This is a genomic window from Hymenobacter jejuensis (assembly GCF_006337165.1).
Lineage (GTDB): Bacteria > Bacteroidota > Bacteroidia > Cytophagales > Hymenobacteraceae > Hymenobacter > Hymenobacter jejuensis.
Map to the genome: position 1 here is coordinate 173,014 of NZ_CP040896.1, position 230,686 is coordinate 403,699.

At 57.2% G+C, this 230,686-nt stretch carries 172 protein-coding genes, 1 tRNA gene and 1 other RNA gene (2 of these 174 running past the window's edge); 84 read left to right on the forward strand and 90 right to left on the reverse strand.

Annotation, left to right across the window (positions count from 1 at the left end; genetic code table 11):
• Window positions 1–1,288, reverse strand: partial view of an alpha-amylase family glycosyl hydrolase gene (locus tag FHG12_RS00635; protein ID WP_230471237.1) — the 5' portion only. The gene continues 1,577 nt to the left of window position 1, outside the view; the window shows 1,288 of its 2,865 coding nt (coding positions 1–1,288); it begins with the start codon at window positions 1,286–1,288; the stop codon falls past the left edge of the window.
• Between the two features lie 308 nt (window positions 1,289–1,596).
• On the opposite strand from FHG12_RS00635, the gene FHG12_RS00640 reads away from it, so the two are divergent.
• The 6 genes from FHG12_RS00640 (at window position 1,597) to FHG12_RS00665 (ending at window position 9,714) form a co-directional block, all read left to right on the forward strand.
• A complete protein-coding gene (locus FHG12_RS00640; RefSeq protein ID WP_230471238.1) occupies window positions 1,597–2,457 on the forward strand; it encodes a YfiM family protein in 861 nt (286 codons plus the stop codon).
• A 170-nt stretch (window positions 2,458–2,627) separates the two neighbouring features.
• Window positions 2,628–3,716 carry a Smr/MutS family protein gene (locus FHG12_RS00645; RefSeq protein WP_139513595.1) on the forward strand — a complete coding sequence of 363 codons (1,089 nt, stop codon included), beginning with the start codon at window positions 2,628–2,630 and terminating at the stop codon, window positions 3,714–3,716.
• Window positions 3,717–4,144: 428 nt separating this feature from the next.
• Window positions 4,145–6,016, forward strand: a complete 1,872-nt coding sequence (locus FHG12_RS00650) for a M1 family metallopeptidase (RefSeq protein WP_165699258.1) — start codon at window positions 4,145–4,147, stop codon at window positions 6,014–6,016.
• Between the two features lie 32 nt (window positions 6,017–6,048).
• On the forward strand, window positions 6,049–6,582 hold the full coding sequence (locus tag FHG12_RS00655; protein WP_139513597.1) for a hypothetical protein: 534 nt from the start codon (window positions 6,049–6,051) through the stop codon (window positions 6,580–6,582).
• 19 nt (window positions 6,583–6,601) lie between these two features.
• Window positions 6,602–6,989, forward strand: an RNA gene (gene rnpB, locus FHG12_RS00660) — RNase P RNA component class A.
• A gap of 79 nt (window positions 6,990–7,068) precedes the next feature.
• On the forward strand, window positions 7,069–9,714 hold the full coding sequence (locus tag FHG12_RS00665) for a membrane or secreted protein (RefSeq protein ID WP_139513599.1): 2,646 nt from the start codon (window positions 7,069–7,071) through the stop codon (window positions 9,712–9,714).
• A 140-nt stretch (window positions 9,715–9,854) separates the two neighbouring features.
• On the opposite strand, the gene FHG12_RS00670 is transcribed toward FHG12_RS00665, so the two are convergent.
• Both FHG12_RS00670 and FHG12_RS00675 read right to left on the reverse strand, forming a co-directional pair.
• On the reverse strand, window positions 9,855–10,307 hold the full coding sequence (locus FHG12_RS00670; RefSeq protein ID WP_139513601.1) for a c-type cytochrome: 453 nt from the start codon (window positions 10,305–10,307) through the stop codon (window positions 9,855–9,857).
• A gap of 8 nt (window positions 10,308–10,315) precedes the next feature.
• Window positions 10,316–11,599: a PQQ-dependent sugar dehydrogenase gene (locus tag FHG12_RS00675; RefSeq protein ID WP_139513603.1), complete on the reverse strand. Its 1,284-nt coding sequence runs from the start codon at window positions 11,597–11,599 to the stop codon at window positions 10,316–10,318.
• Window positions 11,600–11,920: 321 nt separating this feature from the next.
• Between FHG12_RS00675 and FHG12_RS00680 the strand changes: the two genes are divergently transcribed.
• The gene (locus tag FHG12_RS00680; RefSeq protein ID WP_139513605.1) at window positions 11,921–13,078 is read left to right on the forward strand and encodes a sigma-54-dependent transcriptional regulator; all 1,158 of its coding nucleotides are present in this window, start codon (window positions 11,921–11,923) and stop codon (window positions 13,076–13,078) included.
• Between the two features lie 64 nt (window positions 13,079–13,142).
• Here the strand turns inward: FHG12_RS00680 and FHG12_RS00685 are convergent, their stop codons facing one another.
• Entirely contained in the window at window positions 13,143–14,147 is a 1,005-nt protein-coding gene (locus FHG12_RS00685) for a long-chain-fatty-acid--protein ligase (protein WP_139513606.1), read from the reverse strand.
• Between the two features lie 125 nt (window positions 14,148–14,272).
• On the opposite strand from FHG12_RS00685, the gene FHG12_RS00690 reads away from it, so the two are divergent.
• Window positions 14,273–14,827, forward strand: coding sequence for a hypothetical protein (locus FHG12_RS00690; RefSeq protein ID WP_139513608.1), 555 nt, complete (start codon window positions 14,273–14,275; stop codon window positions 14,825–14,827).
• 81 nt (window positions 14,828–14,908) lie between these two features.
• Here the strand turns inward: FHG12_RS00690 and FHG12_RS00695 are convergent, their stop codons facing one another.
• Window positions 14,909–17,320, reverse strand: a complete 2,412-nt coding sequence (locus FHG12_RS00695; protein ID WP_139513610.1) for a thiamine pyrophosphate-dependent enzyme — start codon at window positions 17,318–17,320, stop codon at window positions 14,909–14,911.
• Window positions 17,321–17,692: 372 nt separating this feature from the next.
• On the opposite strand from FHG12_RS00695, the gene FHG12_RS00700 reads away from it, so the two are divergent.
• The 4 genes from FHG12_RS00700 (at window position 17,693) to FHG12_RS00715 (ending at window position 22,451) form a co-directional block, all read left to right on the forward strand.
• Window positions 17,693–18,478 carry a DUF1573 domain-containing protein gene (locus FHG12_RS00700; RefSeq protein WP_139513611.1) on the forward strand — a complete coding sequence of 262 codons (786 nt, stop codon included), beginning with the start codon at window positions 17,693–17,695 and terminating at the stop codon, window positions 18,476–18,478.
• Between the two features lie 177 nt (window positions 18,479–18,655).
• Window positions 18,656–19,783: an alanine dehydrogenase gene (gene ald, locus FHG12_RS00705; protein ID WP_139513613.1), complete on the forward strand. Its 1,128-nt coding sequence runs from the start codon at window positions 18,656–18,658 to the stop codon at window positions 19,781–19,783.
• 129 nt (window positions 19,784–19,912) lie between these two features.
• Window positions 19,913–20,512, forward strand: a complete 600-nt coding sequence (locus tag FHG12_RS00710) for an SMI1/KNR4 family protein (protein ID WP_139513615.1) — start codon at window positions 19,913–19,915, stop codon at window positions 20,510–20,512.
• A 22-nt stretch (window positions 20,513–20,534) separates the two neighbouring features.
• Entirely contained in the window at window positions 20,535–22,451 is a 1,917-nt protein-coding gene (locus FHG12_RS00715; RefSeq protein WP_139513617.1) for an LTA synthase family protein, read from the forward strand.
• Between the two features lie 33 nt (window positions 22,452–22,484).
• Here the strand turns inward: FHG12_RS00715 and FHG12_RS00720 are convergent, their stop codons facing one another.
• Window positions 22,485–22,949 carry a type I restriction enzyme HsdR N-terminal domain-containing protein gene (locus FHG12_RS00720; protein ID WP_139513619.1) on the reverse strand — a complete coding sequence of 155 codons (465 nt, stop codon included), beginning with the start codon at window positions 22,947–22,949 and terminating at the stop codon, window positions 22,485–22,487.
• A 187-nt stretch (window positions 22,950–23,136) separates the two neighbouring features.
• Here FHG12_RS00720 and FHG12_RS00725 point away from each other — a divergent pair, with 187 nt between their 5' ends.
• Together FHG12_RS00725 and FHG12_RS00730 are read left to right on the forward strand one after the other, a co-directional pair.
• Window positions 23,137–23,910, forward strand: coding sequence for an AMP nucleosidase (locus tag FHG12_RS00725; RefSeq protein WP_139513621.1), 774 nt, complete (start codon window positions 23,137–23,139; stop codon window positions 23,908–23,910).
• Window positions 23,911–24,032: 122 nt separating this feature from the next.
• Window positions 24,033–25,688: an amidohydrolase gene (locus tag FHG12_RS00730; protein ID WP_139513623.1), complete on the forward strand. Its 1,656-nt coding sequence runs from the start codon at window positions 24,033–24,035 to the stop codon at window positions 25,686–25,688.
• Window positions 25,689–25,825: 137 nt separating this feature from the next.
• Here FHG12_RS00730 and FHG12_RS00735 read toward each other — a convergent pair whose 3' ends face one another.
• The 7 genes from FHG12_RS00735 to FHG12_RS00765 form a co-directional block, all read right to left on the reverse strand.
• Window positions 25,826–26,338, reverse strand: coding sequence for a DinB family protein (locus FHG12_RS00735; RefSeq protein ID WP_139513624.1), 513 nt, complete (start codon window positions 26,336–26,338; stop codon window positions 25,826–25,828).
• A 36-nt stretch (window positions 26,339–26,374) separates the two neighbouring features.
• Window positions 26,375–27,778 carry an MFS transporter gene (locus FHG12_RS00740; protein WP_139513627.1) on the reverse strand — a complete coding sequence of 468 codons (1,404 nt, stop codon included), beginning with the start codon at window positions 27,776–27,778 and terminating at the stop codon, window positions 26,375–26,377.
• 63 nt (window positions 27,779–27,841) lie between these two features.
• Window positions 27,842–28,477 carry a nucleotidyltransferase family protein gene (locus FHG12_RS00745; protein WP_139513629.1) on the reverse strand — a complete coding sequence of 212 codons (636 nt, stop codon included), beginning with the start codon at window positions 28,475–28,477 and terminating at the stop codon, window positions 27,842–27,844.
• Complete coding sequence (locus FHG12_RS00750; protein ID WP_139513631.1) at window positions 28,474–29,655, reverse strand: XdhC family protein; 1,182 nt, start codon at window positions 29,653–29,655, stop codon at window positions 28,474–28,476. Before FHG12_RS00750 ends, FHG12_RS00745 begins: the two co-directional genes overlap by 4 nt.
• A 36-nt stretch (window positions 29,656–29,691) precedes the next feature.
• Window positions 29,692–32,010, reverse strand: a complete 2,319-nt coding sequence (locus FHG12_RS00755) for a xanthine dehydrogenase family protein molybdopterin-binding subunit (RefSeq protein ID WP_139513633.1) — start codon at window positions 32,008–32,010, stop codon at window positions 29,692–29,694.
• A 9-nt stretch (window positions 32,011–32,019) separates the two neighbouring features.
• Window positions 32,020–33,006 carry an FAD binding domain-containing protein gene (locus FHG12_RS00760; protein ID WP_139513634.1) on the reverse strand — a complete coding sequence of 329 codons (987 nt, stop codon included), beginning with the start codon at window positions 33,004–33,006 and terminating at the stop codon, window positions 32,020–32,022.
• Window positions 33,003–33,641: a (2Fe-2S)-binding protein gene (locus FHG12_RS00765; protein ID WP_139513636.1), complete on the reverse strand. Its 639-nt coding sequence runs from the start codon at window positions 33,639–33,641 to the stop codon at window positions 33,003–33,005. Before FHG12_RS00765 ends, FHG12_RS00760 begins: the two co-directional genes overlap by 4 nt.
• A 221-nt stretch (window positions 33,642–33,862) precedes the next feature.
• Between FHG12_RS00765 and FHG12_RS00770 the strand changes: the two genes are divergently transcribed.
• The 3 genes from FHG12_RS00770 (at window position 33,863) to FHG12_RS00780 (ending at window position 38,247) form a co-directional block, all read left to right on the forward strand.
• Window positions 33,863–34,801, forward strand: a complete 939-nt coding sequence (locus FHG12_RS00770; protein ID WP_139513638.1) for a D-2-hydroxyacid dehydrogenase — start codon at window positions 33,863–33,865, stop codon at window positions 34,799–34,801.
• An 84-nt stretch (window positions 34,802–34,885) separates the two neighbouring features.
• Complete coding sequence (pta, locus tag FHG12_RS00775; RefSeq protein ID WP_139513640.1) at window positions 34,886–36,979, forward strand: phosphate acetyltransferase; 2,094 nt, start codon at window positions 34,886–34,888, stop codon at window positions 36,977–36,979.
• A gap of 56 nt (window positions 36,980–37,035) precedes the next feature.
• Window positions 37,036–38,247 (forward strand): acetate/propionate family kinase, encoded by a 1,212-nt coding sequence (locus tag FHG12_RS00780; RefSeq protein ID WP_139513642.1) that lies wholly within the window; start codon window positions 37,036–37,038, stop codon window positions 38,245–38,247.
• A gap of 11 nt (window positions 38,248–38,258) precedes the next feature.
• Here the strand turns inward: FHG12_RS00780 and FHG12_RS00785 are convergent, their stop codons facing one another.
• Window positions 38,259–39,767, reverse strand: coding sequence for a right-handed parallel beta-helix repeat-containing protein (locus FHG12_RS00785; protein WP_165699259.1), 1,509 nt, complete (start codon window positions 39,765–39,767; stop codon window positions 38,259–38,261).
• A gap of 54 nt (window positions 39,768–39,821) precedes the next feature.
• Here FHG12_RS00785 and FHG12_RS20970 point away from each other — a divergent pair, with 54 nt between their 5' ends.
• On the forward strand, window positions 39,822–40,160 hold the full coding sequence (locus FHG12_RS20970) for a hypothetical protein (protein WP_165699260.1): 339 nt from the start codon (window positions 39,822–39,824) through the stop codon (window positions 40,158–40,160).
• A gap of 591 nt (window positions 40,161–40,751) precedes the next feature.
• On the opposite strand, the gene FHG12_RS21385 is transcribed toward FHG12_RS20970, so the two are convergent.
• The 7 genes from FHG12_RS21385 to FHG12_RS00820 all read right to left on the reverse strand — a co-directional run bounded on the left by FHG12_RS21385 (window position 40,752) and on the right by FHG12_RS00820 (window position 51,917).
• Window positions 40,752–41,510, reverse strand: coding sequence for an aminopeptidase (locus FHG12_RS21385; protein ID WP_394348428.1), 759 nt, complete (start codon window positions 41,508–41,510; stop codon window positions 40,752–40,754).
• Window positions 41,511–41,579: 69 nt separating this feature from the next.
• The gene (locus FHG12_RS21390; protein ID WP_139513648.1) at window positions 41,580–41,969 is read right to left on the reverse strand and encodes a M29 family metallopeptidase; all 390 of its coding nucleotides are present in this window, start codon (window positions 41,967–41,969) and stop codon (window positions 41,580–41,582) included.
• A gap of 294 nt (window positions 41,970–42,263) precedes the next feature.
• Window positions 42,264–44,684: an ABC transporter permease gene (locus FHG12_RS00800; RefSeq protein ID WP_139513650.1), complete on the reverse strand. Its 2,421-nt coding sequence runs from the start codon at window positions 44,682–44,684 to the stop codon at window positions 42,264–42,266.
• A gap of 125 nt (window positions 44,685–44,809) precedes the next feature.
• Window positions 44,810–47,227 carry an ABC transporter permease gene (locus FHG12_RS00805; protein ID WP_139513652.1) on the reverse strand — a complete coding sequence of 806 codons (2,418 nt, stop codon included), beginning with the start codon at window positions 47,225–47,227 and terminating at the stop codon, window positions 44,810–44,812.
• 208 nt (window positions 47,228–47,435) lie between these two features.
• Window positions 47,436–49,802 carry an ABC transporter permease gene (locus FHG12_RS00810; protein WP_139513654.1) on the reverse strand — a complete coding sequence of 789 codons (2,367 nt, stop codon included), beginning with the start codon at window positions 49,800–49,802 and terminating at the stop codon, window positions 47,436–47,438.
• A 62-nt stretch (window positions 49,803–49,864) separates the two neighbouring features.
• Window positions 49,865–50,554, reverse strand: coding sequence for an ABC transporter ATP-binding protein (locus tag FHG12_RS00815; RefSeq protein WP_139513655.1), 690 nt, complete (start codon window positions 50,552–50,554; stop codon window positions 49,865–49,867).
• Window positions 50,555–50,657: 103 nt separating this feature from the next.
• Entirely contained in the window at window positions 50,658–51,917 is a 1,260-nt protein-coding gene (locus FHG12_RS00820) for an efflux RND transporter periplasmic adaptor subunit (RefSeq protein WP_139513657.1), read from the reverse strand.
• Between the two features lie 312 nt (window positions 51,918–52,229).
• Here FHG12_RS00820 and FHG12_RS00825 point away from each other — a divergent pair, with 312 nt between their 5' ends.
• Both FHG12_RS00825 and FHG12_RS00830 read left to right on the forward strand, forming a co-directional pair.
• Window positions 52,230–53,612 carry a sigma-54-dependent transcriptional regulator gene (locus FHG12_RS00825; RefSeq protein ID WP_139513659.1) on the forward strand — a complete coding sequence of 461 codons (1,383 nt, stop codon included), beginning with the start codon at window positions 52,230–52,232 and terminating at the stop codon, window positions 53,610–53,612.
• Window positions 53,602–54,954, forward strand: a complete 1,353-nt coding sequence (locus tag FHG12_RS00830) for a sensor histidine kinase (protein ID WP_139513661.1) — start codon at window positions 53,602–53,604, stop codon at window positions 54,952–54,954. Before FHG12_RS00825 ends, FHG12_RS00830 begins: the two co-directional genes overlap by 11 nt.
• A 36-nt stretch (window positions 54,955–54,990) precedes the next feature.
• Here the strand turns inward: FHG12_RS00830 and FHG12_RS00835 are convergent, their stop codons facing one another.
• Both FHG12_RS00835 and FHG12_RS00840 read right to left on the reverse strand, forming a co-directional pair.
• Entirely contained in the window at window positions 54,991–57,636 is a 2,646-nt protein-coding gene (locus FHG12_RS00835) for a BamA/TamA family outer membrane protein (protein WP_139513663.1), read from the reverse strand.
• 74 nt (window positions 57,637–57,710) lie between these two features.
• On the reverse strand, window positions 57,711–58,274 hold the full coding sequence (locus FHG12_RS00840) for an efflux RND transporter periplasmic adaptor subunit (protein ID WP_165699261.1): 564 nt from the start codon (window positions 58,272–58,274) through the stop codon (window positions 57,711–57,713).
• A gap of 571 nt (window positions 58,275–58,845) precedes the next feature.
• Here FHG12_RS00840 and FHG12_RS00845 point away from each other — a divergent pair.
• The 7 genes from FHG12_RS00845 to FHG12_RS00875 all read left to right on the forward strand — a co-directional run bounded on the left by FHG12_RS00845 (window position 58,846) and on the right by FHG12_RS00875 (window position 72,166).
• Window positions 58,846–60,159, forward strand: a complete 1,314-nt coding sequence (locus FHG12_RS00845; protein ID WP_230471360.1) for a glycoside hydrolase family 88/105 protein — start codon at window positions 58,846–58,848, stop codon at window positions 60,157–60,159.
• 126 nt (window positions 60,160–60,285) lie between these two features.
• A complete protein-coding gene (locus FHG12_RS00850) occupies window positions 60,286–63,114 on the forward strand; it encodes a glycoside hydrolase family 2 TIM barrel-domain containing protein (protein WP_230471239.1) in 2,829 nt (942 codons plus the stop codon).
• A gap of 232 nt (window positions 63,115–63,346) precedes the next feature.
• Window positions 63,347–64,384, forward strand: coding sequence for an FUSC family protein (locus FHG12_RS00855; protein ID WP_165699262.1), 1,038 nt, complete (start codon window positions 63,347–63,349; stop codon window positions 64,382–64,384).
• A gap of 344 nt (window positions 64,385–64,728) precedes the next feature.
• A complete protein-coding gene (locus FHG12_RS00860; RefSeq protein WP_139513672.1) occupies window positions 64,729–65,718 on the forward strand; it encodes an ABC transporter ATP-binding protein in 990 nt (329 codons plus the stop codon).
• 21 nt (window positions 65,719–65,739) lie between these two features.
• Entirely contained in the window at window positions 65,740–66,939 is a 1,200-nt protein-coding gene (locus FHG12_RS00865) for a lactonase family protein (RefSeq protein WP_139513674.1), read from the forward strand.
• A gap of 586 nt (window positions 66,940–67,525) precedes the next feature.
• Window positions 67,526–70,564 (forward strand): SusC/RagA family TonB-linked outer membrane protein, encoded by a 3,039-nt coding sequence (locus FHG12_RS00870; protein ID WP_139513675.1) that lies wholly within the window; start codon window positions 67,526–67,528, stop codon window positions 70,562–70,564.
• Between the two features lie 27 nt (window positions 70,565–70,591).
• Window positions 70,592–72,166 carry a RagB/SusD family nutrient uptake outer membrane protein gene (locus FHG12_RS00875; protein ID WP_139513677.1) on the forward strand — a complete coding sequence of 525 codons (1,575 nt, stop codon included), beginning with the start codon at window positions 70,592–70,594 and terminating at the stop codon, window positions 72,164–72,166.
• Between the two features lie 126 nt (window positions 72,167–72,292).
• Here the strand turns inward: FHG12_RS00875 and FHG12_RS00880 are convergent, their stop codons facing one another.
• The 3 genes from FHG12_RS00880 to FHG12_RS00890 form a co-directional block, all read right to left on the reverse strand.
• Entirely contained in the window at window positions 72,293–73,144 is an 852-nt protein-coding gene (locus FHG12_RS00880) for a glycoside hydrolase family 16 protein (protein WP_139513679.1), read from the reverse strand.
• A 36-nt stretch (window positions 73,145–73,180) separates the two neighbouring features.
• The gene (locus FHG12_RS00885) at window positions 73,181–74,518 is read right to left on the reverse strand and encodes a BNR repeat-containing protein (protein ID WP_139513681.1); all 1,338 of its coding nucleotides are present in this window, start codon (window positions 74,516–74,518) and stop codon (window positions 73,181–73,183) included.
• An 87-nt stretch (window positions 74,519–74,605) separates the two neighbouring features.
• Entirely contained in the window at window positions 74,606–77,764 is a 3,159-nt protein-coding gene (locus tag FHG12_RS00890) for a glycoside hydrolase family 2 TIM barrel-domain containing protein (protein ID WP_139513683.1), read from the reverse strand.
• Window positions 77,765–78,066: 302 nt separating this feature from the next.
• Between FHG12_RS00890 and FHG12_RS00895 the strand changes: the two genes are divergently transcribed.
• A complete protein-coding gene (locus FHG12_RS00895) occupies window positions 78,067–80,886 on the forward strand; it encodes a S9 family peptidase (RefSeq protein ID WP_139513685.1) in 2,820 nt (939 codons plus the stop codon).
• A gap of 94 nt (window positions 80,887–80,980) precedes the next feature.
• Here the strand turns inward: FHG12_RS00895 and FHG12_RS00900 are convergent, their stop codons facing one another.
• The 4 genes from FHG12_RS00900 to FHG12_RS00915 form a co-directional block, all read right to left on the reverse strand.
• Window positions 80,981–83,023, reverse strand: coding sequence for a glycoside hydrolase family 127 protein (locus FHG12_RS00900; protein WP_139513687.1), 2,043 nt, complete (start codon window positions 83,021–83,023; stop codon window positions 80,981–80,983).
• Window positions 83,024–83,078: 55 nt separating this feature from the next.
• On the reverse strand, window positions 83,079–84,062 hold the full coding sequence (locus tag FHG12_RS00905) for a family 43 glycosylhydrolase (RefSeq protein ID WP_139513689.1): 984 nt from the start codon (window positions 84,060–84,062) through the stop codon (window positions 83,079–83,081).
• Window positions 84,063–84,290: 228 nt separating this feature from the next.
• Window positions 84,291–86,159: a glycoside hydrolase family 35 protein gene (locus FHG12_RS00910; protein ID WP_139513691.1), complete on the reverse strand. Its 1,869-nt coding sequence runs from the start codon at window positions 86,157–86,159 to the stop codon at window positions 84,291–84,293.
• A gap of 6 nt (window positions 86,160–86,165) precedes the next feature.
• Window positions 86,166–87,335 (reverse strand): glycoside hydrolase family 43 protein, encoded by a 1,170-nt coding sequence (locus tag FHG12_RS00915; protein WP_230471240.1) that lies wholly within the window; start codon window positions 87,333–87,335, stop codon window positions 86,166–86,168.
• A 234-nt stretch (window positions 87,336–87,569) separates the two neighbouring features.
• On the opposite strand from FHG12_RS00915, the gene FHG12_RS00920 reads away from it, so the two are divergent.
• From FHG12_RS00920 to FHG12_RS00930, 3 genes are all read left to right on the forward strand, one after another.
• Window positions 87,570–91,832, forward strand: coding sequence for a hybrid sensor histidine kinase/response regulator transcription factor (locus FHG12_RS00920; RefSeq protein WP_165699263.1), 4,263 nt, complete (start codon window positions 87,570–87,572; stop codon window positions 91,830–91,832).
• Between the two features lie 201 nt (window positions 91,833–92,033).
• Entirely contained in the window at window positions 92,034–93,167 is a 1,134-nt protein-coding gene (locus FHG12_RS00925) for a glycoside hydrolase family 88/105 protein (RefSeq protein WP_222940403.1), read from the forward strand.
• A 33-nt stretch (window positions 93,168–93,200) separates the two neighbouring features.
• Entirely contained in the window at window positions 93,201–94,442 is a 1,242-nt protein-coding gene (locus FHG12_RS00930) for a DUF2264 domain-containing protein (protein ID WP_139513694.1), read from the forward strand.
• A 26-nt stretch (window positions 94,443–94,468) separates the two neighbouring features.
• On the opposite strand, the gene FHG12_RS00935 is transcribed toward FHG12_RS00930, so the two are convergent.
• The 4 genes from FHG12_RS00935 to FHG12_RS00945 form a co-directional block, all read right to left on the reverse strand.
• On the reverse strand, window positions 94,469–95,590 hold the full coding sequence (locus tag FHG12_RS00935) for an alpha/beta fold hydrolase (RefSeq protein WP_139513697.1): 1,122 nt from the start codon (window positions 95,588–95,590) through the stop codon (window positions 94,469–94,471).
• Window positions 95,591–95,698: 108 nt separating this feature from the next.
• Window positions 95,699–97,063 carry a POT family MFS transporter gene (locus FHG12_RS00940; RefSeq protein WP_139513699.1) on the reverse strand — a complete coding sequence of 455 codons (1,365 nt, stop codon included), beginning with the start codon at window positions 97,061–97,063 and terminating at the stop codon, window positions 95,699–95,701.
• A gap of 108 nt (window positions 97,064–97,171) precedes the next feature.
• A complete protein-coding gene (locus tag FHG12_RS20975) occupies window positions 97,172–97,309 on the reverse strand; it encodes a hypothetical protein (protein ID WP_165699264.1) in 138 nt (45 codons plus the stop codon).
• A 184-nt stretch (window positions 97,310–97,493) separates the two neighbouring features.
• Entirely contained in the window at window positions 97,494–98,351 is an 858-nt protein-coding gene (locus FHG12_RS00945) for an AraC family transcriptional regulator (protein WP_139513700.1), read from the reverse strand.
• Window positions 98,352–99,198: 847 nt separating this feature from the next.
• Between FHG12_RS00945 and FHG12_RS00950 the strand changes: the two genes are divergently transcribed.
• The 3 genes from FHG12_RS00950 (at window position 99,199) to FHG12_RS00955 (ending at window position 100,397) form a co-directional block, all read left to right on the forward strand.
• Window positions 99,199–99,534, forward strand: a complete 336-nt coding sequence (locus FHG12_RS00950; protein ID WP_165699265.1) for a DUF3850 domain-containing protein — start codon at window positions 99,199–99,201, stop codon at window positions 99,532–99,534.
• A gap of 143 nt (window positions 99,535–99,677) precedes the next feature.
• The gene (locus tag FHG12_RS21245; RefSeq protein ID WP_262711438.1) at window positions 99,678–99,803 is read left to right on the forward strand and encodes a hypothetical protein; all 126 of its coding nucleotides are present in this window, start codon (window positions 99,678–99,680) and stop codon (window positions 99,801–99,803) included.
• A gap of 168 nt (window positions 99,804–99,971) precedes the next feature.
• On the forward strand, window positions 99,972–100,397 hold the full coding sequence (locus FHG12_RS00955; protein ID WP_139513703.1) for a hypothetical protein: 426 nt from the start codon (window positions 99,972–99,974) through the stop codon (window positions 100,395–100,397).
• A 96-nt stretch (window positions 100,398–100,493) separates the two neighbouring features.
• Here the strand turns inward: FHG12_RS00955 and FHG12_RS00960 are convergent, their stop codons facing one another.
• Together FHG12_RS00960 and FHG12_RS00965 are read right to left on the reverse strand one after the other, a co-directional pair.
• Window positions 100,494–102,722: an amylo-alpha-1,6-glucosidase gene (locus tag FHG12_RS00960; protein WP_165699266.1), complete on the reverse strand. Its 2,229-nt coding sequence runs from the start codon at window positions 102,720–102,722 to the stop codon at window positions 100,494–100,496.
• Between the two features lie 180 nt (window positions 102,723–102,902).
• Window positions 102,903–104,933, reverse strand: coding sequence for a glycoside hydrolase family 3 protein (locus FHG12_RS00965; RefSeq protein ID WP_139517645.1), 2,031 nt, complete (start codon window positions 104,931–104,933; stop codon window positions 102,903–102,905).
• 608 nt (window positions 104,934–105,541) lie between these two features.
• On the opposite strand from FHG12_RS00965, the gene FHG12_RS00970 reads away from it, so the two are divergent.
• From FHG12_RS00970 to FHG12_RS01035, 14 genes are all read left to right on the forward strand, one after another.
• Entirely contained in the window at window positions 105,542–105,952 is a 411-nt protein-coding gene (locus tag FHG12_RS00970; protein ID WP_230471241.1) for a CBS domain-containing protein, read from the forward strand.
• 105 nt (window positions 105,953–106,057) lie between these two features.
• The gene (locus FHG12_RS00975) at window positions 106,058–106,450 is read left to right on the forward strand and encodes an NADH-quinone oxidoreductase subunit A (protein WP_230471242.1); all 393 of its coding nucleotides are present in this window, start codon (window positions 106,058–106,060) and stop codon (window positions 106,448–106,450) included.
• A 14-nt stretch (window positions 106,451–106,464) separates the two neighbouring features.
• Window positions 106,465–107,103, forward strand: a complete 639-nt coding sequence (locus FHG12_RS00980) for an NADH-quinone oxidoreductase subunit B (RefSeq protein ID WP_139513711.1) — start codon at window positions 106,465–106,467, stop codon at window positions 107,101–107,103.
• Window positions 107,104–107,319: 216 nt separating this feature from the next.
• Window positions 107,320–109,068 (forward strand): NADH-quinone oxidoreductase subunit C/D, encoded by a 1,749-nt coding sequence (nuoC, locus tag FHG12_RS00985; RefSeq protein WP_139513713.1) that lies wholly within the window; start codon window positions 107,320–107,322, stop codon window positions 109,066–109,068.
• A 181-nt stretch (window positions 109,069–109,249) separates the two neighbouring features.
• Entirely contained in the window at window positions 109,250–109,714 is a 465-nt protein-coding gene (gene nuoE / locus FHG12_RS00990; protein WP_139513715.1) for an NADH-quinone oxidoreductase subunit NuoE, read from the forward strand.
• A gap of 18 nt (window positions 109,715–109,732) precedes the next feature.
• The gene (gene nuoF, locus FHG12_RS00995) at window positions 109,733–111,028 is read left to right on the forward strand and encodes an NADH-quinone oxidoreductase subunit NuoF (protein ID WP_139513717.1); all 1,296 of its coding nucleotides are present in this window, start codon (window positions 109,733–109,735) and stop codon (window positions 111,026–111,028) included.
• The gene (gene nuoG, locus FHG12_RS01000) at window positions 111,010–113,745 is read left to right on the forward strand and encodes an NADH-quinone oxidoreductase subunit NuoG (protein ID WP_139513719.1); all 2,736 of its coding nucleotides are present in this window, start codon (window positions 111,010–111,012) and stop codon (window positions 113,743–113,745) included. Before nuoF ends, nuoG begins: the two co-directional genes overlap by 19 nt.
• Complete coding sequence (gene nuoH / locus FHG12_RS01005) at window positions 113,715–114,674, forward strand: NADH-quinone oxidoreductase subunit NuoH (RefSeq protein ID WP_139513721.1); 960 nt, start codon at window positions 113,715–113,717, stop codon at window positions 114,672–114,674. Before nuoG ends, nuoH begins: the two co-directional genes overlap by 31 nt.
• Before the next feature lie 165 nt (window positions 114,675–114,839).
• Entirely contained in the window at window positions 114,840–115,355 is a 516-nt protein-coding gene (nuoI, locus tag FHG12_RS01010; protein WP_139513723.1) for an NADH-quinone oxidoreductase subunit NuoI, read from the forward strand.
• A gap of 5 nt (window positions 115,356–115,360) precedes the next feature.
• On the forward strand, window positions 115,361–115,891 hold the full coding sequence (gene nuoJ / locus FHG12_RS01015; protein WP_139513724.1) for an NADH-quinone oxidoreductase subunit J: 531 nt from the start codon (window positions 115,361–115,363) through the stop codon (window positions 115,889–115,891).
• 11 nt (window positions 115,892–115,902) lie between these two features.
• Window positions 115,903–116,196: an NADH-quinone oxidoreductase subunit NuoK gene (gene nuoK / locus FHG12_RS01020; RefSeq protein WP_230471243.1), complete on the forward strand. Its 294-nt coding sequence runs from the start codon at window positions 115,903–115,905 to the stop codon at window positions 116,194–116,196.
• Window positions 116,197–116,200: 4 nt separating this feature from the next.
• The gene (gene nuoL, locus FHG12_RS01025) at window positions 116,201–118,093 is read left to right on the forward strand and encodes an NADH-quinone oxidoreductase subunit L (protein WP_139513729.1); all 1,893 of its coding nucleotides are present in this window, start codon (window positions 116,201–116,203) and stop codon (window positions 118,091–118,093) included.
• Complete coding sequence (nuoM, locus tag FHG12_RS01030; protein WP_139513731.1) at window positions 118,090–119,646, forward strand: NADH-quinone oxidoreductase subunit M; 1,557 nt, start codon at window positions 118,090–118,092, stop codon at window positions 119,644–119,646. Before nuoL ends, nuoM begins: the two co-directional genes overlap by 4 nt.
• A gap of 10 nt (window positions 119,647–119,656) precedes the next feature.
• On the forward strand, window positions 119,657–121,189 hold the full coding sequence (locus FHG12_RS01035; protein ID WP_139513733.1) for an NADH-quinone oxidoreductase subunit N: 1,533 nt from the start codon (window positions 119,657–119,659) through the stop codon (window positions 121,187–121,189).
• Window positions 121,190–121,255: 66 nt separating this feature from the next.
• Here FHG12_RS01035 and FHG12_RS01040 read toward each other — a convergent pair whose 3' ends face one another.
• The 7 genes from FHG12_RS01040 to fabG all read right to left on the reverse strand — a co-directional run bounded on the left by FHG12_RS01040 (window position 121,256) and on the right by fabG (window position 131,485).
• On the reverse strand, window positions 121,256–123,754 hold the full coding sequence (locus FHG12_RS01040; RefSeq protein WP_139513735.1) for a TonB-dependent receptor: 2,499 nt from the start codon (window positions 123,752–123,754) through the stop codon (window positions 121,256–121,258).
• A 130-nt stretch (window positions 123,755–123,884) separates the two neighbouring features.
• A complete protein-coding gene (locus FHG12_RS01045) occupies window positions 123,885–125,321 on the reverse strand; it encodes a hypothetical protein (RefSeq protein ID WP_139513737.1) in 1,437 nt (478 codons plus the stop codon).
• A 126-nt stretch (window positions 125,322–125,447) separates the two neighbouring features.
• Window positions 125,448–126,413: an alpha/beta fold hydrolase gene (locus tag FHG12_RS01050; RefSeq protein ID WP_139513738.1), complete on the reverse strand. Its 966-nt coding sequence runs from the start codon at window positions 126,411–126,413 to the stop codon at window positions 125,448–125,450.
• Window positions 126,410–127,912, reverse strand: a complete 1,503-nt coding sequence (locus FHG12_RS01055; protein WP_139513740.1) for an acyl-CoA synthetase — start codon at window positions 127,910–127,912, stop codon at window positions 126,410–126,412. Before FHG12_RS01055 ends, FHG12_RS01050 begins: the two co-directional genes overlap by 4 nt.
• Window positions 127,913–127,989: 77 nt before the next feature.
• Entirely contained in the window at window positions 127,990–129,567 is a 1,578-nt protein-coding gene (locus tag FHG12_RS01060) for a sodium:solute symporter family transporter (protein WP_139513742.1), read from the reverse strand.
• 177 nt (window positions 129,568–129,744) lie between these two features.
• Complete coding sequence (locus tag FHG12_RS01065; protein WP_139513744.1) at window positions 129,745–130,737, reverse strand: 3-oxoacyl-ACP synthase III family protein; 993 nt, start codon at window positions 130,735–130,737, stop codon at window positions 129,745–129,747.
• 4 nt (window positions 130,738–130,741) lie between these two features.
• Entirely contained in the window at window positions 130,742–131,485 is a 744-nt protein-coding gene (gene fabG, locus FHG12_RS01070; protein WP_139513746.1) for a 3-oxoacyl-ACP reductase FabG, read from the reverse strand.
• Between the two features lie 348 nt (window positions 131,486–131,833).
• Between fabG and FHG12_RS01075 the strand changes: the two genes are divergently transcribed.
• A complete protein-coding gene (locus FHG12_RS01075; RefSeq protein WP_139513748.1) occupies window positions 131,834–132,670 on the forward strand; it encodes an alpha/beta fold hydrolase in 837 nt (278 codons plus the stop codon).
• A 62-nt stretch (window positions 132,671–132,732) separates the two neighbouring features.
• Window positions 132,733–133,503, forward strand: a complete 771-nt coding sequence (locus FHG12_RS01080; protein ID WP_139513749.1) for a 3-hydroxybutyrate dehydrogenase — start codon at window positions 132,733–132,735, stop codon at window positions 133,501–133,503.
• A 221-nt stretch (window positions 133,504–133,724) separates the two neighbouring features.
• On the opposite strand, the gene FHG12_RS01085 is transcribed toward FHG12_RS01080, so the two are convergent.
• Window positions 133,725–135,482 (reverse strand): tetratricopeptide repeat protein, encoded by a 1,758-nt coding sequence (locus FHG12_RS01085; protein ID WP_230471244.1) that lies wholly within the window; start codon window positions 135,480–135,482, stop codon window positions 133,725–133,727.
• Between the two features lie 580 nt (window positions 135,483–136,062).
• Here FHG12_RS01085 and FHG12_RS01090 point away from each other — a divergent pair.
• Genes FHG12_RS01090 through FHG12_RS01100 form a run of 3 tightly spaced genes read left to right on the forward strand, consistent with a single transcriptional unit; the run spans window position 136,063 to window position 139,879 of the window.
• Window positions 136,063–136,593, forward strand: a complete 531-nt coding sequence (locus tag FHG12_RS01090; protein WP_139513751.1) for a (2Fe-2S)-binding protein — start codon at window positions 136,063–136,065, stop codon at window positions 136,591–136,593.
• On the forward strand, window positions 136,590–137,615 hold the full coding sequence (locus FHG12_RS01095) for an FAD binding domain-containing protein (protein ID WP_139513753.1): 1,026 nt from the start codon (window positions 136,590–136,592) through the stop codon (window positions 137,613–137,615). Before FHG12_RS01090 ends, FHG12_RS01095 begins: the two co-directional genes overlap by 4 nt.
• Window positions 137,612–139,879, forward strand: coding sequence for a xanthine dehydrogenase family protein molybdopterin-binding subunit (locus FHG12_RS01100; RefSeq protein WP_139513755.1), 2,268 nt, complete (start codon window positions 137,612–137,614; stop codon window positions 139,877–139,879). Before FHG12_RS01095 ends, FHG12_RS01100 begins: the two co-directional genes overlap by 4 nt.
• A gap of 98 nt (window positions 139,880–139,977) precedes the next feature.
• Here the strand turns inward: FHG12_RS01100 and FHG12_RS01105 are convergent, their stop codons facing one another.
• The gene (locus tag FHG12_RS01105; protein WP_139513756.1) at window positions 139,978–140,769 is read right to left on the reverse strand and encodes a helix-turn-helix transcriptional regulator; all 792 of its coding nucleotides are present in this window, start codon (window positions 140,767–140,769) and stop codon (window positions 139,978–139,980) included.
• 335 nt (window positions 140,770–141,104) lie between these two features.
• Here FHG12_RS01105 and FHG12_RS01110 point away from each other — a divergent pair, with 335 nt between their 5' ends.
• Window positions 141,105–144,005 carry a putative Ig domain-containing protein gene (locus tag FHG12_RS01110; RefSeq protein ID WP_139513758.1) on the forward strand — a complete coding sequence of 967 codons (2,901 nt, stop codon included), beginning with the start codon at window positions 141,105–141,107 and terminating at the stop codon, window positions 144,003–144,005.
• A 109-nt stretch (window positions 144,006–144,114) separates the two neighbouring features.
• On the opposite strand, the gene FHG12_RS01115 is transcribed toward FHG12_RS01110, so the two are convergent.
• Window positions 144,115–144,510: a response regulator gene (locus FHG12_RS01115; RefSeq protein ID WP_139513760.1), complete on the reverse strand. Its 396-nt coding sequence runs from the start codon at window positions 144,508–144,510 to the stop codon at window positions 144,115–144,117.
• Window positions 144,511–144,517: 7 nt separating this feature from the next.
• Window positions 144,518–146,338, reverse strand: coding sequence for a sensor histidine kinase (locus FHG12_RS01120; protein ID WP_139513761.1), 1,821 nt, complete (start codon window positions 146,336–146,338; stop codon window positions 144,518–144,520).
• 409 nt (window positions 146,339–146,747) lie between these two features.
• On the opposite strand from FHG12_RS01120, the gene FHG12_RS01125 reads away from it, so the two are divergent.
• Complete coding sequence (locus FHG12_RS01125; protein WP_139513763.1) at window positions 146,748–147,005, forward strand: hypothetical protein; 258 nt, start codon at window positions 146,748–146,750, stop codon at window positions 147,003–147,005.
• A gap of 203 nt (window positions 147,006–147,208) precedes the next feature.
• Here FHG12_RS01125 and FHG12_RS01130 read toward each other — a convergent pair whose 3' ends face one another.
• From FHG12_RS01130 to FHG12_RS01170, 9 genes are all read right to left on the reverse strand, one after another.
• Complete coding sequence (locus tag FHG12_RS01130) at window positions 147,209–148,825, reverse strand: DUF4394 domain-containing protein (RefSeq protein ID WP_139513765.1); 1,617 nt, start codon at window positions 148,823–148,825, stop codon at window positions 147,209–147,211.
• A gap of 1,328 nt (window positions 148,826–150,153) precedes the next feature.
• Window positions 150,154–151,362, reverse strand: a complete 1,209-nt coding sequence (locus FHG12_RS01135; RefSeq protein WP_139513767.1) for an acyltransferase family protein — start codon at window positions 151,360–151,362, stop codon at window positions 150,154–150,156.
• Between the two features lie 314 nt (window positions 151,363–151,676).
• Window positions 151,677–151,764 (reverse strand) — tRNA-Ser (locus tag FHG12_RS01140).
• Window positions 151,765–151,818: 54 nt separating this feature from the next.
• Complete coding sequence (locus FHG12_RS01145; protein ID WP_139513769.1) at window positions 151,819–152,898, reverse strand: type I asparaginase; 1,080 nt, start codon at window positions 152,896–152,898, stop codon at window positions 151,819–151,821.
• Between the two features lie 3 nt (window positions 152,899–152,901).
• Window positions 152,902–153,669, reverse strand: a complete 768-nt coding sequence (locus FHG12_RS01150; protein WP_139513771.1) for a TatD family hydrolase — start codon at window positions 153,667–153,669, stop codon at window positions 152,902–152,904.
• Window positions 153,670–153,988: 319 nt separating this feature from the next.
• Complete coding sequence (locus FHG12_RS01155; RefSeq protein WP_165699267.1) at window positions 153,989–155,065, reverse strand: glycosyltransferase; 1,077 nt, start codon at window positions 155,063–155,065, stop codon at window positions 153,989–153,991.
• A 33-nt stretch (window positions 155,066–155,098) separates the two neighbouring features.
• The gene (locus tag FHG12_RS01160) at window positions 155,099–155,731 is read right to left on the reverse strand and encodes a polysaccharide deacetylase family protein (RefSeq protein ID WP_230471245.1); all 633 of its coding nucleotides are present in this window, start codon (window positions 155,729–155,731) and stop codon (window positions 155,099–155,101) included.
• A 91-nt stretch (window positions 155,732–155,822) separates the two neighbouring features.
• Window positions 155,823–156,947, reverse strand: coding sequence for a glycosyltransferase family 4 protein (locus tag FHG12_RS01165; protein WP_139513775.1), 1,125 nt, complete (start codon window positions 156,945–156,947; stop codon window positions 155,823–155,825).
• Window positions 156,948–157,073: 126 nt separating this feature from the next.
• Entirely contained in the window at window positions 157,074–158,552 is a 1,479-nt protein-coding gene (locus FHG12_RS01170; RefSeq protein WP_139513777.1) for an oligosaccharide flippase family protein, read from the reverse strand.
• 165 nt (window positions 158,553–158,717) lie between these two features.
• On the opposite strand from FHG12_RS01170, the gene FHG12_RS01175 reads away from it, so the two are divergent.
• From FHG12_RS01175 to FHG12_RS01200, 6 genes are all read left to right on the forward strand, one after another.
• On the forward strand, window positions 158,718–159,836 hold the full coding sequence (locus FHG12_RS01175; RefSeq protein WP_139513779.1) for a GumC domain-containing protein: 1,119 nt from the start codon (window positions 158,718–158,720) through the stop codon (window positions 159,834–159,836).
• Window positions 159,837–159,844: 8 nt separating this feature from the next.
• Window positions 159,845–161,305 (forward strand): O-antigen ligase family protein, encoded by a 1,461-nt coding sequence (locus FHG12_RS01180; protein ID WP_139513781.1) that lies wholly within the window; start codon window positions 159,845–159,847, stop codon window positions 161,303–161,305.
• Between the two features lie 581 nt (window positions 161,306–161,886).
• Window positions 161,887–165,021, forward strand: a complete 3,135-nt coding sequence (locus FHG12_RS01185) for a SusC/RagA family TonB-linked outer membrane protein (RefSeq protein WP_139513783.1) — start codon at window positions 161,887–161,889, stop codon at window positions 165,019–165,021.
• A 29-nt stretch (window positions 165,022–165,050) separates the two neighbouring features.
• Window positions 165,051–166,556 carry a RagB/SusD family nutrient uptake outer membrane protein gene (locus tag FHG12_RS01190; RefSeq protein WP_139513785.1) on the forward strand — a complete coding sequence of 502 codons (1,506 nt, stop codon included), beginning with the start codon at window positions 165,051–165,053 and terminating at the stop codon, window positions 166,554–166,556.
• Window positions 166,557–166,676: 120 nt separating this feature from the next.
• On the forward strand, window positions 166,677–168,701 hold the full coding sequence (locus tag FHG12_RS01195; protein WP_317129694.1) for a rhamnogalacturonan lyase: 2,025 nt from the start codon (window positions 166,677–166,679) through the stop codon (window positions 168,699–168,701).
• A gap of 237 nt (window positions 168,702–168,938) precedes the next feature.
• The gene (locus tag FHG12_RS01200; RefSeq protein WP_139513787.1) at window positions 168,939–169,718 is read left to right on the forward strand and encodes a rhamnogalacturonan acetylesterase; all 780 of its coding nucleotides are present in this window, start codon (window positions 168,939–168,941) and stop codon (window positions 169,716–169,718) included.
• A 63-nt stretch (window positions 169,719–169,781) separates the two neighbouring features.
• Here the strand turns inward: FHG12_RS01200 and FHG12_RS01205 are convergent, their stop codons facing one another.
• Window positions 169,782–171,839, reverse strand: a complete 2,058-nt coding sequence (locus tag FHG12_RS01205; RefSeq protein WP_230471246.1) for a glycoside hydrolase family 65 protein — start codon at window positions 171,837–171,839, stop codon at window positions 169,782–169,784.
• A 747-nt stretch (window positions 171,840–172,586) separates the two neighbouring features.
• Between FHG12_RS01205 and FHG12_RS01210 the strand changes: the two genes are divergently transcribed.
• From FHG12_RS01210 to FHG12_RS01220, 3 genes are all read left to right on the forward strand, one after another.
• The gene (locus FHG12_RS01210; protein WP_139513788.1) at window positions 172,587–174,362 is read left to right on the forward strand and encodes a glycoside hydrolase family 13 protein; all 1,776 of its coding nucleotides are present in this window, start codon (window positions 172,587–172,589) and stop codon (window positions 174,360–174,362) included.
• A gap of 99 nt (window positions 174,363–174,461) precedes the next feature.
• A complete protein-coding gene (locus FHG12_RS01215; protein ID WP_230471247.1) occupies window positions 174,462–177,554 on the forward strand; it encodes a SusC/RagA family TonB-linked outer membrane protein in 3,093 nt (1,030 codons plus the stop codon).
• 20 nt (window positions 177,555–177,574) lie between these two features.
• A complete protein-coding gene (locus tag FHG12_RS01220) occupies window positions 177,575–179,152 on the forward strand; it encodes a RagB/SusD family nutrient uptake outer membrane protein (RefSeq protein ID WP_139513790.1) in 1,578 nt (525 codons plus the stop codon).
• Window positions 179,153–179,253: 101 nt separating this feature from the next.
• On the opposite strand, the gene FHG12_RS01225 is transcribed toward FHG12_RS01220, so the two are convergent.
• From FHG12_RS01225 to FHG12_RS01250, 6 genes are all read right to left on the reverse strand, one after another.
• Window positions 179,254–179,790 carry a dihydrofolate reductase family protein gene (locus tag FHG12_RS01225; RefSeq protein WP_139513792.1) on the reverse strand — a complete coding sequence of 179 codons (537 nt, stop codon included), beginning with the start codon at window positions 179,788–179,790 and terminating at the stop codon, window positions 179,254–179,256.
• 111 nt (window positions 179,791–179,901) lie between these two features.
• Window positions 179,902–181,140: a PP2C family protein-serine/threonine phosphatase gene (locus FHG12_RS01230; RefSeq protein ID WP_139513794.1), complete on the reverse strand. Its 1,239-nt coding sequence runs from the start codon at window positions 181,138–181,140 to the stop codon at window positions 179,902–179,904.
• Between the two features lie 128 nt (window positions 181,141–181,268).
• The gene (locus FHG12_RS01235; protein ID WP_230471248.1) at window positions 181,269–182,468 is read right to left on the reverse strand and encodes an ABC transporter permease; all 1,200 of its coding nucleotides are present in this window, start codon (window positions 182,466–182,468) and stop codon (window positions 181,269–181,271) included.
• A gap of 2 nt (window positions 182,469–182,470) precedes the next feature.
• On the reverse strand, window positions 182,471–182,728 hold the full coding sequence (locus FHG12_RS01240; protein WP_139513796.1) for a hypothetical protein: 258 nt from the start codon (window positions 182,726–182,728) through the stop codon (window positions 182,471–182,473).
• A gap of 181 nt (window positions 182,729–182,909) precedes the next feature.
• Window positions 182,910–183,926, reverse strand: coding sequence for a glycosyltransferase (locus FHG12_RS01245; RefSeq protein WP_165699268.1), 1,017 nt, complete (start codon window positions 183,924–183,926; stop codon window positions 182,910–182,912).
• A gap of 155 nt (window positions 183,927–184,081) precedes the next feature.
• Window positions 184,082–185,083, reverse strand: coding sequence for a lysylphosphatidylglycerol synthase domain-containing protein (locus tag FHG12_RS01250; RefSeq protein ID WP_139513799.1), 1,002 nt, complete (start codon window positions 185,081–185,083; stop codon window positions 184,082–184,084).
• A 96-nt stretch (window positions 185,084–185,179) separates the two neighbouring features.
• Between FHG12_RS01250 and ruvC the strand changes: the two genes are divergently transcribed.
• The 6 genes from ruvC (at window position 185,180) to FHG12_RS01280 (ending at window position 189,925) form a co-directional block, all read left to right on the forward strand.
• A complete protein-coding gene (gene ruvC, locus FHG12_RS01255; RefSeq protein ID WP_230471363.1) occupies window positions 185,180–185,734 on the forward strand; it encodes a crossover junction endodeoxyribonuclease RuvC in 555 nt (184 codons plus the stop codon).
• A 34-nt stretch (window positions 185,735–185,768) separates the two neighbouring features.
• Window positions 185,769–185,984 carry a KTSC domain-containing protein gene (locus tag FHG12_RS01260; protein ID WP_165699269.1) on the forward strand — a complete coding sequence of 72 codons (216 nt, stop codon included), beginning with the start codon at window positions 185,769–185,771 and terminating at the stop codon, window positions 185,982–185,984.
• A gap of 143 nt (window positions 185,985–186,127) precedes the next feature.
• Window positions 186,128–187,426 carry an LVIVD repeat-containing protein gene (locus tag FHG12_RS01265; RefSeq protein WP_139513805.1) on the forward strand — a complete coding sequence of 433 codons (1,299 nt, stop codon included), beginning with the start codon at window positions 186,128–186,130 and terminating at the stop codon, window positions 187,424–187,426.
• Window positions 187,426–188,100 (forward strand): hypothetical protein, encoded by a 675-nt coding sequence (locus FHG12_RS01270; protein WP_139513806.1) that lies wholly within the window; start codon window positions 187,426–187,428, stop codon window positions 188,098–188,100. Before FHG12_RS01265 ends, FHG12_RS01270 begins: the two co-directional genes overlap by 1 nt.
• A gap of 303 nt (window positions 188,101–188,403) precedes the next feature.
• On the forward strand, window positions 188,404–189,162 hold the full coding sequence (locus FHG12_RS01275) for a cytochrome b/b6 domain-containing protein (protein ID WP_139513808.1): 759 nt from the start codon (window positions 188,404–188,406) through the stop codon (window positions 189,160–189,162).
• A 1-nt stretch (window position 189,163) separates the two neighbouring features.
• Window positions 189,164–189,925 (forward strand): molybdopterin-dependent oxidoreductase, encoded by a 762-nt coding sequence (locus FHG12_RS01280; RefSeq protein WP_139513810.1) that lies wholly within the window; start codon window positions 189,164–189,166, stop codon window positions 189,923–189,925.
• Between the two features lie 227 nt (window positions 189,926–190,152).
• Here FHG12_RS01280 and FHG12_RS01285 read toward each other — a convergent pair whose 3' ends face one another.
• Genes FHG12_RS01285 through FHG12_RS01295 form a run of 3 tightly spaced genes read right to left on the reverse strand, consistent with a single transcriptional unit; the run spans window position 190,153 to window position 194,718 of the window.
• Window positions 190,153–190,953 (reverse strand): PhzF family phenazine biosynthesis protein, encoded by an 801-nt coding sequence (locus FHG12_RS01285; protein WP_139513812.1) that lies wholly within the window; start codon window positions 190,951–190,953, stop codon window positions 190,153–190,155.
• Window positions 190,954–190,991: 38 nt separating this feature from the next.
• Window positions 190,992–192,251 carry an imidazolonepropionase gene (gene hutI, locus FHG12_RS01290; RefSeq protein ID WP_139513813.1) on the reverse strand — a complete coding sequence of 420 codons (1,260 nt, stop codon included), beginning with the start codon at window positions 192,249–192,251 and terminating at the stop codon, window positions 190,992–190,994.
• Between the two features lie 7 nt (window positions 192,252–192,258).
• Window positions 192,259–194,718, reverse strand: a complete 2,460-nt coding sequence (locus FHG12_RS01295) for an NACHT domain-containing protein (RefSeq protein ID WP_139513815.1) — start codon at window positions 194,716–194,718, stop codon at window positions 192,259–192,261.
• A 129-nt stretch (window positions 194,719–194,847) separates the two neighbouring features.
• On the opposite strand from FHG12_RS01295, the gene FHG12_RS01300 reads away from it, so the two are divergent.
• The gene (locus FHG12_RS01300; protein ID WP_139513817.1) at window positions 194,848–195,063 is read left to right on the forward strand and encodes a hypothetical protein; all 216 of its coding nucleotides are present in this window, start codon (window positions 194,848–194,850) and stop codon (window positions 195,061–195,063) included.
• Window positions 195,064–195,207: 144 nt separating this feature from the next.
• On the opposite strand, the gene FHG12_RS01305 is transcribed toward FHG12_RS01300, so the two are convergent.
• Window positions 195,208–196,332: a spore photoproduct lyase family protein gene (locus tag FHG12_RS01305; protein WP_230471249.1), complete on the reverse strand. Its 1,125-nt coding sequence runs from the start codon at window positions 196,330–196,332 to the stop codon at window positions 195,208–195,210.
• A 256-nt stretch (window positions 196,333–196,588) separates the two neighbouring features.
• Between FHG12_RS01305 and FHG12_RS01310 the strand changes: the two genes are divergently transcribed.
• From FHG12_RS01310 to FHG12_RS01325, 4 genes are all read left to right on the forward strand, one after another.
• Window positions 196,589–197,431, forward strand: a complete 843-nt coding sequence (locus FHG12_RS01310; protein WP_139513819.1) for a YybH family protein — start codon at window positions 196,589–196,591, stop codon at window positions 197,429–197,431.
• A 96-nt stretch (window positions 197,432–197,527) separates the two neighbouring features.
• Window positions 197,528–198,151, forward strand: a complete 624-nt coding sequence (gene pncA, locus FHG12_RS01315; protein ID WP_139513821.1) for a bifunctional nicotinamidase/pyrazinamidase — start codon at window positions 197,528–197,530, stop codon at window positions 198,149–198,151.
• A 1-nt stretch (window position 198,152) separates the two neighbouring features.
• Window positions 198,153–198,692: a 2'-5' RNA ligase family protein gene (locus tag FHG12_RS01320; protein ID WP_139513822.1), complete on the forward strand. Its 540-nt coding sequence runs from the start codon at window positions 198,153–198,155 to the stop codon at window positions 198,690–198,692.
• Between the two features lie 240 nt (window positions 198,693–198,932).
• Window positions 198,933–200,504 carry a T9SS type A sorting domain-containing protein gene (locus FHG12_RS01325; protein ID WP_139513824.1) on the forward strand — a complete coding sequence of 524 codons (1,572 nt, stop codon included), beginning with the start codon at window positions 198,933–198,935 and terminating at the stop codon, window positions 200,502–200,504.
• A 100-nt stretch (window positions 200,505–200,604) separates the two neighbouring features.
• On the opposite strand, the gene FHG12_RS01330 is transcribed toward FHG12_RS01325, so the two are convergent.
• Window positions 200,605–201,030: a BLUF domain-containing protein gene (locus FHG12_RS01330; RefSeq protein ID WP_165699270.1), complete on the reverse strand. Its 426-nt coding sequence runs from the start codon at window positions 201,028–201,030 to the stop codon at window positions 200,605–200,607.
• Between the two features lie 273 nt (window positions 201,031–201,303).
• Here FHG12_RS01330 and FHG12_RS01335 point away from each other — a divergent pair, with 273 nt between their 5' ends.
• Window positions 201,304–202,410 carry a mechanosensitive ion channel family protein gene (locus FHG12_RS01335; RefSeq protein ID WP_139513829.1) on the forward strand — a complete coding sequence of 369 codons (1,107 nt, stop codon included), beginning with the start codon at window positions 201,304–201,306 and terminating at the stop codon, window positions 202,408–202,410.
• A 19-nt stretch (window positions 202,411–202,429) separates the two neighbouring features.
• Here FHG12_RS01335 and FHG12_RS01340 read toward each other — a convergent pair whose 3' ends face one another.
• The 3 genes from FHG12_RS01340 to ctlX all read right to left on the reverse strand — a co-directional run bounded on the left by FHG12_RS01340 (window position 202,430) and on the right by ctlX (window position 204,718).
• Window positions 202,430–202,855, reverse strand: a complete 426-nt coding sequence (locus tag FHG12_RS01340; protein WP_230471250.1) for a GNAT family N-acetyltransferase — start codon at window positions 202,853–202,855, stop codon at window positions 202,430–202,432.
• 82 nt (window positions 202,856–202,937) lie between these two features.
• On the reverse strand, window positions 202,938–203,675 hold the full coding sequence (locus FHG12_RS01345) for an SDR family oxidoreductase (protein WP_139513830.1): 738 nt from the start codon (window positions 203,673–203,675) through the stop codon (window positions 202,938–202,940).
• A gap of 122 nt (window positions 203,676–203,797) precedes the next feature.
• Window positions 203,798–204,718 (reverse strand): citrulline utilization hydrolase CtlX, encoded by a 921-nt coding sequence (gene ctlX, locus FHG12_RS01350; RefSeq protein ID WP_139513833.1) that lies wholly within the window; start codon window positions 204,716–204,718, stop codon window positions 203,798–203,800.
• Between the two features lie 221 nt (window positions 204,719–204,939).
• Here ctlX and FHG12_RS01355 point away from each other — a divergent pair, with 221 nt between their 5' ends.
• Window positions 204,940–205,731 carry an ion transporter gene (locus FHG12_RS01355; RefSeq protein ID WP_139513834.1) on the forward strand — a complete coding sequence of 264 codons (792 nt, stop codon included), beginning with the start codon at window positions 204,940–204,942 and terminating at the stop codon, window positions 205,729–205,731.
• 142 nt (window positions 205,732–205,873) lie between these two features.
• On the opposite strand, the gene FHG12_RS01360 is transcribed toward FHG12_RS01355, so the two are convergent.
• The 6 genes from FHG12_RS01360 to FHG12_RS01380 all read right to left on the reverse strand — a co-directional run bounded on the left by FHG12_RS01360 (window position 205,874) and on the right by FHG12_RS01380 (window position 211,368).
• Window positions 205,874–207,292: a DUF937 domain-containing protein gene (locus FHG12_RS01360; protein WP_139513836.1), complete on the reverse strand. Its 1,419-nt coding sequence runs from the start codon at window positions 207,290–207,292 to the stop codon at window positions 205,874–205,876.
• 186 nt (window positions 207,293–207,478) lie between these two features.
• Entirely contained in the window at window positions 207,479–207,718 is a 240-nt protein-coding gene (locus tag FHG12_RS21085) for a hypothetical protein (RefSeq protein WP_230471251.1), read from the reverse strand.
• A 10-nt stretch (window positions 207,719–207,728) separates the two neighbouring features.
• On the reverse strand, window positions 207,729–208,172 hold the full coding sequence (locus tag FHG12_RS21090) for a hypothetical protein (protein ID WP_230471252.1): 444 nt from the start codon (window positions 208,170–208,172) through the stop codon (window positions 207,729–207,731).
• Between the two features lie 48 nt (window positions 208,173–208,220).
• Window positions 208,221–209,420, reverse strand: coding sequence for a DUF1624 domain-containing protein (locus FHG12_RS01370; RefSeq protein ID WP_139513838.1), 1,200 nt, complete (start codon window positions 209,418–209,420; stop codon window positions 208,221–208,223).
• A gap of 15 nt (window positions 209,421–209,435) precedes the next feature.
• A complete protein-coding gene (locus tag FHG12_RS01375) occupies window positions 209,436–210,230 on the reverse strand; it encodes a serine aminopeptidase domain-containing protein (RefSeq protein WP_139513840.1) in 795 nt (264 codons plus the stop codon).
• Between the two features lie 22 nt (window positions 210,231–210,252).
• Window positions 210,253–211,368, reverse strand: a complete 1,116-nt coding sequence (locus FHG12_RS01380) for a metallophosphoesterase family protein (RefSeq protein ID WP_139513841.1) — start codon at window positions 211,366–211,368, stop codon at window positions 210,253–210,255.
• A 200-nt stretch (window positions 211,369–211,568) separates the two neighbouring features.
• Here FHG12_RS01380 and FHG12_RS01385 point away from each other — a divergent pair, with 200 nt between their 5' ends.
• Window positions 211,569–212,123, forward strand: coding sequence for a GNAT family N-acetyltransferase (locus FHG12_RS01385; RefSeq protein WP_139513843.1), 555 nt, complete (start codon window positions 211,569–211,571; stop codon window positions 212,121–212,123).
• A gap of 38 nt (window positions 212,124–212,161) precedes the next feature.
• Here the strand turns inward: FHG12_RS01385 and FHG12_RS01390 are convergent, their stop codons facing one another.
• From FHG12_RS01390 to FHG12_RS01405, 4 genes are all read right to left on the reverse strand, one after another.
• A complete protein-coding gene (locus FHG12_RS01390; protein WP_139513845.1) occupies window positions 212,162–212,701 on the reverse strand; it encodes a GAF domain-containing protein in 540 nt (179 codons plus the stop codon).
• A 91-nt stretch (window positions 212,702–212,792) separates the two neighbouring features.
• Entirely contained in the window at window positions 212,793–213,242 is a 450-nt protein-coding gene (locus FHG12_RS01395) for a cupin domain-containing protein (RefSeq protein WP_230471253.1), read from the reverse strand.
• A gap of 318 nt (window positions 213,243–213,560) precedes the next feature.
• On the reverse strand, window positions 213,561–213,947 hold the full coding sequence (locus tag FHG12_RS01400) for a VOC family protein (protein ID WP_139513846.1): 387 nt from the start codon (window positions 213,945–213,947) through the stop codon (window positions 213,561–213,563).
• 154 nt (window positions 213,948–214,101) lie between these two features.
• Window positions 214,102–214,323, reverse strand: a complete 222-nt coding sequence (locus FHG12_RS01405) for a YodC family protein (protein ID WP_139513848.1) — start codon at window positions 214,321–214,323, stop codon at window positions 214,102–214,104.
• Window positions 214,324–214,380: 57 nt separating this feature from the next.
• On the opposite strand from FHG12_RS01405, the gene FHG12_RS01410 reads away from it, so the two are divergent.
• Window positions 214,381–215,406, forward strand: coding sequence for an NmrA family NAD(P)-binding protein (locus FHG12_RS01410; protein WP_139513850.1), 1,026 nt, complete (start codon window positions 214,381–214,383; stop codon window positions 215,404–215,406).
• A 44-nt stretch (window positions 215,407–215,450) separates the two neighbouring features.
• Here FHG12_RS01410 and FHG12_RS01415 read toward each other — a convergent pair whose 3' ends face one another.
• Both FHG12_RS01415 and FHG12_RS01420 read right to left on the reverse strand, forming a co-directional pair.
• The gene (locus tag FHG12_RS01415) at window positions 215,451–215,837 is read right to left on the reverse strand and encodes a glyoxalase superfamily protein (protein ID WP_139513852.1); all 387 of its coding nucleotides are present in this window, start codon (window positions 215,835–215,837) and stop codon (window positions 215,451–215,453) included.
• Window positions 215,838–215,982: 145 nt separating this feature from the next.
• Window positions 215,983–217,062: a DUF5694 domain-containing protein gene (locus tag FHG12_RS01420; RefSeq protein ID WP_139513854.1), complete on the reverse strand. Its 1,080-nt coding sequence runs from the start codon at window positions 217,060–217,062 to the stop codon at window positions 215,983–215,985.
• A 260-nt stretch (window positions 217,063–217,322) separates the two neighbouring features.
• Between FHG12_RS01420 and FHG12_RS01425 the strand changes: the two genes are divergently transcribed.
• Entirely contained in the window at window positions 217,323–218,333 is a 1,011-nt protein-coding gene (locus tag FHG12_RS01425; RefSeq protein ID WP_139513856.1) for a glycoside hydrolase family 43 protein, read from the forward strand.
• Between the two features lie 119 nt (window positions 218,334–218,452).
• On the opposite strand, the gene FHG12_RS01430 is transcribed toward FHG12_RS01425, so the two are convergent.
• The 4 genes from FHG12_RS01430 to hutU all read right to left on the reverse strand — a co-directional run bounded on the left by FHG12_RS01430 (window position 218,453) and on the right by hutU (window position 222,865).
• Entirely contained in the window at window positions 218,453–219,667 is a 1,215-nt protein-coding gene (locus FHG12_RS01430; protein ID WP_139513858.1) for an aminopeptidase, read from the reverse strand.
• Between the two features lie 384 nt (window positions 219,668–220,051).
• Window positions 220,052–220,657, reverse strand: coding sequence for a GrpB family protein (locus FHG12_RS01435; protein ID WP_139513860.1), 606 nt, complete (start codon window positions 220,655–220,657; stop codon window positions 220,052–220,054).
• A gap of 187 nt (window positions 220,658–220,844) precedes the next feature.
• Window positions 220,845–221,171, reverse strand: coding sequence for a DUF3592 domain-containing protein (locus FHG12_RS21395; RefSeq protein ID WP_139513862.1), 327 nt, complete (start codon window positions 221,169–221,171; stop codon window positions 220,845–220,847).
• Between the two features lie 17 nt (window positions 221,172–221,188).
• Window positions 221,189–222,865, reverse strand: a complete 1,677-nt coding sequence (gene hutU / locus FHG12_RS01445; protein WP_139517655.1) for a urocanate hydratase — start codon at window positions 222,863–222,865, stop codon at window positions 221,189–221,191.
• 473 nt (window positions 222,866–223,338) lie between these two features.
• Here hutU and FHG12_RS01450 point away from each other — a divergent pair, with 473 nt between their 5' ends.
• The 4 genes from FHG12_RS01450 to FHG12_RS01465 all read left to right on the forward strand — a co-directional run bounded on the left by FHG12_RS01450 (window position 223,339) and on the right by FHG12_RS01465 (window position 226,993).
• Window positions 223,339–223,992, forward strand: a complete 654-nt coding sequence (locus FHG12_RS01450) for a DUF2975 domain-containing protein (protein WP_139513864.1) — start codon at window positions 223,339–223,341, stop codon at window positions 223,990–223,992.
• A 4-nt stretch (window positions 223,993–223,996) separates the two neighbouring features.
• Window positions 223,997–224,224 (forward strand): helix-turn-helix domain-containing protein, encoded by a 228-nt coding sequence (locus tag FHG12_RS01455; RefSeq protein WP_139513866.1) that lies wholly within the window; start codon window positions 223,997–223,999, stop codon window positions 224,222–224,224.
• A 109-nt stretch (window positions 224,225–224,333) separates the two neighbouring features.
• A complete protein-coding gene (locus FHG12_RS01460; RefSeq protein WP_139513868.1) occupies window positions 224,334–225,755 on the forward strand; it encodes a serine hydrolase in 1,422 nt (473 codons plus the stop codon).
• A gap of 194 nt (window positions 225,756–225,949) precedes the next feature.
• Window positions 225,950–226,993 (forward strand): MBL fold metallo-hydrolase, encoded by a 1,044-nt coding sequence (locus FHG12_RS01465; RefSeq protein WP_139513870.1) that lies wholly within the window; start codon window positions 225,950–225,952, stop codon window positions 226,991–226,993.
• A gap of 87 nt (window positions 226,994–227,080) precedes the next feature.
• Here FHG12_RS01465 and FHG12_RS01470 read toward each other — a convergent pair whose 3' ends face one another.
• The 3 genes from FHG12_RS01470 to FHG12_RS01480 all read right to left on the reverse strand — a co-directional run.
• Window positions 227,081–227,887, reverse strand: a complete 807-nt coding sequence (locus FHG12_RS01470) for a DUF4097 family beta strand repeat-containing protein (protein WP_139513872.1) — start codon at window positions 227,885–227,887, stop codon at window positions 227,081–227,083.
• A gap of 263 nt (window positions 227,888–228,150) precedes the next feature.
• Window positions 228,151–229,104 carry an arginase family protein gene (locus tag FHG12_RS01475; RefSeq protein WP_139513874.1) on the reverse strand — a complete coding sequence of 318 codons (954 nt, stop codon included), beginning with the start codon at window positions 229,102–229,104 and terminating at the stop codon, window positions 228,151–228,153.
• Between the two features lie 208 nt (window positions 229,105–229,312).
• Window positions 229,313–230,686: the 3' portion of a Gfo/Idh/MocA family protein gene (locus tag FHG12_RS01480; protein WP_139513876.1), read on the reverse strand. Its footprint extends 30 nt past the window's final position; the window shows 1,374 of its 1,404 coding nt (coding positions 31–1,404); its start codon lies off the right edge, out of view — the gene reads right to left on this strand; its stop codon occupies window positions 229,313–229,315.

Consider the following 230,686-nt stretch of genomic DNA (forward strand, 5'->3'; position numbering starts at 1 on the left):
CGTTGATGCCCAGGCGCTGAATGTAGTTGAGCGTGTCGGTCAGGGTTTTGTAATCGTGACGGGCTACAAAATCACGAATCAGCAACTCATAGATAACCAAGTCTTTACGCGTTGGGCGCTGAAAGTTCGTCACTTGCCACTGGTAGGCCGCCTGGTTGGTTTGCAGCACCGACACGTTGCCGGTAGTTTTACCCGTGGGGTACGCCTTCAGGTTGGGATAGACAGTATAGGTGGCCGTATTGATGTACTGATCGTCGGTTGGGCTCAGGATTTTCTCGGTGTACGGATCAGCGATACGTAGCTGACCATCAACCAGATACTGGTAGGCGTATTCCTGACCGGGCGTGAGGTTGTCAAGCTGTATCCACCAGCGGTCGCCTTCGGGCGTGCGCTCGGCGGTATGCTTCATGAAATAAGCATCCGACTGCTGCCAATTGTTGAATTCGCCGATGGCGTACACAAACTGCTTATTCGGCGCCGACAAGCTCAGAATGGCCGACGTCCCGCCGGCCAGATACGTGATGCCGTCTTTCTTGGCACCCGCTGGCAACGGGGCTTCGACCACTGTGGGGCGGGTAAGTACCTGAATCTCAGTGGAAGCCGTAGTAGCGCCGGAAGTAGCCGTAAGGCGCAGCGTGCTGGCGCCAGCCTGCGTAATGGGAACGTTTGCAGTGATGGACGTAGCATTGGCCTGCTGTGCTACCTGCGTGCCGTTCAGAAACAGCGCTAGGTCAGCAGCGGTGGAAGCGGTGCCGGTTACGGTAAGCGAAGCATTCTGGGTAACGTAGAACGGCCCAGCACCCGCCGGACTCGTGAAGCTCAGATTGAACTGATCCTGAGCAACATCCACCAGAATATCGCTGTTGCCGTCGCCTTTGCCTTCGGGCGTGCCCGCTGCACCGCGAAATACCATCGCCAGCTTCAGCACTTTCTCGGTAGAGGAAGCCAGGCCAGGGTAGTACGAGCGCGGGGTAAAGGTGATGCTGTACTTGTGATTGCCCAGCGGAGTCATTTTTTCCTCAGCAATAGGCGCTCCGAAGCTCGTGCCTTTCACGTGCTTCCAATCGGAGTTGTTGGCGCTTAGGTTAGTGATCACGCCCGTCCAGATGTACACGTCGCCGGCGTAGGCCGCTAGTCCGGCGTTGCCTTTGGTGGCGTCGAAAGTAATCGTCACCTGGTCGGTATCACGGAATGGACTCGGCTGAGTAGTAACGACTTGCGCCCAGGCAGCCGGACCCATCAATAATAGTACGGCAAGCAGCCGCCAAGCGCGTTGAAGTGTTTGCATAGAAAAGGAAAAGTGGTGGGGAAAAAGTAGAAACGAGCAAATGGCAGAATGCGACAATAATTGCATCCTTCCAGGTACGAAAGATACGCCGTAAGCTTCAGCTTACCCGAAGCAAGGGTGCATTTTGTTGTAGTTTTGCGGCCCTTCTGAGGCACCTCTTTGGGTGGTGATCAAGGTTACTTTTGGCTTTTTGACTATCTGTATCAGTGCGTGGGTTTGCAGCCTTTTTTCTTGCCTTTCTGCTGGCCATAACTGGCTGGGCCCAACCGTCATCGCACGATTGGGCGGCAGGGCCTGCCTCAGCAGCATTGCCCGACACGGCTTTGCAGCCCCGGCCAACCCAAGCGGCCGACACGCTACGTCTGCTCAACCGGCGCTTGCCCGTCCTCGCCGCTGGGTTGGCGGTAAGCTACACCAGCACCTTATACCTGCTCGGGCAAGGCTGGTATACGGGTGAAAAAGCTAAGTTTCACTGGTTCAATGACTTACCAGAATGGAAACAACTCGATAAAGCGGGCCATTTCTGGGGAGCTTTCCACGAAAGCCGGGGCGCGGTGGACATGCTGCGCTGGGCCGGCATCCCCGACCGCCAAGCCACGTGGTACGGTGGGTTTGTGGGGTTTCTGCTGCAAAGCCCCATCGAACTGCTCGACGGCCGGGACCCGCAATACGGGGCATCGGCTACCGACTTGGCAGCCAATTTCTTAGGGTCCGCGGCCTTGGTCGGGCAGCAGCTGGCTTGGAACGAGGTTCGGCTAATGCCCAAGTATTCGTTTCACACCACGCGCTATGCAAAGCTGCGCCCCAACGTGCTCGGGCGGAGCCTGGGTGAGCAGTACCTCAAAGACTACAACGGCCAGACTTACTGGCTCTGCGCCGATCTGGCGGCGTGGCTCCCGCCGGAAAGCCGCTGGCCCAAGTGGCTACAGCCCGCTGTGGGCTACGGCGCGCAGCAAATGGTATACAACGACCGCGACGCCAACGCCGCGCTGGGCCTACACCCCTACCGCCAGTATTACCTCACTTTCGACGTCAATCTGATGCGCATCCCGACCCGCAGCAAACTCCTGCGGCGCGTATTTTACGTAGCTAGTATTTTCCACCTGCCCGCTCCCGCTCTGGAGTTCAATTCCCGCCGTGGCTTCGTCATGCGTGGCCTTTATTACTGAACTGAGCCACGGATTTCGACTGATTCGGCGGCTGTCACGAACTCTGGGGACGGGGTGCCGAGGCGCTGGTCCTGCTGCTTCCCCGACCTTCTGGAGAAATGCACCTGCGACGTTTCCAAGTCCGTTGACGTTACCTTTACCAACATAGCTCCCATAATTTCCCGATTTATATGAACGTAGGAGACCGAGTTCGCTTACTCACCGGCCGCGAGGAAGGCATCATCACCCGCCTGCTCGACAACGACCTGGTAGAAGTAGCCATCGATAATGATTTTACCATTCCGGTCATGCGCCGCGAAGTGGTTGTGGTAGCGGCCGAGGAGCAAAAAGCTTTCGGCCAAAGTGCCAGCGCCGTAGCGGCCGAAAAGAAAGCCGCTGCTTCGGGCGCCCCCAAAACGGCACCCGCCCCGCAGAAAAAACAAGAAGCTAACGCCACGCCCGAGCCCCCACGGCCTGCGCCGGTAGCGGCCGCCAAAGGTTTGTACTTGGCGCTCGTGCACCAGTCGCCAGAGCTGCTGGCGTTGCAACTGATTAACAACACCGAGTCGGATGTGCTGTTCACTTACGGCGAGGATCAGCAGGAACAATACCGCGGCTTGGCCTCCGATAAGCTCGGCCCGAAAGCCGTGAGCCGCCCGCTCGCGCACCTGCACCTCAAGGATTTCGACCACTGGCCCACGGTGGTCGTGCAGTTGCTTCCCCACCAGGTCAATGGCCACACCGCCTACGAGCTGATCACCAAGCGCACGCAGTTTCGGGCCGCTACTTTTTACAAAAGCCGGCAGGAAGCTCCCGTTTTGAAGCGCGATGCGTATTTATTTCAACTCGATGAGAAACCAGCTGCGCCCGTAGCCATTGCGCCAGAGGCCTTGGCCTCGCAGCTTCAGCAGCAGCTCAGCGGCAATGCGCCCGCCAAGCCCGCCGCCATCGCGCCGGCTCCCGAGCCTGCCAAAGCCATTACGGCGCCGCCTCACGAAGTAGATCTGCACCTCGAAGCCCTACGCCCCGATGCGGCCTCCGAAGAGCCGGCACTCACCAATACCGCCATGCTCAAAATCCAGCTCGATGCGTTTGAGGACGCGCTAAGCCGCGCCTTGGCCACCAACATGCACGAGATCGTCTTTATCCACGGTACCGGCAACGGCACGCTGCGCAAAGAGATCCACAAGCAGCTGAGCCGCAACCGCGACATCAAGTTTTTTGAGGATGCCCGCAAGGAAAAATTCGGCTACGGCGCCACGCTCGTTCGCCTGAAGTAAAGCGCGTTTGATGAAAAAGGTGGGCAAGCTTTGCAGCTTGCCCACCTTTTTGTTTGGTCTGATTTTCAGTTGGCCCGCAGCGATTGTTTCCTCTTTTGCCTGCCATTCCCTCTTTTCTGCTTTCCTGAAGAACATGAAAAAACCGTCACGCAGCAGTGATCGATAAATTCATTTGCGGGTAACTTTTACTCGCTGCACTCCCATGGACAGACTTTTTTGTACTAATGAAATTATTTTATACTGTTTTGGGCCTTATGAACTTTTATAATTAATTCATAAACAATTGATTATCAAATAAATATGAAAACAATTTCTATATGTATTAGACAATAAGCAACCCAAAATGCGCCCTCCTAAAATGCAGCAAAGCTTACTGCTAATCCCCACTTTGCAACCTAATTGCTTTATCTATCTCCTGCGCTTCGTACATGCTTTCTTCTCGTCTTCTGCTTGCCACCGTTTTTGTTTGTTTCAATACCCGGAGCTTTGGCCAGCAAACGCTGCCCGTACCGCTCAATCTGCAAGCCACGTATGCCAAAGGCACCCGCTCGGAGGATGGCAAGCCGGGCCCGAAATATTGGCAGAACACCGCCGACTACAACCTGAAAGTCAACTTCGACCCGGCTACGCGCAAAGTGGCTGGCACTGTGATGATTACGTACGTTAACAACAGTCCCGATTCGTTGCAGCAGATTTGGTTTAAGCTCTATCCCAATCTCTACCAAAACGGCGCCGCGCGGGCTTCGGCCATCAAGGCCACGGACGCCGGCGAAGGCATGCAGATTCAGAAACTCAGCGTCGGTGAAGAAGCTTTCGACGTGGCCAAGCTGCCGATTTCGGGCACTAACATGGCGCTGAAAATCAAGCCGTTGGCCCCAAAGCAATCGGCGCGCATTGCCATCACCTATTCCTACATTCTGAACCAAGGATCGCACACCCGCACCGGCGAAATTGAGCCGGGCGCCGATTTTGTGGCCTACTTCTTCCCACGCGTGGCCGTGTACGACGACATCGACGGCTGGAACAAGTTTGCCTACAACGGCTCGCAGGAGTTCTACAACGACTTCTGCAAGTTCGACGCGGAGATTACCGTGCCGCGCAACTTCGTGGTGTGGGCCACCGGCGACCTGCAAAACACCGAGCAGGTGCTCGCCAAAAAATACGTGAAGCGCCTGCATGACGCTGAGAAAAAAGATGGCATCACGGCCATTATACAAGCCGTTGATTTACAACAACATACCATTACGGCCGCAAACGCTACCAACACCTGGCACTTCACGGCCCAGAACGTAACGGACTTCGTCTTCGCCACTTCCGACCACTACGTGTGGCAGGCCACCAGCCTCGTAGTTGACCCCAAAACCAAGCGCCGCACCCGCGTCGATGCGGTGTACAACCCCAAGCACAAGGACTTTCAGGAGGTCGCGCAGTTTGGGCGCAAAACGGTGGAAGCCATGAGCTATACGTTTCCGAAGTGGCCCTTCCCCTACTCCCACGAAACCGTGTTCGACGGCCTCGACCAGATGGAATACCCGATGATGGTGAACGACAACCCGCTCGACAAGCGCGAGGACGTGATTACGCTCACCGATCACGAGATTTTTCACACGATGTTTCCGTTTTACATGGGCATCAACGAGACGAAATACGGTTGGATGGACGAAGGCTGGGCCACCATCGGCGAGTGGCTGATTTCGCCCCTGATCGAGCCTGGCTACGTGGACGAATACGGTATTGAGCCCTACGCCCGTGCGGCCGCCAGCGAAGTTGACTTGCCCATTACCACGCTCAGCACCCAGCAAACCGGCACTGCGTTTTTCCTCAACTCCTACCCCAAGCCGGGGCTGGGCTACCTCTACGTGAAGGATCTGCTTGGTGATGAGCTATTTACGAAAGCCCTGCACACCTACATTCAGAACTGGAACGGCAAGCACCCCATGCCCTATGACTTCTTCAACTCCATGAACGCCGGGGCCGGCCAAAACCTCAACTGGTTCTGGCAGCGCTGGTTTTTCGACAATGGCTACCCCGATCTGGCCATCGCCAATGTGGTGAAGCAAGGAAGTCAGTACCAAGTGACTGTCGAAGCCAAAGGCACCAAGCCCCTCCCGGTAGATCTAACGGTAACTTTCGCGGATAATTCAACGCAGAAAATCCACCGGAATGTGGGGGTTTGGGAGAAGGGGAATAAGACGGTGGAGGTTAATTTCCCGGCGGAGAAAGTGGTGAAGAAAGTGGTGTTGGGAAGTACGTATGTGCCGGATAATAACAAGAAGAATAATGTGTGGGAGGGGAAGTAGGCATTATCAAATAAAAATAAAAGAAGGCGTCTATGGAAACGATAAGGATAGCATCATTAATTATTAAGCAAATTGGCATACCTATTACAACAGTAATAGCAATTATCTCTACTGCTTTAGCAATTTGGCTTTCTCTAAAGAAATATAGGTTAAAGGTCTTATCCGAAATCAGACTGACAAAAGCCGCTGAAATCGAAGCTGATATTCAATTACTTAAAGCTTTTAGCGAGTTAATGAATATTGCTCACGCAAGACTTAATTATCAGGTATCAGAAAAAGCAGTTGAAATGTTACTTCAGAAAGAAGCTATTCTTTCATTGATCGCTACAAAAGGAAATTTAGATTTAAGTAATTTGCTTTCTCAAGCCGTTATTCCAATTCCCGTTGGAGCCGCATCTCAAGACGCAGCTATTGTTGCTGTCGCAACATTAGGCAAGAGGCACAATGTACTTTTAGAAGCTGCTATCCAAGCGTTGGAAACCTTAAGTGGGTTCAAAAGCGAAATTACAGATAAGCATATAATCGAACTTAAACAGCTTCTACACACTAGGAATACATCTTATTAAATGCCCTACCTTTGCACCCGTGATGGGTCGCTCCACCGCGGCGCTTTCGGGCGACGAGGAAAGTCCGGGCAACACAGAGCACCCTGCTTCCTAACGGGAAGGATGGGCCGCAAGGCTCAGACAGCCAGTGCCACAGAAAACTACCGCCTACGTCGCCTTCGGGCGGCCGGTAAGGGTGAAAAGGTGCGGTAAGAGCGCACCAGCGGCTAGGCGACTAGTCCGGCTGGGTAAACCTCAGGGGTTGAAAGACCAAATAAGCGGGCAAGCTGGCTGACAACAGTCGGCACCGGGCGGCTCGTCCGGCGTCCGCGGGTAGGTTGATGGAGCCTTTCCGCGAGGACTGGCCTAGATAAATGGTGGAGGCGCGGCAACGCGTACAAAACCCGGCTTACAGACTCATCACCGGCTTGAAACGGCCGCCGCAACTTCGGATGCGGCGGCCGTTTTTGTGCCTGCGTAGTGTTACTTCGCGTAAACGTTTCGCCTATGCTCTATTCTTTCCCCGCTTTTCTCGCTGGCACTTGGCGCCGGATGAGCCTCACAGTCAGCCTGGTGCTGGCCTTTCTGCTGACACTAGGCGCTAGCCAAGCGAAGGCACAAAGCCCACCGCCCGCCAAAGCCGATGTGTACATCGATAAGGCCGGGGTGCTGCGCTGGCAGGGCAGCAAACAGGAAGTGGCACTGTTTGGGGTAAATTATACGGCTCCTTTTGCTTACTCCTACCGGGCGCATCAGAAGCTGGGTGTGAAGCTGGAGCAGGCCATTGATCAGGACGTGTACCATCTTTCGCGACTAGGCATCGATGCGTTTCGCCTGCACGTCTGGGACGTCGAAATCACGGATACGCTGGGCAATCTGCTGGCCAACGAGCACCTGCGCCTGCTCGATTACCTGATTCAGCAGCTCAAGCAGCGGCACATCAAAATTGTGCTGACGCCCATTGCTTACTGGGGCAACGGCTACCCGGAGCAAGATACGCTAATGACTGGATTTTCAAGCATTTACCCAAAAGGGCGTGCTTATAATAATCCGCGGGCAATCAAGGCGCAGGAAAACTACCTGACGCAGTTTCTGAACCACCGCAACCAATATACCGGCCAGCTCAACCGCGAAGATCCGGATATCATTGCCTACGAAGTCTGCAACGAGCCGCACTACCGCCAGCCGGAGTCGGAGGTGACCACCTTTATCCAGCGGATGGTGCAGGCCATGCGGGCTACGGGCTACCGCAAGCCCATTTTTTATAACCTGGCCGAAAGCCCTTCGGTGTCGAATGCCATCCTGAGCAGCCCCGTGGACGGCTTTACGTTTCAGTGGTACCCCTCGGGGCTCGTGAACGGCCATACCCTGCGCGGCAACCCGCTGCCGTACGTAAACCAGTACCCGATTCCGTACCGCCAAGATTCGCGCTTCACCAGCAAGCCACGGTTGGTGTACGAGTTTGAATCGGCCGATATTTTGCAGCCGCTGATGTACCCGATGATGGCCCGCAGCTTTCGGGCCGCCGGTTTTCAGTGGGCCACGCAGTTTGCCTACGACCCATTGGCCCTGGCTTACGCCAACACCGAATACCAAACGCATTATCTAAACCTCGCTTACACGCCGGCCAAAGCCATAAGCTTGCTTATTGCGGGCAAGGTTTTCCGTCAGGTGAAGCGCAACCAGCAGTTTCCGGCCTTCCCCGCCGATTCGGTTTTCAATGATTTTCGGGTGAGCTACCGCGCCGGCGTAAGCGAGTTGAACACGCCAGAGGAATTTTTCTATACCGGCACCACCACGTCCAAGCCCCGTAAGCCAACGGCGCTGCGGCGTGTTGCGGGTACAGGTTCTTCAGCAGTAGTGCGTTACGAAGGAACCGGCGCCTATTTCCTCGATCGGCTGGCTCCCGGCATTTGGCGCTTTGAGGTAATGCCCGATGCCATCGCCGTACGCGACCCGTTTGCAACGACCTCCCTACGTCAGCCCGTTACGCGCATCGTTTGGAACACCCAGCGGCTGCGCCTGACGCTGCCCGGATTGGGAAATGATTTCGCAGTACGCGGCCTGAACGAAGGCAACAGCTTGCAAGCCCAGGCAGCCGACGGCACCGTGCGTTTGCGTCCTGGCGTGTACGTAGTGGCAGCCCGCGGCAAAAACACGACGGCTTTCACCGCTCAAACGACGCTTGGCGCTATCAAATTAGGCGAGTTTGTGGCCCCGTCGCCCACGCAACTCCCTGTGCAGGTGATTCATACGGCGCCGGTTCAGGTGCAAGCAGGGCAACCAGTTACCCTGCGCGCCACCGTAGCCGGCGCCGAAGCCGCCGACTCGGTGCTGCTGGTGGCGCAGCATTTTTACGGCCAAACCCGTACCCTTCCGATGCGTCGCCTTACCCTTACCTCGGCCGAAGCCACGGTGCCCACCGACTTGCTGTATCCCGGCTTGCTGCGCTATTGGGTGGTGGTGAAGCACAACGGTCGGAATACCACTTTTCCCGGTAGCTTCGCCGGCAGCCCGCGCGACTGGGACTACGCCCCGCGCGAGCACTGGGAAGTTCCTATCGTGGCCACGGGCACTGCGTTGCCGCTTTTCCGCGCCGCACAGGACCAAGCCCAGGTGGAAGCCGGAGGCATTACGGGAGGCGGCTGGGCCGATTACGTTACCGGCAACGACGGGCAATTGGCGCTGCGTCTGCGGCAAAGCCCACCCCCAACAGGAGATAACGCCCCCACGCCCGATCCGGCTGCGCCCGCTGCTTTCCTGCGCGCCTATTTCGGCGACCGGCTCGCGACGCGCACCCCTGACGCGAGCAATTTCCGAGAGGTGGTAATGCGTGCCCGGCGCGGTGCCGGCGCTGGCCGAGTTCGGCTCGTGCTGATCACCCGCGACGCGGCCGCTTACGTGGCAGATGTCGAACTGAGTGGCGAAATGCAGGAAATACGGGTTCCGCTGACGGTCTTCCGGCTGGGCTCGCAGGAGCTGTTGCCACGGCCTTATCCGGGTTTCTTACCGCTTACTTTCCAAGCGCCGGGGCCGGCTGCGCTGCCGCTGGCTCAGGCAGAAGTGCTGCAAGTGGTTCTCGACAGAGCAACGGCTGCTCCTGCCGGCGCAGAACGGCCGTTTTTGGATATTGAATCGGTGTATCTGCGATAAGCAAAGCAGCATCTAACAACAAGGAGAGGCCCTTTACATAAGTAATTGTTAGTCAATTACTTATGTAAAGGGCCTCAAGCGTATCTGTCATCCTTTGCTCGGCTCAAGAAGACAGTGTAGAGAGAGACTTCTGCTCTACGTTACTTCTTGTTCGCGGCGCGGATGGCTTTGACTTCCGGCGCTTTCACAGCGACGGCTTTGTTGCCGAAACTGTTGCGCACGTAAGTTAGGACGTCGGCGATTTGCTGGTCCGTAAGGTCGACTTGCGCGGGCATTACGTTGGAATATGGTTCGCCATCGACGTCAACGTCCTGCAAGCCGTTGAGCAGTACTTTCACCAGGCGCGTTTTGTCGCCCAGCACATAAGTCGTTTTGATCAGCGGCGGGTTCATGTTCTGCACGCCACCGCCGTCGGCTTGGTGGCAGCTTAGGCAAACCTGCGTGTATACCTGTTTGCCGCGCGTAATCGATGCCGCCAAGTCGGCGTTTGCGGCGGGGGCTTTCGGCTTGGGTTTCGGAGCCGGTTTCTTTTGGGCGCTGGCCGATGCCGCAAAACAAGCGAGCAGGGAGCATAGCAGCAGAAATCGCTTCATAGAGAGCACTACTTTTTGGCGTAAACAATGCGGTAAATCGTGCCCTTCGCGTCGTCGGTGACGTAGAGCGAGCCGTCGGGGCCTTGCGCAAGGCCGCACGGGCGGTGGTCGGCGCGGCCTGACGCTACCTTATCGGGTGAGCCCGCAAAGTTGTCGGCAAATACTTCCCAGTTTCCGGCCGGCTTGCCGTCTTTAAAGGGCTGGAACACAACGAAATAGCCGGCCTGCGGCTCAGGAGCCCGATTCCAGGAGCCATGGAAGGCGATGAAAGCGCCGTTGCGGTATTTCTCGGGGAACATGGTGCCGGTGTAAAACAACAGGCCGTTGGGCGCCATGTGGCCTGGATAAGCGGCGGCCGGATCGATGAATTTGCTGTCGGCCTCTTTTTTACCGTCGCCGCCGTATTCTGGCGCCATGATTTTCTTGTGCTGCACCTGATCGTAATACATGTAAGGCCAGCCGGCGTTATCGCCTTTTTTGAGCGCGTACATGCATTCGGCCGGCAGTTGTGCCGACTGCTTAGCGTCGTAGAGGTTCGGGAAAATATCGTGCAACTGGTCGCGGCCGTGCTGCATCACAAAGAGCTGATTGTCTTGCTGATTCCAGTCGAGGCCCACCACGTTGCGCAAGCCCGTTGTGTAGCGCACACCGTCTTTGTAGGTCTGATTGAGCTTATTGGCTTTGAACTGCCAAATGCCGCCGGCCGAATCCAAAATCGGGCAATTGGCGATGCCCAGCGAGCCTTTCTGGCGGTCTTGCTGCTGGCACGAGTTCGAGTAGGCCCCGATATTGACGTACACGTTGCCGTCGTTGTCGAGCACTACCGATTTGCTTTCGTGCTGCTTCCGGTTGATCAGGCCGGTGATGATTTTCTCGGGCTGATTGGGGTTCGCTACCTCACCCTTTTCGTTGAGCTTGTACCGGTACACTTCCTCGTCGGACGACGCGTACAGGTAGCCGTCTTTGCTGTACATGCCCGTACCGCCGTAGTTGCCAAATCCGCCGACCACATCGGCCTTACCAGTGCTGTTGGTGCGCAACACTAAAATGCCCTTGCCTTCCTTGTTGGGCCGGTTTAGCTTGACGTAGATGTTGCCTTGCGGCGTTACGGTCAGGTGGCGCGGGCGGGCGCCGGTTTCAGCCACTTTCAGGGCGCCAAAGCCAGCGGGGAGCTTCAGCCCCGCGTTGTCGGCGTCGGGCACTACCTTACTTTCATTGGTCAGGGCGTATAACGATAGGCTCCCGACAAGGGCCGTCGAGAGCAGTAGGTAGCGGGCTACGTTGTGTTTCATGGGTTGAGGCTGGTTCAAGAAACCTGGTTTTTACGGTGAAATTCGGGCAGAAAATCCGGGGCCAAGGGCGCCGCGTAGGTTTGCATAACGAGGCAAGGCGCCTCAGTGGCATAACAGATTACTCTTCGTGGCGTTAGGCGTTGTACCTACTTCATTCAGCAGCCTGAGGTTGCGTCTTTCTGAAACAGCGCCTGCGCTTCGGAGCGGCGAAGATATCAGTTGTGTGCTACTGCGCAGGTTTCACCGCGTATAAGTACAACGTACTGCTTTTCGTTACCTTCGCTCCTCTCTGTTTCCGCATCTAGCTTCTTATTTCCGCTCATGCCCAAAATTCTCATTATCGACGACGAAAGAGCCATCCGCAACACGCTGAAGGAGATTCTGGAGTACGAGAACTACACCGTCGATCAGGCAGAAGACGGCCCCACCGGCCTCGACATGCTCATCAAAGACAAATACGACGTGGTGCTCTGCGACATCAAAATGCCCAAAATGGACGGCATTGAGGTGTTGGAGCGCGCCCAAACGCTGGCCCCCGACGCCGCCTTTATCATGGTATCGGCGCACGGCAGCATCGAGACGGCCGTGGACGCAACAAAAAAAGGCGCCTACGATTTTCTGCAAAAGCCACCGGATCTGAACCGCTTGCTTGTGACGGTGCGCAATGCCCTCGACCGCACCAAGCTGGTCGCCGAAACCAAAACGCTGAAGAAGAAAGTCGCCAAAAGCTCCGAAATGGTGGGTTCATCGCCCGCTCTGGAGCAAGTGCGCAAAGCCATTTCGAAGGTGGCCCCCACCGATGCCCGCGTGCTCATTACTGGCCCCAACGGAGCCGGCAAGGAGATGGTGGCCCGCCAGCTCCACGAGCAAAGCAACCGCAGCAACGGCCCGATGGTAGAAGTCAACTGCGCGGCCATTCCCTCAGAACTCATTGAGAGTGAGTTATTTGGCCACGAAAAAGGCTCGTTTACTTCGGCTATTAAGCAGCGCATCGGCAAGTTTGAGCAAGCCCACGGCGGCACGCTCTTCCTGGACGAAATCGGCGACATGAGCCTTTCGGCGCAGGCCAAAGTGCTGCGCGCCTTGCAGGAAAACAAAATCACGCGCGTAGGCGGCGAAAAAGAGATTTCGGTGGACGTGCGCGTGGTGGCGGCGACCAACAAAAACCTGTTGCAGGAGATTGCCGAACGCAACTTCCGCGAGGATTTGTACCACCGCCTGTCGGTAATTCTTATTCAAGTGCCTGCCCTCAATGAGCGCCGCGAGGACATCCCGGATCTGGTGCAGAAATTCCTGCAGGACATCGCCCGCGACTACGGCAACAAGCCCAAATCCATTGATGCCGCCGCGTTGGAATACCTCAAAGGCCTTGATTGGCGCGGCAACATCCGCGAGCTACGCAACGTAGTCGAGCGCCTCGTCATCATGAGCGACGACACCATTACTGCCGAAGACGCCAAGGTTTTTTCTGGCAAATAGTTGATAATCAATATTTTATAAAACAGGCCTACCGTCACTGGTAGGCCTGTTTTGCTTGGTGTCTCTAGCCTGCCATCTGGTTACAGCCGCGGATATCGGAGTTGTCCATGCGGCCGAGCACTTCAAAAGAGCCGTCGGGATGTTGGCGGGCCAGGTCTTTGGTTTCGATGAAAGCGCAGCTGTCCACGTTGGCGAGGTCGATGACGTTGATGGCGCCATCGGGGCGGGTGGCGGAAACGGCGAACGGATCGGAAGGGTCGCGGAGCAGTACGCGCAGTTGCGGCGGACTGTGAAACCGACCGTCGCCGAGGCTGTAGGCCTGCGACAGCAGCTCCGTCATGCCGTACTCCGAGTGAATGCCTGCCGGCCCAAAAGCCTGCTTCAGCTCATCGTGCAGCTCTTCGCGGATCATCTCACGCCGCCGGCCCTTCATACCACCGGTTTCGAGCACCGTAAGACCTTGTAATTCAGGCGCGTCGCCGTAGACCGTCACCAAATCAAGCAGCGCATACGAAACGCCAATAAGCATAATCCGGCGTCCCGAGTCGCGCTTGGCTTCGGCCAAGGCTTGCAGCAACGCCGCGTGATCGTGCAGGAAAAAAGCCGACTGCGCCTGCCCCGACTGCTGCGCAAAGTATCCTACCATTGCCACCAACGACGAGTTGCCCTGCTCTAGGTACGAAGGCAACAACGCTAGAAACGTCCAGCCGGTGAGCGGGCCGTAGTATTGCTCGAAGATGCGGGCTGCGTTTTGGCGGTACAGCTCCGGCTCGCGCACGCAATGGCGACTGCGCTGTTGCAGGGTCGTGCCGCTGCTCAAAAACAACTCCCGCGGCTCCCATTCCTGCGGGTCGGTGCGCACGTCGTGGGTTTTGAAAAACTCTATGGGCAAAAACGGAATCTCGGTTACGGAATTGACCTGGCTGGCCTCGCGGCCCAACAGCGTCAGGTATTCGCGGTACGGTGGGCAATGCACCGCCTGATACCGGAAGAGCCTCAGCGCCAGGGTGTCAGCATTTGAATCGTGGATAGAAAACAGGTCGCGCAGGTAGTCGTCGCGGAAACTCATTAGCAGGTAGCGTGGTTAGCGAAATGATATAACAAATGCGGCGGCGCTTCGTTGAGAATTTGTACCTTTCTTTGGGTCACAATGGTTAGCCTATTAGCCGTAAACACTGCTTTATTTTTACCAAAATGACACCCATTCGTACTCTTTCTATCTGCGCTTTATTGGCTCTGGCGAGCGCTGCGGTTACGTCCTGCATCGAGCCGCCAAATTATCCCGATGAGCCCAGCATTGAGTTCAAAAGCATTCAGTCGCAGCGCGTCGATAAGATCACGGGTACTTACGACACCATTACGGTAAGCGTCAATTTTAAAGATGGGAACGGGGATCTGGGGTTGAGCAGCGACGAGAAAAACCCGCCTTACAGCGACCGCGACAGCCAAGGCAAAGTCAACATCTTCAAAGACAACTATTTCTTTGAGCCCCAGATCTACAATGAGTCAAGCAAAGCGTTTGAGCCCATTGCGTTACCCAACCCCGACAACAATTACAACAGCCGTTTTCCACGCCTGGCCCCCGACAACCGCTCGGCCCCGCTCAAGGGCACGTTGAGCTTTGGTCAGAAGTTTTTTGTGGGCACCTTTCCGCCCGGCGCTACTGTGCGTTTTCAGGTTAGCATTGCCGACCGCGCCCTGCACGTGAGCAACAAGGTCACGACCGACCCGATTATCATTCCGCGCTAAGAACACAAGCGCCTGCGCTTTCCTTCATAAACAAGGCCCGTCCGGATGAACATCCAGACGGGCCTTGTGGCTTTTGGTGACTTAATAGATAGCAGGAAAGCGCTTAGGATCAGCTTCTTGCATCAGCTCGTACACCGTATCGAACACATCTTCCACGTTGGGCTTGCTGAAGTAGTCGCCGTCGGAGCCGTAGGGCGGCCGATGCGGCTGGGCAGCCAAGCAGCGCGGTTGCGAGTCGAGGTAGCGGTATGCCTGCTGGTCGTCGAGGACCTGCTGCATCATGTAGGCCGTAGCCCCGCCAGGCACATCTTCGTCGGCGAAGAGAACACGGCTGGTTTTGCGAACGCTATCGGTGATTACGTGCTGCAAGTCAAATGGCAGAAGCGTCTGAACATCAATCACTTCCACTGATACCCCAACTTCGGCTAGTTGCTTAGCAGCATCCATTACAATGCGGCACATGGAGCCGTAAGTCACCACCGTAATGTCGGTGCCTTGCTGCAACACTTCGGGCACACCGAGTGGCACCGTGAATTCGCCTACGTTAGCAGGAATGCGTTCTTTGAGGCGATAGCCGTTTAGGCATTCGATAACCAAAGCGGGTTCGTCGGCCCGCAGCAGGGTATTGTAGAAGCCAGCAGCCTGCGTCATGTTGCGGGGCACGAGCACGTGCATACCGCGGATGCTGTTGAGTATCATGCCGATAGGCGAACCAGAGTGCCAAACGCCTTCTAGCCGGTGGCCGCGGGTGCGCACAATCAGCGGGGCTTTCTGCCCGCCTTTGGTGCGGTATTGCAGGCAGGCCACGTCATCGGAGAGAATCTGGATGGCGTACAGCAGGTAGTCGAGGTATTGAATCTCGGTGATGGGCCGCAACCCGCGCATAGCGGCCCCGATCCCCTGCCCCACGATGGTGCACTCCCGGATGCCCGTGTCGGTCACACGCAGTTCGCCGAACTTCTCCTGCAAGCCCGCAAACGCCTGATTGACATCGCCAATGCGGCCTACATCTTCGCCAATGGCAAAAATGCTCGGGTCGCGGCGGAAGTTGGCATCGAAGCAGGCTTGCAACACTTCACGTGCATCGACTTGCGGTGTGTTCGGTGCAAACTCAGCTTTCACCTCCGGAATGTTGAGCACCGACTGCTCGCTTTGGCTGTAGAGATAAGAATTGTAGCGATCGGAATTCTCGGCCAAAGCTTGCTCCAGCCATTGTTGCAGATCGCGGCGGGCGGCGCTACGCTGCCCGCGCACCAGGCGCAACGCCCGGCGCACCGCCCGCACAATATCGGCGCGAATAGGCGCCGTGTTGTGGCGAAGCTGCTCTACCATTTCGCTCAAAGCGCCTTCCTGCCCATCTTCGGCCACGAGCTTTTGCAACATGGTTACAGCCTCGTCACGCTCTTGCTTAATGGGGTTAAAAAACGCTTCCCAAGCGGCCAGACGAGCCTGTTTTACAACCTCTTTTGATTCGGTTTCGATTTGCTCCAGCTCATCTTCGGTAGCGTAGCCTTCGGTGAGCAGCCATTCGCGCATCTTACGCAGGCAATCGTGCTCTTCTTCCCATGAAAGGCGCTCCTTGCTCTTGTAGCGCTCGTGCGAACCCGAAGTACTATGTCCTTGAGGCTGAGTTACTTCCGTAACGTGAATAAGTACCGGCACGTGCTGCGTGCGGCACAGCTCAGCGGCGCGCTGGTACGTTTCTACCAATGCCGGATAATCCCAGCCGCGCACCACAAAAATCTCGAAGCCCTGCTGGCCTTCGCCTTCGCGCTGAAAGCCTTTGAGAATTTCCGAAATGCTTTGTTTAGTCGTCTGATATTCAGCCGGAACCGAGATTCCGTAGTGGTCGTCCCACACGCTGATCAGCATCGGGATTTGCAAAACGCCGGCCGCATTGATGGCCTCGAAAAACATGCCTTCCGACGTGCTGGCGTTGCCAATGGTACCGAAAGCCACTTCGTTGCCATTGACCGAAAACTGCTTAAACTCGTGCAACTCCGGGTTTTGCCGATACAGCTTTGAAGCGTAGGCCAAGCCCACCAAGCGCGGCATCTGGGCGGCCGTGGGCGAAACGTCGGCCGAGGAGTTTTTCAACTCAGCCAAGTTCTTAAAGTTGCCGTCGTCGTCGAGCAGGCGCGTGGCGAAGTGGCCGTTCATGCAACGGCCACCGGTGGCCGGGTCTGCCTCGATGTCGGTGTGGGCATAGAGCTGCGCAAAGTATTGTTGCAGCGTCAGTTCGCCAGCAGCAAACATAAAGGTCTGGTCGCGGTAGTAGCCCGCGCGAAAGTCGCCGACGCGAAAGGCATGGGCCATGGCCAGCTGCGGCACTTCTTTGCCGTCGCCGAAGATGCCAAACTTGGCCTTGCCCATGAATACTTCCTTGCGCCCCGCGAGCGAGGCCTGGCGGCTTTCCCAGCCCAGGCGATAGTCACGAAGCAGATCTTCTTTGCTGAGAGCGGCAGCCGCTACTGCGGTTTCGGCGGTGGGCATAGGTGGTTTGGAGGGAAAAACGAAAAAAGGAAACGCCCGGTAAAAGCCGGCTGGGTGGGTGGGTGCACAAAAGTACGTAAAACCGCCCGTCTGGGTCCAAGCTGCCTTATCGGCTGCATTCACAGAAGCGCTGCGCTTGCGAGTGAAGCTTACAGCGGGCTAGTGCAAGCACTAACTCTACCCTTTTGTATATAATTGATAATCAAATATATGCAAATCAAACCTTACGCCTCCTGTACAGCTAATCCCAACGACTCCTGCCGAATAAGTTACCTGCTTACGTGCGCCAACGGCTGTCGAAAGCCTTATATTTGTGAGCGTCGCTGCTACAAGGCGCCTCTGGTTTGTTTTGCTGCTTAACTGCTTTGCGTGATGACTAAATCTTTTACTTCACTGTTGCTGAGCTTGGCGTTGGTGCTGGCTCATTTTGGGGCGAGCGCCCAAGGCGTTATGGCCTTCGAAAAAGATGCGCACGACTTCGGCAACGTGCCCGAAGGCACCATGGCTACGCACGAGTTCAAATTTAAGAACACGGGCAACCAGCCGGTTGTAATTGCCAACGTGCAGGCTTCCTGCGGCTGCACCACGCCCGACTGGACCAAAACCCCCATCATGCCCGGCAAAACTGGTATGGTGAAAGCCGTGTACAGCAGCGCCGGACGGCCCGGTATTTTCAACAAAACCGTGACCGTCACCAGCAACGCCGCCACGCCGAGCGTGGTGCTGTCGATCAAAGGGAATGTGCTTACCAAAGATGAGGTAAAAAAGACGCTTACGCCCGCTCAGATAGCCGCTTCGCCGCGCCTGACGCTCGATCGCGGGGTGCATGATTTCGGCAAGATGGAGGCCGGCCAACAGCCCGTAGCGCGCTTCACGGTGAAGAATACCGGTAAGTCGGATTTGCTGTTGGGAGCACTTTCTTCGCCCTGCTATTGCGTAGGCTACAAGACTGTGCCACAGCCCATTAAGCCCGGTGAAAGCGCTCAGATAGAACTCGTTTACAGCCAGCGCAAACTCGGGCCGGTCACCGACGAAGTAACCATCACGTCCAACGACCTAAGCGGCGACGCCAAACTGACGCTCAAAGCTAACGTCGTCCGCGACCTCAACGCGGCCAGCATGGTCAAAGAAAGTGGCTCGGTAGTACCTTTCAAGTAGAAACATCTACACCAACAAAAAGCAAAAAGCACCGGGCCAACGCTCGGTGCTTTTTGCTTTTTGCGCGAGATGCTTTGCAAAACGGCGAACTGATTTCATGCCGCAGCCGTTGGCATTGTCTATATTTGCACCCGTTTTTCAGCTAGTATTTTCCACCACCCACTCTCAATTTTTGCCATGGTAATCGGCGTTCCGAAAGAGATCAAAAACAACGAAAATCGCGTGGGCCTCACGCCTGCCGGCGTAGCGGAGCTGCGCAAGCACAACCACACCGTTTATGTGCAGGCCACTGCGGGCCAGGGCAGCGGTTTTCAGGATGCCGAGTACGAAGAGGCCGGGGCCGTAATTCTGCCCACCATCGCCGACGTGTACAACCAGGCCGAGATGATTGTGAAGGTGAAAGAGCCAATTCGGGAAGAGTACAGCCTGATCAAAGAAGGCCAGTTGCTGTTTACGTACTTCCACTTTGCATCTTCCGAAGACCTCACCCACGCCATGATCGAGCGCAAGGCTACTTGCCTCGCCTACGAAACCGTTGAGCGCGCCGACCGCAGCCTACCCCTGCTCATCCCGATGAGCGAAGTAGCTGGCCGCATGGCTCCCCAGGAAGGTGCCAAATACCTCGAGAAGCCCCTGAAAGGCCGCGGCATTCTGCTAGGCGGCGTGCCCGGCGTGAAGCCAGCGCATGTGCTTGTGTTGGGCGGTGGCATTGTAGGCACGCAGGCGGCAAAAGTAGCCGCGGGCTTGGGTGCGCAGGTGACCGTAATGGACATCAACCTGAACCGTCTGCGGGAGCTTGACGACATCATGCCGAAGAACGTGGTGACGCAGTATTCCAACGAGTACAACATTCGCGAAGCCATCAAAACGGCTGATCTAGTGGTGGGTGCCGTGCTGATTCCGGGTGCGAAGGCTCCCCACCTCATCACCCGCGACATGCTCAAGACCATGCGCCCCGGCACTGTGCTCGTGGACGTGGCCGTGGACCAAGGCGGTTGCATCGAAACCTGCAAACCAACGACCCACGAAGACCCGACTTTCATCATCGACGACGTAGTGCATTACTGCGTGGCCAACATGCCCGGCGCGGTGCCTTACACCAGCACGCTGGCCCTGACCAACGCGACGTTGCCTTACGTGGTGAAGCTGGCCAACCTCGGCTGGCAGGAAGCGTGCCGCAAAAACGACGATCTGCGCCTCGGCCTGAACGTGGTGAACGGCGAAGTCGTCTACAAAGGCGTTGCCGAAGCCTGGAACTTGCCGCTGGTGAGCGTTGAATCCGTAATGGAAGCCGCGCACGCGTAAGCAGTTCGAGACGTTAACAAAAAAGCCTTCCCGACTATGCTTCGGGAAGGCTTTTTTGCTCTCAGGCAGTGTATGGGCAAGCCATACTAGCCTGTACGTATATTATTGATTAACATATCTTTACCTTTTATGAAGGGAGTTCTTTATACCGGCGAATCCATCACTGACCCGGTTACTTTTACGCTACTGCCGTCTTTCCTGCAACAGTTTTTGCTCGAGCAAAACGGCGTGGTTGCGTACTTCGGCGGCCTGCACATTCGGGGTTGCTGCCAGAAGCCCGCGTGGCACTCGCTGGCCGCAGTTTGGAAGGGCGAGCGGGCGCTGCACAAAGTGTATGCGGCGGTCAAGCCGACGGACGTGCCTTTCGCGCAGGACTGCGTGGGCAATCAGTTTTTGCTGCGCAACGATGCCGTGCTTTTCCTGGATACCGAAACGGGCGAAATCGCCGATTTGAACGTGGACTTCAAGCATTTTCTGTTCGGAATCGAGAAGTTTCCGGTGGATGCGCTGGGGCTGGAGCCGCTGCAAAAATTTCAGCAGCAGGGCGGCTACCTGCAACCCGGCCACCTGCTGAGTGTATATCCTCCGGTGTGTATCAAATCGAAGGAAGAGCGGAAGCTGAAGCCCGTGCCGGCCGCCGAACGGCTCGCTTCCTTGGCCGATTTTTACCGCCAAATCAAAGACTTGCCCGACGGTCAATTCCTTCGCCTGAAGCCTTCTCAGGACTAGCCCCGAACGATCCATCCCGCGAATGCCCTCTCTCACGTTGCGTCTGCTGCTGCGCCGGTTTGCCTTGCTGCTGGGCGTCTATTTTCTGCTGCGCCTTGGCTTTTACATCCTCAACCAAACCACTTTCCGGGAGGCTTCGGGCACGGAAATAGCGTGGGCTTTCTGGCACGGCTTTCGGTTCGATATCGCTGGGTTACTGCTGCTCAACCTGCCATTTGTGGCGCTGTCGTTTGTGCCAAACTACGGGCGGCTCTGGCAACGAACCCTTCGGGGTATCTATTTGATAATCAATTCATTAGGCTTTGCCCTCAATGTTATTGATACCGAGTATTTTAAGTTCATCGGCCGCCGTACGTCCAACGAGCTGACCACCATTGGCACCGATGTGCAGCGACAATCCGGGCAGCTGTTGGGCCACTACTGGTACCTGCTGATTCCGTTTGTGCTACTGCTGGTTGTGGTTGGGTTGGTATACCCCATGCCCCAGCCGACGACTTTGGAATTGAACCGCGAAAAAGAGGCTTTTCAACCTCGGGCGCGGCGCTACACGAAACTGGCGATTGAAGTGATAGCAGTAACGCTGGCGGCGGTGCTGGGTATTCGGGGCGGGTTGCAGCTAAAGCCTCTGCGAACGGGCCACGCGTTTGTGCAGCAGCCAGCGGTGCTGGGCCATCTGGCGCTCAACAGCACGTTCACGTTCATCAAAAGCTTAGGCTACCAAACCATTGAGCATAAGCAGTATTTCGCCTCCGAAACTGCACTTCGCGCGGCCCTGAACGTGCGGCCGCTGCCGCCTGCGCCTGCTGGCAAATCCCCGCTTCGCGACAATGTGGTCATCCTGCTGCTGGAAAGCTTCGCTTCAGAATACACCGGCATCGAAAACGGCGGCCAAGGCTACACGCCCTTCTTTGATTCGCTGGCTACCCAAGGCCTGTTTTTTCGCGAGCACTACGCCAACGGACGGCGCTCCATTGAGGCGTTGCCGGCGGTGCTGGCCGGCCTGCCTTCGCTAATGGACGGGCCATTTATCACGTCCAACTTCCAGACCGACGAGCTGCACGGCCTGGGCGAAATTCTGGCGCGCCAGGGCTACAGCACGGCCATGTACCACGGCGCCCAAAACGGCACGATGGGCTTCAATACTTTTGCCGGCATGGCGGGCATGCAGCGTTATTTTGGCCTAAATGAATACCCCGGAGGCGCCAAAAGCCCCGACTACGATGGCCATTGGGGAATTTTCGATGAGCCTTATCTTCAGTACTTTAGCCGTCAGCTCAGCCAGCAGCGCGAGCCCTTTTTCACGACGCTCTTCACACTCAGCTCCCACGAGCCCTTCACCGTTCCGGAGCAATACGCCAAGCGCTTTCCGGCCGGCCAGCTGCCCATTCACCCTACTATCGGGTACACCGATCACGCGTTGCAGGCGTTTTTCAAAGCAGCCTCGCGGCAGCCGTGGTATCGTCATACGTTGTTTATTCTGTTGGCTGACCATACTTCCCAAACCATTCGGCCGGGCTATCAGAATGCGTTGGGCAACTACAAAACGCCGCTCCTGCTTTTCCATCCCGGCCGCGCCCTGCCGGCCGCCGACGTACACCGCATCACCCAGCAATCCGATGTGCCAGCTACGGTGCTTAACTTCTTGGGGCTGCCGGGCGATAAGGAGCTGCTTCCTTTTGGGTATTCCGTGTTCGACTCCGGCACCACCGGTCGGGCATTCTTCCTGAGCGGTGGGTCGTATTTCCTTGTACATCAAGACTTTGTCACGGAGCTTACCGCCGACGACAACATCCGCCTTTACCCGTATCGTACGCATTATATTCCGGCCACGCCCCTGCCCACGCCCGACCCGCAGAAAGTAGAGCAATACGGTGCCGAGCTGCGCGCCTGCGTCCAATTCTTCGTTAACGGCTTGGCAGACAACCGGTTATACAAATAACCTAGCGCTATCTTTCTTTCGGTTACGACGACGCTAATTGATCAGAGCCAGAGCCTGCTCGTAACTCGGAATCTCGTGGAGCTGTTCGTTGCGGCGCTGCTCAAAATCGACGCGCCAGCAAAAGTGCTGTAAGCCATTGGTAAGCAGCAGAAAAGGTGCGCCGATGGTTTGGTTATACGTAGCAGCCTGGTGCGCTACGGCCGCCGTAATGGGCACTTTGGGGGCTTTGCACTCGACCAGCAGCAACGGCTTGCCCTCGGGGCCAAATGCGCAAAGATCGGTGCGTTTTTGCCGTTGGTTATAGGCGTGGCCGCGCTCCAGCGTCAGCAGGCCTCTGGGATAGCTGAGGTGATCGGCGAGGTAATGTACGACGTGCTGGCGGACCCATTCTTCGGGCGTCAGCACCACGTTTTTGCGGCGCAACACATCCCAGATCAACTGATTCGGGCCTAATTGCGTAACTTTGTATTCGAAAGGCGGCAGGTTCAATACGTGCATCACCTACAAAGGTACGGCCCGAAGCAACTGCTTCGCTTTTCAATCGGATGCCGTCGTACAGTTTGCGCGACGGCATTTTTATTACCTAGTTTTTTAGCTGAGCTTTAATCACGCGCTGCTTTCCCCGATTCCACAAAGTTCTCCCACCCATACGTTTTAAGTTTTACTACTCAACCCATCTCAATACATGAAAGACAAGTCTACGATTGTCGAAAACTGGCTGCCGCGCTACACCGGCGTGCCGCTCAAGGAATTTGGGCAGTACATTCTGCTCACGAATTTTATCAACTACGTGACGATGTTCGCCGAGCAGTTCGACGTCGAGATTCGTGGCTTGGATAAACCCATGCAGTCGGCTACGGCCAACGGCATCACCATCATCAACTTCGGCATGGGCTCGCCGATGGCAGCTACCGTAATGGACTTATTATCAGCCATTAAGCCCAAAGCAGCCCTGTTTTTGGGTAAGTGTGGGGGCTTGAAAAACAAGACCAAGCTGGGCGATCTGATTCTGCCCATCGCCGCCATTCGCGGGGAAGGCACCTCGGATGACTATCTGCCTCCGGAAATTCCGGCCCTTCCCTCCTTCCGCTTGCAACGCGCTGTGTCTTCGATGATTAAGAAGCACGAGAAGGACTACTGGACCGGCACCGTATACACCACCAACCGCCGCGTGTGGGAGCACGACGACAACTTCAAGGAGTACCTGCGCCAGATTCGGGCGATGGCTGTGGACATGGAAACGGCCACCATTTTCGTGGTGGGCTTCATCAACGAAATTCCGCACGGCGCGCTGCTGCTGGTGTCGGACAACCCAATGACGCCGGAAGGAGTGAAAACTGCCGAAAGCGACTCGAAAGTGACTGCCGGTTACGTGCAAACGCACTTGCAAATCGGCATCGACTCGCTGATTGAGTTGAAAAACTCCGGCGAATCGGTGAAGCACATGCGCTTCGAATAGGGCTTTAGCGCCCGCATGCAACGGCCAGTCATCCACACGGACGACTGGCCGTTTTGCTTTTACTTTCTGCTCATGGCAAGCGCTGTTGATATAAAAACCTGATTCTTGCGCATCTTGCCCGCATGAATCGAATTTTCCGCCCTTACGCGCTGCTGTTGCCGTTGCTCGGCTTTTTCAGCTGCCAGTCTTCTTCTCAGCAACCCGCTGATTTGGTGGTATATAATGCCACCGTGTACACCGTCGACTCTACGTTCTCGAAGGCGCAGGCTTTCGCGGTGAAAGACGGCAAGTTTCTGGCGGTGGGCAGCGCCGATGATATCCGCGGCAAGTACAAGGGCAAGCAGGAAGTCGATGCGCAGGGCAAGTTCATTTATCCGGGTTTTTACGACGCGCACTGCCATTTCTACCGCTACGCGCTGGGTCTGCGTTCTGCTGACTTGGTAGGCACCACGTCGTGGGCGGAGGTTGTGAGCAAGCTTACGGCGCAACGCAAGCAATACCCACAAGCGGCTTGGCTGATGGGCCGCGGCTGGGACCAAAACGATTGGAAAGTAAAGCAGTTTCCGACCAAGGACACGCTGGACGTGCTCTTCCCCAACACGCCCGTGGCCATCACCCGCGTCGATGGACACGCAGTTTTGGTGAACCAGAAAGCCCTTGATTTGGCGGGCATTACGGCGCGCACTCCAATCAGCGGCGGCGTCATCGGCCGCGACGCGCAGGGCAAGCTCACCGGCCTGCTCGTCGATAACGCAGTGGATCTGGTGGGCGCCAAAGTGCCGGAACCCACGCCCGCCGAAGCCGATGCGGCTCTGTTACAAGCTCAGAATCTGTGCGTTGCCGTCGGCCTGACCAGCCTTGCTGATGCCGGCCTCGATAAAGCCAACATCGACCGGATGGAGAATTTGCAGAAGCAAGGCAAACTGAAGCTGCGCCTCTACGCCATGCTCAACCCCACGGCCGAGAACAAAGCCTACTACCTCAAGCAGGGGCCCGTTTTCCACGACCGCCTCACAATCAATTCGTTCAAGGTGTACGCCGATGGCGCTTTGGGTTCGCGCGGCGCCTGCTTGGTCGAGCCGTACGCTGACCGGCCGAAGGAAACTGGCTTTCTGCTCTCGACCGTACGCGAATACCGCGCTTTGGCTAAGGAGCTTGCTAACAGCAAGTTCCAGATGAATACCCACGCCATTGGGGATTCGGCAAACCGCGTTATTCTCAACATTTACGGGGAGGCGTTGAAGGGTCAGAAAGACCGGCGCTGGCGCATCGAGCACGCGCAGGTCATCACCCCGGCCGACATGCCGAAGTTTGGGCAGTTTGGCATTGTGCCTTCGGTGCAGCCCACGCACGCCACTTCCGATATGTATTGGGCGGGCGAACGGCTGGGCAAAGAGCGCCTCAAAACGGCCTATGCATACGAAGAACTGCGCAAGCAATACGGCCAGGTAGCACTCGGCAGCGATTTCCCCGTCGAAGACATCAACCCGCTGTATGGCTTTCATTCGGCTGTTGCCCGTCAGGATGCCAAGAACTTTCCCGCCGGTGGCTTTCAGCCCGAAAACGCCCTTTCTCGCCCCGATGCTTTGCGCGGCATGACCACTTGGGCCGCGCACGCTGCCTTCGAAGAGAAACAGAAAGGCAGCATCAAACCCGGCATGGCCGCCGACTTCGTGCTGCTGGACAAGGACTTGCTGACTGCCCCCGCACCCGAGTTACGCGGCGCAAAAGTGCTGCGCACGTTCATCGCCGGCGAGCAGGTGTTTGAGCGGAAGTAATCGCTGCTTCGCCGAACGAAGTAGGCAAATGCAACAAGCCCTTTTCCACAGTATGAACCAGTAGAAAAGGGCTTGTTTGTTTATTACGAGTTGCAGCGGCTGGGTTGCTTTTCTTCCAATCTTTACTCAGCGGTAGATTATCTCCGCGGGGCTTCGTCGGCAGAACCGCCGTAGATGGCGGGCACGGGAATATCCAGCAGCCGCAGATACACGCTCATTTGGCCGCGATGGTGAATGAGGTGGTTAAGCACCAGATTGCGTGTTATGGCGGCGCGGGGCAGCGTCATGAACACTTGTTCGCCACGGCGCATGGTCCAAGGAGCGTGAAAAGTCTCGTCGTCGACCTGGGCGAGCGCCTTCTGGATGTTTTCGGCATTCACGTCGAAGCGCTGCAACACTCCGTCTGAAGTAGTAGGAGAAGCAGGCCAAGGCGAAACAGCAAGATCGGTTTCGGGACCTTGCAACGACATTTCCAAAAAGCCAATGATGTTGGCTATGTGCCCAGCTAACGCGCCGAGACTCATCGACTTAGGATGCGGACGCCAATCGAATTTCTCGGTGGGCACGCGCTCCAGCACACGCCGCGTAATGTGCAGCTCACGTTTCAACTCTTTGCTGAATTCCGCTTGCAGGGAGGTTTCGGGAGGCATAAAAGATTCGGGTGTAAGTATTTGATTGACAAATAGTTAGAAAGACCCTTCAGCACCTCCGGTCATGCCGGTTGCCAGGGCGGGCTCGGCCTCGTACACGTCTTCGCGCAGCTTTTTGCCACGGAGCGTTAACAGGAACAGCAAGCCTAGGACGAAGAACACGATCAGGGCCAGAATGCTGTTGCGCATTGAGCCGGTAATTTGGGCGATCAGGCCGAAAGAGGCCGTACCGATTACGATGCTGAGCTTCTCGGTGACGTCGAAAAAGCTGAAGAACGCGGCGGTGTTGGGGGTATTTTCGGGAATGATTTTGGAGTATGTAGATCGCGACAACGACTGAATGCCACCCATCGTGAGGCCAATCACGGAAGCCAGCGCGTAGAAGCTCCAACCCGCCTGCACGAAGTAGCCCGCCACGCAGATACACGCCCAAATGACAACCGACCAGCTCAGGGCGCGCGTGTTGCCAATGGCCTCGGAGAGTTTGGCAAACAGATAAGCCCCCAAAATAGCCACAATTTGCAGCAGTAAGATGGTGATAATGAGCGCAGTACTTTCTAGGTGCAATACCTTATCGCCGAAGATGGTGGCTACGTACATCACGGTCTGAACACCCATGTTGTAAGTGAAGTAAGCCAGTAAAAACTTCTTCAGGTTGGGTAACGCCTTAAGTTGATCCCAGACTTTGCCCAGCTCGCGGAAGCCGTTGAGCACCCAACCGCTATCGGAGGCCACCGCGTCGGCGGGCCGGCCGGGGTCTTTGGGTAGCGTGAAAAACGGAATTTGCGCAAATCCTGCCCACCAGATGCCGGTAAGCAAAAACGAGAGGCGTGTGGCGAAAGCTTTTTCCAAGCCGAAGGTTTCGTTGAACTGCACCAAAATCAGGCACAGCACCAGCAAGATCACACTGCCCACGTAGCCCATTGAGAAGCCGCGGGCCGACAGCGAATCATATTGATCTTCGGTGGAAATATCGGGCAAGTAGCTGTTGTAGAACACAATAGAACCCGAAAACCCTACCGTAGCCGCGATAAACACGAACGTGGAAAGGGTAAGCGTGTCTCTAGTAAAGAAGAATAACCCAGCGCAGGAAGCCGCCCCGATGTAGCAGAAGGTTTGCAGAAACAGCTTTTTGCGCCCCGAGTAATCGGCCAGCGACGTCAGGAATGGGCTGACGATGGCAATGAGCAGAAAGGCCGCCGAAATAGCGTAGGTAAGCAGCGACGAGCCCGGCAAATGGAAGCCCAAGAAGTTTACCACGTCCCGGCCTTGGGCGTCCACGGCCTGCGTGCCCCAGTAAATCGGGAAAATAGAGCTGGTGATCACGAGCGGGTACACGGAGTTGGCCCAGTCGTACATGGTCCAGCCGCGGGTGATGCGCTTGTTGTTTTTCTCGACCGGAGCCGAAGTAACCGCCGTGGCGGCAGGTGCAGGGGTCATACCAAAGAGGTAAAAAGTGGCAACGACCAAGATAACGGGATTTTTGTCGATGCCGTCGGGTTGCTACTGCGGCGGGGCAGCTTGTTGGAGCAGTTGCCGGTATTGCGCCGGCGTATCCACGTCAATTGCCCCTTCGGGAAAAGGTACGCGCAACAAATCAGCAGTATGCTGACGAAGTAAATCGCGGGCACCTTCCGGCCCCGCAAGCGTGCGCAGCGCCGGGAACAGCTGCTGCCCAAACAGAGCCGGCACTCCCACCCGACCGCCATATGCAGAGGCCACGGCGGGCACCTTGGCGGAGTTAAACCCATCAACTAACCCTTTTATTATCAATTCGTTAACAAAGGGTTGATCGCATAGCATCACCACCACGGCCCGCAGCGCACCGGAAGTTGTTTGGGCTTCCAAAGCAGCCAATCCCGCCCGAATCGAGCTACTCATCCCCTCCTGCCACTGCGGGTTAGGCACGGCCGTCACGGGCAAGGCCTCAAGCTCGGGCAACAGCTCGTTGTGCAGCGACCCGGTCACGACTACAATGGGATGGCAGCCCGAAGCCACGGCCGCCTCGGCAGCCCGCCGCAGCAACGATTTGCCCTGAAATTGCACCAGCTGCTTGGGCTGGCCCAAGCGCGATGAGGCACCGGCCGCCAACAACATCAGCCCTACCGACGCAGATCGCTCGTTGCTAGCCGCAGTCATATCGCCGAATCGGGCGAAGAAACCGGGGCGACGGCGCGCACCGGCGAAGCGGCCGTGCGCGCATGAATGGGCTGAGTTGAGTCGCGCAGGAAGCCCGCCGAACGTTGCGTCAGAACTGCTTGAATTTCAGCCACTACCGAAAGCGCAATTTCTTCGGGCGTTTCGGCCCCGATGTTCAGGCCAACGGGGCCATACAGGCAGCCTTTCAGGTGGGCATCGGGTTTTAGTCCTTCAGCACGCAAACCGCTGAGCAATTGCTCGGTCTTTTTGCGCGGCCCCAAAATGCCAATGTAGGGCGTGCGGGACGTCAGCAAATGCCGCAATACGGATTGGTCGTAGTGATAATTGTGCGTCATCAGCACGGCCAGGCTATCGTCGGCAGGGAGGCAGCTGACTTCGGCGAGCGGCACGGCGCGCACACTTTCGGCTTCCGGAAAACGTGCCGCAGTTGTCAGGTTAGGGCGGCCGTCAATCACGGTCACGCGCCAGCCCAGCGCACTGGCAAAGCGCACCAGGGGTTGCACATCGTTGCCAGCCCCGTAGATGGTAAACCGCACAGCGGGCCGCACTACTTCCAAAAATACCCGCAGCGTTCCGTTGGCAATCTGGTAATCGTAAGTGGCAGGTTGCTGAGCATGCAGCACTTGCCGGGCGTCGCTTATAATCGCCTCGTGCAGAGCCGGTTCGGCAGTCAGGCCGCCTAGCTCGGTGCCGTCGGCAGTCAACAACAGGCGCTCGCCCACGCTCACTGCCGAATTGGTGGGCAAGCTGAATACGGTGGCCAGCACAGCCACTACATCCTGGACAGCGCACACGCGCAGCAGCTCTACGGGATTGGCCGAATCGTTGAAATCGAGCGGTTCGAGCAGTATTTTCACAACGCCTTGGCAGCCCAAGCCAGCTCCGTGCCGCAAGTCGTCGTCGGGGTCGGTCGAGTCGTAGGTAACCAGCGTGGGCCGGCCGCGCTGAATGGCCTGCCGGGCGCGGCGACGCGCGTCGCCTTCGAGACAGCCGCCGCTGATGGCGCCCGTCAGCTGCCCATCGGCCGTGACGAGCATTCGCGCACCAGGGCGGCGGTACGAAGAGCCATCGACGTGCACCACCGTAGCCAGCGCACAGGCTCTGCCCTCGGTGCGGTGCACATCGTAAGCTGCTAATAAGCGACGAAGCTCACTCATAAACAGTTATTTATCAGATACTTATGTAATTACACATTAGACCGAGCCCGCACCCATCAGTTTTTCGGGGGTGATGGGCAGCTCGCGCACGCGGCGCCCGGTGGCGTGGAAAATGGCGTTGGCTACGGCCGCCGCTACTCCTACCATCGCGATTTCGCCGATGCCTTTTACGCCCATGGCGTTGATATGGCTGTCGTGCTCGTCGATAAACTCCACCTGCATATCCGGAATATCGGCGCTTACGGGAATGTGGTAATCGCCCAGATCGGCGTTGGTGTAGCGTACCCACGAAGGATCGCGGTGGGTGGCTTCCATCAGGGCCGCACCGATGCCGAAGATGGCACCACCGAGTACTTGGCTACGGGCCGTTTTGGCGTTGAGAATGCGGCCGGCTGCGTGCACGCCTACCCAGCGCGTCACGCGCACCCGCCCCAGCTCCGGATCGACGTGCACCTCGCAGAAATGCGCCCCGAACGAATGCATGGAGTATTTCTCGGTGCCCTGGCCTTTGCTGTCGGCGTTTACGCCCGGCGAAGTGTAGCCCCCGCCATAGCGCCCGGCTCCGCTGCCTTCGATATCGGTCAGGCGGGCGTGCTCGAGCATGGCGGCGTACGTTTCGCCTTTTGCCGGATTTTTGGTGAGGAAAACCCGGCCGTTCTCGACCGTAATATCTTCGGGCTTGGCCCCGAATAGCGGGGATGTTTTATTGCCTGAAGCGAGTTCGAGTACCTTGCGCTTAGCGTCCTGGGCCGCCATAAAGATTGCCGACGACACAGTACCGGCCGTCACCGATCCGCCCGAGAGCGGAGCCGTTGGCAGCGTGGTGTCGCCGAGCTCGAAGCGCACGCGCTCCACGGGCAGGCCCAACGCATCGGCGGCCACCTGCGTCATGACGGTGTACGTGCCCACGCCCATGTCGGTGGCACCGCTCTGCACCACGGCGTGGCCATCGGAGAAGATGCGCACCCGCGCCATGCCCTGCGAGTTGTGCACCGGGTAAGTGGCGCTCGCCATGCCCATGCCCACCAAATAACGGCCCTGGCGCGTTGCCCCGGCTTTCGGGTTGCGCTTGCTCCAACCAAATAGCTCAGCGCCACGAGCGTAGCATTGCTTCAGCGATTTGCTCGACCACGCTTGCCCGTTGGATGGGTCGCGCTCGGCGTAATTGCGCAACCGGATTTCCAGCGGATCAATGCCCAATTGATCCGCCAGATCATCCATGGCGCACTCGATGGCAAACGTACCGGGCGCCTCACCGGGCGCACGGGTATAGGTGGAAGTCATGATGTTGGCGCGCGCAATTTTGTAGGAAGTCTCAAAATTGGGGCATTCATACAACATGCTGATTACCTTGCCATTAGACTCCGCCCATTCGTCAAACATCGACGTGGAAGAGGTCTTTTCGTGCAGGATGGCCGTGAGTTTGCCTTCCTTGGTGGCACCGAGCGTGATGGTCTGGCGCTGGTCTTCGCGGTGGCCTACGGAAGTAAACATTTGCCGACGCGTGAGCACCAGCTTCACCGGCCGCCCCACGGCCCGCGCCGCTTGCGCCGTAAGCACGGTATGGGGCCAACTGGAACCCTTACAGCCAAATCCGCCGCCCAGAAACTGCGTCACAACGCGCACTTTATCGCGCGGCAAGCCCAGCATGTCGGACAGGGCACTTTGCGTCATGGTCACGCCTTGGGTCGACTCGTACACGGTGAGGCGGTCGCCTTCCCACACGGCTGTCGTCGCCGACGGTTCCATGGGGTTGTGGTGGTTCATGGCGTGCGTGTACGTGGCCGTTACGCGCACCGGGGCTTGCTCGAGCGCGGCCTGCGGATTGCCGCGCCGCGTGCGCCCCGGCATGCGCCCGCCCTGTACTGCTTTCGCTTCGTATACTTCGGCCCGAGGATCGACGATGCCAGCCACCGGCATTTCGGCCTGATAACTGACGCGCACCAGCGAGGCCGCGTGCGTGGCCCGCTCAAATGTGTCGGCCACAACCAAGGCCACGGGCTGCCCACTATAGAAAATTTCGTCGCTCATAAGCGGCAAAAAGCTCTGGCCCGGCGACCAAGAATTATTGCGCTCGGGGCTATCGGGCATTTTGGCCACTTTGGGCAGGTTGAGGTGCGTAAACACCGCCAACACGCCGGGCTCCTTCATCGCCAGAGTGGTATCGATGCTGGCGATGCGCCCTTTGGCAATGGAACTGGTCGAAAACACGCCGTACGTAAGCCCACCGAGGGGATATTCGGCCGAATACCGCGCAGCGCCCGTCACTTTGGCCCGGCCGTCGATGCGGTCGAGCGGCTGACCTACCACGCCGCCCGCAGGCGCCGCAAAATCGAAAAAATTAGATTCGCTCATGGCTATGATCTATGCTTTGGCGGCTACGGTAGTGAGGGCCCGCACCAGTGTATTCTGCACCAACTCCACCTTAAACTGATTTTCCTGGCGAGGGCGAGCGTCGCGTACGGCAGCTGCGGCGGCAGCCCGGAAAGTGGTCTCGGTAGCCGGGGCTCCGGTTAACACTTTCTCAGCCTCCAGCGAACGCCAGGGTTTGGTGCCCACGCTGCCCAGTGCCACGCGGGCGCTCCGAATCTGGCCGCCCTGCACGTCCAGCCCCACGGCCGCCGACACCAGCGCAAACGCATACGAAGCCCGGTCACGCACCTTCAGGTAATGCGAACGGCGGGCGTGCGGCGCGTTGGGCACGGTCACGGCTGTAATCAGCTCGCCGGGCTCCAGCACAGTTTCGCGGTGAGGTGTGCTGCCGGGCAGCAAGTGAAAATCGACGAGCGGTACGCTACGCTTTTTGCCTTTGGCATTCTCCAGATGCACGACGGCATCCAGGGCGATGAGCGCCACGGCCAAATCGCCGGGGTTGGTAGCAATGCAGCTTTCGCTAGTCCCCAGAATGGCGAGGTTGCGGTTGTCGCCTTGCTGCGCGGGGCAGCCGGAGCCGGGCACGCGCTTGTTGCACGGAAAGGCCGTGTCGCGGAAATAGCCGCAGCGCGTCCGCTGCAACAGGTTGCCACCAATGCTGGCCATGTTGCGTAGTTGCGGCGAGGCACTGGCCAATAAAGCCTCTGATATAACCGGGTAATTATCAATCACTTGTGGATGCTCTCCCACATCACTCATGCGTTCCATCGCCCCGATGCGTAGTTCCTTCGCACCCGCCTCGATGCCGGTAAGCGGTAGCTGGTTGATGTCGACCAGCTGCGGGTGCACCTCCACGTTGAGCTTCATCAGATCGAGCAGCGTGGTGCCGCCGGCAATGTAAGCGGCCTGTTCGTTTTTGCGGAGGGCCTCGGTGGCGGCTTTCTCTCGGGTCGCCTGTAGGTAGCTGAAGTTGTTCATGATTTCCCTCCTTTTTGCTGCGCGTCGCGGATGGCCGCCACAATGTTTGGGTACGCCCCACACCGGCACAGATTGCCGCTCATCCACTCCCGGATTTCGTCGTCCGATTTGGTGTGGCCTTCCTTGATGCACGCCACGCCCGACATAATCTGGCCGGGGGTGCAGTAACCGCACTGGAAGCCATCGTGCTCGATGAACGCCGCCTGCACCGGATGCAGCTTGTCGCCGTCGGCTAGGCCCTCGATGGTCGTGATTTCCTTGCCTTGGTTCATCACCGCCAGCGTGAGGCAGGAGTTGATACGCCGGCCATTGACGAGCACCGTGCAGGCGCCGCACTGGCCGTGGTCGCAGCCCTTTTTACTGCCCGTCAGGCCGAGGTTTTCGCGCAGCGCATCCAGCAACGTGACGCGGGGCTCGGCGCGGAAGGTGCGGGTCGCTCCGTTGACTTTCAGCGACATTTCGCTCACGCCTTTCACCTCTTTCGAGTCGGCAGCCGCCAGCCGCTCTACTTCCGCCAGGCCGGGCGGCGCCAGCACCAATCCGAGGATGCCCGATGCCTGTTTGATAAACGTACGCCGCGTCCCGTCGTTGGGAGCCGCAGCCGAAGTAGCGCCAAAATCGGAATCGTTCTGCATAGCGGAAGCAGTTTTAAAGTAAGATCACAAGGAAAGCTGGGTTTCCGAAGATAATAATTTGCCTCGCGGATTGCAGGAAACCGATTGGAAGCTTAACAAAGAAATTGTCGTTTTGGCTAGCCAAGGCGGTCTGCGGTCAAATCTTACACAGTCGCAGCCCGGACGCCTGCGTAAGGATAAACTCATCTAAAGCCTGATTCTCAGGTTGTAGCTTGCTTTTTATGCGCCTTTTTGTTTACTCCGCTTTCTCCGAAGCCCGCCGCAACCACCTGCGCCAAGAGCTTGCTGCTGAAGGCATTACCGCAATTTTTCGTAATGAGCTCCCGGAGGAGGAGCAACAAGCAGCCTTCCAAAGCGCGAACTTGCTGCTGGGCAACCCGCCGATGGCGTGGTTTGCCGATGGCGCTCCCAAAGGCTTGATATTCTGGCAGATAGATTCGGCGGGCTTTGAGCGTTACCGCCATTTGCACCTGCCCATCGCGGTGGCCAACATGGGTGACTTTTTCGCGTGGCCCTGCGCCGAAACCATCGTGGCGGGCATTCTGGGGCTGTATCGCCACCTCAACGAGCTGGCTGTGTTGCAGGCCCAACAACACTGGGTAGGCACCCCGATCCGGGCGAAGCTAAACCTGCTACGTGGCAAGCGCGTGGTGATTCTGGGCGCCGGCGCCATCGGGCAGGCCGTACGCGAACAGCTCTCCGGCTTTCGGTGCGAGGTGCAGCTGCTGGCCCGCCACAATCCGCAGGCACATTTGCATTCGAAGGAGGAACTGCAAAATGCGCTTCCACATATTGATTTGATTATCAATTGCTTACCAGGAAGTGCCGAAAATTTCTTTTCGGCCGAGCTGGTAGCCGCCATGGCCGCAGGCAGCGTGTACGCCAGCGTGGGCCGCGGCAACACCACCGACGAAACGGCCCTGCTAGCTGCGCTGCAAGCCGGCCAGCTCGGCGGGGCCGTGCTCGACGTAACGGCTACCGAACCGCTGCCGATCGACAGTCCGCTGTGGCGCCTGCCCAATGTCATCCTGACCCAGCACACCGCCGGCGGCCAACCCTACGAAGACGAAGGCCGCATTGCGATATTGCGGCGCAACCTGCACCACTTCCGCCACGGCGAGCCCCTGGAAAACCCCGTTGAGTTGGCCAGAGGATATTGACCCGCTTTCAGGATAGTGGCACGCCCGCACCTGCTCAACGGCACCTACGTATAGCCAAACTTCCGCGAACAAACGACTTTCGGTATGACCAAAACCATCTTTATTGCCACGGCAGAGCCCTTTAGCGGTAAGTCGATCATTGCCTTGGGGCTGGTGAATATGCTGCTTAACAAGGCGCAAAAAGTTGGCTACTTCAAACCGATCATCAACGACGACCCACGCGAGAAGAAGGACGCGCACATCGATACGGTACTGACCCATTTCAACCTGCCCATCGCCTACGACGCCACCTACGCCTACACCCGCGCCGAGGCAATGAGCCTCGTGGAAGCCGGTAGCCAGGGCGAGATCATCGACCGTATCATCTACAAATTCAAGCAGTTAGAAGACAGCTACGATTTCACTGTGGTGGAAGGCAGCGACTTCGTGGGCGAGGGCACAGCCTTTGAATTCGATACCAACATCTCGATTGCCAAGAACCTGGGCACGCCGGTGGTCATCGTGATTTCGGGCGCGGGCAAAACCACCGCGCAGATCGTAAACGCCGTGCTGACGGTGCTGCGCAGCTTCGAAACCCGCGAAGTGCAGGTGCTGGCGGCCATTGCCAACAAAGTGCAGCCCGCCCAAATCGAAGATGTACAAGCCCTGCTGCGGGCGCAGCTGCCCTCCGACGTGATTCTGGCCGTTATTCCGGAAGACAAAAAGCTGCTCAACCCCACCATGCGCGAGATTTATGAAAATCTGGGTGGGAAGTTGTTGTTTGGCGAGGATTTGCTTGACAATCAGGTAGATAACTTCGTGACGGGTGCCATGCAGGTGCCAAATTTTCTTAACTACCTGCGAGACAACGTGTTGATTGTAACGCCCGGCGACCGCGGCGATATCATCATTTGCGCTTTGCAAGCCAATGTTTCGGCCAGCTATCCGCGCGTGGCGGGCATCGTGCTCTCCGCCGACACCGAGCCCGATGAGCCCGTACTGCGCCTGATTAAAGGCCTGCAAACGGTGGTGCCGATTATCGCCGTCAAGACCGGTACCTTCCTGACTTCCACGATGTTGGGCAACATTCAGTCGCGCATCACGCCCGACAACCCCAAGAAGATTCAGCTGGCCATCAGCACCTTCGAACGCTACGTGGACGTGCGGGCGCTGGAAGAGAAAATGATCAACTTCCAGTCGGCGGGCATTACCCCGCACATGTTTCAATACAGGCTGCTGCAATGGGCCAAGCGGCAGCGACGCCACATTGTGCTGCCCGAAGGCAACGACGACCGCATTCTAAAAGCAGCCGCGCATTTGCTCAACCAAGAAATCGTGGAGCTGACCATTCTGGGCAACCCGAGCGAGATCACGGCGTCCTTCAAGCGGCTCGGCCTGACCATGCCCACGGCGTATTTGCACATTGTCGATCCGGCTCATTCTGAGCACTATGACGACTATGTGCAGACCTTCTATGAGTTACGCAAAACCAAAAACGTGAACCTCGACATGGCCCGCGATCTGCTGCGCGACGTGTCGTATTTCGGCTCGATGATGGTGTACAAAGGCCACGCCGACGGCATGGTGTCGGGCGCGGTGCACACCACGCAGCATACCATCCGGCCGGCGTTGCAGTTCATCAAAACCAAGCCGGGCGTTTCCATCGTGTCGTCGGTGTTTTTCATGTGCCTCCCCGACCGCGTGGCCGTGTTTGGCGACTGTGCCGTGAACCCCAACCCCACGGCTGAGCAACTGGCCGAAATTGCCGTTTCGTCGGCCGAAAGCAGCCAACGCTTTGGTATTGAGCCTCGTATCGCGATGCTCTCGTACTCTTCCGGCACGTCCGGGGAGGGCGCCGACGTGGAAAAAGTGCGCCGCGCGACGCAACTCGTCAAGCAACTACGCCCCGATTTGAAGGTAGAAGGCCCGATCCAATACGACGCCGCCGTCGATCCTATCGTGGGCAAACAAAAGTTGCCCGAATCGGAGGTAGCGGGACAAGCCAGCGTGCTGATTTTCCCGGATTTGAACACCGGCAACAACACCTACAAAGCCGTGCAGCGCGAAACCGGGGCCTTGGCCATCGGGCCCGTACTGCAAGGACTCAACAAGCCCGTCAATGACCTGAGCCGCGGTTGCACCGTGGAAGATGTATTTAACACAGTGATAATCACGGCCATCCAAAGCCAAAAAGAGTGAGTAGTGGTGAGATTCATGCAATAGCTCTACTTGCCACACAAACCCTTGATTATCAAATGAATATCTTTGTAATTAACTCTGGTAGCAGTTCCATCAAATACCAGCTTTTTCGGCTGCCTACTGAGCAGCCTATTTGCAGCGGCCTGATCGAGCGGATTGGCTTGGAGAATTCACTGGTCACGCACAAGGTTTTTGCGGGCGAACAAGAGCACGTAGTGCAGCGCACGCTCGACCTGCCCGATCATGAAGCGGGCCTGCGGGAAGCCGTTGGGCTGCTGACTAACAGGGAGATCGGCGTTATCCGGAAGCCAGAAGAAATTGAGGTGGTGGGGCACCGGGTGGTACACGGCGGCGAGCACTTTGCCGCGACCACAGTCATTACGCCGCAGGTGAAAGAGGAGATCAAAAAGCTGTTTCCACTCGCGCCGCTGCACAATCCGGCCAATTATATGGGCATTGAAGTAGCCGAAAAGATTTTCCCCCAGGCCCAGCTAGTGGCCGTTTTCGATACGGCTTTTCACCAGACGCTGCCCGAGCCGGCTTTTCGCTACGCCTTGCCCACAACCTTGTATACCGACTACGGAATTCGGGTGTATGGCTTTCACGGCACCAGCCATAAGTACGTGGCCGAACAAGCCGCAGAGTATTTACAGAAGCCTGATGCTAAGCTTATTACCATTCATTTGGGCAATGGGTGCAGCATGGCCGCCGTGGCTGGCGGCCGCTCTTTGGATACCAGCATGGGTTTTGGTCCGCTTAGTGGGTTGGTGATGGGCACCCGGTCCGGCGACCTCGACCCGTCGGTTATTTTTCACCTCATTACCCAGCTTGGCTACGACGCCGATCAAGTGAGCACGCTGCTCAACAAACGCAGCGGCATGCTGGGCCTCACCGGCCTAAGCGACATGCGCGACATCAGCCAGGCCATCGCGCAGGGCGACGAGCGGGCCAACCTCGCCTACGATTTGTATTCGTACCGCATCCGCAAGTACATCGGGGCTTATGCAGCTGTGCTCAACGGCCTCGACGCCATCGTGTTTACGGCTGGCGTAGGCGAAAACGACAGTTTGTTGCGGCACCGCGTCTGCCAAAACCTCGACTTCCTGGGTCTGCACCTCGACGAAGCAAAAAACCAGGTGCGCAGCAAGCAAACCCGCGAAATCAACACCGTCGATTCGAGGGCCAAAATCCTGGTAATCCCGACCAACGAGGAGCTGGAAATCGCCAAGCAGTGCCAGGCGTTGCTGTCCAGCACCACCGCTCCGTAACTATTTGTATATCAATTAATTATAAACTTGGTATGGAGTGTTTGCTTGCCGGAAGTTACAGAGAGAACGTAGGTTCCTGGCGAAGTTTGGGCGGGCAGTTGGAGCGGTACGTTTGCCGCTGTATTGTCCGCTGCAACCCGTTGATGATGAATAGTTTGTCCCATCAAATCGGCAACGCGGATCTGCACACTCTGGCCCGAAAACTTAGCTAGGTCGAGGTAGAGCAACTGCCCTTTTGCTGCGGGGTTGGGAAACACACTGATGGCATGTTGCGCGGAAGAATTGGGCGAAACGACGGCCACCTTACTGTAGTGCGAAGAGCCATCCAGGTCGATTTGCCGCAGGCGGTAATACGTGGCCTGCGTAAGCCGCTGCGAATCGTCCCATTGGTAGAAGCGCACGGTGGAGCTTATGCCGGCAGCTGCCAGTTGCCCTACTCCACTGAACGTTTTGCCATCCAGAGAGCGCTGAATTTCGAAAAAAGCGCTGCTTCGCTCGCTGGCCGTCGCCCACCGCAATGATGCCTGGCTGGATTTTACTTCGGCTTGAAAGCTAATTAGCTCGACCGGCAACGGGCGCCCGCTGCCTTCATAAGCACCGATATTTCCGCGCAAGCCGGCAGCTGGTGTAGGCAAGCCGTAGAGATCGCGTGGCCCCGGCGAAATGCCAAACTGGTTCAAATCCAGCCCGGCCCCAATCATTGGCGAAGTGGGCTGTAATTGGTAAGGTTTCCAGGCATTCATCGACCGGCTCAGATCGGCCGGGTTAGACCCACCCGCGCCGGGAGCAACCAGCTGCGGGTCTGTCTCTAAGCCGCTGTTGACGCTGCCGATACGTTCGGCACCGGTATAGGTGCGCCAATCGGCGAGGCTGTGTATGTCAGAGGACCCAAACCGCCACCACGGAGTTGCACCTGTACTCCAGTAGCAATTGCCCTGAAACCCAACTCCTCCCGCCAAGTCTATGACGAAGGGCACACCTCCTGTGGTTTGCAAGATGTTATTTCGCAAGACCGTATTCTCTATGTAAGGGCTCATGATATAAACCGCCCGCGAAGTATATCCGCTGGCGCTGGGCGTCATGTACACGGTGTTGTTGTAAATCTGTGCCCGCTTAATTCCGCCGCCCGCCCCCGACGACCACAACGTAATGCCGCCCCCATAGCGGCGAGCATCATTTTCGCTGATATTGTAGCGAATGATCACGTCCTGCAAAGCACCATCAAACTGCGCCAGCATCAGGCCCGGGCCCTCGTTGTCGTGCGAGTAATTATACTGCATAATCGAATTGGTGCACCCCCCGTCCAGGTCGAACCCTCCGCCATCGAGTGTGCCGGAGCGATTGTGGTGCGACTCACATTCCTGAATGATCAGATTATCGCAGTAATAAGCCCATATGCCTGCCGGGCCGCTGTAGACGTGGGCACTTAGCCAGCCGTTGTTGTAGGTCTCGCATTGCTCAATGAGCGCGCCGTGGACGCCGGAGAGCACGATTCCGCTGCCGGTATTGCTCGAAGTCACGTCCGATCGGCCCGAATTATTGTACGATTTGCAGTTGCCTACATACCAGTTGTTATGCGCCTGCAACCCTTCGCTGTAGGACGCGATGCCCGTATCGCCGTTGTCATGGGCGCGGCAGTTTGTAATGCGCACATCGCTGTAACCGCTGCTCCCGTTCCAGCTGCTTATGTCTATTCCACAGATTTTGTAGCCGCTTATATCCAAACTATCCAAGACAAGGTGCTGCAAATGCGCGTCGTGGACTTCGGTATAGAAGTGAACGCCGCTACCGGAATTGGCCAGCCGACCAGCCCCCACGAAATTCAAACGCCGCAGTTCTATGCCATCAACGTTGTATGCGTAAAAGCCATAACCATCATTGCTACTGATAATTGCAGCGCCTTTGCCATATGACGAAACCACAATGGGCTGGGTGGCCGTGCCACTATTTTGTAGCAGCAGTGATCCTGTAAATACTTGAGTGGCCTCAAATAAAATTCTATCTCCAGGCGAAAACTGCGACTGGTTTACTTTGGCTATGCTTTGCCAAGCAGTAGCGACATCTGTCCCACTATTGTTGTCGTTACCACCTGTGCTGATGTAATAGGTTGTAGCGTAAGCGAAATTGTCTAAACCACAGACGAGCGCTAGGGTGACACAGCAGAAGGTTAAAAGTTTATACATAGAAATGTTCCAAGAATATCCTGTAATAATAGCCCTTTTGCGTGCATTAAACTGCATAATTTCTATAATTTATTATACTGTACCCGTATCACCATACTTATATAGGGTTCATTTGATTACCGGTAACGAGGAAAGGTTCTTGCACAGTACGGCAGGAAAGCCAGATAACTATTATGCTACTGCACACCTCAGAGCAGCGAACACCAGCCATCTGCATCCTGGTTTTCCTCAGAATGACTCCATAGTCATCTAAACGACAAAAGGGGCCAGCCAATGAAACATCGGCTGGCCCTTAAAACGCGTCAGAGTGCGTGCTGCTAGTTACTTCTGTTTTTTCTTCGGCGCGGGCTTCGCGCTGGCCATGGTCGGCGACACGAGCTGGCCGTTGCGCACGATTACTTTGCCGTCTACGTCAACTGTGGCGTTGGCGATGGGGAAGCTGTAGCCACCCAGCGTTTTGTTCTGGCCGCCGAACAGGGCATTATTGCCTGTGCTCACGAACACCATGCCTGCTGCAGAAGCCGGATGGTATACCTTCTCGTCGTCTATTTTCATCCCCGGATTCAGCCCAATGGAAAACCTTCCTACCTGTAATCCCGAAGCCCCCACAGTAGCAAACCCTTCTTTGAAAGCATCGGCGCCCACCTCGGCCCGTACATTTTCAACCTGCCCATTTTTCAGGTCTGCTTTAAAGCCTTTTAGGGGCTTGCCTGCGGAAATCTCGTCGTTGGCAAACGCCAGGCGGCCCGTAGCCGAGGTTTCCTGGCAGGTACCATAAACTAGTCCGCCGGGCAAGCGCGCCGTGCGGTTCAGGATTAGCTTTTCTTGCTGGTCGGCAGCCGACAGTATGCCATCATCGGCAAATACGGGGCGGCTGGCAAGATCCACTGTCATGTCTGTGCCGGCTGGCGAGCTAATGTGCATTTTTTTACCAGTGGCCAGCAGCTGCTTTATTTGGTCTGCCTGCATGGAGATGGCCGAGTAGTCGGCTCCAATGCTACTCCATATCATTTGCTCGTAGCTGGCGTAGTCGAGCTGTTGCGCTGCCGCGAGGCTCTTGCTCGGGTAGCTCACCGACACGCCGCGCAGCTTGCTGGCGTCAAGTTTCTGCGCGTAGCCAGATGTAGCGGCAGCCTGGCTGAATTTAGCTCACCGGGCCGGAGTCATGCCAGCCATTACTGCACGGCTGTCTTCCACACCGGGCAAGCTGATGAGCACATCTGCCTGCAGCGACATGTTGCTAAACTTGTTGGCCTGGATGGCCGCCTCAGGCGTCTCCATATTCACGGCGCGCACTGTTTTGTCGGTGCTGATCCACATGTTGGGCTGACCGCCCGCGCGGGCCACTTCCACGGCCACCGCTTCCATCAGCGGTAGGGTATGCACTCCGCCCGAGATGATAACGGCTTCGCCAGGCTTCACGCCGGCTGAGGTGTTTACAATCTGTTTGGCAATCTTCTCGTAATCCTGTGCAAAGGCTGGGCTGGCTAACAGCACCAGACCCAGTGCAGCGGCAATGGGCAGTAGTTTTTGTACCATGTAGTGGGTGGGTTAGGTTGTGAAAACCCAACGCTCCAACACGATGCCCCTGCCGACTTTCCTTGACCAAAGGCCTTGAACAGAAGGTTTTCAGGCCAGCCGATGGAAACGCCAGATTGATGGCCGAATGTATGCTTTTATTAAATATTGTATTTATTTGTTTTTATTTATAAAATTTTTTAGTTAATATAAATAATGGTCTACAACGACACACCTAAAAAACAACAATAGCGGATTCTTGCATTGCACTAGCCATACACATAAATAATTAATAATCAAGATTTTACACTAAGTCTATCCAGCCCGCAGCGACTTCACCGGATTCGCTATGGCCGCACGCATGGCTTGTACACTCACAGTAAGCAGCGCGATAAGCAAGGCCGCGACGCCGGCCAACGCAAACACCCACCACCCGATGCTGACGCGGTAGGCAAAATCCTGAAGCCATTTGGTCATCGCCCACCAAGCCAACGGCCACGCCACGAGATTGGCGATGAGCACCAGCCGGAGGAAATCGCAGGACAGCAGGCCCACAATGTTGGTCACCGAAGCGCCTAGCACTTTGCGAATCCCAATCTCTTTGGTGCGCTGCTCCGCCGTGAACGTAGCCAACCCAAACAGGCCTAGGCAAGCGACGAAAATGGTCAGGCCGGCGAAGAGGTAGAGGATGCGCCCGATTTTCCTTTCCGCTTCATAGGTTTGCATAAAGCGCTCATCCATAAATGAATACGAAAACGGTTCTTCGGGCGAGAACTTACTCCATTGCAGTTTCAGCGAGGCCAGCAGGCCCGCGATATCCTGCGTTTTGACTTTCGCAATCACGGAGCCGGAGTTGTCGCCCAGCGTCATGAGCAAGGGCGAAATAGGCTCGTGCAGCGATTTGAAATGGAAATCCCGGATCACGCCGATCACCCGAAATGTCCGCTTTTTGCCTTGGTTGTCGGAGCGCGACAGCGTGTGGCCGAGCGCATTTTTTCCCCAGCCAAACGTCCGGGCGGCCATTTCGTTTAGAATAACCGCGGCCGTATCGGTTGAAAACGCTTTGGAGAAATTGCGGCCCGCCGCCAGCCGAATGCCCAGCGTCGGAATGTACTGAGGATCAACCTCGTAGCGAAGCGTCTTGGTGAGCTGCGACGGGTTGTCGTCCGTCGAGACAAAGAAGTTGTTGGAGAAACTCGGGCCCGCCGGCAGATACCCCGAAGTACTCACGCTCACCACCCGCGGGTCTTGCAGCAGCAGTTGCCGAAACGCTTCGGCATGCTTGCCCAGCACCCACGTTTCCGGCAGCACCAATACGTGGTCTTTGTCGTAGCCCAGCTTCTTGTTTTGGATGTAGTGAAGCTGCTGGTAAACCACTGTGGTACTGATGATTAGCGCAATCGAAATACAGAACTGAAATACTACCAGTCCGCTCCGCAGCCCAATGCTGCCTTTGCCCGACGTAAACTTCCCTTTCAGCACTGCCACCGGATTGAAGGACGACAGGAAAAAAGCCGGATAACTGCCGGCCAAAACGCCTACCAGCACCCCAAACAGTAGTAATCCCGGCACCAGCCACGGATCAGTAGTGAAGTCCAGGCCTAATTCTTTGCCTGCCAACTCGTTGAATATCGGCAACGCCATCGCGATCAGCACGAGCGCTAGCACCAACGCTATCATTGTCAGCAGGATAGATTCCAGCAGAAACTGCCCTACCAACTGGCTTTTCACCGACCCCAGTACCTTCCGTACCCCCACCTCGCGTGCCCGCCGGGAGGCGCCCGCCGTGGAAAGATTCATGAAGTTGATGCAGGCAATCAGCAACATGAACACCGCGATGGCTCCGAAGATGTACACATAGCGCACGTCGCCGCCCGGCTCCAGATTATTGGTAAAATCGGAGCGTAGGTGGATATCCGTCAGGGGTTGCAGAAACAGGCCGAGGTCGTTGCCCTTCTGCCGGAATTGCGTGAAACTCATGCCCATTGCCTGTTGCAACTGCGGCCCCAGGTATTTCTCCACTATCTGCGGGAGCTTGGCTTCCAGCTTTTTGTACTCGTAGCCCTCGGGCAACACTAAGTAAGTGAAGTAGTTAGATGTCATCCACGACGATGACTTGGCATCCGGAACGCTGGCTAGGGACGCGAAAATGTCGAAATGGAAGTGCGAGTTGATGGGCACCTTGTCGAAAACACCCGTCACTTTGTAGGTTTTGTTCCAGTCTTTGAAGGTCAGCACCTTGCCCATGGGGTTGGCTTTGCCGAAATACTTCTGCGCCGTGGCCCGCGAAATAACGATGCTATTCGGCTGAACCAGAGCCGTTTTGGGGTCGCCTTGCAGCAGCGGGATGGTGAACACCTGGAAGAAGTTGGAATCGACCATGGCGATGTCTCGCTCCTTGAAGGACTTGTCGCCGTAGGTAATGCGCGGCGCCCCACCCAAGCTCAAGCGCGTGGCCTGCTCTACTTCCGGATATTCGGCGAGCAGCGTCCGGGCTACGGGCGGCATCACGCTCGATTCCTTCATTTTCTCGCCCTGCACCGAGCCCCGAAACACCACCCGCACCATCCGGTCGGCCTTTTCATTGTAGCGATCGTAGCTCAGCTCGTTTCGCACAAACAGCATGATTATCAAGCAAGTAGCTATTCCAAGGGCCAACCCGGAAATGTTGATAGCCGCAAACGCCTTGTTGCGCCACAGATTACGGAAGGCGATTTTGATATAGTTTCTGAACATGGCAGTAGAAACTGAAGGTAGGCTCAAACCCAAGCGTTAATAAAGAAAATCAGGAGCAGCGCATCTCTGGTATGCGCTATCCCACGGAACAAAACATAATAACTTGATAATCAAACACTTATGTTTTATTCGGTTCTTAAGTTCTTGATGGGATTAGTGGTAGCAGCCTTAATGGCCTGATAGCTAATGGTTAAGAACGCCACGGTTACCGCCGCCACGCCCGCTGCCAGGAAAACCCACAGCGGAATATTGATGCGGTATGCAAAGTCTTCCAACCATCTGCGCATCACCAGCCACGCCACGGGAAAGGCAATAATTGCCGCTACCATCACCAGCTTCAGGAATTCTTTCGACAGCAAAGCCACAATGGTTGAGGTATCGGCCCCAAGTACTTTCCTGATGCCAATTTCTTTTTTCCGACGTTCGGCCGCACACGTAGCCAGCCCAAATAAGCCCAGGCAACCCACAAAAACCGCAATCCCCGTAAATACCCACAGCAGTGATTTTAATTTATCTTCTGCCTTATACATTTTAATAAAATTCTCGTCTAAGAATTTATATTCAATCGGATAATCGGGTGCGAATTTGTTCCATACTTCTTTCACGCCATTCACTGAACTGGTAATATTATCGGCTCTTAGTTTTACCGCTACTTTCCAGTAATCTGCGGGATTAATTTGTAGTACGGCCGGCTCTACGCGGTCGTACAGGCTTTTGTAATGAAAGTCTTTCACCACGCCAATGATTTGACCTTTCTTGAGCGAATCGGGCTTAATTTCCCACAGGAGCGTTTTGCCCAAAGCCTGCTCCGGCGTGCCAAAGCCCAATTCCTTAACCGCCGTTTCGTTGATAATAAAAGCGTGATCTTTGTCGGTGGTGAGCTCTTTAGAGAAGTTCCGGCCGGTTACGAGCTGCAAGCCCAGGGTTTTGAGATAATCATAATCCACCATCAATTGGGTAACCGGATAAGGCTTCTGCTCGCCTTTCGTCGGGACGGTAATTGCGTCGCCGGCAACGGCATCGCCGGGAAATCCATAGCCAATGGATACCGACGTAACGCCCGGAGATTTTAGCAACTCATTTTTAAATGTTTCATAGTTTTTATTCATGTTTTCACCACGCATGGGGAAAAACATAATCTGATCCCGATTAAAACCTAAATCTTTATTATGCAGATACTCTACTTGCAGGAATACGATAATGGCACTTACAATTAAGAAAATAGAGAGCGAGAATTGAATAACAATTAATCCGTGACGCAGCCACTGCACGCGCCCAAACATGCCTTCACTTACGACTGCCGTCTTCAATACTTTAATCGGCTTGAAACCCGATAATACCAAGGCCGGATAAAAGCCGGCCACCACGCCTACCACCACCGTCAGCACCAACAGAATCAGGGCAATAGTGGGGTTGGCAAACAGATTGAAGGTCATTTGTTTGCCAGTAAACTCATTGAGCGCTGGCAGCATCAAAGAAGTCAGGACTGTGGCAATCACCACACTGATGAAGGTCAGCAACACGGTTTCAATCAAAAACTGCAGCATGAGCTGCTGCTGGCTGGCGCCAATGGTTTTCCGGATGCCGACTTCCTTGGCCCGTTGTACCGACTTGGCGGTAGCCAGATTCACAAAGTTGAAGCACGCGATCAGCAGGATGAAGGCCGCGATGATGCTGAGCGCCTTGACGTAGGTGATGTTGCCTCGGGGCCCTAAGTCATACTTGAAGCTGGCCGAGTACAAGTAAATATCCTGGAGCGGCTGCAAGTGCGGCACAAACTTAATAGGTTCATCCTTAGGCATTTGTGGCTGCACCTTTTGGGTGATGTAGTCCTGTAGCTTGGCTTGGGTTTGCTTGCTATCGGTACCCGGCTTGAGGCGCACATAGGTATAAAACTGTTGCCAACCCCAGCTTTTCATGCGCTTGGCGGGTATCTCGGCTAGCGATAACGGAACGACGTAATTAACCTTGAGATGGAATTTGGCCTGGGTATTCTGCAACACGCCTTTTACCAGCAGCGTCTGCTTGTTCATCTTGATTTCTTTGCCAACGGGGTTTTCGTTGCCGAAAAACCGTTTGGCCACGTCGTCTGCCAGCACAATCGAGGCCGGAGCATCCAAGGCGTGCGCCGCCGCACCATACTGGAAGGGCAGCGGAAACACATCGAAGAATGTGGAATCGGCGATGAGGCCATCTTCGATGTAGAGCTTCTTGTCGCCTACCTCAAGCAGGCCAATTCCCGAATACATCAGGATGCGCGTGCTCTGCTCTACCTCCGGGAACTCCTGCTGCATGGCAGTGGCAAACATCGGTGGGACGGAAGCCATGGTTGCGGGCGTTTCGCTTTCGGTGCCTTCGGTATAAATGCGGTACACTCGATCGCCGCCCGGCAGGAACTTATCATACTGCAATTCGTCGTGCACGAACAGGCCGATGAGCAGGCAAGCCGTAAGGCCCAGCGCTAAGCCGGCAATGTTCAGAAACGAGAAACCCTTGTGCCGAACCAAGTTGCGGTAAGCTACTTTTAAGTAATTCTTAAACATAACCAGGATGCTTGAAGGTGTAGCGTGACGCCGGAGGCACACGTCAAAACGGACTAGTGATTTTGTTGAAGCTGGCTCTAGACCCCCTTGTGAGAAGGGCCTTGGCGGTCCGCATGTCAGTACTGCAAATCCTTATCTGACAAGTAACGACACAAAGCTTTTTATAAAACTCTTATAATCAATAAATTACATCAACAAGAAAGCCGACTTACTCGTCTCGCAAGCAGAGCACCGGATTTGCTCGGGCGGCCCGCACAGCTTGCGTTCCAACAGTAATCCATGCCACCAGCAGCGCCAGGAAGCCTGCGCCGAGGAAGTACCAGATTTCCAAGGGTATCCGATACTCAAAGCTGTTCAGCCACTGCCGTACCACCAGGTAGCTGAGGGGCAAAGCCAATGCGATCGCCACTATCACAAGTTTGGCCAGGTCGATGGACAGCAAATACACAATGCTTACTTGGCTGGCTCCTAGCACTTTGCGAACGCCAATCTCTTTGCGCCTTTTCTCGGCGGTGAAAGTGGTTAAGCCCAAAAGGCCCAAACTGGAGATGACAATCGCCAAGCCGGCAAAGTAGCGTGAAAGCAGTGCAACACGCCGCTCGGAAGCATATTGGGCCTGGTAAGCTGCATCGAGGAACTGGTAATCCAGGGGCATGCCAGCGTTGAATTGCTGATAGAATCGACGAAGGCGGTTGATGGTCTCTTTCTCCTGCCCGGCGGCAAGTTTAACGAGCACGGTACCAGCTGCTTGGGGCTCCAAGCGAAAAATAAAGGGCTCTACTTTTTCGTGCAGCGAGGCATAGTGAAAATCCTTGGCCACCCCCACAATCTGCGCCGTGCCCAGGGCTGTACCGACCGGGTGCTGCAACCCCAACCTCGCCACTAGAGCTTCATTAACGATGATTTTTAGGCTGTCGGAACGAAACTTCCGCGAAAAGCTGCGTCCTTCCTTGATCTGAATACCCAGCGTTTCAAGCAGGTCGTAGTTTACGCCTAGGTTGTTCGTGGCTACTTTCCGGCCCTCCCACTCTACCTCTGGCCCCGGCCCGTGCGGACCCATTTCCACAAAAAAGCCCCACATGCCCGACGCATTTACCACACCCGGCAACCGCTTGAGTTCGGCCAGAAAGGCGCCCGGCTGCTGAGCTGACTTACCACCCGTTTCGAAATAAATGACGTTGCTTTTGTCGTAGCCGAGGCTTTTGGCCTGGACAAACGCGATTTGCCGATGGATGACCAGCACACATACGATGAACAGCACCGACAGCGTAAACTGAAACACAACGAGTCCTTTGCGCGTCCATAAGTCGGCTACCGAATTCATCAAGGTGCCTCGGAATACGGCAGCCGGCTTGAACCCCGACAAATAGAAAGCAGGATAGCTGCCCGCCAGCAGCCCCGTGAGCAGCGCAATTGCCAGAAAGGCAGCCATGACGCTCAGCTTCGGGGCAAGCGTCAGGTGCTTGCCGGTAATTTCATTGAATTGAGGCAGCGCTATTTGCACAAGCACCACAGCTATAAGCAGGGCCAAAAAGGCCGTCAGCACCGATTCGGTCAGAAAGTGCACTACGAGCGTGGCCCGGCTGGCGCCCAATGTTTTGCGGACGCCTATTTCCTTGAGCCGCCGCGAAGCTTTCGCCGTTGCAAGGTTCATGTAATTGATGCTGGCAATCACCAAGATGAGAGTAGCAACGGCCGAAAACAGCTTGACGTACTCGATGCGTCCGCCTACGCTCACACCGTTTTTGTGCTCGCCATGGAGGTAACTAGCCGAATATGGCTCGATGAAAAGCGTGCGGTTGGCGTTTTTAGCCGATTTACGCTTGAGCAGCCCCGCGATCTTGTTGTTAAACTGCTCCGAATTAGCACCTTCCTGCAGCACGACAAAGGTGCTGAACGGGCCGTTTGCATCAGCCCAGTCAACCCTGCGGCCCATTTTCATGATGTCTTTGAAGGCATCGAAAGACAGCACAAAGTCAAACTGCTCGGAAGAATTGGGCGGGATGCGGTCAAAAACCCCTGACACCACGCACGTCTGCTTGAGATCGGCCAATTGCCATTCGAGCGACTTTCCAATGGCATTCGCCGGGGTTCCGAACAACGTGGTGGCGAACTCAGCGGAAAGAACAATGGCGTTTTTGTCTACCAAAGCCTGGTCTGGGTTGCCCTGAATCAGCGGATAAGTGAAAATGCGGAAGAAGCCCTTGGCAGCATATTTCCCGACGGCCCGGATGCTTTTCCCCTTGCCTACCAGAGTAAACTTGGGAAAGAAATTAGGGGGCGTAGCGACGGCCGCATACTCGATTTCGGGCATTTCAGCCTGTAGCGCCTCGGCCAAAAGTGGAGTATTTCCGTCGCGGGTATTTACTCCTTCGGGCGTGCGCTGATTTTCCATCACCCGAAAAAGCCGGCCCTCGTTTTGGTGGTACTTGTCAAAGCTCAATTCGTCGTTTACCCACAGGTACACGGCCAAAGCACACGCCAAACCCGTCGACAACCCGACTAGGTTGATGAAAAACGTGGTTTTAGACCGCACAAAGCCGCGGTAGATGAGCAAGAGCGAGTGCTTAAACATGCGCCGTATGAATAAAATATAAGCTGCTCATAATAAGACCTTTAACCAAAAACCCGAGGCAATCAAGTCGTAAACTGCTTGTGCACGTTCTCCATCACCACTTCGCCATCGAGCAGCCGAATCACCCGGTGGGCATAGCGGGCGTCGTGCTCGGAGTGCGTCACCATGATGATGGTGGTGCCGGCCTCGTTGAGCTCCGTGAGCAGCTCCATCACCTCGTTGCCGTTGGTCGAATCGAGGTTACCGGTGGGTTCGTCGGCCAGAATCAGGCGGGGCGAATTGATGACGGCCCGCGCCACGGCCACGCGCTGCTGCTGACCGCCCGAGAGCTGCTGCGGAAAGTGATTGCGCCGGTGCATGATCTGCATCTTCTCCAGCACCCGATCGACTTTCTCTTTGCGCTCGGCCGCGCTCGCCCCCAGGTAAATCAACGGCAACTCTACGTTTTCGACCACTGTGAGCTCATCAATGAGGTTGAAGCTCTGGAACACAAACCCCAGGTTTTTCTTGCGCAGTTCGGCCCGCTTGCGCTCGCTGTAATGCGCGATTTCGGTGCCCGCAAACTTGATGCTGCCGCCATCAGGCTCATCCAGTAACCCAATGATATTCAACAAGGTAGACTTCCCGCACCCCGACGGCCCCATGATCGCAACAAACTCTCCTTCGTTCACGGCCAGGGATACCTTGTTCAACGCTTTGGTTTCTACTTCCTCTGTGCGGTATACTTTCTCGAGGTTTTCAATCTGAATCATGGCGGTCAGCGTTACTGTGGGTTGGCGTAGGTTGATGTTTTATAAGAATCTAATTGTCAGCACTTTATTAATGCGCTCAAAACGGCGCGGTGCCGTTGGATTTTTATTCTTGCTTCTCCTTGAGCACTAGTTCGCCCATGTCTTCGTAGCCTTCGTAGCTGGAAGTCACGACTTTATCACCGGGCTTCAGGCCTTCGAGCACTTCGTAGTATTCGGGATTTTGGCGGCCCAGCCGGATGTCGGCTTTGTAGGCTTTGGTGCCGCTTTCGTTGACCTTGAAAATCCAGTTGCCGCCGGTTTTCTGGTTAAAGCCTCCTTTGGGCACCAGCACGGCCCGGGTCTGGTCGCTGAGCGCCAGGCGTACCTGCAAGGTCTGGCCGCGGCGGATGCCCTGCGGAGCGACCCCCACAAACTCCATATCGACTTGCAGGCCCTTGTTGATTTGCGTGTATATCTTCTTGACGCTCAGCTCGTAGCGCTTGCCATCGAGGGTAAACTCGCCTTTCTGCCCCGGAAAAATGCGGGAGATGTAGTACTCATCGATGTTGGCGCGCACCTTCAGGCCGTTGAGCATATCTACCTGGCCGATGCGCTGCCCGCGCGAAATGGATTCGCCGATTTCCGCATTCAGCGAAGTGATCCGGCCGGCTACCGGCGCCTTGATGGTCAGGTCGTCCATCTTCTTGTGCATCAGGGCCAGGTTGCTTTGCATGCGTCCCACCGACTCCTGCATCTGGTTGATCTGCTGGCGCATCGCCGCCGAATCCTGCTTGAGGGTTTGCTGGGTGAGCAGCCGTTTGCGCACCTGGTACTGGTAGTTGTTCTGGCTTTCGGTAAACTCTTGCTTCGAGATGACCTTCTGTTCGTAGAGCGTCTTGTTCAGCTCGTAAATGCGCTTGGCTTCCTTGAGGCGATATTCCACATCGGCAAACTGGTTGAGCTGCTGAATGCGGTTTTGCTGCATCAGGTTGCGCGTGTTTTGCAGGTTGTTCATCAGGTCGAACACGGCCGTTTCGCGGTTCACCATTTCCAGCTGTAAGTCGGTGTTGGCGAGCTGAATAATGGGCTGGCCGGGCGTGAGCGTGGCGCCGTCTTCCACCAGCACACTCTTCACGGTGCCGCCTTCAGTGGCGTCGAGGTAGATGGTTTTGATCGGCATCACGGTGCCGTCAATCGGGATAAACTCCTGGAAACTACCTTTCGTAACTTCGCTGATGGTGATGCGCTCCGGGTCGACGTTCAGCTTGCTGGGCCCCGCCGTGGAAAAGTAACTTGCGGCCAGCAGCGCCAGCACCAAAATCACGCCCCCCGAGAGCAGCAGCTTGCGAAGCGTCCAGGTTTTCTTTTGAATAGGTACGTCCATAATTATCCGAAGGCTTTGCTTGTCTTCGCAAACGCCTTCCTGCTGCATCAAGTAAGGATTATGCCACTTGTATAATTACTTGATTATCAATATATTATGGAATAATACTTTGCACCCGATGGTTGTAGTGTTCGCTTTTGATACAACTTGCTGTCCGGTAGCGATACACCCAAGCGAACGGGCCAAGAAAAATCCTGCTCAGAAAGCTCCAAAGCGGGTTATTTTATCTTAGTACAGTTTATGATAGGCCTTGGAAATAGAGCTTTCACGCTTCCAAAGCAGGTATTTAATTCTTCAATCGCAGTAGTTCCAATGGCTTTTAATAAGGCGCGCGTTCTGGTAGTCGACGACGACAGAGATGTTCTGTTTGCGGTCAAGATGCTGCTCAAAACCGAGGTGCAGGAAGTCGTCACGGAGCGTAACCCGGAGAACCTGCTGTCGGTGCTGAGCAAGCAGGCGTTCGATGTCATTTTCCTGGACATGAACTTCAAAAGCAATCTGGGCACCGGCAACGAGGGCTTGTACTGGCTCGGCCGCATTTTGGAGCGCGACAAAGACGCCGCCGTCATCATGATCACGGCGCACGGCGAAATCAGCACGGCGGTGCGGTCGCTCAAAGCCGGCGCTACCGACTTCATCGTGAAGCCCTGGCACAACGAGAAATTCCTGGAAACGCTGGAAGCCACGCTGCAAAACAAGATCCGCAAAACCGGGCCCGCCAGCAACGCGCCCAAGCGCCCGGCCTCTTTCGCCGACGCGGCCATGCTGGGCAACTCGGAGCCCATGCAGGACCTGTTTCATAAAATTGAAAAGGTAGCGCCCACCGAGGCCAACGTGCTGTTGCTGGGCGAAAACGGCACGGGTAAAGAACTGGCAGCCAAGGCTTTGCATCAACGGTCTTTTCGCGCTACCAAACCGTTCGTCACGGCGGACTTGGCGGCCATGAGCGAAGGTATTTTTGAAAGCGAGCTGTTTGGGCACAAGAAAGGCTCGTTTACCGATGCCAAAGACGACCGCGTAGGCCGCTTCGAGGCCGCCTCGACCGGCACGCTGTTTCTGGATGAAATCGGTAATATCTCGCTGCCGCAGCAGGCCAAATTGCTGACGGCATTACAGAACCGGCAGGTGATTCCGCTGGGCAGCAATACGCCCGTGCCCATCGACATTCGGCTGATTTCGGCTACCAACGTGCCCATTTACGAGTTGGCCGCCAAAAGCCAGTTTCGCAAAGACCTGATCTACCGCATCAACACCGTCGAAATCACGTTGCCGCCCCTGCGCGAGCGCGGCGACGATGTGTTGCTGCTGGCCAAGCACTTTGCGGGCCTGTACGCGGCCCGCAACCACAAGCCAACGCCCGAATTTGAGCCGGCTACTTTCAAAAAACTCAAGCAGCATAGCTGGCCCGGCAACATCCGCGAGTTGCAGCACGCAGTGGAGCGCGCCGTGATTCTGGCCGAAGGCAATGTGCTTCGCCCGCAAGACTTTAGCTTTTCGGCCATGGAAACGTCCCTCCCCCAGCCTGGACTGCTGGTGCCGGGTTTTGCCGAAGGTCCGCTGCAACTAAACGAAGTCGAAAAAAACACCATTCTGCGCGTCATTGAGCGCCACAACGGCAACATCACCAAGGCTGCCAAAGAACTCGGCATCACGCGCACCGCCCTCTACCGCCGCCTCGAAAAACATGATCTTTAAACGGCTCGAAATCGGCATTTTCTTTCGGCTGCTGGCGCTGCTGGTCTTGCTGTACGGAGCTGTGTATTATGCCCACAAAAGCACCTATGGGCCGGTATTTTTTGCCGCATTTCTGCTTGTGGTGCTGGTGCTGGAACTGGCACGCTACGTCACGCGCAGCAACAAGGAGCTGGCGAGCTTTATTTTGGCGGTAAAATACCGCGACTTTTCGCAGCACTTCAACGAAGAGCACACCAACCCCTCGCTGAAGCAGCTGCACATGGCTTTCAACCAGATTAACAGCACGTTCCGGCAGCTCAGCGCCGAGAAGGAAGCGCAGTTTAAGTACCTGCAAACCGTGTTGGAACTCATCGACACCGGCATCATTTCGTACGATGCCGAAGGGCACGTCGAGTGGGTCAACGAGTCGTTTAAGCAAACGCTGGAACTGCCGTATCTGCGCAATATTCACGCGCTGCAAAAGCGCCACGAGCGGCTCTACGACGCGATCACGCATCTGGAGCCGGGCAACCCTTCGGTGGTGAAGCTGACGGTGGGCAAACGAACGATGCAGCTGCTGCTGTCGGCCACTTCGTTTAAGCTGCACGGCCGGGAGTTCACGCTGATCGCCTTCAAAAACGTGAGCCACGCGCTCGACGAAACCGAAACGGAAGCGTGGCAGAAGCTGCTGCGCGTGATGACGCACGAAATCATGAATTCGGTGGCCCCCATTGCGTCGCTGGCCGATACACTGCGGCGCCACGTGCGTCTGGAAAAAGAAAAAACCACCGAGCCGCTCCTCTACGACCCCGATTTGCTCGACGACGTGGAGGAAGGCATCCGCATCATTCAGCACCGCAGCGAAGGCTTGCTGAACTTTGCTCAGGTGTACCGCAACTTCAGCAAAATCACAACTCCTTTACTGACAACCATTTACGTACAGGAGCTCTTTCACAGCATTCGGGCGCTGCTGGCCCATCAGTTGGCCGAAAAAGACATCGAGCTGCGAATTTCCGTGCAGCCCGCGGACCTGCTGTTGCAAGCCGACAGCCGCCTGATGGAGCAAGTGCTGATCAACCTGATCCTGAACGCCGCCCATGCCGTAGAAGGCCGCGAGCATCCGCAGATTCAGCTGGTGGGCAAAGCCGAGGAAAACGAGCGCGTGACGCTGGAAGTCATCGACAACGGCACGGGCATTCCGGCCGAACTGCTGGACAGCATTTTCATCCCGTTTTTCACGACGCACCAAAGCGGTTCGGGCATCGGCTTAAGCCTGGCCAAACAGATCATGCACCTGCACAAAGGCAGCATTCAGGTGCAGTCGGTGGAGGGGGCGGGCAGCGTGTTTCGCCTGCACTTCTAGCCGATTGCTTCGCTAACAAACACTACCGCTATTGCGCTAGAAAAGGAAGCCTAACCGGATCACCGGCAAGCGATCTTCGCGGGAGAAGTTGTACGTCCCAACAAGCAGCACCTTGCGGAATGGCTCCATCCAGAGGCCGCCGCCGTAGCCGGTGTGCCACTTATCCGAGTGATTTTCCTCGTCGGTCCACACACGGCCCACGTCGTGAAAGCCGACAAACCCGAAATCGGCCGAGAACAGGAAGGTGTTGAAGGTGCCAAACCGCCCGCGTACCTCAAGGTTGTTGTAGAGGCTGTTTTCGCCCGCGAAACGCGTGCGCCGATAGCCGCGCAGGTTGGAAAGCCCGCCCAGAGTGGCAGCTTGGTAAAACTCGTACTTGTTGAAATTCAGCAGGGTACCTACGCGGCCCGCCAAGGTAATGCCGGGCGTAGCGGCGGGCGTCCAGTAACCGGCTATTTCCGAAGCTAGCTGCGATACGTCGTGCGTTGCGTTTGTGAGGCCGCGCATGCCCGTGTATTCGGTGTGCCACAACAGGCCGTTGTGGGCGTGCCAGTCGTTATCGCGCGTATCGAGGGTGTAGCCGGCTTTCAGGCCGCCGTAGTGTTTGGCCGAAAAGAAGTCATCGGCTGTTGAAAACGCGGAGATGAAGCGCCCCGGCGTCCGCTCTACTCGCACCCGTTGGTAGACGGGCCCGATAAAAAACTCCTGGTGCTGCCCGAGGCGCTGCCGAGCCAGCACTTGCAGAGCAGCGTTGTTGTAGCGCACCCGGTAGTAGTTGATTCCCAGACCTTTATCATAAACTGCCTCGTTGCCAAACCCGAAGAAGTTGCGCACAAAATTGGGCGTTTGCAGATCGCCCCGCACGAGCAGGTCGGCGTTGCCGAACAGCCGATTGAACTCGCCGGTGTAGCGAAAGCTGTAGGCGCCGGTCGCCAGGGCCACGTTGGCCTGCAAGCGATGTACGGTTGCCCAGGGCAGCTTGCGAAAACCAGGGCGGCGCAGTTCCACGCCGACGCCCAGAAACACGCCGTCGTCGCGGTTGTACGTGATGGGCAGCAAGGGCCCGGCGTAAGCATACCGAAACGCCTGGCGGTTGTGTTGGTTGACCGTAGAATCGGTAGAAGTGCGGTTGCGGCTTTCCGGGCCCAGCTTCAGCTCGTTGCCCGTTGGGGTGTCGTAGACCAGCGTGTGATGCCGCAGCCCTGCTACGCGTGAGCGATCGCTGAACACGTCCTCGCCCTCGCCCCCGATCAGCCGCACGGTAATGCCTTTGTGCACATCGCCACTCACGTCCATCACATCGTGTCCGCCGTAGCCATACAGGCGTATTTCCTTGGTTTCTTGGCACTTAAAGGTGCGTTGGTAGAGCGGATCGCCCTCCGGCTGATCGTTGGCACCGAGCGGGTAAATCCGGACGCGGGTGAGCGAATCGTTTAGGCGCGCCACTTCGAAATACTCCGACTTGTCGCTGCCCGTAATGTCGACTTCGCGCGCCAGAAACCGGTAATACTGATCGGCGTAGGCGGGCAGCGCGTCGCGGTTCGATTTCAAGTGGGCAATGATCGTAGGCCCCGAGAAGCGAAAAACGGTATCGGGCAACTGATGAATGGCCTTCTCAATGACGGCATCGGTAAGGCGGGCTTTCATGTCCTGCGCGATGGCCAGCCATTCTTCCCGCGAAGGCTCCGTCAGGAAGGACCGGTCGAAATACCGCGCGCTGAACATAAACGTGTTCACGTTGCGCAGCGAGCCATCGAAGCCCTGCACGGCCGGCACGGCCCAGTCGCGGCTCGCGATGTTGGGCAGCAATCCTTGGTTGACAAAAAACGCTTGGTCACGATCGCGCGGCACGGCGCGCAGCAGCATGCCACCGTTGGGCCGCTCGTACGCAAACCACCGCCACTGGTCTTCGTGCCGGTCAAAGTCGGCCACGGCCACGTCGAAGAGGCGGGCACGCACCAATTCCTTCTGATCGACCCGGTTTTTGAAGTCGGCGCGCAGCAGTTCCAGCACCTTGTCGGTGTTGTAGTTCTTCTCCAGCGTACGGCCTGCAAACGAGCCCGGCACCAGCGGGTCGCGCTCTTCTAGAATGGCGAGTGTATTGGCGAATATCGACCTGAATTCGCCAAGTTTCTCATCATCAGGCACATACACCAACTCCGGATTGGTGTGTCCCACTCCCGCTGCTTCGGCCAACACCGGAATGGTAAGCGCAGCATACGGGTGCGCCGCCGAAACCTGATCCTGTACCACCTTGGCGGCCACCGTGTTACGGAGTTCGGCGCTCAACACCATTTCGGTGTTTTTCTCGATGGAGCGCAGCACGTACTCGCGCCCGTTGGCGGCGCGCAGGCGTAGCGACTTGGTTTGCTTGCCTCCGCCCTGCCGCAGGGGCTGCAAGCCGCCCTGCGAGGTGCCCAGGTTCAGGATCGGCACCCGGACGGGCTGCTCCCATTCCTGCCGGTAATTTTTGCCCAGGAACATGGTCTTGAGCTTGCCGGCTTTGTATTGCTGGCTGGCTTCCACCACGATGGTTTTTTGTTCCTTAAACGGGACATTGGGTTTTGGCACAACCGTCGCTACCGAGGCCGGCGCGGTTGGGGAGGTGGTGCTGGAGGTTTGCGCAAAGGCCACGCCGAAGGCCGCCGCCCAAAGAATACCCGCTGGTAAAAGTATCCGCATAGCATAGTGTATTTTACAATGAGGAATAACTTAGCAAGCAATTCTGACCGCGTGCGCAGAGCTAAAAGCGCCGTTTAGCGCTTCGCCATGGTGGGCGGCGCACCTTGTGTTTTCAGCACGACGTTGGCGTGCATAAGGGGCATTATCAGGGGGGCAACGCCGTTTTGCACCGTAATTGCGACCACCGTGCTGGGGCGGGGCGACGTTTGGGGCGTGACGCTTCTGATCACTCCCGTGAAGGTTCGCTTGGGCAGCTCGGTTATGCGCACCTGCACCTGATCGCCGATCTGTACGCCCTGCCCTACCTGCGGTGGCACCACCAGATTGACCCGGATGTTCGATACATCTTGCAGCGTAGCCACGTAGGTACCCGCCCGCACGTGCGCTCCCACATCGACGCGTTTTTTAACCAGAAAGCCGTTTCGCGGAGCCGTTACGTAGCCCCGGCTAAAGTCGGCGGAAGGCATGTCATCGTTGAAGAGCTTCAGCATCACCTGCCCGCCCCGGATGTAGTCTCCTTCCGAAAAAAATACCTGCCGCACCCAGCCGTTGGCGTGGGCGACTACCGGCAGCAAATAGCCGGCCTCGGTGATACCACTCACCGGCACCGACAGGATACCGCTTTCCAGCGGACGCACGCTTGCCGGTGTGCTCGGCGCGGCCTGCGGTTTTGGGAGGCCTCCTTTCCGCTGAGCCCCGGCCGCAAAGGCCAGAATGCCGAGTAGAAGAACAGGCCTAATTAAAGATGCAATATGTTGACCCATAATGATTTACATGGGATACACAAAACTCCTCTTTCTCGCGCAGACGCCACAACCCTGCTGCATCTTCAGATGCCCAACCTAAGCCTGTTGCTGCGCAAACAGACCCCACAATTGCCCGTGTCGATGCCTAGGCGCATCACCTAAGAGACGAAGACAAGGTATTTATAATCCATTTTTTTATCAAATTTATACTAAACAAAATATATGCTTTTTCGTTGCGATTCGACCATTTTCCGGCTAGTTGCTATATTTTGACGCCTACCCCTAATGGGGGCACATGACAGTACAGGTAGGGCGATTGTCAGAAGGCGTGTACTTTCAAAAGCTTTCTTGCACCGCCCGCCGAGCGCACGAAGCTTGCTGCGCGTTCAACCCATCCAGAAATCCCATCTATATGACAACCAACCTGTTACTAAAAAGCAGATTACACGTGCTGGGCCTGTTGATGTGTGTGGCACCGGCGATGGCACAGCAAAACCCGCCGAAAGCCAACGACGCTACCACGCCCCTGCACCTGTTGCAACCCGCGTACCCGGTGCCTTATGGCAAAGTCACCCCCGACGACGTGCGCCAAGTAGTTGATCGGGTGTACAACTACCTGAACGCCGTTACGCCCGCCGAACTCGTTGATAAACAGACCAACGCCGCCGTCACGACTCGCGGCAAGTTCAACCCGAATGCGGTGCTGAAACCCGGCGATTTTCGCCTGACCAGCTACGAATGGGGCGTTACGTACTCGGGCATGTTGCTGCTCGGGGAGGTAACCGGCGATAAGAAATACACCGATTATACCTTCAGCCGCCTGAAGTTTCTGTCGGAGTTGCCGGCCTACTTTCGCGCTTACCAAACGGCTAACCCGCAGGCGCCCACTCCCATCCGGGGCTTTATGAACCCGCACGCCCTAGACGATGGCGGCGCCCTGACTGCGGCCATGATCAAGGCCCAACGCGCCGGGGCGCCCGCCGACCTGCGGCCGATGATCGATCCTTTCATGAACTACATCATGACCAAGGAGTTCCGCCTCGCCGATGGCACCTTGGCTCGCAATCGTCCGCAGCCGAATACGCTGTGGCTCGACGATTTATACATGAGCATTCCGGCCATCTCGCAGATGGGCAAGCTGACTGGCGAACGACGCTACTACGACGAATCGGTGAAGCAGTTCACGCAGTTTTCGCAGCGTATGTTCGACAAAGACAAGGGCTTATACATGCACGGCTGGGTGCAGGGCATGACGGTTCATCCCGAGTTTCATTGGGCGCGGGCCAACGGCTGGGCCCTGCTGACCAAAGTAGAATTGCTAGACGTGCTGCCGGAAGACCATCCGGGGCGGGCCGCGGTTCTGGCGCAGCTCCAGGCGCACGTCAAGGGCTTGGCGGCGGTGCAATCGGGCACGGGCTTCTGGCACCAACTCCTCGACCGCAACGATTCGTACCTCGAAACTTCCGCTACGGCCATTTACGCTTACGCCATTGCCCATGCCGTAAACAAAGGCTGGATCGATGCTAAAGCCTACGGCCCGGTGGCGCTGCTCGCCTGGAACGCCGTGAGCACCAAAGTCACGCCCACCGGCCAGGTGGAAGGCACCTGCGTCGGGACCGGCATGGGCTTCGATCCGGCTTTCTATTATTACCGACCCGTGAACGTGTACGCCGCCCACGGCTACGGCCCGGTGCTGCTGGCCGGCGCCGAAGTGATTCGGCTGCTCAAAAACCACCCCTACGAAATCAACGACAGCTCGGTGCAGCTGGTGAAGTAAGCGCCTGCGTCGGGAGCAGGATAGTACAGGTTACTAAACGCAAATCGAGCTGGTACTTTGGGCAGATAAACCTTCCCAAAGTAGCTCCAGCTTATGCGCCTCCCTCTAGCTTGTTGGCTTACTTGCTTGTCCCTGTTGTGGTCCGTGGCCTCTGTGGCCCAACCCACGGCCAAGCAAGTGCAATACCTGTCGGGCACCGATAATACCCACACAGCCACCTGGGACTTTTATTGCACCGGCGGGCGCAAAAGCGGTTTCTGGACGAAGATTCAGGTGCCTTCGTGCTGGGAGCAGCAGGGTTTTGGCTCCTACAACTACGGCCGCGACTACAAAACCTACGGTAAAAACTTCCGCTTCGCCGACGAGAAAGGCCAATACAAGCACTCGTTTACAGTACCCGCCGCTTGGCAAGGAAAGCGCGTGTACATCGTGTTTGAAGGCTCGATGACTGATACCGAAGTAAAGGTCAACGGGCAGCCGGCGGGCGCTATTCACCAAGGGGCTTTCTACCGCTTTAAGTACGACATCACCGACAAGCTACGCTTCGATCAGCCTAATACACTGGAAGTTACGGTAAGCAAAATGTCGGCCGACGCGTCCGTCAACAACGCCGAGCGGCTGGCCGACTACTGGATCTTTGGTGGCATTTTCCGGCCGGTATACCTGGAGGCCTATCCCGAGCAATTCATCTCGCACACGGCCATCGACGCGAAGGCCGATGGCTCGTTTGCCATGAACGTGTTCCTGAAAAACGCAAAGCAGGCCGGGCAGGTGCAAGCCGAAATTCTGGATGCGCAGGGCAAAACCGTAGGCACGGCGCAGGCCAACGTAGCTGCCACTGATTCGCTCGTCAAGCTCCAGACCAAAGTGACTAAACCCTTGCAATGGACTGCCGAAACGCCCAACCTGTATCGGGTGAAAGTGTCGTTGAAAGCAGGTGGCAATACGCTCTACCAAACCTCCGACAAGTTTGGTTTCCGCACGATTCAGATCCGGCGCGGCGACGGCATTTATGTGAACGGCACCAAAGTCAAGATGAAGGGCATCAACCGGCACAGCTGGTGGCCCGAGACCGGCCGGACGCTCAACGATTCGATTCATCTCATGGACGTCAAGCTCATCAAAGAGATGAATATGAATGCGGTACGCATGTCGCACTACCCGCCCGATGCGCGGTTTCTGGAGCTTTGCGACTCGTTGGGGCTGTACGTGCTCGACGAGCTGGCGGGCTGGCAAAAGGCCTACAGCACCCCTGCCGGCGAGAAACTGGTGAAGGAAATGGTGATCAAGGACGTCAATCACCCCAGTATCATTTTCTGGAGCAACGGCAACGAAGGAGGCACCAACAAGGAGCTGGACGATGATTTTGGTAAATACGATCTGTCGAACCGGCCCGTAATTCATGCCCACCACCGCCCCGGCAATGCCTACAACGGCATCGACTGCAACCACTACGAGAATTACTATAGCACCCAGAAGATCCTGGCTGACAGCCTGATCTACATGCCCACGGAGTTTTTGCACTCCCAGGACGACGGTGGCGCAGCCGTGGGGCTGCACGACATGTGGGAACTGCACTGGGCCGCCAAGCGCTCGGGCGGTGGTTTCCTGTGGGCGCTGATCGACGAAGGCATTGTGCGCACCGACCAGAACAACATCATCGACGTGAACGGCGTGAACGCCCCCGACGGCGTGCTGGGTCCGCACCGCGAAAAGGAAGGCAGCTTTTACGCCCTGCGCGAGATTTTTTCGCCGATCAAAATAGACTTGCCAGCGCTGCCCAAGTCGTTTAAAGGCAAGGTTCCGGTTGAAAACCGCTACCATTTCACCAACCTCAACCAGTGCTTTTTTCAGTGGGAGCTGGTGAATTACCGCAAGCCCGGCGACACGTTTGCGGGCTACATCACGCAGAAAAAGGCCCGCATCGGCAGCCCTTCGGTGGCACCGCTGGCTACCGGCAACCTGGATCTGAAGCTGCCCAAAGACTGGAAGAATTACGATGCCATTGTGCTGTCGGCGTATGACCCCTATAAGAACTTGGTTTACAAATGGATATGGAAAACCGGCAGCCCTGAAAAAGCCCTCGACGGCATCGTGGCGTTTGACGGTAAGCAGCCCGTAGCCGTCACCGACAGCGACTCGCTGCTGGTGCTCAAGGCGGCCGACATCACGGTGGGTTTCAACAAGAAAACGGGCAACATCACGGACGTACGCGGCAACAACGGCGACAAGCTCTCGTTTGGCAACGGCCCGGTGCTGGTAGCCGGCAACAGCACGTTTGCGGGCCTCACCCACCGCACCGAAAAAGATGGCGAAGTGGTGGAAGTCCGTTACACCGGCGACCTGAAATCGGTGCGCTGGAAAATGTACGGCACCGGCTGGGTGAGCCTCGAATACGAGTACGCGCTCAACGGCGATTTTCCCTTTACCGGCATCAGCTTTACCTATCCCGAAAACTACGTACTGAGTGCCAAATGGCTGGGCAAAGGCCCCTACCGCGTCTGGAAAAACCGTTTGCAGGGCGTGACTACCAACGTGTGGGAAAACGCCTACAACAACACCCAAACCGGCGCCGCGCCCTGGATTTACCCGGAGTTTAAAGGCTACTTCGCCGATATTACGTGGCTGGAAATGAACACCGTAGAAGGCAAGTTTTTGGTAGCCAGCAAAGAGCCCGACATGTTTGTGCGCCTGCTGGATTTCTACGGATTATCAGGGGTGAAGCCGTTTCCGGCGCTGCCCGTGGGCAACTTTTCCTTCCTGGATCGCATTCCGCCGCTGGGCACCAAGCTCGCGCTCAACATCGACGCCAATACCAAAAACCTCGGGCCCAATAGCGAGCTCAACCACGTCGCTGGCAGCACCAAGCGCACGCTGTACTTCTTCTTTGGCCTGCCCAAAACCACCGGCAAAGAACAGCCCTACACCGTCCCGACAAAAAACGACTTGTTCTGATTTTGCCGGTATGGCGTTAAGATGAAGCCCTAGCAGCCCTTATTAATAACTATTTGATTATCAAATAGCTATGTTCGTCGTAACAATTAAGAGTTTGGGCGCCCCCGTATAAGCTAAGCCTGCGTACACCGAAGTCTTAACTTTGGCGGGTTATCGGCTGCCTTAGTCTTACTGCATGAGAGGCCATATTAGGCGGTATGTCCCCCGGACCCGGCGCGCGGTCCACAGCCTCGTGCAGCTTCACGATGCACCCTGGCGCTGGAAGGTAGGGCTGGAAGCCAGCCTGGCCATGGGCCTGCCCGTCGGATTGTTCACCTTGGCCGGCCATCAACCCCTGGGGTTGCAGGCGGCACTGGGCAGTTTCACGGCGCTGTACGCCGCTGGGCTGCACCGCCCCGACCGGGCTCGGGTGCTGCCCTTTGTGGCGTTGGGCCTGTTATTGGCGGCAGCGCTCGGAATCGCTTGCGCGGGCAATGCTTGGCTGACGACCGCTTGCCTGATCGCGGTGAGTGCGCTGGCCTGCACGCTGTCGTTGGGCTTCCGGCTCGGCCCGCCCGGCCCGATGATGTTTGTGCTGGTGGCCGCGGTTAGCAACCACCTGACAGCGCCTGCTTCCCTTGGGGGCGTGGCACTGCCCGGTCTGCGCCTGCTCGGGTTGATCGCTTTGGGAAGTACGCTGGCTTATCTGGTGATCGTGGCGCCACTAATCTTGCCTAGTGCGCGGCGGGCTGCTTCCGTCCCGGCAGTACTGCCAGCCTTACCAAGCTTCGAGCTTACCGCGGAGGCCATCGCCATTGGCCTGCGCGTGGTAATTGCCGTGACGGTAGCCTGCTTGGTCAGCCGGCCGCTGGGTGCGTTTCGGACATATTGGGTAGTCCTGAGCGCCATTGCCGTATTGCAGTCAAGTTACTCGCGACGCCTTACCAGCATCCAGGGCGTGCACCGCATGATCGGCACCGTGGCGGGCGTATTGGTCTTTGAGCTGCTTTCGCTGCTGCATCCGGCCGGCCTTGGCATCGTGCTGTTGCTCATGCTGTTGCAAGGTGCCACGGAAGTAGTGGTAGCGCGCAACTATGCGCTGGCCCTGCTTTTCATAACGCCCATGGCACTGATCAACTCCACGGCCGGCCATGCTGGCGATACGCTGGTCACGGTGCAGGGCCGCATCCTCGATTCGCTGCTGGGCTCTGGCCTTGCCCTAGCTGTGTTTTGGGCTGGGGAAGGCCTCCAGCGCTTGCAGACGAGTTTGACCAAGGCGAGCAGACAATGATCAGAATTACTCCGTATGACCGTGATCGCGAATCAAGTAATTCGATGATTATCAATCTATTCCGTAAGATCAGTCCAATAATAGGAGCGCCTCTTTAATTTCTTAATAGCCTTCTTGCTTCCTATTTTGGCTCGCCACTCGGCAGCGGTGCGGATGGTTGGTGCAAAGACGCGCCTAAGGGGCTTTTGCGTTTTGGCAGCTTGGTCCGGTTTGCTTCCTCTATCTTTCGAGGCGAGGTCCGGCGCGTGGGCAGGGTGCTTTAGCGAGCCGGCAGCAGATCGGGTGCTCCGCCAAATAACACGCATCTACTTGACAATCTTTACATTACAGACCCTGTAAGCTACATGGAGTTGTTAACGGTTTCCGGAATTGGCTTTCAGGAACAAGGAAAATGGGCGCTGCAAGACATCGGCTTCAACCAGCAGCGACACCAAAAAATCGCGCTTTCTGGCGAAACCGGCGCCGGCAAAAGCACTCTATTACAGATCATTGCGGGCCTGATTCAACCCAGCGTTGGAGAAGTACACTTCGACGGCCGGCGGGTAAAAGGGCCAGCCGAAGTGCTGGTGCCGGGGCAGGCGGGCGTGGCCTATCTGTCGCAACACTTTGAGCTGCCTAAGTTTTTGCGGGTGGAACAGGTGCTGCGCTACGCCAACAAACGCTCGGCGCAAGAAGCCCAGACGCTCTACGACGTATGCCGCATCAACCATTTGGCCAGCCGCCAGACCAACCAACTGTCAGGCGGTGAGCGTCAGCGCATTGCGTTGGCGCGGCTGCTGTTGGGAGCGCCGCAGCTTCTGCTGCTCGACGAGCCTTTTTCCAACCTCGACCGGGTGCATAAACTGATTTTGCAGTCGGTTATTCAGGACGTCGGCGAGCGCTTGGGCATCACCTGCATGCTCGTTTCGCACGATCCGCTGGATGCACTCTCGTGGGCCGACGAGGTATTGGTGTTGCAGGCGGGCAAGTTGGTGCAGCGCGGTGCACCCCAAACGATCTACCGGCAACCAACTAACGAGTACGTAGCCGGCCTTTTTGGCGACTACAACGCCGTGAACGGCGGCGCCCTGGCGGCTTTGGCTAGCTCAATCAAAGGCTTGCCTACGGGCAACACCCTGCTAATCAGACCCGAGGATTTTACCATCGGAACATCCAAAAGCAAAGGCGTGCGAGTCCTGATAAAGTCCGCGCAGTTTTTCGGCAGCTATTACGAGTTGAAAGTGGCCGTAGCAGACGCGACGCTAACCATCCGGACGGGCAAGTCCAATTTCGCTCCCGGCGACGTGGCTTACGTAACGGCCGCCGCCGAACGAACATGGTTCATCAAACCATAATTATTTGATAACCAAGTATTTATGTTAAAATCAGCGTGTACCCGCCGGGATTTTCTGAAAGCCGCAGGATTGGGATTGCTCAGCCTGCCCGCCGTTCTGGCTGGTTGTGCCCGGTCGGTGCCGCGAAGCGAGGCGCCGGAATGCTTGGTGTACGTGGGCACGTTTGTGCTGGCCGGTAGCGAGAGCCTTTTCCTGTACCGCCTGAACATGGCTACCGGGGCGCTCACGCTTGTAAGTGCCTTGGATGCGGGCGGAAAACCGGGTTTTCTTACTCTTGACGCGAAAAGGCAACACCTGTACACCGCCACGCGCGTCGATGAGTTTGCAGGCGTGCAGGGCGGCGCCGTTAGCGCCTTTGCTATTGATCGAAGCACGGGCGCCTTGCGCTTGCTGAACCGGCAATCCTCCGCGGGGGTCGGCCCCTGCTACATCAGCCTTGATCATAGCGACCGCTGCGCGCTCGTGGCCAATTATAACAGCGGCAGTATCAGCAGTTTGCCTATTCAGGCCGACGGCCAGCTTCGGTCCCCGGCCAGCACCGATCAGCACCGCGGCTCGGGCCCCAACCGCAGCCGCCAAGAAGGCCCGCACGCGCATTGCATCATCGCGGACCCTTCCAACCGGTTTGCTTTTGCCGTTGACTTGGGCCTTGATACGGTGTTTGCGTACGCGCTGGACGCGCCCACCGGCATGCTACGCCTGCGCGATACACCCGCTTTCAGGGCCCAGCCCGGCGCCGGTCCGCGCCACCTCACGTTTCACCCGAACGCACGCTTTGCCTACCTCACCAACGAGATTGCCTCGACCGTAACGGCTCTCGCTTATGATGCGGCGCAGGGCACGTTTCGCGAAATCCAGACGCTGTCGGCGCTGCCCGCCGATTTTACCTCGACTAATACGCTAGCCGACGTGCACGTTGCGCCCAACGGCCGCTTCGTGTACGTTTCCAATCGCGGCCATAATAGCGTGGCCGTTTTCGCAATCGATTCCAAAAGTGGTCGCCTCACGCTCGTCCAGCACGTAGCCACGCAGGGCAAAACCCCGCGCAATTTTGGCCTCGATCCGGCGGGGCGTATGTTGCTGGTCGCCCACCAAGATTCGAATTCGATCGTGGTATTCCGCATCGACAGCCGCAGCGGGCGCCTCACCCCAACGGGCGTTTCCGTGGCCGTGCCTACGCCCGTATGCGTGCAGATCGTGGAGGATTTTACCCGTGGCTAACCAGAGCGCCGCGGGATCTTAACTACCAGTTCAAGAGCCTAACAATCATGGGGCTACATCCCGGCCGCGCTTCACTCTGGCCGCTCACACGTAGCCCGTACTGGTTGCCAGATCTATCGCCGAATTGATATTCCGAAGCCTTAGCTTCTTTAGCCTCTAGTCGGGCCAAAGGAGCTAAGGCTTTCTTTCATAAGGTCATAGGAGCGGCAGCGGCTACCCAGTAGCACCAGACATTTGCTTTAAAATTTATCCACATAGTTATCTAAATAAACCATTGATTATCAATAATTCACAATAACAACAACCTGAACCATAAAATAAACAGGCTGTTTCATCTGATCTAATTTGCCCCCCTATTTTGACCAAAACCACCCACCAAATCCGGTGGGAGGCCCGCTACATTTAGGCTGTGTAAACCGCGGTGCTTAGCCATTGGCCAGCACCATTTTCGACACCTCATCTGGCAGTCCTTTCCCCTTGATACTTGCCGGCCGAAAGCGTCCGAAAAGGTTTCCGCTCCAGGCGTGCTTCTTCATCTCCCACCCATCCTGACGCAGGTTAGGATGTCAATTTTTCCTCAGTACTTATGAAAAGAGAATGGCTACTCTTTTGTGGGGCGCTTGCGCTCCTGAAATCTACTTCCGCCTTCAGCATCCCGATTGCTGCTGACCGGACGAGTCCGGATTGGGCAACGGCCCTTCCGGCGGCTACTGCCGCAGCTGACATCACCGTGACCGGCACCATCACCGACGAGCGCAACCAGGGCCTGCCCGGCGCGACAGTCGTGGTGAAAGGTACCACCATCGGTACCGGCACCGACGACAAAGGCAACTTTACGCTGCGCGTGCCCGAAGCCAATGCCAATGGCACGTTGGTCGTGACATTTGTGGGGTATCTGGCGCAGGAAGTGGCGCTCAACGGGCGCACCAGCGTCAACGTGCAGCTCCGCCCCGATGCCCAAGCCTTGAAAGAGGTGGTGGTAGTGGGCTACGGCACGCAGAAACGCTCCGACGTAACGGGCTCCGTAGTTTCGGTACCGACGGACCGGCTGGAAAAGCTGCCCGTAGGCAACGTGGCGCAGGCGCTGGAAGGCGCTGTGGCGGGTGTGACGGTGGCCACGACTTCCGGCGCGCCGGGGGCTCAGCCCCGAATTCAGGTGCGCGGCGTACGCTCCATTACGGCCAACACCGATCCGTATATCATTCTGGACGGGGTGCCGTTTCCGGGCAACCTAAACGACATCAGCCCCACGGACATCGCCTCGATGGAAATTTTGAAGGATGCCTCGGCCACGGCCATTTATGGTACGCGCGGCTCCAACGGGGTAATCCTGATCACAACCAAGCACGGCAAAACCGGCAAGCCCCAGATTCGCTACACGGGCTACGCGGGCCCGGAGTACATGACCAACACCCTGAAGCCGATGGACGGCCCGGCGTATGCGGCTAAGTATCAGGCTTATAAAGAGCAGGCTAAAATCACCGGTGACCCGCTGCCCAACTTTGGCGAGCTGGAAAACTACAAGGCCGGCAAAACCACCGATTGGCTGAAGCTCATCGGGCAACAAGGCTTCGTGCAAGACCACAACCTGTCTTTCTCGGGTGGCACCCCTGATGTAAAGTATTATCTATCAGGTGATTACTTCAAACAAAAGGGTATCCTGCGGGGCTACCAATTTCAGCGCGTTAGCATTCGCTCTAACCTCGACGCCAACCTCACCAACTGGTTGCGCGTGGGCACGTCGGCGTTTTACGCTAGCTCCAATGACGACGGCGGGCAAGTAAACCTGGCGCTGGCGCAGGCCATGAGCCCGTATGGCGTGCCCTACAACCCCGACGGCACTTATAAAATCCAGGCGATGCAGCCGGAAGCACTGTTTGTCAATCCGTTGCTAGGCCTGACCACCACGCGCGTTAGCAAGGTGAACCAGCTCACGGGCACGCTCTACGCCGAGGTGCAGCCCACCTTTGTGAAGGGTCTGACCTACCGCCTGAACGGCAGCTACTCCTACCGCCCTTACCATTACGCCAACTACACGGGCCGGCTAGCCAACGACTTGCGCGGTACGGGCGTCATCACCAACGACGAGCGCCACAACTACACCATTGAGAACATTGTGGTGTATAACCGCGACTTCGGCAAGCACCACTTCGACCTGACGGGCCTGTACAGTGCCCAGCAGAACACCTACTTCACCACTACCGAAACCGCTAGCGGCTTCATCAGCGACCAGACCGGCTACAACAACATCGGTTCGGGCAGCATCCCGCCCACGCTGAGCTCTTACGACGAGCGCCGTTCGCTGCTCTCGCAAATGGGCCGCCTGAACTACTCCTACGACAGCCGCTACCTGTTTACGGTAACGGCCCGCCGCGACGGCTCGTCGGTATTCGGCGACCAGGCCAGCAAGTATGCCACCTTCCCTTCGGTAGCACTGGGCTGGAATGTGGCTAACGAGCAGTTTCTGAAAGACAACGGCAAAGTCAACCTGCTGAAGCTGCGGTACTCGTATGGCATCACGGGCAATGAGGGCATCAACCCGTACCAGACCATCACGGGCCAGACGCAGCTCCAGTACACCTACGGCGGCGTAACCTTTACGGGCCTCAGAGCCAATACGTTAGGCAACTCAAAGCTAAAGTGGGAAAGTACCACCAGCAGCAACGTCGCCCTGGATTTCGGCCTGTTTGACAACCGGGTTTCGGGCTCGTTTGAATATTACGACGCCCGCACCAAAAACTTGCTGCTGGCGCGCCTAATCCCCATCATCAACGGCTACAGCAGCGTACTTGACAATATTGGCCGGGTGCAGAACCGCGGCATTGAAGTGGCCCTGAACACGGTGAACGTGCAGCACGGTGACTTTACCTGGAGCACGAGCTTCAACTTTACGCGCAACCGTAACAAGATTCTGGAACTGTACGGCAACGGCACCGACGACATTGCCAACCGCCGCTTCATCGGCAAGCCGCTGAACGCCGTTTATGATTACAAGATGATCGGGGTGTGGCAGCAGGGCGAAGATCCTTCGGGCCTGGACCCCGGCGCCAAACCCGGCGACCTGAAGTTTGCCGACCTGAACGGCGACGGCAAGATCGACAGCAACGACCGCATGTATCTGGGTACTTCGCTGCCCAAGTACACGGCGGGCCTTACCAACACGTTTGCCTATAAAGGCCTGAGCCTGCGCATCTTCCTCCAGACGGCCCAGGGCATCCTGCGCAGCAACGACATCCTGAACCGCGCCGACTTCAGCTACCGCATCAACCAGCCAGCGGCCGTGGGCTACTGGACGCCTGAGAACAAGAGCAACGACCGCCCCGCGCTTTCTTACTTCAATACGCGCGGCTATTCGTACCCCAAGGATGCCAGCTACACCCGCCTCAAGGACGTGACATTGAGCTACGCCCTGCCCCAGACTCTGCTGGATAAGCTGAAGCTGGGCAGCACCTCGGTGTACGTGAGCGGCCGCAACATCTATACCTGGACTGACTGGATCGGCTGGGACCCTGAGCAGAACTACACGCAGGGCAACGGCTCCGGCAACGGCATTCCTTCGGGCATCGGCGCCAACTTCCCGCTCGTGGCGTCCTACGTGTTTGGCCTGAACCTGGGCTTGCGCTAACCTCCCACCTCCTCTAGCATTTACTTCATGAAACGCATAATCATCAGCTTTCTTGGACTGCTCACCGTAGCGCAGCTCCTGAGCTCCTGCAAAGACACTTTCCTCGACGAAAATCCCAAGTCGCTTTACACGCCCCAAACTTCCCTGGTCGATTCGCTGGGCTTTGAGGCGGGCATGGCCGGCCTGATGTCGGTGGTGCGGGAGCAATACACCTACGATGCCCGGCAGGGCCTGCTGGGCACCATGCAGCTCGGCACCGACGTCTGCATTCCGGGCAGCCCCGAGGGCGTGGAGGTGCCGTATTACAACTACAACCTGCTGAACTCACAGGACGCGGCGGCCTCCATCTGGTGGAGCTGGGCGTACCGCACTATCAACAACGCCAACGTCATCATTCAGCAGGCCTCGATTGCGCCCGCCACGGTGCGGCAGGGCTACAAAAACCGCATCACGGCCGAAGCCAAATTTTACCGCGCTTACGCCTACAACTTCTTGGCGACGCTCTACGGCGACGTGCCGCTGATCGACCAGCCTGCTACCGGCCCGCGCAACGACTATACCCGTACGCCGCTAGCAGAAGTTAACACGTTTATTATCAATGACTTAACATCATCAATTCCCAACCTCTCTCTGGTTAACAACCCTAAGCTGGCGTCGGGTCGCATTCACCGGGCCGTGGCGCAGCAATTGCTGGCGGAAGTGTACTTGCGCACCGGACAGAACAACCTGGCCGAGCAGCAGTGCCAGGCCATTATCAGCAGCGGCCTGTTTAAGCTGATCACCGCTCGCTACGGCGTGAGGTCGGGCCAGCCGGGCGACTACTACTCCGATATGTTTGTGGTGGGCAACCAGCGCCGCAGCCAAGGCAATACCGAGCTGATCTGGGGCATTGAGCAGCAACTCAACATCCCCGGTGGCACAACCAGCGCGCAGCAGCGCCGCATGTGGATCCCGGGCTACTACGGTATCTCCGGCATGCTCGTCGCCGACTCGCTGGGCGGCCGCGGCATTGGCCGGATGCGCCTGAGCAACTGGGTAGACTACCGCCTGTTTGCGGCCAACGATATCCGCAACTCCAAGTACAACCTGCGCCGCCGCTTCTACTACAACGACCCCAAATCGGCCAATTACGGCAAGCGCGTGATTGCTACTGGCTCCGATACGCTCTTCCGCATCACCCCGTACATCACCAAGTGGGCCATGTACGATCCGGCCGATGAGTTTGGCTACGGCACCATCAAGGACATTCCCATGATGCGCTTAGGCGAAACTTACCTGTTGCTGGCCGAAGCACAGTTTAAGCAGGGCAACCTGGCCGGAGCCGCCGCCAGCATCAACGTGCTGCGTACCCGCGCCAAAGCTGATCAGGTTACGGCCGGCGACATCACCCTGAACTTCATCCTCGATGAGCGCACCCGCGAACTGATCGGCGAGGAGCAGCGCCGCCTCACGCTGGTACGCACCGGCACTTTGGTTGAGCGCACCACGCGCCTGAACGGCGCCTCAGTTTCCGGTCTGACGCAGAAGAATGTGCTGCTGCCCATCCCGCAAACGGAGCGCGACCTCAACAACGGTGCACTATCGCAAAATCCTGGGTATTAAGCCCATCGGATACGACTTGCGAGTCGCTTAAAAGAAACTCCAGGGGCCCAAAGCCTCTGGAGTTTCTTTTTGTGTGTTATCTGCAAAAGCCACACTGCCGTATCGAACGATGCCAGTTAAGCCAGCTTATTGGCTGTCTGCCCGCTGATACACGCGCACGTAGTCCACTTCAAAGCTATTGGGGAAAGCCGTGCCCGTCAGTGGGCCGCCGTTATCGCCGCCCAGCGCCAGGTTAAGCAACACGTAATGAGGCTGTTGCATAGGGTTAAAACCTGTACCGTCCTCGTTGACGGTTTCCGTGAGTGGGGTTTCGTTCAGCAGTAAATCATCGACGTAGAGGCGAATAAACCGCGCATCCCAATCCATGCGCCAGACGTGGAATTTCTTAGCCCAGTCCGGGTCCCGAAACTCGGCTACGGGTTTGGTCTGGCTACGCCATTTAGCCGTGTATTGCTTGCTGGTACCCGAAGCGACATTAGCCAGGATCTTGCCTTGGTAAAACTCCATAATGTCGATTTCACCGTTGGACGGCCACTCCTTTCCCACGCCCAGCGTCCAGAAGGCCGGCCACAGCCCGGGGCTGATATCGATGCGGCCGCGCATCTCGAAGCGCCCGTATTGCCAGCTATGTAACCCCTTGGTATTCAGGCTAGCCGAAGTATAGTATATGCTTGGTCGGCTGGCCTTCCAGTCGCTGCTCCCGGGCTGATAAGCAGGGTTCGGGCGTTGCTCCTGCCGCACTTCGATGATGAGCCGGCCATTTTCGCAGCGGGCATTTTCGGGCTGGTACCATTGCAACTCGTGGTTGCGCACGAAGCCGTTTTCAAACTGCCAGTTCTGCGGGTCCGGCCGGCCGTTAGTGTTGAATTCATCGGCCCAGACCAGTTTCCAGCCGGGGTACTGCGTGGCTTGGTGAGAAGAAGCGCAGCCGCTGGCCAGGGCAGCAGTAAGCGAAAGCATCAGCAGGGCTTTTCTCATGAAGCAAGGAGCAAATGCCGTGTATCTACTTACAAATCAGGGCTTCCACTGCAAAATATACACGGGCTGCGGAGCCAGCTGCTCCAGCTGTTCGCCGTCGCCTTGCCCCGTGCGCTGCACAAACAGATCGAGCACGCCGGCCTGTTTCCAGCGCTCGGTGTCGTAGCTGGGCTCCCAGTTGCCCACCGATTCGGTGGTCAGGTCGGTGACGGACCACTTGTTCTGGCTCAGGTCATCGCACTGCGCCACGGCCACTCTGTCCTGGCGCTCGACGTCGCGATACACCACCGACACGGCCGTTTTGCCCTGCTTCTTCTCGACAACTACTTGGGGCCTCGAAATCGGAATTTTCTTGGTGCCGGCACCACTCAGGCTAAAGGGCGTAGTACGCTGCGACACCTGCATCGTATGCCATTGATTATCAACATTATACACCAACTGATACTGCGGCACTGCCGTGCCCGCCGGCCGCCAATAGGTCGCGATGTAGGGGTTGCCCTGCTCGTCGGCGGCCATGGACGTCTGGTTGATCAGCTCGCTGCGCTGCGGAATGCGGCAGGCGTACTCGGCGGTTTTCTCGGTGATGGGAATTTGATATTGCTCGCCGGTGCTTTTCTGCCAGGTTTTGCCGCCGTCGCGGGAGCGCGCGTAGGCCATGTCGTGGTTAGAGGCCACGTCCGGCGCCTCTCGCCACACCCACGACACATGAATGGTGCCTTTGGCATCCATCGCGACCTGCCAATAGGCGTTGCGTTGGCCTTCCCCATCGATCAGGGCGGTGTGCAGGCGCGTCCACTGCCGCATCTTCAGGTCGTAGCGATTCAGGACCATGTTGCCGTTGCCGGAGCTGCCGTCGCGGTACACAAACAGCAGATCGCCGCTCGGAAACCGATAGAATTCGGGGTACGTAACGTTGTTTTCCTGCTGGCCCGTCATGGGCAGCAGCTCCGTCAGTTCGAGCGAACCGGGCTTCACGCTGCGGCAATAGCGCAGGGGGTTGCCGTGATGGTCGAAGGACATGTGCAGGTAGCCAGCGCCATCTACCATAATGCTGATGATGTTGTGCGCGTCGCTCACTTTACCCTGATAGCGAGTGCGTTGCACCTGCCACGGGCCGTTGGGCAAGGTGCGCTTGCCCAGCGTTACGTAGCCCGCCGAATCGTAAAAAGCGGTGTACTGCTCCTGCTTAAAGCTCACCACCGAGTTTTTGCGAAATACCGCGCCGTTGACGTTGTTTTTGGCCCAACCCAACCCGACCGGCGTCGGTGCGGCCGTCGCTGGTGTGGGGGCTGTCGCGACCTTCGTTCCGCTGCACCCGCTGACGATCAACAGCAGGAAAACCAGGCGCAAGCACTCGATTGATAACTTATTCATACAGTGAGCTTTACACAGGACCGACCGCCGGTGCATTTCCGGCAGTCGGCCCTGTTAGTAAGTTAAGATTTCCGCGCCGGGCGCGGCTTACGGCTGCGGCGCCTTGTCATCCACTAGCCGCAGGGTATAGCTGTAGGAATACGTTTTGTCGAGCAGGCGGTAGGCATCGTGCGGCAAAGCACCCCAGCTGTTGTCGCCGCCCACGCCACGCTGCTTCAAATCGACGTTGACGAACACCGCGCCGCGGGGCCGCAGGTCGGTGGGGTGCTGCTGCTTTTTGGTCAGGCCGGGGTCGAGGTCTTCGGCCCGGTACGGCAGAGCGCTAAAGCAAATAGGCTGCTGTAGTCCTTCCAGACGCAAGCCGAGCCCTTCGGCGTTGGTCAGCGTGACCCAGCGCACGTCGGTGCGGTAGCCGCTTTCCTGGGGCCGGATGTAGGTGCGGGTAAACTGCCCGGCCACCGAATCACGGTACGTGCCCAGCAGCGCGGCCGAGTTGCGGTCGTTGTAGTTTTCCCACGGCCCGCGGCCGTAATACTGAATGCGGCTGAACTGCCGGGGCAATTCCAGGCGCATCCCGAAACGCGGCAACTCCGGCAACTCTTTGCTTGTCAGGTCAATAGCTGCCGTTACCTGTACGGCGCCGTCGTCGCCGATCAGGTAAGCCACGGTGTAAGGCGCGCCAAGGTCCGTCAGCAGATACTCTACTTTAATGGGCAAACCCGCCGCCGACTGTTCGCCTACCGTCACGCGCTGCACCTTGCGGGCGGCGTGGGCCGTGCGCCACACGCCCAGGCTTTGCGGCATGCCGTTGCCGAAGTCGTTGTCGGTGGGCGCGCGCCAGAAATACGGTTCGGGATAGCTGCCAATCACGGATTTGTCGCGCAGACGGTAATCAGTTAAGCGGCCCTGCTTGGTGTTGAATTCCCCGCGCACATCGCCCGAGGTAAAGGTGAGCTTGTCGCCGTCCCGCTGCACTTGCAGGGCACCCGCGCGAGCCGGTGTTGCAGAGAAATACGTGGCGGCCGGCGTCAACAGAAACTGCTCGCGAGCGACCTCGTGGCCCGCCGGCACTAGCGGCGCGGCGCTTTTGGTTTGGGCAAAGACGTTGAGGACGTATTCCGCGCCGGCCTGCTTGGGCAGCGAAGGCACGGGCAAGCGAACCTCTTTCTGTTGCTGCGGAGCCAGCTTCACGGCAAAGTTGCCCTGCTTCGCAACTACCCCATTACGAAGCAGTTCCCAGCGGAAAACGTATCCATCTAAGTCACTGAAGCTAAAGCCATTGTGCACCGTAACGCGGCCGCTAGCGGGTTGCGCAGCGCTGAAGCGGATGTCCTGGTACACCTTTTTTACCTCGTACAAGCCGGGATGCGGGGTGCGGTCGGCAGCTACCAGGCCGTTGGCGCAGAAGTTCTCGTCGTTTTGGCGCAAATAGCCACCCAGGTCACCGCCGTAGGCATAGAAAAGGCGGCCGTCGGGCGTGCTGGTTTTCAGACCTTGGTCTACCCAATCCCAGATAAAGCCGCCCTGCATGTGGGGGCTGCTGCGAATTATATCCCAGTATTCCTGAAAGTTACCGTTGCTGTTGCCCATTGCGTGCGAGTATTCGCACATGATGTAAGGCCGGGTTTTGTCGGTGGCCGTGGCGTATTTTTTCATCGAGTTCATGCCCGGATACATGGGGCACACGATGTCGGTGTCAACGTCTTCGCCGGCCTGCTCAAACTGCACGGGGCGGCCGGGGTCGCGCTGCTTAATCCACTTGTAAGCGTCGTGAAACACCGGCCCGTTGCCACACTCATTGCCCATCGACCAGATGATCACCGACGGGTGGTTTTTGTCGCGCTCCACCAGCCGCTCAATGCGGTCGAGGTGGGCGGGCGCCCACTGGGGCAGGTAGGCCGGGTGCTTGGTTTTGTCGAACCAGCCCTGCAATTCGGCTCCGTAACCGTGGGTTTCGATGTTGGCTTCATCAACCAGATAGAAACCGTACTCGTCGCAGAGCTTGTACCAGCGCTCGTCGTTGGGATAGTGGCTAGTGCGCACCGCGTTGATGTTGTGCTGCTTCATCAGTTCCAGATCGTGGCGCATGCCCGCTTCGGTCACCGTGCGGCCCGTAGTCGGCTCCAGCTCGTGGCGATTTACGCCGTGCACTTCCAGCGGCACCCCATTGACCAGCAGCTGGGCATTCTTAATCTCAACTTTGCGAAAGCCCACTTTGCAGCCGGTCAGGGCCAGCGTTTTGCCCTGGGCATCTTCCAGCGCGAGGCGGCACTGGTAAAGCGTCGGCGTTTCGGCCGTCCAGGGGCGCACGTTTTTGATGCTGCCGCTCAGCCTGACGGTTTGCGTACCGGTGGCGCTGAGCGCGGGCACCGCCTGCTGCTGGCGCAGCACGGTTTTGCCGCTGGCATCCACTATTTCGACGGCGACACGGGCTGGCGCGCCGGCCGTGGTAGCGAAGTTGCGCAGCGTCACATCGGTGCTGAGTTGGCCGTTGCGATAGCTCGCATCCAGGTCGCCGTGCACGAAAAAGTCCCAGATAGTTTGCTTCGGCAGACTGTAGATGGCTACGTCGCGGTCTATGCCCGAGAGGCGCCAGAAATCCTGATCTTCGAGATAACTGCCATCATGCCAACGCGTTACCTGCACCGCCAACACGTTCTCCCCTTCCTTCAGGTACGATGTAATGTCGAACTCAGCCGGCGACTTGGCTACCTTGCTCATGCCCACCCGCTGCCCGTTGACATATACTACGGCGTAGCCCGAAATCGAGCCGAAGTTGAGCAACACTTCGCGCCCGGCCCAACCGGCGGGCACCGTGAAGGTGCGCCGGTAGCTGCCCACCGGGTTGTCGCGCCCATCGATAAACGGGGCGTTTTTGGGGAAAGGGTACACGATGTTGGTGTAAATCGGGGTGCCGAAACCCTGGATCTCCCAGTTCGACGGCACGGCAATGCTCTTCCAGGCAGCATCGTTGAAGCCGGGCTGCTGGAAATCAAGCGGGCGGTCGGCGGGGCGCGGCACGTAGCTGAATTTCCAGTCGCCGTTGAGCGACTGGTAGTAAGGCGAGCGGCGGTAGTCGTCGGCGGCAACGTCGGCGGCGCGCTCATACACCATGAAGCTGGCGTGCGGCTTTTCCTTGTGCTGCTCAAACACCTGCGGGTTTTCCCATTCGTTGGGGGTCGGCTGGGCGGAGGCAACCCCGCCGGCCAGCAGCAAGGCGGCGGTCAGAAAGCGAGAAACGGCCATGTTGGGTGGGTTAGGAAGCGACCGGCGGCGTGCGCTTCGGGCAGCTTGGGCGGTCAGAAAATCGGGCTGCAAAGCCTTACTACAATAGTAGCATCCGGCGCGCCAGCCGGCGCGGGGCATTTTGGGAGATTGGGGGGTATAAATTCGTCCGCACACGGACTTTATATTTCATTCTTCTTAGTTTTAACATGATTTCATCCGCACTGTGCTTACGCGGCTGGTGTATCGCTTGTAGTTCCGATTAGCGGCTTGGAGGCTGCACATTTTTCTACCCCCTTATTTCGGGAATACCCCCTTTGTGAATGCACAAGTCCCTTTCGCTTTTGGCCTGCTTAGCCGTTGGCTTTCAAACCGTAGTAGCGCAGCAGCCTGCCAAGAAACCCCTCGATCACTCCGTCTATGACCAGTGGCAAAGCGTTGTTAATCAGAAGATTAGCAACAACGGCAAATATGTACTGTTTCAGGTGAAGCCCCAGCAGGGCGACGGCACGCTGCACCTCAAAACGGCCACCAACCGCACGCTCCGGCTCGTGAGCCGCGGCGATTCGGCCCTGTTCTCCGCCGATTCCAAGTTTGCGGTGTTCAGCATCAAGCCTCAGTATCAGGTAGTTCGGCAGGCCAAAATCAAAAAGAAAAAGCCCGCCGATATGCCCAAGGATTCGCTGGGCATTTATGCCCTTGAGTCGGGCAAGCTCACGAAGTATCCGAATGTCCGGTCGTTTCAGCTGGCCGAAAAAGCGGCGGCCGTGGCTTTTTTGGCCGTGAAGCCGGCGGTGAAAGACTCGCTGAAAAAAGCCCCGGTCGATACGGTCAAGAAGATCACCGACCAGCTGCTCGAAACCAAAAAAGAAGGCGCCACCCTCACCGTCATCAACCTGCTGACCGGCACCAAGCGTCAGTTTGAGGCTGTCACCGATTACCAGATCAGCAAGCTGGGCAACAAAGCGGCCTTTGCCGTGTCGGCGCCCAAAAACAGCAAAACCATTAAATCGGGGCTGTATGTGTACGACCTGGCTTCCGGAGATGTAAAGCTAATTAGCTCTGGGAAAGGCGTTTACAAAAACCTGGCTTTCGACGATGCGGGCAAGCAGCTGGCCTTCGCGGCCGAAAAGCACCCCGAAAAAGCGCTGGTCAAGCCCTTCAGCCTGTACTACTCCGATTTCGGGGCCGACAGCGCCCGCGTGCTGGTGCAGCCGGGCGCCAAAGTCCTGAAAACGGGCTGGTCGCCCAGCGGCTTCGGCAAGATCATCTTCAGCGAGAGCGGCGATAAGCTGTTTTTCGGCACCGCCCCCGACCCTATTCCGCAGGATACTACGCTGGTGGAGTTTGAGCACGCCAAGCTGGACATCTGGAACTACAAAGACGACTACTTGCAGCCCATGCAGCTGAAAACCCTGAAAAAGGACCTTCAGCGCAACTACCTGGCGGTTATCTACCCCAAGCAGGGCAACAAATTCATCCAGATCGAAGATCAGTACCTGCCCGAATCATTCGTGGCCGAACTCAACGATGCCGAGTATGTGCTGGCCACTACCGACACCAGCAAGCGGGTTTCGATGCAGTGGGAAGGCACGACGTTGAAGCAGGCGTACCTGGTTTCGACGCTCACGGGCGAACGCATTGCCATCAACCCGAAGGCGGCTAAAAGCCGGTTTCAGCTGTCGCCGAACGGCAAGTATGCCGTGTGGTACGATTACGCTTCCAAAAACTGGTTTTCCTTTTCGGTGGCCACCCGCAAAACTACTAACCTGACCGAAAAAGCGGGCGTTTCCTTCACCGACGAAGAAAACGACTCGCCCGACGATCCGCAGCCCTACGGCATTTCGGCCTGGACCAAAAACGACGAAGCCGTGCTGATCAACGACCGCTACGACATCTGGAAAATCAATCCGGCAACCGGCGCGGCCACCAACTTCACAAACGGCGTCGGGCGCACCAACAAGCTGATATTCCGCTACACCATTCCGGTCGAGAAAAAGAAGTTTATCGAGCCGAAGGATAACCTGTGGCTGCTCGTGCAGAACGAAACCAACAAGCAGTGGGGCTACTATAAAAAGAACATTGCCAGCACCAAAAGCCCGCAGCTCGCGGTGATGGCGCCATTCGGTTATTCGACGCTTATTCAGGCCAAAAACTCGGATAACTTCCTCTATACCAAGTCCAACGTCAGCGAGTCGGCAAACGTGTACGTGAGCAGCGACCTGAAGAAGGAAAAGAAGCTCAGCAGCATCAACGCCCAGCAGAAAGACTACAACTGGTTTACGGCCGAGCTGGTGCACTGGACCACGCCGAAAGGCTTCAAAGCCACGGGCGTGCTATACAAACCCGAGAACTTCGACCCGGCCAAAAAGTACCCGATGGTCGTGTATTTCTACGAAAAGCTCTCCGACGGCCTGTACAAATACACGGCGCCCGCCCCTACTCCTTCGCGGCTGGATATTGCCATGTTTGCCAGCAACGGCTACCTGGTTTTCACGCCCGATATCAGCTACACCATCGGCGCGCCGGGCCCTTCGGCGGTGGAATATGTGAACTCCGGAGTGGATGCGCTGAAGAAAAACAGCTGGGTAGATGCGGCGCACGTCGGCATCCAGGGCCAGAGCTGGGGCGGCTACCAGGTCGCGTATCTGATCACCCAAACCAACATGTACGCGGCCGCCTGGGCCGGCGCGCCGGTTGTGAACATGACCTCGGCCTACGGCGGAATCCGCTGGGAATCAGGCATGAGCCGGCAGTTTCAGTACGAGCACACGCAGAGCCGCATTGGCGGCACGCTGTGGGAAAAGCCGGAGCTGTATATCCAGAATTCGCCGCTATTCTCGCTCCCAAAGGTGCAGACGCCCGTGGTCATCATGTCGAATGACGCTGATGGCGCCGTGCCGTGGTACCAAGGCATCGAGATGTTTACCGACTTGCGGCGCCTCAACAAACCCGTTTGGCTGCTGCAATACAACGGCGAAGCGCACAACCTGGTGAAGCGCGAAAACCGCAAGGACATCTCGATCCGGGAGCTGCAATTCTTCGACCACTACCTGAAAGGGGCGCCTGCCCCCGTGTGGCTTACAACCGGCGTTCCGGCCGTGGAAAAAGGCCGCAACTGGGGCCTGGATATTCCGAAATAATAACCTAAAAGCCGTAAAGGCGGAGGCCCTAGAAAGACAACTATTTGACTATCAAATAGTTGCCTTTCTAGGGCCTCCGCCTTTATTTGGGGCGCTATTTGAGTTGTTCGCGCTCCATAGCTGGCCGCGTTACGAGGTCTACATCCAGCACTTTGGCCGGAAACCACACCGTCATTTCGCCCTTGCCCCGGTTGGCCCAAGCGTAATACGGAATCGCCGTGAGCGTCTGGGTTACGGTGCTGATGGTGTTGGCCGCTTCATCAACTTTTACGGCGGGCACGGTCGCCGTCAGCGTGGTGATGCCATTGAGCAGGCTGGGCTGGAAGTTGGTGGCAAAAGACGTGGTGGGCGGCACAATCAGGTTGGTCGCCTTGCCGTGATTGTCGGTCCACTCGGCACAATACATGATGGGGCCGCGTTGCAAGGCCACTTTGCCCAAGTCGTCCTGCACTTTGGCGTTGGCCACCACCTGCCGCACTTCCATAGGAAGGGTCACTTCTACCACATCGTTTTTGTGCCACTTGCGCGGGAGCACGGCATACCCTTTGCGCATTGTGTACTGCACGGGCTTGCCATTGATTTTGATGCTGACTTTCTGCTCCGAGGGACCTGCAAAGCGGTACAGATCAGAGGGCATGGCTTCCCCCCTCGCCCAGCCCGGAATCCGCACCAACAGATTGAAGTCCAGTGGCTTATCGGGATTTACCGTAAACTTCAGGCCGCCGTCCCAGGGGTAGTTGTTTTGCTGGGTGAGTTGCAGCGGTTGCTTGCCCACCTTCAGCAAGGTCGTGCTGCTCACAAACAGGTTGACGTACACGTCTTTATCGTGCTGGGCGTACACGTAGCCGGGCAGCGACGGAAACAGGCGAGCCAGGTTGGTGGGGCAGCACGAGCAATCGAACCAGCCGGCGCGCGCAGGCTCGGTTTGAGCAAAGCTGGCGCTGTTCTTAATCTGCATGGCATTGGAGTAAAAGAACGACTTGCCGTCGAGTCCTACGCCCGAGAGCAGGCCATTGTAGAGCACCTTCTCCATGATATCGGCGTACTTGGAGTCGCCGTGGAGCTGAAACATGCGCTGGTTCCAGTATACATCGGCCACCGACGCGCAGGTTTCGTTGTAGGCTGTGGCGTTGGGCAGCTCGTAGTTGTTGCCAAACCGCTCGCCGCCGGGCACGGCACCCGTACCGCCCGTCACGTAGAACTTCTTGGAAACCATGTTGTTCCAGATGGTATCCACGGCGGCTAGCAGTTGCTTGTCGCCGGTGAGGGCCGCTACGTCGGCCATGGCCGAATACAGGTATTCGGCGCGCACGGCGTGGCCTTCGGCTTCTTTTTGAGCGATTACGGGCTTATCGTCCTGCCAGTATTGCCCGTTTTTCCACACGTCGTTGCTCTTGGGGTCGTAGCCTTTGTACTGGCCGCGCTGATCGAGGAAAAACTTGGCCGTTTGCAGGTATTTGGGCTGGCCGGTTACGCGGTAGAGCTTCACCAGACCCATCTCCACGATTTCGTGGCCCGGCGCTACGCTCAGCTTGCCGGGGCCGAAAGTGGCGCACACTAAGTCGGCATTTTTCAGGGCGATGTTGAGCAGGCTTTTTTTACCAGTAGCCTGATAATGAGCCACTGCCGCCTCGTAGAGATGGCCCGCATTGTAGAGTTCGTGGCTCAGCTCGCGTTCTTTTTCCCACCGCTTCATGCCTGCCCAAGGGTGCGGATGCGCCGGATCGATGGTGCGAGCCGTGTACAGATAGCCGTCGGGCTCCTGAGCCGCCCCTACCTTGGCAATCAGGGCTTCCACGTAGGCGGCAAGCTGCTCATCGGGGTACAAACTCATTGAGTATGAGGCTCCTTCGATGGTTTTGTAAATATCGGTGTCGTCGAAGGGAAACGTGGTGGCAAATTTGCCTTGCCGGGCCGCCGCCATTTCGAAGTTCTTGACCCGGTTGGTAGCCTCGCAGCGCTGAAACGAAGCCGGAATGGTGACGTCGGTATTCGTTTTGAGGCGCGGCAACCAGAAGTTATCGGCCAACTTTACTTGCGTGAAGGAAACCGGCCGGATGGGGTAGTCAGCAGCGGTCTGTGCGTGAGAGGCACTCGTTATAGCTAACATCCAGCCAATCAGAATCTTACGTTTCATAGTAGGAAGTTTGGGAAATAAGCGACACGGCATCAGTCCTAAAGATCGGCATGATTTAGGGCCGAACCGTCCTGCTTTTTCCGGTTTTTATGCTGGTTTTTTGCACCGGCTCAAATACATCAACCGGCAAGATATTCCCCTGCGCATCGAAGCGCATCGGCGACAGGCAGGTCTCGCGGTTGTAGCCGTTGCCTCCCGGAATCTTGAAGCGATGGTAAGCAATGACCCATTGGTCGGTGCCAGGAATCTGCATAACCGAGTGATGGCCAGCGCCTTTCACTACACCCTTGCCTTTCAGGATGGGGTTGCCGAGGGCTTTAACAAAAGGCCCCATCGGCGAATCGGCGGTGGCGTATGCCACCGAATAGCGCGGGTCCCGGGTGTCGTACTCCGACCACATCAGGTAGTATTTGCCCTGGCGCTTTAAGGCGAAAGAGCCTTCGTTGTAGCCCGCTGGCTTGAACTCTACCACCGCAGCCGGATCGAAGGAAATCATGTCGGGGTTGAGCTTCACCACGTGGCACATTCCCTGCCCAAAATAGAGGTAGGCCGCGCCATCGTCGTCTACCAACACCATCGGGTCGATGGTCTGGCCTTGAAACTGGCCCTTCGCGACCAGCGGCTTGCCCAAGGGGTCTTTAAACGGGCCCGTGGGCTTGTCGGCCACGGCTACGCCGATGCTTTGCGCGGCCGAGTAATAGTAGTAGTACTTGCCGTTGCGGGTGGCAATGGCCGGCGCCCAAGCCCGCTGGGTGGCCCAAGTCAGGTCGCGGGGCAAATCGAGGATGACGCCTTCGCTTTTCCAGTTCACCAAGTCCTTCGATGACCAGCACGTAAAGGAGGTCGACAGCCAGCCTTCGGTGCCGTCGGTGGTTGGGTACAGGTAGTAAGTCTGGCCAAAGGCGGCCAAGTGCGGATCGGCGTACACGCCCGGCAGCGCGGCGGCGGGCGCATGCAGCGTATCGGCCGGGGCGCGCTGGGCTACGCTCGGTGCACTTACCCAACAGCTAATAACCAGTGAAAGAATAAGATAGCGCATGGGCAGTGTTTCGTAAAATGCGGCGAACGTGCGGTACCACCCAGCGGCGCAGCCAGGTTCCTATCCCTGGCGGCCACGTCTTCGAGCGAAGCAAAGCATTTCCCTCTGTAGCTGCGACAGACTCACATCCCCTAATGAGTGCCGCAAGGTCGAATGCTCCGGTTGGTACCGCACGTTGCGATGTTGCAAGCCAATGCCCGATGGCATGGCTATGGTATTGATTTACAATTAATTGGCTTTACGGGCTTCACCGTCGGCTTTCACCACGTCCAGAATGGGCTTGTCCACGCCGGTGAGCTTATCTTGCTGAGATTTAAGAAGTTCCAGCACTACTACTTCATTCGCTCCTTTCCGGAGCCACTCGGCCGGCACGTACAGTGTCTGCTGCGGACCGACTTCCCAGTAGCGGCCCAGGTTATGGCCATTAACCCACACGCTGCCTTTGCCCCACTGGCTCATGTCGAAATACGTGTCGGCGGGCTGGGTGAGCGTGAAGCTGCCGCGCCGCAGCACCGGCGCACTGCTTGCCGACAACGCCTTGTTGCTCATGGATTTAGCCACCGAAGCAATGTCATCGAAAGGCAATTTGAAATGCTGCCAGTTGGTGATTTCAGCCCCGGCAAAACTCACCTGCTCTGTGATGCCCTTGCGGTTTTGGTTGAGGTAGGGCCCGAAGTTGAGACGGCCCAAGTTCTCCACCAGAATGTCGAGCGTCACAGTGCCTTTCGGCAGCGTGATTTCTGCTTGGTCCTGCCCCAGTCGGCGGTCCAGGGTAGCAACGCGCTGCCCGTTTACGAACACCAAGCCGTAATCACGCAACTCCTTGATTTTGAGCACTCCCTTACGCCCGCCGGGCACTTGGGTGCGGTAGAGCACGAAGCCGTAGGCTTGGTTCAAATCCTCAAAAGTCTGCGGCTTGGTGCTTACCACAGGCTTGGGCAGATTGGTCAGCAGACTGGTGGCCGCGCTCATGCTGATGGCCGGCACGCGCATGGTCGGCTTGGCAGCGGGCACTGCGGGCAGTTTTACACCGGCCGGCAGATGCTTTTCAATTACTTGCCTGAAAGCCATAAACTTAGGCGTGGCATTGCCAGCTTCGTCCAACGGTGCATCGTAGTCGTAGCTGCTGGTTTGGGGCTCGAAGTGGGTGGAGTCGCCTTTGTAGTTGGCCCCGTTCATGAAGCCGCGCGTCGTGCCCCCGTGAAACATGTACATGTTGATAGAAATACCCGCCGTCAGCACCGAATCGAGGCGCGGCGCATACCGGGCCGCGGGTACGGTGTGGTGCGGCGCGCCCCACCAGTCGAACCAAGCCGGGTACCACTCAGCGATATAAAATGGCCCTTTCCCGTCGTGGTAAGTCCGGACCAACTTCTTGATTTCCTTGGGCTTATCCAAGCCATTTACGGCCGGCATCAGGCCCGGCAAGTAGCCGTCCTTTACTTTATCGGCGGGGTCGCAGGTGTAGAGCAAGCCATCGAAGCCCGCCTCCTGAAACATCTTGCGATTCAGGGCGAGATAGTCTTTGTCGTTGGAGTAGAAGCCGTATTCGTTCTCGACCTGCACCATGAGCACGGGCCCGCCGTGGTTGACTTGCAGCGGCGCCAACTGCTTGGCTACTTCCTTGAGGTAGCGGCCATAGGCAGCCAAGTACTTAGGATCTTTGCTTCTGACCACCAAGCTTTTATCCTTCTGCAACCAGTACGGATAACCGCCAAATTCCCACTCGGCGCATACGTAGGGGCTGGGCCGCAGCACCACCCACATGCCCTCTTCTTGGGCAATTTTTACAAAAGCGGCGATGTCGTTGTTGCCCGCAAAGTCGTACTTGCCGGGCTGGGGCTCGTGCACGTTCCAGAACACGTAGGTGCCGATCGTGTTCAGGCCCATGGCTTTGGCCATCCGGATGCGCGCGCGCCAAGCTTCGCGGGGCACGCGCGGGTAATGCAACTCGCCGGATATCATCTGAAACGGCTTGCCATCAAGCAGGAAAGACTCGTCGCCTAGCGCGAACGCATGCTTCGGTGCTTGGGCGTAGGCCGGAGTTGAAAAGGCCAGGGCACTCAACAACGCTGCTTTTATAAACGCCTTAACCATAGGTACTTACAATTGCTTGTTAAAAAAGGTTAAATCCCATGCGTCCAGCCACTTGATGCTGGGCTGGTTGTTTTTGAACTGCACGGGCAGCCACAGGTAGCGGCTGTCTTTCAGGTCTTTCGGGTTCCAGCGGTCGGCCATAAAGATGAAGGCATCCTTGCGGCCCGCTACCGGCAGCACGTAGGTCGATTGGCCGCCAAACGTAAGCTTGGCATTAGGCCCCGTGATGGGGTCGCCGAGCGGCTGCCAAGGTCCCAAAAGGGAAGTCGCGACGTGCACCGAAGCCTCGTTGGGGTCCCAGCCGGTGCAGCCGCTGGTGATGAGGTAGTATTTGCCACCCGTTTTGAACAACGCCGGGGCCTCGCGGTGGTTGCTGAACAGCATGGTATCCTGCGCGGTGGCGGTCAGGTAATCGTCGGAGAGGCGGGCCAGGCGCAGGTCGTAGTTTTCGCGGGACGAATACACGTGGTAAGCGGCGCCATCGTCGTCGACAAACAAGCCCATGTCGCGCGACATGTGGCCGTTGGGCCGGAAACTGCTCACGTACCGAAACGGCCCGGTCGGCTTATCGCTGACGGCCACCCCGGCGCGGGCCGCTTTGTAGCCTTGCCCCTTCAGCTCGAGGTGAAACCACATCACGTACTGCTTGGTCTTGGCGTTATAAATCACTTTGGGGCGCTCCATCAGGCAGCCCGCCGCGATATCGTGCTGCGGGTCGGCGGACGGCGTGAGGGCGACGCCTTCGTACTTCCAGTTGTAGAGATCTTTGGAGGAATACACCGTCACGCCTTGCTCTTGGTGCTGCGCCCGTTTCTCGCCGTACCAATAATAGGTTTTGCCAACCAGCAGCACCCCGCCCCCGTGCGCATTGATGAGGTTGCCGTCGGTGTCGTACCACAGTTCGCCGGGCTTGAAGGACGTGTTCTTTGTCTTGGCCGGGGCCGACGACGAAGGCTGGGCAACCACCAGCGCCGGGGCCAGCAGCAAGGCCAGCGCAAGGGTCGCGGAAGAAAGAGTAGGCATGAAGAGGAAGTTTGCGAACCGGATGGGAGGCAGCAACAGGGCGTAGTGGCGGGGCAGAGCAGCAAACCAGAGCGGCCGAGTGCGAGGCATCCGGTCCAGGGGCAAGCGCCCGAGCATCTTGTGAATGGCCGTGGTAGCTTCCCGGTTTTTCAAGTCCCTAAAAGTACACGCGCGGGCACCCCATTGGCCGGGGCCTTTTTAGCCAAAAAGAGGGGGCAAATCAGTTACCCCGCCTTTGCGCGTCGCTGCTCTGCCGCGGCCCTGTTCGGAATGGTTCTCAGAGTGTTATTTTCGTATCCGACGCAGGTCAGCTGGCTTGCAGTGCTACCTTTCAGCGGCAGATCCCCGTCTTTTTTGCCGCTTTCCGCAAACGCAACTTCCCGATTCGTGCCGGTTCAACTCCTTGTCAAATGGATTCTTCTGCCGCTGGCGCTGCTCTGCGGAGCTGGGGTTGGCCGGGCCCAGAGCATTGCACCCAGCGAGTTTCGGTTTGAGCACCTGACCGTCGATCAGGGCCTTTCGCACAGCGACGGCATGGCTGTGGCGCAGGACCCGGCCGGCTTCATCTGGATCGGGACCAACCGCGGCCTCGATCGCTACGACGGCTACGGGCTGAAGCAATATTCGCTGCCCGTCAATCCGCGCAATGGGGTTTCGGCCAACCGCATCAAAGTGGTGTATGTTGGGGCCGGGGGCCGGCTATGGGTGGGCACCGAGCGGGCCGGCCTGAGCCTCTACGATGCCGACCACGATACCTTCCTGAGCTTCGACGAGCGGCAGGTGCCCGCCGCTTACCGCGCACCGGCGCAGCTATTGGCGCAGTCCGATGTTACTGCCATCACATCCGATGCGCAGGGCCGCTTGTGGGTGGGCACGCAGCTGGATGGCTTGTTTGTGCTCACGTTTACGCGCCAGGGCAAGCTCCGGAACATGCAGCAATTTCCGCCGGCCGCCAATGGACGGGCGCCGCTCTCCCGCATCACGGGCATCGTGGCCGATGCGGAGGGCAAAGTGTGGATTGGCACCCTTGATGGAGGATTGCAGGTAATCCGCTCCACGGAAACCGGCTTAGCACTTCAGGACAAACCCTTGATTACCAACGCTATACACGTCCTGCATCTCGACCGCCGCGGCGACCTCTGGATTGGCACCGAACGCCAGTTGTTCTGGGTATCGGCGGCCAACCGGCGCACCATGCGCGAGCTAAACAGCCACGCCCTGCCCCAAGTATTCCCGACGTTGCAGTCCGTTTTCCTAGATTCGGGTGGGCAGCTGTGGGTGGGCACCATTTACGGCCTCTACGTATGGCGGGCCGGGGCAATTACGGGCCTGACGCCGCCCCTGCAAAACGTGCCGCCGACGTTGTTTCTGCCCCAGGACGGCGAACCGTTCAGCATCAATTCCGAACGCATCCACCAGATTTTTGAGGACCGCAACCGGATCATCTGGCTGTGTGCGTCCGCTGGCGGTCTCAACAAAGTCGATCTGCACCAGAAGCCCTTCGGCCGCATCCGGCAGCCGCTTACCGGCCAACGCCTTGCCCTGTCCAACAACTACGTCAACGCTATTTATAAGGAAGAAGCGCGCAACACGCTTTGGTTCGGCACGCGCAACGGCGTATCCAGCTACGACCTCGCCCGCCACACGTTTCATAACTACCTCAACCAGCTTGAGAGCGCCCCGCGCGGCGTCGATGTATCCGCGGTTTTTCAGTCATCCAACGGCACGCTTTGGTTTGGGACGCGCGGCAACGGCCTCGTGACGCTCACCCGCCAGGATGGCCGCGAGCAGCTAACTACTTATTCCCACCTACCCGACGGCACGGATTTAAGCGCGTCGAGCATCGAGCGGCTCGCGCAAGACCGGTACGGCACGGTGTGGGCCGCCACCTTTTCCGACGGCCTGCACCGATTCAGCCCCACGGGGCAGTACCTGGGCGCGTACCGGCAGGGCAAAAGCGCGCTGCCCAGCAACCAGTTTACCTTCCTGCTCTACGACGACAAGCGCGACGTGCTGTGGGCTAGCACCCGCGATGCCGGCCTGCTGAAGCTGCGCGTCACCCCCGATTCGCTGCATTTGCTGGCGCAGTATCAGTACGCACCCGGCAAAGCCAACAGCTTGAAGGTCAATTATATATGGCCTCTGTTATTGGATGAGCAGGGTTCACTTTGGATCGGGACCATCGGGGGCGGGCTGCACCAGCTTATTACCGCTGCCGACGGGCACGAAACCATTCGCCAATACCGGCAGCAGCTGCCGGAGAGCGATGTAGAAAGCATCCTGGCCGACGACGCCGGCAACCTCTGGATTGGCGGCACCGGCCTCTACCGCTTCACGCCCTCGACGCGTCACTACCTGCGCTACGACGTGGCCGACGGCCTGCAAAGCAATGCGTTCAAGATTGGGGCAGCGACGCGCGCGCAAGACGGCACGCTGTTTTTTGGCGGCATCAACGGCATCAACTATTTCCAACCCCCAGAGATTCAGGCCAATCCGATTCCGCCCGTGGTGCAGATCACCGGCCTGCGGGTGAGCAACAAGCCGGTGGCAGTAGGCGACACCCTGCACGGCCGCGTGTTGCTGGAAAAGGCTTTTGCGCAGCCCCAAACCCTAACCATCAAGGCCAGCGAAAACGACTTTGCCGTGGAGTTCGTCGCCCTCAATTATACCAATCCCCAGAAAAACCGCTATGCTTACCGTTTGCTCGGCTACAACAAAGACTGGGTTTACCCTGCGCCGGGGCAGCGCACGGCCAGCTTCGCCAACTTGCCGGCGGGACACTACACCTTGCAGATAAAAGCCAACAACGGCGAAGGGATCTGGTCGCAGCGCTACGCCACCATGCAGTTCAGCGTGCTGGCGCCTTGGTGGAAAACGTGGTGGGCGTACGGGCTGTATGCGCTGGCTGCTTTGGGGGCCGTGGCGCTGTACCGGCGCTTCGAGATGGCCCAGCAAGAGCTGAAAAACCGGGTGGTACTGGAGCATTTTCAGGCCGAAAAAGAAAAGGAGCTGACCGAACTTAAACTGGGCTTTTTTACCAACGTCTCGCACGAGCTGCGCACGCCCCTCACCCTGATTTTGGGGCCAATGGAGGAAATCATCAGCACCAACGGCTCCGTGCAGGGCCTGCGCGACAAGATTGTGCTCATGCACAAGCAAACGCGCAAGCTCTTCGACCTCGTCAACCAGCTGCTGGACTTCCGCAAGGTCGAGTCGGGCAACGTGCCGCTGCGGGCCAGCTACGGCGACGTGGTGCAGTTCCTGTCCGATATTTACCTGGTATTCAAGCTCAAAGCTGAGGAGCGCGGCATCGATTACACTCTGGATTTGCCGTCCGAGCCCGTGCCGCTCTACTTCGACCGGAGCAAGCTGGAAATCGTGCTGACCAACTTGCTGTCCAACGCTTTCAAGTATACGCCCGAAGGTCGCGGCATCAGTCTGTCAGCCACAGTGGTGGGCAGCCCCGGCGGCGAAGCTGTGTTTCAGGACGGCGTACTTACAGGTAATTATTTGGAAGTCAGCGTTGTAGACGAAGGCACTGGTATCAAGGCCGATGAGCTGGCCCATATCTTCGATCCCTACTACCAAGCGTCGCACACCGATACGTTGCGCATGACCGGCACGGGCATTGGCCTGTCGTTGGTGAAGCAGTTTGCCGAGCGCCACGGGGGCACCATCAGCGTGGAAAGCCGGGTGGGCGTGGGCTCGGCGTTCCGGCTGCGGCTGCCGTTTGGGCAGGCGCATCTGCAACCCGGCGACATTCAGGAAGACGACGCCACGCGGGCTGCCGAGCCGCCAGAAGTAACGCTGCCCATGGACGATGCGGCCCTGGGCTGGTCGAACGAGCCGCTGGCCTTGCCGGCGCTGCCGCGGCTGCTGGTGGTGGAAGACAACGACGAAGTGCGCCAGTACCTGCAACAGCTTTTCGAGGCCGACTACGAAGTGATTCTGACCGCCGACGGCTTGGAAGGCTGGGAAAAAGCCCTTTCCCAAGCTCCGGACCTCATCATCAGCGACGTGATGATGCCCCGCAGCGACGGCTTGGAACTGTGCCAGAAGCTGAAAAAGCATCCCAAAACCGCCCACATTCCGGTGCTGCTGCTCACGGCCCGCACGGCTGCCCTCCACGAGCTGGAAGGCCTCGGCATGGGTGCCGACGACTACGTCAGCAAGCCTTTTAACCCCGCCATTCTGCAAGCCAAAGCGACTACTTTATTGCGTAATCGCCTGAAGCTGCGGGAGTACTACCAGCGGCAAATCCTGCTGGAACCGACCGAAGTCGTCATTGCCGACGCTGACAAGCAGTTTCTGGAAAACGCGATGGGCGTGGTCGAGCAGCACCTCGACGACCCCGAGTTCAGCGTACAGGTACTGGTGCGGGAAGTGGGCATGAGTCAGTCGGTTTTTTACCGGCGCATCAAGAGCATCACGGGCCAGACGGCGGTCGAGTTTATCCGCGACGTCCGCATGAAACGGGCTGCCCAGCTCTTGGCCCAAACCACGATGCGCGTGTCGGAAGTGGCATTCCAAGTAGGCATTGAAGACGCCAAGTACTTCCGCAAAACGTTCCAGAAAATTTATTCCCTCTCCCCTTCCGAATATGCCAAGCAACACCGTCAGAGCCGGGAATCAGCCTCTACACCATCTTAATACAAATATTTGATAATCAATTATTTATACTACTTCATAAAACGAATAACGCATCGTATGCAAAGCATGAACCCCTACATGCAACGCGGCCGGGGACGAGTATAGCCCCTGTAAAGCGTTAAAATCTCCCCCTGTTTTTTCGGGCGAACCCAGTACTATTGCTTCTCCTACCTTTCATCCCTCCTTCCCACCCTTCCGCATATGACCGCCAACCACTTCTTACGCTTTCCCCGCCTGTTACTCAGCGGCTTACTTCTGACTTTAGGCCTCGGTCACACAAGCCAGGCGCAGTCCGTGGCCTCCGCCGACCAAGCGGTGTTCAAGCCCAAATTCATCAAGAAACAGATGCTGAAAACGGCGCAGTGGCAGTTGGCGCACCCCAAACACAAAGTCACCGACTGGACAAACGGGGCCTTCTATTCGGGCGTATTTGCGGCGTATCAAACCACGAAATCTAAGCTGCTGCTGGACTCGATGATGGCCATGGGTGAGCGTACTAAGTGGCAACCCGACCGCCGCTACGACCACGCCGACGACATCGCCATCTGCCAGACTTACCTCAACCTGTACCGCCTGAAAAAAGACCGGCGCATGATTGAGCCTACGCTGGCGGTACTAGAGAAATTTCGGACGGAGCCGGGGCCGGAAGTACGCGACCACGGCATTGCCTGGTGGTGGTGCGACGCCCTGTTTATGGGTCCGCCGGTGTTGGTGAAGGTGGCGGTAATGGAGAACAAGCCGGAATACCTGACCCTCAACGATACGCTGTATCAACAAACTTATCGCCGCCTGTTCAACCACCAAGAGCACCTGTTTGCCCGCGATGCAAGCTACCTCTTGAGCGAGTCGGGCGAGGGCAAAAAGGAAAGCAACGGGCAGCGCGTATTCTGGTCGCGGGGCAATGGGTGGGTGATGGGCGGCTTGGTGCAAATTCTGCAGGAGTTGCCCCAAAATCATCCGAGCCGCGGTTTTTACACCAGCTTGTTTAAGGAAATGAGCACGCGCCTCGTGCAGCTTCAGCAACCCGACGGCTTGTGGCGCTCCAGCCTGCTCGACCCGGCGGCTTACCCCGGCGGCGAAACCTCCGGTTCGGGCTTCGACTGCTACGCCATGGCGTGGGGCATCAACCAAGGGATTTTGGACAAGCAGCAGTTCCTGCCGGCGGTGCAAAAAGCCTGGGTAGCGCTCAACAAAGTAGTGTCGCCGGAAGGGCGCGTGGGCTGGGTGCAGCCCATCGGTGCCGACCCACGTCGCGACTTTTCGGCCGACAGTTGGGAAGTGTACGGCACGGGCGCTTTTCTGCTGGCCGGCTCGGAAGTCATTAAGCTTAAGTAGCTTACGCTACGCCCGCTTCTGCCGATTGCTCGCATGAAACGACGTTCCTTTGTTGCCCGGGCGGCTACCGGCCTTTCGGCGCTCGCCCTGCCCGTACCCGTTTGGGCGGATACTGCTACGCCAACCCTGGCCAAAACCGATGACCGCGCGTACTGGCTGAGCATGGTGCTACGCGTTGTAGAACCCGTTTTGAAAGCCGGCGCCCAAGGACAGCTTAAGGCCACAATGCCCATTGAAGCCGCACCGGGTCAGGAAGAAGGCCGCCGCAAAGTGTCGCACCTCGAAGCCCTGGGGCGTACGCTTTCTGGGCTAGCGCCGTGGTTGGAAATGACAGGCGCGGCAGCGGCGGAGGCGGCGCAGCAAAAGCGCTATGCTGAGTTGGCTCGTCAGGCAATAGCCCACGCCGTAAATCCACAATCACCTGACTTTCTGAACTTTACCGAAGGCGGGCAGCCGGTAGTGGATGCCGCTTTTCTGGCCCACGCCCTGTTGCGCGCCCCCACGCAGCTTTGGCAGCAACTGCCCGCCGCCACGCAGACGCAACTTGTGCAGGCGTTGCAAAGCAGCCGCGTGATTAAGCCCGTGTACAGCAACTGGCTGCTGTTCAGCGCCATCATCGAAGCGGCCTTGCTGAAATTCACCGGCGCGGGCGACCTGATGCGCATGGATTATGCCATTAAGCAGCACCAGATCTGGTACAAAGGCGATGGCACCTACGGCGACGGCCCCGACTATCACTGGGACTATTACAACAGCTACGTCATCCAGCCCATGCTGCTGGATGTAGTTGGTACTCTGGTGAATGCGGACAAGGAGCGCAAAGAGTTGCTGGAAACGTTGCGGGCCCGCGCGCGGCGCTACGCAGTGGTACAAGAGCGCCTTATTGCGCCCGATGGCTCGTTTGCAGCGTTTGGCCGGTCGTTGGCGTATCGGTGCGGAGCGTTTCAGCACTTGGCCCAAATGGCGCTGCAACAGCAACTTCCGGCCGAGCTGCCAACTGGCCAGGTACGGAATGCCCTGACGGCCGTGATCCGGCGCACGCTGGAGCCGCGCGGCACTTTTGACGCCAAAGGCTGGCTTCAAATCGGGCTGTGTGGGCACCAGCCCAGCATTGGCGAAGGCTACATCTCCACCGGCAGCCTTTATCTCTGCACTACTGCCTTTTTGCCCTTGGGCCTTCCCCCCACCGATGCCTTCTGGACCAGCCCCGCCGGCGACTGGACGGCCCGCCAAATCTGGTCGGGGCAGGACGTGAAAACCGACCACGCGCTATAACCAATTGGCTAGCAACGCATTGTCGCTTAGCGTTTTCCAGCCAAGAACTTACCAATCGTTTCGTTCAGAAACTTGCCGTCTGCGGGGTTAGGAGCGGCGCCGGCCGTATGCCCCCACAGGGACGGAATTGGCGCCAGCGTAACGCCGGGAATAAAGGCTGCCTCGTAGCGCGCATCGGTGAGGGGAAAGTAGAGATCGGTTTCGGAAGGCATGTAGAGCAACGGCACTTTAATGGAACGCAGCGCCTTTTCTACATCGCCCCCAAAACCAGCCGTAGCGCCTACGTCGTGGCGCTCCCAAGTGCGCATTTGCAGGATCAGATCGTTGGCATCGGCGCCGGGGATGAAGTTGGTGCGGTAGCCGTTGAGCACTTGCTCGAACGTGGTGCCGGGCGGCGAATTGGCCCGCCAAAGCTCACGCCGCCACCATTCCTGCGAAAACAGCCAGCCCGTCCAAACCGTTGCAAAGGCCTCTAAGCCTTTGGTAGGCGGACTGGTGTAGTCGCCGTTGTTGAAAGCTGCATCGGCAGTGAGGGCCGCAATTTGGCCTTCGAGGCGCACCACGCCGTGTGGGTAGGTTTTGGCCGTACCCGAAGTCGCTACGATGCGATCGGCAAACGTGGGGTAGCTTACCGCCCACTGAAAAGCCTGCTGCGCTCCCATCGAAAACCCGATAATCGCTCGCAAGTGATTTACCTTCAAATCTTTAGCAAGGAGTTGGTGTACGGCTTCGACGTTGTCGCGGATGGTCGTTACCGGGAAGCGCGGGCCGTGAAACGGGGCGGGTGTATTGCTAGGCGACGACGAATGGCCATTGCCAAACAACTCCGTAGCCACCAGATACAACTGCGTAGTATCCAGGGCTTTGCCCGGCCCGATGAGCCATTCGTACCCATGATGATCGGCCATGTAGTGCGAGGGCAGCAGCACGACGTTGTCATGTTTGGCATTGAGGTGGCCATATGTGCCGTACACGACGCGGGCGCGTGGCAGCGTCACGCCGCTTTCGGTCTTGAAGTTGTTGATGAAAAACTCGTGGTGCTTGGCGCGATCTACACGTTTGGCGGGCGGTTCCTGCGCCCGAGCGGGGCCAAGTAGCAGTAGCAATGCAGCGAACAGGCAAAAGCAGCGCGTATTAAGACCAATCATAGTTTTCAAAGAAGAGAGCAAATTCAATCAAATCATAAATAATTGATTAACAATTACTTATGGCAATTTACGTAAACAATAAAACACTATCTCACCACACTAACTGCTTTACGCAATGGCGTCTTCTTCAGCGGCGAGATACGTTTTTTCTTTTATGAAGTGCGCCACCACGGCAAACAGCGTAACGTTGACGGCCATAAGCCCCACGAAAAACCAATAATAGTTGGCGCCCTGAAAGCGGGCGAAAAAGCCGCCGCTGACAATGCTGTTGTTCATCAGGGCCAAAAAGAAATTGCCGGCCGCAATGGTCAGTAGCCACAGGGCCGTCATGAGGCTTTTCATGGACTTAGGCGCTTGGGTATAAGCATATTCCAAGCCCGTAACGGCTACCATCAGGGTGCCGCCGGCTACTATAAAGTAGGCCAGTACCTGCCACCACACCGACGGACTGCCGCCCGTATCGAGGCTATGCTGGATGCCGGCAACCACGGCTAGCGCTACGGCCACGATCACCATGCCCACCCCAATGCGGCGCAACGGCGTCATACGGATGCCTAGCCGGGCCAGGCCGGGGTACACGCGGTAGGTCAGCAGCGGATTGAGCCCGATGCCAAACACAATGCCCAGAATCTGAAGCTGTTCGGGCAAAGGCGTAAAGCCGGGCCACAGTTGGCGGTTGAGGTGAGCCGCCTGCAACACCCATTCCGATACGCTTTGGTCGTAAAGGGCCCACACCACCGGAATAAACGCGAAAATCAGTCCGACACGGACTAGCGCCGCCCGGCCTTCAGCGTGGCCAAACGTCAGTTGGATACCCCTCACTAAGCCCGTAGGCGGCACCCGCACGTAGCGATGCCGGCCGAGCCAAAAAGTAAGCGCGGCCACCGCCATCAGAATGCCCGGCACTCCAAACGCCACTGCGGCCCCAAAGCGGGCATACAGTATGGGTACAAAAGCTGTGGAAACGGCCGCTCCTACGTCGATGGCCAGTTGAAACCAGCCGTAAGCCTTCGGGAGCAAATGCGCGTTGCTGCGGTTAAACTGATCGCCCAGGTTGGCCGTGACGCTGGATTTAATCCCTCCCATGCTCACAGCCACCACCAGAAGCCCCACGCGAAACCCCTGCAAATCATTGGCATACGCAGCCAGCAACACATGCCCCACGCAGTAGAGCAACGACACGTACAGAATAACCCGGTACTTTCCGAGCACCCAGTCGGCCAGCAGGGCTCCGAGCACTGGCATCGCGTAGCCCAACGCCACAAAGGAGTGCACTAAGTCATTGGCCCGCGCCTCTGCCAGCGCGTCGAGGCCGGGGCTGTGGGCGGGATTGTAAAACTGCGCCACCAGAAAGGTGGGCAGGATGGCGCGCATGCCGTAATAACTGAACCGCTCTGCAACCTCATTGCCCACGATGAACGGCACCGCTTTGGGGAACGCGCCGGGCTGCGCCGGCAGGGTACGGGTTGGCATACAGGGCGGGTTGAGGCGAAGAGATGCAGTGCAGCAACTTACTTATAATCAGCCAATCAGCAACCGCTGCGCGTACTTTCTCCGGTTTTTGCTTCTTGCAGCAAGCACTCAGTGATGCCCCATCGAGAACCACCACTCCATGAGCAAGTAGCCAATTCCCAACAGGTTGATTATCATCAGAATCACCACGCGGCGCTTCCACCGCAGCAGGCTATAGCGTCGTCTGAGCCAGTGTAGTTCCTCCATCGACCTTAAGGTAGCGGCGCCGAACGCAAAAGTTGCCGGCCGGAAGCAACTTTATTATAAGGTATGCCCTGTGCACTAGCTGGCCACGGGTAAATGGAGCAAAAAGCCTCGACCTAAGGAATAGTGGCCTACGTATAAATCATTAATAATCAATTAATTATCATCTACATTAACTTGTAGCTTCCTACTCCAACTCCTCCATTTTCTGCTTGCGGTACGCCGATGGGCTCACTCCCATCAGCCGGCGGAAGGTTTTGTTGAAATGCGACAGGTTGTTGAAGCCGCTGGCGTAGCTAACTTCCGTGATGGGCAAATCTTCAAGCAGCAGCACACACGCTTGGCTGACGCGGTATTCCTGCAAAAACTCCGTCAGCGTTTGCCCCGACATCTTTTTGAAGTAACGGCAAAAAGCCGGCACCGACAGGTTGGCCAACGAAGCCAAGTCACTTACCTCGATGGGTTGGCTGAAGTGCTGCTGGATGTAGCGGTAGATTTTGCTCAGGCGTTCTTTCTCTTTGCCGTGCAGCATCAGGCCGCCGTTGTCGGCGTGCAGAACTTCAGCATCCTGTGCTTCAGCCAGTTGCTGAAACAACTGCAACAGGGAAAGCAACCGCGGGAAAGCCGGTTGCGCCAGCATTTCCTGCAAGGCGCTGCCAATCGCGGTGCGGGTTTTGGCGCCGAAGGACAGGCCTTGGTGCGCCCGCGCAAACAGCTGCTTGATGGCCGCTAACTCAGGAAATTTCCCGAACGCGTCTTCCAGTAAGTCGGCCCGCAACTGGAGCACAATCTGCTCGTAGGGGTTTTGGCGACCGTAGCTAAAGCTCAGGTGCGGAAGGTTCGGCCCGATAAAAACCAGCTCTCCGTTCTCATACTGGGCGTTATGCTGCCCAATGTGCCGCCGCCCCCGCCCCGACGGGATGTACACCAGCTCGTATTCGGGGTGATAATGCCAGAGAACATGGATGCTTTCGACGTCGGTATTGTGCTGGAGTGTAAACGAACTACCTGCCAAAGGTTGGATGGGCTCAAATTGTAGTTTCATGTCGGTGCTGGACTAACGCCCAAAAAGAAGCAAATCGGGCGGTTTAAGTCAATATAGCATTGAAAAAGGCAAATACAGGCGTAGTAGTTCCTTCGCCGGGCCCGTATTTTTGTTATAGTTGGTTTGTAACTCACTGTTAATGAGGCACAGACACAAAGACTTTACGGCACTATTCTTTTTGGCCTGCAAGCCGAAGCGAAAAGTGACCGAAATAGGCTAACCACTGCCAAATCCTGCGGACTTCGGTCTAAGTATTTGCAGCAACGGTTGGTTCGGGCCGAAGTTGGGTGGGAATTTCTTCGGTTCCGGATTATAAAGAGGCGCTCTGGGTGGGGCGCCTTTTTTGTGCCCTTTACGCAGAGAATATCCTCAAACTAATACTGCATTACATCCTGCCGGTTTACAGCAACTTTATAAAGTCAATACAGCACCATAACTGGATAACTCAGGCGTAGTCAGGCCCCTCTGGAGCCTGTACCTTTGTGCTTGTATTTGGTGTGCCATGCTCTCTCAGCATTTTCAGCAAAAGCTACTCTGAGAGACGCATCACGGGATTCTCGCCATAGCGAGGCAGAAGTTACAATTCTCTGCAAGCCCGCGTCCCGGCACCGCTTGCTCCGACGCGTGGAGCAAGTCATTCGGCTTACACAGCCTGGGAAATAGCAGAAACCCAAACCTTTTTCGGGAGCTTTCAGTATAACCAATTGATAGTCAATTAGTTATACTGTATTTCCATTTCTGCTTCGAGCCAAAGCCCGCTCGAACTGCCCACGAAAGCTTACTCGAAGCCAAGTCTTTGAGTCCTTGAAAGACTTTCGGGCACATGGAAAACCCAACTTCCACTCCAATGAAACTCACAATGATACGCCATACTTCACATTTCAATTTACATACCGGCCCTACCCCCTACCGCACTCACGAGCTAGAGATTGGGGCCACTGAATACGCGGCCCTAGAGGCCGGCACCCGGCCCTTCGACGTCCGGTACAATGACCGCGATTACCAAGTTGGTGATGCTTTGATTCTGCGCGAATATGAGCAGGACAGCGGCCGCACCTTGCTTCGATGGGTCAGCACGGTAGTGCACGGCGGCCATTCCGGCCTTGAGCACGGTTGGTGCATTCTGGGCCTGAGCGAGCGCGCTCCGTTGCCGCCCGGCATTCTGGACACTAAACTTTGGTAAAAGGGTTTTTGCAAGCCGCTCATTCACAGTATTTTAACTAGTACAGCAGCTTGCTAGTACTAGTCTTTTTTTACGCACGGGCATAAATTTTCCCGCCGGGAAACGTGTGTCCGCGCCTTACTTCCACTTTTACATTTCCTGACATGTACATACCGTATGTCTGGCACCTCACGGCCGAAGACGGCCAGCGGGCCGTTCGCTTCCTGAAAATCTATTTTTACCGCGCCCTGCCGCGTTTCCGACGAACTACAAAAACCTGGTCTTATTAGACCAGGTTTTTTTATTGCTATCTAGGCTATCGGTTGATTACCAATGATCTACTCTTAATAGCAAGTAATATGGGCTAGCTCAACGGTAGCCGCTTTGGAATAGTATTTGTAAACGTCGGAGCCAACCAGCCGGGAAGCCGGTTTTCCCACCCTGATTTGTATTTGCCTATGCCCCTGCCCCTTACTCAACCGTTGCGTCTGTATTTTGAAAACCCGGTGGGCCGCATTCTGGAACACCCCGATGGCATTGCCTGGGTACAGTACCAACCGGGGCCGCGCCAATTTGATCATCTTAAGGCTTTCCTGACTCATACCGGCCGCTTGCTGGGGCTGCGTGGATGGCGCAAGCTGCTAGGCGATCAGCGCCTGATGGCTCCGTTCACGCCGGAAGAAAGCGCCTGGATTGTGGATTATTGGCTTGCCCATCAAGGCGACGACAAGCAGCCGCTTTACGGCGCCGTACTCTTGCCTCACGATGTATTTGCGCGCCTGTCGGTTAGCCAGATGATGCACGAAGCCCAAGCGGCCGCCCTCACCTACCGACTCTTTGAAGAAGTGCCAGCGGCCGAGGCCTGGCTGCGCCAGTTGGGATAGAGCACCTCCGTTTCACGACTCAATTCCGGACTTATAACCTTACAAATAGCCCTTTCGGCAAGCTGTGGTGCTTCGAAACTCAGCTTGCCGAAAGGGCTATTTTTTTGTCTGATTTAGAACCGGATGCAGCTTTAAATCAAGCGGTTGGGCAAAGGAAACTCCGCTCAAAATCTTCGTACTCTGTTCCCGCTGGGCGAGCAACGCCGCTGAGGGCGCTACCATCTGTTCCGAGAGGATTTTACCGCCTTTCCCTACCAGCCGAATCGCCAACTTTTGGTCGGTTGCTTCTACTTTCAGCACTGACTCCTTCTTGACAACTACCGCAGTGGGCGCAAAGGGAAACACATCAACTATTACTTTGGCTTCCAAATCGTTGAAAGTATAGGAGTACGCCGTCATGTGGCCGGCCTCATACTGGGCTGATACTGAGCTCTTTCCTACCAAGAAGTTGTATTCCAGATTCTTGATCGAAGCCGGCATGCGCGGCGCCAAGGTCAGGAGGTGGTTGGCCATGTCGGGGCGGATGCCCAGAAAATACTGGTACCAAATGCGCAGCTGCTCGGCATTGGACCACGCCTGTAAGTACGCGCCCGTCAGGCGGGGCCAGCTTTCGCCGGGGTGCGGATAGGCATCCATGTTTTCGCTCAGGCCACCGACTACGCCACGGGTCAGGGCCTGCCGATTCATGTTGGCAAAGAGTTGGTACGCCGTTTCGGTCTGCCCGGCTTCGATCATGCGCTGCATGGCTATGCCATTGTTCCAGAGCCAGATAGCTCCGCGGTGGTAAGCAGCATCTTTGTGGTAGTACTCCGGCGCCAGATGAAACGGATGAAACTGCGGATCGTGGCGATCCAGGGAGGCCACGCCCCACGGATACACCAGCTCCTCCCACGTTTTGCGGATTACCTGGTGCTTAAAAGCGGGGTCGTCCACCAGGTCCAGGGCGTAGAGTTGGTTGGGACGCAGGGTAAAGTCGGCTTGGTTATGCTTGTCGAGGCGGTCGGCGAGGTAGTCGTGCTGCGGGTCGCGGTAGTCCTGCTCAAAATGCGTTTTGACTTGCTGCGCCAAGCGTTCCCACTTCGTTTTGTTGGCCGAATCGTGCATGTAGGTGGCGAAATACGCCCCGGCCAGCAACTGCTGGTACCACAGCGCCTGAATGTCGTTGGCCCGACTGCCGCGCGGCGTATACGCCACGAGGTTGGCATCGCGGGCATCCATCCAGGTTTCGTTGTCTTCGTGCAGTAAATAGCCTTTCGCATCCACCCAATGCTGCAAAGCGCCTTCGATACTGGCCTGCACGTTAGGGTAAAGTTGACGAATCAGGGAGGTGTCGCCGGAGTACTTCACGTAGTCCTGCAACCCAATGATAAACCGCGGCGTGCCGTCGGTGGTGTGATAATCGATGTTGCTCGGATTCACGATGTTAGGCACCCGACCGTAGTAGCGCGAGCTTTTGTCGGTCTGCTGAAACTTGGCAAACGAAAGCAGAATCTGCTTTGCCGTTTCAAACTGTCCGGTCACCAACACAGCTCCCGGCAGCGCAATGAACTCATCGCGGCCCCAATACTCATTAAACCAAGGCAGGCCGGCGTAGATGCCATCGCCCTGCTGGCGCGTCACGAGCTGGTCCATGGTGGTGGCCAGCCAACGCAGAGCCAGGTCCAGCGAATCGTTGCTGGAACGTAGGTACGTGTTGGTTAGCAGATATTGCCGCATGCGATCCTGGCGGGCCTGCTGCAAGCCGGTACCGTTGCGCCGCACCTCCTGCAGCAAAGCAGTGATTTCGGCTTCGCCTTTGCCCACTAACACGTAAAATCCATCACCAGAGGCACTTACGCGCTGGCCGATTATACTGATAGATTGGGCCTGTTTGGGCGCCACGGCAATAAGGTAGCCTCCCTCCCGCGCCGAGAAGAAGGCCACGTTGTCCTGCTGGCGCAGGTAATGCACCTTGTCGCCCTTTAGCGCGATGCCTAAGGGTTGAGTGGCCCCACGCAGGGTTATTTCCAGTACGTTTTTGTAGTCAAATAGCCAAAGGTCCTCAACCAGCGCCGGCCCGTGCCGCCGCTCCAGCTTGTAGGGGTAGACTACAACTTCGGCTGCGCGATTGTCCAGCTTCTGGTCACCGACAAAGAGGTCATAGCCACCAAAAACGCGGTTTTTGGCAATGTTGAGACCTTCAAACCAAGCGTATTCCGGATGATTGGTTTCGTGGGTTTGCGTGAAGTAATAGGCGGCGGCTTTGTTGGTAAACGAAACGCTGCGGTTGGCCTGGCGCGGCACCGCAATCTTCATCGTTTCCAGTATATCGCTCTTTCTGCTCATAGAAGTATCCTTGCTCCTTACGCCCTCGCGGGTACAAGCGGCCAGAATCAAGGAAAAGCAGAATAAGAAAGCAAAAAATCGGGGCATGGGTAAAGTGCAAATATCCACGCAAAAGTACAGACTATGCAGCCAGTATTGGCCCTTTGCTTCCAGATAAGCAACATCCAAGCCCCGATTTTTCTACAGATTGCCTTTATAGCTAAGCCCTTCGTCGTACTTAAACAGCGGATAACCAGGGCCTTCCTTGTCGCCTGGCACGTCCTCCTTCTGGTTCTTAACGGCAGCTTCGGAAATCGGAGTTGTGAAGGGCATTTTGCCGGTAGGGTCGAATTTACCGGTTACAACGTCGAGCAGCGCTTCGGGTGTGGTGCCGAAAGTGGCCAGTACGCCTTTGATCTGGCTTTTGGTGGCGTCACCATAAATCTCACCAATAACCCAAGGGTTGGTGTAGTTGATGGCCAGCACGGTGGGCTTTTTGGCTGCCAGCGCGTTTACATACGCTACATCCACACCATTTTTAGACAAGGAAAGCTCCAAGGGCGACCCATCGGAGGCAAACAACGGCTTCGCTCCCGGCTTGATCCATAGCAAGATAACGTCCGCTTCTTCGGGAGTAGCCACAAAATCGACGGGATACGAGGCATCTTTGGAAGCGTACACGTCGCCGGGGCCCGTGGTCGGCGTGCCAAACCGTTTGTTGTAAGTCTCGAAATACACTTTCGTTTTGGCCTTGAGAGGCAAGGCTTTCGTCTCGTTGCGCAGCAGCACAATGGACTTGCGCATCGCCAGACTGGCGCGGGCCGCAAACCGGGGGTTGTTCACGATTTTTTCGGCGGCCGTTGCGTCGACGTATGGGTTTTCGAACAGGCCAAGCTCAAATTTTTCTAGCAACAACCGCCGCACCGAATCGTTGATGAGCGGCATGTCTTTGGGGTTGCTTTGCACCGTTTTCAGCAGTTCGGTCGGGTCGGCGGTGCCGGCGAAGATGTTGACGCCCGCTTCCAGGGCGCGTTGGTAGCGCTGCGTAATCGACAGGTCTTCAACGCCCCAAGGCATCATCTCAATCGGACCGGTATCGGAGTTGATGATGCCCTTGAAGCCGAGCTGCGTGCGCAGCAAATCATGAATAATGGCCTTGTTGTAGGCGTAGGCAATCTGCTCGTACTGCGTGCCAACGGGCATCGAATAGTACGGCATGATGGACGAAGTGCCCGCTTTGATGGCGGCCTTGAACGGAATCAGGTTGTTGGCCAGCATACCGCCCGGAAACACCTCCTGCTTGCCCCAATCGAAGTGCGGGTCCTGGCCCTCTTTCCCGGCTCCGCCGCCGGGGAAGTGCTTGGTAGTCAGGGCCACAGAGGTGGGGCTTAATTTCGGGCCCTGAAAGCCCAGAATCACCTGCGTGATCATCTGGCCTACCCAGTCGGCATTTTCGCCGAAGGTACCGTCTACGCGCTGCCACCGGGGTTCGGTGGCCAAATCGGCCATGTACATGTAGCCTTTGCGCAGACCGGTCGCCACCCACTCCTGCCGGGCAATGTCGGCAAACTCCCGCGTCAGCTTCAGGTCGCGCATCGCCGACAGGCCCAGTTCACCGGGCCAGGTCGAAAAGGCCGTTTGCCCCACGCTGGTGCCAATAGCGGCCGTGGAGGTAATGTGGTTGCGCGGGTTGGACGTCACGATGGCCGGAATGCCCAGGGGCTGCTGCTCGCAGAGGGCTTGCAGGTTGTTGGCCCATTCGGCAATGATGCGAGCCGACGGATTGGCGCGCAGGATGAAATGCCGTAAATGATACTGGCTCACGGCTTTGGTAGTGCCGGCGGCGCTCATAACGGGCACGGGCAGTGGCTTTTTCGTAAACATGTTGGTGGTGGCCACCATGTCATCCTCGTTGAAGCCGCTGGTAATCGGGTCTTTGGTTTTGGGCGTGTCAAACGACCAGTCGTTTTTCAGGCGGGTGCTGCTGATGAGCATAAACCCGACTTTCTCCTCCACCGACATTTTGCTCAGCAAATCCTGCGCTCGCGCTTCGGCCGGCAAGCGCCAGTCCTCGTACTTGTCAAGCTTGCCGTTCTTATTCAAGTCTTTGAACTTCAGGCCGTTCTGTTCTATGATTTTAGCCGAACGATTTCCCAGAACGGGCTGCTTCGGCTGGGTTTTGGCTTGGCCCTGCACCGGCTGTACGATGCCCAGAAAGGCTAACAACGCCATGCCGACCAAAACGGAGGTTAAGTTTTGCCGTTCCGGGCCAGCGGCGTGCCGGCTCCCGGAAGAATGAGTGGGATTTGTGGGGATGTGCTTCATGGCGAGCTAGGGTTTGCAGGGGTGTCGCAACATTTCCGGACTATGCCGGATACTCCAGGTAAGTACCGAAAACTTGCTCTTGGCTTCACGAAACTCGCTGACTTTATTCACGATAACGTTTGCGGCGTGTCGGCTCAGGGCTCCTCTTTTTCTCCGGAAAATGCGCCTTGCCTTCCGCTGCTTTCGCGGCGCGAGCCAGTTTTTATAGCTGCTTTTTTGCAGGGCTATTGGTCATCCAAAGAGCAGGGGAAATTCGGCGTGCCGAGGGAAGACAAAAGAATATTACTAAACAGCAGCGATGCTTTGCTGTGCCCGGTACGGCGCCCGGAGCGTTTTATTCGACTTACCAGAGGTTATTCATTACTACTGCTTACGGTAAGTAACTATAGATCAAATAATTATGAATTAATAATATTCGCGAAATCAACAATATTATTCGTATATTAAATTGAATTTTTAGTATAAATAAATTCTAAGCCGGAAGGGAGGACCACATGGGAACTGTCAGGCACATTTTGCAGAGAAAACCCAAAAATCTTTTCTATGTAGAACCCACTTTCACCGTTTACCAAGCGCTGGAGCAAATGGTGGAGCAAAACGTAGGCGCGCTGATGGTAATGCACGACGGCCATCTGCTGGGCATTTTTACCGAGCGCGACTACGCCCGAAAAGTGATATTGCGGGGCAAGGCGTCGAAGCATACGCACGTGGAGGAAATCATGAGTGAGCACCCCGTGGTGGTTTCGCCCAACGACTCGGTCGAGGAGTGCATGAAACTCATGACCAGTCGCTACATCCGCCACTTACCGGTGCTGGAAAACGATACCGTCATCGGCCTGATTTCCATTGGCGACATCGTTAAATACATCATCGACGAGCAGAAATTTATTATAGAAAACCTGGAGCACTACATTTCAGGCACCTGATAGCAAACGCATTATCTTTTTTCAAATAGATTTTAGTCGGGTAGTACTTTAAATCCGTGCGGAGGCGGAAAGGCTATGCATGCTTCAAGCGGAACGGGGCCGGTATTGTGGCCACTTCTGGTGTACGGCGGCATCGTACTGGGGCTGGTGGCGGCGATCCTGGGGCTTTCCTACGCGCTGGGGCAGCACCACACGGCCCGTGCCATGGGTGAGCCCTACGAAGGCGGCATTGTGGGCGAAGGCACCGCGCGCATTCGCTTCTCCTCGCAGTTTTATTTGGTGGCGATGCTCTTTGTCATCTTCGACATCGAAACCATCTTTATCGTCTCTTGGGCCATCGCTTTCAAGGAGTTAGGCTGGTACGGCTACAGCGGAGTGCTGGCCTTCATTGTGCTGCTGGTAGTGGTGCTGATCTACGAATGGCGCAACGGAGCGCTCGATTTCGGGCCTGATGGCCAACGCATATTACGGGCTTACAAACGGATGTTGCGACCTTAAAACGGCCCACAACTATGAAATGGTGGCTCACGAAACCCGACGCGCCCGCCAACGCCATTCAGGGCACTAGCTCCTACGAAGAGACTGTGCAGCAAAGCGTTATGCTCAGCACCGTGCAGGACCTGCTGGCTTGGGGCCGCAAAAACTCGATGTGGCCCTTCCACTTCGGGCTTTCCTGCTGCTTCGTGGAAATGGCCACCAGCATGACGCCCAAGTACGACGTGGCCCGCTTCGGCGCCGAGGTAATCCGCGGCACGCCCCGCGAAGCCGACGTGATGATCATTGCGGGCACCGTATTCATCAAGATGGCGCCCATTATCAAGCGCCTGCATGAGCAGATGATGGAGCCTAAGTGGGTGATTTCCATGGGTTCGTGTGCCAACTCGGGCGGCATGTACGACATCTACAGCGTGGTGCAGGGCGTCGACAAGTTTCTGCCCGTGGACGTGTACGTGCCCGGCTGCCCGCCCCGCCCCGATGCCTTCATGGAAGGCCTGATGCTGCTCGCCGACCGCGTCGGCCACGAAAAACGTCCGCTCAGCTGGACCATCGGCGAGCAGGGCGTTTTCCGCCCCGACAAAACCGAAGTAAAAGCCACCAAGCGCGAGCGCTGGGACACGATGACAGAATTCCGCTCCCCGGATGAAGTATGAGAAAGAATATGAAAAACATGCCTTCCTCTCACTTCCGCCTGTCATCCTGAGCGCAGCGAAGGACCTTCTCACTGCAGAACAACAGACGTCAGCAACGGTGAGAAGGTCCTTCGCTACGCTCAGGATGACAGACGATTTTATAATATTATTAATTAACTAATAATCAATACGTTACATAAACACCAGCAGTATCCCAGGAATTTAAAATTCCTAGTTATGGAAAATGGCAGCGGCATTATAGAGCAATTGCAGGCGCGATTTGGCGAAGGCATTTTTAAGCCCCAAACCACCCGGGATGAGATCCTCACCCTCTGGCTGCCGCTTGACCAGATCAAACCGGTGCTGGCTTTTCTGAAAAACGAGGTTGCGCAGCCCTTCCGCCTGCTGTTCGACCTGACGGCCATCGACGAGCGCACGCGCAAACGGGACAACGGCCACGCGCCGTACAGCTTTACGCTGGTTTACCATCTGTTTTCCTTTGGCCGCAACGAGTTTATTCGGTTGAAAGTTGGGCTGACCGACGAATTTCCGTCGGCGCCCAGCATTACGGGCTTGTGGGCCAACGCAAACTGGTACGAGCGCGAGATTTTCGACATGTTTGGCATCAAGTTCGACGGGCACCCACACCTATCGCGCATCCTGATGCCACGCACCTGGGAGGGACACCCGCTGCGCAAAGAGCACCCTGCCCGCGCCACCGAAATGGGCCCTTTCCAGCTCTACGACGACAAGCAGGACCGCGAGCAGGCCGCCCTGCAATTTCGTCCCGAGGAATGGGGCCTGGAGCGTCAGAGCGAAGACAGCGACTTCATGTTCCTGAACATCGGGCCGCAGCACCCCGGCACGCACGGCGTGCTCCGCATCATTTTGCAGCTCGACGGCGAAGACATTGTCGATGCCATTCCGGATATAGGCTTTCACCACCGCGGCGCCGAGAAAATGGGCGAGCGGCAGTCGTGGCACACCTACATCCCTTATACGGATCGCGTTGACTATTTGGGTGGGGTCATGAACAACCTTGCCTACCTGCTGGCCGTGGAGAAGCTGGCGGGCATTGAGGTGCCGGATCGGGTGAAGGTCATTCGGGTGATGATGTGCGAGCTGTTCCGCATTGCCAGCCATTTGGTGTGGTACGGCACATTTGCGCAGGATCTCGGCCAGCTTTCGCCGGTCTTCTACATGTTCACCGACCGCGAACGGGTGTTCGACATAGTGGAGGCCATATGCGGCGGACGCATGCACCCCAACTGGTTCCGCATCGGCGGCGTGTCGCAGGATTTGCCCGTCGGCTGGGAAAGGCTGGTCAAGAGCTTCCTCGATTACTTCCCCAAAAAGCTAAAGGAATACGACAACATGGTGCTGCGCAACAGCATTTTCAAGGCGCGCACCCAAGGCATCGGCATTTTCACCCTGGAAGAAGCCATCGAATGGGGCGTGACCGGCCCCAACCTGCGGGCCTGCGGCTTCGAGTGGGATTTCCGCAAAAAGCGGCCGTACTCGGGCTACGAAATGTTCGATTTTGAGGTGCCCACCGCCACCAACGGCGACTGCTACGACCGTGCCCTGGTGCGGGTGGCCGAAATGCGCCAAAGCCTGCGCATCATCGAGCAATGCATGAAAAACATGCCCGAAGGCCCCTACAAAGCCGATCACCCGCTCACCACGCCGCCCCTGAAACACCGCACCATGCACGACATCGAAACGCTCATTACCCACTTTCTGGGCGTGAGCTGGGGGCCGGTGATTCCGCCCGGCGAGGCCATGAGCTGCATTGAGGCCACCAAAGGCGCCAACGGCTATTACCTCACCAGCGACGGCAACACCTCGCCCTACCGCGTGCGGATCCGCACTCCCTCGTTTCCGCACATGCAAATGCTGCCCTACATCAGCAAAGGCTACTCCGTCGCCGACTTGCTTTCCATCCTGGGTGCTATGGATTATGTCCTGGCTGATATTGACCGGTAACCCCCTCGGTCCGACCGATCGCCGTCAGCACGATGGGTGTTTGGCCTGTTGGGGCGGATGTTCAGGCGTCAACCGGTCGGACCGCTAAGGCGGTCGGACCGGGAATACGGCTTCTGACACATAGTATATAAGTATTTGACTATCAATAACTTATAAACCATAGCATCAGCCATCATTCGCCATGCTTACCGCCGAGGAAATCCTGCAAATTGAGCACGAAATCAGCCTCGTTCCCAAGAGAAAAGCCGCCTGTATTGAGGCACTGAAAATCGTGCAGCACAACCGCGGCTGGATCTCCGACGAGAGCCTGAAAGACGTGGCCGGGATTGTGGACATGTCGCCCGCTGAGCTCGACAGCGTGGCGACGTTTTACAACCTGATTTTCCGGCGGCCGGTCGGGCGGCACGTGATTTTGCTCTGCGACAGCATCAGCTGCTGGGTGATGGGCTACGAAGAAATCCGCGATTATCTCTTTACCAACTTAGGCATCCAATACGGCCAAACCACTGAGGATGGGCGCTTTACCCTCCTGCCCAACGCCTGCCTCGGCACCTGCGACTGTGCCCCGGCCCTGATGATTGGCAACGACCTGTACCGCAATTTGACGGTGGACCAACTCGACGAGATTTTGAGCAAGTACAGCTAACCCTAAAGCGGGCTCCCCATGGAAACGCCCCTTACCCAGCACATTGTCGCGGGCCGCAAACCCCTCAGCCTCAAAGAGTATGAGCAAGTAGGCGGCTACCAGTCGGTGCGAAAGGTGCTGAAGGAAATGACGCCGACCGAGGTGCAGAACCTGGTGAAAGACTCGAACCTGAAAGGGCGCGGCGGCGCCGGGTTTGGTACGGGCCTGAAGTGGAGTTTCGTGCCGATGGGCCCCGATGCGGCGATGCCCAAGTACCTGGTAGCCAACGCCGACGAGATGGAGCCCGGCACCTTCAAAGACCGGCTCCTGCTGGAAGGCAACCCGCACCAGCTTCTCGAAGGGATGATTGTGGCGGCGTATGCCATTCAGGCCAACATTTCCTACGTGTTCCTGCGCTGGGCCTATAAGCTTGCCGCTCAAGAGATTACCAAAGCCATTCAGGAGGCGTACGACGCGGGCTATCTGGGCAAAGACATTCTGGGTTCGGGCTACAACCTGGAAATGTACCTGCACACTGGCGTGGGCCGCTACATGTGCGGCGAAGAAACCGCTTTGCTGAATGCGCTGGAAGGCAAGCGGGCGCACCCGCGCGCCAAGCCGCCTTTTCCGCAGGTGAGCGGCTTGTTTGGCAAACCCACCATCGTCAACAACGTCGAAACGCTGTGCAATCTGCCACACATCGTCAACAACGGCGTGGAGTGGTATAAAGGCCTGAGCAAGAGCGCCGACACGGGCACCAAGCTCTACGGCGTGAGTGGCCGCGTCAAGACGCCTGGCTGCTGGGAGCTGCCCATAGGCGTCACGATTCGGGAGCTGCTGGAAGACTACGCGGGCGGCATGCAGGACGGCTACCTGTTCAAAGGCGTGCTGCCGGGCGGCGCCTCCACTGACTTCCTGGTGGAGCAGCACCTCGACACACCCATGGATTACGCCTCGATTCAGGCGGCGGGCAGCCGCCTGGGCACGGGCACGATGATTATTCTCGATGACCAAACCTGTCCGGTGGGCTTCGTGCACAACCTCCAGCACTTTTTTGCCCAGGAATCGTGCGGCTTCTGCACGCCGTGCCGCGAAGGGCTGCCGTGGGTGGAAAGGCTCCTGCTCGCCATCGACCAGGGCCGCGGCCACCCCGAAGACATCCAAGCCCTGGAGTTTCACACCAAATACCTCGGCCCCGGCAACACCTTCTGCGCGCTCGCGCCCGGGGCCATGGAACCGCTCCAAAGTGCCCTGAAATACTTCAGGGAGGATTTTGAACGACACATCTACGAGCATCACTGTCCCTGGAGCAAGGTATGGCAACCATCTATATAGAGAACAAGCCTTACGAGGTGAGCGCGGGCAAAAACCTGCTGGAAGTCTGCCTCGCGCTGGGCTTCGACCTGCCCTACTTTTGCTGGCACCCCGCCATGGGCTCGGTGGGGGCCTGCCGGCAGTGCGCCGTGAAGATTTTCAAGGACGAGAGCGACACCCGGGGCAAGCTGTTCATGTCGTGCATGGAATCGGTACGCGACGGGCTGCGCCTGTCCATTTCGGACGCGGAAGCCAAGGAATTCCGCGCCCACGTCATCGGCTGGCTCATGACCAATCACCCCCACGATTGCGCCGTCTGCGACGAGGGCGGCTCCTGCCACCTCCAGGACATGACCGTGATGACCGGCCACAACTACCGCCAGTATCGGTTCGACAAGCGCACTTACCGCAACCAGTACCTCGGGCCGTTTCTGAACCACGAAATGAACCGCTGCATCCAGTGTTTTCGGTGCGTGCGCTTCTATAAAGACTATGCCGGCGGCAAAGACCTGGACGTGTTTGCCGCCCACAACCACCTCTACTTTGGCCGCAGCGAAGACGGCGTGCTGGAAAGCGAGTTCAGCGGCAACCTCGCCGAAGTGTGCCCCACCGGCGTCTTCACCGACAAAACCCTCAAGCAGCACTACACCCGCAAATGGGACCTCACGATGGCCCCGTCGGTGTGCCACCATTGCAGTCTGGGCTGCAACATCACGGCCGGCGAGCGCTACGGCTCGCTGCGCAACATCACCAACCGCTACAACGGCGAGGTCAACGGCTATTTCCTCTGCGATCGGGGCCGCTTCGGGTATGAGTTTGTGAACAGCGCCAACCGAATTCGCAAACCCTTGCTACGCAATCAGTTACCGGAAGCCACGGATAAACAGACCGCGCTACAGGCCACGGCCGCCGCCATCAAGCAAGGCCGCGTGATCGGGATCGGTTCGCCGCGGGCTTCTCTGGAATCGAATTTTGCCCTGAAAACGCTGGTCGGCGAAGACAACTTCCACGACGGCGTGTCGGATGCCGAGCACGATCTAATCTGTCTCGCCCTGCGCATTCTGCGCGAAGGCCCGGCCCGCAGCACTTCGCTGCGAGAAGTGGAGCAAGCCGACGCCGTATTCATCCTCGGCGAAGACCTGACCAACACGGCCCCCATGCTGGCGCTGGCCGTGCGGCAGTCGGTGCGCCAACAGCCTATTGCCGAGGAAGTTCCGAAAGCCAAATTTCCGGTGTGGCAGGATGCGGCCGTGCGTGAGCTACTGCAAAACGAGCGCGGCCCGCTCTTCAGCGCGACGCTCGACCACACCAAGCTCGACGAAATCGCCACCCAAACCTACTTCGCCTCCCCCGACGACATCGCCCGCCTGGGCTTCGCCGTGGCCCACCTCATTTACCCCGATGCCGCCGAAGTGGGAGGCCTGCCGCAGGAGCTGCAAACGCTGGCCCAACAGATCGCCGATGCCCTGATGGCCGCCAAAAAGCCGCTGGTCATTTCGGGTACTTCCAGCGGCAGCGAAGCCATGCTGAACGCCGCCGCCAACATTGCAGCGGCTTTGGTGGCCCGCGAAAAAGCGGCCGGCATCGTGCTCACGCTGCCCGAATGCAATAGCCTGGGCCTGACCATGTTGGGCGGCCACCGCCTCGAATCGGCGTTCGATGCTATCGGGAACGGCCACGCCGATACGGCGATTATTCTGGAAAACGACCTGTTCCGCCGCGCGCCGGAGGCGACCGTCACCCGTTTTCTGGCCACCTGCAAACAAGTCATCGTGCTCGATCACCTGCACAACCCGACCACCGAAAAAGCCAACATCCTGCTGCCCGCCGGCACGTTTTCCGAAGCCGATGGCACGCTCATCAACAACGAAGGCCGCGCCCAACGCTTTTATCAGGTATATCCCACGCCCGAGGATATTCAGGAAAGTTGGCGCTGGCTGATGGAGTTGGGCAATGCATTGTCGCACAAGCAGATAGCTCATTGGCGGGCATTTGATGATGTGCTGCGGGCCATCACTACCGCACAGCCCGAACTAGCTGGTATTGAGGAGATTACCCCACATGCTGATTTCCGCATTGCGGGGCAAAGAATCCCCCGCGAGCCGCACCGCTACAGCGGCCGCACCGCCATGCGCGCCAACCTCAACGTGAGCGAGCCCAAGCCGCCGGAAGATCCTGATTCGGCCATGTCTTACACCATGGAAGGCTACCGCGGCGAGCCGCCCGCTTCCATGATCCCGTTTTTCTGGGCGCCGGGCTGGAACTCCATTCAGTCGACCAACAAGTACCAGCAGGAAATCGGAGGGCACCTGCACGGCGGCGACCCCGGCGTGCGCCTGATCGAGCCGGCCGCCCAAGCCGCCGAGGCGTTTTTCGCCAGCGCGCCCGAGGAGTTCCAACCGCTGGCCGGGCATCTGCTCCTGCTGCCGGTGCACCATACTTTCGGCTCGGAAGAGCTGAGCATGCACGCGCCCGGCATCCACGAGCGCGCCCCGTCGCCCTACGTGGTGCTCAATGCCGATGATGCGCTGGCTATGAAACTCGCCGTGGGCGAGCCGCTGGAGTTCAACGTCAGCGGCCAGGCCTACCGGCTGCCGGTCCGGATTAGCCCCGATTTCCCGAGCGGCACGGCCGGTTTGCCGGTCGGTTTGCCGGGCGTTCCTTATGCCGAATTACCTGCCTGGGCCATCTTAAACAGCGATTTACAATGGAAACAGCAAGCCCAAGTTACCTACTGATTGTCGGCGGGGTGCTGTTCGCGGTGCTCAACGTAGCCGCCGGACTGATCTGGATGGAACGCCGCATGCTGGCGCTCTGGCAGGACCGCTACGGCCCGAACCGCGCGGGGCCATTTGGCCTGTTTATCGTGCTCGTGGACACGATCAAGCTGTTTTTCAAGGAAGACTGGATTCCGCCCTTTGCCGACAAGCCCGTGTTTGTGCTGGCGCCTGCCATCGTGGTGGTGTCGGTGCTGATGGGCTTTGTAATCATCCCGTTTGCCCCCGGCGTGGTGGTCGCCGACCTCAACATCGGGCTGCTGTTTTTCCTGGCTATGTCGTCGATGGGTGCCTACAGCATCATCCTGGGCGGCTGGGCCTCTGACAACAAATACGCCCTGCTGGGCGCCATGCGCGGCGCAGCGCAAATGATTTCCTATGAAGTGTTTATGGGTCTCGCGTTGATGGGCGTGGTGCTGCTCAGCGGCTCGTTCAACCTGCGCGAAATCGTGGAAGCCCAGCGCGGCATGTGGTACGTGATCCCGCAATTCGTGGGTTTTGTCATCTTCCTGATTGCCGGCGTCGCCGAAACCCACCGCCTGCCCTTCGACATCCCGGAGGCAGAAAGCGAGCTGATCGCGGGCTTTCACTCCGAGTATTCGGGCATGAAGTTCGGCATGTTCTTCATCGGCGAATACATGGGCATCACCCTGATTTCCTGCCTCGTCGTGACGCTGTATTTCGGCGGCTGGCTCGGCCCGGCGTTCCTGCCCCCGATGGTGTGGTTCGTGCTCAAAACTTTCGTGTTTATCAGCCTATTCATCCTGCTTCGGGCCTCCATGCCTCGCCCCCGTTACGACCAGCTCATGGAATACGGCTGGAAAATCCTGCTCCCCCTCACGCTGCTGAACCTGATGGTGACGGCAGCTATTGTTTTGATTAACAAATAGTTACTAAACAACACACTTGTCATCCTGAGCAGAGCGAAGGACCTTATCACGCCTGAACAGCAGGCGTCAGCAACGGTGATAGGGTCCTTCGCTCTGCTCAGGATGACAGACGTGAGTGAAGTTACTCTTGCCTATTCTCTAACCTCACCTCAAAGCCCCGCGACCATGTTCAGTCTTCTGCGCAGTATGTGGCTTACGTTTCTGCATGCGTTTCACAAGCGCGAAACCATCCAGTACCCCGAAGAGAAAGCGCCGCTTTCGACGCGGTGGCGGGGCCGCATCGTGCTCACGCGCGACCCCGATATGGGCGAACGCTGCGTGGGCTGCTACCTCTGCGCGGCCGCCTGCCCCGTCGATTGCATCTCGCTGCAAGCCACTCAGGATGAGACCGGTAGGCGCTACCCGGAGTTTTTCCGCATCAACTTTTCGCGCTGCATTTTCTGCGGCTTCTGCGAAGAAGCCTGCCCCACTTACGCCATCCAGCTCATCCCCGACTTCGAGATGGGCGAGTACAACCGTCAGAATCTGGTGTACGAGAAAAAGGACCTGCTCATCAACGGACAGGGCAAGTACCCCGGCTACAACTACTACCGCGTCGCCGGCATGGCCATCGGTGGCAAAGACAAAGGCGAAGCCGAGAACGAACGCGAGCCCATCGACATCAAAAGCTTAATCCCCTGACTATCATGGAATTAACTTTCTACGTTGCGGCGGCCGTGGCAGTAGCGGCTACCCTGCTGGTAATTACCTGCTACAACCTGATCCACGCGCTGCTCTACCTGGTGGTGTCGTTTCTGGCGATCTCGGTGGTGTTTTTCACGCTCGGGGCGCCGTTTATGGCCGCCCTGGAAATCATCATTTACGCGGGCGCCATCGTGGTGCTGATCATCTTCGTGATCATGATGCTGAACCTCACTTACGAGGACGTGCAGCACGAAAAACAATGGCTAACGCCCGGCGTCTGGGTCGGGCCGGCGATTCTTTGCCTGGTGCTCTTTGGCGAGCTGATCTACATCGTAACCACCGACAACACAGCCGCTTCCGCCGTGCGGGCCGTCGATGCCAAAGCCGTGGGCCTGTCGCTGTACGGGCCCTACGTGCTGGGCGTCGAGCTGAGCGGCATGCTGCTGATGGCCGGCATTGTGGGCGCGTATCATCTGGGCCGGCAGAAGAAAAAAGTTATTCACCGCTTTTTGGAACAGGAGGCCGCCGCATGAACCCCGTCTCGATGGAATCCGGGTTGCTGCTGGCCGGCATCCTGTTTATGCTCGGGCTGATCAGCGTCCTGATTCGCCGCAACATCATCTTCATGCTCATCTCCGTGGAGATCATGCTCAACGCCGCGGGCCTGGCGTTTATCGTGGCCGGCTCGCATTGGGCCCAGCCCGATGGGCAGGTCATGTTCATCTTCATCCTGACCATGGCCGCTGCAGAAGTGTCTGTCGGACTGGCACTTATCCTCCAGATCTATCACCGCCTCAAAACCCTCGACAGCGATGCTGCCAATCTAATGAGAGGATAACGCTATGGCACACTACCTGTGGTTGATTCTCGCCTTCCCGTTCGCCGGCGCAATTGTGCTCCTCCTGGCCGGGCCGCGCCTGTCGCGGGCCGTCGCCGCTGTCATTGGCGCCGGCAGCATCGGGCTTTCGGCCGTGGCGGCGATTGCCGTGGCCCTGGAATTCAGCACGGCCCGGCCCAACCCGACCTTCTACCATCAGGTGCTCTGGAACTGGTTTGACGTGGCCGGCTTTAGTCCGTCCATTGCCCTTCATCTGGATGCACTTTCGCTGGTATTTGTGCTGGTTATCACCTTCGTGGGCTTTCTCATCCACCTCTACTCCACCGAGTTTATGGCTGATGATGAGGACTTTAGCCGCTTTTTCGCTTGCATGAACCTGTTTGTGGGCGCCATGCTGGTGTTGGTGCTCGCCGACAACCTGCTGCTGCTATACCTAGGCTGGGAAGGCGTGGGCCTGTGCAGCAACCTGCTCATCGGGTTCTGGTACAAAAACCCCGCAAACGGCTACGCGGCCCGCAAAGCCTTCATCGTCACGCGCGTCGGCGACACGGCCATGATGATCGGGCTGTTTATGCTGTTTCAGCAGTTCGGCACGCTGCACATTCAGCAAATCGCGGAGCAGGCCGCGCAGGTGTGGCCCGTGGGCTCGCCCGTGGCGCTGACGGTGGCGCTGTTGCTGCTGGGCGGCGCGGTGGGCAAATCGGCGCAGCTGCCGCTGCAAACGTGGCTGCCCGATGCCATGGCCGGTCCGTCGCCGGTGTCGGCGCTGATTCACGCGGCCACGATGGTCACGGCGGGCGTCTACCTGATTACGCGCATGCACGTTGTGTTTGAGCTGGCCCCGGTGGCACAGGCCACGGTGGCCGTTATCGGGGCGCTTACCCTGCTGATTGCCGGCTGTAGCGCCCTCACTCAGAACGACTTAAAGCGCGTGCTGGCTTACTCCACCATCAGCCAGATTGGGTACATGTTTCTGGCATTGGGCTTGGGGGCGTGGTCGGCAGGCATCTTCCATTTCATGATTCATGCCTTCTTCAAAGCGCTGCTGTTTCTGGGCGCCGGGGTCGTCATTCAGGCCCTGCACCACGAGCACGACATGACGCGCATGGGCGGACTGCGCCACAAGATGCCCGTCGTGTTCTGGACCTTCCTGATCGGTTCGGCGTCACTGGCCGCTTTGCCCTTGGTGACCGCAGGCTTCTACAGCAAAGACCAGATTTTGTGGCTGAGTTTCGCCGGCGAGCGCGGCAGCTTGGGTCTTTACGCAGCGGCGCTGGTGGGCGCGTTTATCACGTCGGTGTACACGTTTCGGATGGTGTTCATCACCTTTTTCGGCGAAAGCAAAACGCCCATCGTCCATTATCCCGGCTCCCGGATGACGCTGCCGCTGGTGGTGCTGGCCGTGCTTTCGCTGGTGGGCGGCTTTATCGAGCTGCCGCACAACCTGGCCCAGTTCACGCTGTTTTCCAACTTCTTGCGTCCGGTTTTGCCCGATGTTGTGGTCAAGCCCAACTACGATGAGCTGGAGTGGATTATGCAGCTGGTAGCGGCGGCGGTTTCGCTGAGCGGCATCTACGTGGCCTATGTATTCTACTTGAAAAGCCCAGCGCTGGTGCAAAGCCTGGAGCGCTCCGGTCCGGCGATGGCGCTGCACCGGTTCTGGCACGCGGGCTGGGGTTTTGATGCGCTCTACGATGCGCTGCTGGTGCGGCCCTACGTGTTTCTGGCCAACCTCAACCGCCGCGACGTCATCGATCGGTTCTACACCCTGCTCACCGACCTCGCCCAGTCGCTGCACGGACTACTGGCCCAGACGCAAAACGGCGTATTACGCAACTACTTAACAGGCATTGCGTTAGGCGCGGCGGCTATTCTCACCCTAAGTATTCTGCTATGATACTGGTCTGGCTGATTGTGGTGTTGATGGTAGGAGGGCTGCTGGCATGGCTCTCACAGCGGTGGAGCGAGCGCCTGCCCCGCTGGATCGCCCTCGCGGTGGTCCTGATCGACTTTATCCTGACGCTCTGGATGTGGGGCGACAACCTGGGCATGGCGGATGCCAATTCGCCGTGGTTGATCCGGCTGGAGCGGCCCTGGATTCCGCAATTCGGTGTGAGTCTGAGCTTTGCCCTCGACGGTCTGAGCTTGCTGATGCTATTGCTTACCTTTTTCCTGGGGCTGCTGGCCGTACTGATTTCCTGGCGCGAAATCACGAGCCGGGTGGGCTTTTTCCACTTCAACCTGCTTTGGGTGCTGGCGGGCATCACCGGCGTGTTCCTCACCATGGACTTGTTTCTGTTTTACTTTTTCTGGGAGGTCATGCTGATCCCGATGTACTTCCTGATCGGCATTTGGGGGCACGCCAACCGCAACTACGCAGCCTATAAATTTTTCCTGTTTACACAGGCCAGCGGGCTGCTTATGTTGCTGGCTATCTTGGGTTTATACTTCCTGCACGGCAACGCAACGGGCATCTATACGTTCGGCTATTTCGGCCTTCTCGATACGCCCATGACCATTCAGGCCGAACGCTTGGTGATGTTCGGGTTTCTGGCTGCTTTCCTGGTGAAGCTGCCCGTGGTGCCGTTCCATTCGTGGCTCCCCGACGCCCACTCCGAAGCGCCCACGGCCGGCAGCGTGATTTTGGCGGGGCTGCTGCTGAAAACCGGGGCGTATGGGCTGCTGCGGTTTGTATTACCGCTGTTTCCGATTGCTGCCCAGGAGTTTGCGCCCTGGGGCATGCTGCTGGGTGTGGTGGGCATTCTGTACGGGGCCATGCTGGCCTACTCCCAAACCGACCTCAAGCGGCTGGTGGCCTACACCAGCGTCAGCCACATGGGGTTTGTGGTGCTGGGCGTGTTTGCGTTCAATGCGTGGGCGCTGCAAGGCGTTGTGATGCAGATGATTACGCACGGCCTGAGCACCGGCGCGCTGTTTATTATCTCGGGCTTTCTCTACCAACGCCTCCACACCCGCGACATCAACCGCATGGGCGGCTTCTGGGCGCCGGCCCCCCGCATGGGCGTTATTGCGCTGGTGTTCGTGATGGCTTCGCTGGGCTTGCCGGGCCTGGGCAACTTCATTGCGGAATTTCTGACGCTGGTTGGGGCGTGGCAGGCCAACCCCACCCTAACGGTGCTGGCCGCCTGCGGTCTGGTGCTGGCCACGGCCTATTCGCTGTGGCTGATGCAGCGGGTATTTCTGGGTCCGGTGCAGCCCAGCATCCTTCTACCCGACCTGAACCCGCGCGAAATGCTGATTGCCGTGCCCCTGGTGCTGCTGATTTTGTGGCTGGGCCTCAACCCGCAGCCCATCCTGAACACCGCCCAACCCGCTATCAATCAGCAGCTAAAGGCTTACCAGGCGCCGCCCACCGCCCCGCAAGTGGCGGGGCAGCAAGCCACACTGCCCGTTGCCTCCGCCGACTCCCTCGCCCTTCGCAAACTATAAGCAGCTGATTATGAGCCAGAACGATTTCTTCCATCTGCTGCCGCTGCTCATCCTGACTTTGGCCACGCTGGTGATCATGCTCATCATCGCCGTGCGGCGGAACCACCGGATTATTTACGGGGTGACGGTGCTGGCGCTGGCCGGTGCTTTCGCTTCGCTGTTCTGGCTCCGCTCGGTTACCCATTACCTCATCCGGCCGCTGTTCGTGATCGATGGCTTTGCCTTGCTGTACTTGGGGCTGATTTTGCTTACTGCGTTGGTAATCAGCGTGTTGTCCTATACTTACTTTGAGCAGCGGGAAGAGCGAAAAGAAGAGTATTATATCTTATTGATATTGAGCACGTTAGGCGCGTGCGTATTGGTGATTAGCCAACATTTTGTGGGCTTGTTCTTGGGGCTGGAAATTCTGAGCGTGTCGCTCTATGGCCTGATCGCTTACCTACGCACCCGCGAGCGCTCCGACGAAGCCGGCGTGAAGTACCTGATTCTGGCGGCGTTCTCCTCGGCGTTCCTGCTGTTCGGCATGGCGCTGGTGTACGCCAGCACCGGCACGATGGCGTTTGCGGGCCTTGCGGAGTTCTTGGCAAACGTGCCGAAACTGCCGGTTTTGCTGCTAACGGGCCTCGGCATGATGATTATTGGCGTTGGCTTTAAGCTGGGCGTTGTGCCGTTTCATATGTGGACGCCCGACGTGTACGAAGGGGCGCCCGCGCCGGTCACGGCGTTCATTGCCACCGTGTCGAAGGGCGGCATGCTGGGCCTGCTGATTCGGTTTTTTATGCAGGCCGACGGCTACCGTTACCCAGCTTTGGTGCTGATTTTCACCGTAATCGCCATTGCTTCCATGTTTGCCGGCAACCTGCTGGCTCTGCGTCAACAAAACGTCAAGCGCATTCTGGCTTACTCATCCATTGCGCACCTGGGCTACCTGCTGGTGGCCTTTCTGGCCGGCGACCAACTGGGCGTGGAAGCGGTCACGTTTTACCTGGCGGCTTACTTCATCACCAGCGTGGGCGCGTTCGGCGTCATTGTCGTTCTCTCTGATTCTGAGCGCGATGCGGAGCTGCTCTCCGACTACCGCGGCTTGCTCTGGCGTCGCCCCTGGATTGCGGCCATCTTTACGGCGATGCTGCTTTCGCTGGCTGGCATTCCGCTCACGGCGGGTTTTGTGGGCAAATTCTACGTGCTGGCGGCCGGCATCAACAGTCAGCTTTGGCTGCCAGTCGTAATCTTGGTCGTCAACAGCGTAATCGGCCTGTATTACTACATCCAGATCATCGCCGTCATGTTTCAGCAGCCCGAAACGGAAACCGCGAGTGAGCCGCAGCCCATCTTGGCCCACCCCGTTTACCTGACCAGCATGGGCACGATGGTAGGTCTGGCCCTGCTCCTGATTCTGCTTGGCGTGTACCCCACGGGCTTGGTGCAGATCATCAGAGGAACTTTGGGTACTTCTGCCACCATAAGTGCCCATCAAAAACCGCGCGCGGACAAACCGCCGTATTATCAAAAACTTGCCGCGGAGAGCGTTAAACCCAAGTAATCCAAACGCACAAAAGAGGCCATGACGGTGCGTCATGGCCTCTTTTTGTATGCTCAGCAACGAAGATTACTGCTTGTGAATGGCAGGCAAGTTCACTTTCAGTTCCACCGAATACAGGCGGCCGATGAACGGCGAGGCGACAAATTCGCGCACCTTCGAATCGAACAGGTTGACGACCTGCGCCGAAGCCGTGAGGTAGCTGTTGACGTGGTAACCCGCGCTCACGTCTACGTTGGTGAAGCCGCCGAGCGGGCCGTAGTTCCAGGTGCGGCCGTAGCGAGCGTTTTCCTTGATGCCCAGCTCCGTGTTGGCCGCCGCGGCAACGTTGATGCCCGAAAAGAAATCATACTCCTGCACCCAGCGCGTAAACACCGACCCGAAGAACTTCTTGCCGCTGTAATTCACGGCGAAGCTGGCTTTGTTCGACGGGGTGTTGATGGGTAAGTCGATCTGAGTCTGCACTTTACCATCCTTGTTGCCGTCGTTGCGCTTGTCGTTCTTATCAAGATCGTAACCGAAATAAGAGTAGTTCAGCACTAAGTTGAAAGCGTTGGTCAGGTAATACGTCGCCCCAAAGTCGGCGCCGTAGGTGTTTACCTTGCCAAAGTTCACGTAGGTCAGCAACGTGGCAGCGCCTGATTCGGGCGTGCCGGGTACCACCTCCGAAAGGGGCGTATTGCCGCGCTGGGTCACTTTTCGGCCTTGGGTAGCGATGTTGATGGCCGGGCTCAGGAAGTTTTCGGAGGTGTTGTAGTACGCGTTGGCGTCGAAGTAAAACTTAGGCGTGATTTTGCCTTTGTAGCCCACTTCCACCGAGTTAATGGTTTCGACTTGCAGCTTGTCGATCTTGGTGCCGTCGCTGAGCGTGTAGCCTTCGCCGTTGCCAATCAGCAGACCCCCAAACAGATAGCCGTCGAGGTTAAGAATGGTGGGCGCCGCAATGCCTTTGCCGTAAGTCAGGCGCACCGACTGCTCGTTTTTGTTCCACACCAACCCGGCTTTCGGAATGAAGTTGAAGCCGTACAGCTCGTGCTTGTCGGCGCGGGCCGCTGCAATGGCTTTCACGTCGCCAAAAATTTTCTTTTCAACCTGAGCATACACGCCGATCTGGTTGATAATTATATTGCCTTGACTATCAAACAGATACGAATGACGGCTATTGGCCATATCGCGCTGATACTGCGAGCCCACAATCACGTCAAAGCCCTGCCATGAGTTGTTGTACTGAATCTCGGCGTTGAGGCGGCGTGAGTTGTCTTTAAACACTGCGCCGCGCTTCAGCGCAACACCTGACGTGGTAGTGGTGCCAAACCATTGCTCTTCGTAGGAGCGGCGGCGAGCTTCTTCTTCGCTGAACCCGGCATCCTTGAAGCTCAGGTAGTTCTGCGTGCGCTGGTTGATGGCGTAGGTGTTGTCGGTGTTGCTCCAGGTGTGATAAACCTGGGCAAACACCCGCGGCGACACGTAGCGGGCGTGCAAATAATGCACCTGCCAATCTTTGATCTGGTTGCGGCCCGCATTGGTTTGAGCCAGGAAATTCGACTGGTTGCCGCCGTACGACACAATCACGTCCGACTTCTCATTGAGGCTGTAATACACCGCCGCCTCGCCGTGCAGGGAGTTGAAATTGCGGTTCAGATCAATCTCCGGGGCGGCGTGAAATTTGGCGGGCTTGAAGGCGGTGTTGGTGTAGTAAACCGTGTCTACGTACTTGAAATCCTGGCCTCTCGTGTATTCGCCCGTGACCTTGAATGCCCACTTCGGGCTCAGCACTTGGGCATGCCGAAACCGCGCCGAGAACACGCGCTGGTTGCCCAGGCCCAACGCCACCGTCGTGCCCTGTGAGGTGCGCGGATCTTTGCTGATCGTGTTCACCAAGCCGTTGTGCGCATTGGGGCCATAAAGCGCCGCCGAAGGCCCCAGAATGATTTCGATGCGCTCAATGTCCTCTTTCACCACGCTCGTGAGCGGCCCCAGGGGCAGGCCCGTCGCGATGAGCGTCGAGAGGCGGGCGTCGTTCATTTGCAGGTTTTTGGGGTTGAACGCGCTGTTGAAGCCGCGCACGTTCAGGCCCGTACCCAGCACGCCGGTCCGGATGTAGTCGACGCCTTTTTGCCGGGCAATGAGCTCACCCACGTTGAAAGAGGGCAACTCGTTGATATTGCGCGAGTTAATCACGCTGATGGTAGCCGGAGCCTCGGTCAGCTTTTCGGGCCGCCGCGAAGCCGAAACCACCACTTCACCCGCCATCACGGCGCTTTGCTGCAAGGGGATGGTGCCCAGGTCCACGATGTCGTTGCCGACCGTAACTGTTTGGGCCGGAGCCTGATAGCCGATGAAGGAAAACCGGATGTTGTGGGACCCCGGCGCCAGTCCGGTCAGCTCAAATTCGCCTCCCGAACCGGTGGCCGTGCCGCGGTTGGTGCCCGATAAGATCACGTTTACCCCAGCCAGCGATTCGCCAGTGGCCGCATCGGTAATCCGGCCGCGGATCCCGCCGCTTTGGGCAAGCGCCAGCAGCGTGTTGGTCGCAAAAAGGAGGATTAGTAAAAGTCTGGTAGCCATACAGGTCGGTTTTTGGGAGGGAATGGATGAATCTACAGACACCCCCAACCGAGTGCATTTCCAGCCCTCAAAAAAGAAAGGTGGACTTAACCGGCTCCCGCTACTCAACTTGCATATAAGTATCTATATATCAAGTACTTATATTAACTTCACAAAGCATTGACTTTATTCGTCCGCACAAATGCGGAATGAGCGATTTGACCTCGTTTAGCAAGTCCAGAAGCAGCTTTTCCTTGTGCGGGTTGCCGAAATGGGGCCGGCCGGAGCTCACCATCAACTCCACGAGCTGGTCGTCGCCGATTTCGTTTTCCACGTATTGGCTCAGGTGGTAATACCACTGCAACGTGGGCAGATAATTGGGCCGCGAGCGGTACTGGGCCTCCTTTTGCAGCAGGTGGTGCTTCCGGCAGGCTTTCAGCAGCTTATCGTATTTTTCCTGCATCACCAAGGCCTGAAAGTAGGCCACGAAAAAGATGTGCCAGCGGTCGGCGAGCAGCTCCTTGCAGTTGTCGCGCAGGAAGCTGTCGGCCATTTTTTCGCCGTCGGCGGGCTGCCCGTTCAGGTTCAGGCATTTGATGTAAAAGGCCATAAACCCGATTTTATTCCGCAGGTTGTTGGTGTGCCGCAGCGAAGAAAACGACTGCTTCATCAAGGCCAACGCTTCGTGGATTTTGCCCTGCCGCAACAGGATCGCGCTGTAATTATTGAGGTAAGACAGATGATCGGTATTCTTCTGTTTGATAGACAGATAGCCGTATTCTTCGGCCTGCTGCAACACGTCGAACTTGGAGTGCAGCAACACGCAGTTGGCGTAATAATTAAAGAGAATGCGCCGCGAATAGAAAGCCCCCTGCTTAAGCATTTCGTCGAGGGCATTGTACACCTCCTTGAGCTTGTCGAAGAGCGAGTAGTTGAAGTACAAAAACGTAAGCCGCACCACGGCGAAATAGCGGTTCAGGCCGTCGAGGGTTTCGTCGTAAAACGTATCGAGCAGCCATTGCTCCCACTGGCGGCTTTCGGTGGTGTTCTGGGCGTATTGGCTGATGATGTCTACCGTTGCGTCGTGCAGCTTCTGGTTGATTTCCTTGCTCTTGGCGTAGTTCAGGCGCTGCTGCTCAATGAAGTTGGTTACTGTCTGATGGTCTTTGTAGCGCATCCGAATAAGCAGGAAGTGCCGGTAGCTGAGCGTGAGCTCATAGAACTTCATGAAGTAGAAATCGGGCTTGTGGTAGCGGGCAATGGCCTGCAAAAGCACCTTTTCCTCAACGGGCGAAATGGAATCGGTCATGATCTTCTGATCCATCTCGTTGAGATACACCAGGTGCTTGTCCACGTCGATGCTGTCGAGGCGCTGCCCGATCCATTGTTTCAGGTTGGAATACTTGCGCTTGTCGATGCCAGCACGGAACGCTACGGGCGTGCGCGGATGGTGGCAGTTGTATTCAATCGTTTGCAGGATCTCCAAATTTTGAGCGTCCTGAAACTGCTGCACCTGAATCAGATATGCGATTTCATGCGGCAGAATATCGCCCGCAAAATCCCCGAATTTTCCGAGCTTCTTTTTCATGATACCGGGGTTGGAATAAAGGGCATAATCCTAGTTTGATGCCTTCCCAAGTTAGAAAAAAAGCATAGCCGTTTGGCTATGCTTTTTCCTATTAGCATGAAGATTACAGCCCCGTGTCTAACCTCATTATCTGATAAACTCGCGCACTTTTTGGTTGAACTCCGGCGCTTTTTCATAGTGCGCAAAGTGCCCGGCTTGCGGCAACAATACCTGCTCGGCGTGGGGTAGTTTGCCAACTCCGGCGGCCGCTACCATTGCGGTAGTGAGCGTAGGATGCAGTGCCCGGTTGGGAATCAGAAAATCTTCGGCACCGAACACTACCAGCGTGGGTTGCTGTACCTGGCTGAGCCGGTCGAAAACGGGGCCATCGAGCATGCCGGACATGCTGTTGACCACCGTTTGGGCATACTGCTTAAAATCGTCGCAGGCCATCATGGCCAGGCGCTCCTTGATCCACAGCTCTACGTCGGTTGGCATCGCGTAGAAGTTGTATTTGAAGTTCATGCGCACCTGAGCCTCAGGCGTTTTCTCGATCGACGACACGGTGTAGAAGTTGCGCAACTGCTGCTTTTCCGGCTCGGTAAACGTCTCGAAGCCGGCCGGCGACACCAGCACCAGTTTTCGGACGTCAGCCGGTGACTTCAGGGCCGCGGTCAGGGCAATTTGTCCGCCCATAGAGTGTCCCACCAAGACCACGTTTTTGAGGTGCAGTTGGTGGATGAGTTGGAGCACGACATCCGCATAGAAATCCATGGTGCCGGGGTACGCGCCTTTCGACGATTTGCCATAGCCCGGCAAGTCCAGGGCAATGCACCGCGCCGACTTGCTCAGCTCAGGAATGGTGCGTTCCCAAGCCCGCACGTAGCTCGATAGCCCGTGAATGAAAATGAGCGTATGGGGCCCTTTGCCGGCATCTACATAAGCCACTTCCATCGAGTTGGCGAGGGTCAGGGTGTGTTCAGGCAGCCCGTAGGACCCGATCACCTTGCGCATGGGCACTTCTTCCGTCTGGAAACTCATGGCTTTGTAGCTGGCTAAGAGGACAATGGCAACGGCAAACAGAAATCGGTTGAGGAGCAGGGTCTTTTTCATACGCTTGCTTTCAACACCTTTTTATTGATTTTGCCGGTGTCGCTTTTGGGCAATTCGGCCACCAATTCCACATATTTCGGGACTTTGAACCGGGCCAGATTGGCGCAGCAATAGCTCTGCACGGCCTCTGCCGATACCTCGATGCCTTTGGTCACGATGAAGGCCTTGCCGACCTCTCCCCACTTCTCATCGGGCACCCCAATCACGGCTGCTTCTGACACGCCGGGAAACGTCAGCAGAAAGCGCTCTATCTCAGCCGGGTACACATTTTCGCCGCCGGAGATGTACATGTTCTTGATGCGGTCCATGACGTAGAGGTAGCCTTCAGCGTCGGCCCGAAGCAGGTCGCCGGTACGAAACCAGCCGTTGAGCAGGGCTTTGGCGGTGGCCTCAGGGTCGTTCCAGTAGCCGGGCATTACGTTGGGGCCGCGCAGGCACAACTCCCCTACCTCGCCGGGTGCTACTTCCTGGCCTTCCTCGTCGATGAGCTTGATATCGACATAGAAATTGGGCCGCCCAATGGAGCCGATTTTCTGCTCGGCATCGTCTTGGTGCAGCGAGAAAAGATTGGGGCCAACTTCCGTGAGCCCGAACCCTTGCCGAATCTTGATGCCGCGCCAGTGCCACGCCTGAATCACTGTCAAAGGCAATGCCTCGCCGCCCACAATGATGTAGCGCAGCGCACTCAGATCGGCGGTGGCAAACTCAGGGCTGTCCATCATCATTTTCAGCATGGTCGGCACGCCCATAAAGAGGTCGGTGCGCTCCTGGGCCAGGAGTTGGAGCAGGCGGTCGGGCTGAAATTTCTTCACAAACCCCACCGTGCCGCCCCGATGCAGCAAGGGCGTGAGCAGCACGTTCCAGCCGCCGGTATGGAAAGGCGGCGTGCAGACAATGGTGCTGTCGGCGGGCGTCAGGGCCAGACTCATCGTGGTGTTGAGGCTGTTCCAAAGCAGCATTTTGTGGGTATACAATGCGCCCTTGGGAAAGCCGGTGGTGCCCGAAGTGTAGAGGATGAAAATCGGGTCGTCCTCGGCTATTTCCTGCGCGTCAAAACCTAGCTCGGAATACTGTTCGAGGGCCTCATGGCACAAGTCGTTCAGCCGCTGAAGCGGCCACACCTGCTCGATCTCCGGCAGCCTGCTGAGCTGCAACGCTTTCTCCTGAAACTGCTCTTCGTACAACAGCAAACGAGGCTGGCAATTGCCGACCAGGTAGTCGATTTCTGTCACCGCCAAGCGGTAATTGACGGGCACCAGAATGAAGCCCGTTTTCTGGGCGGCCACGAACAGCGCCACGTATTCCAGCGAGTACTCCGCAATGACCATCACCCGGTCGCCTTTGCGAATGCCTTGGCGCTGAGTTAGTTCGGCGGCCAGGTGGTTGGCCTCATGGTTCAGCTCGGCGTAGGTGAGTGTGCGGCCGGTATCGAGCTCCTTGAGCGCCACTTTCGCCGGAGAGTAAACCGCCCACTTTGCTATCCAATCTTTGGTGTACATAGGACTCAAAGCAGCTTATTTACAAGTTATTGATTATCAAATTTATACATGATCCATGCTTTCCAGCCAACTTACCTTTACGGCATGCGATCATCGGCCAACGCATGCATGGCGGAGGGTGAGCGCCCGGAGTAGACCGGCTCGTTTTGCTTGTTCCTCCGCAGGATAATGAAGAGCACCGACCCCACCAAAGCCGACGACAGAATAGCCAGCGCAGCCGGGACGCCGGGGTTTTTCACCGGGGCGTGCATGTAGGGCGTCAGCTCGGCGTAATACACCGTGAAGTGCACCCCTATCGCCACGATGGAAGCCGCCACCACGGCCATGCGCGGCGCATCTTTGAAAAGAATCCCGAAGAAAACCGGGATGAAAGCCGCGGCGAAATAAGCATACACGCCATTCTGAGCGAATACCGCCACGCTCAGATTAGGATGCGTTATCTGATTGTAAGACAACAAGATAGAAACCACCGCCAGCAGCACAATCACGGAGCGGTTGATGATGATTTCGCGCCGGTGGCCGGTTTGGCCGCTGAAGAACTTCTCGCCGACGGCGGGCCGGATGAGGTCGGCAGTGATGGTAGTGGACAGCGATTGGATCAGGCCTTCGAGCGTCGAAATACCCGAGGCCGCCAAGCCCAAAACCACGAGCAAAGTGAGGTACACGGGAAATTCGCTCAGCACGTAGGCCGGAATAATGGCGTCCATCTTGAGGGCTTGGCCATTTACCATCAGGTTGGGGAAAGCCAGGCGGGCGTACAGGCCCGTGAAAACCACCATAAAAAACAGCGTGAGCACCACCACGGCCGTCAGCAGGTAGCGGTTCACGTCCTTGTCGCTTTTGAGCAGCAGAGATTTGGTGATGGTATGAGGTTGGCACACAATGGCTATGCCCACGATGATCTGGCAGAAGATGATCTCGAAGTAATCGCGGAAAAAGTAGCTCTGCGGGTTGACGGAATGTACCAGCGCCGGATCAATGGCCGACAGTTTCGCCAGAAAACCGTGCACGCCCTCGCTAAAATGCCGGTAGCCGGAACCTAACAACACGACCGCCACCACTAGCTTCAAGCCTACTTGCAACGTGTTGGTATAGACCATCGAGTTGGCTCCGCCAAACATCATGTAGCCAAACACAAACACCACCAGGCCCACCAGCACGTACACCGGCTGCACATCCAGGGCCTGACTTAGCACGCGGGTAATGCCCACGCAAATCAGGACGATGAAGGTGATCAGCAACAGCGACAGCACCGCGAAATACCGCGTCAGGAAAGGGCTTTGGTAGCGCGAACCCATCCATTGTGCCATGGTAAGGGCTTTGACGGTCTGGCCGTGCTTGCGGAAGCCTTTGGTGAGCACAATCAGTGAGACAAAAGCGGCCAGCGGCATCACGATTCCGAACGACAGCACGCCGCTGAGTCCGTAGAGCGCCACGAAGCCGGGGTTGATGATAAACGTGGCCGCGCTGGTCATGGAAGCCGCCAGCGACAACCCCACCGCCACGGGCGAAAAGTTGACGGACCCCACGGCATAATCCGCCATGCTGCCCGTGCGGCGCGCTCCGCGCACAACGAAAAACAACGTCAGCCCGGCATATACCAACAGCAGGATCGCGGTCGCTGTGATGGTCTGAGAAGAGGCTATTCCATTCATGGTGGGTGCGTGGGTCAGGTGAGAACGCTGTAGAGACGCGACACTTCGCGTCTGACGTTGTTTGATTGAACGACTGCTAAATTGGCTGTTCGCCACAAACGACATCAGCAACGACAGACGCGAAGTATCGTCTCCCTAAATCGTTACTATATAAGTTATTAATTATTAGGTACTTACCTAAAATCGAAATGCCGCACCGGCGAAGGCCAGACCGCCACCCGAACCGATCAGAAAGAGCAGGTCGTTTTTCTTGATTTTGCCTTTGCTGACAGCATCGTCGAGCGCCATCGGGATGGCCGCCGAGCCGGTGTAGCCGAAGCGCTCCATAATCACGGGCGCCCGGCAACGATCAACGCCCAACCGATCGAGGGTTTCGTGGATGGCGTTGATGTTGAGTTGGGTCATCACGTAGTGGTCAACCTCGACCGGCGACACGCCGATAGCGAGGGCCATTTCCGTGGCCATCCGGGTCCAGACATCGGGGTTGATTTCTTTCGGGAAGCGCTGCACAAACTTGAGCTTGTGGTCTTTCTTTTCGAGCACTTCCGCCGTGAGCGGCTGGTGCGTGGCCCCGGCATAAATGCCCATCCACGAATGGTATTGCCCTTCGGTGTGCAGGAGGCTGGTCAGAAAGCCCCGCTCGCCGCCCTCGGCCGCCGTAAGCAGCACGGCCCCGGCGCCGTCGGCAAACAGGGTGACGGTTTTTTTATCCTCCAAATCCAGGTACTTGCTCATGGCGTACCCGCCGATAACCAATACCTGCTTGTAGCGCGGGTCGGCCATGATGTATTTGGCTGCCACGTCCAGCGCCGTCACGAAGCCAGCGCAGGCCGAATTCAGGTCGAAGGTGCCTGCCTTGGTTGCGCCCAAGCGATGCTGCAAAATGGACGAAGTCGACGGAGAAATGTATTCGGGAGTGTCGGTGGCAACAATGATGAGGTCCAGCTCATCGGCCTTTACTTCCGCCCTTTCCAGGGCCACCCGCGCTGCCCGCTCGCACAAATCCGCCACGGATTCGGAGTCGCTGCACCACCGCCGGCTCTTGATGCTGAGGTTTTCCTGTAGCCAGGCGTCCACGTCTTCGCCCAGCAGGTTGCTCAGATCGGCGTTGGAAACCACTCTGGATGGGGCGTAGGAGCCGGTGCTGGCGATGAGTGCTTTTCTGGCCATACCCTTAAATCGTAACGGCTCCGTCGACACTCAGCACCGCACCGCTCACGAAACTGGCTTCTTCCGACGCCAGAAACAGGTAAGCATTGGCGATGTCTTCGGGCTTGCCCAGCCGCCGAAGCGGTGTGCGTTCTTTCATCCTATCGATGACTTTTTCGGGGATGGTCCCGATCATTTCCGTGGCCACAAAGCCCGGCGCCACGGCATTGACGGTGATGTTGTACTTACCTAGTTCCTTGGCCAGCGTTTTGGTCAGCCCGATCAGCCCGGCTTTGGTGGCCGCATAATTGGCTTGCCCAAAGTTGCCGTAGAGCCCCACCACCGAGGCCGTATTGATGATGCGCCCCGACTGTTGGGCTTCCATGAAAGGCGCCACGGCTTTGGTGCAATTAAACACGCCGGTCAGGTTCACGTCTAGCACCTGCTGCCATTGCTGCAAGGTCATCTTCTTCAGGGTCGAATCCCACGTGATGCCCGCGTTGTTGATGAGCACGTCGAGGCGCCCAAATTGCTGCTGCGCCGCTTGGGCGGCGGCTTCTACTTGCTCGGCGTTGGTGGTATCGACTATCGCAACTTCGGCCTTGCCACCCTGAGCCTCGATTTCGACGCGGGTGCTTTCGGCCTTTTCCGCATTCACGTCCCAGATGACGACGGTGGCCCCCTCCCCCGCAAACCGAAGGCTGGCGGCCCGGCCAATTCCGCTGGCCCCGCCGGTGATAATCACGACTTTATCTTGAAGTCTTTGCATGGTGGCATTGATAGTCCACCTGAAAGTACCCGGGCCGTTACGGCTCTGCTCAGGCCGAAAAATAAACTGCGGGTGGACTTAAAGCAGACGAAGCAAAGCCCGTATTCACAACTATTTGTATATCAAATACTTATCACAATTAAAACTTCCCTTGACTTTCGCAGCGCAGCCGAATCTGCTTGAGAAAAACGCATCTTCATCTTCCTGGCAACCCGTATTATTATCCCAACCTTCACCGCTAAAAGCAGCTGCTACAGGCCTTCCTGGCCCTAAAATTTGGCCGTGCGCTGGGGTGAATTTTCCGCATACCACTTTCCACCCTAAGTGTTGGTTTTCCACTATTTGCCCATGAAATCCCAGTTTCTGCACACCAACGGCATCCGCCTGCACTACCTCGACTATCCGGGTCCGGAGCCGCCGCTGGTGCTGCTGCACGGCCTCACGGCCAATGCCTATGCCTTTGAGGGCTTAATTCAGGCAGGCTTAACCACGACGCGGCGAATACTTGCCGTTGACTTGCGGGGGCGCGGCCTGAGCGACAAACCGGCTACCGGCTACAGCATGGCCGAACACGCCCAAGACATCATAGGGCTGCTCGATGCACTGCAACTAGACAAAGCGGAGCTAGTGGGGCATTCCTTCGGGGCCTTGCTGAGCCTTTATCTCGCCTACCATTTCCCGGCCCGCGTTGACAAGCTGGTACTGCTCGATGCCGCTGCCCGTCTGCACCCGCAAACCCGCGAGATGCTCGTCCCGACGATGGGCCGGCTGGGCAAAACCACTTCCTCCTTTGCCGAATACTTGGCCCAGGCCCGGCAGGCGCCCTACCTCACCATCTGGGACGAAAGCATGGAAGCCTACTACCAAGCCGATGTTCAGACGAATGCCGATGGCTCCGTAACGCCACGCTCCCGGCCCGAAAACATCGCCGAATGCCTCACGCAAGGCGTATTCGCGGAGCCCTGGACCGAGTACATTCAAGCGGTTCAGCAACCGGCGCTGCTGCTCAACGGCACCCAAAACTACGCCCTCGGTGCACCCCTGCTACCAAGGGAATTTGCGGAGGAAACGGTTGCCATGCTCCCGCACGGCCAATACCGCGAAGTATGGGGCAACCACCAAACGATGCTTTACGGGCAAGGTGCCCAGGAAATAGTGCAGGCCATAACGGAGTTTCTCGCTTAGGCATCGGCACTCAAAATAAGACCTTCATCGCGCGTCTCAAGTGCACGCTCACCAATCTGTTTATGACTAAAACGGCGTTAATAACCGGCAGCACCAGCGGCATCGGATTAGGCATTGCCAAGGCTTTCGCGGCCAAAGGCTACAACATTGTCTTCAACGGGTTGGAGCCCAACGGCGCCGATATCGCCCAGCAAGTGGCGCAGCAGCACGGCGTTAAGCACTTGTTTTCGCCCGCCAACATGATGGACCCCGCCGCCATCCGGACCATGGTAGCAGAGGCGCTGACAACGTTTGGCAGCCTTCAGGTAGTCATCAACAACGCAGGCATTCAGCACGTTGCGCCCGTCGAGGAGTTTCCGGAAGACAAGTGGGATGCCATCATTGCCATCAACCTGACGGCGGCTTTTCACATCACCAAGGCGGCGTGGCCCTCCATGAAGGAGCAGCGCTTCGGGCGCATCATCAACATTGCCTCGGCCCACGGCTTGTTTGCGTCGCCTTTCAAGAGCGCCTATGTGGCTGCTAAACACGGCATTGTGGGCTTTACCAAAACCCTGGCGCTGGAAGGAGCCCCGCTAGGCATTACCGCCAATACCATCTGCCCAGGCTACGTCCGGACGCCGTTGGTGGAGAAGCAAATCGCGGATCAGGCCAAGGCGCACCATCTATCGGAGGAAGAGGTGATTGCGAAAGTCATGCTGGAAAAGCAGGCCATCAAAGACTTCATTCCCATCGAGCTGATTGCTCAAACGGCCTTGTTTCTGGCTTCTGATGAGGCGGCTACAATCACGGGCATCGCAATGCCGCTGGACGGAGGCTGGAGCGCCGCCTAACGCTTAGGCGGCAACATTTCAAGGCTGTCCACACCTACGCTCCCTGCCATAGCCACCAGCAAAGGTCTTATATCCAATGGATTGTCTGTCCGCACTCCCGATTGAGGTAGACGGCTATCTCCATTGATCTAGTTTGGAGAATTGCGCACTTAGGCCTTGGGCCGACGGCTGGGCTGCTGCGATGCAATCAACACTGGCAGTGTTTGCGGCTAGGTATTTCATTATTTGACCACCGAAGCAACTAATTGAGTATCAGCCCACTGCCAGGCTTGATCTAGTTCACGCTTGGTTTGCTGGGCTTTGGCCGTGTTGCCCAGCGCTAAATACGCCTTGTAAAGCCCCGACAGCGCCCAGCCGTTGTGGGGCAGCCGCGCCAAGTCCTGCTGGTACACTTCCACGGCTTCATTATACTTCTTAGCCGCCAGCAGCACGGCGCCCAACTGGTGCCGCACCGAAAAAAACCAGTCGGGCGGCTCGTTGTATTTGAGTTGGTCTTCCAAAGCGGCGGCTTCGCGTAGCACGGCAATGCTTTGCGGATACTTGCCTTCCTGAGATAAAATAGCCCCATCCAGCTCCCGTTGGGCGATTTCCGTCAGGGCGTTCATCGGGTTGATGCCGAACAGAATGGCTTTCAGGGCAGTATCACGGCCCAGAACGCGCAGCTTGGCCAGCTCCTGCTTCGCGTTGCTGAGGTTCTTTTTGCCGACCCAGGCCATGCCCCGAGCATAGTGCCGGATGGCCTCCGGGTACACCATGGTGGTGTCGAAGTTTTTCATGGCCAACACCTCATCCCAGCGCCCAAACTTTACGGCCACGTTGTAGGGCGTGGTGTAGAAGTGCTGAAGCGAAGGCCCCAGCATGGGATGGCGCATGAGCGGCTTGTTGGCATAGGCCGCAAGTTTGGCCGCGCCTTCCAGCGCCAGTTTGCGGTTGCCTTCCAGGGTAGCCGTAGCCGTCAGGAAATGGTAATTGTGCGGATAATACCCCAACGGATACGCACCCTGGGCATGGCAGGCGGCCGTGTAGCTGCTATCGGCCTCCAGCGCCCGCTGGTTGGCTACGGTGCCTTGGTGGTACGCCCCGGTCCGGATGTAAGTATGTGAAGGCATGTGCAATAAGTGCCCCGCTCCCGGCACCAGGGTGGTCAGGAGCTGCGCGCTTTTGTCGGCCGCTTCGGGGTGGGCCGAGGCCTCGGTGGCATGAATGTAAAAATGATTGGCCCCGGCATGATTGGGGCTTCGCCGGATTACCTGCTCCAACGTGCCCACGATTTCGGCCGTCCAGGGTTGCGCCTGCCCGTTTTTCTGCCAGATGTCCCAGGGGTGCAAATCCATCAGGGCCTCGGCGTACATGGCCCCGATATCGGGGTCGTCGGGGTATTGCTGGTATACAGTTTTGAGGGCAGCCGCGTAGGCCCGGTCGTATTCCGACCGATCGGTAACGGGCGCCGCGGGATACCGCTTGGCCAAGGCCGCAATCACCGCCTGCTCCCGGGGCGTAGCGCGGACAGCCAGCCGTTGGGCTGTCTGCACGGCGCGGTAGGCGCGGCTGAAGTTGTCGGGCTCCATGCCAGCGTTATAGTTGGGGCCCAGCACGTAAGCAAAGCCCCAGTAGCACATGGCGCAGGTCGAATCTTGGCGGGTGGCCTCGTAAAACGAGCGCGCGGCTTCGGCGTGGTTAAACCCATAAGCCAGCATCATACCCTGCCGAAAATACGCCACAGCGGCTGGGTTTTGCGAAGAAATGGGGAAGGTAATGCCCGCCAGACCCGGCAGCTTGGGCGCGTGCTGACCCGAGGCATACCAAGCGGCGTCCACGGTCAGAGAGGGCGCGCACTGAGTTACGCTGGCAGGCTGCATCGCAGGCGGAACGGGCGTATGGGCAAGTTGCTGCCGGTTGTTGCAACTCACGGCCAGCCATAAAAGGCCAACGCACACTGTGGACTTCCACAAAGCACCGGAAAGCATCGAAGTAGACATGACCCAATTGTATGGAGGCCCGCCGCGCGTGGCAGCATCTGGTGCTCGCCACCTGTGACGAACCCGATGCCACAACGTGTTGCTTGCCAGCTTTTTAATAGCTTACCGCTAACAAAAGATACAAAAAACAAGGCTCGCCTCCAAGCAGCCTCGCGCGGTGCCCAACCCAGCCAAAACGAGCGACAGACTCGCTGCTAATCAAGAAGCGGCCAAGTTTGACCGTCAGCCGTTCAGAAGAAAACTTATCGTTTCGGCAGCCCGTATTGTTCTGATTGGCTGCTGTCGGGCTCCGGAGCGATTTGATGTAGAGAGTTGGTCATCTGCGACAGCAGCTAGATTCAGCGCACGTTTCTTCCCTTTTCCTGATCGCACTTAATGCCTATTCCCCAGCCGGGAGCTGCCAGCGGCATGCCGTCGTATCACACAATGCGTTGATAAGCATATTTGCAAATTATTGATAATCAAATACTTATATAACAAGTCCAATCGCCGTAAACAGAGGTCAAACCGTCCATTACGAGTTCAGGCTTCTACCCAAAACGCTGGGCTGCCCTTGTTTTTCTTCATCAACTACGCAAGTATGAGTACCCACTACATCCAAAAACCGCTGAGTCCGCCGGTTGCGGCCGTGGCCCCGGCCCAACCCGTGACGCTGCACGTCAACGGCCAGGACCATACCCTCCACATCGCCCCGTGGACCACCCTGCTCGATGCCCTGCGCGAATACCTCGACCTGACGGGCACCAAAAAAGGCTGCGACCACGGCCAGTGCGGCGCCTGCACGGTGCTGGTTGATGGCAAGCGCATCAACTCCTGCCTCAGTTTGGCGGTGATGCAGGAGGGCTGCGAGATCCAGACCATTGAGGGACTGGGCACGGAGGAAAATCTACACCCGTTACAGCAGGCCTTCATCGACCACGATGCCTTCCAATGCGGCTACTGCACCCCCGGCCAGATTTGCTCGGCCCAGGGGCTGATCAACGAAGGCCGGGCCAAGACCACCGCGGAAATCCGGGAGTTGATGAGCGGCAACCTGTGCCGCTGCGGCGCCTATTCCAACATTCTCACGGCCGTAGAGGAAGTGATTCACGCTCAAAACGGTACGCGATGAACAGCTTTACTTTCACGCAAGCAACGGGCGTCGAGGCGGCCGTGCAGGAAAAGACCTCCCACGACGGCTCCGCTTACATTGGCGGCGGCACCAACCTCATCGATTTGATGAAGGAAAACGTGGCGCGCCCTACGCACTTAGTAGGGCTCAAAAAGCTGCCGTTAGCCTCAATTGACAACACTCCGGAAGGCGGCCTACGGCTGGGTGCCCTGGCTACCAACGCCGACACTGCCTACCACCCCGAAGTAGAAAAACGCTACCCGTTGCTCAGCCAGGCCATTTTGGCCGGCGCTTCGCCGCAGTTGCGCAACATGGCCACTAACGGCGGCAACCTGATGCAGCGCACGCGCTGCTATTACTTCTATGACTTGGCCACGCCCTGCAACAAACGCGAGCCCGGCTCGGGTTGCTCGGCCATTAATGGCTACAACCGCATTCATGCCATTTTGGGCACGAGTGAGTCGTGCATTGCCACCCACCCTTCCGACATGTGTGTGGCTTTGGCGGCCCTCGAAGCGGTAGTCCGCGTGAGCGGCCCGGAGGGCGAGCGCACCATTCCGTTTGCCGATTTCCACCGCCTGCCCGGCGACACGCCCGACATCGACAACAACCTGAAAAAAGGCGAGCTGATTACGGGCCTTGATTTGCCCAAAAACGGCTTTTCCAAAAATTTCAGCTACCTGAAACTCCGCGACCGCACGAGCTATGCGTTTGCGCTGGTATCGGTCGCTGCGGCCTTGGAGCTGGACGGCAATACCATCACGGAAGCTCGCTTGGCGCTGGGCGGGGTAGCCCACAAACCCTGGCGCGACACCGCCGCCGAAGCCCTGCTGAAAGGCCAGCCCACCACGGTAGAAACATTTGCGCGAGCGGCGGCGAAGGTCCTGGAAGGCGCTCAAGGCTACGGCTCCAACACGTTTAAGATTGAGCTGGCCAAGCGCGCCATTGTGCGGGCGCTCAAGCAAGCCACCGAAATGTCGCAACCGGTTGATGATAACGCATTTATGAATTCCAATCCATGAGCCATCCTATTTCAAATCCGCCCGTTATCGACCTGGGCACCGGCTATATTGGCAAACCCACCAGCCGCGTCGACGGACCCACCAAAGTAACCGGCGCGGCCAAATACGCCGCCGAGTTCAACGTGCCCGACCTGTATTATGGCCACGTGGTAAGCAGCCCCGTTACCAAGGGCAAAATCACGAAAATCAATGCGCAGCCGGTGCTCGACTTGCCGGGCGTCATTCAGGTTTTTTCGCACGAAAATGTACCCTCGCTGGCTTGGTTCGACCGAAATTACAAGGATGATGTAGCGCCCGGCGGCTCGCCGTTTCGCCCTCTGCACGAACCCAACATCCTGTTCAGCCAGCAGCCCGTGGCCTTGGTGGTGGCCGAAACCTTTGAGCTGGCCCGCTACGCGGCCTCTATTCTGGAGATAGAATACGAGGTCGAAGAGCACTCTACCAACCTCGAAGCCAAGCGCGACGAAGGCTACGAACCCGGCAAGGGCAAAACCGGCTTTGTGCCGCCGCCCAAGCCGCGCGGCAACCCCGAGGAGGCATATCAGAAAGCCCCGCACCAGCACGAAGGCGAGTACATACATCTGGCCCAGCACAACAACCCCATGGAGAACTTCGCCACCACGGTTGAGTGGCTGGGCGACGGGAAGAAGATGAAGATCTTCGACAAAACTCAGGGGGCAATGAACGTGCAGCAGTACCTCACCAAAATATTCGGGCTCAGCACCGACGAGGCACGCGTAATCTCGAAGTATACGGGCGGCGGGTTTGGCTCGGGCCTGCGGCCTCAGTACCAAGTCTTTATGGCCGTGTTAGCAGCGTTGGAGCTGAAGCATTCGGTGCGGGTGTCGCTCACGCGCCAGCAGATGTTCAGCTTTGGGCATCGGCCGCATACGCTCCAAACCCTCAAGCTAGCCGCCGACGACAAAGGCACGCTGCAATCCATTCAGCACAAGGCACTTGCAGAAACATCTCATTTTGAAGACTTTACCGAAGTAGTCGTCAACTGGTCGGGACTGCTCTACCAGTGCGAAAACGTGAAGCTCGACTATGAGCTCGCCAAAATCGATGCGTACACGCCCATCGATATGCGGGCGCCGGGGGCCGCCACGGGCTTTTTTGCCCTCGAATGTGCCCTCGACGAGCTGGCGTACAAAGCCGGCCGCGACCCGGTAGAATTTCGCCTGCTCAACTACGCCGAGCGCGACCAAAACGAAGACAAACCCTTCTCCAGCAAGAAATTGCGCGAATGCTACCACCAGGGCGCGGCCAAATTTGGCTGGGAAAAGCGCACGCCCGAGCCGCGTTCTATGCGCGAAGGCAACCTGCTGATTGGCTACGGCATGGCCGGTGGCTGCTGGGATGCCAGCCAGCAAAAAGCCGCTGCCAAAGCCAGCCTCACCGCCGACGGCCACCTCACGGTGAGCAGTGCCAGCAACGACATCGGCACGGGCACCTACACCATCATGACCCAGATTGCGGCCGAAACGCTGGGCCTACCGCTGGAGGCGGTTACGTTCGTGCTGGGCGACACCACCTTGCCGGCGGCGCCCGTGCAGGGCGGCTCCTGGACGGCGGCTTCCGTGGGCTCCGCCGTGAAAGCCACCTGCGACGAGGTGGCTAAGAAGGTCCTCAAGCTGGCCCAGAAAATGGACGACTCTCCGTTGAAAGGCGTTGCTTTTGAAGACGTTCAGTTTGTCGACGGCCAGATTCGGCGCAACGACGACATCACCCAAACGGTGGACATCCGCGAGGTGCTGCAAACCAGCGGCGAGTCGAAAGTAGAGGCGGAATCGAGCGCTGCGCCCAACAAGGTGAAGCAAATGCCTTACTCGATGCACTCGCACAACGCTGTTTTTGTGGAGGTGAAAGTCGACGAGGACCTTGGCACCGTGCACGTTACCCGCGTGGTGAACGCCGTGGCCGCCGGCCGCATTCTCAACCCCAAAACCGCTCGCAGCCAAGTGCTGGGCTCGGTGGTTTGGGGCATCAGCATGGCCCTGATGGAGGAGTCGGTAATGGACCACAACATTGGCCGCTACATGAACCACAACTTCGCCGAATACCACATTCCGGTAATGGCTGATATTCACGACATTGACGTGGTGCTGGTCGAAGAGCACGACGACATCGTGAACCCCTTGGGCGTGAAAGGAATCGGCGAAATCGGCTTCTTGGGGGTGGCGGCCGCCGTGACTAACGCCGTGTATCATGCTACGGGCAAGCGCGTCCGCGACTTACCTGTATCGATTGATAAACTCTTGTAAACCAATTTAGTATGAGACAACACACAAAACGCCTCCCGCTGCTCTGCAACGGGAGGCGTTTTGTGTGTTCAAGGGACCCTTTCGGTATCTGTTTCTGGTCAGATTAGCCCGGAAGCCAAGGCCAGGCTCACCAGTTTGGAGGTATCCTTCACGTTGGCTTTCGCCAGCATGTTGCGCCGATGCGTTTCCACTGTATGCACGCTGATCGCTAGTTCGGTGGCAATTTGCTTGCTGGTACGTCCAGCGCCCAACAGCTTTAAAACTTGCAACTCCCTTTTACTAGGAAAGTTGTCTTTGACAATGGTATGCTCGACCGTGTTGTAAGTGTAGGCATTACCAAAATCGCGCTCGGTATTCAGGTTGAGGATGCGGCTGTCGTCTTTCTTCAGGTGGGAGATATCGGTCAGGACGATCAGGCGGTGCAGCAAACGGCCATCGGCATCCAGAGCGAGCACGGTGTTGCGTTGCAATACCCGAATGTAGGTGCCATCGGCCCGGCGAAAGCGGTAGTCGTAGCTGGAGCGGTGTTCCAAGCGTTGATCAACGGGCAAGGTCTGGAGAAAGTCAAGCTCCTTCTCTAAAATCTGCACGACCGCCAGCACATCGTCGGGGTGCACGATGGAAAAGGCAAAGGCCAGTCCACCCGCCCGAAAGGCATCTGCGCGGTAGCTCAGCATGTGTTCTAAACTCTCGCTTATGTAGATGTAGCTGGCCTTGCTGGCGTCGAAAATGGCAACGCCGTAGTCGGCCAACGCGAAGATCTTCTCCAGCAGCGGATCGCGCCGCAACAGGCAGTCATAGGGGTCTAACGGTGCGCTGAGCACATCCTTTTGATAGAGTTTGGCCAGCTTACTCACTGCCTGCCAATGCGCACACGGGATTTTTTCCATCGCTCAGTTTTCTGGCTTCTAGCTACCAACCCGCCCGGCGCTGCGCACACCCATTTCCGTTGCTTCCACTGCTGTGACTGTGCTAGTCAGTGAGCTCGGCCTTAGTACTCCTATTTTCTTTAAAAAATATAATTCCTTGATATACAGATACTTAAATTAAGTATTGCGCTGGAGATTAGCAATATAGACCTTCGCCGATCTTCCTTTTCTCTCCATTCTAGGTCTCCGAACGACGGCGGCTTGGTCAGCACGAAAGGACGTGGTTCCTTCCCGTGCCCTGCTACGCAAGAAGAGCCCATAGAGGCCCTAATCTCCCATCTTCTTCGTTGGTTATCATGCACTATTGTTTACTACATTTTCTCGCGGCTGCTAACCGCCAACTGGGGCTCAGAATAAAGAAAAACGTTCGCGGGTTTTTCTCCACATGGCTCCTGGTGCTGTTGGCCAGCACGGTATCGGCACAAGGAACCCCCATTATCATTCCGGAATTGGCCGAGTTCTCCTTTTGTACGTTCTGCCCCGGACCAGGTCCGTCGGTTATAACCTTTTCTTCCACCGACCTGCCCGACGGGGCATCTCTTGATCCGCTCTCCAGTCGCTTTGTCTGGACGCCGACGGAAGCGCAAGGCCCGGGCACCTATCCCTTCACTGTGATCGGAACGCTTGTACGCGATGGAAGCACAGTCACCCTCAAGTACGTAATTAATGTAACAGAGGTAAACGCAGCCCCGGTGCTAGCGCCTATCCCGTCGCCCGTCACGATACCGGCCCTCGTTCCCTACCATTTTACGGCATCTGCCTCCGACCCGGACATCCCCAGGCAGCCGTTGACCTTTAGCGTAAGCGGCCAGCCAGTGGGCGCCAGCATCGACCCTGGCAGCGGCGTGTTTAGCTGGACGCCGACCGCAGCGCAAGCAGGCCAGAGTTACTCCTTTTATGTGTATGTATCGGATAACGGATTGTCGGCGGTCAGTCAATTCATTACGCTGAACGTTCTCAACGTTTCCGAAAATCACCCGCCCGTTTTAGCGTCCATCCCGGCCCAAAGCATTCCCGAGTTAGCCCCCACTAGCTTTACGGCCTCCGCGACCGATGCGGACGGTGACCCCTTGACCTTCAGTCTGGTGGACCCGCCGGCAGGCGCCCTTATTAATGCCGCCACCGGCGTGGTGACCTGGACGCCCACGGAAGCCCAGGGTCCCGGCTCTTATTCCTTCGTCGTGCACGTATCGGACGGGCAAGCGGCCGACGAAAAGCCCGTGGCCATCACGGTGACGGAAGTGAACCAGGCCCCGGAATTAGCGGGGGTACCGACCGAAGTTACCATTCCGGAATTAGTCCTGTACACCTTCACGGCGACGGCCACCGATGCCGATGTGCCGGCCCAAACCCTGACGTTCTTATTGGTCAATGGTCCACCCGGGGCCAGCATCCATCCCGCGACGGGCGTGTTTAGCTGGACGCCAAATGAAGCCCAGGGCCCGGGCACCTATACATTTTACGTAAAGGTAACCGACACCGGTGGAGACACCTTTGACGAAGGCCACTTTGCCTTCAAATCCGTGATCCTCCATGTCACGGAAGCCAACGTGGCGCCGGTGTTATCGGGCGTGCCGCTCTCGGCTGTCATCCCCAGGTTAGCGCCGTATACCTTTACGGCGACGGCCACCGATGCCGATGTGCCGGCCCAACCGTTGACCTTCTCGCTGGCAGGGGCCCCATTAGGCGCTTCCATTGGCTCTACCAGCGGGGTCTTCACCTGGACCCCGAGCCTGAGCCAACGCCAGGCCGCCGGGCAACTTACCGCTTCCAGTCAGCTGGCGCCCTCTCCGCCTAGCCCAACCTCTTACACCTTCTCCGTGAAGGTATCGGATGGCGAGGCCACTGATGAGGAGCAGGTCACGATCACGGTTGTCCAGGCGCCGCCTGTCATTACTACAGTTGCGCCCGCTGCCGGCCTTGTTGGTACCCAGGTGACCATTACGGGAACCGGTTTCACCGGGGCGACGGCAGTAAGTTTTAACAATGTTCCGGCCACTAACTCCTTTGTCGTCAACGACACCCAGATACTGGCCCGAGTACCTGTCGGCGCTACCAGTGGCCCAATTAAAGTAACCGTTCCTGCCACCGGTACAGCTACCAGCCCTCCGTTCCTGGTAGTAGCCTTCACCTCTTTTACGCCTACTTCCGGCCCAAGGGGAACTACAGTAATAATTACAGGAGACGGATTTACCAATGGAGCAACAGTGACTTTTGAAGGCACCGCAGGGCCGCATGGCGGACCGCCCGTTACAACCCCCTGCATAGTGAACAGCCTCACTCAAATTACAGTCGGGGTGCCCGCAGGAGCGACAACGGGTCGAATTTCAGTGCGCACCGCTGGCGTAACGATTACTAGTGCGCCCGTATTCACCGTAAATAATCCCAGACCTGTCATTACCGGTTTCACCCCTCAGCAAGGCCCTATTGGACAAGGGGTTACGATATCGGGGCTAAACCTGTTTGAAGCCGATGAGGTAAAATTCGACGGCACACCTGCAGAAGATTTCTTAGTATTTAATATTAATACTATTGTCGCGAAGGTCGCAATCGGAACCACTACCGGTAAAATCACTGTCCACACACGCGGTGGAACGGCGAGAAGTGATGGTAACTTCATCATTACAGATCCCATCGTTTATCATATCACTCCGCTTAGAGGACCTGTGGGCAGGCATGTTAGTATCATCGGTACTAGCCTTCGCGACGCTGGAGTTGTTTTCACTGGTCCAGCAGGCGGATTAGTAAGAGCGTACATTGATAGTAACAGTGATACCAGAATTGATGTCACTGTGCCGGAGGGAGCTGTGACCGGCCCGATCAAGGTGTTCACATTTGGAGGACAAGCCACCGGGCCAGGTGCCAATGCTGTTTTCGAAGTGACGAATCATCTCATCTCCGAGCTAAACCCCATCCGCATTCCAGCCGCTGAGGAAGCCACCGCGCTACAAGCGGCGCCCACGCCCTTCCGAGACCAAACGGCGCTGACCTTCTCCCTCACGCAGGAAGAGCCGTTCTTGTTGGAAGTCTATGATTTGCGTGGTGCACGGGTTGCTACTCTGGGCCAGGGCACGGCACAAGCCGGCCAGCTCTACCGCTACGTGGTACAGGGACGAACGCTCGCCCAAGGAATCTACATTGCCCGCCTGACCACCCGCTCCAAAGTCCAGACCACGAAGCTGGTTCTGGTAAGATAGCCCACTAAAAAAGGCCGCTGTAATCAGCGGCCTTTTTTGTAAATATTTCATAGTCAATTACTTAAAAGAAAGCCACCAAACTAGTGTTGGTGCGGTAGCCTAGGTACGCTCACCCTTCGTCATCTACGATTTGCGCCCGAATGGCGCTGAGCTCTGCACCGTCGATGGGTTTGTGGAGCAGGCCCGATACCAGAGAGTATTCTTTGGCTTTAGCAGTATCCGCCAGTGCCAGCGACGATGTCAGGATGTAGATGCGGCACCGGCCGGCCAGCTGCTTTTCGTAGGGGGCCAGGGCCTCCAGAAATTCCCAACCGTCCATACCGGGCATGTTCAGGTCCAGGAAAATCACCTGGGGCACGGCCGCCGGCAGCCGCCGTTGGAGGGCGCCAAGGGCCTCTTGGGCGGAGAAAAAAGTAGAAATCGTATCCGAGAAGTTTTCCAGACGCAGCAGCTGCTCCGTCAGATAAACCCCTATTTCGTCATCGTCGATCAAATACGTATGCATCTGCTAGTTAATTGAAGCGAATGGTAAAGCAGCTTCCTTGATTTACCTGGCTCCGGACCTCGATGATCCCGCCCATTGCTTCTACGTGAGCTTTCACTAAAAAAAGGCCAATCCCCCGACCTTCCGGCCCGGTATGGAACCGCTGGTAGAGCTGAAACACATCCTTGTCGCTTGGTCCCTGCTCAAACCCCAGGCCGTTGTCGGCAATGGTCAGGGCAAGGCTTGCGCCCTCGGCATGGGCCTCAATGTCGACCACCAACGGGCGCTCGGCGGCGCGGTACTTGATGGCATTGGACAGCAGATTGTAAAAAATGCTGTACAGATACGCCCGGTTGCCTTGCAGCAGCAGATCCTCGGAGATGGCCATGTTGACCGTGCCGTGACTTTCCTGCAGGGCCTTTTCCAAGCTCCGGCAGGCTTGCTGGCAGGCAGCGGCCAACGACACGGTTTCGGGCTTTCCGAACGCCTTTTGCTTGTCGCGGATGGAGAGAATATCCGTGACGTCCTGCATAATGCCGTCGAGCTGTTGCAGGCTGGTTTGCAGGTTCGTGAGCGACGTGCTGAACACCTCCGAATCCTTATCGACGCGGGTTAGCAGCGAAGCAAATCCTTTGGCGTTGGCCAATGGCGCTCGCAGGTTGTGCGATACGATGTAGGTAAACTGCTGCAAATCAGAGTTTTGCCTAAACATCTCTTGCGCCATTTTCTTCTGGCGAGCGTCGGCTTGCCGTTGGGCGGTCAGGTCGTGCACGATGCCGATCAGCTGGCTACAGCGGCCGTTGTCGTCGAAGACGGGCGTCACGCTGACCTCGCCCGTTATTTGGCCCGAAGGGTAGTCCGAGGTTTCCTCCCACATGACGCGCTGGCGGCTCCGGATGGCTTCGGCGTAGTTGCCCAGCACCATTTGCAGCGCCGGCTCCGGAATAATCTCTGCGACGTTTCGCCCTACCACCTGCTCTACGGGCAAGCCCGTTGTGGCCACAAAAGCCCGGTTGACGTTGTTGAAGCTGTAGCCACCATCCGGGTGAACGTCCAGAATAAAAATCACGTCGGCAATCGAATCGAAGGCCACCCGGAACCGATGCTCCCGTTCGATTATGGCCTGGTTGGTTTCCCAGCGCTTTGTAATGTCCTGGGCAATGGCATATACGCCCACAATTTCGCCGTCTACGAGCTGAGGCAGGTTCATGAGGCGCAATTGCAGGCGACGCCCCGCTGCCGGGCTGCTTTCCGCAACGTAGTGCTGGGGTTGGCCCTGGGCCGCTCGCCGGAAGTGCTCTGCTACCCGCTCACGGTCGTCGGGGGCGATGAAATGCGAAAAGTGCTGACCGAGCAAGGCCTCATTGGGCAACTGCGTGAGCTGCTCTAGCCGGTCGTTGGCCCGCCGGGCAATGCCGGCCAGGTCAAAGACCATAAGGGCTTCCGGGTGGTCGGGCAGCCCCGCGTCGTGCGGCGGCACAGGCACGTCGGCGACGGTGTGCAGCACATAGGCTACCTCGCCCGCTTCGTTGAGCACCGGCGTATTTTCTGGCCGGCCGTAACGGGTGGTTGCAGGCTGGGCCGCGGTACTTGGCTGCCGATATGCCTGCACAGGGAGCGTGTGCGCCTGTTTGGTGGCAATTACTTGCGTCAACGAAGCATCAAGCAGCTCCTTCGGCCCCGGAAAAGCGGCTGCAGCACTGCCGTGCAACAGCGCTTCTTCCGCCCCCGGCACCAGCCGACCAAATGCGGCATTCACAGCCACGACTGCATACTCGGGCGCCTCTGCAGCCAGCACCAAGCACGGCATCGGAAAGGCAGCAAATACGGCAGGCGGCACTTGGAACATAGCCGTTGGAGGTTCTTTAATAAGTAGGGAGACAATCAAAGCGCGCAAAAATACAACGTTGTGATTTTTGTACAGCCGGCCATCCAAAGGTAACGGTTGATCCGGTCCCTGGTTTAGTAAAGAATCCAAATGGCTTGCAACTCGTCAGTAGAAAGGCAAAAGGCTCCCTTCAAACGTCAGAGCTAGAGCTACAAAGTTAGTTCCCCTCCTTAGCTAAGGAGGGGTTAGGGGTGGTTGGCCCAAGCGTTGAACGATGACTAGTTCTAGCTTTCTAGCTCTAGCTGACCACCCCAACCCCTCCTTGAAAATAAGGAGGGGAGTTTTTCTAGCACTAACGCTAGCTGTTTTCTGCGGGGTTGGCAGATTTGCCTATCTTCCGACGACAGGCAAAACCCTAACCACCAACGTGATGGAACACAACCCTGCCGCCGCCAAGCACAACAGCTTCTACAAAGGCTTCCACATCCTGATTTTTGAGGAATACGGCGCTGAAGACGACCAGTACCGTTCGCATGCCTACGTCTACGACGGGCAGGAGCGCGAAATGCTCTACGAAGACGACGACGTGCAAATGCCCCTGGCCGACATCGTGGCCGGCATTCATGGCCGCATCGACGCCTTTCTGGCCCTGCCCCTGGAGCAGCAACAGCATCCGTACGTGATGTAGAACTGCCCACCACGGCAAGTGCGCGGCGGAAGCGGGGGGCTACGCTCCGCATAATCGGGTTGCGCAGGAAAATGGATAATACGTAAATAATTGATAATCAATTATTTACGTATTTAAAATCAGGTTTTATGTATTCCCGCAAACACCACCGCCCCGGCGCATGCGCCGGGGCGGTGGTATGTAAGAATAAAAAAAGCCAGGCGTTAGAAGCCTAAGCCCACCGCGATATCACTGCTGAGGTAGCCTGTAAAGCCAAATGCCCCGCTGAGGGCCGTAGCCTGCCCCGTAGCCAAATTGACGCTGTGCACCCGGCTTTCGCTGTTGCCAGTAAAGAACGCGTAGGCCGCATTGTTGGTGCGACCAATGGAGAAGCTGGTCAGGCCGGCATCGGTGACGCCCAGGCTTCCTACTGGTGTCAGCGCGCCTGAGGTTGTCGAAGTTTGCCGGTAGAGCTTTTGGTCGCGCCCAACAACGTAGAGGTTGGCGTCCTTGTCATAGGCGGCGTCGGTCACGGAAGGCGAGCCGCCTGGGGTCAGCGGCGCATCCACCACCACGGTGCCATCCGTCGGGTTCATCCGGATGTTCTGCCCTTCGAAGCTGATGATGCGCACCCGATCCTCAGTGGGATTGAAGGTAAAGGCGGCTACTTCGCTGGTTAGCGGAAGGCCCATTGTGGCCACTAAGGTAGCCGCGCTCGTGGCTGCATCAAGGGTGTAGAGGCGGTACACGTAGGGGCTGGTGTGCTGACTGGTCAGGAGATACAATTGGCCCGTAGCCGGCCGGAAATCGATGCCGTCGAGGTACTCTTGGCCCGGCACCGCCAACCCTGTAGGGGTTTTGGTCACGGGGGCATCGGGCACGGCTGGGTCGGGCTGGGTATGCAGGCTGGTCGGATCGAAAATGCGCAGTGAGATCAGCACTCCCGTTCTGCCCGCAAAAAACGAATCCACGGTATACGCAACGGGCTGCGACGGCACGGCCAGGGCCGTGTAGCCGAGGCTGGCGCTATATTGGGCCAGCGGCTGGGCTTTGCCCGTTTTCAAATCGACCGAGAACAGCGTGGGCAGCCCGTTTACCGGAAATAAGCCCAGCGCCGTGCCCGTCTTGACATCAATATCGAAGCCGCCGTCGCCGGTCACGCTTAGGCCCAGCGCTCCTACGGCCGTCAGCGTGCCCTCGTTGGGCGACGAAATCCGATACAGCTGTTGATCATGGGTGTTGATGGCGTAGAGCTCGGTGGTGGCTGCGCCCGCCCGGCTATTGGTATACGCCACGGCCGTGAGTGTGGCGCCCTCGGCCCCGTTAATCAGGCCGTCGGTAGCCACTACGGCGCCGGTGACCGGGTGCAAACGTAGGTTCTGGCCCGTGCTCGTCACCACCCGAATGCGGTCGACGGTGGGGTTGAAGTCGAAGCCCACCAAATTGCCTGCTAAGGCCGGGGTGAAGGCACCGGAGCCCACAGCTCGGGCCGTACCGGTCTGCTGGTCAAGTACATATAAGCGACTGGTGCTACCCAGCCCGTAAAGCTGCCCCGTAGCAGGCCGGAAATCCATAGCCAGCAGCTTTTCACCCGGCTGCAAGCCCGATATCACCACCGAGGCCGTCCGGCTGGCCGGATTCTTGGTCGAATAGGCGTCGAGCCGCGTGCCGCCCGACAAGGCATAAAAGGGAATATCCAGCCCCAGGGACGGGTAAGTAGGGGTAGGTGTGGGTGCCGGGGCGTGGGGGAAGTATTGCTCTAAAATGTCCTCGCAGCTGGTTAGCGAACACAACAGCAACACTGCCACCAAGGCGGTGGTGAGGGAATAGCGTTTTTGCATATTACCAGTTTTTTATAATTAAATTGATAAAAACTTGAATTAGATTGATACAATAATACGGAACCGTCCTGCTTTAAGCCGACGGGGTTCACAATAATTTCAAGAAATTTTAGCGCCATCCGCAGCGACAGATGCGAATTCGGACAGCTGCTATAGCAATGACTTTTAGCATTTTGCTTGCCCAAGCCAAAATCTCGTCCGATAGAACTTTACGGTTACTTGGTAAGCCTGTTCAGAACCTGGCTTTTTCGAAACCATACCAGTGCCGATAAGCCGGCCAGTGTCCGGGGCCGGCCGGCTTCGTTATAGTTTGCGAGGAAACCGGCAGCCAGAGGGGCACACTGATGTGCTGGCGTGTGGCTCCCCGACTCCTGAACAGCTTGGCAAACGCCCCAGATCCGCCGTCCGAAAGTCGGCTACACCCTGAGGAAATTACTGGAATTCATGCGCTTCGGTAAATATTAAATTGTATTTTATACATAAAACTTTGTTAGCTTTACCGGTACGATTACCCCTAAATTTTCAGTATAAATATGATTTTACGTTCCTCCTTAGCATTCCTGTGGACTGGCTACTTGGCGGTATCTCCCATTTACGCGCAACAAACAAAAGAAGAATTCAAAGCGAAATTAGCCGCCTCTACCTGTGTAGTCTTGGAGAAGAAGATCTAAGAGCAGAACCTGACTTTCGTTACCAAAAACCAGTATACCAAGCTTTTAGTACAGTGCTTTACCCCTATTTTGGGCAAAGAGATCAAGGAGCTTCAGCGCCTGTATGGCGACAATGTTCTTTCCGACGCAAATCAGATGCGCCAAATAGGAACCGAGGTCGGAGCCGTGATGGCATAGGATTGTCCGGCGTATTTGACTTTGGCGGGAATGCTATCCTCTTCCCCATCTTCTGCCGTAGCCACTACCGGCCAAACGGTTGGGCAATTAGGCAGCTTGCGAGGCACTGCGCTCGCTATGCTACAACTCACCGTCAACAGAGCCGAAAAAGCCGATTTTGTGTGGTTGAGCAAATTTGATGGCGCAGAAGAGATACTGCCTAAACTAGCTGCTCTGCAATCTGCAAGGTAAGCAAGCCCGAATCAACTGGCAGGAAATTGAAGTTTATCAACCTGAGAAGAAGCAATACACCAAGCTCCGCGAAATAACGGGGATTGAGTTGCTATAAGTTAGTGATATAGTTATTAGCAATAAAAAAAGCTCCGCATCATCTATTGAAGATGCGGAGCTTTTTTACGAATATACATTTTCGTTTTTTTTATATAGAAAACTGTAAACGTGATAAGAAGCTCAGTATTACTTGAGAGATATCGCTTTGCTTCAGCGGGTTGGTGTAGCTGATGCAGAAGTTGGATGAGGTGTAGACAAAGCAGCTATAGGATGACCATGTGAATGCTTGACAGTTGCCGGCAAAAATCTGTGGCGAATGAATTGGTTCAGAGGCTCTTCAACATACCGGTAGAGAGCGATTGATATCGTTATCAAAAGTCCAAGGTGTACAAAATAGTGCGCTAAAGGGGCCATGTGCAATCGGATGCTAATTTCGCTACTAAGTACGCCTGCATGAATGAGATAAAAAGCGTAGGAACTCTTCCCCAATAAGTCCGCAGTAGACGTTGCAAGCAAAGCCGCCATGCGAGTCTTCTCAGCTATTAAGCCATAGTAAAAACACGCAATAAAAACAGGCAGAACGACATTATTTATCAAAACAGCCGTTATAGTTTCACGGTCTAGGCTGACGTAATGCTTTAAGGCAGCTAACAAAGCTATTATTAAAAATATAAACAAAACACTTACATAAGTCAGACGCCCATCATTCTTAAAGTGAGGTACTGGATGACGCTTGAGGTAGATCGCCAAGGCCACGCCAATAAAAAACTCAGTGAATCGCCCGAAAAATGTCCAGCTGAATAGAAAAGTGTAGTCAGCAAACAGCCCTAACGGCTTACCGTGGAAAAGCTGTGTAAGGAGTAGCCCTAAACTCAACACTACTCCACCACTGGCCAAAAATACAAGATATTGATGGCTACGAAATTTTGTCAGAAAAAAGAATAATATGGGTGCCGATAAGTAAAAACACTCCTCAACTGTGAGAGACCAAGCCTGTCCTAGTCCTGAGCCCCACAGTGTTGCAGAAAAACCTTTAAGCAGCGTAATGTTTGCTAAGTACTTCATCCAGATGGGCACTTCCGGGGCCGCACCATCTAATGGGAAACGTAGAAGATAGATAAAAGGGATAAATGTAAGCAAGAAATAAATTGGGTAAATACGTGCAAACCGATTAAGCAAGTATTGTTTAAAATATTTCCACGTTAATTCGCTCGTGTCTATATACCGTGAAGCAATGAGAAAACCGCTGAGCGTAAAGAAGAAAGTAACACCGACATGAAAATACCCGAAAAAATCACGCCAATAGGGGTCGCTTGTAAAGAGAGGATAAGGGCTAAAATGACATAAGAAAACCATAAAAGCAGCTATAGCTCGCACGCCAGTAAGTGGCTTAAAATATTGCTTAGGGATTGCCGTCATAAAAAAAATTTGTTAAAGTAGTAGGTATTAAAGATCACACGTAAATCCGTTTCAACTAGCCAAGAATTACAGCCTACAACTTTTAGACTTTAAGCTATTAGATTGAGCTTTAGAATTATATATTTCTTTTCAAGACCACAGAAATGTATTTTTTAAATGCGCAAGTTTCATTTAAATAAACATTAACAGAGAAACTGGGGAATAATGTTCATTTTAAGTGCGCAAAATGCCGTACATATTTTTGACCTATCGCTGAACTCCTCAAAAGAAAACCCGCTGCAAATAAAGATTTGCAGCGGGTTTTCTTTTGTGTGCAGAGAGGATGGGATTCGAACCCACGATGAGCTTTTGGCCCATACACACTTTCCAGGCGTGCTCCTTCGACCACTCGGACACCTCTCTGGGTCAGGAATCGGGCGCAAAGTAACGTTCCTTTTCCCAGATTCGCAACCTTCGTTACAGCACGCTGATCTCGCCGCGCAGGTCGCTGGTCAAGAGCCGAGCCGTTTCGGCGGCGCTGCGGCCCAGGCCCAGTACAAACATCAACTTCGTAATTGCAGCTTCCGTGGTGATGTCGTCGCCGCCCAATACGCCTCGCGCGAGCAAAGAAGCGCTGGTTTCGTAGCGGCCCTGCTCTACGCGGCCTTCCTCGCACTGGCTCACGTTGAGGATGTGCACGCCCCGGTTGTGTGCCACTTCCAGGCACCGCAAAAACCACGGCTGCGTAGGTGCGTTGCCCGAGCCGTAGGTTTCGAGGATGCAGCCGCGCAAACCTTTTACGCCCAAAATCGAGTTTACCACGGCCTCGGTGATGCCGGGAAACAGCTTCAGGATGGTCACGTGGTCGTCGAGGTGGGTGTGCACCTGCAACGGCTCGGTGGGCAGCGGCCGAATCAGGCTGTCGGTGAATTCCAGCTTGATACCGGCCCGCACCAACGGCGGCAGATTTTCGCTCTTAAACGCTGCAAAATGCTGGCTTTCAACTTTCTTGGCGCGAGTTCCGCGCAGTAGCAGCGTGTTGAAAAACAGACTTACTTCTGGTACGCGCGCAGTGCCATCGGGGTGACGGGCGGCGGCAATGTCGAGGGCCGTGATGAAGTTGCGCCGCGCATCGGTACGAATGCGACCAACGGGCACCTGGGCACCCGTAAACACCACGGGCTTCGCCAGATTTTCCAGCAAATACCCCAATGCCGAGGCCGAATACGCCATGGTATCAGTACCGTGCAGCACCACAAACCCGTCGTACTGATCGTAGTTTTCCTGGATGATGGCGGCCATCATGAGCCAGTTGGTCGGCGTCACATTCGATGAATCGATGGGGTCGGGCAGGCTCAGCACCGATACGCGCATGCGCAGATGGCGCAACTCGGGCATAAGCTTATTGACCTCGCTGAAGCGCATGGGGGCCAGCACGCCGTGCTTGTTGTAGGCCATGCCTACGGTGCCGCCCGTGTAGATCACCAAGATGGAGGCGTTGGCCGGGTCGCCGTTGGCGGCGGTGTGAATGCTGATGACGGGAAGAACGGCGCGCATGGCCTAGAGGTTAAACAGCGCTTTCGCGTTGCGGGTGGTAGCTTCCACAACTTCCTCCACGTCCTTTTGCAACAACTCCGCGGTTCGCTGCGCAATCAGGGGCAAGTAGGCCGGTTCGTTGCGTTTGCCACGGTGCGGAACGGGCGCCAGATACGGGCAGTCGGTTTCGAGCAGCAAATTGGCTAAGTCAATGGCAGGCAGCACTTTATCCAGTCCGCCGTTTTTGAACGTTGCCACGCCTCCAATGCCCAGCAAGAACCCCAGCTTACTAGCGCGCTCGGCTTCCTCCGGGGTACCCGAAAAGCAATGAAACACGCCCCGCAAGCTGCCGTCCTGCGCTTCTTCGATGAGGTCGGCCGTTTCGCGGAAGGCGTCGCGGGTATGCAGCACCAGCGGCAATTGATACCGCTTGGCCAAGTCAATTTGGACGCGCAGGGCTTCTTGCTGCTGCGCAAAAAAGCTTTTGTCCCAATACAGATCGATGCCGCACTCTCCTACTGCGGCAAATGGCCGCTTGCTCAGCCACTCCTCCACTTGGTACAACTCCCGCTCGAAGTGTTTGCCCACCGAACACGGATGCAACCCCATCATAGCGAAGCAGTTCTGCGGGTAATGCAGCTCCGTTTCGAGCATGGCATCGATGCTGGTGTGGTCGATGTTGGGCATCACGATGGTCTGAACGCCAGCTTCGAAAGCGCGTTGCAGGGTAGCATCGCGGTCTTCTTTAAACTGCTCGGAATAGATGTGCGCGTGGGAGTCGGTGAGGTGCATAGTGTGGGTAGGTCAAGCCGCAAAAGTCAGAAATGCTACGCTAAGAATGGGCAACAGCGGGGCTTTTTTGTCGAGTCCGGTTGCTGCTTGTTGCCAAATGACTGCGCAGAAGTTTTCACTCAGCTTTTCTTAATCCATAGTCTAGCTTAATCTACCACGTCGCCCCTTTTCCCACCTGTCATCCTGAGCGCAGCGAAGGACCCTGTCACGCATGAGCAACATGCCTATTCCTTGTTCTGGTGTGACAAGGTCCTTCGCTGCGCTCAGGATGACAGAGTGGGCTATCACCAAGAAAATGATATAATGATTTGACAATCAACTATTTATAAACACGTCCTTTCCAATCAAACTTTAGCCTCAGCGCTCGAAATGCGCCCAGGCCAGCCGTCAGGAAGATGGTGTAAAGCTCAAATACGGGCAGCAGCTCCAGTGGCGGCCGGCGGCCGAGGCGGCGGAAGCAAATGGCAGCCAGCAGGCCTTGCAACACCATTTTGGTAAGCCACACCTGCGCCGCCAACGCGAGGCCGCCAGTCCATGCCAGCAACGCCAAAGCCAAGTAAAACAACGCGTAATACACCAGTCCCAGCTGGAGCCACCACGGCAGCGCCTCCACGCCGCGGAGCCAGCGCCGGCGCTGGTGCAGCAGGCGCGCCACCGTAGCAATGGGCAGTGAAAGCGCCAGCACTTCGGGCCGGAAGACGTTGCGAAAAGTGAATCCCTGCCGCAAAACGGCCTTGAACAACTCGTAATCTTCGGTAACGGAGAACGGCAGCTGCTCGTAGCCGCCGGTGGCTTGGTAAGCAGCGCGCGTCACGAGCATGTTGTTGCCCATCGCGGTTACGGGTACGCCAAAATCCGACACGACCTGCACGAGGCCCAACGAGATCAGCCAATCGAGGCCCTGAAGGCGGTCGAACAGGCGCGGTCCTTCCACCACCGTCAGGCCCGTGACAGTGCCCACGCCCGGCTGCGCGTACGGCAACAACCCTTCAATCCAGGTGGGCGGCACGGCGATATCGGCGTCCGTAATGAAGTAATAATCAGACGTAGCCACGCGGGCCAGATGCGCCAGTACATTGGCCTTGCCCCTCGCGAAGCCGAGCGTATCGGAGATGTTAACACACTGAAAATCACCATCATAATCGTGCATTACTTGCTCGGCTATGGCGCGGGTGCGGTCGGTGGAAGCATCGTCGCCGAGCAGCACTTCGAGGAGGTGTGCCGGGTAATTTAGGGCCCGCACCGAAGCCAGACAGCGGCCAATGGCGGCCTCTTCGTTGCGGGCGGCAATAAGAATGCTCACGCGCGGCAAGGGCTCGGGCAGCGGGCCGGGCTTGCGGCCGCGCCGCAGGGCAAACAGCAGCGTGGAAAGCCCCAGCACGGCAAACCAACCCATAAAATATCCGGTGAGCCAGTCGAGCATCAGCGCTTACAGCGATTCAAATTGGAAACCTAGGTTGGCAAAGTGCGCTAAGTAACGCGGCAGCACGTAGCGCAGGTTACGGCTGGCCTTAAGGCTGTCGTGAAACACCACAATGGAGCCGGGTTTGGTCAGCCGAATCGCGTTGCGAAGGCAGGCTTCGGAGTTGTACGAAGCGTCGTAATCGCAGGTCAGCAGGTCCCACATGACTACTTGGTGCGTGGGGTGCAGCGCCCGCGCCAACGGAATGGTAATGCGCCCATAAGGCGGCCGCAGCAACGGCCGGGCCTCAGGCACAACCGTCAGATTGTCAAGCTCTTGCTGACAGCGTTTTACTTCCTTCAGATACACCTCACGGGGGTGCGACCAGCCGCTGACGTGGTGGTAGGTGTGATTGGCCAGCCGATGCCCGGCTGCCAGCGTTTGGCGGGCCACGTCGGGGTTACGGGTTAGGTTTTCGCCCACGCAAAAAAAGGTACCTCGTGCTTGGTACCGCGCCAGCTGCTCGAGCACAAACGGCGTTTCCTCCGGAATGGGGCCATCGTCGAAGGTCAGGTACAGCGTGTTGCTGGTGGCCGGCATCTCCCACAGGCAAGTCGGCAGCAAGCGCCGGACGGGCGCCGGCATACGAAACAGATGCAAGGTTCAGGAATTAAAAGTACAGGCCAGACGCGGCGCACGAACTGGTTTGCAAGGTAGGCGATGCGCTCCAGAATGAATCTTACGCTTGCCGCTACGCCGCTAAGCTCACGGCCTGCCACAGCTCCGCAGCGCTTTTGTCCCAGGAAAAACGTCGGATGTTTAGCTTTCCGCGCTCGATTAGTTGCGCGCGCAAGGTACTGTCGGACTGCACGTTGGCGAGTGCTTCGGCAATGGATTCTACTGAAAACGGGTCGACCAGCAAGGCCGCGTCGCCGGCCACTTCGGGCAGCGAACTAAGGTTGGAGGTTATGACCGGGCACCCGCACGCCTGCGCTTCGATGATCGGAATTCCAAACCCTTCTAAATAAGGCACATACACGGTAGCCAGCGCCGCACCGTATAGCTGCACCAGCTCGGCGTCGGTCACGCGGCCCGTCAGGAGCACATCGGCGCGGTGTTGCATCTGCTGGTATTGGTCGAATATCGGGCCCGCGTTCCAGGCTTTGCGGCCCACAATGAGCAGCTTGGTAGCCGCGCCGGTGCGGGTTTTGAACTGGTCGAAAGCACGTAGCAGGTTCACCAAGTTCTTGCGCGGCTGCAACGCTCCCACAAACAGAAAATACGGCGCGCCGCCGCTAAAGCGAATGCGGGTTTCGGTCTGCTGAGTTTTGGAAGAAGGGCGAAACTGCTCATCTACAGCATTATACACCACACTAATACGCTGCGGATCAATGCCGTAGGTGGCCACTACATCCTGCTTGGTTGCCTCCGATACGGCCACAATACGAGCGGAAGCGCGCACAAAACGCGGGGTAAAAAAATGGTAATACTGGCGCTGCACAATGCCCACATCGTCCGGGAAGTGCTCCAACGCCAAGTCATGAATAACCGTCACGCGCGGCACTTTTGTGAGCAGGGTCGTGTGGCCATCGGGACTCAAAAACACCGCCGGCCGATGGATTGCCAGCCAACCAGCTACCGCGCCCTCAAACCACGCCATGAACAGAAACGGGTGCCGGGCGGGCGGTACCAGCACGTGCGGCACCACGTTGGGTCCAAACAGGTATTTGGGGTCGAAAGGGCGGTCGAAAAGGAAATGAAAAGTGTGCTCCGGCTGCTGCTGCACCACGCGGCGCAACGTTTCGTAGGTGAAACGCCCAATGCCTTCCAGCTTATTGCCGGGGAGCAGAAATCGTACGTTGACAGCGATATGCAAACAGGAGCCGAATTAAAGAGAGCAAAAACTTACGGTTATAACTATTTAACGATCAAATAGTTATAACTAATTATTTCTAATACATGCACAAAAGCAGCTGACTTGGCGAACTGCTCCTTTGGTGTTTTATCGCCGTATCAATGCCTTTAGCTCGGCTAGCCGTACCACGCGCGTTGCAAACAAAATGACGACAAATGCGATGCCAGCCCCTACAGTTTCCAGCAGCCACTGATCGACCAGACGCCGGAGCCCGAAAAAGACCGCGCACAGGAGCCCAAAAGCCACCGCCAACCGCCCCAGCACGGCCCACGGAATGGCCACCTGCGCCCTATCGCGCACCAGCCAGACGTAGCCGCCGGAAACCAACAGCGTGCAAATCAAGGTGTTGCTGGCCGCGGCCAGTGCCCCGTACCGCGGCAGCAGCAACACGTTCAAAACAATATTCAGCGTGATGCTGGCGACGATGAGCCAGCTTACGGCTTTTTCCTGATTGGTACTCGTCAGCAGGGTGCTGTAGATGGCGAAGAAGGCGTGGACGACCACGTTGAGAAATAAGACCTTCAGGCTCAGCGTCATGCGCGTGAGTTCGGCGGCGGTGCTATGGCTGAACTGCCAGAACAGCACCTCGCCCCGAAACAGGACAAACGCGCTCACAAACAGCAGGGGCACCGTAACGATGCGCTGCCCAAACCAGAGCAGCTCGCGCAGCTCGTCGCGGCGGTGCGCGGCGTGCGCAAACTTGGCGAAAAACAGCGGCAGCACCGTCCAGAGGTACATCATGACGGCATCCATCCAGCGGTAAGCGCCGGCATAATACCCGGCTTCCTGCGGCGAAACCAAGCGTTCGAGCATGATCATGTCGACGCGCTCGTTGAGGCCGTAGAGCAGCATGATGAGGGCAAAAGGCAGACTTTCGCGAACAACCAGCCGCACATGTTCCCAACGCGGCCGATACCGCACCCAACCGTAAAGCCTTGTCACTAAGCCATATAGCAACAAAAAGGTTACCAGCGTAGCCACGGAGCGCGCGCCCACGTAGCGGTCGAGCGTCAGGCCGACGGGTAGCAACAGTAGCACTAGGGCCAGTAGCAGCGCCTTTTCGACTACCGATAGCACCGCGTCGGTGTTGAAGCGCTGGTAGCCTTGCAGCGCCCCGCGCAAGAAGCCGATGTACTGCGTCAGGAGCATCCCGGCCCCGATCAGGGCCAGCAGCGTGAGTGTGTGGCCGCGGTACCCAATGCCCCAACCGACCGCCGTCACGACCCCTAGAAACACCAGCGACAGCCCGGTTTTTAAGGGCAACACCGTCGGGAAATATTCGGGCAAAAAATCGGGCGTGGCCGCAACGCGCTTGGTCGTGTGCTGGGTCAGGCCAAGGTCGGAAAGGGCCGCAAAGATGATGGTGAGGTTAAACAGGGCGGTGAACGTGCCGAAGGCCGCGTGGCCCAGCCGGTCCTGCACCAAGTTTTCGACTACCACCCAGCCCGGCTTCACGAGCAGGTTGAGCAGGATAACAAGGCTGATATTTCCGAAAAACTTTTTGATGGGGCGAGCGGCTGATTGCGGGACGAAATTAGGCAATAAGTCGCCGTATTGTGTTGCCAACGCCCACCTGACTATGTGCTGCTCTCGCAGCTGAACAACGCCTACACCTACGTCGCAGTCTTGCGCAAGCCCGTGAGAAGTAATGCCTAATTCTACTAGATTTGCCTGCCTCCGCTCCCTTAAAAGGGCCGGTTTCGTGCCTCCTGTTGCTCATTTCCGTCCCATATGTCCGCTCGCTCCTATTCGCTTCTGGGTTTATGGCCTCTCCTTCGCAAATGGCGGCGACCGGTGCTAGGGGCCTTGCTGCTGGCCATAATCGGCAGTGTATTGGTGGCCCTGCTACTGCCTAATATCTACAAATCGACGGCGGTCTTCTACCCTACCAATCCAGAAACCATTGATCCTGACCGGCTTGTGGAAGAGCGGAGCAACGGCAACTTAGTGCCTAGCCTCACTCCGGGTGGCCGCGCCGAAGACCTCGACCGCATCATCACCATCGGGCAGTCGCAGCCCATTGCCGAGCTGATTATCAAGCGCTTCCACCTGCACGAACACTACAAGCTGGGCCAACCAGGCGATGAGTTGGCCGATCAGTACGTGCTCGATGAGTTTAGCAGCAACCTGAGCATTGTGCACAACGAGCGCGACGCCATTGAGCTTACGTTCCAGGACAAAGACAAAGTGCTGGCCGCGCAAGTCGTGAATGCCATGACGCAGGCCATCGATTCGTTTAACCAGCAACTGACGCTCGAAAACCGCCGCAAAATCATTGACCTATACCGCGAGCGGGCCAATTTCCTGGAGCACGAGCACTCGCAAATTCGCGACAGCCTGATTCGGTTTCGGCGCCGCTATGGCATTTACGGCATGCAAATGGAGTCGCGCTACCTGGCCAAGGAAATCGTGGAAACGGAAACGGCCCTGCGGCAGGCCGAAGGCGAAGTGGCCGCTGGCGGCGGCTCGGCGGCGAAGGTTGCTGGGCTGCGCCGGGCCTTGCGCGGCCTCACCCAAGCCGACGGTGGCAACGCCCTGAACCTGGAAAACTTTACGGCCGGCAACGACGAGCTAACCACGCTGGCCATTCGATTTCAGGACGTACAGGGGCGGTTGGTGCGCGCCCGCGGGGCTTACGAAACGGCCCGGTTGGCCATTAGCGGCAAGATTTCGTCTATCTACGTGGTACAAAAGGCCTACCCCGCGGCCCGCAAGTCTAAGCCCATTCGTTGGTTGATTGTGGTGGGGTCGGTGGTGGTTACGTTTGTACTAGCCGTGGTTTTCATTGCGCTGCTGGAAGCTTACCGCCGCAATGCCAGCAGCGAGCTGGCTGCCACTTACCCCGACTAGCTCCTGCGATGCCTACCCCTCCCCTGCTCCGGCGCCTTACTCCTCCCGACGCAGATCAACGGCTGTTTGCGGCATTTGTGGGCGTAGTACTGATCGGGGGCGCGGCGGCTTTGCTGCTCGACTCGCCGGCCTGGGCTGCATTGCCCGTGCTCGTGTTGGGCGCGCTGGTGCTGGCCCTCGACTGGCGCTGGCTCTACTACCTGCTGCTGACGACGCTGGCGTTTTCGCGCGAAATTTCCCTGCCCGGCGGCCTGAGCTTGGATGTGCCCTCGGAGCCGTTGCTGGTGGTGTTGCTGGGGTGCGTGAGCGCTAGCTTGCTGCTTGGCCGCAATGCCCTGCCGGCGCGCTTCTGGACGCATCCGCTGGTGGTGTTGATGGGGCTGGCGTTGCTGTGGGCCGTAGTTTCTACGCTTTTCTCGGTAAACGCCACTAAGTCAATTAAATACCTGCTGGCCAAAACCTGGTACCTCGTGCCGTTCGTGTTCGGCACGTTGCTGGTTGTGCGGCGCCCGGCCGATGTCTGGCGCGTAGCCGGGTGCTACGCCGCCGGCACGGCCGCGACGGTCCTCTACGCGGCGGTCCGCCACGCGAGCACTGGGTTTACGTTCGCGACCATCAATCACGCTGTGCAGCCCTTTTACCACAACCACGTGCTGTATTCGGTGGCGCTGGCCTTGCTCGTGCCGTATGCTTTTTACGCGGCCCGCGCCACCACGCACCGCGGGAAGCGGCGGCTGTGGTATGCCGCGATGGTCTTGTTTGTGCTGGGCATCAGCCTCTCGTACACCCGAGCTTCCATGCTTTCTTTGCCTGTGGCGGCGGGGTTTTACCTGATGATGCGCCTGCGCCAGACGCGCATGGTGCTATGGGCTGTGGTGCTGATGGCAGCCGGCGCGGCGGCCTACCTGGTGCACCAGGATAACTTCATGCGCTACGCCCCCACCTTCGAGCGGACCATCTTCAACGGGCAGAACTTCGAAAAGCACCTCGAAGCCACGTACAAACTCGAAGACGTGTCGGGCATGGAGCGGGTGTACCGCTGGGTGGCCGCCGCCCACATGATTGGCGAGAAGCCCTGGGTAGGCAGCGGCCCGAGCACTTTTTACCCCGAGTACAAGCGCTTCACCATCAAGAGCTTCCGCACCTACGTCAGCGCCAATCCCGAGCACTCGACCACCCACAACTATTTTCTGCTGATGCTGGCCGAGCAGGGCATTCCGGGATTGGGGCTGTTTGCGCTGCTGGTCGGGACGGCCCTGCTGCGCATGGAGCGCTTGTACCACCGCAGCACCTCGGCCGCGCACCGCCGCGTGGTGCTGGCAGCGGGGTTATCGCTGGTGATTATCGTCTTCCACTTGTTTTTGAATGAGCTGGTGGAAGTGGATAAGATTGGCTCCTTCTTCTACCTCAACCTCGCCGTGCTCATGCGGGCGGAAGAATGGATAGACAGCGAATCGCTCGAAGTGTAAGGTCTATGCAGGGACTAATGGGTTTCCATAATCCCTTCTGGAATAGGCCATTACGTAAATCAGTCAATCAAACTACTTATATCGCTGGGGCGGATACCGGCTTTGCTGGTCTGGGACAAGGCCCTTACGGCATGGGCTTATATCCTATAAGTATCTTATAATCAATATTTTACAACAAGCACAAAGCTTTGCAGCCCGGCGTTGAGCTCCGCATTGCTGAACGTAAGGCCCGTCTGCGGCAGCTACCGATGTCTCCGCGGCTCCGGCAGAGGGGTTTTGCTGACCTGCTCGCGGGGCGGGGGCGGGATGGAGTTAGGACTTCTGGGTGTTCGGATAAAATTCTTTAGGACAGGAGGGTACGGGAAGGAGGAAGCGAGGGCTGCCGATAGCTTTAGGTATTTATCGTGAAGTTCTGATTTGACACGGCGCCCGATAAGGCTGAAGCTGCCACTCAGCAACCACGCCGTTAGTAGTGCTTGTCTTTGCTTCTTATTCCTAATACCTAACGCTCACAACCCGGTTTGCTCACCCCCTGCGCAAACCTTTGCACAAGCTGCCTTCCTAAAACCCTGTTTACCCCTATGAAAAAGCTTTACTGCTTATCTAGATTACTGCCGTTGCTGGTGTTGCTGCTGCTTGCGCAGAGCGCGTTTGCGCAGGCCCAGACCATTACCGGCAAAGTAATAACTGCCGACAGCAAAGAGACCCTGCCCGGCGTGACGATCGTGGTGAAAGGCACGACCAACGGCACCAGTTCCGCCGCCGACGGCACGTTCTCCCTGAATGTGCCGGACCTGAACGGTACGCTCGTGTTTTCCTTCGTGGGCTATACCTCAAAAGAAGTAGCCATCAATGGTCAAACAAAAATTTCTATTGCGCTGGCGCAGGACACTAAAATGCTGGACGAGGCTGTGGTAGTAGGCTACGGCACCCAAAAGCGCGGCAACGTAACCGGGGCCGTGGCGGGCGTTACGGCCAAAGAAATTGAGGAGCGTCCCGTCAACCGCATCGAGAATGCGCTGGCCGGCCAAATGCCCGGCGTGACGGTGCAAACGGTTTCGGGCGAGCCGGGCGCGGAGCTGCAAATCCGCGTCCGCGGCACGGGCTCCATCAACGCCTCTACGGAGCCTTTGTATGTCGTGGACGGCGTGCCCGTGGACAATCTGCGTGGCATCAACCCCACCGACGTGGCCAACCTCGAAGTGCTGAAAGATGCGGCTTCGGCGGCCATTTACGGCTCGCGCGGTTCCAACGGCGTCGTGATCGTGACCACCAAGCGGGGCAAGAAAGGCAAGGCGCAGCTGCAATTTTCGGGCTACACCGGCATCCAGAATCTGGAGCGCCGCATGGACATGATGGGGCCGGAACAGTGGATTCAGCAGCGGAAAGAAGGCATCGACGAGGCGTGGGTGAACCGCGGCAAAACCTTGGGCAAAACCTACACCGCCAACGACCCGATGGATTTCCGGGCCCGCGAGCTGACGACTCCAACCGCCGTTGTGACGCCGGCCCACCCCAACGCCACCTACATGTACGACCCCAAGTGGCAGTACGGCACCGATAGTCTTGCCTACACCGACTGGCAGAAGGCCATGTTCCGGCAGGCTGTGATGCAGCAGTACCAGATCGGGGTTTCGGGCGGCACCGACGATTTTACCTACAACGTCAACGGCTCTTACCTGAGCCAACAGGGTATCGTACTGGGTACCAACCTGCAACGCGCTACGCTGCGGGCCAACCTGGACGCCAAAGTGCGCAAGGGCATTCGCCTAACGATGACCCTGGCGCCTTCCACCGAATGGTCGGGACTGGGCCGCGTCGATGGCAAAGACCAGCAAGCCCTGAATGCCATTCAGATGCCGCCGGTAGGCCCCAAAGATGCCGGGGTGCTGGTAGGTGCCGATCCGTATCCGGCGTACGCCTGGTCGGGGCGTTACATCAGCCCCGTGGCGGTAATGGAGCGTACAAAAGTGAGCACGACCCGCACCCGCCTCAATGCCAACATGGGCCTGAACATCGACCTGATCAAGGATTTCCAGCTACAGCTGCTGGGCGCCATGGACAATAACTACATGCTCGGCGACGAGTTTTACCCCACCAACTCCAGCCGCGATTGGGCTACCGCCACCAACGAAGGTGCCCTGAGCCGCTCGCGCCGGACGCAGAACTTTGGCACGCGCTACCTGGCGCAAAGCCTGCTGAGCTACACCCATCAGTTTGGCGATCACAACATCAACGCCATCCTGGGTGCTTCGGATGAGCGTACCCGCCAAGACAACAGCTTCCAGGAAGCCACGAAGCTGCCCAACGACTGGTCGGGCCTGTTCAGCAACGCCAACTCCGTGACCACCACCAACACCACGGTGCCTTTCAAAACCAACCTGATTTCGGTGTTTGGGCGGGTGCAGTACAACTACAAAGAGAAGTACCTGGTATCGGGCAGCTTGCGCCGCGATGGCTCGTCGAAGTTTGGGGCCAACTCCCACTGGGGGTTGTTCCCGGCGGCCTCGCTGGGCTGGCGCCTATCGGAGGAGAACTTCATGAAGAACATCAACTTCATGAGCGACCTGAAGCTGCGCGCCAGCTGGGGCGTGACGGGCAACAACCGCATCCCCGACAACGTGCAGTACTCGCTGCTCAATCCGTATAACTACTCGCTCAACGGTGTTGCTGTAACTGGCTATGCACCAGGCAATTATGCCAACGACAACTTGGGCTGGGAACAAACCAGCAGCTACAACGCTGGCCTTGATTTCAGTGTGCTGCGCAGCCGCCTCTCGGTGTCGGCCGACGTGTACACCCGCACGACGTCGCGGTTGTTGCTCAGTGCCATTCAGTCGTCGCTGACAGGCTTTACCAACAGCTACCAGAACATCGGCGACATCCGCAACCAGGGCGTGGAGCTAGGCCTAAACTCCCGCAACCTAGTGGGCGCTCTCACCTGGAATACGTCCTTCAACGTGTCGTACAACCAAAACAAAGTGCTGCGCCTGGGCTTCGACGACAACCCCATCCCGACAGGTTTTACCAACCTGACTTCTATTGTGCAGGTGGGCCAGCCAGTCAATGCGTTCTTGCTTTACGACGTGATCGGGGTGTATAAAGATCAGAAGGACATCGACAGCAGCCCGCACATGGCCAAAACGCTGCCCGGCGACTCGAAGTACCGCGACGTAAACGGCGACGGCGTGATCGACAACAACGATCGCACCATCGTGGGCAACCCGCAGCCGAAGTTCATCTTTGGCATGACTAACAACTTCACCTACAAGCACTTCGACCTGTCGATCTTGATCAATGCCCAGCAGGGTGGCCAGATTTACTCGCTGGTGGGCCGCTCCATCGACCGCCCCGGCATGGGCTACCTCTACAACAAGCTGGCGAAGTGGGAAAACCGCTGGAAGTCGGAAGCGGAACCCGGCGACGGCATGACGCCGAGCATCAACGCCACCACAGGTGCATACTACGACACCCGCTGGCTCTACAGTTCCGACTACATCCGCCTCAAAAACATCACCCTGGGCTATACGCTCCCCAGCGTGCGCTTCTACAACCGCGCCCGTGTGTATCTGGCGCTTGAAAACGCTTACATCTGGGACAAATACGCAGGTGGCTACACTCCGGAAGCCTCCAACGGCACAGGCCTCGGCTCTTATGATTACGGCGGCTACCCGCAAGCCCGCACCTTCACGTTCGGCTTCAACCTGACGCTCTGATCCTGACCACCTTTCCCATAGTCTTGACGATGAAATCACTTAAAATAGTTGCCTGCGCCACGTTGCTAAGCCTAGGAGGGCTGCTGCTGCCTTCCTGCAAAGACGCGCTCGACATTGCCCCCGAAGCCCACAACAGCACCGCCGATTTCTACAAAGACGAATCGGACGTGAACCAGGGTGTGATGGCTATTTACAACGGCACGCTTACGTTTCCGACCAACTCGCAGTGGAACATGGCCGAGATGCGCAGCGATAACATCTTGATTAACACGGCGTTGAACGTACAGCGCGATTACGCCGACATCAACGGCTTCTCGGCTACCTCCCAAACCGGCCAGCTCCAGGCCACCTGGACCGACTTGTACGAAGTCGTGTACCGCGCCAACCTGCTACTGGAGAAAATTGAGCCCTTCACCTTTGCGCGGACAAACCAATTCAAAGGAGAAGCCCGCTTCCTGCGCGCCCTGTCTTACTTCGACCTGGTGCGCTACTGGGGCCCCGTGCCGATCGCCGACAAAACGCTTTCTATTCAGGACGCCAAAACCATTCCGCGGTCGCCGGTCGCCGATGTGTACAACTTCATCGTGGAAGACCTGAAGTTTGCGGCCGACAACCTGCCGGCTACCTACGCTGCTGGCGACAAAGGCCGCGCGACCAAGTGGGCGGCCAAAGCGCTGTTGGGCCGCGTGTACCTAACCATGTACGGCTACCCGCTCAAGCAAGCTGATAAGCTGGCCCTGGCCAAGCAGCAACTAAGCGACGTGATTGCCCAGGAAGGCGCTGCCGGCGCCGTGGCCGCAAACTACCCCGACTTGTTCAAAACGGCCAACGACAACAAGTTCAGCGTGTTCGAGATTCAGTACATCTCGGGTACCGGTGGCTTGGGCAGCCAGACCCCTTCCGATCAGGCGTTCCAGTTTCCGTCGCAGTGGTCCGCTTTCCAGCCTTTCGGCCCGGACGCTACCGTCAATCCCAACCTGCTCGGTGCGGGCTGGCCTAAGCTCGATAAGCGCAAGTTTGCCACGCTCGACTCGGGCTATGTCGATACGAAAACCAACGCTCGGTCGGGCCGCACGCAGTTCACGAAGTTTCTGGAAAAAGGCACCACCGCTCCCACCGGCCAGCGCGATTACCCCAACAACTATCCCGTTGTTCGCTTTGAAGACGTAGTACTGATGCAGGCCGAGGTGCTGAACGAAGAAGTGGCCAACGGGGGCTCGGTGCCCGCCCAGGCCCTTACCTACATTAACCGCATCCGTACCCGCTCGGGCCTAAAAGCACTGACTACCATGAGCAAGGAAGCCTTCCGCCTCGCCCTGGAGCAGGAGCGCCGCTGGGAGTTTGCCGCCGAAGGCATTCGCTGGTTCGACTTGGTACGCACGGGCCGCGCCCTCACCGTGATGAACGACTTCATCAAAACCAACGGCGTGCGCCACCCTGCCCCCCTCGACGAACACGACCTGCTGTTCCCGATTCCGTTGCAGGAGCTGCAAGTAAATCCGGGCTTCTGGCAGCAGAACCCCGGCTACAACTAGCCCGGCTTTCGTGTCGCTCCTATCCCCTTTTCAAAAAGCTGCTCCGCATCCGGGGCAGCTTTTTTAGGGCCAAATCTTGACAATAGCTACCAATGCGGCCTTTATTTTCCTGATGATATAATGATGGATAGTTTCTTCCGCTTTTCGCCTTCTGGTGCTGATGGCTACCGACCATCTCGACTTAAGTTGGGGGCATGGGGCACTACTTTTCTGTTGCTGGTAGCCGGTGGGCTGACCACCAGTTGGGCCCCGAAGGCTACGCTCGCCACTCGGGATCAGCGGCAGATGGAACGCTTGGGGCGGGGCGTTGTGGCTGTACAACAGGAAAAAGGCAACGTATTCATTAGCTGGAGGTTACTTAATTCTGATCCACCGAATGCGGCATTCAACCTCTTTCGCCAGAGTGGCAACCGCGCCGCTGTTCAGCTCAATCGCCAGCCCCTGACGAAAGGCACGAATTGGGTAGACAAAACGGCGGTAGATCACACGGCTTACACGTACTCCGTTCGCTTGGCTGGAGCAAGCGGCACGGGCAAAGAAACGGGCAACACCGCTTCGGTCTGGGCACAGCAGTTTATGCGCGTGCCGCTCCAGCGCCCAGAGGGCGGCACCGTGAGCAGCGGCCCCGACGTGAGCCCTTTCACCTACAGCGCCAACGATGCCTCCGTTGCCGACCTCGACGGCGACGGCGAATATGAGATCATTCTGAAATGGGACCCGTCTAATTCGCGCGACAACGGCTCAGCGGGACTTGCCGGCCCCGTTATTCTGGATGCTTACAAGCTGAATGGCACCCGGCTTTGGCGCATTAACTTGGGCAAGAATATCCGCGCCGGCGCGCACTACACGCAGTTTATGGCCTATGACCTCGACGGCGACGGCAAGGCGGAGATCGCCTGCAAAACCGCCGACGGCACCATCGATGGCCAAGGCAAAAGCATCGGCGACGCGGCCAAAGATTACCGCTCGCTCACTATACCCACCGACGGGGTGCAAGTGCCCGCCGCGCGCGACAGCCGCTACGGCCGCATCCTGGCGGGGCCGGAGTACTTTACGGTGTTCAATGGCCTTACCGGGGCCGCGCTCGCCTCCACGGCTTACCTGCCAGCCCGCGGTCCGCTCGACGGGTGGGGTGGCATCGGCGGCAACGGCGGCAACGACAGCTACGGCAACCGTGCCGACCGCTTTCTAGCCGCCGTGGCCTACCTCGACGGGCAGCAGCCCAGCGTGGTGATGTGCCGCGGCTACTATGGCCGCTCAGTACTGGCCGCTTGGGACTGGCGCGGCGGAAAGCTCACTTCCCGTTGGGTTTTTGACTCAAAAGATGCGCAAAATGCTTTCTCCGGGATGGGCAACCACGGGCTGAGCGTCAACGACGTAGATTTCGACGGCAAGGACGAAATCGTGTACGGCTCGATGGTCGTCGACGACAACGGGCAGGGCTTGTTTTCCACCGGCCTGCGCCACGGCGACGCCCTGCACGTCAGCAACTTCGACCCCACCACGCCCGATCTGGAAGCTTGGGGGGTGCACGAAAACGAGGAAAAAGTACCCGGCCACGAAAACGGCCCCGGTGCGGCCCTCTACGATGCCACCACCGGGAAAGTGCTCTGGGGCGGCGACTACGGGCAAGATGCCGGCCGGGCCATGGCCGCCGACATCGATCCGCGCTACCTGGGGGCCGAGGTGTGGGGCGGCTCCGATGAAATTGGCCTGCGCACGATCAAGGGCGAGCGCATCGGCAAGGCGCCGCGGGCTGTAAATTTCGGCGTGTGGTGGGATGGCGATTTGCTGCGCGAATTGCTCGACCGCACCACCATCGATAAGTGGGATTACCAAAATAGCCAGGCCAAACCCTTACTGGCCGCCGATGCTTTCGGGGCCGCGTCCAACAACGGCACCAAAGCCACACCGTGCCTCAGCGCCGACCTGTTTGGCGACTGGCGCGAGGAAGTCATCTGGCGCAACACCAACAACCAGGATCTGTTGATTTTTACCACCACCATTCCGTCCCCGTATCGGTTCGTTACCCTTATGCAGGACCCCGCCTACCGCTTGGGTGTAGCACGCGAAAATGTGGGCTACAACCAGCCGCCGCACACCAGCTACTACCTGGGCGAAGGCATGGACGGAGTCGTTAAATAAGAGTCAGCGAGGATTTCGTAAGCGCAGTGGGTTTGTCCTGCTTCGGATGCGCTCAGCAGAACAAGAAATACTAAAATTATAAATTACTGATAATCAAGTAATTACTCAACAAAGCCATTGATTAACAACCACTGTTTGCAGGTGAGTGCAGGACACTGCAGCCGGCATTCGCTTCAACCTTTATTTATGTGATCTAATTCGCTATTTACATCTGATTACCAACAGGTTATTCTTAGCATGAACTTCAACTCAGCCCAGCGGTATCTGCTGGCCGCCCTCCTACTCTTCCTGATTGCGGGTTTTGGAAAGCCCAAAACGCGGCCCACGCTCTTTCTGATCGGCGACTCGACGGTGCGCAACACCAACGCGCCTCAAATGGGCTGGGGCAATGTACTGGCCAGCTATTTTGACACCACGCGCCTGCGGGTGCAAAACAACGCCATGGCGGGCCGCAGCACGCGCACGTTCATCACGGAAGGCCGTTGGGACAAGACCGTGGCCGCCCTCAAGCCCGGCGATTTTCTCATCATGCAGTTTGGCCACAACGAAGGCAGCCCGCCCGATACGACCAAAGCCGGTCGGCGCGGCGTGCTGCGCGGCACCGGCGCCGAAACGAAGAACCTGGTGTGGCCCGACGGCCATCCCGAAACCGTGAACACGTATGGCTGGTACCTGCGCAAATTCATCCGCGAAGCCAAGGCCAAAGGCGCCGCGCCCATTGTGGCTTCCATGATTCCGCGCAACGAGTGGAAAGACGGCAAAGTCGTGCGGGCCAGCAGCGATTTTGGCAAGTGGGCCGCCGAAGTAGCTCAGCAGGAAGGCGTTGCCTTCATCAATCTTAACGAGATCACGGCTCTTAAATACGACAAAATGGGCCCTGAAGCGGTGAAGGCCTTTTTCCCCGGCGACCACACCCACACCAACGAAGCCGGCGCCCGCCTCAACGCCGAATCGGTAGTAGACGGCATCCGCAGTAACCGGAAAATCGGCTTGAATAAGTACTTACTAAAGCGATAGCTTTTCGGGTGGCAAGCCGCCCTGCCTTCGGCTACCGCTTTTTTTGGTATAAGTTATTATTAATCAACGCGTTAGCGAATACGTTTTCCGCTGCACCCCCACCCCCGTGATTTTCACCGATTGCCAGCCCGTGGGCAATGTGGTTTTGCGCTGCACGATGCCCGTGGGCGTGATGTCGAGGCCGCCGAAGCCCATGAGCACGGCCTGCAAGACGCCGCCCGCGCCCGTGGCAAAGTAAGGATTGGTGCCGCCCTTGGTTTCGGCGATCACGCGGAAGGGCGGCAGCAGATTGGGCGTGTACGCATCCTGGAAAAAATGCTGGGCCTTGGCGCCATCGCCCAACCGCGAATAGAGCAATGCAAAAATGGCCTGCGTCATGGCGGGCGTGCCTTCGGTGGGCACGCGCGTTTCGTAATAGGCCAAGTCTTTCTTGATTTGGGCCGGCGCCGTCACTACGCCCAGCGGGTAAGCCAGCAGGTTGACGTCGCCTTGCTTGATGCCTTCGCCGTGGTAGGTAGCGTGCTCCTGGGTGACGCCGTCGGGGAAATGCAGCAGGGGAATGTTCTGGGCAACGTGTACCCAGTCGGGGTTGGCTTTTAGCCCCAGCAGCTTGGCAGCGGCGGCGGCGTTGCGCAGGTTTACTTGCGCGGCGGCGTTGGTAAATGCGTCATTATCAACGTTTTCGGCCCACTCGTCGGAAGCCACTACGTTCTTGATGTCGTAGTGGCCGGGGCCGTTGCGTTCGACCCGGCTGGCCCAGAAGTCGGCAGTGGCCGATAAGATGGGCCAGCCTTTCTCGCGCAGCCAGGTTTTGTCTTGGGTTACGCAGTAATATTGCCAGGCGGCCAGGGCTACGCAAGCCGAAATGTGGTGCTCAAATGGCCCGCTGAGGGCCCAGACCGGCGTTTCTTCCACGCCCGTATCGGCGCTTTCCCACGGAAACATGGCCCCTTGGTACCCGTGCGAAAAGGCATTGCGGCGGGCCGCTTCCAGCCGCTGAAAACGGTATTCCAGCAACGATTTCGCGATTTCGGGGTGCAGCACAACCAGCGCCGGAAACATCCACACGTCGGTGTCCCAGAAAACGTGGCCGTTGTAGCCCAGCCCCGACAGGCCCATGGGCGACGGCGAAAAATCGGTGCCCGCCCGCGAAAAGCTGTAGAGGTGGTAGAGCATGCTGTGCACATCTTGCTGGGCCTGCGCGTCGCCGATTATCTGGATATCGCTCTGCCACAGCTCTTTCCAGGCTTTAGCATGAAACGCGAGCAGGCGCTCGCGGCCTTCGAGCCGGGCAAAAATGGTGAGGCGCTCGGCTTCGTTGAGTGGGTCGGCGTGGTGGGCCGACGTGATAGATGAGCCAGCCACGGCGTAGCTGTATGTTTGACCGGCCTTCAGGGCCTTGCCGAATTTCATGAGGTGCATGTTGTTGTCCCACATCTCATGAATGATGCGCGGCTCCTGACCGTGTGGCTCCTCAAACAAAAAGCTGGTGCTCGCGCACAGCAGCAGCTTGCCCGTGGGGCTTTTGGCCGAGGAAGTAAGCAGGCTTAGCGTAGCGTGGGGCCGGTCGATTTCGTTGTAGTAGTTCTGCACATCACGCAGGGCATCAGGCGCTTCCATGACGCTGGCGGCCGTGAGGGACACATCCTTTTTGGCCGTAATGGACACGTCGAGCAGTACCGTGAAAGGCAGGTGGCGCAGCGCGTAATAGGTGTAGCGGATGGTGGCTTTGTCGGCGTAGTCGAAGGTGGTGGTCAGCGAAGCGCGCTGCATATCAAGCTGCTGGCGGAAGTTGCGGGCGTCTTTGGCATCGAGCCGGTGGCCATCCACTTCCAGATACATGTTCAACAGGTTGAAGCTGTTGAGAAAGTTGCTCACCCGCCCCCGCCCGTACTGGTCGTACGCCCCGGCTAGCACCACGTTTTTAACCTGAAACGGCACGGGCGACGACACAATGCCAATCATGCCGTTGGCCACGGTCACGCCATAATAATTGGCGGGGTCCACCCGATCGGCGTCGATGTGCCAAGGGTCAGGCGTTTGGGCCGACAGCGACGCTGTACACAACAGTAATAGAGCACAAAAGCTGGTTTTCAACCAGGTACGGGTGGGAAGTAGCATAGGGCAGGGAAAAGAACTGGGCTTATGGTAGGCAACTACACTGCGAGTGATCAATAAGGTAGGCAATGCGCCCGGATCGGGCTTGGCGAGCCCTGCGGAAAATCTGGAGTTTTGATAAAGACGGAAGGCCAAGAGCCTGCGTGCTATTGTCCTGCGCGACCATTTGTATCGTTTGCAGATTTGCCCTTTTTCCAGAGCATTCGCCTTGATTTTGCTACCCAGCGCATTACGAATGGCTTATAATTATAACCGTGAATATTTGCATAGCAATCTAATTATCATACATTTAAGCCAATTAAATATTCGTAAACTCCTTATTTATGCGTTGAAAAACTAAGTAAAGCCTCCCTTGTTATCGCCTCATAAAAAGCTTGCAACAAACGTTTGCAAGACCGCCACGCAGCCTGTTTTTAGCTTTTCTCCCTATGCTACTGGTTCTTCAAATCAGTGAAATTGTCGGGGCACCTCCTTGTAGGGCTCTCTACAATGTTCTATTTGACAGCCAAAAGATTAACTCTTCACCCAAGATTTTGAGCGCTTGACGCTGCATTTGCTTTCCAGTCTTACTGGATTCCCGGATCGCAGCCTTTTCCACATAACGATCTTTTAATCAATGCATTAACCAAAAGGCTATCAAAGCCTTTATCCACGCGATAAGCTGCGGTTTGCCTTAAGGCACATCGCAGGTTCGCACCCCATTTGGTCAATCTTAATATCGTTAAGAGTCTTTGCCCCTGAAGCTCCTATATGAAAAGATGCCTACCGTTGCTGTTAGCTCTCGCCTTGGAGCTGTTGGCTTGCCTACCAAGCGTAGCCCAGCAAGCAACGGCTGTTGTTGGAGGTGCGAACAAGCCGGAATGGTGGAAGGAAACAATTGTCTATCAGATATATCCGCGCAGCTTCCAGGACAGCAACGGCGATGGCGTAGGCGATTTGAAGGGCATTATTTCGCGGCTCGATTACCTGAAAAGCCTGGGGGTGGGCACCGTGTGGCTCAATCCCATTTATGCGTCGCCCAACGACGACAACGGCTACGACATCTCCGACTACCGCCAGATCATGCCGGAGTTTGGCACGATGAAGGACTTCGACGCCTTGCTCAAAGGCATGCACGATCGGGGCATCAAGCTGGTGATGGATTTGGTGGTGAACCACAGCAGCGACGAGCACCAGTGGTTTAAGCAATCGCGCAGCTCGCGCACCAACCCCTACCGCAATTATTACCATTGGTGGCCCGCCGAAAAGGGCAAGCCGACGCCCCGCTACAGCCTGTTCGACGTCGACAACAACGCGTGGAAATACGATTCGCTCACCAACGCGTATTACCTGCACTACTTCTCGCGCAAGCAGCCCGACCTGAATTGGGAAAACCCCAAGCTCCGCCAGGAAGTGTACAGCATCATGCGTTTCTGGCTGGACAAGGGCATTGACGGCTTTCGCATGGATGCGTTTCAGTACGTGGCCAAGGACACGACATTTCCGGCCTTTCCAGCCGGTTATGAGCAAGATATCGTCAGGTATTACAGCAGTGGCCCGCACCTGCACGACTACATCCAGGAGATGAACCGCGAGGTCATCAGCAAATACAACGTCGTGACGATTTCGGAAGGCGCGGGCGCCTCGCCCGAAGACGCGATGAAGTTTGTGGACCCCGCCCGCCACGAGCTAAACATGGCCTACCACTTCGAGGGCATGGGCATTGGCTACAAGCACGACAAAGACTACGACTACCTCGACCCGCAAGGGTATAATCTACTGGAATTCAAGAAGGTATATACCCGTTGGGATAAGGCTTTTGCCGAGAAAGGTTGGGGTACCATTTACCTAGGCAACCACGATCAGGTGCGCATGGTATCGCGCTGGGGCGACGACCGGCCCGCCTTCCGGGCGCCGTCGTCGAAGCTATTGACCACGTTTTTGCTCACCATGCGCGGCACGCCTTTCTACTACGCCGGCGACGAATTGGGCATGACCAACAGCGTATTTAAGAGCATTACCGACTTCCGCGACGTGGCTGCCCGCAACCAGTACCAGCACCTGCAACAAATCGGTGCCGACCTGCCCACCTTCCTGACGCGCCTGGCCAAATCGTCGCGGGATAACGGCCGCACGCCTTTTCAGTGGGACGCTACGGCCAATGCCGGCTTCACAACCGGCACCCCCTGGATTGGCACCAATCCTAACTATTTGACTATAAATAAATTACAGGAAGACAAAGATCCCAATTCCATTCTGAACTACTTCCGCAAAGCCGTTGCCCTGCGCCGGCAGCACAAAGTATTGGTGTATGGGCAGTACCAACTCCTCGACGAGGCCAACCCACACATTTACGCCTACATGCGCACGCTGGGCAAGGAGCGGGTGCTGGTGGTGCTCAATTTCTCTTCTGACAAGCGCACCTGGAGCCTACCCACCGGCCTGAAACCCGCCGGGCAACCCTGGCTCAACAATTACCCGACGCTGCAAGCCGGTAGCGCCTTCGCACTTCAGCCCTGGCAGGCGGTAGTCATCGGCCTACAATGATCTCTACTCTATTTTTTCAATCTTTTCCCACAAACGTTTCCAGAATACCCAATTGCCTGATTAAAAGCACAATCCCCACACACTTTTATCTTTTCACTTATGAGTAACAACTGGTACAAACGGTATGAATCGTGTGAGTTGCCACGGGCCGCTCACACTGATGGAAACCGGGTGGCGCTGCTACGGCTCTTCGCGCTTAGCATGCTAGCCATCCTAATTCCGCTCCTGAGTATGGCGCAGGCAAACCGGCCCATCTCCGGCAAAGTGGTTGACGCACAAGGCAATGGATTGCCGGGGGTCACGATTATTGTGCCCGGCACGACAGTCGGCACGAGCTCCGGTGGCGACGGCAGCTTCCAACTGCAAGTGCCGGAGTCGGCCACGACGCTGGCGTTCTCGTTCGTAGGGTACTCTTCTCAGCAGGTCAATATTACGGGCAAATCCACGGTGGAGGTAGCGCTGAAGGAAGACGCCCAAGCCCTGAAGGAAGTAGTAGTGGTCGGTTACGGCACGGCCCGGAAGCAAGATTTGACTGGCTCCGTTTCGGTGGTGGGCAAAGAGGACTTCAACAAGGGCACCTACACCTCGCCCGACCAGCTGTTGCAGGGTCGCACGTCGGGCGTGCAAATTACCAACAACAGCGGACAGCCCGGCGGCGCGGCAGCTGTTCGCATCCGTGGCATCTCGGCCGTAACGGGCACTGGCCAACCGCTGTACGTGGTGGACGGCGTGCCGCTCGATGGCCGCACGGCCCGGCCGGGCCTGGCTACGGCTGGCTTGGGCAACGGCGCCGACAGCAACCCGCTGAATTTCCTGAATCCCAACGACATCGAGTCGGTGACGGTGCTCAAAGATGCATCCGCTACTGCCATCTACGGCTCACGGGCAGCCTATGGCGTGGTGCTCATCAACACCAAGCGCGGAAAAGCAGGTGCCCCGCAGCTGGATTTCACTGTTTCGGGTGGAGTTTCCACCTTGCTACGGCGGCTGAAAGTACTCGACGCCTCCCAGTATCGACGCGCCCTGACCTACTATGATGCCAGTCCTAGCAACGACTTAGGCGGCGACGTAGATGCCCTGGATGCCATTTTGCGCACAGGCTCAGTGCAAAACTACAACGTGGCCCTGAGCGGCGGCAACGAAATGGGCCGCTACCGGGTGTCGCTTGGCTACCTCGATCAGAAAGGGATCGTGCGCAAAACCGACTTCAAGAAGTACAGCACGGCCGTCGCGACCAACTTCACCTTCTTGGAAAGCAAAAAGCTGGGTATTGATATCAACCTTAATGCCAGCCAGTTCCGCGAACAGCTGGCGCCTATCAGCAACAACGCCGGTTTTCAAGGGAGCCTCATTGGTCAGGCACTGCAGTGGAACCCGACTAATCCGTTGCGCCTGAACGACACGCTGAACATCCTGCGGGGCAGCACCACAGTAAACCCCTTAGCGCAGTCGGAATTGTACGACGACAACTCCCGCGTAACTACCGTTTTGGGCAGCGTTTCACCGTATTACAAGTTTGCCGACTGGCTGGAATACCGGCTGCTGTACAGCGTCAATTATGGCACCGGCGTCCGGCGCACCAGCATCGATTCGCGCCTCAACTTACAGGACTACGCCGGCTCCGGCTTTGTCGCCGTGGGGCAGAACGAGCTGTTGACACAACAGGTCACGAATACGCTGAACTTCAACAAAAAAATCACGGCGGACCTGAACCTGAACGCCGTGCTGGGTTACGAGTACACGAAGTTTTCTAACTCCATTGTGAACCTGAACGCCTTGGGGCCTAAGGGCGGCTTTGGCAAAAACGGGCTGGACCCCACGAACTACCTGCAAATCACTAACCCGAGCGCCCGCAACCTTTATTCGTTCACTGACCCGAATACGGCCCTGCAATCGTACTTTGGCCGGGCTATTCTGAACTACAAAGAGCGGTATTTGCTAACGGCCACGCTGCGAGCAGACGGCAGTAGCAAGTTTGGCGCGAATAACCGGTACGGTTACTTTCCCTCCTTCTCCGCAGCTTGGGATGTCAGCCAAGAAAGCTTCTTCCAAGTTGCACCGATTAGTCAATTCAAAGTTCGGGTGGGCTATGGTCGCACGGGCAACCAAGAGTTTCCGGCCGGCTCATCACAGGGCCAGCTTAGTTTCCTCTTCAACGGCAATGGCGCATCGGGCCAGCTTACCAATCCCAACCCCGACCTAAAGTGGCAGTCAGACGAGCAGTATAACGCAGGGATTGACCTAGCTCTGTTTAACAACCGCCTGACCCTCACGGGCGATTACTTTCGAAAAGTTACTACCGACCTGTTATTTCCCACAACTGCTGGCTTCCCAGCTGCGCCGGGCGCGGTGGTGACATGGAGAAACCTTAGCGGCCAGGTTCTGAACAAAGGGGTAGAACTGGGCCTAACATCTACTATTCTGGATCAGCCCGACGGGTTTGGCCTGAGCATCAACGGTAATGCCACCTTTATCAAGAACAGGGTATCGGACTTGTTGGGGCCTATTTTCACCGGCGATCTGAACGGGCAAGGGCTCTCAGGCGTGCAAGTACAGGCGATTACCAACGGTTATCCGATCAACGCCTTTTTCGTGCAGCAGTTTGAAGGCATCGACCCAACCACCGGGCAAGCTTCCTACGCGGATCAGGGGCGGACGCGGTATGTCGGCAACCCCAATCCCCGCGCGTTACTCGGCGGCGGTGTTACGGCACGTTACAAAAAGCTCGCTTTAGTAGCCAACGTAACCGGCGTATCGGGCGTGGATGTGTACAACAACACGTTCAACAGCGTGGTCAATGTAAGTCAAATCAGGACGGGTAAAAACATTGCACTGGCCAACTTCGAAGCACCCGTAAAAGAAGCTTTGAGCAACCCGGTGGCGCCTTCCTCGCGCTTCATTGAAGACGCCAGCTACCTAAAGCTGTCGAACCTAACGCTCTCCTATAGCGTCGGTGACTTGAGCAAGGTGTTCAAGGGTACAAACGTATACATCACCGGCCAAAACCTGTTCGTAATCACCAACTACAATGGTTTTGACCCGGAAGTAAACACCAACAAAGGTTCTAGCACTGGGCCTTCCAACTCCGCCACGGGCGCGCCACCAAGCAGCAGTGTCCCTTCGGTAGGTATCGACTACATCGGTTACCCACCGGCCCGCACGTTCACCATTGGCCTTAGCGTTTCCTTGTAACCTTCTTGCCTCTAGTCATCATGAAGACGAAAAAAACACTAGGCATCGCCGCTCTTCTGGCGCTGCTACCTCTAGCGAATAGTTGCAACCTAGACGAAGAATTGAATAGCACGGCTCCGGCCACCGGAAGCACCTCCACCACAGCCAATACGGCCAGCTTGCTCAACGGGGTATACATCGCCATGCGCGACCCATTTCAGGGTGCCGCCAACGTGTTTGCCTTATCGGAAGTGTCTACGGACGAACGTATTATGCCTACACGTGGGCCAGACTGGGATGACAATGGCAAGTGGCGTCAATTGCACCTGCACACCTGGGACGCCAACAACGAGCAGATTCGCAACAGCTTCAACGGCTTAGGGGGCGTAGTGTTCGCCGCCACCGACATGCTCCGGTTCAACCCCAGCCCTCAGCAGGATGCGGAAGCGCGCTTCTTGCGAGCCTGGGCCAATTATTGGACCTTGGATATGTTCGACCAGGTACCCTACCGCGACCCGGGTGAGTTGGTAACCTCCAACGCCCGTGTGCGCAAGGGCACAGAGGCTCTGGACTACATCATCAGTGAGCTGAACGCCATCATACCTAACTTGGCCGATGCTCCAAAAACCCGCGCCACGAAGGATGCCGCTCGCGGCCTGTTGATGAAGTGTTACCTGAACCGAGGCGTGTACGCCAACCGCGCAGCACCCACGTTTGCGCCTGCCGACATGAACTTAGTGATTCAATTGGCAGACCAAATTATTGCCGGCAACCGCTACACATTCGCCGCCAACTACTTCGATAATTTCGCGCCGGCTAACGGGACCATCGGCACGGAAAACATCTTCACCAATGAAAATATAGGCGGGTCAAGCAGCGGGTCCATGCGCGACTTGTGGCGGTTTACCTCTCACTACAACATGAACCCCAGCGGCTACAACGGCCCGGCCGTGCCCGCTGAGTTCTACAATAAGTTTGAGGCCAACGACAAGCGGCGGGGTACCGCGTACAAGTACACCGGCCAGGGCGTAAATGTGAACCCCGGCAACCGCATCAATGTGGGCTTCCTAGTGGGACAACAATACAACCTAGCAACCGATGCTCCTCTGGAGACCCGCACGCGTGGTGAGCGGCTGATATTTACGCCTACAGTTAGCATTATCGAAACGGGCAGCAACCTAGAATCAACTGGCATCCGCGTATTTAAATACGCCCCTGATGTGCCCAACGACCCTAGCGCCCTCACCGATAACGACATGGTGCACTTGCGACTGCCCGATATTTTGCTCATGAAGGCCGAAGCTATTCTGCGGGGTGGCACTGCCACCAATGCCGGCCCGTATGGTGGCACCGCGTTGGCTCTGGTCAACTCGATTCGCACCCATCCATCGCGTGGAGCCAGTGCACTGACTTCGCTCACGCTGGATGCCCTGCTTGACGAGCGCGGCCGGGAGTTATATCTGGAGCTATGGCGGCGGCAGGATCTGATTCGGTTCGGCAAATTTTTAGCCCCTTCCGATGTACGAACCCAGGCTAGCGCCAGTACGTACCTGATCTTCCCCATTCCCAATCAGCAGCTGGCCGTTAATCCAAACATTACCCAGAACCCTGGCTACTAGCCTCTTAGCCTGAGTGCAACACCACAAAAGCCGCGACTAGCTGATGCTGGCCGCGGCTTTTGTATGCGCGAAAACGCGGTTTCGGTCCCGATTTTCTGTTGTTATTCTAGTCGAATGTAATGGAGTTGCGCGAGGCCCTTTTCAAATTGCGTGGTTTCGACCAGCTTCAATAGCTGCGTGGGGCGCCCCTGCTGAAACAACGGGATGCCGCTGCCCAATAAAATCGGGATGATCGAGATATAGAATTCGTCGACCAGGTTTTCCTGCAGCAACTGGTTCACCGTCTCGGCGCCCCCGTCGACAAAAATATTGTTGCCGGTTTGGCTTTGCAGCTCCCTGACAAGCTCCGGGAGGCTACCGGTATAGAACCTGACGGTACCGATGTTGGGCCTTTCCGTGCGCGTCAGCACGTAGGTTTTCTTGCCGCTATGCGGGAACGCGATGTCCATTGAAAGCACCTTATCGTAGGTTTTCCGGCCCAGAATAACGGTATCTACCGTTTGGTAGAAATCGGCATAGCCATAATCCTGGCCATCTTGCTCCACCAAGGCCAGAAAGTCCAAGTCCCCTTCCGGCGTAGCAATGTAGCCATCGAGGCTTGTGGCAATGTATACGATCACCTTTCTGCGGGCCGGCATACGCATTATCTCAAATACAGCCGCCGCTTAGCGGCACACTATCACCCAAAGGCACTTGCATAATATATTGATTATCAATATATTATGCAAGTGCCCGTTTACCATAAAGTATTACTTAAACCGGCAGCTCAGAATGGTAATGTCGTCGGCGAAGTGGTTGCCGTCGGCGTTGAAGCACTGAATTTCCTTGAGCAGTTCCTTGTGCAGCTTGGCCAACGGCACGTAGCGCGACCGTTGCAGGAAGCGTAGCACGCCTTCTTCACCGTACTCCTCGCCTTCTTGATCAAAGACTTCAGTTAGGCCGTCGGTGTAGGTTAGGAGCAGCGAACGGGGCGGCACGGGTACGGTTTGCACATTCAGGAAGGGCAGCTCGTCGAAAATGCCCAGCATGGTGGTACCGTCGGCCAGCAATTGGAAGCCTTCGGCTTCGTCGAGCAGCATGATGGGCGAATTGTGCCCAGCATTCACGTATTGCAGCGTGCGGGTAGTGCGGTTGTAAAGTCCAAAAAACGCCGTGATGAACTTCTCCGAAACGGCGTTGCGGTAAATCAGATTGTTCAGCTCTGCCACCACCGTAGCCAGGTCGGCCTGCTGCCGAAGCAGCGTGCGCAAGCCCGCCTGAAAGTTCGACATCAGCAGCGAAGCCGGCACCCCTTTACCCGACACGTCGGCCACGCAGAACAGAAAACGGTCGTCGTCGATGGGCACCACGTCGTAGTAGTCGCCCCCGATGGCCGTGTGCGGCACGTAGCTCGCGTGCACGGCAACGTATTCATTATTAGGCAGATGCCGTGGAAACAGCATGGTCTGCACTTCCTGCGCAATCTCGATTTCCTTGCGGATGGCGGCGGCGGCTACGCGCTGCCGGCCCAGCCGGCGGTTTTCGATGGCCCCGATGAGGATGTTGCTGAGCGTTTCCAGAAACTTGGTCGCCTCCTCGCTCACGTAGTCCATGTTCACGTTGCCGATGAGCACGTAGGCCAGCACCTCGCCGTTTTGCGCCACCGGAATCACGGTTTCAAGCTGCTTCCATTCTTTCCCCAGGTTCAGGCTCGGAATGGGGCACGAAGCCGAGGTGCAGGCATTGATAATGGCTTCAGGCAACGGCACCTGGCGAAAATCGGCTAGGTCGGCTCCAAACGAAACGACGCATTGCCACTGCCCTTCTTCCAGCACGTACAGCACCAGGCGTCGGATGTTAAGCTGCCCTAACAGCGTGAACTGAAAGATTTTATACAGCGAATCCTCCGTAGGGTCGTGGTTGATGGCCTGCGTGATTTCAAGCAGTGCGCCCAATTCCCGCTCCCGCAGAAAGAGCTTTTTTTCAATGGAAATGGTTGGTTCAGGCATTGGTTCAGAGAGATTGGGGCTTCCTGCAAAGGGCCGGAAGCTTGTTCCGGATGGGGATACAAGGAGCAGCAAGTACTCAGAAATTTCTTTTCAGAAGGTCAAAATTGTCATTTAAAACCAGAACCTACTCATCCGGCAATCGGAGTTTTGGGATCATAGGCGTCGCGCAGGCCATTGCCGAGCAGGTTGAAACTCAGCACCAGCAGGCTGATGGCCGTGCCCGGCAGCAGCGTGAGCCACAGGCCGGCTTGGGTACCGATGAGCTGAAACCCCTCGTTCACCATCAGCCCCCACGAGGGCGCAGGCGGCTGCACCCCTAGCCCCAAGAAGCTCAAGCCGGCTTCGAGCAGAATGGCCGCCGCAAAGTTACTGGTTGCCAACACAATCAAGGGGCCCGTCATGTTGGGCAGCAAGTGCCGCCAGATGAGGCGGCTCTGGGGCAAGCCCAGCACGCGGCCGGCTTCCACAAAAGTTTTTTCGCGCAACGATAGCATCTGGCCACGCACTACGCGGGCCACATCTACCCACATCGTAAGGCCCACGGCCACAAAGGAAGTCCAGACGCCTTTGCTGTCGAGGGCCAGCGAGATGGCAATCACCAGCATGATACCGGGTATGCTCCACACCACCGTCATTACGCCCATCAGCACGCTATCGACCCAGCCGCCCACGTAGCCCGCTACGGCCCCAACGAGCATGCCCAGGGCCAACGAAATCAGCACGGCTACCAGCCCAATACCCAACGAAATACGCGTACCCAGCAGCAGCCGGCTCAGCTCATCCCGCCCCGATTTGTCGGTACCAAGCCAATAGGTTCTTTTTGTAATTATTTCACTGTCAATTACTTGCTTTTGATTCTCTGCCGAACCGTCTTTGCCCGTGAGGGCCGCCAGCGCATACCGGCGCGGCTGATCGGGCAGGGCGCTGTGGTTGCGGTAAGGCTCTATGACCACCGAATCGCCGACGATACGGTAGCCGCTAACAGGCACTTCCTGGTACCGAAGCTCGCGTCCGCGCCACCAAGTAGTGAATATATTATCTTGATTAGCAACTACTTGCCTGGAAGCACTGGACGGAGGCAAGCGTAAAATGGTGGCGTCAAAGCCCGGCGGCTCTTTCTGCAATTGCACCACGCTGTTGTTGGCGTTGGGCGAATTGTCGGGCAGCACCCAATACCCCGCCAGCGCGATGAGGGTGCACAGCACGATAAAGGCCAGCCCCGCCATGGCCGGCCCGTTTTGTAACAGGCGCTGCCGCACGTAGTAGCTCGGTGGCCGCGCAGGGGGCGCAGCCCGCACAACAGGCGCCAGAGAAGATGCAACGGCCACAGTTAGCGCGTGTTATGCTCCAACAAACCGGCTTTGGTAGCCAGAAAATAGCAGTCGCGGGCGATGGCCCCAAACGAGGTAATTTCGTAAGCCAGCTCGGTATCGGGGTCGGGGTAGAAGCACTTAACGTACTCCAGCTCTAGCAGTCCGCGCAGGTGCTGTTCGAGGTCAGCGGGCGCCAGCCGGGTTTTCTGGGTGAGGTCGCGGAAGGAGGTGACGAAGTAAAGCTCGTCGAGGATGTCGTATTCGGTATCGGTCACAGAATCTAGGGCAGGTGAACTAAGCAAATGTAAAGCTATGGCGCGGGAAAGGGAAAAATTGCCGCAAATGAGTATTGACCGCCCCTTCTCCCCTAAAGCCAGGCTATTATTCTGCCCTAATATACCTCAGAATAGGCCATTTTCTTATCAACAGCCCCGAAACGCACTGCAAGGATTAGGATTACGTAACGCTCCTGCCCTTCCACGAATACCCACCCCGTAGCCCCAGCAGCCCGACGGCCAGCGCGTAGGGCGCATACGCCACCTGCAACGGCACCAACCACCAGAGCCACCGCCGCCGATTAAAAAACTGTAGCACGGGCTGCATAAACCACGCATCGCTACCCAGCTTGAGCACCCACACCACGGCCACCCACGGCCAAAGCGTGGGGCGGGCTATTGCCAGCACCAAACCCACCAGCAACGCCACATTGGCCAGCAGCACCAACACGGCGAGGTGCTGCGGGGCTGCCGCTTGGTAGTGCTGCCATTTGCTGGCCCACCGTACACGTTGGGCTAAAAATGCCGCCAGCGTTGGGGGCGCGGCTGTCGTCACGATGGCGTTGGAGTTTTTGAGGAACCGAACGCTACCTGGGTAGGCCGCATGTAGCTTGTGCAGCAGAAACTCGTCGTCGCCGCTGGGAACATGCTCGTTGCCCGCAAAACCCTGCACCGCCGCGAAAGCCTCGCGGCGGTAAGCTAAGTTGGCGCCGTTGCACATGGTAGGCGCACCCGCCCCAATGCTGGCAGCACCCACGCCTACTAAGCCCACAAATTCTACCCCGATCAGGCTGTGCCAGCCAGACTCGGGGCCGGTGAGCAGCACCGGGCCACTGACGAAGCGCACTTCCGGGTCGTAGGCCACTACTTCGGCGTAGCTGCGGAGCCAATTCGGGCCCACGCGGCAATCGGCATCGGTACAAATTACCCACGGGGCTTGCGCTGCTTCTAAGCCCGCTTGCAGGGCGGCTTTTTTACCTGTCGGCGTGTTAGGCTGGTCAGCCAAACGAATCAGCCGCAACGTGAGTGGGCTGGCAACGACGGCTTGCAATACGAGTTCCGCCGTAGCGTCAAGGGAATTATCATCAATTACAATCACCTCATAATCAAATACTTGCAAAGATTGCTTAGCTAGATCAGTCAGAAGATTGGGGAGGTTTTCGGCTTCGTTTCGGGCAGCAACGAGTACGGAGAACATTACGCTGTCCGGGCTTGACACTTTGTTAGCCAAGGCTTTATCTCTTTCCGGGAGCGGGGATTGCGGAATGAGATTCCATGCACGCCGAAAGGCCAGCATCTTCGCGGCATACAGCGCCGGAAACACCAACAGGGCTAACGCTACCCAAGTGCTATTCACGAGTTTACGGCTGCTTTTTCAGCTTTGGATTTCTTCTTTCGGAAGACTTTCAGCCGCAATACAAACAGCAAACCCGAGGCGCTGGGCAAGGCAATGTTGATTACCCACAAGCTCAGGCTCGCGCTCAGCACCGGCAAAACCGGCTGCCCCAACAGGCCAAACAAATGCGTAGCCGACAATTCGCGCACGCCCACGTCCGCCAGCGCATTCAATGAAGGCACCAAGGATTTCAGCAAAAACGTGCCTGCAATAGCCGCCAAACCAGGGCCCACGGGCGGCGTGGCACCATACGCCATCAGCAGCAGACCAAACTGTGCGCAAAACACTGCATACCGCAGGCACGAGAGCCCCAGCACAGCATGGATTTCGCGGGCCGAATACGTGGGCATCACGGCCAGAAACCGCCGGAATCGGCGCAACGGCCGCACCAGCGTAAGCGCCGCCAGCAACAAACGACTGCGGTACAAAGGCAGCAATACCGCAGCGTTGAGCAGCAGCGTAGCCGCAACAAGCCCTACTTCCGTGGCCGGATAGCCGATCAGGTAAAACTTGAGCAGAAAGTACAGCAAGCCCACCGAGCCCGCCAGCACCGTAGCCACCAGTTGGCAATAGCGCCCCAAGAAAACCGCTCCTAACGCGTCCAGGCGGCGGCTTTTTAGCTCGATGATGCGGCCGGCGTAATCGCCTACCCTATTGGGAGTTACAAAACCCAGCGTCAGGCCCACGAACACGGCCCTGAAGCTGCGCTTAAATGAAACGGGCTCCAGATGCCGCGCCAAGCGCCACCATTTCCACGCCTCTAAGCCCCAGTTAGCGGGCACCAGGGCCAGCGCCGCCAGCACCGGCACCGTTAGGACGGAGCCGAGCAGGCTGCGCCACGCTTCGGCGGTGGCGGCATCGGTGAATACGGAGCGGTAGAGCAAGCCCAGCGTGAGCAGGGTCACGAGCAATTTGCCCGCTACCACCAGCAGACTGCGCCGTCGGGCTGCTACATCCAAGTTAGTTGCGTAGTTTTGTTAAACATGGCTCTCCCCCCGACTTCCCCTTTGCTCGATAACAAGCTTATTATGGGTGTCGATCCCGGCACTCAGATTATGGGCTACGCCATTATCGAAGTGACCGGTCAGCGGGTTGATGTGTTGCGCTACGACGTTATCAACTTGAAGCAGTACGGCAGCAATCACGCCGTAAAGCTAAAGAAGATCTTCGACCGCATGGTCGAACTGATCGAGGAGTTTTTGCCCGACGAGCTGGCCATCGAGGCGCCTTTTTTTGGCGTCAATGTGCAAAGCATGCTTAAGCTAGGCCGAGCCCAGGGCGTGGCCATTGCAGCGGCGCTTTCCCGCCAAATCCCGTACGTAGAATATGCTCCTACTAAAGTCAAGCAGTCGGTAACCGGCTCTGGATCAGCTAGTAAAGAGCAAGTAGCCCACATGCTGCGCCAGACCCTGAAGCTCCCGCCTATCGAGGAAGCTTCTAAATTTCTGGATGCTACCGATGCCTTGGCCGTGGCTGTTTGCCACCATTACATGAAGGGCAACAACGTGAAAGCGGGCGGCAAAAGCTGGGGCAAATTTCTGGACGAAAACCCTGATCGGCTTGCGAGTGGCGCAGCAGCCAAGAAGCCCGCGAGAGCCAAGGCTAAGTAGGCAAGTTGTTGATAGTCAATTAGTTATAAAAAAGGTGAAACGCCGCCCTATCCGCTCTACTTCCTTAAAAGCCGTTGGCTACGAAGCCGATACCTTGGCGTTGGAAATCGAATACCGCAACGGACGGGTGGTGCGCTACACGGGCGTGAGCGAAGCGGTATATCAAGCACTGCTAACGGTGCCCGGCAAGGCGCTGTTCGTGGAGCAAGTGCTGGAAGGCAGCGGCTACGAGCGCGAGCAGGTGCGCTAAAGAGCCTTCTTCGAATCAGGGCAAGAAAATTTTAAGGGGTTGCAACCTTTCGGGTCGCTGTCGGCTCGAATTAAGGTAGCCGTTGCAGACAGGCATGCACTGCGGTAGCGGGCTCTTGTTCAATCCTTTATCCTTACCCCTATATGATTCGAATCGCTACTTACCTTCTGAGCTGCTTTCTGCTCCTGGGGCTGACGGCCTGCTCTACCACGGACTCCGACGAGCCGCAGCCGGGAATTATAGATCCGGGATTTGCCAGCTACTACGCCTACAGCTACTGCCCCATCCTCATTAAGCACGATGTGCTGGAGCAATCGGTGGCGTCGTTGGCACCCCGGCCGATGCGTAACACGGGCAAAATCTATCTGCAAGGGCGCTACATCTTCGTCAACGAACGCTTCGAGGGCATCCACGTCATTGATAATCAAGACCCTGCGCACCCCCAGATCGTGAGCTTTTTGCGGATTCCCGGCAACATCGACATGGCGATGCAGGACAATCTGCTCTACGCTGACAACGGGCCCGACTTGGTCACCATCGACATGACCAACCCGCGGGCGGTGCACGTCACCAGCCGCGTGCGTGATGCTTTCCGCGAGCTGCCCATGCCCGAAAGTCTGCCGCTGCTCCCCGCCTGCGCGCCCAACCAGCGGCCCACCAACACGGTTGTTGTCGGCTGGCAGAAAGTCGAAAACAAGACCGCCATATCGCCCAACAATATGGATTGGAGCCGCATGATTATGTTCAACTCCTCGCCGCTGGCTTCGGCTTCCACTGGCTCGGCGGAAACGGCCGGCAAAGCAGGCTCGCTGGCGCGGTTTGCTGTGCTCGGTCAGACGCTTTATACCGTTGACAATCAGAGCCTGCGCCTGTTTGACTTGACTGACCCTACTACACCCAAGGCCGGCCCCAAAGTAGAGCTGCGCTTCGGCGTAGAAACCATTTTCCCCCAAGATCATTACCTGTTTTTGGGCACGCAGCTGGGCATGTACATCTTCGACGTAGCCCAGCCGCAAACCCCTGTGCAAGTAGCTTTCTTTCAACACATTGCCAGCTGCGATCCGGTGGTGGTCGATGGTCGGTTTGCCTACGTGACGCTGCGCAGCGGCAATACGTGCCGGCGTGGCAGCAACGAGTTGCAAGTCATCGACCTCACCACCCTGAGCCAGCCCCGGTTGGCGCGCAGCTACCCGATGACCGGGCCGCAAGGCCTCGGCGTGGAAGGCAACCGCCTGTTTATCTGCGACTCCGACGGCCTTAAAACCTTCGATACTAGCAAGGCGCCCGAGCTTACGCCCTTGCAGCAGTTCCCAGTGAAGGTCCACGACGTGATCCCCGACCGCACTACTTTGCTGGCTATTGGAGCCGAAGGCCTGTACCAATACAGCTACGACGGCCCTGTGCTCAAGCAACTGAGTCTGCTGCCAATTTCGGCTAACTAATGTCTGCCCGTCTGTTTGGCTCAGCTCTGCTTTTGGCAGGGCTGAGCACCGGGATTCACGCGCAAGCGCAAGTTCCCGGCCGTTCGCGCGCCGTGAAATTCGTGCCGCAGCATCTGGTCATGAGCGGCTATTGGCTGGAACTAGAGAGCCAGCGCCGCGAGCATCCGCTCCAGAGCTTTACGGTAACGCCGCAGTTTTACCACGGCCCCGTAGGCCACCCCGACGGCGTTCCCAACAGCCTGAATGAGAACCCCAGCGTGCGCGGGTTTGGCGTGCAAGGCCAGCACCGCTTTTACCTGCACGCGCCTACCAAAACCTCATCACTGGCAGGGCTTTACGTGAGCTACGGACCACATTTCCAGTACTTTCAGGTAGGATTTGAGCGCACGGGCTGGCACGAAGTACAGGGCCCCGATGACCTTCCGTATTACGAATACGGCCCAAAACACTTCACGGAAACCATCAACCGCTACGGGGCCGATGTGCAGCTTGGCTACCAGCCACCGCTGCTGCCCGGCCCTGTTTTCTTTGATGTGTACGTAGGTGCAGGCTTGCGCCAGAGCAACAGTAAGTCGTCGTTCGGCGCGGTACAATACCGCTCGGGAGGCTCCAATTATGGGGCGCGCGGCCTGTATTTTCCGGCGGGCGTGAAAGTAGGAGTAGCGCTGCGCTAGCGGGCAGCGCTACTCCTTTTCATCTAGTCGGGAGCCTCTCGAAAAACGCAAGATACAGCATCTTAAGGGCGTCTAGTTGCAGGTTTCTGATTGCGAATTGAGATGCGGATATAGTCGATATCGCTGGTCCAGGCAGAGGGTTTTCATCGTGAAGTAAGCGTACGCGCGACGGTGCTGTTTTGCCTGCTGGCAGGGCAACATCCTTGGGAAACCGCATGCGCTGTTTAAGTATTAAGTATATAGAATTAAAAATGTATCTTCAGTTAGGTTAACAGGAAACTACAACACCTAGCTCTTCCGCTCATGCGTGCGCGCTACCCGTCAACCCTGGACACCATGCGGCATAAGGGCTGGGTGAGAGCTTCGCATTGGATCGTAACGGTAAGTTTCTTCGCCCTCGCTTTTAGCGGAGCTGAAATTCTGATGGTACACCCCCGGCTGTATTGGGGAGACACCGGAAACGATCTGACCCCCGCCCTTTTTGAAGTGCCTATCAGTCGCAACTACCAGCACGGGGGCTGGGAGAAAACCGCCCGCTTTTTCAATACCCCAAGTTCGCCGGTGAGCGCCAGCCGGACCTATGACATTTTCAATAAGAATGGCTGGGGACGTAGCCTACACTTCCTGGCGGCTTGGTTTCTCGTCGTAACGGGCGCGGGCTATCTGCTGGCGGGGCTATTCACGGGTCATTTCAAAGACAGGCTGTGGCCTCGGTCCCGAGAGTTCAGGCTACACTTGTTTTGGCAGGATCTTCTTGACCATTTTCGGCCGCTGAACCAGGCTGCAACCCAGAGCCCGCACTACGGCCTGCTGCAGAAATGCACCTACTTCGGGGTGGTAGCTTTCCTGTTGCCCCTGGCCGCTCTGACGGGCCTGACCATGTCGCCGGCGATTACGGCCGCCCACCCGTTTTTGTTAAAGCTGTTTGCCGGAGCTCAATCTGCCCGCACCCTCCACTTCTTTGCTTCCGTTGCGCTCCTTTTGTTTCTGCTCGTGCACGTGGTAATGGTCATTCGGTCGGGCTTCAAACGCCAAATGCGAGGGATGACTCTAGGGAAATAACATGAAAAAGACCCACCTCATCACCCGGCGCAAGGCCATCATTACCGGCCTGACCTCCCTGGGCGGGCTGCTGCTGACCGGCTGCGTAAAAAAAGGGCCGCCCACCTACGGCAACATTCTGCGCATGGGCGATGCGCTGACCTACGCGGCCCAGCGTACACTGCTTCCCGGGCAGGCGCTGGCCAAGGAATACGAACGCAGCGCTATCTCTTCCTTTCCCGCGACCGGAACGACCAACCCGGGTAGTCTTATCCATCGGGGAGATAATCCTAACATACCGTACAGCGAGGCGTACGCCCACTTGCATTCGGGCGCCTTCACCGGCTGGGGCTTGTCAATTGAAGGGCGCGTGGCCCGCCCGAAAGCGTATTCTCTCGCCGAGCTCAAACGCTTCCCTTCCCGTACGCAAATCACGCGGCATACCTGCGAGGAAGGCTGGACAGCCATCGCGGAGTGGACTGGGGTGCCCTTGAGCCTTGTCCTGCAAAACGCCGGAATCATGCCGAGTGCCCGCTTTGTAAATTGCTACGCCTACGACGGCTACATGGAAAGCATTGACCTGCTGGATGCCTTTCACCCTCAGACTATTCTGGCCTATGGCATGAACGGGCAGGACCTTCCTACCCAGCACGGGGCGCCGATGCGCCTGCGGGTAGAGAACCAGATAGGGTACAAGAGTGTGAAATTTTTGCAGCGCATTGTAGTGACCGACGAATTCGTGGACACCGGAGATAGTGGCTGGGCGTGGTACGTGGGCATCTGAGCCTGCAGAAAGTCCTCCGATTCCTCTTGGGAACAGCATTGCCAAGCACGGCCCTCACACCTTGCGCTTTTATCTGCTATCTGCGCCTGAAGTCAGCAGGTAGCCGAGGCCATTGTCAAAAGAATTTCCGGGTTCATGTTCAGCCGCGGGCTTCGGGTCCAGCAAGCTGTTCTGGTTGCTCAAACAGCGGTTTGCAGAGAACGCAATCACCCAATCCCGGAAGGCAGTTACTCCGCCATCAGCTCGATTTCTCCTTTCAGATACGTAACGGCATAGCCCCCTATCAGCACGCGGTCGTCTTGCAGCTCGCACCACAGATCGCCGCCGCGGGACGAAATCTGGCGGGCTCGCAACGTATTCTTGCCCAGCTTCTTAGCCCAGTACGGAATAAGTGAAGCATGGGCCGAGCCGGTCACCGGATCTTCGGGCACCCCGACGCGCGGCGCGAAAAAGCGCGAGACGAAATCGATGCCGTTGGAGCCGGGGGCAGTCGCGATGACGCCGATGTACTCCAACTGAGCAATTTTGGCGATGTCCGGGGCCAGGGCGTGCACTTCTGCTTCGGTGCTGAAGAGCGCAACCAGGTCGCGCGAGGCCAGCACTTCGAGCGGCGTGGCGCGCAACGCATCCCGCAAGCCGGTGGGCGGCACGTCGAGGTGGCGGGGCGGACGGCTGGGAAAATCCATGGTGAAGCGGCCATCGGCGGCGTGCCGCACGCGCAGCGGACCGCTTTTGGTATGGAACGTAATTTCTTCGCCCTTGAAATTCAGGTGCCGAAACAGCACGTGCGCCGACGCCAGCGTAGCGTGCCCGCACAAGTCGATTTCGGCAGCCGGCGTAAACCAGCGCAGGTCATACTCCCCCTGCGATTTGGGCACGAAAAACGCCGTCTCGGCCAGATTGTTTTCAGCGGCTATGGCCTGCATAGTTTCGGCCGACAGCCATTCGGTGAGCGGGCACACCGCCGCCGGATTGCCGGAAAAAACGCGGTCGGTGAAGGCATCTACTTGATAGAGAGGAAGAAGCATAGGAAAAAAGAAGGCAAGCTTTTAGTGTGGAGAAATGCTCATTGCAGGTTTTGGCGTATGCCGCCAATAATTACCTCCTGCACTGGGTTTTCGCCCAGCCAATACGGAATCTGGCGATAATCATCTAAGGTAAGAATCAGTATGTCAGCCATATATCCTTCAGCTAAACGTCCGACCTCGTGGGCCCGATTTAAGGCCCAAGCGGCATTTAGGGTCACGGCTGCGATGGCTTCGAGTGGCGTCAGGCCCATTTTCAGGCAGGCCATGCTCAGGGCCAACCACAGGTTTTTGCTGGGGCACGAACCCGGATTGAAATCGGTGCTGACGGCCACGGGCACACCGGCATCGATGAGCTGCCGGCCGAGTGCGTAACGCTCCTGTCGCAGAAACAACGGCACCAAGGGCAGCAATACGGCCACTGTGCGGCCATTTTGGGCAATGCGCGCCGCGTCTGGTAGGCTCAGGTAATCAACATGATCGACGCTGATGGCCCCCAATTCGGCCGCCATCGCGCAGCCACCCAGATCGTGCAGCTGCTCAGCATGAATTTTCAGCCCGAAACCCAAAGCATGGGCCTGCTGCAAATACGTGCGCGCATCATCAACGCTGAAAGCGCCTTCCTCACAGAAAATGTCGACAAACTCGGCCTGGCCGCGGAGCTCCGGCAGCACTTCGGTAGCCAGCATGTGCAGGTACTCGGCTGGGCGGCCTTTGTATTCGGGAGGCACCACGTGCGCGCCCAAAAACGTCGGTACTACGCGCACGGGTTGGCGCTTGCTGGCTTCCAGGGCCACGCGCACCAAGCGCAGCTCCGTTTCTTTGTCGAGGCCGTAGCCGCTTTTAGCTTCCACCGTCGTGACGCCGTAGCGCCGGAAGCCATCGAGGTGGTGCAGGGCATTTTGCAGCAATTCGGCGGCGGAAGCTGCTCGTGTGGCCCGCACGGTGCTCAGAATGCCACCGCCCGAAGCCAGAATATCAAGGTACGATTCGCCCTGCAACTTGCGCTGAAACTCCTCGGCGCGGTTGCCGGCAAACACCAGGTGGGTATGGCATTCGACCAACCCCGGCATCACCACGCGCCCCTGCGCATCCAGGATTTCCGTTGTGGCGCTGATCTGGCTGTCGTCAAGTTCGAGCATCGGCCCTACCGCGGCGATTCGGCCTTTTTCGCACGCCACGAAGCCATTTGCAAGTATTTGCCAATCAGATAGTTGTGATTTCGTTAAAGGTTTATCTGTTGGGCCACCCACGAGCGTGAGGATCTGGCCGCAGTTGCGAATCAGTAAGTCGTAGGGCACAGAACTACTATTTCTCGTGGTTTAGAGGGGCAACGAGCCGGCGCGCAAACGTCGTGTAAAAAGGCATTTGTCGGTTGATGGCGTGTTGCTCGATGTTGGCTAGGGCCGCGGCGAGCGGCATATGCGAGAGGCCTACTCGGCCAAAATGCACTTCCGTCAGAAGATAATAAACGATGTAATAGTCTTTAAACCAGCTGTATTGGTCGAGTTGCTCGCGCAATGCAAGGCTTCTGTACGCGGCCTCCGCCTCCGGATGCCGGCCGGTATGCAAGAGCGCGACCGCCCGAAAGGCTTGCAGGATCTGGGTGTATACATTGTCCTGATAGTCCTCGAGTTCCGGGTAGAGCGCCAGCGTGAAGTCGTGCCATTCCAGCAGCTCCGCGTAGCGCTGCATCAGGAAAAAGGCTTCGGCCACAAAATAATGGAAGCCCGCCGGAAAAAACTGGTACGCAGACGGAAACAGGTCGACGGAGCTGCGCGAACGAGGGATTTCGCGGGCTTGGTTCTGCAAGCTTTCCATCGAAAAGGCGATTTCCGGCTGGCCTTCTACGAAATACTGATGCACCAACTCGGAGAAAACCCGTCGCCCCTGCGGAAATGAATGAAACGCGTTGCTGTGCGGTACGCGCCGAATGGCGGTAATGTGCTCGGTACAGGCGGCATAATCTTCCTTCAAGAAATCACCCAGAAACAGCATGCAATTGCCAAACAATTGAGCTTCAGGAGTTTGCTTGTGTTGCAGATACGCCGTAATGGTCCGGCGGTAGGCCCGGTTGAGGTTGGCCTGATCTACGAAGGTTTCCACAAAATACAACTGCCCGCTGGGCTGCGCGGCCAGCAATGGATTTAGGGCTTCGGCCGCCTCCCGATTCGTCCGCAGTTCCATCCCAAGGAAATGCCCCAGCTCCACCAGTTCGCTCTCACTGAGGGCCAAGTCGAATATTTTGCTCAGCTCCGCGAATTGCTTCTGCTGCAACGCAAACAAAACCAAGTACTTAACAACTTCCAACCGATGACCGAGCGCCGTGGTAGCTGCCACTACGGCCCGGGCTAGCTCGAGGGTAAATCCTTTGCGGGTTTCGAGCCAATGGCGGGCCACCATGTATTCGAGCAGCGTATCGTGTCCGAAGCGAATGTAGGTATCCACATCTTGCCAAGGGCCGATACTGCGCTCCTCGCGCAGGATGCCATCGGTAAGCAGTTCTTCGTAAGCCGCATAATATCTGAGGATTAGCTCATCAAAATCGGCGCGCCGAAGCTGCCAGTTGGTTTGGTTTTCCAGAATGGCTTTGATCAGGGTATTGAGTAAAGCCGTTTTTTCGAAGCCGAACCTCGTGCTGTGAATGCGCTGTTGCAAAAACGCTCGGAGCAGAGCCAATTTGCTGCCTCGCGCCGCCACCGGGCCGGGCGATGCCTGGGCCAGCAGCTGCAAATAATACGGATGCTGAATCAGGGCCTGCATGTCCGACGACATGGCATCGTAGCTGATGGCCTGCGGCAACCGGCTCAGGATGTCGCGCACCTCGCGGGGTTCCAGCAAGGGCACGTTGCTGATGCGGCCGCCAAACAAATCGAAGGAAATGCCAAACCATTGCTGGTGCAGGCGCGGGTAGCGGCGGCCCATCCACTGCACAAACTGCTCCCAATACACGGGGCGCGTCGTCATGACCAAGCGCAGCCACGGATGCTGCGGATGGGCCGCAACCGCATCGGAAAGCAACCGAAACAGGACTTCTTGCTGCACGGCTTGCCCGGTAGCTTCGTCTAGGCCGTCGAGCAGGATGTATACATTGGGCATGCCCTTGGTGCCGGGCTCCGGAAAAGTTGCGCCCCCGGCTCCCTTCTCCCACAGACAGCTCGCCAAAGACTGTCCGGGCGGGACGGACGCGAGCTGCCAGGCGGGCACCAGCCACAGGATATCGTTGGGCGCCAACTCGCGGGCCTGCTCGACCAAATGAGCCAGCAACACCGACTTGCCATAGCCACCTTCGGCCACGAAAGCCGTCGCGACGCAGGTAGAAGCCCGAAACTGCTGCCAATGTTCGAGTGCAAAGTGCCGGGGAATGGTTTGTTCGTAAGCCAGTCCGCACTGCTCGCGAAGCACCGCCAGCGTGTTGTTGGTAGCCGAAGAGGCGTGCTTGGCCATCGCGCCAAAACCGGCCGGTGCCAATGCTGGTCGCTGCAGTTCGACGCAAGCTTCCCACGAGGCAAAGCCTGCGTAAGTGGCCAGCACATCGAGTGTAAAGCGCGAAAACCCGCTGGTCGCGGGCACTAGTCCCATCACCCGCTTCAGGGTGCTCAGGCTGACAACCTGGCCGGTGCGCTCCCGCACGCTTTCGGCGAGGGCCTGGCAATCTTTCGGGTAGCGCACATCGCTGCCATATTGCTGGCAGACAGCGACTTGCAACGCACTCAAGGCTGCATCAGCCGCCGTGGCGTCGGCTAAAGTGTAGTTATTGGGTTGCAAAGGCGAGGTGGGTGGTAGCGGTGTTCAAACGATTCAATTTAATTGAAAAATTTGGTTCTGGCTTGGCAGCAACAAAGCTGGTAGGTTAGTATCTGAAATAAGTGCTGTTGGTCTTAATGCTGTCCCAAAATGAGTTACGCCGCTTCTTTTCCGCTTGACCAAAATACTGGTCGTGCCACTAGTGCCAGCCTTTCCGATGCAGCTTCTGCATCGGCTACGGCCTCTACTAAGATCCCTTTTCTTCCTAAGCTCCCTTCTACCGATCAGCCCCGTGGCGATCGGCCCGACCGCCGCAGCTATGAGGCGTTTGTCGACTATTACATTGCCTGTTACAAACGCTCGTAAGGGCGCCTGTAACCAGCAAGCATTTTACGTTAGTGTTGCTATAATTAGCTGCGTTTTTTATCAGACTATTTTTATCCACCTATAAAAAAGCGCTAAGCCAGTAGCTGGTTTAGCGCTTTTTTGTGTGATACAAATCCGAAAACCTTACGTCCAGTACTGCACCGGCGCGCTCGGAAAGCGCTTTTGCCATTCCTGATAGAAGAATTGCTTCATCGTGCGCATGTCGTCGGGCTGGTACACGTATTTGGTGCCGCCGAACTTATTGCGCTTCACCGCGCGGGTGGCCTCGTCGAAATCGAGGGACGTGTTGGGGTACCACTGCAACAATACGTCTTTCGAGCCGGGCGTAAATCGATGCGTGATGAACTCCACCGTTAGGTCGCACGGAAAATCGAGGGCCCCAGCAATCCGGTCGAGCAGGTCTAGGTAATGTTCGCGCCAATTGGGAATCTGCATGATGGGCGCCAGCACCACGCCTACCGGGTAGCCGCCTCCGCCCTGCTCGCGCGGCAATGCCAAGCGGCGCAATGCCTGCAAACGGGCTTCCACCGATGCTGTGCCACCCTCCAGCCGGCGGGCTACTGGCTCGGCATTCAAGCTGACGCGGGCGCGGGTGCGGCCGTGGTGCGGCAAACCAAGCAGCGAATCTACCCGGTCGTACTTGCTCACAAAACGCAACTGCGCACCTTCACGCGTGCCGTAATACCGGATGCACTCCTCAAGCCCACCCGTAAGATGCTCAATGCCAAGCACATCGGTATAGCAGCTTACTTCAAAGGAAGTTACACGACCGGGCTGCTCATAGCGAGCCGTATTCTGGAGTAGCTCCGGCAAGTTGGCGTAGGCGCGCACCACTGGCGGCCCCGCCAGACTTCCGGCTAGGTAGCAGTATTGGCAGTGCGCCGGGCAGCCTTCAGCCAAGTTCATCTGCCAGTCGGCGGAGGGCGGTGTGGGCTGCAAGCGCAAGGCACTCGGCGGGGCACAGACCACGGCCAGCGTGTTTTTGGCGTTGCGGTACGTTTCGCGCTCGTCGGCACCGCGCAAGCCGGTAATGCGGTTGCTTTTGAGCTTTTCTACTTCCAGCCCGTGTGCCTTGACCCGCTCAAACATCTGCTGGCCAAAGGGTTGCTGCAAGGTATCGGGCGTAAATACCACGCGCTTCGGCAGCCAAAGCCGCGCCGAGTGCGTCAGGGGTGTAGGTCGAACGTTGGTGTTGGAATCGGAAAGAAAGGAATCAGAAAGCGAAACAAAGGGGTTGGTATCGAGCATCAGAACGCATCAGGTAGTGGTGCTCTAGAAACAAAGCAGAGCCGAAAAAGAGTCATTTTTTGGGTTTATTCATCAACTATAATTTATTGATAATCAATATCTTATAAATAGATATAAGCTATTACTTTTCCTTGGTCTCGTCACGGCGTCCTGCCTACAATCTGCGAAAGCCATCCTTATGCCAGATAAAATATCATAAAGTCTATATTAGTCCCACCGGTCATTCCGCTGCCTTTACTTTTCTCCCTGCTTTGCTATGCGCCTTTTCTGTTGTGCAGCCGCCGTGCTGCTTGCCTCTTCGCTGTCTACACTGGCGCAAAAACCGGTCGGAGCAATAGTAGCAGCCGAGCGAAAATTTGCCAAATCGGCGGCCGAACTGGGTACAAAAGCGGCTTTCCTGAGCAATATGGCCGATTCGGCGGTGGTGTTTCCGAAAGGCAAACCTACGCTGGCTCGCCCCTACTGGCTAGCTACCCCCGACCACCAGCCCACGATCACTTGGGGACCCGAATTTGCCGACGCGGCCAGCTCCGGCGACATGGGCTATACCACTGGGCCGTGGTACATCGAGGCCGGCGGCAAGCGCGTGGCGCACGGTCACTACCATACGGTGTGGGTGCGGCAACCCGACCAGCAGCTAAAATTTGTGGCGGACATCGGCGTACAACACGCTGCTCCTGAACCCGATAGCATCCCGACCACCGTTGCCTATGCCACCGCGCCCGGCCACGCCTCAAAGGATCAAAGCGCTGATATTATGACTCTGGAGCGGCAATTTACGGCGGCCATTCGGGCCAAGGGCATGGCCAAAGCCTACGCGGCGGTTATGAGCTCCGAAGCGCGCCTCAACCGCCCCGACCAATTTCCGCTGACCACGCCCCAACTGCAACGCCAAAACCTGGCGGCACAAGCGCCGCTGAAGTTTCAGCCCATGCGCAGCCAGGTTTCGCAAGCCGGCGACCTGGCTTACACGTACGGCACCTATCAGGCTGACCAACAGGCGACTAACTCAGGTGCTTATTTACACATCTGGAAGCACGAAACGGCCAAGCACTGGCGACTGGTGCTGGAAGTGCTCAATCCGTCGGCCGGGAAATAGCAGCTTTTGCGGCGCAGCTACGTAAAACCGCTGCCGACGTAGCGAAGCCCGTTTTGCCCGCTGCCTGTTCGGCCCGGCCAAGCCTTACCCGACCGCATGAAAGCTCTCTTAGTGATTGATGTTCAAAACGATTTTGTGCCCGGCGGCGCCCTTGCCGTACCCGCAGGCGACGAAGTAATTTCGCTGCTGAACGAGTTGCAGCCGCATTTTGATCTGGTAGTGGCCACGCAGGACTGGCATCCGCATCACCACAAGAGCTTCGCCTCCAGCCACGCGGGCCACCAGCCTTTTGACGTCGTAAAGCTGCACGGGGCAGACCAAGTGCTGTGGCCCGATCACTGCGAGCAGGGCACCGCAGGCGCGGATTTACACAAAGACCTTGTAACCAATAAGATAGAAGCCATCTTCAGGAAAGGCACCGATCCGGAAATCGACAGCTACAGTGGTTTTTTCGACAATGGCCATCAGAAATCAACGGGCTTGGCTGACTACCTTCGCGGCAAAGGCATAAACCAGGTGTACGTGGCGGGTCTGGCCGGCGATTATTGCGTGTATTTCACGGCGAAAGACGCGCTCCAGGAAGGCTTTGACACGTTTCTGATCGAAGATGCTTCCCGGCCTATCGACCCGGAAGGCTTTGAGAAAGCCAAGGAAGACTTGCAACGGCTGGGTGGTAAAATCGTACAAAGCATCGACTTATTGCACCCTTCAGCCGCTTAGGATGCAAACGCCTACTCTGGACGCGCCCCTGATTCTGACCTTGGAATTGGATGAAAAGTCCACCGCATTCTTCAATGAGCTGCGCCGGCAGCATTTTCCGCGTGAGCGCAACTACCTCGACGCCCACCTGACGCTTTTTCACCACTTGCCCGGCCACCGCTTCTCCGAGATTAGCGAGGCGCTTGCGTTACGTTGCCGCACCCAACCTATTATAGCACTGGCAGTTACGGGAGTACAATTTCTGGGCCGTGGGGTGGCTTATGCCCTCGAAAGCCACGAGCTGCAACAGTTGCACCGGGAGCTACAAACGCAGTGGCTGCCCGATCTTACGTCCCAAGACCAGCAAAAGCGCCGCCCCCATGTGACCATCCAAAATAAAGTAACCCCGGAAGTTGCCCGATTACTATACCAGCAGCTTACGGCCGAATTTGCGCCTTTTGAAGTGCTGGGCACTGCCTTACAACTATGGGCCTACCGCGGCGGCCCTTGGGATGCGCTCCGCAGGTTGCCCCTGCAAGAACACAAACCTCAGCACAAGTAATTGTATATCAATATTTTATAAACAATGCTCATTTACCCCACTGTCCACCTTCCAACTTCATGGTGTTGGTAAATTGGAAATCCATTGCATTAAATTATCTTGATATATTTTATAACAATCAGTAGATTGATTACCAATTCCAGAGATCTTTTTTTGTAAAGTGGAGTAGAAGGATTGCCATAGGCTACGTGCCTTCACTACCGCGCTGCAGACTATAATTTATTTTTCTTGCCTACCCATATGAAACACTTTGTACTTACTGTGTCGGCGGTTTTGTGTTTTTTCATAGCGAAAGCGCAGGTCCCCACCAACAGTTTCGCGGTTACCTCGGCGTGCCCCGCCGCCGATAATAACCCGTCAGTGTTGCAAAAAATCAACGTGGGCGGTTCGCTCACGCCTATCGGCACCGTTTCGGAGGGCGGTACACCGCTGATGATCAACGCCTTGGGCTTTGACGTTGCAAATCAGAATGTGTTGTACGGCATGAACGTAGTCATTCCTACTTCTTTTACCGACCTCAACACACCGCCAAATTTGTACAGCATCAGTCTGACCAACGCGGCGGCCACCAGGCTGGGTCCCGTGACGCCGCCGCCGGCGCCGGCACCCACGTTTGGGTTTTTCACTTCCTCAATTGGCTTTTCACAAACCTTTAATTTCATCGGCGACGGCGACCGCAACTCCAATTACTATGTAGGCGCCGTTACGCTGCGCTATAGCTTTCCGACGTCCGATATACTCAACTTACCTTCGCCCTCGGGCGTTGTATCGGAGGTTAAGCTGTACGTAGGCGTGATTTCGTTGGCCGGCATTTCCTCCGCAAGTCCGCCTGCGCCGGTGTGGCACCAATTGAACACCTCCGATCCTGCTACAGCCGCTGTTATCAGCAATTATACTACTCAAGTTCAGACATTTATAAGAAGCAACGGCACTACTGCCGTGCCTGACGGGGGCATCCAGGACTGGGTGTATATCCCGAGTACAGGCAACCTGGTGAGCTACCTCGGCATAGAGGATAAGCTGCTGACCATTAGCAACCCCGCTGTGTTGCCGGTGGCTACCACCACCACTCCGACCACCCCTATCCCGACGGCCCAGAACATTGGGGCCATGTTCACCGACCGCTTTGAGAATGTGTACGCCGTGGATGCGGATGGCGGTACGATTTACAAGATCGATCACGTATTCGGCAACTTCTCGGGCGAGTCGTACGGGGCGGTGTTTGGCTGCTCGCGGGGCGACGCCGTGAGCTTTGCGGGTGCCCTCCCCTTGCCGGTGGAGCTGACCAGCTTTACGGCCCAAAGCAAGCTCAATCGGGTAGCGCTGGCCTGGACGACGGCTTCGGAGAAAGACGCGGCCTCGTTTGTGGTGGAGCGTAGCACCGACGGTACGAAATGGCAACCCGTGGTGACCGTGGCCGCAACCAACTCCAGCACCGGCCATCGCTACACCGCGCAGGACGAGGCGCCCGTGCCGGGCCGCAGCTATTATCGCTTGGCCATGCTCGACCAGGATGGCACCGTCACATATTCGTCGGTGCAGCCCGTCGATTGCGCGGCCGTGAGTGCCCGCATTGCGACCCTCTACCCCAACCCGACGCAGGCCGGCTTTCGCATGCTGCTTACGGCACCTACCACGGAGCCCAGCCGCGTCCAGATCGTGAACAGCACGGGCCAAGTGGTGTGGCAGGAAAACGTAGCCAGCGGCACCAGTACCATGCAGGTACAGAACGTGGGCCTGCCAGCGGGCCTGTATTATGTGCGTTTCAGCGACAAAGCGCAATCGCAAAAGTTGGTAATCACGGCTAAGTAGCTCGCAATAAACGGCTTACAACATAAAGGCTCGGTTTCTTTTTGCGAAGAAGCCGAGCCTTTGTATTTAATTGACAATCAAGCATTTAAACAACCACAAGCTACCCTTTTGCCTCATCCGTCTGCTGATCATTGGTTACGACGAAAGAGAGCAGCGTTTGCAGCAGCAGTGCGTCGGCGGCACCGATGCCTGAGTTCCTAAAATCAATGCTGTCAGGGTCCACGTACCCGACTAGCTGCGCGAATTCCTCGGGGGCAACCGGCTGAAACCCCATCGACCAGCCCGCGAAGCTGCGCTCCTCAATGGCTTTGTCGGCTACTTTGATGACGCCAGTATGCCGCGGATCGGTTAGCAGCTTCTCATACAGCGCCTGCACCACACTCTCTTGGCCTTCAAGGATTTGCATGATGCTGCCATTGCTATACAGCAACAAGCCCGTGACGCCCAAGGCCTGGTTGTTGGCCTGCGCGCGCAGCAGCAATTCTTTCAACTCGTCGTCAGTCATCTGCTGCACGGCAGAACTCATATAAATGATATGGTGCATACCCTATCGATCACTTACGGTGGCACAAGCTGCGCCACGTACCTTGGTTTAGTTTGCCTGATTCCTTCCTAATATGCCCGCCACGGCGCCGTACTCAACCGTTTACTAGCCACGCACATGCCGCGTTATAATCCTATAACAACTCCAGAAAAAGGCCACCAACAACTGCGGGCGGCGATAACTTTTGCGGGCGGTTCGGGGTAACATGCTCTTGACCCGCGCGGTCATCTGCCTTTCCGAAAGCCCTGCCTCGCCATGCGCTCCATTCTTTCCGACCTGCCCGAAAGGTTTCAGGACCCGTTGTATACCGTGTCAATCGTGGTCGGGAGCCTGCTGGTGGGCTTGCTGATCAAAGTGGTATTGGCCACTATCATAAGGGGTTACACCCGGCGCGAAGGGTACCTGCTGACGCAGTCCATTACGAGGCATCTGAGTCGGCCCAGCAGCTATTTCATCCCGGTGCTGGTGTTGTCGTTTGCGTTGCCGCTGGCGCCGCTGGCACCCAAGCCCTTCGAGGTGATGCGGCGCGTAGTGGAAGCCAGCCTGACCATCACGTTTGCCTGGTGCCTGGTGAAGGTGGTCAACGTCATCGAGGACTTAATCACGCACCACTACCAGATCGAGAGCGGCGACAATTTGCGGGTACGCAAACTCTTTACCCAATTGCAGTTTGTGCGCAAGCTGGCCGTTTCGCTGATCATTTTCATCGCTGCGGCCCTGGTGCTGATGAGTTTTGCCACGGTGCGCAAAATCGGGACGGGCCTGCTCACCTCGGCCGGAATTGCCAGCGTCATCATTGGTTTTGCGGCCCAGCGCTCCATCAGCAACCTGCTGGCGGGCTTCCAACTCGCCTTCACCCAGCCCATTCGCATCGACGACGTGCTGGTGGTTGAGGGCGAATGGGGCCGCGTGGAGGAAATCACATTCACCTACGTCGTGCTGCGCATCTGGGACCAACGCCGCCTCGTATTGCCCCTGAACTACTTCATCGAAAAGCCCTTTCAGAACTGGACGCGCACTTCGTCGCAGCTGCTGGGCACGGTGTTCCTCTACACCGATTACACCATTCCCGTCGAAGCAGTACGCGACGAACTCCAGCTCATTGTCAGGGCCAGCACCCTCTGGGACCAACGCACCTGTGTGCTACAAGTCACTGACTCTAAAGAACATACCCTAGAGTTACGCGCCCTAGTTAGCGCCGGAAACTCCAGCGAAGCCTTCGACCTGCGTTGTGAAGTACGCGAAAAGCTGGTGGCCTTTGTGCAGCAAAAATATCCGGAGTGCTTGCCCAAAACGCGCGCCGTAGTCGAGGCCAAAGACCAACCGTTCAGCCTACCCAACGCTAACGTCGATAAATCATAACTTATTTATATCCAATTAGTTATAAAACCATCTCAAATAATACTTCGCCGCTTTTGGTCGAGCCTTTTGGCTCCCACCCTTTCGCCAGATAAAACTGCTCGGCGCGGGTGCCCGGAGCCGTGCTTAAGGTCAGGCGCGGCAACCCACGCTCGGCACACCACGTGAGCAACGCACTGTGCAACGCCGAGCCAACGCCGCGCTGTTCCCAATCGGGCTCCACGAACAGCGCCCACACGCTTTGCGCCACGGCATCCATTACCGCAAACCCTACGATGCGCCCGGCGCTTTCGGCTACCCAGCCGACCCCGCGTTCGATTAGCATTTCGCGGTAGTGCTGCTCGGTAACAAGGCCAGGCGTCCGGAGCTGGTTTTCGCGCACCGCCATCCGCACAACGTGCATCGCCGGAATGTCGGAGACCTCAGCACGACGCACGACGAAAGACATAGCCTTATGAAGTTAAATTACTGACTTACAAACAGTTGCATCCTATCCGAAGCAATTCGAAACAAGCCTTCGGCTATGCTGCTTACCGGTTGTTCATCTGCTGAAAAATCGCATCGGCTTCCTGCCGAGAGGCCAACCGGGACTTCTCCGAGAAGCCGTAGCCAACCTCCGTTTCGCCGTTGGCAAGGCGCTGCATAACGGAGTCGGCAAACTCGTCGACAGGCACGCCGAAGGTGTGCAAACCGGGTCCGCCAAGGTCGGTGTCAACGGCCGGCGGCACAACTTCGAGCACTTGCACGGGCGTGTTGGCCAACTGGTGCCGTAACGACAACGTGAACGAGTGCAACGCCGCTTTGGTAGCGCTATAAATGGGCACAAACGCCGCCGGCACGAACGCCAACCCCGACGTCACGTTGATGATGGCCGGATTTTGCTGCTGTTGCAGATGCGGCAGAAACAGCATCGCCAGGTGAATGGGCGCGTCGACGTTGATGGTAATTTCCTGTCGGTGATTCTCCCACGGCTCGTCGTTTTGCGCCAGCTGCGTACGGCGCTGAATGCCAGCATTGTTGACCAGCACATTCAGCCGCGGAAAGTTAGCTTTTACCCATTCCAGCAACGCCACGCGGTCGGCTACCTCGGCCACGTCGCAGACGCGGGTGTGCAGACCGGGCACTTTTTGCTGGGCTTCCAGCAGCTTATCGGCGCGGCGGCCACACACGACTACTTCGCTGCCGGCCTTCACAAAACGCTCGGCCAAAGCCAGTCCGATGCCGGACGCTCCGCCGGTGATTAAAATGGTGTTTGCTGCTAAATTCATGTTGCTGAGGTTGGGGTAAGAACGCAATGCGTGTAGTACCTGCTCCGGCAGCGTTTTGTTGACAGCTTATTTATAAATATTTGCTTATCAAGTATTTATAAACACAAAGTACTCAGATTGCCTCAGACGCCGGGCAGAAACACTTCCGCCAACATGCACCGTGCACTGCCGCCCCCAATGGTTTCGATGGTGGGGATGGACAGCGTTACCAGCTCACAATAGCGGCCGAGCATCTCTCTTTGGCTCGCCGTGAGGACATCGAACGCACTTTGCGACATGACCAGCATCTCCGGGCCGTTGGCGGGCTGCAACGTAAGCATGTTGCCGGCAAACTGCGCCACCTGCGCCAGCGAAATCTCGATGATTTCGTGTTTGGTAGCCGTCAGGGAGGCGGTCACGGCGGCGCGTTCGCGGGCGTCGGTGATGCTTTCCAGGCACACCACCGCAAACCGGGCCCCAATGCACATCATCACGTTGGTATGATAGATTTCGTGGCCGCCGTGGTCGTAGGCGTGGAAAGCGATGGGCCGGTAGTTTAGCCGGTTGGCAACTTCGGCAAACAAGGCCCCGTCGGTGCGCGGCGACAGGCACGCGTAGGCTACGCCATACACGTGATCGAAGAGGATACTGCCCGTGCCTTCCAGAAATTTCCCCTCTAGCTCACGCGCCGAAAAGTCAACTACCTCCTTGATAATAAACTGCTTACGCAACGCAGCCAGAATATCGGAGCGACGCTCGGGGCGGCGGTTGGGGGCGCACATCGGATAGAGCAGCACTGTGCCATCGGGGTGCAGCGTAAGCCAGTTGTTTGGAAACACGGCGTCAGGTTTGGGCGGCTCCGGCGTGTCGTCGAACACCAGCACCCGCACGCCTTTCGCCTGTAATGTCGTCACGGCGGCATCGAATTCGGCAAAGGCCCGCTCCTGCACGGCCGCATCGGTTAGCCCGGCCATGGCATGTTGAAAATAGTTGGATTGCGCGGTTTCGGCGTTGAAAGCAAACCGGACGGGCCGGACAAGAAATACGGTGCTCGCAGATTGCACAAATAGGTCGTTTAGGCTTTGTTACTCAGGTCAAAGTACTGATCGAAGGAAGCTCAAAATGCAGCCATGTTGAGCCCAACTAAAACTTTGAACAGTGCAATGTAGGGCATCTGAAGCAGAGAATTCAAGCAAAATTGTAGCGATGGCTGCCGCAGGGCGCTGCGACAGTACCTTCGGGCTGCCTGCGCAACAAATGCCTACCAAGCACGTCAGTCTGGCTTATGGAAATTCGTCCCCGACATACCGATCCGGCCTGGAAGCGTGCCGCTTATAGCGTCATCTTTGAATCGGACACGCCGGCGGGCCGGGCTTTCGACGTGGCGTTGCTCGTGGCCATTGTGCTGAGCGTGGCCGCCGTTATGCTGGAAAGCGTGCGCAGTATCGACTTGCGCTACGGGCAGTACCTGCGCGGGGTCGAGTGGTTTTTTACCGGGCTTTTCCTCATCGAATACGCAGCCCGGCTGTTGGTCGTGCGCCGGCCGATGACCTACGCCCTGAGCCTATTGGGCATCATCGATTTTCTGGCCATTGTGCCCACGCTGGCTACGCTGCTGCTGGCGAGCAGCCGTTACTTGCTGGTTATCCGCACGTTACGGTTGCTGCGGGTATTTCGAATTTTCAAACTGGGCCGGTTTGTGGGCGAAGGCGAATTCATTGCCGATGCTCTGAAAGCCAGCCGCTACAAGATCCTGGTGTTCCTGACTGCCGTTTTCACCCTAGTCGTCGTCATGGGCACGATGATGTACGTGGTCGAGGGCGGGCAAAATGGCTTCACCAGCATTCCAAAAAGCATTTATTGGGCCATCGTAACGCTAACTACGGTAGGCTACGGCGACATTTCGCCCGTCACGGTGCTGGGCCAAGCGTTGGCCTCGCTGCTGATGATTATGGGCTATGCCATCATTGCCGTGCCCACCGGCATCGTGTCGGCCCAAATGGCCATGCCCCGACCTTTAGCCGGCCCCGCGCCCACTGCGCCTGTCTACAAGCAGGTTATCTGCCACGTATGCTAAGCCACCGACCACCGCCCCGATGCGGAATTCTGCTGGCGTTGAAAGCTCTAATCTTAACGCAAAAAGAGTTATCACACAAATATTTGGCTATCAAATACTTATGTAATAACTCTTTAATATTAATAGCTGCTGCCTGACGCGCTTAGTAACCCAGCGCGTCTTTGCTCATCCAGCCGGAAGTTTTTTGCTTTTTCCAGTTGACGAACGTTGCAAAAATGGCATCGTCCGTGACCTCGCCCAGCGTAATTCGGTCGCCTTTGATGCAGAAGGCCTTGCGCTGATGCATTAGGTCGGCGCCGGTAAAGAAATACGCCGTATCTGTCTGAATAACTGCTGTTTTGGGCGCGTGGGTAACGGCTGACGTACCAGTCACCCCTGCCGAATCGAAGGCGTTTTTCGAAGCCGTTGCCACCGGATTTTTGGCTGAAACAACAGGCGCGGCTTGGGCGAAACTGGGTTTCGGCTTGGCAGGCAGCGCTTTTGCTTTGTACGGCGCGACTTTCTCCAAATCTTCGATTTTCAGCCATGCGGCTACGGGCTCCTTATTCGCGTTTAGGTAGCGCGTTTTGAGAAAGCCGTTGCTTTCTTGCTCGGCCACGATCACGTCGCCTTTGGCCAGGTACCGACCGTTAGAAGGCATGGTTTTGGGCTCGTCGTAGAAGTAAGCGCGCGCCGGCAGCACCCGAAACGATCCGCGAATGGCTTGCGGCTTGCTCCACCGGACCGCGGCAAGCTTCTTCTTGCTACTGGCAGAAACCGGAGCCGGCTTTGGCGCAGGGGCCGCCGCCGTTATACGGTTTACGGGCTGGACCGTGGGGGAAGTCGGCGCCGTTTCGTAAACTATAATTGGCTCTTTTTCAACCACTTGACTATCACGACGACCCAGCGCATACGCCACGCCTACAATCGCTATAATCACCGCAACCAAGGCCGGCCACCGCATGGCGCGGAAGCTTGATTTCGACTTGCCGATCGGATAATCAGGCTGGTCACCAAAATCCCTAACAACGGGTTTGAAATTGGCAGCAGCGTTAGTAGCCCAGGGTGGCGAGGCGCCGATTTCGGGCGCTAACCCATTGACTACGTTATTCTTCTGACTTTGCAACCACCGGCCTAGGCCGGCCGCGCTCAGGTTTTGCTCGGCAATGTAGCTCCCCAACACGCCCAACGTAACGGGCACCGTAATGCCCAGCAGCTTGCTCACGCCCGCAGAGGTGAGGCCGGCCGCGCGGGCAATGGCCTCGACTGTGCTGGCGTAACGGTCATCCAACAAGCTCTGCATCAGCTCGGTACCGCGCCGTAGGCGGGCACTGTTGGTGCTGATGAGCTTGCCCAGATTCGGAAGAATACCGGCGTCCTTGGCCTCGCGGGTCATGCTCCAGAGCACTTCGGTGCCACCGGGCTGCTGCGCCAAATCGATGAAGCTATCCAGGACCAGCGGAATGGCTCTGCCCAACGCATTTTCCACGCCTGCTTCGCTCCCGCCCACCGTGGCAATGGCCAAGCGCACCGGCTCGCCTTTGAAGGAGGATGTTACCTTATCGAGAAGGTTAAGAGACATGTTTACAGTGTGTTAAGTGATAGAGAACCGACTTGATGCAAATTCTCAGCCAAGTATCCAAGACGCTGCTACACGCTCGTACAAGACTGTTTTTACGTCAAAACAGTTCACAAAATCCATTGCCTCGGCCGTACTGCTGAGCTGCGTTTTCTTGGCTATACGCTAGGTAACCGCCGGCAAAAACCTTCACCGTGTTTTCGCCGGCCCACTTGCCCGCCCGATTACGGCAAAGAGCGGGTCGGTGATGCGGGGCCGGGGGCTACGGTCGAGCAGCTCAATGGCGTGCCAGCCGCCGGCTGCCCGCAGATACTGCTGTACCAACGCGAGGTGTCCGCGGTCGTCGAGGGTGTGCCAGGCGGCAATGGCTTTGCTGGGAAAACAGCGGTTGGAAAACGTAATGATCAGCGGCGCATCAGGTTTCAGCACGCGCGCCAACTCACCGGAGCACTTCTACAGGCTTTGTCAGATAATCTATTGACACACAAATCATTGTGCCGTCAAAAGCAGCTGATTCAAAAGGCAGCTGGGGGTTCTGGTTAAGGTCCTGCACCACATAGTCGGCCAGCCGCGGGTTGGCGCGAAGTTCCTGCTCGTTCATGCCCAAGCCCACGACGCGCGAATAGGCAATTTCGGCCGGCAAATGGCTGACCCAGCTGCTCATCAGATCCAGCAGCACACCGCCCGCAGGCAAATAGTCGCGGTAGAGTTGCGTCACGGCTGCGATAGCTCCTTCGTCGATGTGCGTAACGAAGCGCGGAAAATGGTAAAACTGGGCGTCGGGCGTTTCGTCTTGGCGGCGAAACGCCTCGCGAGGGAACGACGGTATCGGCTCGGAGTCCATGGTGCGGTTGAGTGGGTGAGAACACAACAACGCGCTCAAGGCACCTTGGGTTAAGCTGCTAAGGATCCGATCAGAGACGGCTAGCCCTTACAAATACGACAGCCACCAATGGCTATGTTGCTGTTTATAACGCTGATACCAGCGACAAGGCAGGTACAGCAGCAACACTACAGCCAGCCACACCACGTAGGCGCGCAGCAAGCTAGGCTGGTAACCGGCCGGCCAGTCTTTGGGCGTGGCGAACGAAAAATTGAAGGGCTTTCCGAACGCCAGAGCAGACCAGATCAGGGCGCCGACGCTGATCAGCAGCAAGTGCATCAGGTAATAGAAAAACGGCACCTGCCCGAAGGTGCGCAGCCACTGGCTCAGCCGGCTGGTGGCGGTCTCCACGCTTCCGAGCAACAGCAAAGCCACGCCCAGCGTCAGCGATAAAAACAGCAGCGACGGCGGATACTTCGTGATGTTAATAAAAGACAACACGGTGTATATCAAGCCTCTATCCTGAACACTCCACGGCGACGGGTCGCCGTACCAATTGGTGGCCCGCAGCGCCACGAACAGCAGAAGCAGCCCTGCGCCGGCGGCCCACAGCCGTTGTTTTCGCTGCGGCAGCGGCAACCGAAACCACGGCCCGATCAGGTAGCCGGCGAGCATTACGCCCAGCCACGGCCCCACCGAGTAGGCAACCAGAAAAGGCGGCAAAGACCCAACGGGCAGCAAAAACGGACTGTGGTGCAACAGTGCCCAGATGGCATTATCAGGCGTAATGGGCTGAAAATCAGGCAGCGCGTTATGGCCAACAATAATCACGAACGACAGCACGGCCAGTACCCACCGCGGCAGCCAGAGCAAGGCGGCCAGCAACACCATCGACCAGCCGATGGCCCAGATCACTTGCAGCAGCAGCAGCTGGTAGCTCCCCCATTGCAGCAAAAAATTGATCACCACGAGTTCCAGCACTACCAGCCACAACCCCCGTGTAAGCAAAAACCAACTTACTCGCGACTGGGAAGGTTGTTTTTGAGCGTATAGATAAATGCTTGTCCCTGAGAGAAATACGAAAGTGGGCGCGCAGAAATGCGTTATCCAGCGGCTGAAAAACAGCAAAATGGAGGCGTGGGCCACGTCTTCGGGGCGAACTGCAGTGGGGCTCCAGAACTCGCGGATGTGATCGAGCGCCATCACGATCATCACCAGCCCCCGCACGATGTCAATGGCCTGCACCCGCGGCAAAACTGCTCGGGTAGCAGCAGAAGGAAGCGGCGACTGCATCGAAACGTGTGGCATGGGCTGGAAAGCAGGTTAATTTTCCAAAAAGCTAGAGATAATTTTATTCATTTCCTGCTTTTGGGCGGCCGTGGCGCCATCCCACATGTCGTTGTGCTGGGTATAGCGCAGGTTCACGACTTGTATGCCGAAAGTCTGTTGCTCTGCGGGGCTGGGCAACACGCCGGGGTCCGCCACTTGGTCGCTCGACCGGAGGGTGAGGATTTGGGGCTTACGGGTGCGGGGCAACGGCATGCGGCGGTTGTCGAGCGAGATTAGTTTTTGCACCAGTTCCGGGTGCTCTTGGACAAACAGCATCGCCATGTCGCCGCCGTTGGAGTGGCCGACGATAAGCAACTGATCGTAATGTAGCTTGGGCTGCCGCCGCTGCATTTCCTGAAGCACAAACAGCATGTTCTGCACGCCCCGCTCCCAGACGGGCTTGCGGATTTCAAACAGGTTTCCCGTTGTGGCCATGGGCGCATCGGTAGGCAACTCGTGCTGAATGCTGGCTACTACATAGCCGTGCGCCACCAAGTTTTGGGCAATAAACGAATAGGCCGTATTCTGCCCGCCGTACCCGTGATTAAGCAAAGCGAGCTTGGAAGCCGGCTTGTTTACTTTATTATCAACTATTTGACTATCAGCACTATACAAAACCACCGGTATTACCCGATTTCGGGCATGATCCACCAGATCCAGCTTTGTGGTGTTTAGCGCTAACGCGCTGGCAACCGTAGTCGGTGCAGTCTGATTGGCCTTTTGAGTGCGTGCGGCGCAGCCGGCGATGAGCAAGCTCACGCTAAGCACTAGGGGAGCGTTTAAATTCATAACGTGTTTTGTATCAGCGTCTTCAAAGCACCAAGGCCCGCACGATGGGCTGGAAGCGGCCGCTTAGCAGTTGCACAAAATACGTTCCGGCAGCCAGCCGTCCGCGCGACCAGTGCAGCTCGTGCTGCCCGGCACGCAGGCGGCCCTCGTAGAGCACGGCGATCTGGTGGCCTACAGCATCGAGCAGCCGAATTTTGACGGCCTCCTCGCTGGGCAACGTGAGCTTCAGATGCGCCTTTTTGCTGAAAGGCGTCGGATACAACGGGAACAGCTGCGGGGCGGGCCGCCACAAGATATACGAATCGATCAGCTGCCGGGCGCGGGTATAAAAGCGGAAACGCAGGCTCTCGGAAGTGGCATCGAAGAGCATTGCACCGTAGTCGGCGTTGTAAAGCACCTGGCTTTCTTTCAGAGGCTCGGTCAGGCCGTAGATGCTGCGCCCGCTCAGGCCGTTTACGCAGTACACGAGGCCCCCGGCCTGCAGCCGCTCGTAGTGGTGATCGTGGCCCGAAACCACCAACGACGCACCCCAGGCCTGAAACGGCCAGCGCATGTTGGGGGTGCTGCCGTGCACCCCCGACGAGTAAGGCGGATGATGAAAATAAACCACTTTCCAAATGGCCTTCGAAGCCGCGAGCCGCGCTTTCAGCCACTTGGCCTGCGTCGAAACGCTGCTGGTACCGTCGGGCTCGTCGGGGGTGCTGTTTAGCACGAAAAAATGGACTTGTCCGCGCACGAAGTCGTAGTAGCGGCCGTTGCCGGGCAACGAAAAATAACGCAGGTATGCCTCCCCGTTCTTGGTGTAGGTATCGTGGTTGCCGAGCGAGGGAAAGAACTGATTGACAGCCGCTCCGGGCCCATAGCTACCCCGGTACGGCGCAATAAACTGGTGGTAATACTGCCCGATGTTCGTGTCGATGGTGCTGGCCAGGCCTTGCTCGTAATTGTTGTCGCCGAGGGTGATGATGAACTCGGGGTTCCAGCTTTTTACCAGCTCGGCCACGTCGCGCTCCGGCATTCCGGCGTAGCCATAATCGCCAATAGCCGCAAACCGCTGTGAAACAGCCACTTGAATAAAAAACATCGGGAGCATCGCGCCCGTCAGGAACAGGGCCCGCCAGCAAGGAAGAAATCGCATTGAAGAAGCCTTGTTATCCGTTTGCTTAAAACCCCAGATCGTTGCTACTGGTTTGGGCAGCCCAGCAAGATAAGCGGCAAAATGATCGAAGCCGTGCAAAGCTTTACACGCCAAGCCTATAGTTCCGCACCTGAAAAAGGTTGCTGTGCAATCATCAGCTCTCGTAGCGCGTATAGCTACTGTTCACCTTACTTTGCGGTATGATTACGCTCGAACCCTTCACGGAAGTCGATTTTCCGCAACTTATTTCCTGGATTGACAACAAACGGCTGCTCAAAGAATGGTCGGGCGAGCTCTTTGCCTTTCCCCTAACCCTGGACAGCCTGCGCTGGTACATCGAAGACACCAACGACCCCAAAACGTCGGATGTGTTTGTGTACAAAGCCACCGATACCCATACCGGCGAGATGGTGGGACATATTTCGCTGGGCGGCATTAGCTGGCGCAACAAAGCGGGCCGCATTACGCGCGTGCTGGTCGGCAACACAGCCACTCGCGGCCGGGGCTACTGCCAAGCCATGATCAAGGCCATTGCGGCAGTTGGGTTTGAGGAATTGGGGCTGCACCGCATCAGCCTGGGCGTGTACGACTTCAACCAGGCCGCCATCCGGTGCTACCAACGCGCCGGTTTCCACCGCGAGGGCACCCTGCGCGACGTAGAGCGCTACCACAACGAATATTGGTCGCTGGTGGAAATGAGCATGCTCGCCCACGAGTGGCACGCGCTTAAACACCCCGTTAAAGAAGCGCAGTAGCCATTTGTAACTACTTATCAATCAACATTTTACTCCTGCTATAATTGAGCCTCCAGCTCGGCTATGCGGCGGGTGCTTTCGGCGATGGCCGTGCGGGCCGCCAAGCGAATTTCGATTTCGTCCATCACGATTGCGGCCATATCCTGCAAAATCACCAGCTGATCCTGGTTCAGGTAGCGCTGTTTTTTGTCGATGACGCAGAAGGTGCCTAGGTTATGGCCGTCGTGGGTGGTGAGGGGAGCCGCGGCGTAAAAGCCAAGGCCAAATTCACTGGCTACCAACGGGTTGGCTAACGTACGCGGATCGTGGCGGGCATCCTCCACAATGTAGATGTCGTCGGAAAGGATGGCCGAAGCGCACAAGCCCGGCGAACGATCAATCTGCTGCACATCCAAGCCCTGATGCGACATAAACCAAATCCGGTCGGTATCGACCAGACTGATGATGGCAATGGGCATGTTGAACACCTTGGAGGCCAGCAGCGTCAGGCGATCGAAAGTACCATCGGCGGGTGTATCCAGGATGTCGTAGCGCTGGAGGGCATTGAGGCGCGCAGCTTCCGTGCGGGTTTCCATCATGCCAAAAAGGAGTAAAATATCCGCATTGAGTCACAAGTAAGAGTCGGACCGGAAACCCGGCGCGCGATGATATAATTCACTTCCAGAGTGCTTATACGAAGGTAATTCCGTAGCGCCCGCAGATTTCGGCCACCACGGCAAAATCAGGTGGCCCGGCTGTCAGCTGCGCCAGCTCCTGAAACATGTCTTCGAGGCCCGCCGGAAACACCGAAAGCAGCACTTTGGCTTTCGTGGTGCCCACCACCCGGAAGCTGTGCGTGGTGCCCCGCGGCACATACGCCAACTCGCCCGCTTGCAGCGTTTTGACCTCGGCATCGACTTCAAACTCGACGGCGCCTTCCAGCACGTGAAAGACCTCGTCTTCGCGTGTATGCACATGCCGCGGAATGCCGGTACCGGGCTCGTTGGTTTGCTCTATCAGCGTGTATTGGTTATCCGTGTCCTTGCCGGTGAGCTTGATGCACTGATGGTCGCCCAGCACGTTGAGCCGGGTGCCTTCGCCGGCCATCATCAGCTTCGGCATTGCCCTCATGATCTTCATAGAATTCCGACCTAGCGTGTTGCCCTAACCATCCTATTTCTGCATCAGAAGCCCGCAATCGGCCGAAAGCCGCGCCGCCCGCTCCGGTTGCGCGTGCGGCCCCAGTTGCGTTGGGCCGGCCGGGTTGTGGAGGTGCTAATGCACAGAATAAAATACAGAATTAAACTGCTAAAAGCTAATTCGACCAGCCGCAGGCACTGGCTATTGGTGCAGCAGACTTGGTTTTTGGCGAAAACGCCGGTTCGGGTCAGGGCTGCGTCAGCACCACGCGCCCTAAGGCAAGCCATCAATGAATCACTCTACACAACTAATTACTACTCAACGATTTCTGTAGTGCGCCGGAATATACTGCAACGTCCAGGTGTTGCCGTCGGGGTCGCTGAAGGACGCGTACTTTATTCCGCCCATGTCCGATACCTCACCTACGGCCACGCCCCGGTTCACGAGTTCCTGGCGCGCCTGGTCGATATCCTCAACTACCAGATGCAGGCCACGCAGCACGCCCGGCGCCATGGCCATGCCCGACAACCCCGTCGTGAGCACGATGGAGCAGGCCGAGCCAATCGGGGTAAGCTGCACGACGCGGACGGTCGCGCTGGGCAGCACATCGTGGTCGAGATGAAAGCCGGCTTGCTCTTGGTAAAACTGCTTGGCCCGGTCCACGTCCGTTACGGGCACCGGTACCAGTTCTAGTTTGAAGTCCATTCTTCTGCGGTTATCGATTTAATTCTTTTCCTGTGCTCAAAACACAAGTATCTGTTTATCAAACAATTATAAAACAAGAGCAAATTACCTTTTCCCACCTGCTGCACCGCTACCTGGCCGGGTTTCCAACTTCTCTTTTTTGGGAACAACTCGCTCAGGCGTAGCCAAACTTTTCGTTTTCGCGGGCTTCGTCCGTGGGCGATTCGGGTGAGGCGGCCGCTTTCACGGCGTCGCGCGGAAATGTGGTGGGCGCTTGCAGCACGTTGTGCCCGTCAAACCAGGTGCAGGTAACTTGTTTTAGCGTGAGCTTGACAACGGTCATCACGGGTCCACCCGATTTTAGTTGTACTGTATCACCCAGATTGAGCAGCGCCATATTCAGGAAGATTAGGGAGTTGAAAACGAGCCTTGTACATCGCATCTACGGCGCAATATGCGCAAAGGCTACCGACTGCGGGCGATAACATTCCGGGTGCCGTACCTGTATGAGTACTTCAGCAAGCTTAAGCCCCGAATAGTGACCGAACCCATAACAGACTCCCTGAACAACGCACCTACAGAATCCGCTACCATCGTGCTGGCCGGCGCCACCGGGGCCTTGGGCCTGCTGATTGCGCACCACCTCCTGAAACGGGGCGCCGCAGTGCGGGCCTTGGTGCGGCCCGAAACCAGCGCCAAAGCCGAGACCACGTCGCTGCGCGTGCAGGGCGCAGAAATAGTGGAAGTCGATTACAACAATGCTGCGGAGCTTACAAAAGCCTGTGCCGGCGCAACGTGCGTGGTATCGGCGCTGTCGGGGCTGCGCGACGTGATTGTGGAAGCCCAGACGCTGCTGCTGGAAGCGGCCGTGGCGGCCGGCGTGCCGCGCTTCATCCCCTCCGATTACTCCGCCGACTTCACCCGGCTTCCCGAAGGCTCAAACCGCAACTTTGATTTGCGCCGCGAGTTCCAGCGCCGACTTGAGAAATCGCCAATTCAGGCCACGTCCATTCTCAACGGCATGTTTACAGAACTGCTCAAAGGCCAGGCACCGGTGGTTCTGGCGGGCCCGCGCCGGGTGCTGTACTGGGGCAACGCCGACCAACTTCTAGACTTTACTACGATGGTGAACACGGCCGAGTTTACGGCTGCCGCCGCCCTAGACCCCACTACGCCTCGTTACTTGCGCGTGGCTGGCGAGGTAGCCAGCATCCGGGGGCTGCAAGCCGCGGCTACTGCGGCTACCGGCCAACCATTCAGGCTGTTGCGGGCCGGCGGACTAGGCGTATTGCAAACCATGATTAAGGTGACTAAAACACTGATGCCGGCCAAAGACGAGGTGTTTCCGCCTTGGCAGGGCATGCAATATTTGCACAACATGCTCAGCGGCCAAGCCAAGCTAACCGAGCCCCTCGACAACGCCCGCTACCCGGAAATCCGCTGGACTTCGGTGCGCGACGTGCTGACGGCGACGAAGTAAAAGTCCAGTGGCCGACTGATCGGGGCTACACGACTGGTAAGGCGTTAGGGCTGGGCCACGACCTTTTTCGGAGACAATTCTGTGAATGTCAAACGATTACCAAACGGGTCGATTACTTCCATTTCCAAAGCATTCCCATCCCAGGCAGGCGTGTGCAAGCCGGGGCGGTTGTAGCGATAGTTTTTGGCCAGTAGCTGCCGGTGGTAGCTGGCCAAGTCGGCAAAATCCAGCACTCGTACGCGGGCACCGGGGCAGCAGTCGCCGTGGTGCTCCGACAGGTTCAGCACGACGCCCGCCATCGACACTTGCAGGTACGCAGGTGCCTCTGCCGGCCGATCTGCCCAATCGACGGCAAAGCCCAGCCAATCGACATAGAATTCAATGGCCTTCGCGTAATCGAAAATGCGCAGAATGGGAACAACTGTAGGCATGGATTTCCGGGAAAAGTTCTGGGCAGACAAAGCCCCGCGTGATCTACTGAACACGCGGGGCTTTGTCTGTCTTTTTAAGCACGTTCACGAGGCTTTTATTGCAATTATTTGATTATCAATACATTGCAATAATAACCCGTTTACCTTAAGGCAGATCATCAAACGTTGTGGCGTGCACATTGGGCATTTGCGTCAGGAGACGTTGCAGGATCATGGTATGCGCGGACCCCACCGCAACCATAACCTTGGTTGCGCCTTGCTGCCGCGCCAGCCGCACAATGTTGTCGCACATGCCTTGGTTACGCAGTGCCCACTGCGCTTTCATGGCGCGTACGGCCTGCGTGGGGAAGCCCACCGCCCCGTCCAGCGATTCGTCGCCAAAGAAATTCAGATTGTCGGAGAGCGTTCCGAAGATCGGCTTGTTCATGGCCCGGTAAACCTCTTCATCGCTGTTGCTGGCATTTAGATAGGCGAAATAGGCCGGTTTGGCGGTAGAAATCCGGCGGAAAGTGGCGGCCTCAGCCGTAGCAGAATCCTTTTTGAAGCCAGCTTGCAGGGCTACAAACTGCGTGTAAGCCTCGCCCGACGCCTTGTTCCAGGCTTGGTCGTAGCGCTGGCAATCCATGGGGTAGATCTGGTCTTGGCCGAGTTCGTGTAGCAGCGGGAAGAAAATTCGATGGTATTCGGTGAGCGGGCGCACTAGTCGCGCCGTTTTGCGCAGCGAATCGGCCGGTCCGAATGCCTGCGAGTAGTAGGCCCGATCGGCGGGGCTTAAGCTTGTTTTGAAGGGTTCTTCCAGCAGATACAGCTGGTATTCGGCGTTGCCCCGATCGTAGGTGGAGGCGTAATAGCGGGCCAGATCAATGCGTTGGCGGTGCAGCAACGGCTTTTTGCGCAACTGCCGCCGCGCGGAAGCGGCGGCTTTGGGAGTAAGAGGCGCCGTGGTTAGCTCCCGGCGCTTCATGTACTGCATGCGCCGCTGGAAAGGCACCGCCACCGATTGGTCGGCTGGTAGCTGCTGCGCATCAGCAGCCGAGAGGTACTCCCCAAACACTATGTCAGGCCGATAGGCTTTCAGCTTGTTGATTATGGGCCGATAGGAAGAATCGGGGCTGCCGTTGTAGTGGGAAGTGCCCACGATAATTACCTCAAGGGGTTTTTGAGCCAGTAGCGGACCAGCGACTCCGCACACAAGTAACCAGAGGAGAAAAAGACGTTTATGCATGAATAACGATGGAATAAATGGAATTCTGAACACGAATGATGGAGTAATAGTAGGGATATAAAAGCAAGTAAATAATACCCTTATTCGTCTGAGTGAAGCCCAATTGTTCCGGCTGCAATTGCCAGGCGCAGGAGCCCCCGCTGCCCCTACGAGCGCCTGTATGCCTTTCTTATCAGCAACCGATTAAAAATGAGAATCTTACCTCCCATTAACCGCCAGCAATGCGGCGCTACTAGAATTTTACTTGTATTTATGCAGCTATGAAGAAATCCCTGCTGCTGAGCCTGCTATCCAGCCTGATCCTGACGCAAGTAGCCGTTTCTCAGACCGCCAAGCCCGCTGCCAAATCGAAGCCGACTGCAACGGCCCAACGGTCCGGCAACCCCATCTTCCCCGGCTGGTACGCCGACCCTGAGGCTACCATTTTTGGCAAGGAATATTGGGTGTATCCTACCTATTCGGCCCCGTTTGATCAGCAGGTGTTCATGGATGCGTTTTCGTCGCCCGACCTGGTGCACTGGACCAAGCACCCGCGCATCGTCGATACGGCCAGCGTCCGGTGGGCCCGCCGCGCCATGTGGGCTCCGGCCGTGGTGCACAAGGGCGGGAAGTACTTCCTGTTTTTCGGGGCCAACGACGTGCACGAAGGCGAAGTCGGCGGCATCGGGGTGGCCGTAGCCGACCGGCCAGAAGGGCCGTTTAAGGATTACTTGGGCAAGCCGCTGATCGGCAACATTCACAACGGCGCCCAGCCCATCGATCAGTTTGTGTTTCAGGACAAAGACGGGCAGTATTACATAATTTACGGTGGCTGGTCGCACTGCAACATTGCGCGCCTCAAGCCCGATTTTACCGGCTTCCTCCCCTTCCCCGACGGCACCACTTACAAAGAAATCACGCCGCAGAACTATGTGGAGGGCCCGATTATGTTTCGTCGGGCGGGCAAGTACTATTTCATGTGGTCGGAAGGTGGCTGGACTGGGCCCAACTACTCGGTGGCCTACGCTGTGGCCGACTCGCCGCTGGGCCCTTTCCAGCGGGTGGGCAAAATCCTGCAGCAGGACCCTGCCGTGGCTACCGGCGCTGGCCACCACTCGGTTATTCAGGTACCCGGCAAAGACGAGTGGTACATCGTCTATCATCGGCGCCCGCTCACCGAAACCGACCAGAATCACCGCGTTACCTGCATCGACCGCATGTATTTCGACGCCCAGGGCCGCATTCAGCCCGTAAAGATTACCAAGGAAGGCGTGGCGCGGCAGGCGTTGTAATCGCGGCCAAGTACACCCCTTCTTTCAGGAATAAAAACGCCCTTAGGCCAAGTGGTCTAAGGGCGTTTAAAATTGGCTAGAGTAAACTCAAATCCAGCGGGCGGAAAATTTCTACGCTGCTATTTCCGGCTTTTCTTGCCTATGGGAGCAGCATTAGCCATCGCCGGGGCCACCAGTTGGCCGTTGCGCACAATTGTTTTTCCGTCTACTTCCACGGTAGCATTGCCAATAGCGAAGCTGTTGGCTGCCAAGGCTTTGTTATGGCCACCTAGCAACTCATTGTTGCCGATACCCACCAATACCATTCCGGCTGCGGTAGCGGGATTGAAGCCTTTCTGCTCCTGTGACTTCATGGCGGGGTTAAGGCCGATGGAGAAGTAGCCAACCTGCGTAGCATTAGCCTCGTTAGCTGCCACCCATTTCTGATAGTCTTCGAGGCCGGCTTCTGCTTGCGGGTTGGTAAACTGACCGCTTTTCAGATCGGCCTTAAATCCTCGAAAAGGTTTCCCATTCCACGTACTGGGCGATGCCGCTATTTTGCCCGTGGCAGAACTTTCCAGGCAAGTACCGTAAACCCGTCCGCCGGGGAGGGCGGCCGTGCGGCTCAGGATTAGCTTTTCCTGCTGATCGGCGGCCGTAACCACGCCGTCGTCGGTGAATATCGGACGGGCGTCGAGCTGAAACGTCAGGTCGGTGCCTGTAGGTGAGGTGATGTGCACCTTACGGCCTGTCGCCAGTAGCTGCTTCATTTGCTGCGCCTGGGCGGCGATGGCCGTGTAATCGGCGCCAATGCCTGCCCACACCATCTGCTCATAGCCCGCGTAGTCGAGCTGCTGGTTCGCCGCGTATTTTTTGCTGGGATAAGCAACCGATACACCGCGCAGCTTCGTGGCATCCAGCTTTTTATTTAGGCCCGCTTCAGCTGCCACCTTGTCGAATTTGGCCCCGCGTTCCGCCGTCATGCCGGCCAGCACAGCCTTGCCGTCTTCCAACGAGGGCAGCGAGATTAGTACATCGGCTCCCAAGAGCCAATTATCGCTTTTAGACGCCATAATCGCCGATTCCGGCATGTCGATGTCGATGGCCCGGGCTACCTTATCGGTATTGAGCAGCATCTCCGGTTGCCCACCGACGCGGGCTACTTCCACGGCAATGGCCTCCATGAGCGGCATGGTGTGTTGTCCGCCGGTAATCATCACTAGTTCACCGGGTTTCACCCCGGCTGAGGTGTTCACAATCTGCTTAGCCATTTGCTCATAATTCTGCCCGAGTACGGGGCTGGCCATTAGGAGCAGGCCTGCAAGCCAACCCGTTGTTGCGTAACTGTTTCTCATTCTGGTCGAGGTTTGGATTAGGTAAGTGAAAAAAGAAAAGGGTCCGGGAAAGCCATGGCTGGCTACCCCGGACCCTCGGTCATGGATAGGAAGTCGGTAGATTGTGGAATTAATTTTCTGATTTAATTTTACAAATATTTTTTATAACAATAACTATATCAAGGCACAACAGCTTCCAAACTTTCCGCCTATGCCGCGTTTCACCATTGTCAGAGGCTTTTTCTGTAAATAATTATTTACCAAAAGGTTACAACCAACAGTGCCGAGCTTATTTGGCGCGCGTTGCTGGCAAAGAGTAGACACGGAAGCCACGCGACCGGGCTTGTGTTGCGTGGTCGTCGCTCTGTGCGTGCGCGCAGGTAAATAAGCGCGCGTCAGAAGGGCTTAGGCGTCGGAGGCCGGTAGCTGCCAGCCGGTTTGCGTGGCCCACAGCTCGGCCGCTTCGTAGATCAGATGGAATACAGGTTCCTTGAGAAACAAATAGCCCTCGATGCTCGCCGGAAACAGGCTGGCGGCGCGGAGCTTCAGCAACTCATACTCGACACTGGCGTGGGCGCTGGCCCGCAAGTAATCCCGACAGAGCAGCGCGAAGCGGGTATTGAAGCGACCCGTTTCCCGGATGTGCAGGTGCGTGCGCCGCTCGCCCACAGGCTCGCGCATGTACCGCTTGCGCAATCCTACCGATGCTGCCGGCAAGTGGTGGAATATGTCGTATTGGAAGGCTTCGCCTTGCCGGAAACCGGCTTGCCACAGCGGCACAGTAAGATTGTCCACCTCCTGTAAATCAGCTACAGTCAGTTGAATATCAATGACATCCTTAGCGCGCAGTCCCGGCACGGCTGTGGAGCCGATGTGGTCAAGGCGTAGGACTGCATTCCCTACCAAGGCCCGAATGCGCTGAGCCATGATGGCAAACTCATCCGGCCAAGCCGCACGATACTGCACCAGTTCTACCGGCCGCGAAACAGCAAAATTGTACAGATTGCTCATCGGTATCTTCTTAGCCTAGCGAGTTTGTAACGGATACTTGCCGTTTTACCTATGTGGCCCAACCGTTCGCGCAACCGAGAAACAGACGGCGCAGGTGAACCGCGTCCGCAACCCGGAATCATCGGTTTTGCGTCGCGGATACGCGCCGGCAAGAGGCCACTTCATTAGATTTATCTGCGATTAGCATCTACAGAATGTCAAACTCATTAGGATTCTCTTGATTGTATACCACTGTTACTGTAGCTCCTTCCGAGTAACGAGGTATGGCAAAAGCTAACCCATGTTCGGATAATGCCTCGACAGTTTGCCCATCCCGAGTTGTAAATCGCACGATGGGCCGGACGGTCATGATCCTTCCCCACTGAATCTTATTACGCACTATTACACCCTGTACGCGCGCACCGTGCGTCTGCATCCTATCGTTGTGTCTCTTAGCTTCCAGACAAACAAGTACCAACATTGCGGCCATGGCGGCCAAGACGAAAACGTCAAAAGCATCTAGCTCGAAGCCCATTAGTTACTTCAAATGAATTAATTGCCACTAGGAATCTTCACCCCGCGCTCTTCGGCTATCTGCTGGGCTAACTCATAGCCGGCGTCAGCGTGGCGAAAGACGCCCATGCCGGGGTCGGTAGTGAGCACGCGGCGCAGGCGCTCAGCTTTTTCGGGTGTGCCGGTGGCTACTATCACCATGCCGGCGTGGGTGCTGTTACCGATGCCTACGCCGCCGCCGTTGTGTAGGGAAACCCAGTCGGCGCCGCTGGCGCAGTTGGCCAGGGCGTTGAGCAGGGGCCAGTCGGCTACGGCGTCGGAGCCGTCCTTCATGCCTTCGGTTTCGCGGTTGGGCGAGGCCACGGAGCCGCAGTCGAGGTGATCGCGGCCAATGACGATGGGCGCTTTTACTTCGCCGCGGGCCACTAAGTCGTTGATAACGAGGCCGAACTTCTCACGCTCACCGTAGCCGAGCCAGCACACGCGGGCGGGCAAGCCAATGAACGGCACTTTGGCCTGGGCTTTCTCAATCCAGCGGCGTAGGCCGGCGTTGTCGGGGAAGGTTTCGAGCAGGGCGCGATCGATGCGCAGAATATCCTGAGGGTCACCGCTTAACGCCGCCCACCGAAACGGGCCTTTGCCTTCGCAGAACAGCGGCCGAATGTAAGCAGGCACGAAGCCGGGATACAGAAACTGGCCGTGTTCGTCGCGCACTTGCAGGCCGCCTTTTTCGGCCTGGCCGCGCAGGTTGTTGCCGTAGTCGAGGGCGATGCTGCCGGCCCGCTGCATATCCAGGATGGCCTGGCAGTGCTTTACGATGGCTTGCAGCGACTGGCGCTTAAACGCTTCGGGATCGCGCTGGCGCATGGCCAACACTTCGTCCGGGTCGCCTTCGGGCAGATAGTCCATCAGATCGTGGGCCGAGGTTTGGTCCGTGACTACGTCGGGGCGCAGGCCGTAGCTGAGCAGCTGCGGCAGCACCGTGGCGGCATTGCCCACTAGGCCCACGGACCACGGCTTTTGCTCGGCGGCCGCCTGCTTTACTACCCTTATCGCATCTTCCAGATTATCAACTAGTTGATCTACGTAGCCTTCGCGCACTTTTTGCTCCACGCGAGCCCGGATGGCTTCAACCACCAAGCACACGCCGTCGTTCATGGTTACGGCCAGCGGCTGGGCGCCGCTCATGCCGCCGAGGCCCGCCGTGACGGTGATTGTGCCCCGCAGCGAGCCGCCAAAATGCTGATCGGCCACGGCCGCGAAGGTTTCGTAGGTGCCCTGCAGAATGCCCTGGGTCGCAATGTAAATCCAGGAGCCGGCGGTCATTTGGCCGTACATCATCAGGCCTTTTTTGTCGAGCTCGTCGAAGTATTCCTGGGTGCTCCAAGCGGGCACGAGGTTGGAGTTGGCGATGAGCACGCGCGGCGCGTGCGCCCACGTCCGGATCACGCCCACCGCCTTGCCCGATTGCACCAGCAGGGTTTCATCGGCTTCGAGGCTCTTGAGCGCACTGACGATGGTTTGGTATTCCTTCCAGTTGCGGGCGGCGCGGCCGGCCCCGCCGTACACAATCAGCTCGTCGGGCACGAGCGCCACGGCCGGGTCGAGGTTGTTTTCGAGCATGCGCAGGGCCGCTTCGGCTTCCCAGGTTTTGCAGCGGAGCGTGGTGCCGTGGGCGGCCTTTACGGGCTCTTTGGGCTGGTATTCGTAGTACATCGGCCGGCCTTGGGTAGAGGCTTTCGCGTCGGCAGCGGCTTGGGTTTCGGAGGTCTCGGCGGGGTGGCGTAACATGGCTTGAAAGCGTTGGGTGGGAATCAGCAAGATAGATTTTTTGCTTGTTCGCGCCGACGCGCTTTTCATCCTTTCTCCCGCGGGCAGGCTGCTTGTTTTTCTGCGCCGCGCAAGAAGAGAGTATATGGAGCCTCCCTTCCCGCTTGTTAGCTCATACTCTTCCCTTCCCTCCTGCTCTGTTGAGCGCAGTCGAAGCACCTCTACTGATTATAAATTCTAACGAAGCGGCAGAGAGGCTTCGGTTGCACTTCGCAGAACCAGAGTGAAGGCACTAGCAAGAGAAACACCAACATCTCTATCAATAAATATTTTCTGAAAAGCGATTATAATTTATTGTTTATCAATAAATATTTATTCCTTTACACCATACTTCCACGCTACTACCAGCCAATCTCTTTATGAACCGCACGACTGTCATCCTCATCAAGGTTATACGCTTTCTGATATTAGTAATTTGCGTGCTGGGCGCCATTGCTGCCGCATTTTATCTCTTCATCAATGTGTTTGACCCGCAGCAGCCCGGCGACGTGGTCACGCTGAATGTGCAACAGCCGTTGGCCGGTTGGGAGTCGCAGCTAAAGGCGACCCAGCAGCACGTCGCGACGGGCAAAGGAGCCCAAGTGGTATCGCGCGCCGCCAACGGCACTTTCGTGTACCGCGAGGCCAATGCCGCCAAACGCCTGCTGCTGAGGCTGATGAATTCTTCGCCGCAGCCTTTTCCCTATGTAGTGGCTACGCTCACGATGTGCATACTGATCTATTTGATTTTGAGGGACATAAAGCCCGGAGCACCCTTTACACCAGTCAACGTGCGGCGTCTGCGCTGGCTCGGTATCTTATTGATTGTGTGCGACTTATACAGCCGGACCTCGACGTGGTGGCTGAATAAGCAACTCGCGGCCTTGGCGCCGGCCGGTTCGCACCTGACTTCTGTTTCCTACTTCAATTCGTCATTGCTTGCCAACTGGCTCGTAGGCGTGATGCTGCTCATCTTGGCAGCAGGCTACCAGCGCGGGGTGGAACTGGCCGAAGACGCCGAATTAACTGTTTGATCCTATGGCTATTATCGTTCGCCTAGATGTCATGCTGGCCCGGCGCAAAATGTCGCTCAGCACCCTGGCTGCGGCCGTGGACATCACCCTCGCCAACCTTTCCATCCTGAAAAGCGACAAGGCCAAAGCCATCCGCTTCTCCACGCTCGACGCCATCTGCCAAGTGCTTGAATGCCAGCCCGGAGACTTGCTCGAATACGTGCCCGACAACGGCCCTGCGCCGCCTAAATAGGCCGCTTACTACCCCTCGTTTCCTAGCCCTCCGCTTCCGCTGGTTTACCGCGGCCGGCTTCCTCATGCCTTTATTTTCCGCATTTATCCTTTCTAAATCCTTGAAAATCATGAACAATCGCTTCGCTTACTCGACTTTTTTAACTTTTGCTATTGCTTTGATTATCAACTGGTTGCCAACAGAAAGTTTGGCACAAAACCGCCAGAAAGTCAAAAAACTGGAGGCCTTTATGGAGGAATCGTATCGGGCGGGGCAGTTCAGCGGGGCTGTGCTGGTGGCCGAAAAAGGCAAGGTAATTTTCAGCAAGGGCTACGGCTTGGCTAACCGCGAATGGAACCTCCCCAACACGCCCGATACCAAGTTCCGGATTGGCTCGCTGACCAAGCAGTTTACCTCGCTGCTGGTGATGCAGCTCGTGGAAAAAGGCCAGCTCCGGCTCGACGGCCACATCAGCGACTATTTACCTGATTACCCGAAGGTTACCGGCGACAAGATCACGCTTCACCACCTGCTGACGCACACTTCGGGCATTCCGAGCTACACCGGATTGCCGCGCTTCATTGCCGAAACCAGCATCCGGCCAACTACGCCCACGGCGTTTTGGAGCACATTTGCCAACCTGCCGCTGGAGTTTGAGCCCGGCTCGAAGTTTCACTACAGCAACTCCGGGTATTTCCTGCTGGGGGCCATCATCGAGAAAGTGACGGGCAAATCGTACGCGCAGGTTTTGCAGGAAAATATCCTCCGGCCCCTGCACATGGACAATTCGGGCTACGACCTGCCGGGCACGGTGCTGGCCAAACGCGCCGCGGGGTATCAAAAAACGCCCGCTGGCTTCGAAAACGCACCTTACCTCGACATGACGGTGCCCTACGCGGCGGGCTCGCTGTATTCTACGGTCGAAGACCTGTACAAATGGGACCGCGCCCTAGACTCCGACCAGTTGTTGTCTGCTGCTAGCAAAGCCCTGATGTTCAAGCCCTTCCTCAATAACTACGGCTATGCCTGGATGACCGCCCGCGGAGTGCTGGGCAAGGATACCCTGACTTTGGTGGAGCACAACGGCGGCATCAACGGCTTCGGCAGCTTGCTCACCCGCATTCCCCAAGATCAAAGCTTGATTGTGGTGCTGGACAACCAAGGCGGTGAGCATTTAACCGAAGTGGATCGTGGCCTGCTGCGCATTCTCTACAACCAGCCCGCCGCCAAGCCTAAGCCCGCCCCAACCGTGGCCGCCGCTCCGACGACGGCCCCTAAGCCACTGGGCAGCAACGCTTCACCGCTGACGAGCTATGTGGGCAAGTATCAGTTGGCGCCTACTTTTTTCATAGCCATCACGGCCGAAAACAGCCAGCTTTTTCTGCAAGCTACCGGGCAGTCGCGGTTTGAGCTGGCGGCTGAAACCACAGGGCACTACTCCATCAAGGAAGTGCAGGCCGACATTGAGTTTGTCAAAGCGGCTTCCGGCGCCGTTGAAAAGCTCATTCTACACCAAGGCGGCCGTGATTTGCCGGGGGTAAAGGTGGAATAGCGACGGGCCGCTTTTGCAATCAGCTAACTGTCTGTTCTCGTTGGCTCGCGCTCAGGAGGACAGATAAGCACGGCGAACGTGAGCAACAGGTTGCAGGCGCTGCCACTCCGGTTTGAAGCCTTCGGAAACCTACCAACTCCTACCCTCTTGCCTGGATTTGCGTACTGTGTGCTTGAACTAACCCTAAAAAAGCAATGGAACAAGTAGCCCGTGGCGTCACCCAGCTGACCATTCAACGCTTTGTTAATGTATATATCGTGGAAACCGGGCCCGGCCAATGGGTGCTGATTGACACTGGTTTGCCGGGTGCTGCCAAAAGCATCCTCGCGGCGGTCGATAAGTTATTTTACCCCGGCACCCACCCGGAAGCTATCTTGCTCACGCACGGCCACTTAGACCATGCCAGCAATGCCCAAGAACTGGCTGAGCACTGGAAAGTACCCGTGATTGCGCATCCGCTCGAGTTGCCTTTCCTGACCGGCAAAGCCGTGTATCCGCCCGCCGACCCCACCGTAGGAGGTTCGCTGGCGTTCGCAAGCCGGTTTTTTCCGCCGCAGTCGTTTCAGATGAGCGATGTAATTCAGGCTTTGCCCGAAGACCCGGAACCGCCTTTCATGCCGGGCTGGCGGTGGCTGCACGTACCCGGCCATGCGCCGGGCCAAGTGGCGTTTTTCCGCGAAGAAGATAAAACCCTGATTGGGGCCGATGCATTCGCCACGGCCAAGCACGATTCGATACCCTCGCTGCTGCTCCAGATTCCGAAGATCAGCCGGGCCGGCACGCCGTTTACGTTTGACTGGGAAGCGGCGCATGCCTCGGTAGTCGAGCTGGCTAATCTAGAGCCGGAAGCCATCGGTTGCGGCCACGGCCCCGTCATCAAAGGCCCGCAAGCGGCGGCAGGGCTGCGCGAACTCTCCCTCAGCTTCCCGGTGCCCAAGCACGGCCGCTACGTCAGTGCGCCGGCCCGCACCGATGCCGACGGCGTGCAGTTTGTGCCGCCCGCTCCCGCCGATCCGCTGCCCAAAGAAGCCGCGCTGCTGGGCGTCGGCGTCGCGTTGCTGGCAACGGCCGCCCTGGTCGTTCGCAAGCAACGCCACGACCAACGCGAGTTGGAGTTGCTCGAATACGAAGACGAGGATTACTCGAAGTACAATTCCAAGTACAACGTGAGCTACCAAGACGATGTGAAAGAAGTAGAGCAGCTCTATTTCCCGCACCACAGCATTCGGTATAAATAATTAATAATCAATCATATATAAAATAATCCGAAACAAAAAAGGCGCCGTGCATACGGCGCCTTTTTTGTTCTGGAATGAAGTAAAACGCTACTCCCCGGCTTGGTTTACTTTGATGCCGCCGTTGGTCGTTACGGCGCGTACCGGAGCACCACCTTGGCCTAGGTTGGCTGCAATTTCCTTGCTCAGCATTCCGGTTTTGGTTACGGGCAGGTCGCCGTGGATGCCACCGATGGTAGTGCTAGTGAACAGCTTAGCCGAATAATTGCGGGGCAGCTCCCAGGTGATGCCGCCGTTGGTGGTGGTTACGTCGAGGCCCTCGCCTTCCCATTTCGAGCCGGAAAGCGCGATATGCAGCCCGCCGTTGGTGGTGTGGCCACTTACTTTGCCGCCTACATTTTTGAGGGTAATGCCCCCGTTGGTGGCGTCAAACTTGATGTTGGACTGCAAGCCTTCGACGCTGATGCCGCCGTTTACGGTGTTGAGAGCCAGCGCCGTATGCTGGGGCACAAACACCTCGTAGCTAACCGACCAGTTGGTTTCGTCGCCGGGAGCGGTGGCACGCAGCGAGTTACCGCTGCTGGAGATTTTCACGCCTTTTACGCGGCTCTGGGCTTCTTCCGTCGATTTGGCCCACGACTGCACCCGGGCCCGCACCCGCACGTCGGAGCCCGACCACGCCCGCACCGTGATGCCACCGTTGTCGCGGCCGTCAATGGTCAGGGTTTGGCCGGCGGCCGGCGCGGCAAAGTTCAGGTCGCGGGTTTCGCAGAAGCCTTTTTGGTTGCCCCAGCGGCTTTCGTTGCAAGTCGACTCGAATTTGGGCTCCGAAGCCACCTGAGCAGCGGCAGAAACGGCACTAGTAGCAAGCAACAGAGCGGTAAGCAAGGTTTTCATAGCGTTGGGTAGATGAAAGTTGGGAAACATGGATTTCGTTGATTACCAGATAGCTGATGTGATGCTGTGGCCATCGCCACCCAACCATCTGGCTATTTCGGGTTAGGCAGCACGAGTACCGCCAAAGCCGCCATTCGTTACACGGCCTCCAAAAAATATTTCAACTTACTAGATGACCGCTCCCTCCCTATCGTTGCCTTGGCAACTCTTATGGGCTTTCAGAACACAAACTCTATAATCGCAACTGATTAGCTAACAACTACTTATCCGTGAGCCAAGCGATTGTGATGATGCTCCAGCGGCGGCAGTTTGGCCAACGCCACCGCCACGCCGGTGAGGTAAGCAGTGACGATAGTAGCAGCTAACCGGGCCGTCTGGTTGTCGCGGTCGTAGCGCGGGTTCAGCTCCACCACTTCAAACAGGCGCACCGCCGGGTGCCTTCCGGCCAAGAACGCGGCTTGGACCGCATGGCGCGGCGTGAGCCCATCGGAACTGGGCGCGCTCACGCCGGGCGCGAAAGCCTGGGCCAGGCTATCGAGGTCGAGGCTGACGAAAACAGGCCCGCCCGCCGCTACGGCGCGGTTGAGCGCGTGCTCGACGTAGCCTTCGATGCCGTTTTCAAACACGTCGGCCAGCGTGATGATCTTGGCGTTTTGCTTGCGCAGAAAGTCGATGTCTTCTTTGGCGTTGAGGTTGCTGTGCAGGCCGATTTCGGTGAAATGCTTGCCCAGCACGAAGCCTTCACGCAGCAGCTTGCCAAACGGGGTGCCGCTGCTGATTTCGGGCTTGTTTTTGACGTCGGCGTGGGCATCGATGTTCAGGCCGCCGCCGGGTTGCTCAGCCATATCACAGAGGCCACGCACCGTAGAATAGGTGCCATCGTGGCTACCGCCGAACACCACTACTTTCGGATACTGAAACAGCAACGCGCTGACTTGCTGCCGGATACGTTCGTGGTTTTCCGTGTGCTCGGGGCTGGTCAGGTCGAGGTTGCCGGCGTCGGCGAGGCGCAGGCGCTGTAAGTCCACGTCGTATTCTAGGTTGTAGGTCTTGTGGTAGCGCCGCAGCTCGCTCCGGATGGCATCGGGCGCTTCTGTGGCCCCGGCCCGGCCGCCTTCGAGCACCGTGCCGGCGTCGAGGGGCAGGCCCACAAAAGCCACATCAGCCTGGGGCAGCTCGGCCGCCGGTTTGATCAGATCGCGAATAAAAGTTGGCATAAACGAATGCGCTGGGTGGAGAAGAACAAGGACAAAGCACTTCGGGCGCGCAGGCCCAAAACGCTTCCCTAGTATACGACTTCTCGCGCTTTCTCAGAAGTCAACAGTTGGTATCTATCACCTACTGAAATAGTTACAAAGAGCAGCGGCCCTGCCTTAATACAAGGCAGGGCCGCAAGAGAATCAGGTAAAAGAGGCATGCGCGCTCCTACGCCTTCTTTTCTTCTTCTGGCTCGGGACCGCGGAAGGCGTCTTTCTTGGCCACGGCTGGCAGCTTCACTGGCTTGCCCTCGCGAGCCGACTGGTAGATGGCTTCCATAATTCGATGATCCTGAAGGCCTTCCTCGCCGGGCGTGTGCGGCTCCTTGTTGTCCAGAATGCACTCGGAAAAGTGGTCGATTTCGGTGGCAAACTGGTTTTTGTTGCCGAGCGTGAGCTGGTCTTTGTGGCCAACCATGCCCTCGGCGTGCGCCGTTTGGAGCTGCTGGCCTTCGTAGGCAAACGCCTGCTCCAGGTTGATCCAGCCTTTTTCGGCCAGCACCCGGTAGCGCCGCGACTCGTGGGTGTTGTAATCAGAAATGCAGTTTACCACGATGCCTTCCGGAAAGCGCATCTGCCACGACACCATTTCCTCGACTTCCTTAAACAACGGGTTGTCGGGCGTGCTGTAGGTGTAGGCAAAGACTTCCGTAGGCTCCGTGCCCAGCAGAAACCGACTGGTATTCAGGCAGTACAGACCGATGTCGGGCAAGGCACCGCCGCCGGCCAGGGCCAGCTTATGGCGCCAGTGTTGGGGGTTGGCCGAGCTTTGCACGTTGTGCGCCTCAATGACCTTGGTCTTGCCAAACTGGTTCGACTGGATCATCTTCCGCACCAGGCGGTTATTGGGCTCATACTGAATACGATACGCCACCATGAGCTTGCGACCGGCCTTCTTGCACGCATCAATCATCTTCTGACAATCGGCCGACGACGTGGCCATGGGCTTTTCGCAGAGGATGTGCTTGCCCGCCTGCGCCCCCCGAATGGTGTATTCGGCGTGCAGGGAGTTGGGCAGCACAATGTAGATCACCTGCACCGCCGGGTTGTCCTTGAGCTTATCGTAGTTCTCGTAGCTGTAGCAGTTTTCGGGCTTGATGCCGTATTGCTTGGCTACTTTGGCCATTTTCTCGGGCGACCCGCTTACCAGCGCCACCGGTTTCGACTTTTTGCATTGTCCCATCGCCGGCAAAATTTCTTCCAGCGTAAGGTGCCCCAAGCCCACAATGGCGTAACCCACGCGCTGCTCGGGCGGCAGCGGTGTAGGCGTGGGCGGCGACTGCCGATCTAGTTTCGACTTCCACTCTTCTAGCTCAATGGGCTTGTCGACTTCGGTGGGCACTTTGGCCGGTGGCGAGGTAGCCTCCGAGGAAGCAGCCGCGCCGCTAGGAGCCGTGTACATGGCCGCTTCGGACGCCCCCGAATTTTCGCCGCTCTTCTGGCAGGAAGCCAGCAACCCGCCGACTACGCCCACCGCCAGGCCGCGGCCAGTGTAGCGAAGGAATTCTTTGCGCGACACTTCGGCGGCCGAGCGGGCCAGCAA

Excerpts from the sequence above, each read along its gene's own strand:
- FHG12_RS00645 (WP_139513595.1), top strand. The coding sequence starts at position 2,628 with ATGAACGTAGGAGACCGAGTTCGCTTACTCACCGGCCGCGAGGAAGGC.
- FHG12_RS00650 (WP_165699258.1), top strand. The coding sequence starts at position 4,145 with ATGCTTTCTTCTCGTCTTCTGCTTGCCACCGTTTTTGTTTGTTTCAAT.
- FHG12_RS00655 (WP_139513597.1), top strand. The coding sequence starts at position 6,049 with ATGGAAACGATAAGGATAGCATCATTAATTATTAAGCAAATTGGCATA.
- FHG12_RS00665 (WP_139513599.1), top strand. The coding sequence starts at position 7,069 with ATGCTCTATTCTTTCCCCGCTTTTCTCGCTGGCACTTGGCGCCGGATG.
- FHG12_RS00670 (WP_139513601.1), bottom strand. The coding sequence starts at position 10,307 with ATGAAGCGATTTCTGCTGCTATGCTCCCTGCTCGCTTGTTTTGCGGCA.
- FHG12_RS00675 (WP_139513603.1), bottom strand. The coding sequence starts at position 11,599 with ATGAAACACAACGTAGCCCGCTACCTACTGCTCTCGACGGCCCTTGTC.
- FHG12_RS00680 (WP_139513605.1), top strand. The coding sequence starts at position 11,921 with ATGCCCAAAATTCTCATTATCGACGACGAAAGAGCCATCCGCAACACG.
- FHG12_RS00685 (WP_139513606.1), bottom strand. The coding sequence starts at position 14,147 with ATGAGTTTCCGCGACGACTACCTGCGCGACCTGTTTTCTATCCACGAT.
- FHG12_RS00690 (WP_139513608.1), top strand. The coding sequence starts at position 14,273 with ATGACACCCATTCGTACTCTTTCTATCTGCGCTTTATTGGCTCTGGCG.
- FHG12_RS00695 (WP_139513610.1), bottom strand. The coding sequence starts at position 17,320 with ATGCCCACCGCCGAAACCGCAGTAGCGGCTGCCGCTCTCAGCAAAGAA.
- FHG12_RS00700 (WP_139513611.1), top strand. The coding sequence starts at position 17,693 with ATGACTAAATCTTTTACTTCACTGTTGCTGAGCTTGGCGTTGGTGCTG.
- ald (WP_139513613.1), top strand. The coding sequence starts at position 18,656 with ATGGTAATCGGCGTTCCGAAAGAGATCAAAAACAACGAAAATCGCGTG.
- FHG12_RS00710 (WP_139513615.1), top strand. The coding sequence starts at position 19,913 with ATGAAGGGAGTTCTTTATACCGGCGAATCCATCACTGACCCGGTTACT.
- FHG12_RS00715 (WP_139513617.1), top strand. The coding sequence starts at position 20,535 with ATGCCCTCTCTCACGTTGCGTCTGCTGCTGCGCCGGTTTGCCTTGCTG.
- FHG12_RS00720 (WP_139513619.1), bottom strand. The coding sequence starts at position 22,949 with ATGCACGTATTGAACCTGCCGCCTTTCGAATACAAAGTTACGCAATTA.
- FHG12_RS00725 (WP_139513621.1), top strand. The coding sequence starts at position 23,137 with ATGAAAGACAAGTCTACGATTGTCGAAAACTGGCTGCCGCGCTACACC.
- FHG12_RS00730 (WP_139513623.1), top strand. The coding sequence starts at position 24,033 with ATGAATCGAATTTTCCGCCCTTACGCGCTGCTGTTGCCGTTGCTCGGC.
- FHG12_RS00735 (WP_139513624.1), bottom strand. The coding sequence starts at position 26,338 with ATGCCTCCCGAAACCTCCCTGCAAGCGGAATTCAGCAAAGAGTTGAAA.
- FHG12_RS00740 (WP_139513627.1), bottom strand. The coding sequence starts at position 27,778 with ATGACCCCTGCACCTGCCGCCACGGCGGTTACTTCGGCTCCGGTCGAG.
- FHG12_RS00745 (WP_139513629.1), bottom strand. The coding sequence starts at position 28,477 with ATGACTGCGGCTAGCAACGAGCGATCTGCGTCGGTAGGGCTGATGTTG.
- FHG12_RS00750 (WP_139513631.1), bottom strand. The coding sequence starts at position 29,655 with ATGAGTGAGCTTCGTCGCTTATTAGCAGCTTACGATGTGCACCGCACC.
- FHG12_RS00755 (WP_139513633.1), bottom strand. The coding sequence starts at position 32,010 with ATGAGCGAATCTAATTTTTTCGATTTTGCGGCGCCTGCGGGCGGCGTG.
- FHG12_RS00760 (WP_139513634.1), bottom strand. The coding sequence starts at position 33,006 with ATGAACAACTTCAGCTACCTACAGGCGACCCGAGAGAAAGCCGCCACC.
- FHG12_RS00765 (WP_139513636.1), bottom strand. The coding sequence starts at position 33,641 with ATGCAGAACGATTCCGATTTTGGCGCTACTTCGGCTGCGGCTCCCAAC.
- FHG12_RS00770 (WP_139513638.1), top strand. The coding sequence starts at position 33,863 with ATGCGCCTTTTTGTTTACTCCGCTTTCTCCGAAGCCCGCCGCAACCAC.
- pta (WP_139513640.1), top strand. The coding sequence starts at position 34,886 with ATGACCAAAACCATCTTTATTGCCACGGCAGAGCCCTTTAGCGGTAAG.
- FHG12_RS00780 (WP_139513642.1), top strand. The coding sequence starts at position 37,036 with ATGAATATCTTTGTAATTAACTCTGGTAGCAGTTCCATCAAATACCAG.
- FHG12_RS20970 (WP_165699260.1), top strand. The coding sequence starts at position 39,822 with ATGCGCCTGCAACCCTTCGCTGTAGGACGCGATGCCCGTATCGCCGTT.
- FHG12_RS21390 (WP_139513648.1), bottom strand. The coding sequence starts at position 41,969 with ATGGTACAAAAACTACTGCCCATTGCCGCTGCACTGGGTCTGGTGCTG.
- FHG12_RS00800 (WP_139513650.1), bottom strand. The coding sequence starts at position 44,684 with ATGTTCAGAAACTATATCAAAATCGCCTTCCGTAATCTGTGGCGCAAC.
- FHG12_RS00805 (WP_139513652.1), bottom strand. The coding sequence starts at position 47,227 with ATGTTTAAGAATTACTTAAAAGTAGCTTACCGCAACTTGGTTCGGCAC.
- FHG12_RS00810 (WP_139513654.1), bottom strand. The coding sequence starts at position 49,802 with ATGTTTAAGCACTCGCTCTTGCTCATCTACCGCGGCTTTGTGCGGTCT.
- FHG12_RS00815 (WP_139513655.1), bottom strand. The coding sequence starts at position 50,554 with ATGATTCAGATTGAAAACCTCGAGAAAGTATACCGCACAGAGGAAGTA.
- FHG12_RS00820 (WP_139513657.1), bottom strand. The coding sequence starts at position 51,917 with ATGGACGTACCTATTCAAAAGAAAACCTGGACGCTTCGCAAGCTGCTG.
- FHG12_RS00825 (WP_139513659.1), top strand. The coding sequence starts at position 52,230 with ATGGCTTTTAATAAGGCGCGCGTTCTGGTAGTCGACGACGACAGAGAT.
- FHG12_RS00830 (WP_139513661.1), top strand. The coding sequence starts at position 53,602 with ATGATCTTTAAACGGCTCGAAATCGGCATTTTCTTTCGGCTGCTGGCG.
- FHG12_RS00835 (WP_139513663.1), bottom strand. The coding sequence starts at position 57,636 with ATGCGGATACTTTTACCAGCGGGTATTCTTTGGGCGGCGGCCTTCGGC.
- FHG12_RS00845 (WP_230471360.1), top strand. The coding sequence starts at position 58,846 with ATGTGTGTGGCACCGGCGATGGCACAGCAAAACCCGCCGAAAGCCAAC.
- FHG12_RS00860 (WP_139513672.1), top strand. The coding sequence starts at position 64,729 with ATGGAGTTGTTAACGGTTTCCGGAATTGGCTTTCAGGAACAAGGAAAA.
- FHG12_RS00865 (WP_139513674.1), top strand. The coding sequence starts at position 65,740 with ATGTTAAAATCAGCGTGTACCCGCCGGGATTTTCTGAAAGCCGCAGGA.
- FHG12_RS00870 (WP_139513675.1), top strand. The coding sequence starts at position 67,526 with ATGAAAAGAGAATGGCTACTCTTTTGTGGGGCGCTTGCGCTCCTGAAA.
- FHG12_RS00875 (WP_139513677.1), top strand. The coding sequence starts at position 70,592 with ATGAAACGCATAATCATCAGCTTTCTTGGACTGCTCACCGTAGCGCAG.
- FHG12_RS00880 (WP_139513679.1), bottom strand. The coding sequence starts at position 73,144 with ATGAGAAAAGCCCTGCTGATGCTTTCGCTTACTGCTGCCCTGGCCAGC.
- FHG12_RS00885 (WP_139513681.1), bottom strand. The coding sequence starts at position 74,518 with ATGAATAAGTTATCAATCGAGTGCTTGCGCCTGGTTTTCCTGCTGTTG.
- FHG12_RS00890 (WP_139513683.1), bottom strand. The coding sequence starts at position 77,764 with ATGGCCGTTTCTCGCTTTCTGACCGCCGCCTTGCTGCTGGCCGGCGGG.
- FHG12_RS00895 (WP_139513685.1), top strand. The coding sequence starts at position 78,067 with ATGCACAAGTCCCTTTCGCTTTTGGCCTGCTTAGCCGTTGGCTTTCAA.
- FHG12_RS00900 (WP_139513687.1), bottom strand. The coding sequence starts at position 83,023 with ATGAAACGTAAGATTCTGATTGGCTGGATGTTAGCTATAACGAGTGCC.
- FHG12_RS00905 (WP_139513689.1), bottom strand. The coding sequence starts at position 84,062 with ATGCGCTATCTTATTCTTTCACTGGTTATTAGCTGTTGGGTAAGTGCA.
- FHG12_RS00910 (WP_139513691.1), bottom strand. The coding sequence starts at position 86,159 with ATGGTTAAGGCGTTTATAAAAGCAGCGTTGTTGAGTGCCCTGGCCTTT.
- FHG12_RS00925 (WP_222940403.1), top strand. The coding sequence starts at position 92,034 with ATGACCGCCAACCACTTCTTACGCTTTCCCCGCCTGTTACTCAGCGGC.
- FHG12_RS00930 (WP_139513694.1), top strand. The coding sequence starts at position 93,201 with ATGAAACGACGTTCCTTTGTTGCCCGGGCGGCTACCGGCCTTTCGGCG.
- FHG12_RS00935 (WP_139513697.1), bottom strand. The coding sequence starts at position 95,590 with ATGATTGGTCTTAATACGCGCTGCTTTTGCCTGTTCGCTGCATTGCTA.
- FHG12_RS00940 (WP_139513699.1), bottom strand. The coding sequence starts at position 97,063 with ATGCCAACCCGTACCCTGCCGGCGCAGCCCGGCGCGTTCCCCAAAGCG.
- FHG12_RS20975 (WP_165699264.1), bottom strand. The coding sequence starts at position 97,309 with ATGGAGGAACTACACTGGCTCAGACGACGCTATAGCCTGCTGCGGTGG.
- FHG12_RS00945 (WP_139513700.1), bottom strand. The coding sequence starts at position 98,351 with ATGAAACTACAATTTGAGCCCATCCAACCTTTGGCAGGTAGTTCGTTT.
- FHG12_RS00950 (WP_165699265.1), top strand. The coding sequence starts at position 99,199 with ATGAAACTCACAATGATACGCCATACTTCACATTTCAATTTACATACC.
- FHG12_RS21245 (WP_262711438.1), top strand. The coding sequence starts at position 99,678 with ATGTACATACCGTATGTCTGGCACCTCACGGCCGAAGACGGCCAGCGG.
- FHG12_RS00955 (WP_139513703.1), top strand. The coding sequence starts at position 99,972 with ATGCCCCTGCCCCTTACTCAACCGTTGCGTCTGTATTTTGAAAACCCG.
- FHG12_RS00960 (WP_165699266.1), bottom strand. The coding sequence starts at position 102,722 with ATGAGCAGAAAGAGCGATATACTGGAAACGATGAAGATTGCGGTGCCG.
- FHG12_RS00965 (WP_139517645.1), bottom strand. The coding sequence starts at position 104,933 with ATGGCGTTGTTAGCCTTTCTGGGCATCGTACAGCCGGTGCAGGGCCAA.
- FHG12_RS00980 (WP_139513711.1), top strand. The coding sequence starts at position 106,465 with ATGAAATGGTGGCTCACGAAACCCGACGCGCCCGCCAACGCCATTCAG.
- nuoC (WP_139513713.1), top strand. The coding sequence starts at position 107,320 with ATGGAAAATGGCAGCGGCATTATAGAGCAATTGCAGGCGCGATTTGGC.
- nuoE (WP_139513715.1), top strand. The coding sequence starts at position 109,250 with ATGCTTACCGCCGAGGAAATCCTGCAAATTGAGCACGAAATCAGCCTC.
- nuoF (WP_139513717.1), top strand. The coding sequence starts at position 109,733 with ATGGAAACGCCCCTTACCCAGCACATTGTCGCGGGCCGCAAACCCCTC.
- nuoG (WP_139513719.1), top strand. The coding sequence starts at position 111,010 with ATGGCAACCATCTATATAGAGAACAAGCCTTACGAGGTGAGCGCGGGC.
- nuoH (WP_139513721.1), top strand. The coding sequence starts at position 113,715 with ATGGAAACAGCAAGCCCAAGTTACCTACTGATTGTCGGCGGGGTGCTG.
- nuoI (WP_139513723.1), top strand. The coding sequence starts at position 114,840 with ATGTTCAGTCTTCTGCGCAGTATGTGGCTTACGTTTCTGCATGCGTTT.
- nuoJ (WP_139513724.1), top strand. The coding sequence starts at position 115,361 with ATGGAATTAACTTTCTACGTTGCGGCGGCCGTGGCAGTAGCGGCTACC.
- nuoK (WP_230471243.1), top strand. The coding sequence starts at position 115,903 with ATGGAATCCGGGTTGCTGCTGGCCGGCATCCTGTTTATGCTCGGGCTG.
- nuoL (WP_139513729.1), top strand. The coding sequence starts at position 116,201 with ATGGCACACTACCTGTGGTTGATTCTCGCCTTCCCGTTCGCCGGCGCA.
- nuoM (WP_139513731.1), top strand. The coding sequence starts at position 118,090 with ATGATACTGGTCTGGCTGATTGTGGTGTTGATGGTAGGAGGGCTGCTG.
- FHG12_RS01035 (WP_139513733.1), top strand. The coding sequence starts at position 119,657 with ATGAGCCAGAACGATTTCTTCCATCTGCTGCCGCTGCTCATCCTGACT.
- FHG12_RS01040 (WP_139513735.1), bottom strand. The coding sequence starts at position 123,754 with ATGGCTACCAGACTTTTACTAATCCTCCTTTTTGCGACCAACACGCTG.
- FHG12_RS01045 (WP_139513737.1), bottom strand. The coding sequence starts at position 125,321 with ATGAAAAAGAAGCTCGGAAAATTCGGGGATTTTGCGGGCGATATTCTG.
- FHG12_RS01050 (WP_139513738.1), bottom strand. The coding sequence starts at position 126,413 with ATGAAAAAGACCCTGCTCCTCAACCGATTTCTGTTTGCCGTTGCCATT.
- FHG12_RS01055 (WP_139513740.1), bottom strand. The coding sequence starts at position 127,912 with ATGTACACCAAAGATTGGATAGCAAAGTGGGCGGTTTACTCTCCGGCG.
- FHG12_RS01060 (WP_139513742.1), bottom strand. The coding sequence starts at position 129,567 with ATGAATGGAATAGCCTCTTCTCAGACCATCACAGCGACCGCGATCCTG.
- FHG12_RS01065 (WP_139513744.1), bottom strand. The coding sequence starts at position 130,737 with ATGGCCAGAAAAGCACTCATCGCCAGCACCGGCTCCTACGCCCCATCC.
- fabG (WP_139513746.1), bottom strand. The coding sequence starts at position 131,485 with ATGCAAAGACTTCAAGATAAAGTCGTGATTATCACCGGCGGGGCCAGC.
- FHG12_RS01075 (WP_139513748.1), top strand. The coding sequence starts at position 131,834 with ATGAAATCCCAGTTTCTGCACACCAACGGCATCCGCCTGCACTACCTC.
- FHG12_RS01080 (WP_139513749.1), top strand. The coding sequence starts at position 132,733 with ATGACTAAAACGGCGTTAATAACCGGCAGCACCAGCGGCATCGGATTA.
- FHG12_RS01085 (WP_230471244.1), bottom strand. The coding sequence starts at position 135,482 with ATGTCTACTTCGATGCTTTCCGGTGCTTTGTGGAAGTCCACAGTGTGC.
- FHG12_RS01090 (WP_139513751.1), top strand. The coding sequence starts at position 136,063 with ATGAGTACCCACTACATCCAAAAACCGCTGAGTCCGCCGGTTGCGGCC.
- FHG12_RS01095 (WP_139513753.1), top strand. The coding sequence starts at position 136,590 with ATGAACAGCTTTACTTTCACGCAAGCAACGGGCGTCGAGGCGGCCGTG.
- FHG12_RS01100 (WP_139513755.1), top strand. The coding sequence starts at position 137,612 with ATGAGCCATCCTATTTCAAATCCGCCCGTTATCGACCTGGGCACCGGC.
- FHG12_RS01105 (WP_139513756.1), bottom strand. The coding sequence starts at position 140,769 with ATGGAAAAAATCCCGTGTGCGCATTGGCAGGCAGTGAGTAAGCTGGCC.
- FHG12_RS01110 (WP_139513758.1), top strand. The coding sequence starts at position 141,105 with ATGCACTATTGTTTACTACATTTTCTCGCGGCTGCTAACCGCCAACTG.
- FHG12_RS01115 (WP_139513760.1), bottom strand. The coding sequence starts at position 144,510 with ATGCATACGTATTTGATCGACGATGACGAAATAGGGGTTTATCTGACG.
- FHG12_RS01120 (WP_139513761.1), bottom strand. The coding sequence starts at position 146,338 with ATGTTCCAAGTGCCGCCTGCCGTATTTGCTGCCTTTCCGATGCCGTGC.
- FHG12_RS01125 (WP_139513763.1), top strand. The coding sequence starts at position 146,748 with ATGGAACACAACCCTGCCGCCGCCAAGCACAACAGCTTCTACAAAGGC.
- FHG12_RS01130 (WP_139513765.1), bottom strand. The coding sequence starts at position 148,825 with ATGCAAAAACGCTATTCCCTCACCACCGCCTTGGTGGCAGTGTTGCTG.
- FHG12_RS01135 (WP_139513767.1), bottom strand. The coding sequence starts at position 151,362 with ATGACGGCAATCCCTAAGCAATATTTTAAGCCACTTACTGGCGTGCGA.
- FHG12_RS01145 (WP_139513769.1), bottom strand. The coding sequence starts at position 152,898 with ATGCGCGCCGTTCTTCCCGTCATCAGCATTCACACCGCCGCCAACGGC.
- FHG12_RS01150 (WP_139513771.1), bottom strand. The coding sequence starts at position 153,669 with ATGCACCTCACCGACTCCCACGCGCACATCTATTCCGAGCAGTTTAAA.
- FHG12_RS01155 (WP_165699267.1), bottom strand. The coding sequence starts at position 155,065 with ATGGGTTGGTTTGCCGTGCTGGGGCTTTCCACGCTGCTGTTTGCCCTG.
- FHG12_RS01175 (WP_139513779.1), top strand. The coding sequence starts at position 158,718 with ATGTCCGCTCGCTCCTATTCGCTTCTGGGTTTATGGCCTCTCCTTCGC.
- FHG12_RS01180 (WP_139513781.1), top strand. The coding sequence starts at position 159,845 with ATGCCTACCCCTCCCCTGCTCCGGCGCCTTACTCCTCCCGACGCAGAT.
- FHG12_RS01185 (WP_139513783.1), top strand. The coding sequence starts at position 161,887 with ATGAAAAAGCTTTACTGCTTATCTAGATTACTGCCGTTGCTGGTGTTG.
- FHG12_RS01190 (WP_139513785.1), top strand. The coding sequence starts at position 165,051 with ATGAAATCACTTAAAATAGTTGCCTGCGCCACGTTGCTAAGCCTAGGA.
- FHG12_RS01195 (WP_317129694.1), top strand. The coding sequence starts at position 166,677 with ATGATGGATAGTTTCTTCCGCTTTTCGCCTTCTGGTGCTGATGGCTAC.
- FHG12_RS01200 (WP_139513787.1), top strand. The coding sequence starts at position 168,939 with ATGAACTTCAACTCAGCCCAGCGGTATCTGCTGGCCGCCCTCCTACTC.
- FHG12_RS01205 (WP_230471246.1), bottom strand. The coding sequence starts at position 171,839 with ATGCTACTTCCCACCCGTACCTGGTTGAAAACCAGCTTTTGTGCTCTA.
- FHG12_RS01210 (WP_139513788.1), top strand. The coding sequence starts at position 172,587 with ATGAAAAGATGCCTACCGTTGCTGTTAGCTCTCGCCTTGGAGCTGTTG.
- FHG12_RS01215 (WP_230471247.1), top strand. The coding sequence starts at position 174,462 with ATGAGTAACAACTGGTACAAACGGTATGAATCGTGTGAGTTGCCACGG.
- FHG12_RS01220 (WP_139513790.1), top strand. The coding sequence starts at position 177,575 with ATGAAGACGAAAAAAACACTAGGCATCGCCGCTCTTCTGGCGCTGCTA.
- FHG12_RS01225 (WP_139513792.1), bottom strand. The coding sequence starts at position 179,790 with ATGCCGGCCCGCAGAAAGGTGATCGTATACATTGCCACAAGCCTCGAT.
- FHG12_RS01230 (WP_139513794.1), bottom strand. The coding sequence starts at position 181,140 with ATGCCTGAACCAACCATTTCCATTGAAAAAAAGCTCTTTCTGCGGGAG.
- FHG12_RS01245 (WP_165699268.1), bottom strand. The coding sequence starts at position 183,926 with ATGTTCTCCGTACTCGTTGCTGCCCGAAACGAAGCCGAAAACCTCCCC.
- ruvC (WP_230471363.1), top strand. The coding sequence starts at position 185,180 with ATGGGCTACGCCATTATCGAAGTGACCGGTCAGCGGGTTGATGTGTTG.
- FHG12_RS01265 (WP_139513805.1), top strand. The coding sequence starts at position 186,128 with ATGATTCGAATCGCTACTTACCTTCTGAGCTGCTTTCTGCTCCTGGGG.
- FHG12_RS01270 (WP_139513806.1), top strand. The coding sequence starts at position 187,426 with ATGTCTGCCCGTCTGTTTGGCTCAGCTCTGCTTTTGGCAGGGCTGAGC.
- FHG12_RS01275 (WP_139513808.1), top strand. The coding sequence starts at position 188,404 with ATGCGTGCGCGCTACCCGTCAACCCTGGACACCATGCGGCATAAGGGC.
- FHG12_RS01280 (WP_139513810.1), top strand. The coding sequence starts at position 189,164 with ATGAAAAAGACCCACCTCATCACCCGGCGCAAGGCCATCATTACCGGC.
- FHG12_RS01285 (WP_139513812.1), bottom strand. The coding sequence starts at position 190,953 with ATGCTTCTTCCTCTCTATCAAGTAGATGCCTTCACCGACCGCGTTTTT.
- FHG12_RS01300 (WP_139513817.1), top strand. The coding sequence starts at position 194,848 with ATGAGTTACGCCGCTTCTTTTCCGCTTGACCAAAATACTGGTCGTGCC.
- FHG12_RS01305 (WP_230471249.1), bottom strand. The coding sequence starts at position 196,332 with ATGCTCGATACCAACCCCTTTGTTTCGCTTTCTGATTCCTTTCTTTCC.
- FHG12_RS01310 (WP_139513819.1), top strand. The coding sequence starts at position 196,589 with ATGCGCCTTTTCTGTTGTGCAGCCGCCGTGCTGCTTGCCTCTTCGCTG.
- pncA (WP_139513821.1), top strand. The coding sequence starts at position 197,528 with ATGAAAGCTCTCTTAGTGATTGATGTTCAAAACGATTTTGTGCCCGGC.
- FHG12_RS01320 (WP_139513822.1), top strand. The coding sequence starts at position 198,153 with ATGCAAACGCCTACTCTGGACGCGCCCCTGATTCTGACCTTGGAATTG.
- FHG12_RS01325 (WP_139513824.1), top strand. The coding sequence starts at position 198,933 with ATGAAACACTTTGTACTTACTGTGTCGGCGGTTTTGTGTTTTTTCATA.
- FHG12_RS01330 (WP_165699270.1), bottom strand. The coding sequence starts at position 201,030 with ATGAGTTCTGCCGTGCAGCAGATGACTGACGACGAGTTGAAAGAATTG.
- FHG12_RS01335 (WP_139513829.1), top strand. The coding sequence starts at position 201,304 with ATGCGCTCCATTCTTTCCGACCTGCCCGAAAGGTTTCAGGACCCGTTG.
- FHG12_RS01340 (WP_230471250.1), bottom strand. The coding sequence starts at position 202,855 with ATGTCTTTCGTCGTGCGTCGTGCTGAGGTCTCCGACATTCCGGCGATG.
- FHG12_RS01345 (WP_139513830.1), bottom strand. The coding sequence starts at position 203,675 with ATGAATTTAGCAGCAAACACCATTTTAATCACCGGCGGAGCGTCCGGC.
- FHG12_RS01355 (WP_139513834.1), top strand. The coding sequence starts at position 204,940 with ATGGAAATTCGTCCCCGACATACCGATCCGGCCTGGAAGCGTGCCGCT.
- FHG12_RS01360 (WP_139513836.1), bottom strand. The coding sequence starts at position 207,292 with ATGTCTCTTAACCTTCTCGATAAGGTAACATCCTCCTTCAAAGGCGAG.
- FHG12_RS01370 (WP_139513838.1), bottom strand. The coding sequence starts at position 209,420 with ATGCCACACGTTTCGATGCAGTCGCCGCTTCCTTCTGCTGCTACCCGA.
- FHG12_RS01375 (WP_139513840.1), bottom strand. The coding sequence starts at position 210,230 with ATGAATTTAAACGCTCCCCTAGTGCTTAGCGTGAGCTTGCTCATCGCC.
- FHG12_RS01380 (WP_139513841.1), bottom strand. The coding sequence starts at position 211,368 with ATGCGATTTCTTCCTTGCTGGCGGGCCCTGTTCCTGACGGGCGCGATG.
- FHG12_RS01385 (WP_139513843.1), top strand. The coding sequence starts at position 211,569 with ATGATTACGCTCGAACCCTTCACGGAAGTCGATTTTCCGCAACTTATT.
- FHG12_RS01390 (WP_139513845.1), bottom strand. The coding sequence starts at position 212,701 with ATGATGGAAACCCGCACGGAAGCTGCGCGCCTCAATGCCCTCCAGCGC.
- FHG12_RS01395 (WP_230471253.1), bottom strand. The coding sequence starts at position 213,242 with ATGAAGATCATGAGGGCAATGCCGAAGCTGATGATGGCCGGCGAAGGC.
- FHG12_RS01400 (WP_139513846.1), bottom strand. The coding sequence starts at position 213,947 with ATGGACTTCAAACTAGAACTGGTACCGGTGCCCGTAACGGACGTGGAC.
- FHG12_RS01405 (WP_139513848.1), bottom strand. The coding sequence starts at position 214,323 with ATGGCGCTGCTCAATCTGGGTGATACAGTACAACTAAAATCGGGTGGA.
- FHG12_RS01410 (WP_139513850.1), top strand. The coding sequence starts at position 214,381 with ATGCGCAAAGGCTACCGACTGCGGGCGATAACATTCCGGGTGCCGTAC.
- FHG12_RS01415 (WP_139513852.1), bottom strand. The coding sequence starts at position 215,837 with ATGCCTACAGTTGTTCCCATTCTGCGCATTTTCGATTACGCGAAGGCC.
- FHG12_RS01420 (WP_139513854.1), bottom strand. The coding sequence starts at position 217,062 with ATGCATAAACGTCTTTTTCTCCTCTGGTTACTTGTGTGCGGAGTCGCT.
- FHG12_RS01425 (WP_139513856.1), top strand. The coding sequence starts at position 217,323 with ATGAAGAAATCCCTGCTGCTGAGCCTGCTATCCAGCCTGATCCTGACG.
- FHG12_RS01430 (WP_139513858.1), bottom strand. The coding sequence starts at position 219,667 with ATGAGAAACAGTTACGCAACAACGGGTTGGCTTGCAGGCCTGCTCCTA.
- FHG12_RS01435 (WP_139513860.1), bottom strand. The coding sequence starts at position 220,657 with ATGAGCAATCTGTACAATTTTGCTGTTTCGCGGCCGGTAGAACTGGTG.
- FHG12_RS21395 (WP_139513862.1), bottom strand. The coding sequence starts at position 221,171 with ATGGGCTTCGAGCTAGATGCTTTTGACGTTTTCGTCTTGGCCGCCATG.
- hutU (WP_139517655.1), bottom strand. The coding sequence starts at position 222,865 with ATGTACTACGAATACCAGCCCAAAGAGCCCGTAAAGGCCGCCCACGGC.
- FHG12_RS01450 (WP_139513864.1), top strand. The coding sequence starts at position 223,339 with ATGAACCGCACGACTGTCATCCTCATCAAGGTTATACGCTTTCTGATA.
- FHG12_RS01455 (WP_139513866.1), top strand. The coding sequence starts at position 223,997 with ATGGCTATTATCGTTCGCCTAGATGTCATGCTGGCCCGGCGCAAAATG.
- FHG12_RS01460 (WP_139513868.1), top strand. The coding sequence starts at position 224,334 with ATGAACAATCGCTTCGCTTACTCGACTTTTTTAACTTTTGCTATTGCT.
- FHG12_RS01465 (WP_139513870.1), top strand. The coding sequence starts at position 225,950 with ATGGAACAAGTAGCCCGTGGCGTCACCCAGCTGACCATTCAACGCTTT.
- FHG12_RS01470 (WP_139513872.1), bottom strand. The coding sequence starts at position 227,887 with ATGAAAACCTTGCTTACCGCTCTGTTGCTTGCTACTAGTGCCGTTTCT.
- FHG12_RS01475 (WP_139513874.1), bottom strand. The coding sequence starts at position 229,104 with ATGCCAACTTTTATTCGCGATCTGATCAAACCGGCGGCCGAGCTGCCC.